Source organism: Brevibacterium sp. BDJS002 (genome assembly GCF_028201555.1).
Classification (GTDB): Bacteria; Actinomycetota; Actinomycetes; order Actinomycetales; family Brevibacteriaceae; genus Brevibacterium; species Brevibacterium aurantiacum.
The window spans coordinates 3103844-3334529 of sequence record NZ_CP116392.1; the positions used below are offsets into that span (position 1 = coordinate 3103844).

Below are 230686 nucleotides of genomic sequence, written 5' to 3' on the forward strand. Positions count from 1 at the left end.
ATCGACGGAGAGGCGGGCAAGGAGAAGCTCGGCGTCGGCGATCGCGGCCCTGAACAGGTCACTTGAGGTGTCGGCGGCCTCCTCGCGGGTTTCGAACATCGACCCGATGATGAGTTCGGTCGGTGCTTCCTCATCATCATCAGGGGCCGGCATTGCATCGGTGATCTCGACGCCTGACTGATCTGCTTCCCGTGCGTAGGAGACGGCGAAGGCGCTGAGGCCTGAGTCTTCGGCGGCACCGGCTTCACCGTTGAGCAGAGCGGCACCGTGGGCACCCGCTGCTTCGGAGAGGAACGCATTGTTGACCTGACCGATCGTCAGTGGACCGACGGCGTCGTCCTTGTTCACGGCCGTGTACCAGGTGAGGAAGGCCTTCGTGAGTTTGACCGATCCGGTGGCCACGATCTCGAGGTCCTCGGCGCGTCCGCCACCGCTGGGCGGTAGTGCACCGGCGGCGACCTTGATCACCCGTGTCGTCGTCAACGGTGTGAAGCCCAGTGCCTTGGCGAAGCCTTCACCCGAGCTGCCGGCTTCCACTCGTGCACGCAGGTCAAGGCCCTCCAAGGCGGTCCCCGCAGTTTCAGCGCAGGCGGCTTCGAAGAGTTCCCGACCCTGACCGTGGCCCTGTTCCTCGCCCGCGACCTCGACATTGACCCACGCCCGGTAGGGGTGAAGGGGGGATTCGGCGATCGCTGCGGCACCAACGGGAACCTCAGGGACCACCTCGGCGATGACAGATCGCAGCAAGGGGGAATCCGAGGAGGGACGGAACAGGGACCTGGCCATGTGGGCGGCCGGTGTCGCAGCGTCGGCGAGCACCTCGTTCAACCGCAGGTCGTCACCATCGGTCAGGTCTCTGATCGGCATTGTGTGCGCTCCTTGAACGGGTCGAGAACTTGATAATCTTGGCGTCATGACTGACTTAAGCGATCCTACCGCCGCCGCCCGCGCCGCGGCCACGACCATCAACTCCAAAGCCGGCATCGAGGCCCATGACATTGCTCTCGTTCTCGGCTCGGGGTGGGGCGGAGCAGCGGAGCTCCTCGGCGAGACGATCAGCGAAATCTCGGCCGCGGACGTCCCCGGCTTCCACGCACCCGCCGTCGAAGGCCACGGCGCCACCCTGCGCACGATTCGGATCGAGGCCAGCGGCAAGCACGCTCTCGTCCTCGGTTCCCGCACCCACTACTACGAAGGCAAGGGCGTGCGCGCCGTCGCCCACGGAGTCCGCACCGCCGCTGCCGCCGGATGCGAGAGCCTCGTACTCACCAACGGCTGCGGTGGCCTCAACCGCAATTGGGCTGCCGGCACCCCGGTCCTCATCTCCGACCACCTCAACCTCACCGGCACCTCCCCCATCGAAGGTGCGAACTTCGTCGACCTCACCGACCTGTACTCCCCACGCATGCGTGCCATCGCCAAGGAGATCGACCCCAGCCTCGACGAAGGCGTCTACGCACAGTTCCGCGGGCCCCACTACGAAACTCCCGCCGAGGTGCGCATGGCCGGGGTCCTCGGCGCGGACCTCGTTGGAATGTCCACTTCGTTGGAGGCCATCGCCGCACGTCAGGCCGGTCTGGAACTCATGGGCATCTCTCTGGTGACGAACCTGGCAGCCGGCATCCAGGAGACCCCGCTCTCCCATGCCGAGGTCATCGAGGCCGGCGTCGCCGCCGCCCCGCGGATCTCGCGGCTGCTCGCCGACATCGTGTCGAAGCTCTGAGCGACGTCTGCCGCGCTGAGTGAACCGACCAGCACTCCCCCGACCTGACAGCACACCTGTCTCCACCCGCATTCCCCTCACCGACCGCACTGGACTAGGACAGACATGACTGAAGTAGCCGATCGCTTCACCAACGGCTTCGACGCCGACATCGTCGAGGCGTGGATTGCTGATGACCCCGATCAGAAGACAGCGAACACGTTGAAAAGCATCCTTGGTGCGGCGAAGGCCGGTGATGCGGCGGCGATAGCCGACCTCGAGGATCGTTTCGCAGGACCCCTGGCCTTCGGCACCGCAGGCCTGCGTGGAGAGATCGCGGCCGGACCCAACCGGATGAATCGTGCTGTCGTCATCCGGGCCGCAGCAGGTCTCTCCCGTTTCCTTCTGAACGCGGTGGGCGAGGGTTTCACTGTCGTCATCGGCTGCGATGCCCGCTACATGTCCTCAGACTTCGTGACCGACACAGCCGCCGTCGTCACGGCCGCCGGCGGAACGGCCATCCAGCTGCCCGATCAGCTGCCGACACCGCTGCTGGCGTTCGCGTTGTCTCATCTGCAGGCCGACGCCGGAGTCATGGTCACTGCCAGTCACAACCCGCCCGCGGACAACGGCTACAAGGTCTACCTCGGTCAGCGTCCGCTGCTCGCGATCGAGTCCGACGCCGGTGCTGCCGAGGCAGGTGCCGGCGCGCAGATCGTCAGTCCCGCCGATGCTCTCATCGCCGAGCAGATCGCTGCCGTCGAATCTGTGGCCTCGGTGCCTCGTGCCGAATCCGGGTGGGAACATCTCGATGAGACGATTGTCGAGACCTACCTGGCTCGCATCGGTGCCCTGGGTGTGCATTCGAGCGCCGACCTGACCATCGTGCACACCTCCTTGCACGGTGTCGGAGCCTCCGTCGCTGAGGCGGTCCTGGCCCGCACTGGGTTCACGAACGTGCATCCTGTGCCCTCGCAACAGGCACCCGACCCGGACTTCCCGACGGTCACGTTCCCGAACCCCGAAGAGGCTGGCGCCCTGGATGAGTCATATTCCTTGGCCAGGGAGGTCGGCGCTGAGCTCATCATCGCCAACGACCCGGATGCCGACAGGTTCTCGGCCGCCATCCCGGATACCTCGTTGGCAACCGGTTTCCGGCAGCTCTCCGGCGACGAGGTTGGTCTCCTCCTCGGTGAGGACATCGCGACTCGCCTGACCCAGGGCACTCATCATTCGAAGCAGCAGGTGGCCGATGACTCTGCAGGAGTGGGCGACGCTGCCGATGTTTCCTCTCCGGTGTTCGCGAACTCGATCGTCTCCTCCCGGGGTCTGGCTGCCGCCGCCGAAAGTCATGGATTCACCGCGACCAACACCCTCACGGGTTTCAAGTGGATCTCCCGTGTCCCCGATCTGGTCTTCGGCTACGAGGAGGCCTTGGGCTACTGCGTCGACCCGGGTGCGGTCAGGGATAAGGATGGAATCTCTGCTGCCGTGACCTTTGCGGCCCTGGTCTCACGCCTCAAAGAGGCGGGTTCGAGCATCGATGCCGAACTCGATCGGATCCGCAGCCGCGACGGATACTTCGCAACGGCTCCGCTGAGCTTCCGCCTCGACGACGTCACCCTCATCGCAGCAGCCATGTCGAAGCTGCGGGAGAACCCGCCGGCGACGTTGGCCGGCTCCCCAGTCACCGAGGTTCATGATCTGTCGCAGGGTTATGACGGTCTGCCTCCCACCGATGGCATTCTGCTGCTCTCCGCGGCGAACTCACGCGTGATCGTCCGTCCTTCGGGTACCGAACCGAAGCTCAAATGCTATCTCGAGGTCGTCGCGGATCCTGAAGGACTTGCAGCCGCTGCCGCCGCCGATCAGCGCGCGGTCGCTGCTGCAGGGCTGAGGGTCACGACCGCCTCGGCGAGTGCGGCACTCCAGCCTGCGCTCAAGGAGCGGCTGACAAGCATCAGCACCGAACTCAAGACCTTCTTCGGGCTCTGATCCATGACTGACCACGATTTTCCGGCCGATCCGGAGATCGAAAGTATCCTGGCAGAGCGCCTCGGCGGCCTGGGTGCGAAGTCAACGGTCTTCGGTGCGGGAGGCTACGGTGCCAAGTGGTCCGCCAAGCGGCTGAAGACGGAGACTGCCCAGGAGGTGATCGAGGTTGCGCCGGCTGAACAGCGTCGTATTCTCGCTGAATTGGCAGCTGGCACCTCCAGCGCAGCGTGGTCCTTCGACCGACTCGATTCGCGCGACGATGCGGTGGTGACGCTTCGCGGCGTCGTCGGCTCAGGAGTCGGATCATTGAACCCGGCCTATGTGATCATCATCGTCGACGTCCTGACTTCGACGATCGGCATCGCCGCTCACGCCAAAGAAGGTCTGATCAAACAGCGAACAGCGCAGAAGGCCGTGGCCAAGGTACGCTCGTCGCTCGGGTTGCAACGAGATCAGCGCTGACGTCGATCAGCGCCAAGCTCAAGGACTTCTTTGAGCTCTGAGGATCTCGATGAACCGATCGGGTATCTCACCGTGCACATTGTGGCCCGACTCGACCCGGATCAGTTCGATGTTCTCATTCAGTGAGGTGATCTGCTGAGCGTCGACATCGTCGATGGCACCCTGCAGAATCCCGTCCGAACCGTACTCCCAGTCCGCATGGATCAGAGTGGTTGGTGCCGTGATACTGCGCAGCGTGTCCTCATGATCGAAGCCTTCATCCCAACTTCCGGTGAAGAAGGCGTCACCGAAACGCGGGTCGTATGTCAGCAATGATCGCTGCATGTCGTTCCAGCCGGAGGGCATGAAGAACATGGTGATCGGATGGTTCGGATGCTTCGCGTGCTGCCTCAGTCCCGAGCGGATGATTCGCTTTCTGCCCTCGCCGAAGAAGGTCCAGAGCCGTTGGTGGGCAAAACTGTAGGCAGCCCAGTCTGTCTCTTCGGACTCAAGGAAGTCATGGCAGGTCGTCGCCAGGTCGACCCAGTTCCACGTCTGCTTCGCTCGTGGCAGCAGAGTGGTGAAGAGAGGCGGATCCTCCAACACCACGGCGCTGATGAGGTCGGGGCGATGACCCGCCAGCCAGGCCGCAAGCTGGCCTCCCGAGGAATGTCCAGAGACCACGACGGGTTGGCCGATCACTGACTCAATGAAGGTGGCGAGGTCATGTCCGATGGCCGTTGCAGAATACTTCTCCGGGGCTCGCGCGGAATCTCCATGCCCATGGACATCAACAGCGAAGACACTGAAATCGTGGACGAGAGCCGGCAGAACGGGGGCGTAGCTGCGCCAGTCGACTCCCTGACCGTGGATCAACAACAGCGGCGGCCCGGTACTCTTCGGCCCCGAGGCGTAGTTCAGTCGCGTCCCGTTGACGTCAACAGAGTTCTCGCGGAATCCTGCCGCCCGAGTTCGCCGTTGAGCCAGGACATGGGCTTTCAGGTTTCTGATCGCCCACATGCCGACGGTGGCTCCGGCGACCGCGAACACCCCGGCGACAGCAGCCGCCCCGTATCCTATTCTGCGTTTGACGACGCTGCTTGTCTGCATCAACTCACCACTTCGGTCTGATGTGCTGTTGGAATCGTGGAGCCAGTGCTGCTGGGGCGTTCCCCTGCAAGTCTCAGTCGCTGAGCCCGTCGAGAATGACCTTCGATCCCGACAGTCCGAGACGCGAGGCTCCTGCAGCGATCATCTCTTCTGCAGCGTCGACGGTGCGGATTCCGCCTGAGGCTTTGACGCCGAGGCGGTCGCCCACGGTTTCGCGCATCAGTGAGACCGCGTGCGCACTGGCTCCGCCTGCGGGATGGAAGCCTGTGGAGGTCTTGACGAAGCCTGCCCCTGCAGCCTCGGCGCGGCGACTGGCTTCGACGATCTGGTCGTCGCTGAGCGCTGCGGATTCGATGATGACCTTGACCAGGGCGCTGCCGCTGGCGTCGACGACTCCGCGGATATCGGCCTCCAGCGCGTCGAAGTCACCAGCAATGGCCTGACCGATGTTGATGACCATATCGACTTCGTCGGCACCATCGGAGACGGCCTGGGCAGCCTCGGCGGCCTTGATCTCAGGCTTGACCTGACCGCTGGGGAAACCGACGACCGTGGCGACTACCAGCTCGCCGGGATCGGTGACGGGAAGCATCGACGGGGACACGCAGATCGCGAGCACACCCAGTTCCTTCGCCTCGGTTACGAGTGCCTCCACATCGGCAGGGGTGGCTTCGGGCTTGAGCAGTGTGTGGTCGATGATCGCTGCGACTTCGGCTCTGCTGGTCATGGTTGTCCTCCAAGGTCGATGGTGCTGTGTGAGTTTGGGCTGCGTGAGTTGGTACTGCGGTGATGCAATGCGCGTGACGGCGACTCAGGTGATCTTCTCGAGCACGATCGTCTCGGAGACCGCGCTGAGGTCGCCTCCGATCTCGACAGCACCCTCGAGGGATTCGATCGAGCGGGCGAAGCGCTCGGGTGTGGCCGTGTGCAGGGTCATCAGCGGCTGGCCTTCGGCAACGGTGTCGCCGGGCTTGGCATGGAGTTCGATGCCGGCCACGTCCTGGACCGGGTCCTCCTTACGCGCCCGTCCGGCACCGAGGCGCCAGGAGGCGACTCCCACGGACAGAGCATCGAGCCGACTGAGGATGCCGGAGGCGGGAGCAGTGATGACTTCGGTGTTCTCGGCGACGGGCAGCGCGGCTTCGGGGTCACCGTTCTGGGACCGGATCATCTTCTTCCACACGTCCATGGCCCGACCGTCACCCAGGGCCGCACGCACATCGATGTCGGTCTTGCCTGCCAGACGCAGCATCTCCTCGGCCAGCGCCACGGTCAGGTCAACGACGTCGGAGGGGCCGCCGCCGGCGAGGACCTCGACGGACTCACGGACCTCGAGTGCGTTGCCGACTGTGAGCCCCAGCGGGGTGGACATGTCGGTCAGCAGCGCCGAGGTCTTGACCCCGGCCGACTGGCCCAGGTCGACCATGGTCCGCGCCAGCTTCTGCGCCTTGGGCAGGTCCTTCATGAAGGCCCCGGATCCCACCTTGACGTCGAGGACGAGACCCTGGGTGCCCTCCGCGATCTTCTTCGACATGATCGATGAGGCGATGAGCGGAATGCAGTCGACCGTCGAGGTGGTGTCGCGCAGTGCGTAGAGCTTCTTGTCCGCAGGAGCTAAGCCGGAGCCTGCGGCGCAGATGACCGCACCGAGGTCCTCGAGCTGGTCGAGGATGGCCTCATTGCTCAGACCCGCCTGCCAGCCGGGAATGGACTCGAGCTTGTCCAGTGTTCCCCCGGTATGGCCGAGGCCGCGACCCGAGAGCTGTGGGACGGCGACGTCGAAGACGGCGACGAGTGGGGCCAGAGGCAGGGTGATCTTGTCCCCGACTCCGCCTGTCGAATGCTTGTCCGAGGTCGGGCGTGACAGGGCTGAGAAGTCCATCCGCTCGCCCGAGGCGATCATCGCCTGCGTCCAGTCCGCGATCTCGCGAGGTTCCATGTCGTTGATGAAGATCGCCATGGCCAGTGCGGCCATCTGCTCATCGGCGACGACACCGCGAGTGTAGGCATCGATCACCCATTCGATCTGTTCTCTGCTCAGGGTGCGGCCATCGCGTTTGGCGGCGATGACGTCGACGGCATCGAATGCCTCTACGCTCACAGTGTCAGTCCTTCACTCTCGGGGTGGTCCGGTTCGCAGCATGCAGTCGTGCTCGGGAAGTGACCGCTGTGGCGGTCACCGGTGGTCACCATTGATCGCCGAGGTGGCGCTGGGCCGGCGGGGCCACCTCGGCGATATCGGGGTCAGTGCTTGGCGGAGCCGGTGCCCTGCGCATCGGGATTCAGATGGTCTGGGCCGAATGCTTCGGGCAGCACCGCCGACATGGGTGCTCTGCCGCTGGGCATGTTGAGCACCATCTCGGTGCCGCCGTGTTCGAACAGGAGTTGGCGGCAGCGTCCGCATGGGGCCAGGGTCGCCCCCGCTCCGTCGACGCAGTCGAATGCCACGATTCGGCCGCCGCCGGACATGAACAGGTCGGAGACGAGTGAGCATTCGGCGCACAGCGTCACCCCGAACGAGGCATTCTCGATATTCGCGCCGCTGACGATGCGGCCGTCATCGACGAGGGCGGCCGCACCCACGGGGTAGGACGAATACGGGACGTAGGCGAAACGCATCGCCCGCATCGCCTCATCGCGCAGCAGCGACCAGGTGTCCTCGCTCAGGTCGGCGACCGAGGCGGGTGTGGGTTCCACGCTCCACACGTGTTCAGAGGCTTCGACATCTGCAGAAGTCATAGGGGGATACCTCTCTCTTGGGGTTGGATTATTTCACGTACGGCACGCCTTCGGCCGCCGGTGGGCGGACCCGGCCGACGAAACCGGCGACGGCGAGAACCGTGACGATATAGGGAAGCATGAGCAGCAGCTCGTTGGCTACCGGTGTTCCGATGGACTGCAGGGTGTTGCCCAGGCTCTTGGAGAAACCGAACAGCAGGGCGGCCAGCAGAGCGCCCTTCGGGTTCCATTTGCCCAGGATCATCGCGGCCAGCGCAATGTATCCCTGGCCGGCCGACATCTCCTTACCGAAGGCCAGGCCCGATCCGACGGTGAAGAAGGCACCGCCGAGTCCTGCGATGGCACCGGCCATGAGGGTGTTGCGTACGCGGGTGAAGTTGACCTTGATGCCCACGGTGTCGGCTGCCTTCGGGTGCTCACCCACGGCCCGCATCCGCAGGCCCCACTTCGAGCGGAACACGAAGATCTGGAGGGCGATGACGACGACGTACATGATGTAGACGAGGATGTTCTGGTCAAAGAGCACCCGCCCCAGGACGGGGATGTCTGAGAGCAGCGGGACCGGCAGGTTGGGCAGCTGCTGCCGCGCGTTCCACAGACCGGGGTTCTCCGACAGCACCGTCGAGTAGAGGAAGCTGGTCACACCGACGACGAGCACGTTGAGGACGACGCCGATGATGATCTGGTTGACCCAGTACTTCACTGCGAAGAATGTCAGGACAACGGCCACGAGAGCACCGGCGATCGGTGCCGCCAGGAGTCCCGCGTAGGGGTTCTTGGCCACTGATGCGACGACCGCGGCGAGGAAGGCACCCGCCAGGAGCTGACCTTCGATGGCGATGTTGATGATGCCGGAGCGTTCACCGACGAGACCGCACATGGCGCCGAAGATCAGCGGCACCGACAGTGCCAGGGCACCGGCCAGCAGCGTCGTCAGCGGGATCACTCCGCCGCTGCCGCCACCGGCCCACGCGAGGAAGGACACGACGAAGAGGATGCCGAAGACCATCGGGAACCACGAGTCGAGGGCGACTCGCTTCGTCGCGAAGTAGATCGAGGCTGCGGCCATCACGACGAGGATCAGTGACAGCACGAGTCCGGCGACGGTTGAGGAGACGACCACATCGGGGATCGCGAACAGGTCTCCGCTCGTAGCGATTCTGAACGTCGTCTCTCCGTCTCGGCCGATGATGCCGAAGAAGACGAGGGACACGACGGCCAGGATCGTATAGACGATCGGGAACTTCCACGAGATCGGGGTCAGTGACTTGGACTGGGACGCGGGCTGTGCCGCAACGGTCTGAGCAGTCATGTCAGGCCTCCTTCCGCTTGAGCACCGGTGTGGGCAACCGGAAGATCGACCTCACCAGCGGTGGGGCCGCAATGAGCAGAACAATGACGGACTGGACGACCAGAACGATGTCGATGGGCGTACCGGTCTGTGACTGCATGAGATAGCCGCCGGCCTTGAATGCGCCGAAGAGCAGTCCGGCCATGAAGGTGCCCCAGGGTTTCGATCGGCCCAGCAGAGCCACCGTGATGGCGTCGAAGCCGATGGATCCGCTGATGCCGCCGGTCAGTTTGCCCTCTGTGCCAAGCACTTGGGCGGCTCCGCCGAGACCGGCCAGAGCACCGGCGACGACCATGACGAGGATCGTCACCTTCGACACGGAGATGCCGGCGGTGCGGGCCGCGTGCGGGTTGGCGCCGACGGCCTTGAATTCGAACCCGATCGTTGACCGTTCGAGCAGCCACCATACGAAGATCGTCGCCAGGATGGCCAGAATGAACCCGAAGTGCAGCCGGAACGGCGGCGGCAACATGAGGAACATCTCCGAGGTGTCGTCGATCGCTCGGGACTGCGGGTTCGCCGAGGTGGTGTGCGTGAACCAGCTCTGCTTGAGCAGGTAGCCCAGCAGATAGCCCGCGATGGAGTTGAGCATGATCGTCACGATCACCTCGTTGGCTCCGGTACGTGCCTTGAGCACACCGGCGATGCCTGCCCAGATTGCTCCGCCGATGATGCCGCCGATGGCTGCGATGAGCATGTGCACGATGGGCGGGAGGTGGAGGGCGTAGCCGAGGAATCCGGCGATGGTGGCGCCGAGGATGACCTGGCCCTGACCGCCGATGTTGAATAGACCGCAGCGGAAGGCCATGGCGATGCCGAGTCCGGTGAGGATGAGCGGGGTTCCGCTGACCAGGGATTCGGTCAGGGGGCGAATAGCGCGTTCGGGAGTGCGGGCGTTCCAGTCGAAGATCGATCCGCGAAACAGCGCCGAATAGGCTTCGCCGACGGTGGAGAACAGGGTGGAGAAGAAGGCTCCTGGCGCGCCGAGGAAGTTCTGTGCCGCTGCGACGACTTCGGCGTTGGACACGGCGATGAGCACACCGCCGAGGAGGAGGGCGACCACGATGGACAGCACCGAGACCAACCATGACCCGGACAGGATCTCCTGCAGCAGGTTCTGTTCCTTGCCCGGCTCTGCCTCGGCGGTCGGTGGTGGTGCCGGCGATGGCGCTGCCGGTGATATGTCAGTCGTCATTTGTTCTCCTCCGCCGAGGTGGTGGCCGAGTTCTCGTCAGTTGCCGCGGTGGCGGCAGGGTCGTCAGCCGCCGAGGTGGTGGCCGAATCGTTCTCTGGTGTCGCGGTGGCGGCAAATGCTTCGTCGGCCGGGACTCCGGCCATCATCAGGCCCAGGGCCTCGCGGGAGGTGTTCGCGCCGACGATTCCGACGATGCGACCCGAATACATGACGGCGATCCGATCGGCGAGACCATAGACCTCGTCGAGTTCGGTCGAGACGATGAGGCACGGGGTGCCGGCATCGCGTTCTGCGATGACACGTTTGTGGACGAACTCGATCGAACCGACGTCGAGGCCGCGGGTGGGTTGGCTGGCGATGAACAGGCGCAGCTCGCGGCCGAGTTCGCGGGAGAGCACGACCTTCTGCTGGTTGCCTCCGGAGAGCGTGGCGATCGGGTCGACGACGCTGCCGAGACGGATGTCGAATTCCTCGACCTTCTGCTTCGCGGCTTCCGTGATGACCGAGGTTTTGAGGTTGAGCCCCTTCGCGTACGGCGGACGGTCGTAGACGTCGAGGATCATGTTCTCGCGGATCGCGAACTCGGCGATGATTCCATCGGTCGAACGATCCTCGGGAACGAAGCCGATACCCGCGCCGAGGCGGTCCTTCACCGATTGCCCGACCAGGTTCTTCCCGTCGAGAGTCACCGTGCCCAGACGCGGTTCGCTCAGGCCGATGATGGTTTCGGCCAGCTCTGTCTGTCCGTTGCCCTGGACACCGGCGACTGCGAGGATCTCGCCGCGGCGGACGTCGAAGCTGACGTCGTCGACGACGACATTGTCTGCCTTGTCGACGACGGTGAGGTTGCGGACCTGGAAGGTCGCGTCACCGGGATCGGCTGCGTCCTTCTCTGTCGTCAGCGACACGGCACGGCCGACCATCTGGCTGGCCAGCTCCGCCTCGGTGGATTCTGGGGAGGCAACGCCTGTGATCTTGCCGCGGCGGATGACCGTAATGGAGTCGGCGATCGCGCGGACCTCACGGAGTTTGTGGGTGATGAAGACGATCGAGGTGCCCTGCTCCTTGAGCTGGCGCATGATCGAGATCAGCTCGTCGGTCTCCTGCGGGGTGAGCACCGCAGTGGGCTCGTCGAGGATGAGGATCTTCGCGTCCCGAGACAGAGCCTTGATGATCTCGACTCGCTGCTGGGCACCGACGGGGAGATCTTCGATGAGAGCATCAGGGTCGATGTTGAAGTTGAAGCGAGAGGAGATCTCGGTGACCTTCTTGCGCGCTTCGGCGAGGTCGATGAGTCCCAGGGACTTCGTCGGCTCATAGCCCAACGCCACGGATTCGGCGACGGTGAACACGGGCACGAGCATGAAATGCTGGTGGACCATGCCGATACCGGCGGCCACTGCGTCCCCCGGCCCGGCGAAGGTCACAGGCTTGTCGTCGAGGAGGATCTCTCCCCCGTCGGCGTCGTAGAGTCCGTAGAGGACGTTCATCATGGTGGATTTTCCAGCGCCGTTCTCACCCAACAGAGCATGGATCTCGCCCGGTTCGATGGTGAGATCGATGTGGTCGTTGGCCACGAACGATCCGAACACCTTGGTCATCCCGCGAAGCTCGAGTTTCACTGCTTCCGGTACTCCTCACAAATTCGAAAACTGCAGGGCCGAGAATTCTCGACCCTGCAGTTTAACCTGTTCGCTTATTTCGGCGAGTTCTCGGAATCCACGGTCAGAGAACCGTCGATGATCTGCTTCTTGAGCGTCTCGACGTCCTTCTTCACGTCTTCGGGGACCTTGTCGTCGAAGTCGTGGTAAGGAGCAAGTCCGACGCCTTCATTTTCGAGAGTGCCGACGTAGGGCTCAGAGCTGAAGTTGTCCTTCTGTGCCTCAGACACGGTGTCCTCGACAGCGTTCGCGATCTGCTTGACCACCGAGGTGAGGATGATGTCACCGTATTCGGTGGACTCGTAGCCGTCGGAGTCGACCCAGACCAGTTTGACGTCCTTGGCTTCCTTCGCAGCCGCTGCGGCGCCGAGGCCCACAGGTCCGGCGACGGGCATGATGACGTCGGCGCCCTGGGAGATCAGCTGCTTAGTCAGAGCCTGACCCTGTCCCTGGTTCTCGAAGTCACCGGAGAAGGAGCCGTCCTGCTTCTTCTTGTTCCAGCCGAGGAGTTTGACGTCCTTCTTGTTGTCTTCGTTGAACTTCTCCACACCGTCGGCGAAACCGTCCATGAACACGGTCACGGAAGGAATCTGGATTCCTCCGAAGGTGCCGACCTTTCCGGACTCGGAGGATGCGGCGGCAACATAACCAGCGAGGTAGGCGGCCTCTGCGGTGTTGAAGACGAGTGGCTTCGCGTTGTCGATGGTGACTGGCTTGCCGTCAGCATCGGAGAACGTCGAGTCGATGAGGGCGAAGTTGAGGTCGGGGTTGGCCTCGGCGGCTTCCTGGATCGAGTCTTCGAGGAGGAACCCGACGCCGAAGGTCAGATTGCAGCCCTGCTGGACCATGTTGTCGACGTTGGGTCCGAAGTCGGCGTCGCCCTGCGACTCGGCCAGCTTCTCCTGTATGCCGAGGTTGTCCACCGCTGCCTGCAGGCCCTCACGTCCGGACTGGTTGAATGACTGGTCATCCCAGCCGCCGGAGTCCGAGACCATGCAGCCGAGGAAGTCCTCGGCATTGGTCTCGCCGCCGCTTCCTGATCCACAGGCGGAGAGCACGAGGGCAGATGCGGCGGCAATCGACACCGCAGATACGAGCTTCTTCACGTTTACTCTTTTCTCAAGTTACTCAGGACCAGCCCTGGCGTCGATCGAGGCACAGAGTCCTCCGCCGAATTTGTGAAACCACTGGATGATCACTCATATTTCAATGAATTTTCCGTCAGTCTAATGCAACACAGGCCCATATCAGGGGCCTCTAGCATCTGATTCGACGACACCGATATGAAAACGCAACATAACTTCATGTTGGCGTCTCCCCCACCTGCCCGCAGAGACAGCTCGTCACCAGCCCGCGGGCTACGTGCGCATGCTGGTCCCAGGCCGCTCGTGCCCTAAGCTAGAGGGCGATATGGCACATCTTCTTGGGGCTGAAGCCCTGCACCTCGAATACCCCACCCGCATCGTCTTCGACTCCGTCACGCTCGGCGTCGACGCCGGAGACATGATCGGCATCGTCGGCCGCAACGGCGACGGCAAGTCCAGCCTGCTGGGCATGCTCGCCGGCACCATCGAACCCGATTCCGGCCGCGTGACCTACCGCGGAGGAATGCGCCTGGGGATGCTCAGCCAGCGCGACACCATGGACTCCGAAGCGACCGTCGGCTATTCCGTCGTCGGCGACATGGACGACCACGAATGGGCCCGCGACGCCAAAGCCCGCGACATCATCGCCGGCCTCATCGCCGACTTGGACTGGAACGCCACAGTCGGCAGCCTCTCCGGAGGTCAGCGCCGCCGCGTGGCTCTGGCGGCACTGCTCATCGAAGACTGGGACCTGCTGATCCTCGATGAGCCCACCAACCACCTCGACGTCGACGGCATCTCATGGTTGGCCAAGCACATCAAGAACCGCTGGCCGAAGAACTCCGGGGCGCTGCTGCTCGTGACCCACGACCGGTGGTTCCTCGACGAGGTCTGCACCAAGACCTGGGAGGTCCACGACCAGATCGTCGAACCCTTCGAAGGTGGATACGCCGCATACATCCTCCAACGTGTCGAACGCGACCGCATCAACGCCGCCACAGAACAGAAGCGCCAGAACCTCATGCGCAAGGAACTGGCATGGCTGCGCCGAGGTGCTCCTGCCCGAACCTCGAAGCCGAAGTTCCGGATCGAGGCGGCAAACCAGCTCATCGCCGATGTCCCGGAGGTGCGCAACCCGATCGAACTGAAGAAGATGGCGACGGCCCGACTCGGCAAGGACGTCGTCGACCTCCTCGATGTGTCACTGAGCTTCGGTAACCAGCAGATCCTCGACAACGTCACCTGGCGCATCGGCCCCGGCGAGCGCACCGGAATCCTCGGCCCCAACGGTGCCGGCAAGTCGACCCTGCTCAGCCTCATCTCCGGAGAGCTCGAACCGGATGAAGGCAGAGTCAAGCGCGGGAAGACCGTGAAGGTCGGAGTCCTCGACCAGCAGTTCAAGGAACTCGACGCCATCGCCGGACAGAAGGTTCGCGAGGTTCTTTCGGAGTCGAAGACGAGCTTCAACATCGAAGGCAAGGACTACACCCCGGCACAGCTGCTCGAGCGCCTCGGCTTTGCCAAAGAGCACCTCTCGGCCCGCGTCAAGGACCTCTCCGGAGGGCAGAAGCGCCGCCTGCAGCTGTTGCTGCTGCTCATGTCCGAGCCCAATGTCATCATCCTCGATGAGCCAACCAACGACGTCGACTCCGATATGTTGGCCGCGATGGAGGACCTCCTCGACTCCTGGCCGGCTACCCTGATCGTCGTCTCCCACGATAGGTACCTGCTCGAACGCGTCACCGATCAGCAGTACGCGATCCTCGATCACGGTATGCGGCACGTGCCCGGCGGCGTCGACGAATATCTGAAGCTGCGTGCCGATGCCGCCAAGTCCGGCAGGTCAGGGAAATCCGGGACGTCCAGTGGACCGGCTAAGCCAGGTGGGGGCTCGCCGGACTCCGGCTCGGGCAATGCGAATTCGTCTGCTGAATCGGGCGCAGACGCACTCTCCGGAGCCGAGGCCCGAGCGGCCAAGAAGGAGGTCTCCTCGATCGAGCGTCGCATGGACAAGCTGAGCAAGCGCATCGCCCGTGCCCACGATGAGATGGCCGACCACGACCAGACCGACTTCGAAGGGCTGCAGAAGCTCACCTCTTCCCTGCAGGAGCTCAAGGACGAAATGACCGAGCTGGAGGAGCGCTGGCTCGAAGCCAACGAGGCTCTGGACGCCTGATGATGAACGGCGAGGAGGGCTGATGGCAGATTCGGATCGCGTGCGGGAGCGTCTGCGTGCCGAAGACTCCGAGACCAGGAGGCTCATCGCCACACTGTCCTCGGATATCAAGGATCTCTCCGCGGCACGCGAGGGCGACAACAGCGACGACGAACACGACCCCGAGGGATCGACTCTCGCCTTCGAACGATCGCAGGCGGAGACCCTGCTGCGCCAGTCCGAAGAGCGCCTGCTCGCCATCGCCGAGGCGGAGCAGAGGCTTGAGCGCGGCGTCTTCGGAATCTGCACGAACTGTGGAAACCCCATCCCCGAGGTGCGGTTGGAGATTCGGCCCTACGCGCCGACCTGCGTCGCCTGCGCAAGCTGAAGAGAAGACGTCTTCCAAGCTGAACACCCCCTGGTTACTGGCTTGGAGCGGCATGAATTCTTTAGGTTTCGTGGCCCAGCGCGCTATCGTGGCGTGGTGCCCATACGAAATCACCGACTGGACCGCGCCAAAGGCATCCTCATCTTCACTGTCGTCCTCGGCCACCTGCTGGCCAGGACATCACCATGGGATGACGATGTCCTTCGTGCGCCGATGTACCTCATCTATTCGTTCCACATGCCGGCCTTCGTCTTCCTGGCCGGCATCACAGCGAAGTCGACGAGGCTGCCCGAACGCGTCCTGACATTCCTGGTCCTGCTGTTCACCGTCCTGCCTCTGATGTGGGGATGGATGTGGGTCTTCGACCTCAATCCCGACTACAGTTTCCTCACCCCGTTCTGGTACACATGGTTCCTGCTGTCGATGGCGTGCTGGATCATTACCGTGCCGTTCATCGAACGATTCCCACGAACGATCCTTGTCACCTCGGTGGTGGTGGGGCTCTTCGGTGGAATTCTGCCGATCCTCGACACGGAGCTCTCGGCGTCACGGTCCATGATCTTCTGGCCCTTCTTCGTCATCGGCAAGCTCTACGGCAAGCAGATTCTCAACTGGGCCGGCAGCCTGCGCATCTGGCAGAAGCTGTTCTTCACAGCGACTGCCTTCGGCACGATCGGCTACTTCTACCTCGATGAGGTCTACTACAAGTGGTTCTACGGCAGCCTCAACTTCGCCCACTTCGATGTCAGCATCCCCGAGGGCGTCGGCATCCGCCTCATCGTCGACATCGGCGCACTGCTCATGACCTTGGCGCTGCTCATGTGGGCCGGCGACAAAGACACCATCATCGCGAAGATCGGCCGGAACAGCCTGGCTGTCTATGTCCTCCACGGGTTCGTCGTCCGCGGTCTCCAGCCTGTCCTCCGTGACATCGAGGACGTGATCAGCGCCCCACTGATCTTCGTCCTCTGCCTCGTAGTGGGACTTCTGACCACATATGTGCTGTCGTGGGCTCCGCTCGAGAAAGCCCTGCGTTGGTACTCCTCGACCGTGACCCGATTGCTGCTCGCACCGTTTGCGTCATTGCGCCCGAAGCCCGGCAGTCACTCGGAGAAGGCTTCTTCGTAGGCACCTCTTACAGGGGTACGAGCCCCGCGCCGTTGCAAGTCCCGCGCTGGTACGAGTCTCACACCGGTACGAGTCTTCGGAGTCGCCGAAAATGATTCTGACCGTCATATGACAGAATTATGTCGATGTGACGTCGGTAACATTTCCAAAGATGGTTATATGCGTAGAGTTCGGGCCACCAGCCTGAGCGAGCTCAATCGCCTGTCCTCTACCTCCCGTACGGAGAGCACTCATGACTCAGTCCAACCCGTTGATCCAACGCCTCGACGCCGGACCAGTGATCTGCGCCGAGGGATTCCTGTTCGAACTCGAGAAGCGCGGCTACCTGTCCGCCGGAGAATTCGTGCCCGAGGTCGCGCTCGAATTCCCCGATGCTCTGCGGTCCCTGCACGTGGATTTCCAACGTGCCGGTTCGGACATCGTCGAGGCCTTCACCTACAACGGACACCGCGAGAAGATGCGGGTCATCGGCAAGGAGGATCTGCTCGAACCTCTCAACCGCTCCGCCCTGCAGATCGCCCGCAGCGTTGCCGATGCCAAGCCCGGCAACTTCATGGCCGGAAACATCTCGAACTCCAACATCTGGGATCCCGAGAACGCCGATCGCCAGGCCGAGGTCCGTGCCATGTTCACCGAGATGGTGGGCTGGGCCGTGGACGAAGGGGCCGACCTCATCATCGGTGAGACCTTCTACTTCGCTGGTGAGGCCATCGCTGCGGCGGAGGTCGCCAAGGCCAGCGGGCTGCCTGTCGTCCTCACCCTCGCCCCCATGGCCTTCCAGGAGATGGCCGATGGCGTCGGCATCGTCGAGACCGCGCAGAAGCTCGAACAGCTGGGCGTCGACGTCGTCGGCCTCAACTGCTTCCGCGGACCCGCGACGATGCTGCCGTGGCTGAAGGAGATCCGCGCGGCCGTGTCTTGTCACGTCGGCGCCCTGCCCATCCCCTACCGCACGACGCAGGATGAGCCCACGTTCTTCAACCTCTCCGACCCCCGCGCCGAGGTGGCTTCACCGCACGGTCGCACCTTCCCCACGGCTCTCGATCCGCTGCAGACGAATCGCTACGAGATCGGCGCCTTCGCGAAGGAAGTCTACGACCTGGGCGTCAACTACATCGGCGTGTGCTGCGGCGCGACTCCGATGCACATCCGTGAGGTCGCCGAGGCGGTCGGACTGACCACCGATGCCAGCCGGTTCTCGGAGAACATGAAGAACCACTTCATGTACGGCGACAACGAACGCCTCGCCGACAACGTCGTCGCGCTCGGCTCCACCGCCTGAGGCAGGCAACGAGCAGCGCCACGCACCGCCAGTGCCATAACCTCTCGTCGCAACGGGAGCTTATGGCATTGTGCGTGTGCAGCAGAGCTGCCGGGGCCAGCAGCAGCTACCGGTAGTAGTTGCGGCTCTAGGCTGGAGTTGCGACTTCCGCTTACTTCGCCTGTGCCTCGAGGTCTTCCAGCGAGACCGTGCCCTGACGTACTGCACGCAGCACACGATACGTGCGGACCACTCGGGGCAGAGTAATGAGAAGCAGCCCGCCGAGCATGTTGAACGGGATGACGATCGCAAACCACTTCAGCAGATCCAGCATCGAGATATCTGCCCCGGCCAGCATGGCGGCGAAGATGACGATCGCGTTGAGGGCACCGTGGAGCATGCCGAGACCGATGAGCAGCAGACCCGATGCCATGCTGACGATGGCGAGGACGACGCCATTCGAGGTGCCCTGTGACATCCGAGTCGACAAGGTGACGGTGGCACCGGCCAAGAGTGAGAGCGCGATCATCACCACCAAGGACGATTGGTCCATGTACTTCACGGCCGTTCGATCATCGTCGAATGGTAGTCAGGCAGCGCCACAACCATCAGTCCGGCAAAGGCCAGGCCCCCAAGCAGGTTGGTCACCAGGGTCACCGCCCACAGGCGGACCACCTGAAGCACATTGGCCTGGCCTGCGATGACGGCGTTGATGGGCAGCAGAAATTCTTCGGTGAACAGCTCTGAGTGCGCAAGTTTCAACGCCAACAGACCAATGCCGAAGGCCAGACCTGCCAGTACATCAGAGCCCGTTGTCTGCTTGATCAGCACCATCGCAAGAATGCCCAGGCCCACATCGACACCGCCGAAGAATCCGGTGACGAGGAGTTCTGGCCACTTACGATTCAGACGCTTTGCTCCCGTGACCACGGTCGCGGTTGCCTCATCGACCAGTTCGTCTTCAAGATCGAAGTCATTCGTCCCTAGCCGCTGACGCTGTGCTTTCTGGGTCATCGTCACAGTGTATTTGCGGGACCTGTGCTCGGCCAGCGACGAGCTGCCAGCGAGCGTGCGAGTTCCGGACCGGTCGGTGCCGCGGCAAAGATCCGACATCACACACCAGGAGCGCCAAAACCTCCTGTTGCAACGGGAGGTTTTGGCGCTCTTGGTGTGCTGTGCGACGTCAGTTCTGCCGCCTCAGCTCCGCGGAATCAGCTCTGCGGCGTCACGCCGATCGAATCGAGCGCGGTTTCGAGACGGGTGATCGTGCCGTCGATGTCGCCGAGCTTGTCGAGACCGAAGAGACCGATGCGGAAGGTCGAGAAGTCCTCGGGCTCGTCGCACTGCAGGGGAACACCGGCAGCGATCTGCACGCCGGCTTCCTTGAACTGTGCGCCGGTGGCCAGCTTCGGGTTGTCCGTGTGGACGACGACCACGCTGGGCGAGGCGAACTCCGGTGTCGCGACAGAGGGCAGCCCGCGCTCGGCGAAGACCTTGCGGACCCGGTCGCCGAGTTCGAACTGTGCCGCCGAGAGCTTATCGAAGCCGAGCTGCTCGGTCTCCAGCATGATGGCGGCATTGTGTGCCAGCGAATCGGTGGGCATCGTCGCGTGGTACGGCGCCCGACCCTCTTCGTACTCGTCGGCGATGAACAGCCACTTCTTGAGGTCCATCGCGAAGCTCGTCGACGTGGAATCCTGAACGGCGGCGCGGCCTGCTTCGCTGAGCATGACGTATCCTGCGCAGGGTGAACCGCTCCACCCCTTCTGCGGAGCGCTGATGAGGACGTCGACACCCAGATCCGTCTGCGAGGCCCACACCGCACCGGAGGCGATGCAGTCGAGGACGAAGACACCGCCCACGCTGTGGACCGCGTCGCTGATCTGGCGCACGTAGTCGTCGGGCAGCAGCATTCCGGAGGCGGTTTCGACGTGGGGTGCGAACACGACTGCTGGGCGTTCGGACTCGATGGCGGAGACCACCTCGGCGATGGGTGCCGGCGACCAGGCCGACTGGTGCTCGTCGCTGCTCGGGGACGCCTTGAGCACCCTCGTCTCGCTGGCAATGGATCCGGCGTCGAGGATCTGTGACCAGCGGAAGGAGAAGAGCCCGTTGCGGACCACGAGGCATTTCTTGCCGGTCGCGAGCTGCCTGGCCACGGATTCCATGGCGTAGCTGCCACCACCGGGTACGATGGCCACGCTGTGCGCGTCATAGGCTTCGCGCAGGACGCGGTTGATGTCCTGCATGACGGATACAAATCGACCCGACATGTGGTTCAGTGATCGGTCGGTGAAGACCACCGAGTATTCGAGCAGGCCGTCTGGGTCAACATCTTCGTGTGGCAAAGTCATGCCTCCCACATTGCCATGTTCACGTGGTTTGGGCCACTACCGCCCAATTGCAGAGACGTCGCCCTTCACAGCTGCACTTCGCTGCGGTCACCCGACCACAGGGTGTGGAAGGTTCCCGCTCGATCTGCGCGCCCGTAGGTGTGGGACCCGAAGAAGTCTCGCTGCCCCTGCACCAGCGCTGCCGAGGACCGGGAGGTGCGGATGCCGTCGAAGTACGACAGCGCCGAGGCCAGGGCCGGAATCGGCACGCCGGCCGAGGCCGCGTCGGCGACCGTATCCCGCAGAGCCTGCTGCCCGACATTGAGGGAATCCTGGAAATACGGATCGGCCAGCAGTGAGCTCAGATTCGGATCGGCGTCGAAGGCTTCCGTGATCCGGTCGAGGAATCTGGCGCGGATGATGCAGCCCGCCCTCCAGATTCTGGCGACTTCTCCGAGTTCAGTCTTCCAGCCGTACTCCTGTGCTCCTGCGGCGATCTCGTGGAAGCCCTGCACATAGGCGAGGATCTTTCCCGTGAACAGCGCTTGTCGCACGGTTTCGATGACCGTGTCACGGTCGACCGGCGCCGAGGTGGCGGCAGCGTCGTCATCCGCCGAGGTGGTGCTCGATGGACCGTCCAACGCCGTCCCGGAGGAACGCAGTACGGATACCGAGGACAGGGACCTGGCCGAGACCGCCTCGGCGATGGTGGCCACAGGCACACCCAGATCGAGGCCGGTCTTCACGGTCCACCCGCCGGTCCCCTTCGCCCCGGCAGAGTCGGCGATGACGTCGACGAACGGCTTTCCTGTGGCCGCATCGGTGTGATCGAGGACCTCGGCGGTGATTTCGATGAGGTAGGACTCGAGTTCTCCGCGGTTCCATTCCCTGAAGACCTCGGCGATCTCGGACGGAGTAAGGCCGAGCCTGCTTCTCAGCAGCGCGAAGGCCTCGGCGATGAGCTGCATGTCGGCGTATTCGATCCCGTTGTGGATCATCTTGACGAAGTGACCGGCCCCATCGGTGCCCACATGGGCGATGCACGATTCCTGGTCAATTTGTGCGCGATCCGCCGGTGCGCCGTTTCCGTCGCTGGACTCGGCACGTGCGTCACCGGTTGCGGCGCGTGCGGCGATGGGTTCGAGGATCGGTCGCAGCCTCGACCACGCGGATTCGGTGCCGCCGACCATCATCGACGGCCCTTCGAGGGCGCCGACCTCTCCCCCGGAGATGCCGACCCCGACGAACTCGATTCCGGCCTGCCTCACGGTCTCACCACGAGCAATCGTGTCGGTGAATAGCGAGTTTCCACCGTCGACGATGACGTCTCCGGGCTCGAAGACCTCGACCAGATCGTTGATCGCCGAGTCGGTAGCCGCTCCGGCATTGACCATGAGGATCGCCACGCGTGGGCCCGAGAGCTTGCTGGCCAGATCCGCTGGCGAGGAGGCGACGAGGAATTCCGCGTCGGGATGTTCGACTGCCAGTGCCTGAGCGCGGTCGACATCGCGGTCGTAGACAGCGACTCGTGCGCCGGACCGAGCGGCCAGGTTTCGTGCGAGGTTTCGTGCGAGGTTCGAGCCCATCACTCCGGTGCCGATCACGCCCACTTCTGCGGTCATACCCAATCCTCTTCCTCGTGGCTGCTGGTCATGGCTGCCAGCGTCGGTTGCCAGCAATAGCCGCCAGCAGTGGCTGCCAGTGACGGTGAAATGTCGCAGCTGCCAAGTTCTCGCAGCAGTTGACAGTTCCACATGTCTCATTTAGATTTCTATAAATCTGATTTAATGAGTGCAGTTTAGCAATGTCATCATATTTTTACGAGAGGCCGGTTGATATGGACCTTCCCCCGCTTGTCATCATGGGGGTGTCCGGCACGGGAAAGACCCTGATCGGCCGTCGCTTGGCTGCAGAGCTCGGAGCCGTCTTCGTCGACGCCGATGATCTCCACAGCCAGGACAACAAAGACAAGATGCGTTCCGGAGTCCCCCTCGACGATGAGGATCGTTGGCCGTGGCTGAAGTCGGTGGCGAGCGAGCTGATCGCGACTCCGCCGCCTGTCGTCGCCTGTTCCGCGCTGCGGCGCAGCTATCGGGACTATCTGCGAGCGCAGGCACCTGCCACCTTCTTCGTCCATCTCACCGGGGACCGCGAGATCATCGTCGAACATCTCGCGCGGCGTTCACACGAGTTCATGTCGCCGACGCTCGTCGACTCGCAGCTGGAGACTCTGGAACCACTCGCCGTCGAGGAAGCACATTTCCTCGCGCCCATCGACCTGTCCCCCGACGAGGTGAGTCGATACATCATCGAACGCCTCCCCCAGGGCAGCTGACCCGAGCCTCATGCCACCCGACCACCGCCCACTCCAATCTGACCGCCATCGGCTGCCACCTGAGCGCTGTCGAACCTCAAGGAAGAGGAAATTGTGACCGAGATCGAACTCAACTGGACGCTGTCAGCCCCGGCGCTGCTCGGCATCGCCGCAGCAGCCATCGCGGTGCTGCTCATCCTCATCATCCGCTTCAGACTTCACGCCTTCATCGCACTTGTCGTGGTCAGCGTGCTCACCGCCCTGGCCGCAGGGATCAGCCCCGGCGATCTGGTGCCGGTCATGTACGACGGATTCGGATCCACATTGGCCAGCGTCGCACTCCTCGTGGGGCTCGGCGCCATGCTCGGCAGGATGCTTGAACTCTCCGGTGGGGCGCAGGTGCTCACGGACGCACTCATCAGAGCCTTCGGAGAGAAGCGTGCGCCATTGGCCTTGGGGCTGACCTCGCTGCTGTTCGGGTTCCCGATCTTCTTCGATGCCGGCCTGGTCGTCATGCTGCCGATCATCTTCACCGTGGCCAAGCGGCTCGGCGGCTCTCTGCTTCTCTACGCCATACCCTCGGCAATCGCCTTCTCGGCCATGCACATCTTCGTCCCGCCGCATCCTGGTCCCGTGGCCGCATCCGGACTTCTGGGCGCGAACGTCGGACTCGTCCTCATCTGCGGTCTCATCATCGCCGTGCCGACCTGGTACCTGTGCGGGTATCTGTTCGGGCTCTTCATCGGCAAACGCATCAACGTCCCCGTCCCCTCACTCCTGGCCCACGACCCGGCCGAGGAGTTCGCCGACTTCAGGTCCTCACCCAAGCTCTCAACGGTCCTCGTTCTGCTTGCCCTGCCGCTCGTGCTGATCTTCCTCAACACCGGCCTCAACTTCGCCGGTGAGGCCGGCTGGGTCGACGCCGAGTCCACTCTCATCACCTCACTGCGGATGCTCGGGGAAACTCCGATCGCGCTGCTCATCACCGTGCTGGCGGCCATGTGGCTGCTGGGATGGCGCAAGAAGAAGGGCAGCAGCATGGTCGAGAACATCGTCGACTCGGCACTGGGCCCTGTCTGCTCGATCATCCTCATCACCGGAGCCGGCGGCATGTTCGGCGGTGTGCTGCGAGCCAGCGGGATCGGTGATTCCATCGCCGACTCCCTGGCGACTCTGGGACTACCAGTCATCGTGGCCGGATTCGTCATCGCAGCGATCGTGCGCATCGCCCAAGGCTCGGCCACGGTCGCGCTCACAACTGCTGCGGCTCTCATGCAGCCGGTCGTCGTCGGCAACCCCGACTTCTCGAGCCTGCAGGTCGTCGCCATCGTCCTGTCCCTGGCCGCAGGCTCCGTGGTGGCCAGCCATGTCAACGATTCAGGCTTCTGGCTGGTCTCCAGGTTCTTCGGCATGGACACGAAGACCACGCTGAAGACCTGGACCGTGGCTCAGACCATTCAGGGCCTCGTCGGCTTCGCCCTCAGCCTCGCCCTCTACGGAGTTGTCAGCGCGTTCTGATCAGTACGTCTCACGTTCTGATCAGTACGTCTTCAGGCGGGGTTGGCCCTCCCAGGCGTCTTCCATCTCGGTGAATGCTCGATCCATCATTTTCGTCATCGCAGCATGAGCGCGCTCGGGGTCGCCGTTGCCGATGGCGTCGGCAACATCGAAGTGCCATTGCAGCGCATCCGGATGAGGGAATTTCGGCATCAGTCCGGCGTGCGTGCGACCTCGCAGGATCTCGGCGACGACTGTGTCGAAAGAGGCGAAGAGCTCATTGCCGCCGGCTCTCAGGACTGCACGGTGGTAGGCGATGTCGACCTCCAGCACCGCTTCGACATCGCCTTTGCTGCCGCTGGCGCGCATTCTGGCGGCCAACCGCATGATCTCCTCGGCCACATCGGCTGAGGCATGGATGGCCGCGAGGTATGCTGCCTGCGGTTCGATGGCGACTCGCAGCTCCGTCAGCGAGCGCAGCTGCAGTGCCGGGGTTGCCGCCATTCGCCACCGCACGACCAGGGGGTCGAGGATGGTCCATTCCTCCATGGACAGAATCACCAGACCCAGGCGACGAATCGGCTTGACCATCCCCAGGGATTCCAGGACCCGCACGACTTCGCGCACCACCGACAGTGAGACCTCGTAGCGCACGCGCAGCTCTTCGGCCCTGATGACCGTTCCCGGCGCCAAGTCACCGGTGACGATGTCCGTGCCCACCGAGTTGAGCAGGCTCTCGTGGAGGTTGCCGCCGGCTGCTCCCGTGCTCGGCTCCTTCGCTCCAGCCATCAGTGCGATTCGATGACGTGGGCGCCGGAGGCAGGTCCCGTGGTTCGCAGCGCTTCCTTGACTCCGCGCGTGGCCTGGAGGAGGACTGCGAGGTCGAGTGCGTGGTGGGCGTCGCGGGCGAGGAAGCCGATCGTCGGGCCGGAACCGCTGAGCAGGGGCAGGAGTGCACCGGCGTCGCGGCCGGCTTCCATCACCTCGGCGAGTTCGGGCATGGCCGATATTGCGGCATCGGTAAGGTCGTTCGCGGCGGCCGTGGCCAGGGTGTCCGGGTCACCGGCGGCGAGCGCCGTGAGCACCTCGGCGGGCACGACGGCAGGTTCGGGGTCCGGTGTGAGTTCGTCGAACCGTGCGTACATCGCCGGGGTCGACAGCTGCCCCGCCGAGGTGGCCATGACCCAGTGGAATGATCCGCGGGTGAGGACGGGGCTGAGCTTCTCCCCGCGTCCGTGGCCGATGGCTGTGCCGCCGTGGAGGAGGAAGGCGACATCCGCGCCGACTGCGACCGCGCACTCCTGGAGGATCGACTCCTCCACTCCCCCGATGAGGTGGGCTGCTCCGACCAGTGCCGCGGCTGCGTCGGCCGATCCGCCGCCCATGCCGCCGGCGACGGGCACCTGTTTGTCGATGACGATGTCGAGGTCGCGCAGCACGTCGACGTCACGGTCGTCTTCGAGGGCTGCGATGAGGAGATTGATGGCTTTGCGAGCGAAGTTCGACTCGTCCTGAGGAACCTCGGCGTCTCCGTACCGGCCGCCGACGACGATCGAGGAGCTGCCCCCGGGAATGAGGGTCAGGGTCTCGTTGAGGTTGAGTGCCTGGAAGACCGTCGCGAGTTCGTGATATCCGTCCTCACCGGCTCCACCGACGCCGAGGTGGACGTTGATCTTCCCCGGTGCCTGCACCTTCACCGGTGTCTGGGTTTTCGGGCACGAGTGCAGCTGTGCGCTCATGGCTGTGGACTTTCGTGAGTGTCCCGGCTTTCGTGATCATCCGGGCTGCCCGCTGCGGCTCCGGCTGCGGCGAGGCGCTCGAAATCGGCAACGCCGAGGGCCTCACCTCGAGTTTTGGGATCGATTCCGGCGGCGCGCAGGCACTCTTCTGCCTGCTGGGGGCTGCCGGCCCAGGTGGCCAGTGCCGCGCGCAGAGTCTTGCGACGCTGAGCGAAGGCCGCGTCGACGACGCTGAACAGGCGACGGCGCTGCTGCGGGTCACGCTGGGTGCGGGTCACGTCAATGTGGACGAGGCCCGAATCGATGTTCGGGGCCGGCCAGAACACGTTCTTGCCGATGCGTCCGGCCAAGGTGACGTCGCCGTACCACTGGGCCTTGACGCTGGGCACACCGTAGGTGCGGGAGCCGGGGCCGGCGGCGAGTCGTTCGGCGACCTCGAGCTGGACCATGACGAGCACTGACTTCAGGCTCGGGAAGATCTCGAGGAAATGCAGCAGCACCGGGACCGCAACGTTGTAGGGCAGGTTCGCGACCAGCGCTTCTGGGGCGGTCGGAAGTTCGGTGACCCTGAGGGCATCGGCATTGACGAGCTCGAAGTTCGCGGCTCCCTCGGCAGCGTCGTCCGTGTGTCCGTACTTCTTCACCGTTGCGGGCAGTCGCTGCGCCAGGACATCGTCGATCTCAACGGCGGTGACATGGTGTCCGGCTTCCAGCAGACCCAGCGTCAGCGATCCCAGGCCGGGACCGATCTCGACGACGCTGCTGTGGTCCTGAAGCTTCGCGGACGTGACGATCGAGCGCACGGTATTGGGGTCGATGACGAAGTTCTGCCCCTTCTGCTTAGTCGGGCGCAGACCGATGTCGGCGGCGATTTCGCGAATGTCGCGTGCGGTCAATAACGTCACAGCCAACAACTTACAGCACTCATTCCCAGGCACAATCACCGAACACTCCTGACGCCATTTCCTTATACTCCTGCAACATCGCAGTCAGACGGCTGACGCCAGGACGATAGGGTGAACGGTATGGATCCGCAGACACTCACCGAACTCCTCGACGTCTCCGTCCTCGACCGGCTCGACCGGATCGAGGACCTGCCCGCCGATGAGCTCGCCCGATCATCGGCGCTGCGCAAGGAAGGCTATTCCGCCGAGGTGACCGCTGGCCTGCTCACACAGGCCCAGCTGCGCAAGGACGCCGTGAAGAAACTCGGCCCGTTCGCCGAGGACATGCTGTTCACTCGCGACGGTCTGGCCCAAGCCACACGGCTGCCAGTGGCCGCCCATCACGCCCGCCGCCTCCTCGGCGAGGGCAAGGACACCGGTGGCGACACGAACACCGATGGCGGCCAGGGCACCGACGCCGAGGCGGCAGACTCCACACCCACGATCGCAGATCTGGGCTGTGGGATCGGCGCCGACTCCTTCGCCTTCGCTGGGATGGGCGCCCAGGTCACCGCCGTCGACGCAGACGAGGTCACGGCCGCCATCGCCAGCTTCAACCTCCGCCACCTGGCCAATGCCGGCGTCGAGCACGCCCGCGCCGAAGACATCGACACCTCCGCATTCGACGCCCTGTGGTTCGACCCGGCCCGCCGCACGGTCGGGAAGGGAACCAAGAGCGGCTCCACCGCACGCATCTTCGACCCCGAAGACTTCTCCCCTTCCCTGTCCTGGGTCATCGACAAGGCGCTCGCGGCGAAGGCCGCAGGCGTCAAACTCGGACCGGCACTCGACCACAGCCTCATCCCCGATGAGGCCGAGGCGCAATGGGTCTCCCACCTCGGCGAAGTCGTCGAGGTCTGCCTCTACTTCGGCGAGGCCAGGCAGCGTCCCGGACGCAGCGCCCTCGTCATGGGCGAGCGCACACTCCTCGTGCACGAAGATGATCTTCCCGCCGACGATGAGGACGGCGTCGGTGAGCTCGGTCAGTACCTCCTCGAACCCGACGGTGCGATCGTGCGCGCCGGACTCGTCACCGCCTTGTGCGGGCACTTGCAGGCTCGCCGCGTCCACCCGAAGATCGCCTATCTGACCACGGACGTCGAACCGACCGGACCGGCCTCGGCCGGGGTCGCCACCTATGAGGTCACCGATGTTCTGCCGGCGAAGATCCCCAGCCTGCGCAAGGCCCTCATCAGCCGCGGCATCGGCTCGGTCGTGATCAAGAAGCGCGGAGCTGATATTGTTCCTGACCAGGTCAGGCGTCAGCTCAAATTGCCGGCCGGAGACAAGGCGACACTGGTCTTCACCCGCCTGGGCGAACGTCATGTCGTCCTCCTGACCCAACCCTGCTGAACCGTCCCAACCCTGCTGAACTCCCTTCACCCCACCCCACTAGGAGAATCCCCCATGAACCGCTCCGACGTTCTCATCACCGCCGACGAACTCCTCGCTCGCCTCTCCGACGACGGATCCACGCCGAGGCTGCTCGACGTCCGCTGGACACTGCAGAAGCCCGATGGCCGCGAAGACTTCACCGCCGGGCACATTCCCGGAACCATCTACGTCGACTTGGACACCGAACTCGCCGCACACTCCGAGACTGACCCCACAGCCGGACGCCACCCGCTGCCGTCTGCCGAGGCATTCCAGGACCAGGTCCGGGCCTGGGGCATCGACCAGCTCACCGACGTCGTCGTCTATGACGACAATTCGGGCCAGGGCGCCGCGCGCGCCTGGTGGCTGCTGAAGTGGGCGGGCATGAAGGCACGTGTCCTCGACGGCGGCCTGCAGGCTTTCGTTGCCGCCGGAGGCGAATTGGCCACCGGAGCCGGTGGCCCCGTCCAGCCGAGCACCGTGACGATCTCCCCCGATTCGATGCCCGTCATCGACGCCGACGCGGCAGCAGCATGGACAGGGGTCCTCCTCGATGCCCGCGCCGGCGAACGTTTCCGCGGAGAGACCGAGCCGCTCGACTCACAGGCCGGTCACATTCCCGGTGCCACGAGCGCGCCCGCCGGCGACAACACCGCAGACGGAAAGTTCCTCGACGAGGAGTCTCTGCGGTCGCGCTTCTCGGCCCTCGGCGCTCTCGACCAGCCCGTCGGCGTCTACTGCGGTTCAGGGGTCAGCGCCTGCCACAATGCCTTGGCGCTGGCGACCCTCGGTGTCGAGTCGAGCCTCTACCCAGCCAGCTGGTCGGGATGGTCATCTGACCCTGCGCGCCCGGTCGCAACCGGAGCCTGACGGCCCACCGGGCTCACCCGCAACGTCGAACTCCTGCCTTCTAGTCGAACTCCTACCCGCGTTCTTGAGTGGGCATTCCTTGTCGCAGAAATGTCATTTTCGGTCTGTTACATAGGCTGATTTGTTACATTCCGGCAGGGAATATGACGAGATATAGGTCATATCACCACTGGTCGACACTAGGCAAACGCGCAAATATTACAGAAAACTCAGCGCATAGAAGGATTCTGACCTGCACTGTTACATGCTTCGATGAAAACTTCTCGCCCAATGTAACGAAAACGTGACATTAGGTCACTGATTGGTTACAGTTGTGAAGGTCGGTCGCGAGAGTGCCGACTTCACAGCGAGAACCGCACGCCACGCTCGATGTGAAATCACTAAGGACCGAAAGTGGCGGTTGGGATTCTTCCAATAGGTGACGAGAGGAAAACGTGGCAAATAAGCAGCATGGCCGCCGCGCCGCAGAAGCCAAGGTCAAGACTCCATTGACCGAACTGACCGATATCCTGAACGCCAACTCCGCCGTCTTCGGACGTCGTGCAGCCGTTGTCGCTGCCAGCGGTGGCCTGCTCACCGCAGCAGTTCTTCCGGCAGCAGGACAGGGAGCCGAGGACAAAGCCTCAGTCTCCGCGGAGTCAGAAGCACAGACACAGGTCGAGTTCAAGAACCAGTCGGCGACCGTCGCTGCGGACGAAGGCTCGTCTTCTCAGGACAAGAAGCAGGGCGCCTCCATCGGTGTCGATGTCGAGAACATCACTGCTGAGGCCGCTCCCAAGCCGAAGCCGAAGCCGAAGCCAGAACCCGTCGAGACCACCGAAGACGAACCAGCCGACGAGGCTGCTCCGGCTCCAGAACCCGCAGAGGACGACTCCGCCAACACCGGTTCTTCGGACTCCGGCGACGAGGACAAGGGCGAGAGCAAGGACTCCGGTTCCGACGCAGGCTCAATGGACGGCTCGAAGGCCGAGCAGGTCATGAGCTGGGCAGCCAAGGGCGTTGGCACCCCATATGTTTACGGTGGAACCTCCCAGAGCGGTTGGGACTGCTCCGGTTACACCAAGTGGGTCTACGGCAAGGTCGGTGTCGATCTGCCGCGCAACTCGAGTGCGCAGGAGGCCGCTGGCCAGGTTGTCTCCAAGTCGGAGGCCAAGCCTGGTGACCTCATCTTCCGCCCAGGTCACATCGGCATCTACGCCGGTGACGGACAGATGTACGATGCCGGATCCCCAGGGTCAGGCACCTCGAAGCGCAGCTACAGCTGGATGGGTGACGTCACCTTCATCCGCGTTCTCTGATCCAGTTCTACGCAGAAACCCCTCGTCCGCCTTGATGGTCCCAGCCGGACGAGGGGTTTTTCGTGCCCTGCCGCGCTGCTGCGGCCGGGGCGCTGCTGCGGTCGGGGGCGCTGCTGCGGTCTGGGGCGCTGCCTCAGCTGCAGTCTGGAGCCTTGTCGCTTCCGTCGTAGTCGACGGGCAGCTTGCCTGAGGCTCTGAGATCGCCTTTGAGCCATTTCGCCACGGCCTTCAGCGCATTGGGATTGCTGTCATAGGCCGTGACGGCCGACTGTGCCGCGGTATTTCGCATCGTCCACGGTGCAGCGGTGCCGACTGCCACCTCGGCAGAGGTGTCCGGGCTCAGGCTCACGCTCGTCCCGCCGGAGCCGACTGCCAGACCCTCGTCCTTGGCCGCCTTAGTCAATTCGGTCTTCTCCTTCTCGCTGCCGCCGACGATGGAGATCGAGTCGGTGCCCTCGAATGCGCACTCGCCCTTGAGGACCGTCAGTGATTTCTCGGCCACATCGGTGAGGACCTTCTGCGGATCCTCGGAACCGGCTGGCTTGGAATCGCCCCCTGACCCGGAGTTGCCCCCACCGGCATCATCCCCACCGGAATCGTCGGTCATCGTCTTCTGGGTCTCGGCAGTGGCCAGCTGCATCGCCACCACGCGTTCTGCCTTCTTCTGCAGATCGGATTTCTTCAGGTCACCGTCCTCCATAGCCTTGGCCACCGCCTTCTGGGCGGCGGCGGAATCCGGTGGCATCAGCGCGAGATCGGCGCCGGCGGACAGTGCTTTGACGGTCTCCTTCCCGCTCTGGTTCTGGTCCACGGCCTTCATGTTGAGGGCGTCGGTGATGATGACTCCGTCGAAGTCGAGCGTGTCCCGCAGTGACTTGTAGGCCTTCTCATTCAGCGTTGCCGGCGTCGTCTTCGCATCCGGCAGGCCGATGTGTCCCATCATCACCATCGGGACGCCGGCCTTGACGGCGGACTTGAACGGCAGCAGGTCCGTGTCCTCGAGTTCCTTGATGCTCTTCTTCGACACCGGCAGGCTTTCGTGGGAGTCGACGTGAAGTCGACCGTGGCCGGGGAAGTGCTTCGCGGAACTGGCGACACCGCCGAGGTGGTATCCGGTCGCGGCTTGGGCGACCACCTCGGCGACTGCCTTGTGATCGTCACCGGCCGACCGCACGTTGATGGCCACGTCCTTCTCACCGGTTGTGACATCGGCGTCGGGGGCGAAATCGATGGTGAAGCCCAGGTCGGTGAGGTTCTGGCCCTGCACCTTGGTCGCAGTCTGCGTCAGTTCGGGATCCTGGGCCGCTGAGAGCGCCATCAACGGTGGGAACGGCAGCGCCCCGGTGCCGAGCCGAGAGACAGGACCGCCCTCCTGATCGACGCCGATCGACACGGGCTGTCCCTTCGAACGTGCCGCATTGACTGCCTCGGTGACACCCTTGACCTGGTCTGGAGTCGGATTCTCGGGCAGATTGTCGGCCATGACGATGACCCCGCCGAGGTCGTTGTTCTTCAGCAGATTGACCCCGGTCTGGGTGTCGGTGCCCGACCAGGTGCCGATGATGAGGGACCCTGCCAGCTCGTCGTCGGAGAACGATTCGACGATCTCCTTCGCCTCGTCGGCGAAGTCAGCGGGGCCGATGTCTGCGGGCTCGGCGGCCTTTTCAGGTTCGGCCTTCTGTGCCGATTGCGGGGCTCCGGCTTCCCCGGTCTTCTCCGGTTGTGGGTCGGACGTTCCCCCGGAGCAACCGGTCAGGGCGAGCACGGCGGTTGCAGCGATGATGCTAAGTCTGGAGCGCATAGCACCATGCTAATCGTCGAAGATGAACCAACGGTTGAACGCGCACAAGGCGTGCCACCGCTGCTTCGGACGTCGGCGCAGTTTCGGACTTCGGCGCCGCCTCAGAGCCTCTCGTGGGCGGCGAGTCGCCTGAGGGTCTCCTTCGCGCCTCGTTCGTGCAGGGAGTCCAGAGCCGCCAGGTAGTGCTCGGTGAAACGGGACTCGTCAGCCAAAGTACCGAAGAACTGCTCCTGCCGGACGAAGGCCAGGACGTCTGCCGCCTGTGACGACGCGACCTGCTGCAGTTCATCGGCATAGCGATCGACGATGGTGAACGCAGCCCCCTGCTCATCGCTGCCCTCGGCGTAGCGAGCCCAGGATGCGCAGATCGCGGCCGAGACTTCGACCGGTGCATCTGAGGCAAGGTTGTCACCGATGACGGGGACCAGCCATTTGGGGATGCGGTCGGAGGATTCGGCACCGAGGCGGGCCAAGGTGTCGCGTATCTCGGGATTGCTGAAGCGTTCGATGAGAGAGTCCTTGTACCCGTCGAGGTCGATGCCCGGCAGCGGTTCGAGGCTCGGGGTGCCCTCCTCATCCATGTATCTGCGCAGGTAGACCGCGATATCCGGGTTCTCCATCGCCTCGTGGGCATAGGTGTAGCCGGCGAGGAGACCGAAGTAGGCCAGACCCTGATGCCCGGAGTTGAGCAGACGCAGCTTCATATGCTCGTAGGGTCTGACATCGTCGACGACCTGGACTCCGGCCAGTTCGTACGGGGGCCTGCCGGAGGTGAACCTCTCCTCGAGCACCCACTGGAAGAAGGGTTCGGCGACCACGGGCCAGGCGTCCTCGATCCCGACTTCATCACGCAGGTCGGCCCGGTCGTCATCGGTGGTGGCCGGAGTGATGCGATCGACCATCGCGTTCGGGAAGGACACGTGGACGTCGATCCAGTCGGCGAGTTCGGGGTCGACGAGCCGGGCGAAGGCACCGAACATCTTCTTCGCCACATGGCCGTTCTCCGAGATGTTGTCACACGACTGCACGGTGAATGGGGGCACACCTGCATCTCGGCGGCGGCGCAGAGCCTCGATCACATATCCGAAGACCGTGCCCGGCAGCATGCCCGCGGCCAATGCGGCCACATCGGCGACGATCATCGGATCCTCGGAGATGAACTCCCCGGTCACCGGGTTGACGTTGTATCCGCCCTCGGTGACGGTGAGCGAGACGATGCGAATCCTCGACTCGCCGAGGAGGTCGATGAGTCCCTGCGGATCGTCGGGTCCGTAGCGGTAGTCGATGATCGATCCGATCACCCGTCGTTCGCGGGTGCCGTCTGGGTGTTTGAGTGTCAGCGAGTAGAGGTGATCCTGTCCCGCCAGCGCGTCTCGCATGCGCACATCGTGGGGCAGGACACCGGCTCCCACGATTCCCCAGTCCGCGGCTCGTCCCGCGCTCATGAGGTCATCGAGGACCATGGCCATATGGGCCCGGTGGAAGCCGCCGACGCCGAAGTGCACGATGCCCGGAGTCACTGCGCTCCGGTCGTAGTCGGGGACGGTGACCCCGCGGGCCGCAATCCGGTCAAGGTTCGATCCGTGCAGAGGCAGCAAGTCTGAGGCTGGGCGGGCACGGTCAACGTGTGCAGAATCCGGGGAATTCGACATCACTTCACTGCACCCATCGACAGGCCCTGGACGAGTTTGTCCTGGGCGGCGATGCCGGCGACGAGCACAGGCACCGAAATGATCAGCGAGGCCGCGCACACCTGGGACAGGAACAGCCCCTGGGAGGTGACGAAGCTGGTGAGGAAAACGGGCGCCGTCGATGCCGCCGTCGAGGTCAGGACATTGGCGAAGAGCAGTTCGTTCCACGAGAAGATGAAGCAGATGAGGGCCGTGGCTGCTAGGCCCGGAGCGGTCAGGGGCAGCAGAATCTGCATGAAGACACGGGGAAGCCGGGCCCCGTCGAGCTCAGCGGCCTCGAGCACCTCAATCGGCACCTCGGCGAGGAATGATCGCATCATCCACACGGCGATGGGCATGTTCATCGCGGAGTAGATGATGATGAGCAGGAGCCAGGTATCGAGGATGCCGAATGCCTGCGCGACCAGGTAGACGGGCAGAAGTCCCGCGACCATCGGCAGCATCTTGGTCGAGAGCAGGAAGAAGAGCACATCCGACCAACGTTGGATCCGACGAATGGCCAGCGAGTACGCGGCCATGGTCGACAGAACCAAGACGATGAGGGTGGACACGATCGCCGCGACCGCCGAATTGATGAGGGCGGGCCAGGGGCTTACGCCGCTGCCGCCGCCGAAGAAGTTGGAATAGGACTCCAGCGTCAGCGGCGCGAAGAAGCTGGGCGGGTTGGTCGAGGCATCGGTCTCGGCATGCAGGCTGGTCAGCAGCATCCACAGCAGCGGGGACACGAAGAGGAGGCCTACCAGCCAGGCCAAGAGACCGAGCAGGACCTTGCCGATTCGGCGCTGACCCGGGCGTCTCTGCGCACTCGCCTTCTTGCGGGAACGATCGGCTCCCGTCGAGGCCGTGATGTCTGGGGTGGTGGCCGTGCTGTCTGGGGTGGTGGCCGTGCTGTCTGGGGTGCTCATGAGTTCTCCTCCTTGAGCAGAGTGGACGCGGTTCGCAGCGCGAAGGTCGCGATGACAAGTGAGGCGATGACGACGATGACGCCGACGGCGGAGGCGACTCCATAGTCTTGGGCCACGAAGAATTCCTGGTAGATGACATAGGGCAGATTCGCGGTTCCGAGTCCGCCCGAGGTCATCGTGAAGACGGTGTCGAAGTTCTGCACGATGTAGATGGTGCCGAGCAGCGCCGCGAGTTCGATATAGCGTCGCAGGTGCGGCAACGTGATGAATCGGAATGTCTGACCCGGTCCGGCGCCGTCGACCAGTGCCGCCTCGTAGACGTCCATGGGACGCGACTGCAGACCCGCGAGCATGATGAGCATCATGAACGGGGTCCACTGCCAGACGAGGACGATGCCGATTCCCAACAGCGGATAGGTGCTCATCAGATCCGGCTGCGGGGCGTTCTCACCGAAGACGCTGGTCAGCAGGCCGTTGACCAATCCGTAGGACGGGTTGAAGATCGCATGCTTGAACAGCAGCGCCGCGGCCACGGGCACGATCAGGAACGGGGTGATCATCAGCGTGCGCACGAACCCGCGGCCGATGAACTTCCGGTCAAGGAGAAGCGCGATGGCCAGACCCAGCACCGCCGAGACCAGTACGACGGAGACCGTGAGCCCGATGGTGACGAACACCGCGCGCAGCAGATCCGCATTCGTGAAGACGGTGATGTAATTCTGCAGGGTGCCGAAGCTGATGTCATCGGGATAGGCGGCGTTCCACTTCATGAACGAGATGACGATTGTGATTGCGAAGGGAATCTGCGTGACGAGGATGACGAAGATCAGCGCCGGCAGCATGGGGACTCGCCGCGACCACCGCTCTCGAGCGCTCGAGGATGCGGACCTGGGCGATGGGGGCGCGGGCGCCGCCTGAGTGCGGCGATCTTGCGCAGGAGCTGACATGGGGCAACCTCCGGTGATGGGTGGCAGTGGGGCCGGGTGCCGGGGCGGAGACGCGAACGCCTCCGCCCAGTGCTTGCGCTACTTCTTGTACTTGTCTCCGATCTTCTCTGCTTCCTTCTGTCCCTTCCCAAGCGCTTTGTCCACCGTGGTGCGTCCGGCTATCGCCGAACTGACGTCTTCGGAGATGCCCGTGGCCAGGTCGGCGAATTCGGGAATGGTCACGAACTGCACTCCGAGAGTCGGGCGCGGCTGCACACCGGGGTTCTTCGGGTCTGCCGAGTTGATGGCGTCCTCGGTCTGCTTGTAGAACGGTTCCGCGGCCTTCTGGTACTCCGGGTTCTCATAGGTCGAGGTGCGTTTGCCGGCGGGCACGTGCTGCCAGCCCAGTTCTTCGGCGACGGTCTCTTCATAGTCCTGTGACGAGGCCCAGGCCACGAACTGCTTGGCGGCGTCCTGGTTCTTGCCTTCCTTCTGGATGCCCCAGGCCCACGTGTAGAGCCACGAACTCGACTTCGTCTCCTTCACCGGGGCTGCGACATAGCCGATCTTGCCCTTGACTGGTGAGTCATCGGCTTCGAGGGTTCCTGTTGCCGCCGTCGAGTCGTACCACATCGCGACATTGCCCTGCTGCAGGTTGGTCAGGCACTCGGTGTAACCGGCCTGCGGTGCTCCCGATTCGCCGTAGTCCTTGATGAGATCGACGTAGAAGTTCGTCGCCTCCTTGAACTCCTTGGAATCGACCTGTGCGTCCCAGTTCTCATCGAACCAGGTTCCGCCGAAGGTATTGACCACGGTGGTCAGCGGCGCGAACATCTCTCCCCAACCGGGCAGACCGCGCAGGCAGATGCCCTTGGTGCCCTTCTCGGCACCGTCGACCTTCGCTGCCAGATCGGCGACCTCATCCCAGGTGGGATTCTCCGGCATCGACGCACCCGCCTTCTCGAAGATGTCCTTCCTGTACATCAGGAAGGATCCCTCCCCGTAGAACGGCTCTCCGTAGATCTTGTCCTCATAGGTCATCGATTCGGCCATCGGGGCGAGGATGTCGTCCTGATTGAATCCCTCGGCATCGACGACGCCTTCATCCATCGGAGTCAGCCACCCGTTCTTGGCGTAGGTCGGCACTTCGTAGTTCGACATCGAGGCCACGTCATAGTTGCCGGCCTGCGCGGAGAACTCCTGCCCGATCTTGGCGCGGACTTCGTTCTCCGGCAGCACCGTGTAGTTGACCTTGATCCCGGTGTCGCTGGTGAATTGATCCGCGGTGAGCTTCTGCAGGTCCTGCATCTGCGGATTGTTGACCATGAGAACGTTGACTTCTTCATTGCCTCCGCCGCTCGAACTTCCCCCGGCGCCACCACACCCTGCGAGTGTGAGTGCTCCGACCACTCCGATGGCCGCCGCTGTGACAGCCCGGCCCGTGATCTTCAGCTTCATCGTAATTGCCTTCCCTCGTCATTGCGGGATTGCTGCCCGCCATCGGGTGTGCTTGACGAAATACATATGAGCATCCGTGCTCACATGTGCAATACTGTGTCATGATCTGAACAGATGTGCAACAGATCACATATGAGCGGCAGACTGGTCGCCGTTAGTGTGGTCTCCGTGGTTTCGGAAGGGAGAGTCATGAGCACAGCACCGACTGCCAGGCACCGCCGGTTCCTGGCTCAGCTGGCCAAAGAGCACTATCTCCAGGGCAGCTCGAAGGTGGAGCTGGCCAAAGCGCACGGACTCAGCCGGTTCCAGATCGCTCGTCTGCTGCAAGAGGCCGTTGACAGCGGAGTCGTCACGATCTCGATCGAAGCCGATGCCGCCGACGAAGACGGCCGAGCCGAACGGCTCGCGGCCGCGCTCGGGCTGAGGTCGGCCATCATCGTCGAGTTCGAACACGAGACCCACGCCGCACAGCGAATGGGTCGTGCCGCGCTCTCCTACGTCGATCGCCACGCCCGCCCGGGCATGCGCATCGGACTGGCCTGGTCACGGACACTCGACGCAGCAGCAGAATTCGCCCCCGCACTCCCCCGCTGCACGATCGTCCAGCTCGCCGGTGCGCTTCAACTCAGTTCGCATCGGCCCAGCGCCGGGATCTTCGCCCGATTGGGACAGGATGCCGCCGTGACCATGGTTCGACTGCCGGCTCCACTCCTGGTCACCGAGGCGGACACCGCGGCAGATCTCAGTGCCCTGCCTGAGATCTCCAGTGCCCTCGCTGCCGCAGACGATCTCGATATCGCGGTCGTCTCGGTCGCCGCATGGGCGCAGGAACAGTCCTCGGTCTGGGAGAAATGCAGCCCAGAGCAGCGAGCGGCAGGGCTGGCCGACGGTGCGGTGGCCGAAGCCTCCGGACGCCTCTTCGACGCCGCCGGAGTCGAGGTCGACACGATCGACGATCGCGTCATCGCCGTCACCCTGGACCAGCTTCGCAGCGCAGCGACGACCGTCGGTGTGGCTCGCGGAGCACAGCGCGCCGAGGCTGTCCGTGCAGCCTGCGCCGCCGGGATCCTCGATGTCGCCATCGTCGACGAGGCGCTGGCCCGAGAGATCCTCGACAGCCAGGCGCCCGGGACACAGGCCGCCCCTCAGTCCGTTTCGAAGAACACCTCACAGGCCGCCCCGCAGTCCGTTTCGAAGAACACCTCGCAGACCGCCCCTCAGTCCGCCTCGCGGGCTCAGGTACAAGTTGCAGCGCGGACCGAGGAGCCGTGATGGCTGCCGACCTCGAACCGCGCGAACTGGTCGCCGGCGTTGATTCCTCGACGCAGAGCTGCAAGGTCGTCATCGTCGACCCCGCCACTGGTGAGATCCTGCGCAGCGGATCGGCCCCGCACCCTGTCGGGACGGAGGTCGATCCCGAAGCCTGGTGGTCGGCCCTGCAGGAGGCGATCTCTGCCGCAGGTGGGTTCGCTGACGTCGCCGCCGTCAGCATCAGCGGACAGCAGCACGGCCTCATCACTCTCGACAGTCACGGGCAGGTCATCCGCGACGCTCTGCTGTGGAACGATCTGCGCAGCGACACAGCAGCGCGTGCACTCATCGCCGAGATCGGGGCAGACGAGTTCGTCGATCGGGCCGACATCGTTCCTGTTGCCTCCTTCACCGGGGCCAAGCTACGGTGGCTGCGCGATCATGAACCCGACAATGCCTCCCGCGTGGCAGCCGTGGCTCTGCCGCATGACTGGTTGACCTGGCGGCTGTTGGGCTACGGACCAAGCAGCTCATCCGCCCCACGGGGCCCGACCTCGAGGCGCTCGTCACCGATGCCTCCGATGCCAGCGGAACCGCGTACTTCTCCGCGGTCACCGGACGCTATGACCTTGAACTCTTCCACACAGCATTCGGTGCCACAGCACGAGAAGCTGCCGGACCCGATGCTCACTGGGACCCCGACAGCGCACCCCACACCGCTCCCGTCGTCCTGCCTCGTGTCCTCGGGCCCCATGAGAGCGCCGGTCACACACCCGAAGGCATCCTCGTCGGACCGGCGCCGGGGACAATGCGGCCGCTGCGCTCGGACTCGGAGCCGGCCCGGGCGACGTCGTCATCTCGATCGGCACCTCGGGGACGGTCTTCAGTCCGACCCGTCTGGAGATCAACGATCCTTCGGGGATGGTCGCCGGATTCGCCTCGGCCGACGGTGGGCGCCTTCCGCTCGTCGCCACGCTCAATGCCGCCCGCGTCCTCGACTCCGCGGCAGTGCTGCTGCGCGCCAGTCATACCGACGTGGCTGCGCTGGCACTGGCCGCGGCACCTGGGGCGAACGGCCTCACTCTCGTCCCCTATTTCGAGGGCGAGCGCACCCCCAACCTTCCGGATGCGACAGCCCGTCTGGAGGGGATGACCTTGGCGAATTCGTCCCCGGAGAACGTCGCTCGGGCGTTCGTCGAGGGCATGCTGTGCGGACTGGCCGACGGACTCGAGGCGGTGCTGCGACAGGGCCTGAGCGTCGAACGGCTGCTCCTCATCGGCGGGGCAGCCCGCAACCCGGCAGTGCGGGAGGTGGCCAGAGACATCTTCACCGTCCCCATCGACGTACCCGAGCAGGCCGAGTACGTGGCCATCGGGGCCGCCCGTCAAGCGGCCTGGACACTGACCGGAACCTCGCCGAGGTGGCAGGTCGAGCTGGTCGCGACTCTGCACCCGAGACCATCGCGTGTACGCGAACAGTACCGCTCTTACGCCCACACCAGCGTCACTCCCAAAGCCAGCCACACCAGCGTCACTGCTACCACCACAATCACCGGCGACACCACTCCCGCCGACGAGAACTCAGACAATGATCACCGCGGATCGTCGGGTGCCCACGCACCCGTGGAAGGTTGAGATTCACCATGGCAACAGTCACTTTCGATAAGGCAATGCGCCAGTACCCAGAGGCGCTCACTCCATCGGTCAACGAAATCAGCCTCGATATCGCCGATGGCGAGTTCCTCGTCCTGGTCGGTCCCTCAGGCTGCGGAAAGTCCACGACTCTGCGCATGCTCGCGGGCCTCGAACCCGTCGACGGCGGGCACATCAGAATCGGTGAGGACGATGTCACCGGGGTCTCGCCCCGCGAACGCGATATCGCGATGGTGTTCCAGAACTATGCGCTCTACCCACATATGAGCGTGGGGGAGAACATGGCCTTCGCTCTCAAGATCGCCGGTGTGGGCAAGGCTGAACGCAATGAGCGAGTGCGTGAGGCCGCCCAGCTGCTCGACCTCGAACCCTACCTCGATCGGAAGCCGAAGGCCCTCTCCGGCGGGCAACGGCAGCGCGTGGCCATGGGACGCGCCATCGTGCGCTCTCCGCAGGTGTTCCTCATGGACGAACCGCTGTCAAACCTCGATGCTAAACTGCGGGTCCAGACACGTGCACAGATCGCCTCGCTCACCCGCCGCCTCGGCGTCACCACGGTCTACGTCACCCACGACCAGGTCGAGGCGATGACGATGGGCGATCGCGTCGCTGTGCTCGCTGACGGACGTCTCCAGCAGGTGGACACTCCGCGGGCCCTCTACGACCGCCCCGCCAATCTCTTCGTCGCAGGCTTCATGGGCTCTCCGGCGATGAACCTCATTGACCTTCCGCTCCAGGACGGGGCGCTGCACCTCGGCGAGTCCGAGATCCGATTGAGCCGCGCGCAGCTCTCGGAGCTCACAGCTGATCGAGTGACGGCCGGAATCCGACCGGAGGACTTCCGTCTCGAGCCGACCGGCGGTCTGGAAGTCAGTGTGGATCTGATCGAAGAGCTCGGCGCGGACGCCTACGTGCATGGTCGGGCGACGACCGGCGGCGATGACAAACCGATCGTCGCCAGGGTCAGCGGGCGCACGCGCGTGGCCAGAGGTGACAGGGTCAGAGCCGTCCCGGAGCTCTCGCGCCTCCACCTCTTCGATTCGCAATCCGGTGCACGACTGTCTGATGAGAGTGAGCATGCGGCCTGAATGTGACGGCCGATAAGTGGTCAGAAGCCAGAAAACCCGGTGCGGAATACTATGATCGATCCATGGTCGATTTCGCACGCTCACCCCGCTCCACCATCGGAGTCGAATGGGAACTGGCTCTGTTGGACGGGGACAGCCTTGATCTGACTTCCGCCGCGGAGGTTCTCCTCGCCGATGTCGCGCAGCGTGCACCCGAGTTCGAGAAGCGGATCGTGGGCGAGATGCTCACGAACACGATCGAACTCGTCACCGGTGTCCACGAGCAGGTTTCCGGAATCGCCGAGGATCTGGCCTCGTCCATGGGTGCCCTGCGCACGCTCACCGAGGACCGTGGGATCGAACTCATGTCCGCTGGCACGCACCCGTTCGCCCAGTGGCAGTCCCAGGAGGTTCGCGCCAAGGATCGCTATCTCGAGCTCGTCGACCGCACCCAGTGGTGGGGTCGGAACATGCTCATCTTCGGCGTCCACGTCCACGTCGGAATCGACTCCCGCGACAAGGTGCTGCCGATCGTCAACGCCCTCCTCGCCTACGTCCCCCACCTTCAGGCGCTGAGCGCATCATCACCCTTCTGGGGCGGGACCGATACCGGCTATGCATCGAATCGGGCGATGATGTTCCAGCAGCTGCCGACCGCGGGACTGCCGTTCCAGTTCGAGGCGTGGTCGGACTACGAGAAGTACGTGGCCGACATGCTCACCACCGGCATCATCGACAACATCAATGAGATCCGCTGGGATATCCGTCCCGCCCCGAACTGGGGAACCGTTGAGGTCAGGGTCTGCGACGGTCTGCCCACGCTCGAGGAGATCACTGCGATCACGGCCCTCATCCAGTGCCTCGTCGACGACTTCTCCGCCCGTCTCGATGCCGGTGAGACCCTGCCGACGATGCCGGACTGGTTCCATGACGAGAACAAGTGGCGTGCCGCCCGCTACGGCATGGACGCCATCATCATCGAGAACGCCGAAGCCGATGAACGCCTGGTCACCGAATGCCTGGCCGATGAGGTCACGCGACTGGCCCCGGTGGCACAGCGACTGGGCTGCGTCGACGAACTGAACACCATCACTTCGATCATCGACCGCGGTGTGCCCTACCAGCGGCTGCAGAACGTGTTCAAGGACAGTGAATCACTCACCGAGGTGACTCGTTCCCTGATCAGCGACCTGCGCACCTCGTATACCTGAGGTCTTCGGACCGCGAGGCCGCCGCACCCTCCCACCGATAAACGGGTCAAGCGTCAAGTTACGCACGCCCAAACGCGTTTGTCGACGCTTGACCCGTTTGTCGATGAAGCCGTCGTCGGGGTCCGCTGCGGCCCGTCAGCGGCCGCGACTCACAGGTGGGGGCGGAGGAGCTCCAGCAATTCCGGCAGGGACGCAGCGACACCGGAGTGCAGCTTGAGATCCGGGAGCTCGTCGATCGGCACCCAGGCGAGCTCGATGCTCTCAGGATCGCTGATGACCGGTTCGAAATGACGCACGGCCCGGGCGATGACCGTCGTGTACGACCAGTCCCCGAGATCGAGGACATGGGTCTCGAGGACTTCGATGCCCGAGGCGTCACTGTCGGGGACACCTGCTTCTTCCCAGGACTCGCGGACGGCCGCGTCGAGAGCGGATTCGCCCAGGTCGCGGGCGCCACCGGGGAAGCCCCATGTTCCTCCCTCGACCGACCACAGGGCGCGGTGCTGCATGAGGATCCCCTGCGCAGGTCAAGCAGCATCAGTCCCGCTGCCCCGTTGAGCCCCCAGTGCTTCTTCCCGTCCGAGCCGAGAGTCCATCCATCGCCTGATCGCCGAGGCGGCAGGTAGTCCGGCAGATCCTTCGAGTTCGGACCGTATGCGGTCTCATCGCGTGAGGCACCGCTGCGTTCGTGTGTGTAGGCGTTCTGGTCGCCGGCGTTCGGGTCAGACGAGGACATGATCGACATCCAATGAGGAGACTGCGGCAAATGACAGGTCGCTGGGTCCGATTCCACGGCGGACGAGTTCGGCACCGAGAGCTGCGACCATGGCTCCGTTGTCCGTGCACAGACTCAACGGCGGTACCCTCAGCTCCACCCCCGCCTCGGCGCATCTGGCTCCGAGGACCGCGCGCAGGTGGGAGTTCGCGGCGACTCCCCCGCCGAGGACGACGTGGCTGATGCCGGTGTCGGCCGCCGCCAGCAGGGTCTTGGTCACGAGGACGTCGACGACGGCGTCCTCGAATCCCGCTGCGATGTCGGCGACCCGCAGGTCCGTGCCCAGTGTTTCGGCCTTCGTGACCTCCCGCAGTGCGGCGGTCTTGAGTCCGGAGAACGAGAAGTTGAAGCGACGTTCGGGATCGCGCAGATCCTGCTTCTTCGCCAATCCGCGGGGGAACTTCACGGCGGTGCGGTCACCGGGGATTCCGCTCCCGTCGAGCGCTCCGAGAGCGGCCTTGGAGATGTTCGGCCCACCCGGGTAGTTGAGTCCCAGCAGCCGCGCGGTCTTGTCGAAGGCTTCGCCGGCGGCATCGTCGATCGTGGCGCCGATGAGTTCGATGTCATCGACGACGTCTCCGATGCGCAGGATCTCGGTGTGCCCACCGGAGACGAGGAGTGCGATGGTCGGCGTGGTCAGGCCGTCGACGTCGGTGGCGATGAGGTCCACCGACACATGTGCGGCGAGGTGGTTGACCCCGTAGAGCGGCAGGTTGAGTGCCGCGGCGAGGCCCTTGGCGGCACCGACTCCGACCATCAGCGCACCGCTGAGGCCCGGGCCGGCGGTCACGGCAATGGCGTCGAGGTCGCTCAGCGCGATGTCTGCCTGATCGCAGGCCGAGGCGATGGCCGGCCCGATGGCCTGGACGTGTGCGCGTGAGGCGACCTCGGGGACCACGCCGCCGAAGCGAACGTGTTCATCCATCGAGGAGGACACCGTGTTGGTCAGCAGCGTCCGGCCTCGAACGATTCCAACTCCGGTTTCGTCACAGGAGGATTCGATGCCCAGCACCAGCGGTTCGCTCATATGTCGTTCGCCCCGTCCTCGCTGTGATCCGTTTCGCTGTCGTCCTCGCTGTCGTCCGTTTCGCTGTCCTCAAGTTCGAGGTCCGCGTAGAGTGCGAGCAACTCTTCCTCACCGGCCTCGGCGACGTCGAGGCCCAGGACCCGAGCGAACAGGCGCAGGTGGGTGTCCCACATCGGTCCGAAGTCCGCGGCCTTGAGCCGAGCGCTCTCGACGTCGGGCGCGGATTGGGTGAAGATCAGAAGGGTCGCATCCCCGTCCGTGAGTTCGAGTGCGAGCAGCGCCATCCCCAGCACGCCGAAGTCATCGAGCTCGACGAGGACATGGTCCTCGACCTCGCAGCTGAGGATCTCACCGTGCAGTGTGGTCTCACCGAGGTCGAAGGTGATCGCAGGATTGGGATCGTCCACGTCACTGTTCTCAGAGTCATCTCTGTCCGTGCCGCCTGCGGCTTCGTCGACGTCCGTACGGGCTGCTCCTTCGTCGGCGTCCGTGCCGGCTGCGGCTTCGTCGACGGTGAAGGATGCGAACCAGGACCTGGCGGTTTCGCTGTCGACGAGCTTCGACCAGACGGTCGCAATGTCGACCGCCAGCGGCAGCTCGATGACAAGATCAGTGCCGTTCTCCCATTTCACAAGGCGTGGACTCGTGCTCGTCATGCTTCCACCCATGCTTCGTTGAGGGCCGTGATCTCGTCCTCGGCCAGCTGCAGTTCGGTTCCTGCGAGCAGTTCGCTCAGCTGTTCGGGCACCCGCGCCGAGGCGATGGTGGAGGGAATGAAATCGTGTGACAGCTGCCAGGCCAGTGTGGTTGCGGTCATGGTTGCGTTGTGCGCCGAGGCCACGTCGTCGAGGATTTCGAGAGCGCGAAGCGCCGCTTGGTTCTCGAGGAAGTCGGCGACGCGTTCACCGCGCACGCTTCCGGTGGAGTCGCCGCCGGTGTGCTTTCCCGTGAGGAATCCCGAGGCCAAGGAGTGGAAGGGCAGTTCGGCGATGCCGTTGGACCGCAGGTAGGCCTGTTTCTGTGCATCCACCGCGCTGCGGGCCACGAGGTTGTACCGATCCTGGACGACGCGGTAGCACGCCAGTGAGTACTTCGCGCTGATATTCATGGACGACTGCAGACGATCCAAGGTGAAATTCGAGGCGCCGAGGTAGCTGACCTTCCCGGAGCGCACCAAGGCGTCGAAGGTCTCCGCCACCGCCACCTGATCGACGCTCTCGTCGTCGGCGTGGGCGTAGTAGACGTCGACGTGGTCCGTGCCGAGACGACGCAGGGAGGAGTCGATGCATTTGCGGATATTGGCTGGGTCGAGCCCCTTGCGCTTCGGATGCGCTCCGACCTTGGTGGCGATGACCATGTCATCGCGGTTGCCACGCGAGGCCATCCATTCGCCGATGATGGTCTCCGACTCACCGCCGGAGTTGCCGTCGACCCACACGGAGTAGGCATCCGCTGTATCGATGAAGTTTCCGCCCGCCTCGGCGTAGGCGTCGAGGACCGCGAAGCTCTGATCCCGGTCAGCACCCCAACCGAAGGGATTGCCTCCCAGATGCAGGGGGTGGACCATCAGATTCGTGTCAGCAAGTTGCACTCTTTCCATGGCTCCAGCCTACCCTTTGGCAGTGGTCGGCGGCGGTATGGGGCGCAGGTTAGGACAGGCTCGACTAAGATGAAAACAAGCACTGCAGCAGCCCTGACCATCGAGACACTTCCGGATCATCGATCTCTCAATGAGGAAACATCATGACTGAACCATTCTCAGCTCGCCTCAAGGCCAGCACAGCCACGATCCACGACGAGGTCGAGCACACGAATTTCATGGTCGATCTCATGGAGGGCAGGCTCGACCCACGCGCCTACGCTCTCCTGCTCAAGCAGTACACGCTCATCTACGCAGCCCTCGAGGCGAAGTCTTCGGAGTTCGCCGAGGACCCGATCTTTGCACCTTTTCACGATGCGAATCTGTTCCGAGGTGAGCGCATCGTCCGGGACCTGCAGGAACTCACCGGCGCGGTGGAGTTCATGGGCAGCGACGCAGACCTGCCCATCACCCGCAGCGGCGAAGCATATGCACGACATCTCGGCCGACTCGACAAGCCTGAGCAGGTCATCGCACACCACTACACGCGCTACCTCGGCGACCTCTCCGGCGGGCAGGCCATCGGAGCGCTCATGGGCAGGCACTACGACATTCCTGCCAGCGCGCTGACGATCTGGGACTTCACCGCACTCGGCAAGACGAAACCGTACAAGGACTCCTACCGTCTGCGCCTCAACGACATCGCAGACACCGGTGGGAACGAGCAGACCGTCATCGATGAGACGATGACCGCGTTCGAACTCAATGGCGAACTGCTTTCGGAGCTGACGTCTCTGTCCGACCGTCACACAGCCGACCGTCGCACATCCGACCGTCCCGCCACTGCCGGTCCCACTGCCGGCCGCCCCACTGCCACCCGTCCCGCCGCTTCGTCTGTCTCGCCAGCTGTGCTCGGCCGCTCCTGACGGCGGAACCGGGAGATGTAAGCTGAAGCAGCATCCCCGCCGCAACGACGAACAGTTCGAGAGACAGACATGGATTCACACCAGCTGTTGGCATGGGCCCTCGTGGCCGTGATCGGAGCTGCCACACCCGGGATCGATCTCATGATCGTCCTGAGGTCAACGCTGCTTCACGGCAGGCGCTCCGGTTTCGCAGCCGTCATCGGAGTCGAAATGGGTCACGCCGTCTGGGCGATTGCCAGCCTCATCGGCCTCACAGCCCTGCTGGCGGCGTCCACCCTCGCCTACGACGTGGTGCGGATCGCCGGAGCCTGCTATCTGGTCTGGCTCGGATGCACCGCGATCTGGAAATCGCTGCCCCGCAACCGAGCAACGGCCACCGAGGCTGAAGATCTTCCCTCCCAGAGCGCTGTCAGTGCGGTCCGCAGCGGCATGACCGGCAATCTCCTCAACCCGAAGGTCGGGGTCTTCTACATCAGCATCCTGCCCCAGTTCCTCCCGACAGTTCCGACGGCCGCCGGATGGGGTGTGCTGCTCGTGGCCATCGCACTGACCATCGGCACAGTGTGGCACGCCGCCATCGTTCTTCTTGCCACCCGTGCCCGCGGCATCCTCACCCGTGAACGGGTCAAGATCTGGCTCGATCGTACGAGCGCCGCGGTGATGATCGCCCTCGGCGTGCGCCTGGCGACCGAAGCTCGGGCGTAGACCGACTTATGGGTGGAAGCGCATGAGGATCGCGTCGGCACCCGGGTAGTAGTCGGGGCGCCTGCCCCATTCGGAGAATCCTAGGGAACGGTAGAGGCCCAGTGCCGGTTCGTTGTGCTCATCAACCTCGAGATGCACGGCCTCGGCTCCTCGGCTCAGGGCCCAGTCGATCCCGGCCCGGAGCATCCGTCGCGCGATGCCCTGACCACGTCCAACCTCGGTGGTGGCAATGGTCATGACGTCCGCTTCACCGCCGGCGGCTGACATGACGATCCACCCGGCCAGCGCCGAGGTGGGGGTCCGTGCCGCGAACATCGCCGTTCCAGCCTGAGCCTTCACAGCCCAGTAGTAGCTCAGCGTCCACGCGGTGGGGCCGAAGATGGCGGCATCATGGTCCGCGACCTCGTCGAGATCCCACCAGCGCAGTTCGTCGATGCCGGCCTGTTCGTGCGGCGCGCCCGTGCTCATCTCCCGGCACTCATTTCAGTGGGCTCATTTCAGTGTGCTCTCACGCATAGGTGTCGACTTGGCGTCGGGCTCGCGCAGGTATTCGGGAACCGGTTCGACCAGCTCTCGCCCGGCCGCGATCTCGCTGGCTGCGGCGAACGCGAGGTATTCGGCGCGTGGGTCGACGATCGCAGGGAAGCTGGACTGCCCGAGGACCTCGGGATAGAGGAGAAGTCCGCGGCCGAGGCGGCCACTGATGTCCGTCTGGCCTGCAGCTGCGAGGACATCGTCGACCTCGGCCGGCTTCGCGACGAAGGGTCCGGCCCGCAGCGACGCGTCCGAGCTCTCGTAGACGCTGAAATAGACCTCTTTGCGTCGTGCGTCCGCGGCGATGAGCACCGGCCCCTGGGCCTGAGTATTCGTTCGACGCAGCTCCTCGGCGAGCGCGGCCTGGGACAGAAGGCCCTTGACCGGGATCCCCCGAGCCTGACCGACCGCGATGGCGGCGGCGATGCCCACGCGCAGCCCGGTGAATGGACCCGGACCGATTCCGGTGACGACGAGGTCCGGCTGGGCCGAATTCGCAAGCACCTTGGCCAGAGCGGGTCCGATGAACTCGACGTGCCTGCGCTGATCATCGGCTTGCTCTACCGCCAGGACGGTCCCGGATTCGGTGTCGACCAGAGCCACGGAGGCGGTCTGGGAGGTATCGATGCTGAGTATGATCACTGGCGCTCCTCCTCGTCGGCGGACCCATCTGACCCGTCGAATTCGCTGAACTCGACCGGACCTGCCAGGGCCCGGAGCGAGTCTCTCACCTGCTGCAGCCGTGCATCCCAGGAGCTGCCGTGGCCGAGCAGTTCGACGAGGCGGCGTTCGTCCTCGTCGGCGTCATCCTCAGCAGCCTCCTCGTCAGCCTCGGTGACTGCGTTCGATCCTGCCGCGCCCTCTGCTCCATCTGCTGCGTCCGCGGCGAGGTCGAACATCGGCGTGATCGTCAGTCCGAGGTAGTCGCTGCTCAGCTGTTCGGCGAGCCCGGCACCCCATTCGACGACGGTGATCGACTCGTCGAGTTCCGAGTCGAGGTCGAGGTCCCCGAGCTCCTCGGCGTCGGAGATTCGGTAGGCATCGACGTGCACGAGTGCAGGACCGTCGCTCAGTGAAGGGTGTTCGCGGGCGATGACGAAGGTGGGTGAGGTGATTCGCCCGGCTACTCCCAAGGCCCGCCCCAGGGACTGCGTGAATGTCGTCTTCCCCGCGCCGAGGTTGCCGCTGAGGATGAGGAGGTCACCTGCCCGCAGGTGCCCGGCGAGCGCTTCGGCGAAGGTCCTCATCTGGTCAAGCGACGTCAGCTGAAGTTTCATCACAGACCTCCGCCTTCGGCAGGATGCGGCTCCACTTCCACGCGGTCGACGCGTTCACTGATGCGGGAGACGACCTCGTAGTTGATCGTATCGGCCCAGGTCCCCCATTCGGCCGCGCTGGGACCGTCGGGGCCGAAGATGACGACCTCATCGCCGATGGCGACCTCGCCGGCACCGACCTCGACGATCATCTGATCCATCGCGATCCGACCGATGACGGGATAGCGGGTGCCGCGGATGGAGACCTCGGCCCGATTCGATGCCGAGCGGGCGAGCCCGTCGCCGTAGCCGCCGGGAACCAGCGCGAACCGGGTGTCGGCCGCCGCCGTGAACGTGAGTCCATAGGATGCGCCGTGACCGCTGGGGACGTCCTTGAGATTGACGATCTGGGAGACCAGTCGCATCACCGGCACCAGTCCCAGATCCTGGGCAGTCTGATCCTCGAGCGGGGACAGACCGTACAGTGACAGGCCCACCCGAGCCGAGGTGCCCGGGAACGGTGAGAGTGTCAGCGCGGCCGGCGAATTCGCAATGTGGACCTCGAGTCCATCCGATTCGCCGAGGCGGCCCCGGGCCTCGTCGAGCACCGCCGTGAGTTCCCGGTGGGCTGAGTCGAAGACGTGCGTCTGCTGCGCCGTCTCGACACGTTCGGGTTCGTCCGCGACGGCGTAGTGGCTCATGATGCCCACGATCTCAAGACCGTGGGCATCCGCACTCACGTCTGACTCCTCCGACTCGGGCCCGGTATCCAGGCTCCGCAGCTTCTCGAGTGCACGCTTCCAATCCGCAGGAGCCAGGCCGTTGCGTCCGAGCCCGGTGTCGACCTTGAGGTGGAGGCGGGCGGTGGTGTTGGTGCGGCGGGACGCGTCTCGCAGTCGGTCGAGGCTGTCGACGGTGGACACGCCCAGCTCGATGCCGGCGGCGACGGCAGCGTCGAGGTCGGTGGTCGGTCCGTACAGCCATGCTGTGATGGTGACCTCGTCTCCCAGCAGCTCGCGCAGGTGCAGCGCCTCGCTGATCGTGGCCACGCAGAAGTCCCGCCACCCGGCGGCGAACAGCGCCGGGGCGACGATGTCGATGCCGTGGCCGTAGGCGTTGGCCTTGACGACGCATTTGAGTCGGGCGGGGGCGAGCCGTTCGGCGAGAGCCGCGGCGTTGGCCTGCAGCGCGGCCACGTCGATCTCGGCCCTCACCAGCGCCCCTGAGGTATCAGTTGATGTCACTGGATAAGAATACCGTGGACCGTCATCTTTCATTCCGACAGGGACCCGCTGACTCGACCAGGGGCCCGCTCACTCGATCAGGGATCCTCCGTGGATGAGCTCCCCCGCCACCTCGGCGACGGCATCGCCGAGTGCTCCGGCGTTCACGGCCCGTCGACCCGCAGCATTGTGCACCAGCACGCCGAGTCCGACGATGTGGGCCAGTTCGCGTTCCGGGAGCGCTGGCTCATGCTGATTCTTTGCGTGGAAGGTCGCGACCAGAGCACCGATGATCCCGGCCAGCACGTCCCCGGACCCCGCGGTGGCCAGGCTGGCCGGTCCGACCTCGGGGAGCACGCAGAACCCGTCCGGGGCGGCGATGACGGTCTGGTGTCCCTTGAGCAGGACGATGCAGCCGCTGGACTGTGCGGCTCTCTGCGCCCAGCCGATGGGGTCGGCGTTGATCCGGCTCGAGGTGATGATCTCGCCGAGGAGGCGGCTGAGCAGCCGCGCCAGCTCACCGGCGTGCGGAGTCAGAACCACGGGCCTCTCGGCCAACCATGTGCCCTTGACCGATTCTGCGCGTCCGACCATGTCCAGTGCCCCAGCGTCGAGGACGACGGGAACATTCGTTTTCGCCAACGCGTCGACGCAGGCGTGGACGTATTCGTCCTCCGGGTTGCCTGGGCCCATGACCACGGCGTTCATGCGGCCCGAGGCGGTGACCACCTCGGCGTGGAGGCCGATGACGTATTCGGCGACCATCTGGGATCCCAGGGACCGGACCATGCCGACCCCGCAGTTGACCGCCGAGGTGGTCGTCAGCACTCCTGCACCCGGGTACTCCTCGGACCCGGCGAGGATGCCGACGACTCCGCGGGAGTATTTGTGGCCGTCCGGTTGGGGGCGGGGGAAGTCCGCGTTGAGATCATCGGTGTCGACAACCTCGGCGGTGGCCTGGTCCTCGTGCAGTTCGAGACCGATGTCGACGAGATGGACAGTGCCGGTGAATGCGGCGACGCGGGGGTCGATCAGCTCGGCTTTGAGTCCGCCGAAGGTCACGGTGTGGTCGGCGTGGATTCTATCTTCGGAACCTGTTTCGGCCGGGGACAGATCAGACGGGATGTCGACAGCGATGAGCGTCGACGTGTTCGTCGTCCTGGTGGTGAGGCTGGCGTTGGCGGTACGGCTTGTGCCGGCGGAGTGTCGCCAGTCGCGGATGAGCGAGGCGATGTGCTCGGGCAGGCCGCGTCGGCCGCCGGTGCCGAGGATGCCGTCGAGGACGAGATCGGACCGGGAGAGTTCCCGCAGCACGTCGGCGCGCAGATGTGCCCCAACCTCGGCACTGCACCGGCCAGGCGCCTCGACGCTCGGGTCAGCGGTCTCTTCGGGACTCGGGAAGCCGATGACACTGGCTCCCGCCCGACGAGCCGCGGCCAGTCCCTCATCGTGGGTGGCGTCGAAGAGTGTGACGACGGTGATGTGGGCCCCGCGCCGGGCCAGTCCCGCGGCGGCGAAGAGTGCGTCTCCGGCGTTGTTGCCGGGACCGGCGAACACGCACACACGGGAGCCGAAGATCTGGCCCCGAGACTCTCGCAGCACATCGGCGCAGAAGCCGGCCAAGGCGCGAGAAGCGCGCGCCATAAGGTCGACGCCCGCGTCGAGAAGGGGCCGTTCGGCCTCGACGATGACGGTGCTGGGGTAGGCGAAGACTGACATCAGTACCTCCTCATTCCTGGGCCAGGCGGGTGAGTCTGCGTCCGGCCAGGTGGGCCAGGAACAGTGCCTGATCGGCCAGTCCCTCGTCACTGTGACGGGCTCGGGGCGAGTGGTTGGCTTCGCGTTCCTCGACGGGCAGGTTCGGCAGCGCCACACCGAAGTGGCCGTACGCGCCGGGGACCTGCTCGAGCACGCGGGAGAAGTCCTCGGAGCCGGGGATCGGGTTCGGTCGGACAACGGCGCGGTCGGATCCGAAGAGGTCGGCGAAGGTTTCGAGGAAGAAGTCGGCTTCGTCGTGATTGTTGATCGTCGGCGGCAGCACTCGCTCGTAGTCGACCTCGGCTTCCAGCCCGTGGGCGGCGACCAGTTCGGTGACCAGCTGCGGCAATTCGGCCTCGGCTCGTGTGGTGACCTCATCGGAGAAGGTGCGGATGCTGACGACGAGCTGCGCGAAGTCGGGGATGACGTTCGGAGCGGTGCCGCCGTTGAACTGGCCGACGGTGATGACCAGGGGGTCGAAGATGTCGAAGCGCCTGGTCACGTATTCCTGGAGCTGACCCACAAGCATCGCACCGACCTGGATGGGGTCGCGGCCCGTTGCCGGGCGGGAGGCGTGGGTGCCTTTGCCGCGGACGGTGATGGACATCTTCGAAAACGCTGCCATGTACGAGCCGCGTCGGCAGTAGGCGACGCCGAGGTCCTGGTCTGCGGAGACGTGGATGCCGAAGGCGGCCTTCACCCTGGGTCCCGCGGCGTCGAGGACACCCTCGTCGATCATCTTCCCGGCCCCGTCATAGCCTTCTTCGCCTGGCTGGAACATGAAGACGACGTCTCCGGGCAGGGAATCCCGGTCACGGTGGAGAAGTTTGAGGGCACCGACCAGGCCGGTCGTGTGCAGGTCGTGGCCGCAGGCGTGCATCCGCCCGCTCGTGGCCGCGAAGTCGAAGCCTGTCGCCTCCGGCACGGGCAGGCCGTCCATGTCTCCGCGCAGCAGCACGGCGGGCACGACACCGGTCGAGTCCTCGGCGCGCTGACCACCGCGGAGGACGACGACAAGCGAGGAGAGTCCGTTGCCCTTCGTCACCTCGATGTCGAGGCCTTCGATGGCGTCGAGGACAAGCTTCTGGGTGATGGGCAGATCAAGCCCCACCTCGGCGTTCTCATGCAGTGCCCGGCGCAGAGTGACCAATCCGTCCGCGATGTCTGCTGCGTCCTCGGTGGTGGGCAGGTGGATGTCGAGGGCGGTGGTGGGCGCAGTGCTAGCGGTCTCGGTGGGGGAAGTGTCGGTATTGGAAGGAGAGCTCATGGTCTGAGTCTATTGCCGACCGCGCCGAGGTGGTGCCGAAGTCCGGAAGCCATCTGCCTACCCGAAATGCTCCGCATCCCATTCCACGCTGGGACTCAGCGATGGCCCTTCGCCTTCGACGATGACGAAGGTCATGGTGAGGTTCGCGTCATGGGTGATGGAGAGGTGGATGTTCGTGGCGCCGATGCGGTGGAAGTGTTCGAGCACGAGCCCTCGCAGGCGGAATGAGGGCGCACCGGACCGGGCGGGGACCACCTCGGCGGATTGCCAGGGCAGCCATCCGGGGAAGCCGATCGCCTTCTTCAGCGCCTCCTTGGCGGAGAATCTCGCCGCCAAAGAGGCATCCGTACGACGTTTGCCATTGCGTTTGAGCTGTTCGGCAGGGGTGAGCAGGCGATCAAGCAGTTCGGGAACGCGCTCGATGTGCTCGGCGAACCGAGGCACATCGGCAATATCAGTCCCGATTCCCAGAATCGCCATTTCGCTCCTATTACTCCACGGTCACGGACTTGGCCAGGTTGCGTGGCTGATCCACATCGAGGCCCTTGGCCGTGGCCAGTTCCATCGCGAAGATCTGCAGCGGAACCGTCGTCAGCAGCGGCGCCATGAGCGTCGTCGTCTGAGGAACGTAGATGACCTCGGAGGCGAACTCGCGGACCTCTTCATCCCCTTCCTCGGCGATGACGACGGTGTTCGCGCCGCGGGCCCGGACTTCCTGGATGTTCGAGATGACCTTGGCGTGCAGCGAATCGCGGCCGCGCTTGCTGGGCACCACGATGATGACGAGCTGGCCGTCGTCGATGAGCGCGATCGGACCATGCTTGAGCTCACCGGCGGCGAAGCCCTCGGCGTGGATGTAGGCGAGCTCCTTGAGCTTGAGCGCACCCTCCATGGCCACGGGGAAGCCCACATGGCGGCCCAGGAACAGCACAGAGCCGACGTCCTGGTTGCGACGGGCGAGCTCGAGCACCTGCTGCTTGCCGTTGTCGAGGACGCTCTGGACCTTCTCCGGAATGGTCTGCAGCTCCTCGAGGATGGTGGTGATCTCGTCGCGGAACTTGTTGCCCCGCAGCTGTGCCAGGTAGAGGCCCAGCAGATAGCAGGCCACAACCTGGGACAGGAAGGCCTTCGTCGAGGCGACCGCGATCTCCGGACCGGCGTGCGTGTACAGTGCGGCGTCGGATTCGCGGGGAATGGTCGAGCCGAAGGTGTTGCAGATGGCGATGACCTTCGCGCCCTGCTGACGTGCGTGGCGCACGGCCATGGTCGTGTCCATGGTCTCTCCCGACTGGGAGATCGCCACGACCAGGGTCTTCTCGGTCACAACAGGGTCGCGGTAGCGGAACTCGTGGGCGAGCTCGACCTCGACGGGCACACGGCACCAGTGTTCGATGGCGTACTTGGCGACCTGGCCGGCGTAGGCCGCGGTGCCGCAGGCGATGACGACGATCTTGTCGATGGTCTTGAGCACCGTCTCGTCGATGTGCATCTCATCGAGGGTGAGCTTGCCGTCGATGTCGAGACGACCCAGCAGGGTGTCCGCGACGGCCTGTGGCTGGTCGTGGATCTCCTTGTCCATGAACGAGGGGAATCCACCCTTTTCCGCAGCAGCGGCGTCCCAGTCGACCTCGTACTGCAAACCGTCGACCTCGTTGCCGTCGTTGTCGGTGATGACCACTGAGTCCGGGGTGATGGTCACGACCTGGTCCTGACCGATCTCGACCGCGGTGCGGGTGTAGTCGATGAAGGCGGCGACGTCGGAACCGAGGAAGTTCTCTCCTTCACCCAGGCCGATGACCAGGGGCGAGTTGCGGCGTGCGGCGACGACCTGTCCGGGAGCGTCGGCGTGGACGGCCAGCAGCGTGAAGGCGCCTTCGAGCTGGGTGGCGGTCACGCGCATGGCCTTCGTCAGGTCACCGGTCTCCTGGAAGTTCTTGGCCAACTGAGCGGCCGCAACCTCGGTGTCGGTCTCTGACTGGAATTGCGCACCCTCGGCGATGAGATCGCGCTTGAGCTGAGCGAAGTTCTCGATGATGCCGTTGTGGATCAGCGCCAGCTTTCCACCGTCGGCCACATGCGGGTGGGCGTTGAGGTCGGTCGGTCCACCGTGGGTGGCCCACCTGGTGTGTCCGATGCCGGTCTGGGCCTTCGGCAGGGGGTTGACCTCGAGCTCGTCGGTCAGCGCCGAGAGCTTGCCCGCCTTCTTCGCGGTCTCCAGATCACCGGCAGGAGTGACAAGGGCGACTCCCGCAGAGTCATAGCCGCGGTATTCGAGCCGTTTCAGGCCGCTGAGCACCACATCGAGCGCCGAGTGATCAGCATTGTCAACGTCTGCTTTGGATACATAACCAACGATTCCACACATGAGTGGAATTTTACGCAGTCGAGTCAAGAAACGTGGAATCGACCTACCCGACCACCACCTCGGCGTTCAGCTCAGACATGACGCATGACACAATTGTGCCCATGTCTCATGTCGATCCCCTCCTTGACCGCGCGCGACGTCTGGCCGGCCTCAATACAGGACGCAAGCCCGAGGTCGAACCGACGTCCCCGTTCTGGGAGTTCGACCGCGACGTCTGGGGCACCCTGGCCCAGGCCACTCCCCTGCCGCTGAAGCAGCGTGACATCGAACGTCTGCGCGGTCTGGGCGATCGGATCAACCTCGACGAGGTGGCTCAGGTGTACCTGCCCCTGTCGCGGCTGCTCAACCTCTACGTCTCCGCCCGCCGTGCCAAGCACGACATGACGCGGGAGTTCTTCTCCCCGTTGCACGAGACCGGGCTCGAACCGCAGGAGGCCAAGCGCACCCCCTTCGTCATCGGCGTGGCCGGGTCCGTCGCCGTCGGCAAGTCGACGACCGCTCGTGTCCTACGCGAACTCCTGGCCCGCTGGCCCGATACCCCTCGCGTCGAGCTCCTCACCACCGACGGCTTCCTCTACTCGAACGCCGAACTCGATCGCCGACGGCTCACAGGGCGCAAGGGCTTCCCCGAGTCCTATGACCGGCGCAAACTGCTGCGGTTCATCTCCGCCGTGAAGTCCGGCTCCCCCGAGGTGCGTGCCCCCGTGTACTCGCACCACACCTATGACATCGTCCCCGGCGCCGAGGTGGTTGTCCGCTCCCCCGATGTCCTCATCGTCGAAGGCCTCAACGTCCTCCAGCCCGCCCGGCCCCGCAGCGACGGGACCTTGGGCCTGTCGATCAGCGACTACTTCGACTTCTCCGTCTATGTCGATGCCCGTTCCCGCGATATCCGACAGTGGTACATCTCCCGGTTCCTCAAGCTCAAGCACGGTGCCTTTCAGGACACGGACTCCTACTTCCACCGCTATTCGAAGCTCGACGACGACGAGGCGATCACCCTGGCCACGGAGATCTGGGATTCGATCAACTTCCCCAATCTGCGTGAGAACGTCCAGCCCAGCCGGGGTCGTGCCGACCTCGTGCTGCACAAGTCGGATGACCACACGATCCGCAAGGTCCAGCTGCGCAAGCTCTGAATGCTCGGGCGCTTGACGCTGGAACTTCGCCCTGAGCTGATTGAGAAATAGATCTGCAGCCTCGGAGGTTGAAATCTGTGAACGTTCGGACCTGCCCGGGAAGGGCCGGGTGAGGGAGGCGACGAGATGAGCATGCAGTCAGCGCACAGGGTGATGTACACCTCGGTGTCGAGTAAGAGAACTCCGCAGACCTCGATCAAGCCGGGCACCTACCGTCGCATCGCTTCGTTCGCGACCAGGCATAAGAAGAAGCTCATCGTCTTCCTCACGCTGTCCGTCGGCACGGCCGTCATCGGCGTCCTCAACCCCGTCCTCGCCGGTGACGTCGTCAACGCGATCACCAATGGCGGACCCGTCGAGACCGTCATCTGGCTGGCCGTGGCGATCGGAGGTCTGGCGATCGCGGACGCCGCGATCTCGATCTTCAACAGGTACCTCTCTTCGCAGATCGGCGAGGGTCTCATCTTCGATCTGCGCACCGCGGTCTACGACCATGTGCAGAAGATGCCGATCGCGTTCTTCAATCGCACCCGCACCGGTGCCCTGGTCTCCCGTCTGAACACCGATGTCATCGGAGCCCAGCGTGCGTTCTCCAACACGCTGTCGGGCATCGTGTCGAACTTCGTGTCCCTGGTGCTGACCGTCGGCGTGATGGTCACCATCTCCTGGCAGGTCACCGTCATGTCGATCCTGCTGCTGCCGCTCTTCATCATCCCCACCAAGCTGCTTAGCGGAAAGCTTGCCTCCCTGCAGTTCCAGGCCGCAGACAACTCTGCGAGCATGTCGACGCGGATGACCGAACGGTTCTCCGCGGGAGGTGCGACCCTGATCAAGCTCTTCGGCAACCCCAAGACCGAGAACGAGGAGTTCTCCGACCGTGCCGCTCAGGTCCGCGACATCGGGGTCAAGGTGGCCATGCTGCAGTCGACGTTCGTGTCTTCGCTGACGCTCGTCTCCGCCCTCGCCTTGGCCCTCGTCTACGGCATCGGCGGTGCCCAGGCTGTCCTGGGCAACCTCAACGCCGGCCAGGTCGTCACCCTCGCACTGCTCCTGACCCGGCTCTACACGCCGCTGACCATGCTGGCCAACGCTCGCCTGGACATCATGAGCGCCGTCGTCAGCTTCCAGCGCGTCTTCGAGGTCCTCGACCTAGTCCCCCTCATCAAGGAGCCCAAGGCACCGAAATCACTGCCGGAGGGCGGTCTTGACGTGACGTTCTCCAACGTCGACTTCGCCTACCCCAGCGCCGAACAGGTCAGCCTCGCCAGCCTCGAGGACGTCTCCGTGCTCGACACCAGAGGCGGCGACGAGGTCCTGCACGGACTGAACTTCACGATCCCAGCTGGGCACACCGTCGCCCTGGTCGGCTCCTCAGGCGCCGGTAAATCGACGACCGCCTCGCTGCTGCCCCGTCTCTACGACGTGACCTCGGGGTCGATCACGATCGGTGGGGTCGACGTGCGCGAGCTGTCGGCCCAGGCGCTGCGCAGCACCGTCGGCGTGGTCACTCAGGACGGGCACGTGTTTCACGAATCCATCAGGGCGAACCTGTCCTTGGCGAAGCCGGGTGCCACGGATGCCGAACTGTATGAGGCCATCGACGGCGCGCAGCTCCACGACGTCATCGCCTCGTTGCCTGATGGCCTGGACACGCTCGTCGGTGAGCGCGGCTACAGACTCTCCGGTGGTGAGCGTCAGCGTCTGACGATCGCCCGGATGCTGTTGGCCGCCCCAGAGGTGGTCGTCCTCGATGAGGCGACCTCCGCCTTGGACTCGACGAATGAGGCGGCAGTCCAGCAGGCACTGTCGCGGGCCATGAGCGGCCGCACCGCAATGGTCATCGCGCACAGGCTCTCCACGATCCGCCAGGCCGATACGATCCTCGTCGTCGAGGCCGGTCGCATCGTCGAGTCGGGTTCTCACACCGAGCTGCTGGCCCTGGGCGGGCGCTACGCGGAACTCTACGCCACCCAGTTCGCCGCGAGCTGAGCTGCGCAACCGCGAACGAAGCTCGGGCATGACAGAGGCCGCAGCGCTGTCTGCGACTGCGGCCTCTGCTGCATCTGGGAATTCCTACAACTGCATCTGAGAATTCCTACAGCCCCAGGTTGTCCTTGACGTTGGCGGCCAGACGTTCGGCCTGGGCCTGGGCGATGTCTTCGGTCTCGGCTTCGACCATGACGCGGATCAGCGCCTCGGTGCCGGAGGCCCGCAGCAGGACGCGACCCGAGCCTTCGAGTTCGGCCTCGACGGCATTGACTTCGGCCGTGACCTTCGGGTGGTCCACACCGTGTTTGTCGACGCCCTTGACGTTGACGAGCGCTTGGGGCAGCTGAGGGATCTCGGCAGCCAGGTCGGCCAACGTGCGCTTCGAATCGGCCATGCGCTTCATCAGGTGCAGGGCCGTCTGCACGCCGTCGCCGGTCGTGCCGTGGTCGAGCATGAGCACGTGCCCGGACTGCTCCCCTCCGAGGACGAAGCCGTCTGCCAGCATGCGTTCGAGGACGTAGCGGTCACCGACGGCGGTCTGGACAGTCTCAATCGAGTACTTGTCCATCGCATGCTTGAGCCCGATGTTCGACATCACGGTCGTCACGAGCGTGTTGCCCTTCAGCTCACCGAGCTCCTTGAGGCCGATCGCCAGAATGCCCATGAGCTGGTCACCGTTGATGACACGGCCCAGTGAGTCCACGGCCAGGCACCGGTCGGCGTCGCCGTCGAAGGCCACACCCAGATCGGACTGGGTTTCGACGACGAGACGCTGCAGCGGTTCGAGGTGAGTGGAGCCGACTCCGTCGTTGATATTGAAGCCATCGGGCTCGGCGGCGGAGACGATGACTTCGGCACCGGCCTGGCGCAGGGCAGCGGGCCCAACGATGGACGCGGCACCGTGAGCGCAGTCGACGACGACCTTGAGTCCGGACAGGGGACGTGTGCCCTCGGCGTCGAGGGACCGCACGAGCTTCTCCGTGTATTCGTCGGCAGCGGCGGGATAACGGGAAATGCGACCAACCTCGGCGCCGGTGGGACGGGCCCAGTCCTCGTCGAGGATCGCAAGGATCGAATCCTCGACGGAGTCATCGAGCTTCGTCCCGCCTGCTGCGAAGAACTTGATGCCGTTGTCCGGCATCGGATTGTGGGAGGCGGAGATGACGACGCCGAAGGCGGCACCGGTGTCCGCTACGACGCTGGCGATGCCGGGGGTGGGCAGCATTCCCGCGTCGAGCACGTCGACTCCGGCGGAGGCGATGCCCGCGGAGATTGCAGCGGAGAGGAACTCACCGGAGACTCGAGTGTCGCGGCCGACGACGGCGAAGGGGCGCTTGCCTTCGGGCCAACCGCGGGTCAGAACCCGCGAGCCTGCCACGGAGAGTTGGAGTGCCAGCCGGGCGGAGATGTCGCGGTTGGCAAGTCCACGGACACCGTCGGTGCCGAAGAGTCGTGTCATGGAAAGTCCTTTCCTCAATTTCCCGTCGATATTAGTCCATAGCGCCGCCGAGGCGGTGGTGCCGGACCGTACTACGGCCGAAATCGGTACGAGATGTACCGCCCCTGTCTTGGCGGTACGAGATGTGTCGCCCCTGTCTTGCCGGGAGTGGGGCCTCAGGCAGGTGAATGCACGAAATGCGGCCCCGAATCCGGTTCGGGGCCGCATTGCGGTGTTCTTCGAGCTGAACTGTCGGGGGGCTGCGCTTCAGCGGCAGACCAGGCGCAGTCCTGACAGCAGAATCAGCGCTTCGAGAACTGAGGTGCCTTACGTGCCTTCTTGAGACCGGCCTTCTTGCGCTCGGGGACGCGTGCGTCGCGGCGCAGGTAGCCTGCCTTCTTCAGCTCAGCACGGTTCGACTCTTCGTCGATCTGGTTGAGCGAACGGGCGATGCCCAGACGAACGGCTCCGGCCTGGCCGGAAGGTCCGCCGCCGCCGATGCGCACGATGACGTCGAAACGTCCTTCGAGGTCGAGCAGGCGGAAGGGCTCGTTGACGAGCTGCTGGTGCAGCTTGTTCGGGAAGTACTCTTCGAGAGTGCGTCCGTTGATGGTCCATTCACCGGATCCGGGGACCAGGCGGACGCGAGCAATTGCCTGCTTGCGACGTCCGACTGCGCTGCCGGGAGCGGTCAGGGACTGTCCGCGTCCGCCAGCGGTCTGCTCGCCCAGGCCAGCTGACTCAGGGGTCTCAGACGTGTATTCGGTGACGGTTGGTTCTTCGACAGATTCTGTCGCAGTGGTGGTTTCTTCAGCCACGGTTCTCCTCGGTATGTCTAGAGCTGGGGCGCGCTTTACTGCGCGACCTGGCTGAGTTCGTACGGCTGCGGATTCTGAGCGGCGTGTGGGTGCTCTCCACCCTGGTACACCTTCAGCTTCTGCATCTGGGCACGTCCGAGACGAGTCTTCGGAACCATACCGCCGACAGCCTTTTCGACTGCGCGCTCGGGATTGGTGGCGAGAAGCTCGGCGTAGTTGACGCTCTTCAGACCGCCCGGGTAACCCGAGTGGTGGTAAGCGCGCTTCTGATCGAGCTTCGCACCGGTCAATGCGACCTTGTCTGCATTGATGATGATGACGAAGTCACCGGTGTCGATATGAGGAGCAAAGGTGGTCTTGTGCTTGCCGCGCAACAGGCGTGCAACCTGGGCAGCAAGACGACCGAGCACCTGGTCAGTGGCGTCAATGACGTGCCACTGGCGCTCAATATCGCCGGGCTTGGGTGTGAACGTACGCAAAAGTAGCCTTCTTTTCGTATCTCTTGGTGTAGTGCTGATGACTCATCCGGTCGTGAGTCTGATGAGTCAAGGCACTCGTTGTCTTGAATCGGGTCTGTCCATCGAAGTCGTCCCCCCACCTACGGGCCTGCAACGCATGAGGCTATGTAAGGGAGCACGACGGACACACACAACGACAATCAAATATACATGCATTCTCTCCCGCGGAGCAAACGCTCAGGCCAGTGCCAGAGCGGGTGGAAAGCTGAGCCGATACTATTGAGCTGTGCCGCCTACATCCCTCCTGCCCACGCGCCTTCCCGCATTCAGACTCCTGGTGCTGGGATCAGTTCTCGGGTTCTTGGTCCTCGTCCTCGGACCGGCACAGTCACCAGCTGCCGCTGCCCAGGAGTCGTCGGCCACCGTGTCGCCCTCGGCATCGGCTGCGAGCACCACAGCATCGTCAGCCACCGCAGCATCGGCAGACACCGGAACATCGGGTGAGGATTCCGGCGTCTCCCAGGGACCCGCCGGCAAGACCATCGTCTATGGCATACCCGGTCTGACCATCAACGATATCGATCCCGTGCGCACGCCCAACCTCTATAAGCTCTTCTCCGAGGGTGCGGCTGCCAACCTCAATGTGCGCACCATAGGCTCAGCAACCTGCCCCGGCTCCGGCTGGCTGTCCATGGGCGCCGGCGCCCGCGCTCAAGCGGGTCCACCCACCGATCCGGAGCAGGAAGGCAACAGGGCCACCTGTCCGCCTTTGAGTGCACCGTCGACCAGTGACGGTGCCGTGGAGAAGGCACTGGATGATGTGGATGACGCCACGGAATCAGGCCCCGACGCACAGAAATCGAGTGATGAAGATCTCGCCGACAGCTCCGCTGACGGCACGGCCACCGCGACGATCGAGGACTTCGAGTCCATCAAGGAGCCGAACGTCGACTCCGGCTACTCGGTAGACTACGGGATGCTCGCCCGCCTCGTCCGTGAGCAGGGGAAGTCAGCAGGCGACTCACAGCTGAACTCCTGCGTCGCCGCCGAGGGCCCGGGAGCGGCCTACGCCGTGGCCGACGAGAACGGCATCGTGGCCGACTACACCGACGACGCTGTGGCCACGGACTGCCGGCTCGACCTCGTCGATCTGGGCTCGATCGGCTCCTCGTCCTGGCTCTACGATCCGATCCCCGACTACTCCTACACCGTCCCCGTCTTCTTCGACCGCGAGGAACGCGTCGCCGAGGCCGACGAACGTCTGGGCGACAAGCTAGAGGAGGCCCGCGAATCGGCGACACCGGGAAGCGAAGAGCCCACGATCATGGTCGCCGGCCTCGGCGACAGTTCGAGTCTGCCGCAGCTGCGTGCATTCATCGCCTCCGGTCCCGGCTACGAACCAGGCAGCCTGTCCTCGGCCAGCACCCGCACCCCCGGCCTCCTGCAGCTCACGGACATCGCCCCGGGAATCCTCGACCAGTTCGGCGTCTCATCCCCCAGCGGCATCTCCTTCGACAACACACCCACCGATGACGACCCGCAGGAACGCATCGACGACCTCGTGTCCGAGTCGCAGAAGGCGACGTCGATCTACCAGCACCTGTCGACGTTCTCCCTGCTCCTCGACATCACCTTCTATCTTCTGTTCCTCCTGTGCGGGGTCCTCCTGAGCCGGAATCTCCTCGATCGCCGAGGCGGTGCGACGATCGCCCCGACCGTGCACAGATTCCTCGCCTGGGCCTCACTCGCGGTGGCGACCCTGCCGATGAGCGCATTCCTGGCCGGCCTGTTCCCGTGGGCCAGACTCCCGCACCCAGGGGTCGGCCTCAGTGTTTCGATCGCAGTCTCGGCCGGGCTGCTCTTCGGTGCCTCACTGCTTCCGCCGTGGGGTCGGACCTGGCGCGGACGTGTGGCCGCACTCTCGCTGCTGAGCTTCCTCATCCTCTCCGCAGACCTCATCACCGGTTCGCATCTGCAGGGGAACTCGCTGCTGGGCTACAACCCGATCGTCGGCGGCCGCTACTACGGCCTGGGCAATCAGGGTGCGGCGATCTTCATCGTCAGCCTCTTCATCTTCCTTGGTCTTGCGATCTCCTGGCTGCGGGCCAAGGGCCATCGCCGGATGGTGTTCATCCTTCCCCTCGTCCTCGGACTGCTTGCGGTGTTCGTGTCGGGAAATCCGTCCTGGGGAGCGAAGTTCGGCGGCACGATCGCCACCTTGGCCGGCCTTCTCGTGCTGCTGGCTCTCGTCAGCCGCGTCCGCCTCTCCATCTTCCGCCTCATCCTCATCGGGCTGGCCTCCTTGGCCGTGCTGCTGGGCATCGCGTTCCTCGACTGGCTGCGTGAGCCGGGGGCCAGGTCGCACTTCGGGAACTTCTTCGACCAGATCGTCACCGGTGAGGCGCTGCAGGTGGTCGGGCGGAAGCTCGGCGCCAATCTCCACATCATGCAGATCAACCCGGCACTGGCGATCGTGACTCCCCTCGCGGTCATCGCCATCCTGTTCTTCCTCCGTTATCTGCTCCACTTCCCCAGCATCGCTGCCACCGGTCGCGCCGGCCGTCTGGCGAACAAGTGGAGGGGACGTCTGCCGCAGGTCTTCTGGGACCAGGACGTCCATTTCGGCTTCCTCGCCGCAGTCACAGGCATGGCCGTGGGGCTGGTGCTCACGGACTCCGGCATCGCCGTGCCTTCGACGGGTGCCATGGTGCTCCTGCCCTACCTGCTGGCACTGAGCGCAGAACACCCGAAAGAGGAAGTCGGAGTGACGTCCGTCGCTGGCGAGAAGGCGGATCGAGCATGAGAACACCCTCGCTGTCCGTGCGCATGCTGCTCGGCCTCTTCGTCATCGCCCTGCTCGTCCTCGGTATGCCGCAGGTCTCTCAAGCCGCGCCGACTCGGGGCATGGATGGAAAGAGCGCATCGGAAGCGGCAGCCGCCTCTGCGGGCAAGGGTCCCATCTTCATCGGCGTCTCCGGTTTCAGCTTCGAGGACCTCGATCCGCGCACCACTCCGAATCTGTGGCGGATGATGCAGACCGCACAGATCGGCACCATCACTCCCCGCAGCGTACGGGCGACCAGCTGCCCCGTCGACGGTTGGCTCGGCGTGGGTTCGGGACGGCGAGCCGCCGACGAACCCCGTGAACAGTGCCGCGAACCGGCTCCGCCGCTCGACGGCTGGGTCTCCGACTGGGATGTCTATGCCCAGGTCGCGAGAAGCGACAACTACGACGCCGGCCTCGGCTATCTGGCGGAATCGGTGCCCGACATCGCTGCCTTCGGGCCCGGTGCCGCGATCGCAGCAGCCGATCACAGAGGCAAACTCGACAACTGGTCACCGATCGGCGACGACTTGGCCCAGAAGGCGAATCGGGCCTCACAAAGCGGTGAACTCACACTCGTCGACCTCGGCGACACCACCTCCGACGGTTACTCGCTCAAGGCCCTCGACACACATGTCGGGGAGATTCTGGCAGCCGCCGGCTGGGTCGACGGTGACGACCCCGAACGTCTGAGCGCAGGCACCTCGCCGATCATCTTCTCGTCGATCGCCGACGGTTCAGGCAAGAGCTCATCGATGCAGTCGACGATGATGCTGCGTCCTGGCGGGACTGCCGGACTGCTGAGCTCTTCGTCGACTCGCCAACCCGGCCTCATCCAGGTGCCCGATATCGCCCCGACGCTCGTCGAACTCAGCGACGGGCAGGCCATGCACAACGCGGCCGGCGCCCCGATGTCCAACCAGAGCGCAGACAGCAGCTGGGAGTCGCGCTTCCAGGCCGTTCTCGACCGTCAGGTGGCGGTGAAGACCCAGAACGAGCTGTCCACCTGGTTCTTCCCCGTCGTCGCCTCCCTCATGGTCGGCCTGCTAGTCCTGGCCTGGTTCCTGCGCAAGAACCATCGCGCCCTCGTCCATTCCGGCGCCTACCGGCTGGGCATCGTCTTCGCGGCAATGCCGGTGTCGACCTATCTGGTCAACACCGTTCCCTGGGAGAGAGCGACCAACCCTGATATTGCGATGCTGGGAGCCTTGGCCGGCTGGTCGCTGATACTCGGGGCCATCGCCCTGCTGGGTCCGTGGCGCGGGTACAAACTCGGGCCTGTGCTCTTCGTCAGCGTCGTCACGGTCCTCGTCCTCGCCTACGACGTCATCACCGGTTCTCGGCTCCAGATGTCGACACTGCTGGGTGAACCGCTGCTCATCGCATCGAGGTTCTACGGCATCGGCAATTCCGCACTCGCGCTCTACTGCTGTGCTCTGCTGCTGGCCGTGGCCGGCTTCGCATCGCTGACGACGAGACCGATCGTGCGCATCCTCATCGTCACCGTGCCGATCCTCGTCTCGAGCGTCATCCTTGCCGCCCCGGGACTGGGCACGAAGTTCGGGTCCGTCCCGACGCTGATCATCGGCGTCGCCTACCTCGTCCTCGCGGCCGCAGGAATCCGATTCTCGCTCAAACGCATGGGACTGACCGTGGGCATCGCAGGCTTCGTCATGCTCGCGGTCCTGTTCATCGACTGGCTACGTCCCGCCGATCAGCGCACCCACTTCGGCCGCTTCTTCGACTCCATCATCAGCGGCGAGGCCCTGAGTGTGCTGGCCCGCAAGATCGGCATGAATATCGACATCCTGACTCAATCGTGGATGACGCTGGTTCTGCCGCTCATCATCATCGGCGTGTTCTGGCTGGCACTGGAACCGCAGCGTTTCTCACTGCAGGGAATGACCGATGCCTACAATCGGATCCCACTGCTGCGAGCGGGCATGATCAGCCTGGCCATCCTGCTGGGCGTCGGTACGATCATCAACGACTCGGGAATCGTCGTCCCTGCCGTGGGCATCCTCTTCCTCGTCCCCGTCCTCGTCCACCTCGAAACCTTCGAGACGAAGCAGACGGCAGACAGCGACGATCAGACCGAACGCTCCAGCAGCTGATTCACCTGGTGGCCTTGCGCCGACGCACCATGGTCACGGCCATGCTGCCTGCAACGATGAGTGCGAGTGCCGCAGCCACGAGGTTCATGGCTTCGAAGCCGGTGCGAGGCAGGTCCGCGCCGTCCTTCGAACCGTCGGCTTCGGCTCCACTGCCGCCATCCGCATTCGTCGAGGTGGCCCCGGAGACGTCTGCGTTCGCGCCGTCGGCATTCGCACCCGATCCCGATGCCTCGGAGCTTCCGTTGTCACCACCGGCACCACCGTCAGCGTTGGAATCCGCTCCTGCACCGTCAGAGGTGCCATCGACACCGCTATCATCGCCGGCCGCAGCATTCGCCTCATCGCCGATCTGTGCCGTGGCCTCGAATTCGTGGCTGACCGGCAGCGGGTTGTCATCCCACCACTCGCCCTCGCCGGCCTTCAGACCCACCTCGACGGTGACTTCACCGGAGGCATCATCGGGTGAGGTGACGTTGATGGCGACGTCGCTGGCACCGGCTGGGATCGATTCCAAGGTCATCGTCTTCGCCGCAGCGTCGACCTTCACCTCGGGGGCCTCTACCTCGGGGGCCTCTACCTCGGGGGCCGTCGCCGTCTCCGACTTCGCTGTCTTCTGGGCTCCGGCCGATTCGGAATCAGCGGCGCTGACGGTGTATCCCTCGGGCAGGTCTACGGTCACGTCCACCGGTCCTGGGACCTCCGCCTCGGCGGTGGTGTTGAGGACGAAGTCCTTGCTCTCACCAGGCTCGATGCCATTGTCGGGGGCAGCGAGATCGACTGTGAGGTCACCGTTGTCGATGACGTCCTTCGTCAGATCGGCCTGGCGTTCGTCGTTGTCCGGCGAGACCTTCTCGTTCTCGTCCGCGCTCTTCTCGAAGTAGTCGACCCAGGTCTCGAAGTCAGTGAGTCCGGAGAGTTCGAAGTCACCCTCGGCGAAAGAGGAGAAGTTGTCTCCCCCGGCGGCGAGGAAGCTCAGCGTCGCGACCCTGTACTCCTTGTCCGGGTCGAGCTTCTTGCCATCGACCTCGACCGATTTCACGTGCTCGCCCTTGGCCGCATCGGAGTCGTAGACGACTTCGAGCTCGTCGGAGATGCCGAGGTGGAGGAACGGCCGCGAGGCATCTGCTGGCTGCCACTGCTCTTCGAACAGACCGATGACATCGGAGCCCTGCATCGTCACGACGCCATGGTCATTGGCAAAGGGCAGGACCGAGCTGAGTTCAGCGGCCGTGACTTCGCACTTGTCCTCGGTGTTGTAGATGTCGTCGCATCTCAGGTCCGTGCGCAGTCCGCCCGGATTCGTGATGCCGAAGTCGGCATCGTCGAGCTGCGTGCCCTCGACTCCGTCCTTGAGGGCGTCAGCGACGAGGTTGCCCAGGGTGCTCTCCGCACCACGGTCCTCCTCGCCGTCCTTCGTGGCGCGGGTGATGTCCTCGCTGATCTCACCTGCAACGACAGAGCCTGTGACCTTCACCTTCTCGTCGGCGTCCGCGATGATCTTCGCGACTTCATCGACGACGGGCGAATCGTAGCTCTTCTTCTCCGTCTTGATGAGATCTGACTTCTCGGTCGTCCAGTTTCCCTCGGCATCTGCTTCGAGCTGGACCTGGCCGACGTATTCGCCGTAGCTGCCGGCCTCGACCACGGGTCGAGTCCGGTCGGGTTCGCCGGGCACAGGGGCCTCGAACGAGTGCGGCAGGTGGGTGTGGCCGGTGAAGAGGACGTCGACGGACGCATCTGCCTCTGTCACGAGCTTGTCGAACTCGGCGTTCGAGGCCTGGGCATCTCCCAGGCTCTTCGTGCTCGAGGCGCCGAGGTGGGCCTCGACGACCGTCATATCCGGCTGTTCGTCAGCGGGCAGAGCCTCGATCTCACCGGCGACACGGTTGACGGCGTCGGTGGGGTCACCGAAATCGAGGTCGGCGATGCCGTCGGGTGAGACCAAGGACTTGGTGTCCTTGGTGACGACACCGATGACGGCGACCTTCACACCGCCCACATCGATCGTCGTATAGCCTTCGAGCCCGTCGACGACGTCGGTGGTGCCCTTGTCGTAGACGTTGGCGGCAAGGTAGGGGAAGTCTGATTCGGAGGAGACTCTGCCGGTCAGATCGTCGATGCCCTGGTCGAACTCGTGGTTGCCGACGGCCGAAGCCTGGGCGCCGATGGCGTTGAGTACGTCCAGTGTCGGGCTGTCCTGCTGAGAGGAGGAGGCGTAGGTGGAGGCTCCGATGTTGTCACCGGCGGAGAGGAGCCCGGTTCCGGCTGTGCCTTCCGCAGCCGCATACTTCGCACGCTCTTCCTCGACGACCGAGGCGAGCTGCGTGCCGGCCTCGGCGATGCGTCCGTGGAAGTCGGTGATGTTGAGCAGCTGGACTTTGGTGCCTTCGGCTGCCGCCTGAGCAGAGGCGTCCTTGCCCGCAGACTCGTCCGCAGCGTAGTCCGCAGTCTTGTCCGCGCTGTTGCCGGCACCGGCTTCGGCGTCGGCAGCAGAAGAGTCTGCAGCGGATGAATCATCTGGTGACGAGTTGTCTGAGGATGGGTCGGGGAGACTGGCCTCGGCGGGTGCTTCCCTGACGGAATCACCTCCGAGGGACGAGGCGACAGCAGGAGCGGCGCCCGGCAGCGTCAACATCGACACTGCCGCTCCTGTTGCCACAATCTTCGTCACAAGTTTCGACATGTGTTCAAGTTCCTTTGGTCATTTCATCCACTGCACAACCACTGTGCCTCGCGAGGATCGAGCAGACTCATCCTGCAGTGCCGAAGAGAACGGGGAGTTACCTACATGTGAATGTACACAGGATTCTCACATCTGGGAAGAGGGATTCTCTCAAAAAGACGACAAGGCACCCAGCCATCATTGATCAGATGCTGGGCATGAGGGGCTAACAGCTGAGCATGAGGGGCCAACAGCTGGGCAGGAGAGGCTAGTCCTGAGTGCGACGCGCCATCGTCTGGGCCGCCCGGGAGGCATAGAATTCGGCCTCGGGATAACCCACTCCGGTGAGGACGAGCCCGTGTGCGGGCGTGACGAACATGGGCATATCGGGTTCGATGCCGGCGTCCGCCTCGGCGAGGAGTTCCGCGGGCCGAGTCACCGGCCAAGTACCGGATCCGACCTTAATCAGCCCGCCCACCAGGGCACGGACCATGTGGTGGCAGAACGCATCGGCGCGCAGATCGATCGTGATCACGGCCTCCTGGTCCCGGGAGACGTCGAGCTCATGGAGGGTGCGGATGGTCGTCGCTCCTGCCCGTGGCTTGCAGAAGGGAAGGAAGTCATGCAGGCCCTGGGCCTCTCGTGCGGCCTCGGCCATCGCCTCTGCGTCGAGTTCACCCTTGTGCCGCAGCGTCACGGGGGTCAGCAGCGGGTCGATGAAGGACCGGCGGTCGGCGAGTCTGTACTGGTAGGTCCGCCACAGTGCGGAGAACCGGGCGTCGAAGTCCTCCGGGACCTCGGACGCGGCATGGATGATGATGTCATCCGTGTCATCGACCGTGAGGACTCCGCGCAGACGCGACAGCAGAGCCGCCTCGGCGGACCGGGAGGCCTTGCCGATGAGCTTCTCGATACCTGCTGTGGGCAGGTCGATGTGGACGGTCTGCCGTCTCGCGTGGACTCCCGCGTCGGTGCGCCCGGCAACGACGGTGGCCACCTCGTCGCCGGTGATCCGGGACAGCCCAGCCTCAAGTGATGCCTGTACGGTACGCAGGCCGGGTTGCTTCGCCCAGCCGTGGAAGTCGGTGCCGCGGTAGCCGAGGTCGATGCGGAACCGCGTCATGATCCGGCTGGTCGTGTGTGGTCCTGGGCTCCAGACTGTTCTTCAGACTCCGCCTCGGTGAACGACTGCTCAGACTCCGCCTCGGTGGAGGGACCCTGAGGTTGGGCTTCGGTGAAGGGTTCGCGGGCCTTGAACACATTCTGAAACAGCCGCGATACTGCTCGTTCGCGCTGACGGTGGTAGAGATCGACGTTCGCGTTGTAGATGCGGGCCCCGGACCGGATGCGTTCGGTCAGCACGTTCAGCTGGCCGTGCAGAAGCACGATCGTGGTGTCGAGCTCCTCACGTGGGCTCGTCTGCATCGCCAGGGTCGAATCAGAGGTGCTGGCCATGTCGCTGATCTGGCTGGGAATCTGTGCCGCATCGTCGACGGCTCGGGTCAGCGCGCGTTCCGCGGCCGCACCGCGAGGGCCGAACGGTGCACGCTCGGCCGAGGCGAGCGCAAGTTCGAGAGTGCTGAGATCTTGCGTGGTGACCTGCTGCAGAGTCCCGATGTAGGCGGGCACAAGGGCGTGCCGACCGCGGAGCTCGACCAGCAGCTGGCGTTTGGCCTCATCGCAGAGTGAACGGGCCATCGACAGCTGATTGAACCGCAAGAAGGTGAAGGCCAATGCGAGGACGACGAGGGCGAGGACACATGCCCCGACGATGAACCAGACCAATCTCGCCTCCCCTCTCATTCGCATTCCCGACACTTAAGTTTACGCGGGGTTCAGACCCGTCGCGAACCAGCCGCCGGCTGGTCACCGAAGGCCCCACTGTTTCTGCATCACCTCTGATCGTGAGCGACTCCAGATCCGATCGTGCGCGGCGGCAGATCCGATCGTGCGCGCGGGCAGGTCCGACCGTGCGCGACTCCAGATCCGACCGTGCGCGGCGATTTCGGCCTTTCGTCGCCGGAGGGACGCCTCGATGTCGCCCGTCCTTCACCCTGAGGGCGTGAACTGAGTTCCGTGAGAGTAGCGATCATTGCAGAATCCTTCCTCCCCAACATGAATGGGGTCACCCACTCACTCCTCCGCGTCCTCGACCATCTGGCCGACCGCGGCGACGAAGTCCTCATCATCGCACCGGGCACCCGCCGCGACGGACCCAAGGAGGTCGCCGGTGCCCGCATCATCCGTGTTCCATCGATCGCCCTGCCGAAGTATCGTCGGGTCCGTGTGGCTCCCGGCGGGGTCAGCCGCATCAAACGACTGCTGGAGGACTTCAACCCCGATGTCGTCCACCTGGCCAGCCCCTTCGTGCTCGGCTGGCGCGGCGTCCTGGCCGCTCAGAGCCTCGATCTGCCGACGGTGGCGATCTATCAGACCGAGGTGCCTGCATATGCCGCGCGGTACGGCATGCACGGTATCGAGGCCATGCTGTGGTCGCATGTGCGCAACATCCATCAGCACGCCTCCCTGACCCTGGTCCCATCGTCGTACACCCTCGATCAGCTGTCCGGACTCGGAGTCGCCGAGGTGGATCTGTGGGCACGCGGGGTCGACTCCTCCCGCTTCGACCCCAGTCACCGATCAGAGGCCTGGCGCCGGTCCGTAGCTCCCAATGGTGAGAAGATCATCGGCTACGTCGGTCGGCTCGCGGCCGAGAAGCAGGTTGAGGATCTGGCCGTTCTGGACGATGTGCCCGGCTCGAAGCTCGTCATCGTCGGCGACGGTCCGTGGCGGGCTCGGCTCGAACGCTCACTGCCGAATGCGCACTTCGCTGGTTTCCTCGGTGGCGATGCCTTGGCCCAGGCGGTGGCGAGCTTCGATATCATGGTCGCCCCCGGCGAGCTCGAGACCTTCTGCCAGACCATCCAGGAGGCCATGGCCTCCGAGGTGCCCGTCGTCGCCCCCGCCCGAGGCGGCCCGCTCGATCTCGTCGACTCCTCTCACACCGGGTGGCTCTACACCCCGAAGGATCTGAGCGCGATGCGCGGGCATGTCACGGACCTCCTCGGCGATGAGGCGAAGCGTCGGGCGTTCGGTGTCGCCGGACGTCATCAGGTGCTCAGCCGCAGCTGGAAGAGCGTGTGCTCACAGCTCATCGGCCACTATTCGCGGGCGATCGAGAACCCGCACCCACAGGTTCTGGGCCGCGGCTTCACCGTGCAGACAGGTGCCGATGTCGAGGATTCCTCAAGCTTCTGAGACTGATCAGCGTCGAGCGCGCACCTTTGCGTCGACAGCCCACGCTATAACGTGACCGCTCGATGCCAAGGTGTGCTCTCGGTGATAACGGCAACCTGCGGGTGCCGGCGGCAAGCTCGCGATCAGGCCCAGGACAGCGCTTCAGGTGTGCGCAGTCCGGTTTCAGGAGTGCGCAGTCCATTCGTCGACGGTGAGTACCGTGGCCTGTTTGGGAAAGACCTTCTCGGTGAGCACTCGGTGAACCTCTTCATCCCGATCGGCACAGGCGTCGGAGAGCACCGTCAGGCGGAAGTCGAGGTCTGCGGCTTGCCGGATGGTCGAGAGGACGACTCCGCTCGTGGCGACGCCAGTGAGGATCAGTGTGTCGGCACCGTAACCGCGCAGCAGAACTTCGAGATCGCTGCCGGTAAAGGCGCTGATGCGGCGCTTGGTCACGATCGGTTCGCCCTCGTGTCGGCCCAGAGTGTCGTGGATGCTCGTCGAAGCGTGGGTCTGGTCGAGATCCCCGTGGGCGGCGATCTGGGCGAACGATGCGGTTTCCGCGAGTTCCGGGTGCCCTTCCCGCAGTGCCACGCGCACCCAGACGACAGGGATGCCCTTCTCCCGTGCGGCCGAGACGGCGTCACGTGCACGCTCGAGCACCCCGGTCTTGGCAAAGGCCTCATCACCGGCGATGCCGTTCTGGAAATCCATGGCAAGCAGGACAGTGTGATGGTTTGCAGCCATATTGTGTCTCCTTCGCGGATCTGCGCGGCAGTCGAAATGCGTACCGACTGCCTTCCTCCGCCGAGGATACTCTTCGTCAGGTCAGCTGTCCGAGGATGTTCGTCGGATGACCTTCAAACGCCCGCTCCGGTGGAGTTCAGTCGACGATCCCTCGAGCGTCGAGTGCCCGGCCTGTGTCCTGGGCGTACTTCACCGAGCGGAGGATTGCGGGGACCACTCTGGCCTTGATGCTGGAGTCGAGGCCGCGGGCTCGGGCAGCACGGTCAGCCTCCCCCAGCAGTCCGGAGATATGGGAGATGGCGCGGACCATGAGGCTTGCGGTCAGGGCGATCGTGTCAGGACTGGCGCCGAGGAATCGCAGCGGTGAGACGATCACAGTGAAGGTGTCGAGCAGCTGCGCCACGGTTGTGGTCAATGTCAGCAGCAGCGCGGCCTGCACACAGGCGAAGACGGTGCCGCCGACTGTGAGACCGGCGCGCAGCGATCCGAAGAAGTACTGCATGGCCACCACGATGATGATCAGCACTGCCGCATAGATCCACGTCTTGAGGAAGTGGTGCGGTCTCAGCCTGGCAGTGAAGCCGAGGATCACGAGGATGGCGAACATCGACCAGTTGATGATGGGGTCGCGGAAGATCAGTGCCACGACTCCGATCAGGGCGATGACAGCAAGCTTCATCCCTGGAGCTGTTCTGTGCAGCCAACCGGGAGTGTGCGCAACCTTCCCGAACAGCTGCGGTCTTGGCCGAATGCCGGCACGGGACCGGCTGCCCGCCCGGAACCGGCTGCTCATGAGGAGTCACTCATGATCAGCTCACGGTACATTCGGGTCGCTTCGGCGGGGTTCGAGTCGTGGACGATGCGGCCAGAATCCACGACCAGGGCACGGTCGGCCAGCCCGGCGAAGTCGAGATCGTGGGTCGAGAAGATCACGCGCACGCCTCGGCGGGCAACAAGGTCTGCGAGGAGTTTCCGCAGCTTCTCCTTATTCCGCAGGTCCAGCAGCGTGGTCGGTTCGTCGAGGACCAGGATCTGCGGGTCGACAGCCAGAACGGCGGCCAGAGCCACGAGTTGCCGCTGTCCGCCGGAGAGCTCGTAAACACTGCGTTCAGCCAGATCAGCGATGCCCAGTTCCTCGAGTACGGTCAGGGCAGCAGCGCGGCGCTCCGCCTTCGGGACGCGTTTGCGCAGGGAGAGTTCGATGTCCTCGAGCGGAGTCGGCATGACCAGCTGCGCGGCAGGGTCGGTGAAGACGAAGCCCACCCGCGAGCGGACCTGCTTCGCCTCCTCAACCGGATCGAGTCCGTCGATGAGAACTCGGCCGGAGTTGGCCGTGACCAGCCCGTTGAACAGCTGCAGCAGCGTGGACTTCCCGGACCCATTCGCGCCGATGATCGCGACCGTCGGTTCGTCCAGAGTGACGTTGACCTCGGTGAGTATCGGGCGGTAGACATCGCCGGTCGGAGTGTCGTCGAGAACTCCGACCGAGACCTCGGAGAACGAGATCTGCTCCGTCGCCGGTCCTGCGAAATCGGGATCTTGTCTGCGGCCGAAGATCACTGTGCCGCAGTGCCTTCGGCTGTGCCCTCAACGCCGGTTCCTTCGGCGCCAGCACTCGCAGAGCCAGCACTCGCAGAGCCAGCGCCCGCAGAGCCAGCACCTGCAGTCCGCGCGTTCGACACCGGCGTCGGGCCACCTCGGCGGCGGAGGACATCAGGGAATGCCCGGTGGATGAGGATCGCGACGGACACGGCGAGGACGTTTTTGATGATGTCGCCGGGCCAGTACGCAAGGTCGGCGACGGCGGCCACGCCCAGGGGCAGGTCGGCGTTGATCGACATCCCGAGGATTCCGAGTGGATGATTGAGCAGCAGGCTCGAGCCGAGTGCCCCGAGGAACAGCGCGACCCACAGCTTCGTTCCGCGGAAGCGACGAATGGCCCAGCGGGCGACGAAGCCTGTGGCCAGGGCGTAGAGCGTGAACGAGGTGATGTAGCCGGCGCTGGGACCGGCGAGCACGCCGATGCCGCCGCTCATGCCGGAGAAGATCGGCAGACCGAGCAGGCCGAGGACGACGTAGAGCAAGACGGCCGCTCCACCGCGCCACGGTCCCAGCACCAGGCCGCAGAGTGCGATGGCGAAGGTCTGCAGGGTGATCGGCACACCGGCCGGGCCCACCGGCACCGGGGGCATGATTGCGAACGCTGCCAGCAGAGCGGCGAAGACCGCGATCAACGCGATATCGCCGGCTCTGCCAGCTGAATTCCTCCGCGATCCCCTCGCCGAGGTGGTGCTGCCGGTGTGCGATTGTGACATGAGTTCTCCGATGGTGAGGTGGCACCCGAGAGTTATTCGGGCACCACCTACCTTAACTGAACACTGTTCAGGAGTTGTAGTCGGGGAACAGAATCATTCCCACTCGATGGTGCCCGGAGGCTTGGAGGTGACGTCGAGGACGACCCTGTTGATGTCGTCGACCTCGTTCGTGATGCGGTTGGAGATGACCGACAGGACGTCGTAGGGAACCCGTGTCCAGTCCGCGGTCATCGCGTCTTCGCTGGAGACCGGGCGCAGCACGACCGGGTGGCCATAGGTACGTCCGTCGCCCTGGACTCCCACGGAGCGGACGTCGGCGAGGAGGACGACCGGGCACTGCCAGATCTCTCCGTCGAGGCCGGCCTTGGTCAGTTCTTCGCGGGCGATGGCATCGGCACGGCGCAGGATCGCCAGGCGGTCCTCCGTGACCTCGCCGATGATGCGGATACCCAGTCCGGGGCCGGGGAACGGCTGGCGGGAAACGATGGCATCCGGGACTCCGAGCTCACGGCCGATGGCGCGGACCTCGTCCTTGAACAGGGCGCGCAGGGGTTCGATGAGTTCGAAGGTGATGTCATCGGGCAGCCCGCCCACATTGTGATGGCTCTTGATGTTCGCAGTCCCGGATCCGCCACCGGATTCGACGACGTCGGGGTAGAGCGTGCCCTGGACGAGGAAGCCGATCTCTTCGCCTTCGTCCTTGGCCTCGAGGACGAGGTCGGCTGCGGCCTGCTCAAATGTGCGGATGAACTCGCGACCGATGATCTTGCGCTTGGTCTCCGGATCGGTGACGCCGGCGAGTTCGGAGAGGAACTGCTCACGCGCGTCGATGGTGACCAGACGGACGCCGATCGAGTTCACGTAGTCGTTCTCAACCTGTTCGCGTTCGTTCTCACGCAGGAGACCGTGGTCGACGAAGACGCAGGTGAGCTGGTCGCCGATGGCCTCGTGCACCAGTGCTGCCGCCACGGAGGAGTCGACTCCACCTGAGAGGGCGCAGATGACCTTCTTCGAACCGGCGCGCTGCCGGATCAGTTCGATCTGCTCGTCGATGACCGAAGCATTGGTCCAATCGGCGGTGAGTCCGGCGACATCGAACAGGAAGTTCTCGAGGATCTGCTGTCCGTACTCGGAGTGGAGGACCTCGGGGTGCCACTGCACACCGGCGAACTTGCGTGCCGCACACTCGAAGGCGGCAACCGGGGTGTCCGGGGTCGATGCGAGCACATCGAAATCAGCGGGCGCCTCGGCGACGGAATCTCCGTGAGACATCCAGACCTTGTAGCTGTTCGGGGTCTGGGCCAGCAGCGAACCGGTGCTGGAGACCGTCACCGGGGTCGAACCGTACTCGCGCTTATCGGTCTTGGCGACCCGTCCGCCAAGGGTGGTCGACATCAGCTGGAAGCCGTAGCAGATGCCCATGGTGGGCACGCCGAGATCGAAGACGGCGGTGTCGAATCCGGGGGCGCCCTCGTCGTTGACGCTCGAAGGTCCGCCCGAGAGCACGATGGCAATCGGATTCTTGGCCGCGAACTCCGCGGCCGGTGCGTCATGGGCGATGATCTCGGAATACAGTCCGGCCTCGCGGATCCGTCGGGCGATGAGCTGCGCGTACTGCGCACCGAAATCGACCACGAGGACAGGAGGCACCTGTGTGCTCTGGGTTTGCGTCATGACCCAATTCTAAACACCGGGCACCCAGTGCCCAACTACTGGCCTCAGCTCTTGGGAGCGACCACCACGGCCGCTGCCAGCTCGGCTTCGACCTGGCGGTTGATTCTGCGTTCGAGGATGAACGACATCACCGGAACCACGCCGGCCAGGGCCAAGACGATGTAGCGGCCCAGCGTCCAACGCATCTGCTGGTTGAGCCAGAAGCAGCCGACGAGGTAGACGACGTAGCACCAGCCGTGGCAGATCGCGATCGCGGCGGCCAGGTTGAAGCCGCCGAAGTTCAGCGCCGTCGCCGAATCAGCGGCGATGAGGTACTTGTAGATCATCTCGACGGTGAGGATGAGGAGCATCGTTCCCGTGATGATGGCCATCACGCGATAGAACTTCAGGGCGTTGCGGGCCGAGGTGAAGCGCTTGACACTCCACACATCGCCGTCATCGAAGTCGGGGCGGGAATCCAGGTACTCGGGTTCTTCGCTCACGCTCAGTTTCCTCCGGTCGGGGTGGTGTTGGTCGAATTGGCATTGGTGTCGGTCGAGTCGTCGTCGGTCGAGCCGTCGCTGCCGCCTGCTGCGGTTCTGCCGCGACGGCGAGGCTTCTTCGCTCCATGTCTGTGGGCGGGAAGCCCGGTCAGTCCCGACATCACCTCGGGATCGATCGAGGCCTGGCCTGCGGACTTGACGACAACATACTCGACTCGGTTTGTCGGATCCTGAGAATCAGGGTCGCTGCCGAGCCGACGTCGCACGAAGTCATCGCGCAGAAGCTGCCACCACATATACAGGGCCATGACTGCGAAGATGAGCCATTCGATCGCGTAGCCAGCGGACTGCAGATCGAATCCGCCCTCCTCCCGCGTCGTCGTCGGCGGCACGAAGGACAATCCGTCGGTCGCGATGGAAGCGGCGTCCCCGGTGGCCTCTTCGGGGATGAGGAAGCCCGAATAGGTCAGAAGGTCGGGGAACAGGTTGATCAGCTGTGACGTCGAGACGCTGCGCACCTGACCCTCGGGCAGCGAGTTGCCGGGCATCGGACCCTCAACGGGGCCGATCTGTGCCTTCATCTCGACTGTGCCCTCTGCCGCACGGGACTCCATGGCGGCTTCCTCATCGGTGGTGAAACCGCGCAGAACCGGAATCGCAATGGTCTTGTCAGAAGCATCGGCGCTGGCCGAATCGCCGAGGCGGGCATCATCGGGTGCGAACATCGTCACAACCCAGAAGCCATTGTCCCCATCGAGGACGCGCCCGGGGACGACGACCTGATCGTCCGGGAGCCAGTGTCCGGACAGACTCACACGCTGATCGGCCAGGATACCCGGCATCGGGGCCTGGGCCTCCATGACGTCATTGAACGGCACGATCTCCTCGACATTCGCCGAATCGACGGCATCGTTCTTGTACTGAGCCCGGTCGACCTGCCATGCGGAGAGTCCGACGAAGCAGGAGACCAGGATGAGCACGATGAGAAGGGACCCCAACCATTTGGGGGTCAGCGCTAGGCGGAACAGATCAAACCACCGATCCAGGCTGATAGGGCGAGACGGTGACATCCACGCGCTGGAATTCCTTCAGATCGACATAGCCTGTGGTCGCGAGAGCACGGCGCAGGGCGCCGGCGAGGTTGAGTTCGCCGATGGCGGTGCGGCCGGGTCCGAACAGAACCTGTTCAAGACTGCCCACGGTTCCCAGCTCCACGCGGTGCCCCCGGGGAAGTTCAGGGTGATGCGCCTCGGCGCCCCAATGCATTCCGCGGCCCGGGGCCTCGGTCGACCGGGCCAGCGCGGTGCCGAGCATGACAGCGTCGGCCCCCACGCCGAAGGCCTTGACGATCTCACCGCTGGTTCCCAGTCCGCCATCGGCAATGACGTGGACGTAGCGACCACCGGATTCATCCATGTAGTCACGCCGAGCGGCGTGGATATCGGCGATCGCGGTGGCCATCGGCGCGTGGAGGCCGAGGGTCTTGCGTGTCGTCGCCGCCGCTCCTCCGCCGAAGCCGACGAGGACACCGGCGGCACCGGTGCGCATAAGATGCAGTGCCGCCGTGTAGGTTGCGGCACCCCCGACGATGACTGGCACGTCGAGTTCGTAGATGAACTGTTTGAGGTTGAGCGGCTCGGACTGCGAGGACACGTGCTCGGCAGAGACCGTGGTGCCGCGGATGACGAAGATGTCGACACCGGCATCGATGACGGTCTTGTAGAACTGCTGAGTCCGCTGCGGTGTCAGGGCACCGGCGACGGTGACTCCTGCTTCGCGGATCTGTTCGAGTCGAGAGGTGATGAGTTCTGCCTGGATGGGTGCGGAGTAGAGCTCCTGCATCCGTGCGGTCGCCATCTCGGCCGGCAGCTGGGCGATTTCGGCCAGCAGCGGAGCGGGATCCTCATAGCGGGTCCACAGACCTTCGAGGTCGAGAACGCCCAGGCCACCGTGCTTGCCCAGAGCGATCACGGTCTCCGGGGACATAGCGGAGTCCATGGGGGCACCGATGAATGGGAGGTCGAACTTGTAGGCATCGATCTGCCAGTCCAGCGATACGTCCTCGGGATCTCTGGTGCGCCGAGCAGGGATGACGGCGATATCGTCGAGTGAATAGCCGCGACGACCGCGCTTGCCTTTGCCGATTTCGATTTCAGAACTCACCCGAACAGCCTATCCCACCGCCCTGACGCCGAAGACTCAGCTCACTATGAGGAACGGTGCGTCTCCCTGGGCAGTACGGCTCCTTGGTCAGTACGGCTGCCTGGGCGGTACGGCTCCCTGGCCAGTACGGCTCCCTGCTCAGTACGGCCTCTCAGCGGGCCAGGTAGTCGGCCACAACCGCCTCGGTGGCGGTGACGAAGGATCGCACGTGCGGCAGGTGCGCTTCGCGTTCACGCACGTGCATGACGACGCGGCGCACGGGTGTGGGATCGGTGAGGCCGACTGCTCTCAGACCAGGTCGCAGCTGGGCAGAGGACAGGCGCGGCAGAACGGTGATGGCCAGGTTCGAAGCGACGAGGGCCAGCGCGGCGAACTCGTCTTCCGAAGCGGCGAAGGTCCGGGGCTCAAATCCGGCCGCGGCGCAGGCGAGGTCGACGACCTTGCTCGTCGGACCGGCCCACAGGTCGTAGTCGACCCACCGTTGGTCTTCGAGGTCTTTGAACGGGACGGATTCGAGACTCGCGAACCGGTGCCTGTCCGAGACAACGACCCGGTAGTCGTCGTCGAAGAGGACTGTGCGCATCATTCCGGGCAGGTGGACCTCGTCATCCTGTGGAACTTCGCTGCGGATCTCGATCGTGCAGTGGCTGCGGCGAACCTTGGCCGGTTCATTGAGTTGGATGTCGAAGCGCATGTCCGGATGTTCGAGTGCGACCGGTTCGATGATCCCTGGCAGCAGCCCGGCGTTGAAGGAGGTGAAGGCTGCGATGCGCATACGGGGCCGATTCACGGTGCGGAAGCTCTCAACCACGGTGTCGAGCTTGTTCAGACCTGTGAAGACGTCCGCGGATTCCTCGGCCAGTCGTTTGCCCAGATCCGTGATCTCGATGCCGCGTCCAGACCTGCGATAGAGGGGGACTCCGACGGCCTTTTGCAGGGTGGTGATGTGCTGGCTGACCGTGGCCGATGTGTAGTTGAGGCTCCTCGCGGCGTCGACGACGGAGCCTGTGGCGACGACGGCCCGCCAGATGCGCAGTCGGTTGAGATCCCACATGCCCTCAGACTAGTCGATGATCGTTCGGTCATGCCGAATGGTTGTTAGCAAATGGTTGCTTTTCCCAATCTGTTTTCGCGGGGTGACCTGCGGCAGACTTGGGGAAGAGCCCTTCGCGTCCGGGTCACAGCGATTCGTGCGCAGCATCTCGGGCCGTCATCGTGCAGCGTCGCATTTGCCACTCCGACCAGGTCACCTGCCTGGTCGCTGTCCTTGAAGGAGCACCATGACCGGAGCCGAGCTCATCACCATCGCCGGAGCTGCGACCGTCCTTGCCGTGACCCCCGGCCCCGAGACGATCCTCACCGTTCGTCTCTCAGCCCTGCGCCGCAAGGCCGGGCTGATCTATTCGCTCGGTTCCGCGACCGGCATGACGGTCTGGATGATCGCGGCGCTGACCGGAATCTCCGCGCTGCTCACAACCTTCCCCTCTGCCCTGCTGATCCTCAAAGTCGTCGGCGGGCTCTACCTGTGCCTGCTCGGCGTGCTGGCTGCCCGGCAGGCCCTGCGGATCCGTACCGAACTGCGTGGAACACCCCCGCGCGGACAGGTCAGCGAGATCGTGGCGGCCACCGATGATCTCGGCGAGTATGAAACCACCGAGGTGGGTGCCGAGGTGAGTGCCAAGGTCGGTGCCGAGGTGGGTGCCGACTCCCATACTGACGCGATCGCTGAACCCGGTGGGAAGAAGTCGTGGGGACAGCTGCGGTCGGTCATCTCGTATCGTCGGGGCCTGTTCTCTTCGTTGAGCAACCCGAAGGCGGGACTGTTCTTCCTCGCCGTCATGCCAACCCTGGTGCCGTCCTCCGCCGCCGGCGTCGACTACCTGCTGCTCATCACGGTCGTGATCGGTCTGATGCTGGCCTACCAGATTCTTCTCGCTTTCATCGCCGGCATGGCAGCGGCCGCCCTCCAGAGGAGGAGCACCGACTTCTACATCGAAGCGGTCTCCGCCGCTGTCCTCGTAGTCATGGGCATCGCCGTCATCGCCATCCCGGTGTAGCACCAACCGACGCCGAGGCAGGCGCAACGCAGGCGAACGTCTTGCAGGCGAACCTGAAGCCGACGAAGGTGCGGGCCGGGGATAGTCCCCGGCCCGCACCTTCGTCATGTCGCCTGGTCAGCTGGCAGGCGGTACGGGACCGCTGCCACCGGGACCACCGATCGGACCGTCGTCCCCGGCGCTGGCTCCGCCGTGCCCGACAGTTCCTGCCGAACCGTGTCCTGCGGTTCCGGCTCCACCGTGTCCGGTGCCGCCGACTCCGCCGGTTCCGATTCCGCTGTTTCCACTGCCAGCGGTTTTGGCGCCGCCGGAATGGCGATCGGCTCCACCGTCATTGTCGACAGCGGCTTCGACATCGACCTTATCGAGCATCTTCGCCGCGGCATCGCGACCGCCCAAACCGAAGGCGAGTGCAGCAGCGGCCGCACCGCCGATGACCACAGCGCCGAAGGCCAGGTTGATGATCGAATCGGCCAGTCCCATGTAACGCAGCCCCATCGCGATGAAGAGTGCGATGGCCGAGTAACGCAGAACTTTGCTCGCAAGAGAGTTCGTGATGAACTTCCCGATCAGGCCCGCAACCAAGAAGCCTGCAGCGATAATCGCAGCGCCGAAGAGGACGCTGCCGCCGAGGTCGAGGATCTCGTTGAGGATGTTCGTGATCTCGGGGAACCCGAGCATCCGAGTCGCCATGATCGCAAAGAAGATCATGATCGCTACCTGGACGATCTTGGTGATCACGCTCGAGGCACTGGTGCCCTCGGGAGCGATTCCGATCGAGCTGACAGCGCGATCTGTGCCGACTCCACGCAAGAGCTCTTCAAGCAGGTTGCCGAGGAACTTCGCAATGACTCCACCGATGGCCAGCAGGATGCCGGCCGCGATGATGGCAGGAATAGCGTTGAGGAAGAGCTCCAACATCTGCTGTGCCGGCTGCGAGATGGCCGCGATGCCCAGGACCTGGAGTGCCGAAATCGACACCACGATGATGATGATTCCGAAGACGAGGTTGCCCGCGAGCGACGAGATCTTGGCATTCGCCTCAGCGTTCGGGTTCCCGGCACCCTGCTGGGGCTGACCCAGGTGACCGGGCTGACCCAGCTGACCCGGGTGACCGGGCTGATCCTGATGAGGCTGGTCGTAGGCGGCCTGCTGAGCATTGATGTTGTTGTGCTGCGGTTCGGCTCCCGTCGATGCGCCGACCGCACCTGTGGCGCGATCTCCCAGCGAGCTGAACTTCGATGTCAGCTTCGTGAGGTCGACGGCGTTGAGCGCAGTCTGGACCAGCTGCTTGGCGATCTTGGCAAAGACGAAGCCGATGAAGAAGATGACCCCGGCACCGATGATGTTCGGCAGGAAGCCGAAGATTCCGTCGAGCAGGCCCTGCAGCGGTGTGAGCACCTGGTTGAGGTTGAACAGCTGCAGAACGGCGATGAGGCCGAGCAGCCAGATGATCAGGCTGCCGATCTGCCCGATCGATTTTCCGATCTGCTGCCCGTCATTGCCGTCACGCTGCAATGCCGGGATCTTCGCCACCAGTTTTCCGATCGCCCATTTGACGATCGATGCAATTATCCATGTAACGATAAGAATGAGTATCGCCAGTCCCACTTTTGCAAGAACTGACCACAAGTCCGACATTTGCATTTCCGTCATCTCCTTCGGCTGAGGCGAATGAACACTCGAATTCGTCGCGAATGAACACCCTTATTTTCGCTGTTGCTGATGTGGAGTCTATTCACATAAGACACTCAGAACAAGGGCAGATGACTGCTTAAAGTCGAATAATGACGCGATCGATAAAGTCGCGCAAGCTCGTCCAGATGGGTATTTCAGCACCTTAACAATACTTATATATTCAGATCACAATTCGGCATCGAAGCGATGACATAATCGAAATCTCCCATTCCGAAACAGAGAATTTGCGGCATGCCGCAAAGAGAATCCATGAATCCTCCAAAAGGTGAAGCACACGCGAATTCATGGAGAACTAACGAATTCGAGTGGCACATTGTCGATGAGATGCGTTCCCCCGACCGTCGCCGACACGAGCAGCAGGGCCTGCCCACGGAAGTCGGACGCACAGGGCTGAAAAGTTCGCGCATCGACAAGGCTGAGATAGCCGAGAGTGAGGTCGCCGCGATCGGAGGCGGGGTCGAGCACCAGCTTCGCCCCTGAGTTCCACAACTTTAGTGCCCCGGAAAACGTCCCGGCAGTAGCGCCGCAGCGATGTCTCTAGCCAGCCCGGTCACCTCGGGATCGAACGTGATTTCCTGCCCGCCCACACGCCCAGTGAACTCTCGCAACGGCCGAAGAGTCGTCACGATCTTCTTCAACGACGCTCCAGTCGCATCCTGCATGAAACGGGCAAGGGCCAACGCCGTGAACACGATAGTCAGGTGCGCTTCGATCGCGTCCCTGGTTCGGTGAAATATTGGTCGGGCACGTAGGTCGGTCTTCGACATCCGAAACGACTGCTCGACATGCCAGAGGTCGTGATAACTACTGATCACCTCGGCTGCGGACATAATGTCAGCCGGGATATTGCTGACGTAACCCTTATAGCCTGAAAGCTTCATCGCTCGCTTGTACGAGGACTCGTCGAATTCCTTATCCTCATCGGTGACCTTGACGAATCGGGCCTTCTTCGCGGGCTTCTCGCCCTCGATGATCGCCAATGCCCTGTTCCTCTGCAGATTCAGTGTCTGCTCATCACGCATCGCCCGCTTCCGCCGGTACTGCCAGACCACTCGCCACGCATCCGGAAACTCCTCAGCCGACCAGACTGGTTCTCGCTTCTTCTTCACTCGGTCAGGGTCGAGGCGTTTGGTCCCTTTCGGGGTGATCGTGTCGATGACCTGCCCATCAGCGGCCCAGTCCCCGTTCCACTGAAAGTGCGTCGCCAGATCATGCGGGGCCTTCGTTTGCCGGGATCCGACGATGAACCGTAGTCCAGCCTGATCCAGTTCAGTAAGGTTCTTGGCTGAGAGCATGCCGGCATCAGCGGCGACGACCATGTCGGTGACACCGTGCCGGTCTTGGAAGGCCTTGATGACAGGGATGATCGTGTGAGTCTCTGCTTTGGATCCTTCGTAGCAGCCGATCTCGAGTGGGAACCCGGTCCGGTCGACGAGGAGACCAACAACGATCTGCGGGTCAACACGACGTTCCTTCGAGTATCCAACTTTCCGCAGGTCGTCTTCCTTCTCAGCTTCGAAATACAAGGTCGTGACGTCATACAGAAGAAGGCTGATTCCCGACGTGGACACACTGTGGTCGAAGCATTTCCCAGCGATCTGTGACCGGTAGTCACGGTCCCTTGCCCGGGCGAGGCAATTGAGGAACGTATTGTGGTGGGGCGGATTGATGCCGAGCTCGGCAAGGACACGAATGCTGTCGGCCTTCGACGTCGGTTCGATCAAGCGAGCTAACACGAGGTGGAAGAAGGCTTGGTCATCGACGACCTCACTGAAGCCCAGCCGGTTCCAGGACTCGGTGATCGCATCGACGAGCACAGCAGAGCGTGAACCTACGACGGTTTTGGTATGCGGTGTGACGTCGGGGTCAGCGGGCAGTCCCAGCTCGAGTTCGAGTTGCTCGGCCGCCCCGTAGGACGCGAGTTTGTCTTCTCCAGCGGTGAGCAACGCGGTCAGTTCTGCCGGTGTGTGAGCAGAGCCCAGGTGTTCGAGGACGGTGACTTTGCCGCGGACCTTGCGCACAATCTGGACGGCCGTGGCTCCTGATCCGGTAGTAACTTTCCGCAAGCGAGGCGACATGAACCCATCGTAGACAGACCGTTAGTGTCCCACAAACACTCCTCCCGAACCTATGACCAGCACGAATACTTCGAGATTCGGCGAATCGTCGCTCAGTTGTGGAACTCAGGTAAGACACTCAGAACAAGGGCAGATGACTGCTTAAAGTCGAATAATGACGCGATCGATAAAGTCGCGCAAGCTCGTCCAGATGGGTATTTCAGCACCTTAACAATACTTATATATTCAGATCACAATTCGGCATCGAAGCGATGACATAATCGAAATCTCCCATTCCGAAACAGAGAATTTGCGGCATGCCGCAAAGAGAATCCATGAATCCTCCAAAAGGTGAAGCACACGCGAATTCATGGAGAACTAACGAATTCGAGTGGCACATTGTCGATGAGATGCGTTCCCCCGACCGTCGCCGACACGAGCAGCAGGGCCTGCCCACGGAAGTCGGACGCACAGGGCTGAAAAGTTCGCGCATCGACAAGGCTGAGATAGCCGAGAGTGAGGTCGCCGCGATCGGAGGCGGGGTCGAGCACCAGCTTCGCCGCTCTCTCGACGACGGTTGGAGGCTCATCGCTCGGAGACCAGTCGGCTGCCGCCTGGGCCGCAGCGTCCAGGGCGCGAGGAATCGCCAATGCAGCCGTTCGATCCGCCGGTGCCAGATATTCGTTGCGACTCGACATGGCCAGTCCGTCTGCGTCACGCACGACCGGAAGACCAATCAGCTCGATGTCGAAGTTGAGGTCGGCGATCATGCGTTTGACCAGGCAGAACTGCTGGATGTCTTTGAGGCCGAACACCGTTGAGTCCGGTGCCGTCAGGGTGAAGAGCTTGGCCACGACAGTGAGGACACCGTCGAAATGCCCGGGCCTCGCCTCGCCTTCGTACACCGCACCCATCCGGCCGGAGGACACGGTGACCTCGGGCGCTGACGGGTACATCTCCCCCAGCGCCGGCGCGAACACGAAGTCCACTCCGGCGGCCTCGCAGACCTCCAAGTCTGCTTCGAAGGGCCGCGGGTATTGGAAGAAGTCCTCGTCGGTGCCGAACTGCAGCGGGTTGACGAAAATGCTGGTCACCACCGAATCGCCCGATGCTCGGGCCCTGTCCATCAGCGCCTGATGACCAGAATGCAGGGCACCCATCGTCGGCACCAGCGACACGGTGCCCGACTGCCGTTTTCGCCAGGCACACAGGGCCTGGATTCCACCGACCTCCATCACTCGAAACTCCGCTCGGGCTCGGGGAACTCGCCGCTTTTGACCTCATCGACATAGCGGCCGACAGCATCGGAGAGCACTGAATGCAGGTCGGCATATCGTTTGACGAACCGTGGCGCCTTGCCCGTGCGCAGACCCGCCATATCCTGCCAGACGAGCACCTGGGCGTCGCAGTCGGCACCGGCGCCGATCCCCACGGTCGGAATCGTCATCTCCGCCGTCACCTGGGCAGCCAACCCGGCTGGAACCATCTCCATGACCACGGAAAACGCCCCCGCCTCGGCGACGGCACGAGCATCGGCCAGCAGCGCATCACCGGCATCCCCACGACCCTGGACCTTGTACCCGCCGAGGTTGTGTTCGGCTTGGGGCGTGAATCCGATGTGTGCCATCACCGGTATGCCGGCGGTCGTGATCGCCTTGATTCTCGAGGCCACAGCCACTCCCCCTTCGAGCTTGACCGCATGGACACCGGCCTCCTTCATGAACCGCACGGCCGTCGCGACCGCCTGCTCATCGGAGATCTCATAGCTGCCGAAGGGCAGGTCCGCGACGATCAGCGCCCGCGAGGTCGCACCGGAGACCGCTCGCGCCAGTGGAATGAGCTCATCGACGGTGACGGGCAGCGTGGTCTCGTGGCCGTAGACATTGTTCGCTGCGGAGTCTCCGACCAGCAGCGCCTCGACTCCGGCCTGCTCGAACAGTGCAGCGGTGTACTGGTCATAGCTGGTCAGCATCGCCCAGCGCCGGCCCTCCGACTTGGCCTTGATGAGGTCGAGAGTCCGCACGCGTCGAGGTGGGGCCGCGGCTGCACCGGCAGCTGCAGTCTGGCTGGGGCCGCCCCCGTAAGGCGGAGTCATCTCGGGCTGGTCGGACGTGGAGTTCTCAGGCTGTGCCGGTGCGGAACTCTCGGGACGATCTGGTGTCGGATTCTGGGGCAGGGGCATGGGCATCCTCTTCGGTCGGCCTTCGTCTGGGTGGCTACGCATCGTCAGCGCCGCATAAGCGCAAGTCGGCGGCAGGCTGTGGCGCCGGCCGAATCACGCGGGTTCACGTTCGGGTCGACTCGGATTGCGAGCCAGTTTCCAGACTAGATCATCGACCCTGCTCCACCGCACGGTGGTGTTTTACATTACGAGCATTGATGATTAAGCTCAAATCTGCGCAAAACTTTTCCAAGGGGCGCGCAGCTCCATGCCATGGGGCACCGCTCCACTCTGCGAAGGACGATGATGACCACAACAGCTTCGATCGAGCTCACTCTTAAGGACATCTCCGCGAAGGGTGCGAACGACGATATGTGTTCGACCGACCTCATCGATGCCCCGTGGGATGTCGACGTCAAGCCCGGATACGGACCCGGCGCTTCGACGGACGATGCGATTCCCGTCGCAGCCCCACGCCAGGGTGAGATCCCCGCCGAGTACAGGGACGCCTCGGCGGAGGAACTCAATGACCGGATCCTCCGGGCCAAGGAGAAGCTCGGTGATCGGGTGGTCGTCCTCGGCCACCACTACCAGCGGGTCGAGGTCGTCGAGCACGCCGACTACATCGGCGACTCGTTCATGCTTGCCAAGGCTGCCCAGAATCATCCCGAGGCTGAGGCCATCGTCTTCTGCGGCGTGCACTTCATGGCCGAGACCGCTGACTTGCTCTCCACACCTGAGCAATCGGTGATCCTGCCCAACCTCGCTGCGGGCTGCTCGATGGCGGATATGGCCGACATCGACCAGGTCGAGGACTGCTGGGAACAGCTGACCGAAGTGCTGGGCGACGAGCCTGATTCTGACGGCAAGGTGCCCGTCATCCCGGTGACCTACATGAATTCCTCGGCCGCAATCAAGGGATTCTGCGGCCGCAACGGCGGCATCGTGTGCACCTCCTCCAACGCCGAGGTGGTCCTTGAGTGGGCCTTCGAGCGCGGTCAGCGCGTGCTGTTCTTCCCCGACCAGCACCTGGGCCGCAACACCGCTCTGAACATGGGCATCGACATTGAGGCCATGCCGCTGTGGAACCCGGCGCGGCCTCTGGGCAACAACTCCGCTGACAGGATCGAGGACTCGAAGGTCATCCTGTGGCAGGGGTTCTGTTCGGTGCACAAGCGCTTCACCCCCGCGCAGATCGCCAAGGCACGCGTCGATCACCCCGATGTGCGCGTCATCGTCCACCCCGAATGCCCGCAGGAGACCGTGGCCGCGGCCGATGAGTCCGGATCCACCGCCTACATCACGAAGGCCATCGCCGAGGCGACCGAACCGACCACATTCGCCATCGGCACCGAGATCAACCTCGTCCAACGTCTGGCAGCCGAACATCCCGAGCATACGATCTTCTGCCTCGATCCTGTCGTGTGCCCGTGTTCGACGATGTATCGGATTCACCCCGGCTACATCGCCTGGGTCCTCGAGTCCCTGCTCGACGGCAAGGTGATCAACCAGATCTCCGTCGACGCCGAGGTGGCCGATCCGGCCCGTGTATCCCTGGAGCGGATGCTCGCCGCGAAGCCGCGGATCTGAGCGGCTCGTGAGTCACGTACTCATCATCGGCTCCGGCATCGCCGGGCTGACCACCGCTCTGCGGCTGGCCGGCAGACACGAGGTCACCGTGGTGACCAAAGACGGTGTGGGCGAGTCGAATACGGCCATGGCCCAGGGCGGAATCGCCGGAGTGCTCGCAGCCGACGACACCGTCGAAGCCCACGTCGCCGACACCCTGGTCGCCGGTACCGGGCTCGGCGATGAGGCCGCCGTCCGCGTGCTGTGTACCGAGGGCCCTGACCGAATCCTCGAGCTTGCGGCCGCAGGTGTCGACTTCGACCGCGACAGGACCGGTGAATGGTCGCGCGGCCTGGAGGGCGCGCATTCGATTCCGCGCATCCTCCATGCCGGAGGCGACGCCACCGGCAAAGCGATCATCGAGGCGCTGACGAACGCACTTCGTGCCGCAGTCGCTGCCGGCAGGGTCCGATTGCTCGAGCACACGATGCTTCTCGACCTGGTCACCGCACCTACGGGGCCTTCGGAGGCTACGGGTCCTGCAGGTTCTGCGGTTCCTACGGGGCCGGCGGGGTCTGTGGTTCCTACGGGGCCGGCGGGGTCTCCAGCGAGACACACGAGCAGGTGCACCGGAGTGTCGCTGCTGCGCAACGGAGTCCACGAATTCCTCGCGGCCGATGCAGTGATCCTGGCGACAGGTGGGGCGGGTCAGCTCTACGCCCACACGACGAATCCTGAAGGCGCAACCGGCGATGGACTGGCCGCCGCGATCCGTGCAGGCACCGCCGTGTCCGACATGGAGTTCTACCAATTCCATCCCACCGCGTTAGCCGGATCCGGGTTCCTCATCTCCGAGGCGGTCCGTGGCGCCGGAGCTCTCCTCCTCGACGCGAACGGTCACCGGTTCATGCCAGACATCGATCGCCGAGGTGAGCTGGCGCCCCGTGATGTCGTGGCCTTGGCGATCCACCGGAGAATGGCCGAACAGAATGGTCTCCCCTGCTATCTCGATGCCCGATCTGTTCCCGAAGTCGTGACTCACTTTCCCAGCATCGCCCGCGGCCTGGGTGCTCATGGTTTCGATCTGGCCGCCGATCTCATCCCGGTCACACCGGCCGCCCACTACTTCATGGGCGGCATCAACACTGACCTGGACGGACGCACCAACATCGCAGGACTCTTCGCCGTCGGCGAGGTCGCCTGCAGCGGTGTGCACGGTGCCAACCGTCTGGCCTCGAACTCCCTGCTCGAGGGAGCCGTCTTCGGAGCCCGCGCGGCCGAGGCGATTGCGACGGAGTTCGAAACGCGAACGGGGCCGATACCGGAACCGAGCCGAGCATCGCATTCGGCGACGGCAGCGTCGTTGTCGTTGTCGACGAAACTCGGTTCGTCCTCCAACCGGATCTCCCGTGAGGAACTCCAAGAACTCGCGTGGACCCACCTCGGCGTGGAACGAGAGGGACACGGACTGCGCACCGTGCTCGACCGCCTCGGCGAGGGTAGGCCGCTCGTCACTGATGTTGAACCTGCCGAACTCCGCGAAGGATTCGAGACTGCGAATCTTGCGCATATTGCGCGATACATCGCGGCTCAGGCCCTCGCCAGGCAGGAGAGTCGAGGTGCCCACACCCGCACCGACTTCCCCACGTCCGGCGCACTGTCGACGCGACGGCCCGAATCCGTCGACCTCATGTCCACCTCTTCCCTGCTTCAGGAGGCCGCCTCATGCTGAGCGCCACGACCATCAACTCCGCTCTCCGTCTCGCTCTCGACGAGGACGCACCGTGGGGCGACATCACCGGTGAGACGTTCATCCCGGCCACCGCCTCGGCGACGGCGAAGCTGAGCGCACGCGAGGCCGGAGTCCTTGCTGGAATCGATGTGTTCGCTCGTGCCTTCACCCTTGTCGACCCGAGCGTCGATGTGGATCTGACCAGCGCCGATGGCAATGCCTTCGCAGCTGGTGACACGTTGGCGACAGTGTCGGGCCCCGCCCGAGCAGTCCTGCGAGCCGAGCGGATCGCACTGAACTTCTGCCAGCGGATGAGCGGAATCGCGACTCAGACCAGAGCCTTCGTCGATGCAGCATCGTCGAATTCCGCAGGCACGAACACGGACGGTCGTGGTGTGCGAATCGTCGACACCCGGAAAACCACACCAGGCCTGCGGGCCTTTGAGAAGCACGCGGTGGTCTGCGGCGGTGGGCACAACCACCGGTTCGGACTCTCGGACGCGGTCATGGTCAAGGACAATCACCTGGCCGTCCTCGCAGGTGAGGGGGCAGATGTAGCGGCCGCGATCCGCTCGGCTCGGGACCGACTGTCGCATACGACGACGATTGAGGTTGAGGTCGATCGCCTCGCGCAGATCCAGGCGGTACTCGACGGCGGCGCCGACATCATCATGCTCGACAATTTCTCCCTGGCAGATCTGCGTGCCGGCGTGGAGCTCATCGCCGGACGAGCGATCGTCGAGGCCAGCGGAAATGTCTCTCTCGAGACCGTCGGTGATATCGCCGCCACCGGAGTCGACGTCATCTCCTCCGGGGCACTGACTCACAGTGTCCGCGCGATCGACCTGGGACTCGACCTGGACCTGACAGCCGAGGTCGGCGGAGTTGAGTCCGACAGCAGTGTGGGGCTGAGCTGAGATGGGACTCGAACAGGAGCCAGAGGCGAAGGCACCGCTCTACCTCGACACTGCTTCGGCGGCACCCGTGCGCAGGGAGGCACTCGAGGCGGCCTGGCCATATCTGACTGGTGCGTTCGGCAATCCTTCGAGCCATCATGAGGTCGGCCGCACCTCGGCAGACGCGCTCAAGGACGCGCGTAGACGAGTGGCGAAGGTGCTCGGCATGCGCAGCACTGACATCGTCTTCACCAGCGGCGGTACCGAATCTGACAATCTTGCGATCATCGGTATCGCTCTCGGGGCTCTAGCCGATGGCGATGCTGACCCCGGTGCAGGACCGGACGCTCCGCCACCTCGGCGACATATCGTGACCTCTGCTCTGGAGCATGAGGCGGTACTTGCTGCGACGGATTTCCTGGCTCGTCGGCACGGGTTCGAGATCACGGTGGTGCCCGTCGGACCCGATGGCACGATCGCGGTTGAGGCACTCCGTTCAGCACTGCGCGATGACACGCTCCTGGTCAGCCTGGGGTATGCGAACAACGAGATCGGCACGGTCGCCGATATCGCAGCCCTGGCCAAGGTTGCTCATGATGCCGGCGCGTTCTTCCACACCGATGCCGTGCAGGCTGCGGGTTGGCTCCCGCTGAGTGGACTCGGCGTCGACGCCATGAGCCTGGCCGGGCACAAGGTTGGTGCGCCGAAAGGTATCGGAGTCGCTGCAATTCGCGCACGGATCCCTCTTGAACCGCTTATCCACGGTGGCGGTCAGGAGTCTGGGCGTCGATCGGGGACGGAGAACGTTGCCCTTGCCGTCGCGTTTGCCACCGCGCTGGAACTCGCCGAGGCGGAGCGAGTTGAGACCGCTGACCGTGTCCTGGCCATCCGGGATGATTTCATCGCAGAGGTGCTGACCACGGTCCCCGGAGCGTTCCTCACAGGCAGTGACTGCTCGCGAACTCCGAATCATGCTTCGTTTTGCTTCTCAGGCACCAGTGGTGAGGCCGTACTGCTCGAACTTGAACGCCTGGGCGTCACTGCTTCGAGTGGTTCCGCCTGCGCCGTCGGCTCAGATGAACCATCGCATGTGCTCACCGCGCTAGGTATTGCTGATGATGTCGCGAAGACGAGTGTGCGCTTTACTTTCCCAGCAGGCTTCACCGCCGAGGAGGGGCGTCGGGCAGCGCATTCCGTATCTGCTGCGGTGAAGAATTTGGCTCTCAGTTACACCTGAGCGTCCTGAGCGTCCCCAGCGGTCTGAGCAGACTGAGCGGCCTGAGCGGTCATTCGTCGAAGAGTGTGTCGATGACTTCTTGAGCCACGAACCTCGCATGCAATATCGGCCGCCTCGCCGGATCAATCGATGCCGGCGGAACCCACGCGGGTCTACCGTCTTTGAGCATCACTGTCTCCCAGTCCGATCTGTCCAGAAGGTGGTGATGGGCAGAACAACTCAACGTCATATTATTGACATCCGTCCGACCTTCTTGTGCCCACTCAACAATATGGTGAGCATCGCACCATCCCGGCGGTGCATCACATCCCGGGAACGTACACCCCTGATCTCGTGCAGTCAGGACCGCGATCTGTTTCGCATTCGCGAACCGATTCTCCGTGACCACCTGCATCGTCTTCGCCTTCTCCGAAATGAGTTCGAAGAACACCGCCCCGTTCAGGCCATTGCGAACCAGTTCACTGATCGGGACCGGATTCTCAGTACCCGTGGTCCCGGTACCGGTTCCGTTCGCCAGATCCTCGGCCTTCGCCGTGACGACTAACGCGTATTGGGCGCCTTGGCCGGTACGAGTCATGTCGATCCTGGAGATGAGAGTCGCGAAGCGTTCGTAAATCCACTCCTGAGCACTCAACCTCTGCCCGGTCATGTCGACGAGGGTTCCGTCTTCTAAGACACCCGACTCGCTCACATCCGATGCGCTGTTGTCGCTGCTGTTGCTGGTGTTGTTTGCGATTTTGGTTCGTGCTGTCAGCAGCCCGTTGAGTTGTCCGCCCGTGACAGGGTCGAGGAGACCCGTGAGTTCCCAGTCACCGTTGTCACGGGCATGCATGGTGACCTTGTACATGGACCGGTCTGTGGCATCGATGGGTTCTTGCCCATCGGGATCAATATGGGCCAGGATCCGAGCAAAGATCGCACGCAGGTCATGAACCCGCACACTTGGTGCCTTCTCCACGAGAGTTGTTTCGGCATAGTCACGATTGGCTTGGGTGGTCCAGGTGGGTAGTTTCTTCAAGCAGTCCTTGATGACCGTGGCCTGATCGGCGGAGAGTCGGCCTTCGTTGAAGGCATCAGCGACCGTGGGAAACAGTGGTGCTTGTGGCTGCCCTGTCAGAGTCACCCGTCCGCCGAGGTTTTTGGCCATGTCGGTGCGGCGGTTGGCTTCGCGGCTGGTGATGTTCAACCTGTCCTGGATAAGTGCCTTCGTTGTTTTAGCACCATAATCAGTCGGTGTTCCCACGCGTTCACACACAGCCAACGCCAGGGTCGACAGGGCTTCATTGACTCGGTGGAGGGCTTCGAGTCCGTCGATGAGTGTGATCGCGTCATCGGGACCCATCAGCCGGTCAAAGGTCCGTAGCCCGTCTTTGAGTCCGCTGAGTGCGGTGAGGCTGGTCGTGACTTCGGGAGCAAAACGTGAGAGATCGGTCCATTCCTCGCTCGAGAGAAGCGGGTGAGGACTCGGAGTACTCGAACCAGTTTCGGTCGGGCCAGGCTTACCTGAACCATCGGCTGCCGGTGCGGTGCTGGCCACGGCGGAGTCATCGCCGGGCGCTGCTTCATGAGCGTCTTCGGGCACCGCTTCATGAACGTCGCCGGTCGCGCCATCATCGGTGGATTCCGCACCCTCGGCTGTTGGCTCTACGGCCTCGTTCGCCGTATCGGGTTCACCGGTGGGTACAGGCGCGAGTGCTTCGAAGGTTTTGGCGAGGGGGTGACCGGTGAGGTCGAGGTTGGAGTCTTTGAGCTGGTCGAACAACGTCAGCTCATCATCAGAAGACACATCAGCTGCGTCTGGACCCGTGGCGGCATCACTGGAATCAGAGCGTGGGTCACGCTTTTCCGGGTTTCCTGGGGTGCGGTCGGGGGTGAGAGTCATGGTACTGAAGTCCATTCGCCAACATCGTCGTTGCTCTTCTTTCAATTATACATTTATTTTGACCATTTGCACCTTCTTTTTCTAATCTTGTTCGATCATGATTTGATTCTTGTACCTATTGATGGCCCATAAATCTTGGGATGTTTGCAACGCCCCAGGTCAGCATCCCTCCCATCGAACGCGGCACTACCAATGCCCCAAGGTCGTCTCCGGCCTGGTCGGGCGGAGACGGTTGCGGCTCCGTCCCCTCACAGGCATTCACTCGCGAGCATTCACACGCGCGGAACCGGAAATGGCATGCAGGCCACTTGTTGCCAGGTGGACCTATCTTTCTTTTCGGGCCGGGAGGAAAATGGAGACATGCATTCGATACGGGTGTGAGGAGGCCGTCATGGATCTGCTGATTCTATTCATCATGGGTATGTGTTTCGCTACCGTCGTGTTCTTCGTCGGACGTTTTGCCTGTCCGCGACACGACCGAGTCCCCCTGATAGAAGTCGACCATGTGCTCCTGTGGACCACCCTGCGTCGCGGTTGGCATGCGATGGGCTCATTGGGCCCCACGCCTCCGGGCAGAAGCGGTCCATCAGGGAGCCATCCGGCCTGATCTCTCCCGACACCGGGCACCAGGCTATCGGGCACCCGACACTTGGCACCGGGCACCGGATAGCCTGGCAATGTGCCTTCCTCAACGAGACCGAATCCGAGCCGGCGCCCTGGAACCGCTGCGTTGATCTTCGCAGCGGCGTCCCTGGCGGTGCTCATCTCTACCGCGTTCTGGGTTTGGTTCAATGCACCCGACCAGGTGCCGAGCCATTTCGGGGCAAACGGTCAACCTGACGACTGGGCGTCGAAGGGTGAGGTATTCGCGTGGCTCGTTCCTTTGGGAGTGGGACTCTCGGTGCTGCTCTCAATTCGCTCGATCTTTGAGAAGATGCCGCTCAGCCTCGTCAACATTCCGCACAAGGAGTACTGGATACAACGCGGCGAACGCGTCTATCTCTTCGACTGTCTGATGGAGTTCATGCGAATCACCGCTGGTGCCTGCGCTCTGCTGTTCGCCTTGTCTCTTGTGCAGACGCTCAGCGTCGGGTTAGGCAGATCGTGGCCGGAACCCCTTGTCTTCCTCCCGACCGGCATCTTCCTTGCCATCGTCGCAATCGCACTGTGGAATCTCCTCCGCCGTCTCAAGCCAGACGTCACCGACGACTAGTGCTCAACTCTGCGGCACGAACACTCCTGCATCCCAGCCTTGGAGCGCATGGGCAGAGGCCCAGAAGTGAAGTTCGTACACACAGGCCTGCTCGAACGTGGCACGCATTCTTGCGGCCACTTCGGCGGGGGCATTGGTGAGTTCCTGCTCAAGCAGCTGCACGGCCTGCCGGGTCGACTCATCGAATTCAGGTGAGTCGTAGGTCTGGACCCAGGTGCGGTAGGGGTGGTCAGCACTCATCTGGCCGGCCCGTTCGACGAGGACCTTGCCCATGTGTGCGTAGACCCAGAAGCACGGCAGCACTCCGGCCACGCCTTCGCCATAGGAGCGGCTGGCAGCGGTGGCCACGAGGTAGGACACGTAGCCCAAGGTGGTGGGTGAGGCCTTGAAACCGGCTCCGCTGCTGACGAGTTCATCGTGGGACGCGGCCAGGCGAGAATCGGCGAGCAGCTCACCGTGCATCTCCTCTTCCACACTGATGGCCTCGGCTGCCGAACTGGCCCAGAATCGTGCTTCGTCCCGGTCGTTGGCTCCGGCGGCGAGGAAGGACATCGCCTTCGCGTAACCGGTGAGGTAGATGCCGTCTTGGATGATGTAGTTCGTGAAGGCCTTCACATCGAGGCTGCCCTCGGCGAGCTGGCCGAGGAAGGGCAGGCGCTCGATCTGTTCGACGATCGGGCGGACACGGTCCCACAGCTGAGTGGTCTGGGGGCCTGCGGAAAAGTCTGTCGTCATTGATATCTCCCTTGTTCAGGGGACCTCGGCGGTCCCACAGCGTCTTTGAGCGGTATTCGGATGGCAAGCCCATCCGGGTGTGTGACTGGTTGTTCTAACGGCGGACGATGTCGACCTGGTGGTCGACGGGTCCGTGAGCGCCCTTCGGATCGAAGCTGACCTGCCAGTTCGCGGCGGACTTCAGCGCCCGAGCCAGATAGTTCAGGGCATTGTCGACGGCTTCGTGGAGGAGATCCGAGCTCACATCGTCAACTGCACGTGCACGCTTGAGCACGGCCACCTCGGCGGTGATCGCGGCCGACAATGTGCACCCGGTTCCGTGCGTATTCGGTGTCTCCACTCGTGGGTGGGTGAACTCAGTGACCGTGCCTTCTGCGGTGACGAGAACGTCGGCGACATCGCCCTCGATCGCGTGCCCACCCTTGAGCAGCACCGCGCGCGGTCCGCGGTGGACGAGCTGTCTGGCCTGGACCAACATCTCCTGCGGGTTCTTCGCCACGGGCTCGTCGTCGCCGACCAGCAGCGCAGCTTCGGGCAGGTTCGGGGTGATGAGGTCGGAAACCGGGAGCAGATGATCGCGGACGGCGGTCACGGCATCGACCTCGAGGAGGCGGTGCCCGGACGTCGCGACCATGACCGGGTCCACGGTGTAGAAGCCCAGCTGGCCCTGGGCCGCTCGTGCGACGACGAGTTCGACGAGGGAGCGTGAGCCGAGCATCCCCGATTTCGTGGCATCGACGGGCATATCGTTGAGCACACTGTCGAGCTGGTCGGAGACGAAGTCATCGTCGATTCCATAGACCCGCGAAACGCCGTGCGTGTTCTGCGCGACCAGAGCGGTGATGGCCGTGGTGCCCAGCACCCCGCGGGCCGTGAAGGTCTTGAGGTCGGCGTGGATGCCGGCTCCCCCACTGGGGTCGGTGCCTGCGATGGACAGTGCGATGGGTGGCCGTGTGGTCACTGAGCTGCCTCCGCGAGTCCGACGCCGAATTCCGCGAGCAGTTCTTCGGCTGCGGCACGCGGATCCTCGGCGCGGCAGATGGCAGAGACCACACAGATCCCGAGCAGACCGCGGCCCCTCAGTTCGGCGGCACGATCGGTGCTGATCCCTCCGATGGCAACCGCGGGAAGTCCCGCTTCACCCACAAGCTCGCCGAGGCGGTCGGGCCCGATCCCGTCGGGTGCGTCGGTTTTCGTCGTGGTGTCGTAGACGGGCCCGATGCCGACGAGGTCGACGACGCCGGATTCCCGGGCGGCTACGAATTCGGTGCTGTTGGCCGCCGACAGCCCGAGCAGCGGTTCTGGGCCGATGAGTTCGCGTACTTCTTCGACCGGGGTGTCGGACTGTCCGACGTGAATGTGGACTTCTACTCCCTCGGCGAGGAGTCGCTGGGCGACCGCGACTCGGTCGTTGAGGACGATGGGGACACGACGGTTCGTGTCGACCAGAACGCTGTCGACGGCTGCGATGACCTCACGAGTCAACGTGTAGAACGCATCGTCGTCGATGTCCTTGTCGCGGACTTGCACGATCCCCACTCCCCCGCCCACAGCCTCGCGGACGGTATCGGCGACGCTGCGTCCAGCTTCGCGGCACTGTGCCGAATCGGTGACGAGGTAGAGCCGAGCGTCGATTCCGGCCAGGCGGGTGTTCGCCTCGGGAGACGAGGCGCTCATGACTGTGCTCCGTCGATCGCCTCGGCGTCGATCGCACTTGATTCGACCCTGTCTGATTCGACGTGGACCCCAGCCAGATCATCACCCGTGATCGTGTGCAGCGCATCGAGGAAGTTCACGGAGAAGCTGCCGGGTCCGCGTGCACCCTCGGCGGCGGTCTCACCGGCGACCTTGAAGTGAGCGTGGGCTGCGACCACGGCCTCGAACCTCGCCGAGGCGGTCGTTGCGCCCACGAGATACGCGGCGGTGACTGCGCCGAGAGAGCATCCGGTGCCGATGACCAGCGGCATAAAGGAGTGTCCCCCATCGAGGCGGGCGACATGGTCGGCCCCGTCGAAGTGAGCGACGATCGCGTCCTTGGGACCTGAGACGGCAACGATTGCTCCGGTGGACTTGGCCAGTTCGGCCGCGGCCGGAATCACCGCATCAACCTCGTCGGTGGAGTCCACTCCCCGACCACCCAGGCCCACTCCGGCCAGTGCCGCGATCTCGGAGGCGTTGCCACGGATGGCAGTGGGTGAAGAGTTCGCCGCGCGACGGATTCGTGTGGTCCGGAAGTCGACCGCCCCAATGCTCACCGGGTCGAGGACCCACGGCTTGGAGTCTTCATTGGCTGCGTCGATGGCGGCGTCAGCGGCAAGGAACTGCTGATTCGTGGCGGTGCCGAAGTTGACCAGCAGTCCGCTGGAGATGCGCGTGAACTGTGCGGCATCGGCCTCGTGGTCGAGCATCGCCGGGGCGGCACCGACGGCCAGGAGCACGTTGGCGCTGAATTGCTGCACAACGGTGTTCGTGATGCATTGGATGAGTGGATTGCTCGCACGCAGTCGTGCATTGGCAGAACGCAGGTCGAAGTCAACCATGACGATCCCTTCGCTAGTATGGCCCAGATCAGGTTCGATGGGTGTTCTCTCAGCCTCACGCGATCAACGTCAGGCACCCCATGTCATTGCCCACGACTGTATCAGCACGTCTGAAGTTGGGCGAAGCGGCAACGCTGAGGAGCGCGAGCGGAAACCTGAGAAGGGCAAACCGGAACCCGGGCCCACCTCGGCGCCTATATGCCAACACATCGAGCGGACCACTGATCATCGAGGGCACCAGTTGCAACTGGTACTTTCGACGCTCAGTGGTCCGCTCGATGAGCTTGCTTGGCGAGAGGGCGACCGGCGCTAACCGCGACCGGCACTAACCGTGACCCTCGCTAACCCCGACGTTCGCTAACCCCGTCCGACGTACCTTTGTCCGCGGCGGCTCAGTGCGTCGATGACGACGGCCGTGAGCAGGACGAGCGCGGTGATGATCTGCTGTGCATCGGAGTTGAAGCCGATGAGGTAGAGACCGTTGTTGATCGCACCGACGACCAGGGCACCGAGTACGGCTGCCCAGGCTGTACCGCGACCACCGAAGAGCGAGGTGCCCCCGATGACCGCTGCGGCGATCGCGTTGAGCAGGTCCTGTGTGCTCACCAGCGTCGATCCCGCGTTGGTCGTCACACCGGTCTTGATGAAGCCGAACAATGCGGCCAGCACACCGGCGGCCATGAACACGCTGATGCGCACCCAAGTCACCCGAATGCCCGCACGTCTGGCGGCTTCGACCTTGCCGCCGACCGCGTAGATCGAGCGCCCGTACTTGGTCTTGCGCAGCACCAGATCGATGACGATCGCGATGACGATCATGAGGAAGAACGGCATCGCCAGACCGAAGTCCTGGTTGACCAGGATGAGGAACCCGAACACGACGACGGTGAGGATGGCAATGCGCACGATCACCGAGGTCCAACTGGGACTGTCGAGTCCCTCGTTGTGACGGCGCAGCTTCGAGTAGATGATCCCCGCACCGAAGCCGATGACGGCGACTGCCCCGAATACGTAGGCCCAGATCGCCGGGAAGTAGAAGCTCGCAAAGTCGAAGGCGAAGGTGTCGGCCATCGACAGGTTCTTCTGCACGCCCAGAGTGGTCAACGTCAGCCCGGTGAACGCCAGCAACCCTGCCAAAGTGACCACGAAGGCCGGTATCCCGACCACCGCGAAGAACCAGCCCTGGATCGCGCCGACGACGAGACCCAATACCAGCATGATGACCAGTGCGATCAGAGGCGGAACCCCTTGCCTGACCACCAACACACCCAGCAGTGAGGCGGAGAGCCCACCCAATTGCGCCAGCGACAGGTCGATCTCGCCGAGGAGCAGGATCAGGTTGATGCCCAACGCCAGGATCGCGAGGAACGCGACCTGCGTGGACAGGTTGACCAGGTTGGCCGGTGAGATGAACTTGCTGTTCGCCGATTGGAAGACGATGACGATGACGATGAGCGCCAGAATCACCGGAAATGAGCCGAGCTGGCCCTCCTTGACTCGACGCACGAATGTCGCGAAGAACCCCTCGCTCGAAATGCGTTCGTCGGTGATGAACGAGTTGCGGGTCATCGGCGCTCACCCCTCCGGGTCGCTCGCTGAGTCACGACATTGTCGTTGGCTCCCGTGATCGCGGCGACCAGCACGTCCGTGCGCTCGTCACCGGGGAAGTCACCGGCATCCTTGCCCAAGCGCAGAACGTGGACGCGGTCGCACACGGCCTGCACATCGGCCATGTTGTGGCTGACCAAAAGCACTCCGAGGTCGCGTTCTCGCAGGCGCTCGATGAGGTTGAGCACCTCGGCGGTCTGTGCCACACCGAGCGCCGCCGTCGGCTCGTCCAACATCACGATCGATGGTTCGCCGAGGAGGGACCTGGCAATCGCGACCGTCTGACGTTGTCCGCCGGAGAGAGCCGCGATCGGCACCCTCACGCTGGGGATCTTGGCCGAGAGGCTGCGCAGCAGCTCCCAGGATTTGGCCTCCATGGTGACCTCGTCGAGAACACCGCCGCGGGTCTTCTCGTGGCCGAGGAACAGGTTGGCGACGACGTCGAGGTTCTCGCACAGCGAGAGGTCCTGGAAGACTGTCGCGACTCCCGCCTTCTGCGCGTCCTTCGGCGCCGCGAATTTCTGGGACCGCCCGCCCAGGATGATCTCACCTTCGTCGGCGCCGTGGACTCCGGCGATGACCTTGACCAGGGTGGATTTGCCCGCGCCGTTGTCGCCGACGAGTCCGACGACTTCGCCGCGGCCGATGGTCAGGTTGATATCGGTCAGTGCCTGGACCGCACCGAATCGTTTGTTGATCCCGCGCAGCTCGAGGACTGGTTCGGCTCCGGTCTCCGGCACCCGCGAGTTCGCGGGCGCCGGATCAGTGGGTTGAGAATTCATATGTTCCTACTCGCCGATTTCTACTTGACGCCGGCGTCTTCGCAGAGCTTCTTCACGTCTTTGGTGCAGATGTCTTCCGCCTTGATCTGATCACCGACGATGTCCTTGACGGTGTCCGTTGTGACGACCTTGGCTTCGACGAAGTCCGTCGGAGTGTCCTTGTAGGTTGTTCCAGCCTTCGGCTCCTCGCCTCCGGCCAGGGCGACGGCTGCCTTCGCAGCGAACTCCGCCTGTGGTGGGATCGACTTGTAGATCGTGGCGTACTGGTCACCCCTGAGGATGTTCTGCAGTCCGTCGACCTCAGCGTCCTGTCCGGTGACGACCGGCTTCACCTTGGCCTTCTTGGTGGCGGCGAGGACACCACCGGCAGTTCCATCATTGGCTGAGTAGATGGCGATCGGCTCTTTGTCCGCACTCTGCAGCTGGCCTTCGACCCACTGACGGGCATCGTCCGGGTTCCAATCGAGGGTGTCATGGCTTTCGGTGATGTCGACGCCGGCCTTCTTCAGGGTCTCCTCGGCGCCGGCCTTGAAGTCAGCGGCGTTCGGGTCCTTCGGATCTCCGTTGACCATCCACACCGGTCCCGACTTCGGGTCTTTGTCCTCGGCCTTGAGCCCGTCGAGGACGGCCTGGCCCTGCAGGTTGCCGATCTTCTTGTTGTCGAACGAGGTGTAGTAGTCCGCACCTTCGAAGAAGCGGTCATAGGCGATGACCGGGATCTTCTTGGCTTGAGCCTTCGACAGGGCCGAAGACACTGCCGAGGCATCGACCGGGTCGAGCACGATGGCGTCGACGCCTTCGGTCACCGCAGCCTCAAACTGCTGTTGCTGCTGCGTCGCGTCCTGGTTGGCGTTGCGGTATTCGACCTTCGCATCAGGGTTGGCTTCGGCGACGTACTTCTCGAAGTTCGGCTTGTCCAGCGATTCGTAGCGGGTGGTCTTGGACTCCGGGAGGAGCAGGGCGATGGTGACTTCACCGTCTCCACCCGAACCGCCACCGGATTCCTCATTGCCTTGGCCCTTCTGACTCCCACAGCCGCTGAGCGCAAGAGCGCCGATAGCAACCGAGGCGCCGAGGACGGCGAGCTTCTTCCGGGACTGCAGGTTGTGCCTCATTGTGAACCTTTCAATTTTTCTGACAACGTTGTCAGGCTGTTCAAAATAATGCGCCGATCGGGGGCCGGTGTCAACTGTTTCGGCGAAAAATTGTGATCGGAGTCTCTCTCCGAACAGCGTCACTTGTCCGGAGATTCCTCACCGCTTCCACGGGCGATCACATGGACTGGAACCCGAGCCGAACCTCGGCGAGGACCCCCTCCCGCCCCGGAACCGGGCGGATCCTGCAGACGTCGGACCGCCTCGGCGGCCATGGACTGCACATCACGGTCGATGACGGTCACGTCCAAGAGCTCCGCGGCGGGAAAATCGTCAATGCCCACCAGCGCCGGCCACTCATCGAGCCGGCGACAGGCATCGATGGCCCCCTGCGTCAGGGTCGCGGACAGGGTGATGAGCGCGCTGGGGGCGCTGCGCGATCCGAGCCAGGCGGCGACGACGTTCTTCGCGCTGGCCAGGTCGTGGGCGTCTTCGCGCATGTAAGCTCGCCATCCGACGTCCGAGCGCCCGGCGAAGGCCGATTGGATTCCGGCGAGTCTGGCGGTGGTGATGGGGCTCGTCGAGTGATCGCCGATGACGCCGAGGCTGATGTGCCCGTGGTTGAGGAGTTGAGTCGCGGCCAGTCGCCCGGCAAGCTCCTCATCACCGGCGATGAGGTCGACTCCGGGTCCTGCCGTCGACGGATCGAAGGACACGATCTGCACGTCAGCGCTTGCCGCATCAGCGTAGAACCGAGCGGCGTCCGGGTGCGATCGGATGACGCAGATGCCGGTCATGTCATTGGCCAGGCATTCGTCGAGGAAGCCGCGTTCACGGTCGGGGTCGTCGGCGGTGACCGTCACGACCGGGCGCAGTCCGATCCTGCTCAGCTCGGCCTCCAACAGGGTGAAGAGACGAGCCTGGAACGGGTCGTCCCCGTCGCTCATGACCACGCCGATGTAGGGAGATCTGCCACCGGCGCGCAGGCGCCTGGCCGTGGAATTGAGGCGGAATCCGAGCTCGGCGGCGGCGTCTTCGACCTTCTCGGCGGTCCGCGCGGCCACATGCTTTTCGCCGTTGAGCACCCGGGATGCGGTCTTGATGCTGACTCCTGCGCGCGAAGCGACCGTGGCCAGAGTCGGCCGATCGTTCTGCTTCGCCATGACCACACCTTTGAGTCGGGAATCCTACGGACCGCTTGCGGTCAGCGCGCAGGCGACCGATAGGAATGATGATAGCCGCTGGTGCTCACATGATCGCAGACCATCCGGCGATTCCGCCTTCACCCCACACCCGCGCCGAGGTGGCCGCTGGGTTCCAGCGGCCACCTCGGTAGATGCTGTGCACTTCGCAATCGGGCGGTGCACGGTGCGATCGGGCGATGAGCTGCGCGATCGGTCGGTGGGGTCAGCGCGGTCGGTCGATCAGATCAACGCGCCACGGGGTTCCTCATCGTTCCGGCGTAGAGCAGCGATTCGGCCTGGTTGCCGATGTCGACCATCTGCACGGTGTTGCGCAGCTGCAGCCGGTTGAGGCAGGAATGGGCGAAACGTTCTGCCCGCAGATCCACGTCGCCTGCGAGCCCACGGGCGAGTTCGGGATGCTCGGTTTCGTAACGATCGAGCACCTCGGCGACCAGGGCCCAGAATTTCTGTGCACCCAGCACACCATCGGAATCGAGGATCCCGCCGAGGTGGCGCAGCACCCCGTCGAACATGTCCGTGAACACAGACAGGGCCTTCTCGTCACCGGGAACCAACGCCCGGATCCGCTCGACATCGTCAGGCAGTTCACGGTGACCGAGGACGGCGACTTCTTCGCCGATGTCCTTCATGAAGGCACCGGTCACGACGTGGTTATCCAGGATGAGGATGAGGTTCTCACCGTGCGGCATGAACACGAGATCGTGGGCCAACAATGCGTGGACGAGCGGTTGCAGATAGGCCCGCAGATAGGAGCGCACCCAGTCCTCAGGACTGAGACCCGAGGCGCGGATGAGTTCGCTGGCGAAGGCGACTCCCCTATGATCGCGGTGCAGCAGTGCCGCCATGGTGACGACCTTCTGACCAGGTTCGATGACGCTCAGCGGGTTCTCGCGCCAGAGTGCGGCGAGCATCTTCCGGTGCGGATTCGTTTCCTGGGTGCGGTGGTAGACGTCTCCCGTGTAGCCCAACGCGGTGCGTTCCCGCAGGACTCGGAATCCGGCATCCCCGAAGGCGGGATCGGTTCCGACGAGCTCCGCGATCCAGTCGTTGATGGCCGGTGTATCGCGCATGTACTTCGGGGACAGTCCGCGCAGGAAGCCCATGTTCTGCACGGCGAGCGCGACCTTCACATACGGGGCGTCTGCCCGTGAGTGATTGAAGAAGGTGCGCAGCGACTGCTGCGGCTGATGCTCGTCGAGGCCGGCACCCAAGGGCAGCAAGTCGCCGCGTGCGATGTCGGCGGCGAAGGTGATCGCGAGCCGGTGGTCGGCCTGCCACGGGTGGACCGGGAGGAGATGGAAGTCCTCCGGATTGCGGCCGGCTGACCGGATTCGCGAGTCGAAGAGTTCACGCTCCTCGGCACTCAGCGCCCACTCGCAGTGTGCGGCTTCATCGAGTCCGACGCCGACCGAGAGGTGGCTGTGCTTGCGGCTCGCTGCCACCCATTCGATCCGAGTGGTCTGACCGTTCTCCGGTGCCCATTTCCGGTAGTCGGAGAGGGAGAATCCGATGCGTCCGTTGTTCGCGATGAACCCGGGGTGGCCCTCGGTCATGGCCGCCTCGGTGGTCTGGAAGTCGGCAGTCAGGAGATCGGTGGAGTCCGGACGGTGGCCCTTGACCGCCCCGGCGAGTTTGAAGGCGCTGCTGGCCAGGGTCGACGCGAGTTCCTCGAGGTAGGTCGACATGAGGTTCTCCGGGATGCCGAGGGCATCCTGAAGCTCGACGACGAGTTCCTGCGCGTCGAGGTCCAACTGCGTGTCACCTCGGCGGCGGGTGATGCTGGCCTCGTCGATGACCCAGTGCTCGAGCGGCAGGACTCGGGCGGAGAACGTGTACGTGACAGTGTCGGCAGCGTCCTTCGAAGCAACCTCGCCGACCTTCAGCTCCCAATCATCGGACCTGGCATTCGGGCCGGTGGCGCGGACCGGGGCGATGAGTCGTTCGTGGGCGAATTCGGACAGCGCCTTGGCCACGAGGTGGCGTTGGGCGACCGCGAAGGTGTCGGGGTTGAGATGGGAGTAGGTTTCGGGAACCGCGAGGTCTGGCGATGGTCGTTCGTCAGCAGCGATCGGCACTCCCCCTGTGGCGGGAACGCCGGCTTCGACATCCTCGCGGTTGAGAAGTCCAACAAGCTCACTGGATTCGAAGTCCTCGTGAGTGCAGATGCTGATCAGGGCCCGCTTCCGCTCCTCCCCCATCATGATGGTCGCCTCACTCACCGGATTGAAACCTGCTGCCCGGTTCTTCTCGAGGATGGCGGTGTTGCGCACGTCGGGTTCGACGATGACTCGGCGCCCGCCTCGGCCACCGTGTTCGATCGGGCGGAGGCAGAAGTCGATGACCTCGGCCATGATCCGGTTCGTGAGTCCGCGCACCCCGTCACCGTCGGGTGGGGCGACGAGCAGGTGCATTCCGATGTCCTCGGGTCCGGTGGGGACGACGTCGCCTGGAATCAGAGTGGAGGGCAGGTACGTTTCGACGTAGAAGCAGTCGATGCCGTCGACCGAGCCCACCCATCCGTTATCATCGGCGGAGTTCTGCACGCCGCCGAGGTAGTCGCAGACTCCGGACTCGTCGAGTCCGGTCATCTGCCAGTAGTGGGCGCGCGGGTGGGTCAGCCACACGTGGATGTTCTTGGCATCCCGGTCGAGATCCAAGGCTCGGATGTCGACGGTGCGAGATTCTGCTGATACTGCGGTCGTTGTTGATGCCGCGGTGGCGGCTGCGTCTGTCATGAGTTCGGTGGTCATACGTGTGTCATCTCCCTGTCTTCTGCGGCCCGGGAATCGGAATCAGAATGAGGCTCGGAATCGGCGTCGGAGTCGGCGAAGTCAAAGTGCGATTCGAAGTCGTCCCGAGTGCTCAAAGGTGCGGTGCCTTCTTCAGCGGCGCTCTCGAGTGCCCCATCGTCGAGCACCCCGTCATCGTCTGCCCCGTCGTCCGGAATGCCGAAGGTCTGGAACGCGATGGTCTTTTCGATCGGGTATGGTTCGCGTCCGGTCACATGTGAGAGCACGACCGATGCGCGCCAGGGCCCGAAGCCGAGGTCGGGTGCGGTGACGCCGTGGGTGTGCTCTTCGCCGTTGAGGACGTGGATGGTGCCTGCGTCGTTGACCGTGTAGTGGCGGCTGACGTCGAGGCGGCCCTTGGCATCCAGCCGGATTTCGTCGCCCAGCGGGGAGAGGAAGTCCGGGACCTGGGACTTGTAGCCGGTGGCAGAGACGACCGATCCGCTGCGGCGGTCGAAGCACTTGTCCAGTGACGTGTTGCGGAAGCGCAGAGCATAGTCGCCGGTGTTTACATCCCGTTCGGCGGAGATCAGTTCGGATTCGGCCAGCAGGTTGGTGCGCAGCTTCCGACCGCAGCGGCTGAGACGGTAGAGGGTGTCGTGAATGTCATCGACGAGCTCGGCGCTGATGCCCTTGTACAGGGTTCGCTGCTCGCGGCCCAGCTGTTCGCGCAGGTCATCGGGCAGGGCACGGAAGTGGTCCGTGTACTCCGGAGACGTCATCTCCAGGGTCAGCTTCGTGTACTCCATCGGGAAGAAGCGCGGCGAGCGTGTCACCCAGTCGAGTCGCACCTTGCGAGCTTCGGCCTCATCGATGAGATCACGGTAGATCTCGGCCGCGGACTGTCCGCTGCCGACGATCGTGATCGATCCGCTCTCCAGCAGAGCCTCTCGATGGTCGAGGTACTGAGAAGTGTGGATGACCGGGCCGCCGACCTGCGCAACCGGGCCACCGACGCCCTCGGCACTCTCAGCCTCCAAACCCTGCAGAGCAGGAGGCAGCACCGGTGAGGTGCCGACGCCGAGGACCAGGTGGCGGGCGCGGTAGGACTCGGTCCTCAGCGTCTGACCGAACTGATCGGCCACCTCGGCGGTGACGGTATAGATGTCATTGTCCCTGGTCACCGAGGTGACTGTGCGGTTCCAGCGCAGGGTGCCTAACTGCGCGGCGACCCAGCGGCAGTACTCGTCGAATTCGGCGCGCAGGGGGTAGAAGGATTCGCGGATGTAGAAGGGATAGAGGCGGCCGCTGTCCTTGAGGAACTGGAGGAAGGAGAAGCGGGAGGTGGGGTCGGCCATGGTCACGAGGTCGGCGAGGAACGGAACCTGGACCGTCGCGCCTTCGATCATCATGCCCGGGTGCCAGCGGAATTCCTTGCGCTGGTCGAGGAATACCCCGTCGACGTCGGGCAGCGGATCGGATAGGGCCGCAAGCCCTAGGCCGAAGGGTCCGATGCCGATGCCGACGATGTCGTGGATGTGTGTCTCGGGTGTGCTCATGCCGCACCTCCTTCGATCGTGGTGAATGTCTGCCCTTGGCCCAGCGTCGACTTCTGTTCCTGGTCAGGCGTCGTGCTCTCCAGGTGCCGGCCGGCGAGGATGCCGTGGCCGGTGGCGCGGACGAGGTCGAGTACGGCGGTGATGTCAGCGACCGTGGTGTCGGGGTTGAGCAGGGTGAGTTTGAGCCAGGGCGTGCCGTCGATGGTGGTGCGGGCGATGGCTGCGCGTCCGGAGCGGAAGAGGACGCGACGGATCATCGGCACCAGCTCATCGGCGGTGCTCGTATCGGCAGCAACCGGCGAGAACCGGAAGAGGACCGTGCTGAGATCGGAGGCGCCCAGCACTTCGAAGTCAGGCTGGTCTTCGAGGAGTTCACGGACCTCGGCGGCCAGATCGCACACGACATCGAGCAGGTCACCGATCTCACCGGCGCCGCGGGCGCGCAGTGTCGTCCAGAGTTTCAGGGCGTCGAAGCGGCGGGTGGTCTGCAGTGATTTGTCGACCTGGTTCGGTTCTGCCTCGGCGCTCAAAGCTTCGGCTTCCGGGTTGAGGTAGTCGTTGTGGTGCAGCGTCGGGTCGAACAATCTGATGTCGCGCACGAGCAGTGCGCTCGAGGACACGGGCTGGAAGAAGGTCTTGTGGAAGTCGATCGTCACCGAGGTGGCCCGGCCGATTCCTGCAAGCAGGTGTTTGCGGCGTGGTGCCCACAGCAGTCCCCCGCCGTATGCGGCGTCGACGTGCATCCACACGTTCGCGTTCTCGCAGATCTCGGCGATGGCGGCCAGCGGATCGATGACGCCGAGGTCGGTGGTGCCGGCCGTGGCGACGACGGCCATGACGATGCCGCCAGTGTCGTTGATGTCTCGCATCAGCTCGGCCAGAGCCTCGGCGTCCATGCGTCCGGCGGCGTCGGTGTCCACGCACACGACCGCCTCGGCGTCGAGTCCGAGGAGGTGCGCTGCGCGGGAGATCGAGAAGTGAGTCTGGCTCGTCGTGAGGATCCGCAGCCGGGACATGATTTCGCGGCGTGATGCCTCACCACGTCCAGCCTCGGCCTTGCCGACCGTCTGTGCCTGCCGGTCGCGCAGCACGTTCTCCCTGGCCAGGAACAGTGCCTGGAGGTTGGACTGGGTGCCGCCCGAGGTGAAGATTCCGTCACCGGAGTCGAACCCGACGTGCCGGCTGGCCCACTGCACCAGACGGCGCTCCATGAGCGTGGCGACCTCGGATTGATCGTAGGTGTCGACGGATGTGTTGATCGCTGCGAGCATCGCCTCGGCCGCGACGGCGGGAACGGCGACAGGGCAGTTGAGATGGGCGACGTAGCTGGGGTGGTGGAACCAGACGGCGTTGCGGGCGTAGAGGTCATCGGCCTCACGCAGGGCGGCGAGGTTGCCGATGCCCTGACCGTCGAGGTCGAAGCCTGCGACCCGTGCCTCGAGGCTGGTGCGGTCATTCGCCGAGGTGGGTGCGTCGACATCGGTGAAGCGCTGGGCGAGTGCGTCGACGACCTCGTGCATGAGCTCGGCGTAGGCATCGGCACTGTGGGCCCCCAGCAGTGCGTCACCAGTGCGCACAGAGGCCGCGTCGGTCAGCGGAGTTGGGGTGTCAGAGAGCAGTGAAGTCATAGCGGTACGGTTGCCTCCTTCGGTTCACGGTCCGGTAAGGCCGGACTACATTAGGGAAACCTACCCTAAGTAAACGTAGAAGCAAGGCGAGTGGTGCCACCGATCGTCGACTACATGAGTAACCTCGGCCGCGACCCAGAGTCGCCCTCGTCAGCTCTCGCGCGGCCAAGCCCACGATCAACGACAGGCGTATACCGCCCAGGAAACTCGCACGTGGCCTTCGTCACATACGGGCGATTCGTCTGACATCCTGAGACAGCGAAAACGGCCGTAGTCCCTGCACAGGAGGCAGGAACCACGGCCGTTGACGGTCACGCGGCACCGTCCGAGACGGTCGGTCGAGAACTCTTACTTCACGACGTAGTTCGGGGCTTCGACGGTCATCTGAATGTCGTGCGGGTGGCTCTCCTTGAGGCCCGCAGTGGTCAGGCGGACGAACTTGCCCTTGGCCTTGAGGTCCTCGATGGTCGGTGCGCCGACGTAGAACATCGACTGGCGCAGGCCGCCGGTGAGCTGGTGCGCGACCTGGCGGAGAGGTCCGCGGTAGGCCACGCGGCCTTCGATGCCCTCCGGGATGAGTTCAGTATCGGTCTCGATATCGTCCTGGAAGTAGCGGTCCTTCGAATACGACTTGCCCTGGCGCGGAGCCATGGCACCCAGTGAGCCCATGCCGCGGTAGGCCTTGTACTGCTTGCCGTTGACGAAGATGAGCTCGCCGGGCGATTCGCTGCAGCCTGCCAGCAGGGAGCCGAGCATCACTGTGTCAGCACCGGCAACCATAGCCTTGGCGATGTCGCCGGAGTACTGGAGTCCGCCATCGGCGATGACCGGCACACCGGCCGCACGTGCGGCCTGGGCAGCAAGGTAGACGGCGGTGACCTGCGGGACACCGACTCCTGCGACCACGCGGGTGGTGCAGATCGAACCTGGACCGACACCGACCTTGATGGCGTCGGCACCGGCGTCGATGAGGGCCTGAGCGCCCTCCTTCGTGGCCACGTTTCCGCCGATGATCTGGACCTTGTCGAACGTCGAATCGGCCTTGATCTTGCGGATCATGTCGGTCACGCCGCGAGCGTGGCCATTGGCGGTGTCGACGACGAGGACGTCGACGCCTGCCTCGGCGAGGAGGGTTGCGCGTTCATAGGCGTCGCCGTGGAATCCGACGGCAGCACCCACACGCAAGCGTCCCTCGTCGTCCTTCGTCGCCAGCGGGTATTCTTCGGTCTTGACGAAGTCCTTGACGGTGATGAGGCCCTTGATGACGTTGTTCTCGTCGACCAGGGGCAGCTTCTCGACCTTGTGCTCGGCGAGCAGTTCGAACGCCTTCTCCGGGGAGACGCCGTCCGGGGCGGTGATCAGCGGCATCCGTGTCATGGTGTCGGCCACGGTGCGGGTCGGGAATTCGCTGCGGGTGACGAAGCGCAGGTCGCGGTTGGTCACGATGCCCAGCAGCACATTGTTCTCATCGACGACGGGCAGACCGGAGATCCGGTACTTGCCGCAGATCTCGTCGAGTTCTTCCAGCGTCTTCTCTGGGGTGATCGTAAGCGGGTCGTTGATCATGCCGGATTCGGAGCGCTTGACGTAGTCGACCTGGGCAGCCTGGTCTTCCATCGACAGGTTGCGGTGGATGATGCCCAGACCGCCGATGCGGGCCATGGCAATGGCCATGCGCGACTCGGTCACGGTGTCCATGGCGGCCGAGACCAGCGGGATGTTGAGCTCGATCTCTTTGGTCAGACGGGTCGTGGTGGAGGCATCTGAGGGGATGACATCGGTGTCACCGGGCAGGAGAAGGACATCGTCATACGTGAGTCCCGTCAGCGAGAACGGATCGTTTGCGGCCTGTGTTTCCTGCTCGGGAATCCCCATGGGTACAGCCTTTCGACGCGGTGAGTACGGTGGCTCAATGCTATCGAAGTCATACAGCGCTTATCTAGCGTTTCAAGTACCGAGCACTGTGAGACTGCCGACACCAATACTCAGGAATGCTCGCCGAGGTGGTCCTGCCGTTTCATCGCCCGGCCCGTCGCCGAGGTGGGCCCACTGTTCCGTGGTCAGCGGCCTTCGCCGACCGAGCGTGCCAGGTCGAGTGTCGAGGCCTCGGAGTCATCGAGGTGGATGCGCAGCAGGCCTTCGGCTCCGTGTCGGTCCCCCGAGCGCATCTTCTCTAAGATGTCGCGGTGCGGGTTCGCCCAGTGGGAGTGGTATTTGCCTGGTTCCTGCGAGCGCGCGAATGTCGTTGAGAGGCGGGCCATGAGGTTGAGGTAGAACTCATCGAGCATCGGCGAGCCGAGCAGGCCGACGATGGCCCGGTGGAAGGATGCGGAGTGCTCCTGCGCGTCGGTCCAGCTCTCGTTGTTCGGAGCGGTCTCGGCACGGACGACGGACGCTTCGACGCGTTTCATCGCCTCCTCGGTGGCGTCCTGTGATTCCTGGACGGCACGGATCTCGAAGACACGTCTGGCCTGGTAGAGGTCCTTGAGCTCGTCGAGGTCGAAGGTGCGCACGAAGAAGCCGCGGTTGGTCTCCTGAGTCAGCAGACCGGCGTGGCGGAGCAGGCTCAGAGACTCGCGTGCGGTGTTGCGCGAGACGTTGAATTCCTTCGCCAGCGCACCATCTCGGACCGGGGATCCGGCAGGGTATTCGCCGGTCGTGATTCGGGACCGGACCAAGGCGACGATCGCCTCTGAGGTACATCCGGGTGCGTGTGGGCTCATATCACCAGGCTACCGTGTAGTCACCGTTCGTGGGCAAAGCCGCGGCCCAGCCGTCGATGATGATACCGACTCGAGACACGAAGCGCTGCTGCACGTGATCCGGGGCTGGCGCTGCTAGAGCGTCTCGCCGAGACTGAGGCCGGACTCGAATCGTCGCGGTCGCCCGGTCAGCGGATCGTCGAACCCGATCGATGCCGCCAGCAGCTGCAGCGGTGCGCTGAAATCGTAGGGGTCCGGAGCGCGATCGACGGGGTAGACCGGGTCACCGAGGATGGGCAGCCCGAGCGAGTTCATATGCACTCGCAGCTGGTGAGTCTTCCCCGTCAACGGTTCGAGCTGGTACTCCCCGATCGACGGGCACTCCCCCACCGATCGCCGAGGTGGGGGCTCGGTTGCGTCGGACCACCTCGGCGAGGGTGGGGTGCGTTCGCCCAGCAGGCTGATCTTGGAGAAGGCGTTGGGTTCACCCTCGACTTCGAGGACCTGTCTGCCGCCGCGCGGCTTGACCAGTCTGGATTCCTTGACGAGCGGGAGTTCCAGATCCGCAGGCGGCATCGCAGCGAGGGCACGGTAGGTCTTGGTCACCAGCCGGTCCTGAAACAGGCGCTGATAGCGGCCGCGAGTTTCGGGGCGCTTCGACAGGATGAGCAGTCCCGCCGTGACGCGGTCGAGACGGTGGATGGCCACCAGATCGGGTTGGTCGAAGTCCAGGCGGGCCCGGGTCACGACGCATTCGCGGACGAAACGGCCGTTGGGAGTGCTCGCGAGGAAGTGGGGCTTGTCGACGACGAGCAGATCGTCGTCCTCGAAGACCACGGAGATCTCGAAGGGAATCCGCTCCTCGGCCGGGACAGGCCGGTGGAAGAAATAGAAGCCGCCGGGGACCACGGCATCGTCCCAGCGAATCGGTTCGCCCACCTCATCGCGCATATCGCCCGAGGTGAGCAGGCTGCGCCGCGCCTCGTCGTCGGCCTCGGGGAACTCTGCCTCCAGCCACTCGCCGATCGTGTCCGGGACCGGAAGATGGTTCTTGTCGTGCGTCTCCTTCCCACCGGGGGCGCGCAGCGAGGTCGCGGAGATCCCTTCTCGGGGTGGGAGCGGGCTGCGTGGCATCGGATCAGTCTAACTGTCGACGCGATGCCCAACGCGGCGTCGATGCGATGCCGTACTCGGCGCTGAGCCTGCGCAATGTGCCGTGGGCCAACGAAACGTTCCGTGGGCCTGCGAGAATTCTGGGGCGCGGAGTCCTATGGTGGGAGGTATGGACAACACCGAACTGACGGAAGAGTTCCTTCTCAACGAAGTCATCGCTCCGGTTGTTCTCAGACTGTTCTCCGATGATGAATGGGACAGCTTCGGGGTGAACCATCCCACGGCCGATGAGGAGACCTGGGTCGTCAGCATTGTCGCCGACCAGGAAGCTGTCGACATCCCCCTCGATTATGCAGAGGGATCCGAGTCGGTCGAGGACCTCCAGCTCAAGCTCATTGGCGAGCTCAGAGCATTCATCGACCGGTCGGAGTTCGGGCAGCGCCACGATGAGGACGAGCCGGCCGAGGAACACATCGCTGCTCACCTGAACGCGAGCCGGCGCCCCCTCCCGAACATCACCGGACGGCCGGAGTGTGTGATGCGGACGCTGAGGATCCGCTCGCGCACCCTCCGACTCGACCGGCGCCGCTGCCGCTCGGCCCACCGCAGAGACTGACTCGGGGTCCGACCGCTGATGAGAACCCAGCGGCCACCTCGGCGGAGGCAGACGTTCAACAGGGGTGGGAATTCAGCGGTTCCCGAACCGGGAGGCGCTGCGGGCTGCTCCTCGCAGCCTGACGTTGAGTTTCTGCATCTGCCGCATCGCCCGCACCGCAGGCTTCCTCTCGCGCAGCTCCTTCGCACGGTCGGTCCGGCTGAGCCTCGCCTCTGCGCGTTCGACCTTGTCCTCTGCACGTCTGAGCTTGGCCTTCAACCGGTTGACCTCGGTGCGAGCTAAGGCCGCGCGGCGATCCTTCACCGCCATCACGAGACCGTAGTCCTGGACGGAGTTGAGTCGTTCACGGACCAACTCGACATTGGCGACGTAGTCGTTCGGCACTTCGTCCGCATGAAAGAAGCCCGGCGCTTCCGTAAGCTCACCTGCACGCTCATCGCCCGGCACTCGGGCTTCCTCAGAACCGATGGTGGTCTCGACGAGGAAGTCCCACCACTTCCGGTGTTCCTCCCGCCGCGCGACCGAACGTTGGCGCAGGGTCGTCTGCAGCGAATCTCGGTTTCGGGCCACACCGACTGCCGTGTCGACGATGTCGTCGATCGAGTCGAGAGGGAGCACGAAGTCGCGCATGCCCACGTTCTCTGCAGCACCCCTCATCCGGATCGAAGAGTAGAGGTTGGGAGCCAGTGAGATGAACGGAACCGCGGCCGCTCCGGCGAAGATCCCAGCGTGGTACCGGGTGCCGATGACGAATTCGGCGCGTTCGGTCAGGGCGACGAGCTGACGGGCCGTGAGCATCCGGGTCGGCTGCACCAAATCGTTGTCAGCAGAGTCCGCGATCTGGGCGTCGGTGAGCTGGTCCCGCGTCTGCGGAGCGGGCGCGAACGCACCGCCATGGGGCACCAGCAGCAGCCGCAGACCGGTCTCCTCTGCGATTCTCCTGACGATCTCGATCACGCGCAGCCTGTAGTCGGAGTCGGTGATCATCGGCGAGGATGCCTTCTCAGCGAAGCTGGCCACAATGAACGGCTTGTCTGTCAGATCCGCGACCGCTTCCCTGTCCGCATCACCGGCAGTGAGTGAGAACGCATCGTCGACCTGGCGACGGATCTTCGCGTCTCCTGCACCCAGCTCGCGCGAGCTGGGTGGTGTAGCTTTCGCGGGTGCCGACGAACTCGGCCTCTGCCAGCAGATCGTGGACGATGCCCCGATCCTCATCGTAGATCAGCGGGCCCAGCGTCTGACTCGTCAGCGCATAAGGCTTATCGAATATCCGAGCAAGCTTGGCCAGGGTCGCCCGCTCGAAGATGTGCTGAGCGAACATCGAGTTGAGGTTTCCTCCGCCGGCGATGAGAACGGCATCGGAGTTCCGCACGGTTTCGATCACGCGGATCGCGGGGTCATCGGCGGCGAGTCCGCCCTTCTCCCCGCCGGATTCCGCATAGTCGAGGATCGTGCGCATCCGTGTGATGTTCGGCGGCCGGTCCCGCTTGAAGCCGATCCGGGAAACGGCATCGACCCCGTACATCTTCGCCGCGTATTCGGGTTCACCGGCAATGAGCGTGATTTCGACATCGGCTCGGGCACGGAGCGCATCGAGTGCGAACTCGGTCATCGCTTCGTCGCCGAGGTGGTAGAAGCGGCTCCACCCGATGTCGCCGATCATCGTCATTCGTTTCATATTGATGTTGAGTGCCCTTTGCGCGGTTTCCGGAATGTCGCCGTCAGGCTAACGAGCGATGAACGCCGGAAAGTGAACGGCTCGGTACCTGGAGGTGAACTCGTCCATGGATTCCGTGACAACGCGCTCTGGTGAAGACCACCTTCCTGTGATGCACTGGGTGCATGAGCTTCGACGCGCACCACATTTCGCAGACGATCCGCCGAGACCCCTCCGACATCGCTGTCTTCGCCGGCAATCCGGCAAACCTCCCGCAGTGGGCCGCGGGCCTGAGTGAGGGCATACGCAATGAGGCAGGAAGGTGGATCACCGATTCGCCGATGGGTGAGGTCGAGGTCAAGTTCCGTCCTGGCATCGAATTCGGGATCCTCGACCACGACGTGATCTTCCCGGACGGCACCAGCATGCACAATCCGCTGCGGGTACTTCACAACGATGACGTCAGCGAGGTCGTCTTCACCGTCTACCGCCTGCCGAATGTCAGTGACGAGGAATTCGCCCGGGATATCGCGGCAGTGGAGAAGGATTTGGAACGTCTGCGCGATGTCCTCGAAGGCTGAGCAGACAGCGGCTTCCCTGGGTTGGGGGCACCGGTTCATCAACGCCGCCATGCGCACCGTGTACTTCGGTCGCATCCCTGTCCTCGACGTCGGTGCCGATCCCGCTGCCAGGAACGAGTCCGCAGACCAGAGCAAAACCTTCGTCCGCGACGAATCCTCGAGCGACTCCACTACACGATCACCCCCGCGCCCGCGCCTCATCATCTCCAGTCACCGCAATGGAGCCATCGACGGTCATCAGGTTCTCGCCGCATTCCCGCGCGTCCAGTTCCTCATCTCGATCCAGCTCATCCGCAGCTGGTTCCTGCGTCTCTTCATCGCCGGCATTCCCGTCGTCCGTCCCAAGGACGTCGAACGCTACAACCTCGACCCAGCATCGGTGGCCAGCCCGGTCGAAGCCGGTACTGCACACCTGCGCCGAGGTGGTGACCTGGGCATCTTCCCCGAAGCCAGCAGCGAGTGGGGCCACCGCCCCCAGCACTACAAATCGGGTGCCGCCCGCATCGCCTGCACCCTGATCGAGGAGGGCATCGATCTCGAGGTCATCCCGGTCGGTCTCTTCTATTCGACTCCTGACCGGTTCCGTTCCCGCGCCGAGGTGGTCCGCGGGAAGTCGATCACGATTCCTGACCGCAATGGCCAGGATCGATCTGTGTGGGAGGATCAGGTCGCCTCGGCGATGGGATCGGCCCTCGACGAGGTCTCGGTGAACTGTCCCGATGAGGAGACCTTCGAACGGATCCAGGCGAACGCGCTCGACGTCGCCCGCAGTACCTCGGGCGGAGCGGCCACGTTCGCGAGGGCCTTCCTGGACCTGCAGCGTGAATCGACCACGGCCGCAGCTGATGGCGCACCCGCGGCTGCGAGTCCCGCGGTCACGGTCCTGCGCTGGGTAGGGCTCGCACTTATGTGGCTCTTCGCTCCCGTACTCGGAGCGGCCGCCTTTGCCGGCTCGCGCGCGGACGGTCGCAATACTGTCACATTCTTCCGCCTCCTCGGAGGCTTCGCAGCGGTTATGGTCTGGGTACCGGTACTCATCGTTGCCGCATTCTTCTGGCCCCTGGTCATCGGGATCGGCATCGTCAGTGCGGTCTGCGGCTGGCTGCTGTTGGGCCTGCGTCGCTTCCGTCTGTGACCCGATCGACCTCTGACCCTTCGACATTTGCACCCACCTGCGACATCTCAAGGAGCACTCGTGACACTCACCCTCGGCTTCACCGATCCTCTCGCCACAGAACTGGCGACCAGCGGCGGCAAGGGCGCCAGCCTCGCGAAGTCCGCGCAGAATCTGCCCGTTCCCGGCGGCTTCATCGTCACCGCCGAGGCCTACACTCAGTTCGTCATACCCCTGCAGTCACAGATCACCGAGCTCATGGACACAGAGCACCCGGCCGAGGCGATCGGTGAGCTCATCCGCAGCACCCCGATCCCCGATTCCTGGCTCGCCGACTTCGAGGCGGCGGCTCAGACTGCTGGCCTGAGAGATGAGGCCGTGGCGGTGCGCTCCTCGGGGACCATGGAGGATCTGCCCGGGGCAGCCTTCGCCGGTCAGCACGACACCTACCTCGGTGTTCGCGGAACGCACGCCATCGCCGAGGCGGTGCGCGACTGCTATGCCTCACTATGGAACCCGCACGCCTTCCGTTACCGCCAGCAGCTCGGGGTTGACCAGCTGGAGGCGAAGATGGCCGTCGTCGTCCAGCTCATGGTCGCAGTCGGCGCCGAGGAGGCTGCCGGGGTCGCGTTCTCCGTCGATCCGGTGCGCGGCAACACGGACGAGGTCCTCATCAATGCGGCGTTCGGTCTCGGCGAGACCGTCGTCGGCGGCGAGGAACCAGTCGACGAATTCCGCATCGCTCGCGCCGACGGCACCCAGGTCGCAGCAGAGATCGCGGACAAACCCAAGGCACTCGTCATGGATGGGCACGGCGATGCGCGCACGAGGGAGGTCCACCTCGGCGAGGATCAGCAGACTCGTCCGGCGCTGACTGCTGAACAGGCTCGAGCGGTGGCCGAACTCTCCGTCCGCGCGGAGGACCATTTCGGTTTCCCGCAGGACATCGAATGGGCCTTCAGCGGTGATGACCTCTTCCTCCTGCAGTCGCGACCGATCACTCGCGTCGCACCTCGGTGGACCCGGGACGAATCCGCTGAACGATTCCCCACTCCTGTGACGCCTCTGACCTGGGATCTCGTCGAGGCAGGGTTCCACTACTCACTCAACCACAGCTTCGACCTCATGGGCCTGCCGCCCTTTGACGACAAATGGTTCGTGATGCGCGACTTCTACATCTACGGCAACCAGACGGCCGTCGACCTCTACGCCGGGAGACTGCCGACGAAGATGCTCTCCAGCGTCGAGACCATCACCGAATCTCTGCCGGAGATCGCTTCTCAGTTCGGCTGGGTGCAGGAGCTGCCGGTGCGGTGGATGCGAGATCTCGACACGTACCTCATGGGCATCGGCAAGCTCTCGCATGAACCTTTGGAGGAGAAGTCACTGGCCGAGGTGTGGGATCACGTGATCGCCATCAGCGACCTCGGCACGGAATACTTCCGCCCCAATATCGCGATCTCCCTGACGCAGCAGACCCTCTACGGAGCGCTCTCGCACATGCTCGAGATGGCGTTGGACAAGGAGACTGCGCAAGTCGTATTCGAACGGCTGCTGGCATCGACAGAGACGAAGACCTCGCAGGTCAACGCCGAGCTCTGGGAGCTTTCACGCACGGTGCGCAGCAATCCCGAGCTGGTCTCGACGCTGCGCAGCCACACCGGAGAAGAGGGACTGGCGGTTCTCGATGGTTTCCCCGCCTTCTTCGAGGAATTCGCGACCTTCCTCGCCAAACACGGCCACCGTGAACTCGACTTCGACGCCTACCATCCGACCTGGGTCGAGGCCCCGCACATCGTCCTCGATCAGGTCCGCCTGCTGGCCGATCGGGCGACGAACGCGTCCGCAGACTCCGACTTGGAACGCAAGGTCCTGCAGTCCGAGACCGAGCGGGCCGTGATCAATGCCGCCCCGGAGAAGCTGCGCTATCTGGTCCAGGAGGTCATCCGTCTGGCACGGGCGTACACGGCGCTCGATGACCTGGAGCACTACCAGACCACACGCCTGACGCTGCCGATGCGCCGAGCCCTGCGCGAACTTGGTCGCCGGCTCGTCGACCAAGGTGTCCTCACCGACCCCATGGACGTCTACTTCATCAACTATGAGCCCCTCAACGCAGCGATCCGTGGTGCCGACGGGCAGCACTCCCCCGCCGAGGCTCTGGCTGGCCTACCTGCGATCGCGGAGAAGAACAAGGCCGGGTATCAGGAAGCGGTCTCACGGACTCCCGAATGGGAGCATGGTCGTGCTCCCGAGGTCGGCGATGACACGGACGGTGACTTCATCAAGGGAACCGCCGGCAGTCCCGGCGAGGTCACAGGTGAGGTCTTCGTCGTCCACAGCCCCGAGGACTTCTCATCCTTCCCGGACGGGGCGATCCTCGTCGCCCGGACCACAAATCCGGCGTGGACGGCTCTGTTCTACCAGGCCAGCGGCGTCATCACAGAAAGCGGCGGAGCACTCTCCCACGGCGCGGTCACAGCTCGTGAACTCGGCCTGCCCGCAGTCATGGCCGTCCGAGACGCCACCAGCTGCTTCACCTCGGGCCAGACTGTGAGCGTCAACGGCAGCAACGGCACGGTGACACCGGACTGAGACCCACCTCGGCGAGGGCCAGGGCTCATACCGCCTGAAGAGCGTCCACGGGACTGATCGACGTGGCCGCGCGTGCCGGGGCACGGCTGGCGGCGAGCACGGCCAGAAGTGAACCGGCGATGACGGAGATGATCACCCACCAGGGCACGGACGGAGCGAAGAATCCAGTCAGCGGTGACAGCAGCACCAGGGCACCGATCCAACCGAAAGCGATGCCGAGTGGCACCGCGACCAGGCAGGCGGTCACGCTCAGCTGCATCCCCTCGGCGACGATCATGCGTCGCACCCGTCGTGGCGTCTGGCCGAGGGCCATGAGCAGACCGATCTCCTGAGTGCGCTGTCGCACGGAGAGGGTGAGTGCGTTCGCGACTCCGATGACGGCGATGATGACGGAGAAGAGGACCATGCCGAGGAAGAACATCATCGTCTGATCGATGATGGTCTTCAGCACATCCTCGAAGCCGCCCCACCCGTCGTCGCCGAGCGATTCGGCGTAGTCGAGGAGCTGGTCTCTGAAGGTCGTCATGGCCGTGGCGAACATGACGATGAGCGTGATGCCGATGACGAGTCCGATCACCGTGCGCGCATTGCGGGTGGGATGGCGAGCGATCGTCGACGCAGCCAGACGCGCGGTTGCCGTTCGGCCGAGCAGCCACCCGGTCAGTGTCTGCAGCGGCGGAAGAATCCACGGGTTGCCGACGATGACGCCGACGAAGGTCAGTGCGGCACCGACGGCAACGAGAAGCACGCCCAGGACACTCACCGTGTTCCCGCTGGCACCGACGACGCCGCTGATGAGGAGGGTGATCCCCATGGACAGCAGGATGAGTGCACCTGCCAAGGCTCCCATCGAAGCGCGCGCGTCCTCGGGGCGACGCTCGACAGCCTGAGAGGTGGCCTCGATCGGCGAGATGCCGCTGATGCGTTGGGCGCCCAGATACGCGGAGAACCAAGTCACGACGATGGTCGCCGCGCCGGGGAGGAACATCATCGGACTGAGCAGTTCGGGTTCCACGGTGATCTGTTCGCCGAGGTAGGCCGTCGTTGCCTTCGCAAGTGCGGTGGAAACGAGGAACGCGGCGATGGCACTGGGTATCGAAACGAGCAGTCCCTCCACCGAGGCGGCCCGACGCAGCCGTCGGGAGGAAGCTCCGATGAGCCGCAGCAGTGCCAGTTGACGGCTGCGACCGGCGATGATGATGGAGAACGTATTCGCGATGACGATGCTCGAGACGAACAGTGCGATGACGAAGAAGACCAGCCCCACCGTTGTGAGCAGGCCCTGCGCTGTGTCGGACTCGGAGACGATCTTCGCCGATGACATCCAGGCCGTGAGAATCTCGATGCCCTGCATGATGACTGTGCCGAAGAGTGCGGCGATGAAGACGACGAGGAAGCTGGGTGCGAACTGGCGCGGGTTGGTCCGGATCTCCCGCATCGGGTTCATCGGCGCCCTCCAGCCTCGACAGCCTCGGCCTGCGCGTCGAGGTCGAGCATCTTCTGTGCAATCACCTCGGCGCTGATCGAGTCGTTGAGCTCTGAGACGGGCGTACCGTCGGCAATGAACACGACGCGGTCGGCATAGGCGGCCACGATCGGATCATGCGTCACGAGCACGATCGACTGGCCGAGCTCGCGCACGGCCTCGGACATGATGGCCATGACCTCGCGGCCCGACCGTCCATCGAGGTTGCCGGTCGGTTCGTCGGCGAAGAGGATATCCGGTCGGGTGGCCAAGGCACGGGCGATGGCCGTGCGCTGCTGCTGTCCGCCCGAGATCTCGCTGGGCCTATGCTTCAGCCGCCCGTCGAGGCCGAGGCGCTTGACGATGCTGGAGATCCAGGCGCGCTCATCGGCATTGGGCTTGCGATCATCGAGTTCGAAGGGCAGCACGATGTTCTCCCTGACGGTGAGGGTCGGCACCAGGTTGAACGCCTGGAACACGAAGCCGATCCGCCGCCGACGCAGGGCGGTGAGCTCATCCTCACGCAATGCGGTGATCTCACGTTCGCCGATGTGCACAGTCCCCGAGCTCGGCCGGTCGAGTCCGGCGAGGATGTGCATGAGGGTGGATTTGCCCGACCCCGAAGGACCCATCACGGCCGTCAGACGTGCGGGAGCGATATCGAGAGAGACCTGGTTGAGAGCGACCAGCGCTGCCCCGTTCGGATCAAAGATCTTCGAAACATCACGAAGTTGAGCGATGGGCATCGGTGAGGCGGTCGTCATAGGGTCCCTACATTGTTGCGTCAAACTGTCTTGTCCAGACTAACGACCCTTGGCGGCGAGGAACATAGGATCTGACTGATCAGTAGGTGTGAGCCGCCTGTACAGCACTGGGACGACGGCACGGGGGCGACGACACGGCGAACAACCTCGGCGGGCGAATACACAGCGGGTGAATACACGTGTGGCCCGGAACAAAGTTCCGGGCCACACAGGTATCAGATGAGGATCAGTCCTCGTCCTCTTCTTCCTTCTTCTCGACGACCAGTGTCTCAGTGGTGAGAACCAGTGCGGCGATTGAAGCGGCGTTGCGCAGTGCCGAGCGGGTGACCTTGACCGGGTCGATGATTCCGGCGCCGATGAGGTCGCCATAGGAATCGGTGGCGGCGTTGTATCCCTGGCCGGAAGCAAGTTCCTTGACCTTGGACACGACGACGTAGCCGTCCTGGCCAGCGTTGGCAGCAATCCAGCGCAGCGGCTGAACGACTCCGCGCTTGACGATGTCAGCACCGGTGGCTGCGTCGCCGGTCAGGCTCAGGTCGTTTCCGTCCAGAACCTTGGCTGCGTGGATCAGAGCCGATCCACCGCCGGCGACGACGCCCTCTTCGATGGCTGCACGGGTAGCAGACACAGCGTCTTCGACGCGGTGCTTGCGTTCCTTGAGCTCCACCTCGGTGGCGGCGCCGACCTTGATGACTGCGACTCCGCCGGAGAGCTTAGCCAAGCGCTCCTGCAGCTTCTCGCGGTCCCAATCGGAGTCGGTGTTCTCGACCTCGCTGCGGATCTGGGCGACCCGACCATTGACGTCCTCGTCGGAGCCAGCACCATCGATGATGGTGGTGTTGTCCTTGGTGACGGTGATGGTGCGGGCGTTGCCGAGCTCTTCCAGGGTGACCTGGTCGAGCTTCATGCCCATATCAGCGGTGACGACCTGGCCGCCGGTGAGGACGGCGAGGTCTTCGAGGATCGCCTTGCGGCGGTCGCCGAAGCCGGGAGCCTTGACGGCGGCAACGTTGATGATGCCGCGCAGCTTGTTGACGACTAGCGTCGACAGAGCTTCGCCTTCGATGTCCTCGGCCACGATGAACAGAGGCTTTCCGGCCTGCTGCACCTTCTCCAGCACAGGGAGGAGCTCCTGGATGTTGGAGATCTTGCCCTGGTTGATGAGGATGAGCGCGTCGGAGAGCACAGCTTCCTGGCGATCAGCATCGGTCACGAAGTGCGGCGAGAGGTAACCCTTGTCGAACTGCATTCCCTCGGTGATTTCGAGTTCCACAGATGCGGCCTGGGATTCGTCGATCGTGATGACGCCGTCCTTGCCCACCTTGTCGAAGGCATCGGCAATGAGCTTGCCGATCTCTTCGGACTGAGCGGACAGACCGGCGACGTGTGCGATCTCCGAGGAGTCGAGAACATCGCGAGCGATGGTTCCAAGCTCAGTGGAGACAGCCTCGACGGCGGCTTCGATTCCGCGCTTGAGGGCACCTGGTGCGGCGCCGGCAGCGACGTTGCGCAGACCTTCGTTGACGAAGGCCTGTGCCAGGACGGTCGCGGTGGTGGTTCCGTCACCGGCGATGTCGTTGGTCTTGGTGGCAACTTCCTTGGCCAGCTGAGCGCCGAGGTTTTCGTATGGGTCGTCGACCTCGACCTCACGAGCGATGGTCACACCGTCGTTCGTGATGGTGGGTGCGCCCCACTTCTTGTCGAGAACAACGTTGCGGCCCTTGGGTCCCAGCGTCACCTTGACGGTGTCCGCGAGGATGTTCACACCCTTTTCGAGTGCACGACGAGCCTCGTCGTTGAATTCAAGATTCTTAGGCATTCGTCCTCCTGTCAGTGAAGTAGTTGGTCAGGGGATTCAGCCGATGACGGCGAGCACGTCACGAGCCGAGAGCACGAGGAACTCTTCTCCTGCGTACTTGACTTCGGTGCCGCCGAACTTGGAGTAGATGACCTTGTCGCCGATGGCCACGTCAACTGGGACGCGGTTTCCATTGTCAGCAACGCGGCCTGGGCCCACTGCGACAACTTCGCCTTCCTGAGGCTTTTCCTTGGCGGTTTCGGGAATGACCAGACCACTGGCGGTAGTCTGCTCTGCTTCGACCTGACGGATGACAATCCGATCTTCGAGTGGCTTGATGGAGACCGACATATCGGGCCCTCTCCCTTCGCTGGGTTCAATTCTTCTTTGAGTCAGACGGCGGCTGCTGCCATGAATCTCTCGTCGTCGCGGGTGCCGAGCGATTCGACCGTCTCATGAAACTGGCACTCACTGAGTGCTAGTGCTAATTCGACTTTAGAACGCTCTTAGCACTCGGTCAACTCGAGTGCCAAGGATTGTCCACGCTCTGGGCGAAACCCCAGGAAAGGTGCTCGAAGGGCGCCCGCAATGCACCTATCGGGGAGCCGAAAGGCTGGCGGTGAATGCACTAGTGCGGACCCGGGATATTCCCGGATCCGCACTTGGTGCTTGTTGCCTATAGCGTCAGCTCAGTTGCCGTTAGCTTCAGGTCAGCGGTTGCGCTCTGTGATCAGGCGCAGGCCCACTGTCCCCAGCCGGCTGCTGCCTGCAGCTTCTTGGCACGGTCGAACTGCTCCTGCGGGCTGGCATCGATCGGGTTGCCGCTGCCGCCCACGGACTGCCATGTGGCGATCTTGAACTGGAACAGACCGAAGTGGGCGTTGTTGGACTTGTTCACTGCGCGCGGGTTGAACTCCGACTCACACTTGGCAACCTGGTACCACTTGGATCCGGGTCCGCCGAGCATGTCCTTAATCTCCTGCGTGCTCATGTCGCCGCCGCCACCGCCGGAGCCTGAACCGCCGCCGGTGCTGTTGTCACCGTCGTCGGAGCCGCCCGAACCGTTGTCGGAGCCGCCGTCGCCTGTTCCGGCGTCCGAACCGTTGTCGGAGTCATCTGGCTTCTCAGCGGGGGCTTCCTTCTTCTTGGTGCCCTGGATGACAACCTTGGCCTTGGGCTCGGAGAGGACCTTCTCGTCCTTCTTCTCCTTCTTCACCTCATTGCCGTTGACGGTCTTGACCTTGTAGGAGACCTGCTTCTGGCCGTCCTTGCCCTCTTCTTCGACCTTGGTTTCGCCGACGTAGAGGTCGTCAGACTTCTTGGTCTCGGTCTTGGCCTCGATGGCCTGCTTCTCCTTGACGGTGTCGTTCTTCACGCGGTTCACGGTGAGAACCTGGCCGTCGGAGACCTTGGAGCTGAGGGGAACAGAGAGGAAGTCATCCTTGTCGAGCTTCAGCTTCGTCTCGCCGAGGGCTTCCTTGGCGGTGCCTGCTGCGGCCGAGACCTTGTGGTCCTTGCCGTCGGCAACGATGGTGAGATCCTTGGCGGTCGTCACATCGATCTCGTTGCCTTCATCTTTGAGCTTCTGATTCGGCTTGGCGCTGAGGTCGGCATTCTTCGCGTCCACACCGAGGTCGGCCAATGCCTGACCAACGGTGTTCGCATGCGTCGTCTCATCGCTCTTCTTGCCGTCGACGGACAGTGAGACTTCCTTCGCGGTATTGACGGTGATCGTCATATCCCGCGAGATCTTCTTGTCTACGCCTGGCTTGATCTGGTCGCGCTTCTCGATGTCGAGGTCGCGGCTGTCGAGGACATCCCCCACGGTACCGCCGAAGGTCCGAACTTCTTCGGACTGTCCGTTGACATCAAGGGTCACGGGCTTGTTCATGGTAACCACGGCACCCGTGCCACCCACGAGTCCGGTAATCACAACCGCCTGTGCAGCAATTTGCACTTTGCGGTTCTTGAGAAAATCAATCACAAAAATATCCCTGGGGCAGAGGTCATCAACTCATCTACTGTAACCGATTCGTTACAAGATACGCAAAACATCACGAACATGTAACAGCGAGGGTGCCGAAGTTGGCGCTCTGACCAGGACTTCCCCCGTGTTTCCGGGCTTCGTCACAATCGTGACATTTACCCGCCGAGGTGGCTGATCGAGCGTTATCCTCACCCTCACCGAGGTGGCTGGTCAGTCCCAGCCTCCCAGCGCGGTCTCCGCGTTCTTCCACACCGCAGAGCACAGTTCCTCTTCGCTCATCCCCCGCGCCTCGGCGAGCATGCGTGCCGTAACCGCGGTCAGGTACGGGCCTCCCGGTTTGCCACGGTGCGGATGCGGGGTGAGGAATGGGGCGTCTGTCTCGGTCAGCAGCCGATCCAGCGGGGCAGCGGCTGCCGCACGGCGGAGCTCGTCCGCGTTCTTGAACGTGAGGTTCCCGGCGAACGACATGTAGTACCCGGCCTCCGCGCACTCGCGGGCCATCGCCTCGTCGCCGGAATAGCAGTGGAAGATCGTGACCTCGGGAGCGCCTTCCTCCTTGAGGATGCGCAGCACGTCGGCGTGTGCCTCACGGTCGTGGATCTGCAGGGCCTTGCCCGTGCGTTTGGCGATCTCGATGTGGGCGCGGAAGGAGCGCTGCTGTTCGGCGACACCGTCTTCGCCGGTGCGGAAGTAGTCGAGGCCTGTCTCCCCCACCACGCGCATGCGATCGTTGGAGGCCACGAGCGACTCGATCTCTGTGAGCGCATCGTCGAGCATGCCTCGTTCGGCCAGCCTCGGCGCTTCGTTCGGGTGCAGTGCCGCACCGCCGAGCATCCACGAACGGCCCTGCTCGGACTGCTCGGCGACAAGCGCGGTCGTCCAGCGAGCTGCCGGCAGATCGCAGCCGATCTGCACGATGCGCTGGACTCCAGCCGACTGCGCGGTGTCGAAGAAGAAGTCGAGGCTCGGGAACTCCTCGTCCTCGTCGGGACGCACCTCTGGTTCGGGTTCGCCAGCGCCCAAGGGCAGTCGCACACCCGTGCAGATATCGAGATGTGTGTGGGTGTCGACTACCGGGTGGGCAAGCGGCTCAGGCACCGGAGGATAGGTTCCGGCGGCGCGAGAGGCCATTATTCGGTCTCCTCCACGAACTTGGGGAACACGGGTTCGGGCTTAGGCAGCGGTGTGCCGGGTTCGAGCGGATACTCGATGGCGGCGAACGACCGGGGATCCACCTCGGCGGCGGAGATTCCACCCGCGGTGGTTTCGGCAACCGAAGGTGCCAGGCCAGCGGAGGCATAGGCTGCTCCGGCGGCGACACCGATGCCGGCGTTCGCGGTGACCGTCTCCATCGCCTCGGCGCCGGATCCGCTGTCGGTCGCTGTCGCTGTCGGCAGAACTTTGGCACCGGCCTCACCGGCACCCGCCTCGACTCCGAGGAGGTCGAGGATTTTGCCGGCGGACTCGGGCATGACGGGCTGGATGAGGATCGAGATGATGCGTACGACCTCGATCGTCACCCACAGCACGGTGGCCATGCGATCGGGATCGGTCTTCTTCAGCTTCCAGGGCTCCTGTGCGGAGAAGTAGCGGTTGGCCTCGGAGAGGACCTTCCAGCAGGCCTCGACGTAGAGGTGGAGAGCCTGGGTGTCGACATGGCGACGGGCGTTGTCGGGGACGCGCGGGCCAACGCCAACAGGGCTTCATCGTCGTCGTGAGCTCACCGGGCTGGGGAACCTGGGCGTCACAGTTCTTCGCGATCATCGACAGCGAGCGCTGGGCGAGGTTGCCGTACTCGTTGGCGAGGTCGGAGTTCTTGCGGGTGATGATCGAGTCCTTGGTGTAGGACCCGTCGTTGCCGTAGGAGAACTCGCGGAAGAGGAAGAAGCGGAGGGTGTCGAGGCCGAACGCGTCGACGAGGTCGATGGGATCGACGACGTTGCCGACGGACTTCGACATCTTCTCACCGGCGTTGAAGAGGAAGCCGTGGGCGTGGACGCGCTTGGGCAGCTCGATGCCGGCACTCATGAGGAACGCAGGCCAGTAGACGCTGTGGAAGCGGATGATGTCCTTGCCGATGATGTGGACGTCGGCGGGCCACCACTTGTCGAGGCGTTCCTGGTCATCGGGGTATCCGGCGGCGGTGAGGTAGTTGGTCAGAGCGTCGATCCACACGTACATCACGTGCTTCTCGTTGCCGGGCACCGGCACACCCCAGTCGAAGGTGGTGCGCGAGACCGAAAGGTCCTTCAAGCCCGAGGCGACGAAGGAGGCGACCTCGTTGCGACGCGAATCGGGGCCGATGAACTCGGGGTGGTTCTTGTACAGCTCGAGCAGCTTGTCCTGGTAATTGGACAGACGGAAGAAGTAGGACTCCTCTTCCGTCCAAGTCACCTCGGTGCGGGTCTCAGTCGACAGACGGACACCGTCGACGACCTCAGTCTCGTCCTGGGTGTAGAAGGCCTCATCGCGGACGGAGTACCAGCCGGCGTAGGTGTCGAGGTAGATGTCACCGGCCTCTTCGAGCTTGCGCCAGATCGCCTTGGACGCCTCGTAGTGGTCCTCATCGGTGGTGCGGATGAACCGGTCGAACGTGGACCCGAGCGCGAGCTGCGTGTCGCGGAAGTTCTTCGCGTTGTCGTCGGCGAGCTCCTTGGGCGAAATGCCCAGTTTGTTCGCCGCCTGCAGCATCTTCAGACCATGCTCATCGGTGCCGGTTGCGAAGAACACCTCGTGGTTGTCGAGGCGCTTGAACCGCGCGATCGTATCGGCCGCAATGTACTCATATGCGTGCCCGATGTGGATGGCCCCATTGGGGTAAGCGATAGCTGTCGTCAAGTAATAACCCATAGGTCACACAGTCTAAGGGAAGCCGAGCCGCCGTCGCGCAGGGGTCCGCAGGGGAGTGGGTGTGTGGGGTGGGCGCGGAGGTAGATGTGTGGGTGGGAGTGCGGGTGCGAGGAGGGGTGCGCACGGGTGAGCGTGGTCCTTCCACAGTCAAAGTCAGACTGAGTAGGTTGCAACCTACTCAGTCTGACTTCACCTGAGGAGTTTCGTGCCCAGAGACAACGCCACTGCCTCCAACGTCTTCAGACAACCGTTTTCTTCTGACAACTCTTCTTCAGTTCGGGGACCTGAGCAAACAGTTTTCGCGAAAACGTCGCCACGTCCAGGATCTCGTTGAACTTGAACCGAACCACTACGTACCCCATGGACAGCAGACGGTTGTGCTGGTGGCTCTCCTTGTTCATCCGTTCGAATCCCGCGTCGACATATTTCTGAGTCCCGTCAACATACAGCGCGACTTTGGCCTCTTCGAAGAGGAAGTCCAGTCGAGTCAAGATCCGGCGGCCGTCTCTGACATCGAACTGTTGGATAAAGTCATGCAGCCCAAGTAGATGCAGATTCAACGACGTACGGCTTTCCGCGTAGCCCTCTGACAATGGCGAGATCAACCTGCATAGAGTCATTGCCCTCTTCTGCCCCATGGCCATGCGAGCTCTCGCCGAGTCGAACAACTCGGAGACTTTCTCGGGTACGAGGGACAGCAGGTCTGGCGGATAACCTCTTCGAAAGATTGCATCTTCATCGCTGCCGAGCATTGAAGCGCGAAGCACTTGCTCCATGGCAGCAAATCCCGTGACCGGACCCAGTGCACCGATGAGATCTAATGCAGTTCTAGCTCGATTCGTCACCGCAATCTGGTCTAGCATTTCCACGTCTTCTGCTGTGATTCGCCGTTGCAGACGAACGATCTCACGGCTTCTTGAGCCTGCTCGGGCATTGATGACAGATATCGGTCCCGTGTCGATTCCGAACATCCCGAGTTTATGTAGCCGCGCAGCCGATACGCCCCAGACCACATCGCCTTGACGATAGGACGGATAGCTGAGAACTCGGAGACGATCGAGGTGTTCGAGATACTTGGGCCGCTGCGAGCGCTCCAGGTATGTGCCCTCTTCGTGATAGCGAATCCACTCGTCGTTCTGCGCGAAATTCAAAAAGACGCTGTGTCCAGGATTCACACACCTCCGAACCACGGAGTACACCCCACGACAGAGCTTAAGAAGACAGCAGCCCAGCGACGACCGAATGAGAGTCGTCGTCGCGCCGGCTGCTCTAAGGTCTCGAAAATAGACAACGTTGTACATCACGTCATCGTCGACTGACCGGTCTCATATCCACCAGACCGAAAAAGTATCCTGTGGAAGGAGACCAGCCGCCCACAGGTCACCTATGCCGAAGTCATCTGCTCCTTCACAGGGCCTCACACACGGCTGTGTTATTCGCTCCGAGCGGCAGAACAACGACGAATCTGCGAGGTGAGCTTGGCAGTTTCAAGCAAGCCAGGACTGAATGTCTACAGTTGAAGTCAGGTTGAGTTGGTTGCAAACAACTCAACCTGACTTCGACTGTAGAACTGGGACGTCGGTGCTATCCACACCCTCATACGCCCAACTCAGCGCAGCAGCTCGACTCAGGCGCATGGCGAAGCGCCCACTGCCCCGGGGCTCATTACTACCGGTGCAGCCAGGCCTCGTAGATCTCACGCTTAGACAGTCCGTACTGCTTGGCGATCTGCCCTGCTGCATCTTTCGCACGAACGCCGGACTCCACGAGTTCACCGACGGCGTCGAGGTGGTCCTCCGGGGCGGTCTCAACCGCGGTGGCTCCGGCGAGGACGAGCGTCAGCTCCCCGCGCAGTCCGTCGGCCGCGAGGTCGCGCAGCGAAGATACGGTCCCGCGCAGAGTCTCCTCATAGGTCTTCGTCAGCTCGCGGCTGATGCTCATGGGCCGGTCTGGTCCCATGACGGTGAGGAAATCGTCCATGGTGTCGGCGATGCGGTGGGGGCTTTCAAAGAACACCATGGTCCGCTTCTCGCCGCGCAGTTCCTCAAGCAGGGTCTTGCGCGCCCCGGATTTGCGCGGCAGGAAACCTTCGAAGCTGAACCGGTCGCTGGGCAGCCCAGAGACTGCGAGCGCCATGAGAACGGCAGACGGTCCCGGTGTGGAGGTGATCGGAAGTCCGGCCTCGGCACACGCCTTGACGACGCGGTATCCGGGGTCGGAGACCGCAGGCATACCCGCATCACTCAGTAGGACAACGGTCTGACCGGAGCGGATGAGTTCGACGAGCTCGGGAGCTCGAGACTGCTCATTGTGGTCGAAGACGCTGATGACACGCTTGGTGTGCGTGAGTTCCAATCGCTGCGTCAGCGACAGGAAACGACGAGTGTCCTCAGCTGCAATGACATCGGCGGTGGCGATGGCACGCTGCATGCGTTCGCTCGCATCGCCGAGGTTGCCGATCGGAGTGCCGACCAGGACGAGCTTGCCGCCGGCTGAGGCAGAGGCTGGATCGGAATCCGTCGAGCCGAAGTCGTCCTGCGCCATATCCACATCGTCATGCGCAACCGAAGACGGGTCCGCCTCATCAGCGACTCCGTCAAAGTCACCTGCGCCGTCAAAGTCTCCAGCGTCTTCCGGTCTCCCGGACATCAACTGTATGACCCTGCACCGACCATGGCGACTCCGAACACAAGGACCATGATGCCGACGTAGACGACCCAGAACAGCACCCACCATGCGGTGCTGATGTAGCCGACCCACAGTGCGGCGACAGCCAATCCGTCTCCGCGTTCGCCTGACTGCCGAATCTGCTTGCGGGCCATATGCCCCATGATGATTCCGGCGATGCCAGCGAGGAAGATGCTGCTCATAAAGCAGAAGATCGAGGCCACGAGACCAATGATCGCCAGCGTGTTCGTGGGCGGAAGCGGCTGGTAGACATAGGTGGGTGCGCCACCGGCGTACTGGGCGTTGGCGCCATAAGCGGCGTTCGGGTTATAGCTCGCAGCGCCGTAGTTGGCATTGGCGTTGTTGTAGCCGCTGCCCGCTGCGGGACCTGACTGCGGCTGCTGGTAATACATGTCTGGATTGTTCCAGTTGTTCTGACTGCTCATGGCGCGATCTCCTTGCGTATGCCTACAACGGTACCGAGTCGTACTCCGCGACAAAAGGTGAGGTTGTCACAGATGGGTCTCAGTTCGCTCAGTAGGTAGCTTCTTCGGCGGCGACGCCCGCCATGATTGCAAGCACCATGAATCCGATATAGAGGCCCCAGACGATCACCCAGAACGCCGTACCGAGGTAGCCAGCCCAGAGCGCTGTCAGTGCCATTGCGTCTCCGCGCTCACCCCGCTGGCGTATCTGCTTGCGAGCGATGTGACCCATGATGATCCCGACGATGCCAGCGGGGATAAAGGATGTCATGACCCCGGCAAGTGCCAACACCATGCCGACGATCGCGACGGAGTTGGTGGGAGCAATCGGCTGATAGATGTACGTCACCGGGCCGACGAACCCCGGGTTTGCCCCGTACGCGGCAGGATTCGGCTGAGCAGAATAGCCTGGGTAGCCACCGTAGTTCGAGTGGGCTGATGCCGCGTTGCCGCCGCTGGCGGGCAGTTGCCGAGTGTACATACCTGGTTCGCTCCTGTTGCTGTGGCTGCTCACGGGATGATCCCTGCTGAAGGAATGTTCCCCTTGCGTCTGAATACAACGCTATCGAGCCGAACAGTCCGCGAAGAGCAGAACGTGTTGCAGTCCTGCACCACCGGTGTCAGGGCAGAAAACGGACCCTCGTGAGCTGGTCCGTCCGAAGACAGTCGCTCACCGGTCTATGCCGACCTCTCAGTAGCCCATGGCTGCAGCGAACACTCCCAGTCCCACAACGCCGACGATGATGATGAGTCCCAGCAGGCCCAAGCCGATGCCGACATAGCCCATGACCAGACCCGCAGTGGCCTGACCTCGGCCATCTTCGCCGGACTTCTTGATCTGTCCACGAGACACATGACCGAAGATGACAGCGAGGATGGGCGCGATCCACAGGAACATCGCCAAAAACATGAAGAAGTAGCCGAGGATAGGAATCAGGGAGAGGAAGCTGCAGACGAAACCGCCGCCGAGTCCGATGATGCCCATCCACATCGCCCAGCTAGACAGTCTATTCACCGCTGGCCGCACCATCATCGGCGCCCCGTAGGTCATCGGCTGACTGTAGTCATATGCGCCGGGCTGACTGTAAGAATTCGGCTGGCTGTAGCCGTATGCGCCGGGCTGGCCGTAATCGTTCGGCTGGTTGTACACCGCAGGACCGGATTGGTTCTGCTGATACGCGTTCGGATTCGAATACTGCCCCGAGCCGTACCCCTGATTCTGGCCTGAGCCGTACCCGGGCTGCGACGTCCCGTAGGAGTTGTTGAACTGTTGGGATCCGACCTGTGGTGGATCGCTCGGGCGATAGTTCGGATTGTAGGACACGCTCTTCACCGTTTCGTTCGTTTGCCGCCTGTTGAGGACTACCTTAGTCGTGGTCAGTGGCCGAAGGACAATGCGCACACGACTCACCCTGGGGACCAGATGAGAGCTGGCGCCTTCTCGGACCTTAAACTTGACGACGATGACTCATTCCGAAGATCCCCAGGCGCCGAGGTGGTCGACCGACCCCACGGATGAGTCCACCGACCCCGTAGACTCCCACACCGACTCCGAACGCCCCCGCGCCTACTTCCCCGCAGCATCCGCAACGCCTGCAATGCCCACATCATCTGCAGCCCCTGCTACAACCCCTGCAACCACCTCGGCTCCCACCACTCTCATGGCCCGGGAACGTCGTGCTGACCGGCGCGAATCGATCCGCGCTAATGCTGCCGCCATCCGTAGGCGCTCCTTCACCGCCGGCATGTGGGCGACTCGGGCCCCGATCTGGATGTGGCCGGTCCTGCTGATCATCACAGCGATCGGCGGAGTCCTCCGGCTCTTCAACCTCGACTTCCCTCACCGACTGATCTTCGACGAAACCTACTACGTCAAGGACGGCTACTCCGTCTTCAAATACGGCTACGAACGTTCCTGGCCGGAGAATGCCGACGACTCGTTCAATGCCGGTGACCCGAGCGTCATCGAGTCCACCCCCGAATATGTCGTCCACCCGCCGTTGGGCAAATGGATCATCGGCGCAGGCATCCACCTCTTCGGCGCCGATGACTCCTTCGGATGGCGCTTCTCCGTCGCTATCGTGGGAACACTGACGATCTTCCTCATGGGCTTCATCGCCTGGAAGCTCTTCCGCTCTGCGTTCTTCGCCTGTGTCGCGGCCGGGCTGCTCTCCATCGACGGCGAGCACTTCGTGCATTCGCGCACGAGCCTGCTCGACATCATCCTCATGGCCTTCATCCTCCTGGCCTTCGCATTCATCGTCGTCGACCGAGAGTTCGTCACCAAGAAGCTCGCCCGGTACGCGGCCTCGACCAGTCCCCCGGACGGAGGACGTGACCTTCAGCCTTCCAGACGCAAGGATCTGATCAATTTCGGGCACCACCTCGGCGTGCGTCCCTGGCTCATCGCCGCGGGCATCAGCCTCGGTCTGGCGATGGGTGTGAAGTGGTCGGGACTCTATGCTCTCGCCGCGTTCGGGATCCTCGTCGTCGCCTGGGACGTGCATTCGCGTCACCGTGCAGGCGTCGTCCACCCCTGGCTGGGGATGCTCATCCGCGACAGCGTTCCGGCATTTCTCAAACTGGTGCCGGTGGCGCTGCTGACCTACATCGTCACCTGGACCGGGTGGATCCGCTCCGATGATGCCTGGGATCGGCAGTGGGCGTTCGAGAACAGCGGCTGGTGGAGCGCACTGCCTGACTGGCTGCTGTGGCTGCCGTCTCTGGCCCACTATCACTACACGGCGTACTCGTTCCATGTCGGCCTCGACTCCGAACACCCCTATATGTCGAATCCGTGGGGGTGGATCGTGCAATGGCGGCCGACCTCCTTCTACTACGAATCCCCCGACCAGGGAAGCATGGGCTGCGCCGTTGAGCACTGCTCCTCGGCGATCACCTCGGTGGGCAATCCGGTCATCTGGGGGTTGGCACCCATCGCCGTCCTCGTCGCTCTGGTCGCCTGGATCATCCGCCGCGACGTCCGCGCCGGCGTCATCCTGGCCGGACTCGCCGCCACCTGGCTGCCGTGGTTCACCTACCAGGACCGCACCATCTTCACCTTCTACACAATCGTCATGGTGCCCTTCGTCGTCCTCGCGTTCACCTACTGCCTCACCCTCATATGGGGCCGGGTGCCCACGCCAGCGACTGCGACCGCTATTTCATCGACCGCAACCTCAGCGACATCCACTCCCGACGCCGTCCCCTCCTTCGCCCCCAAACCACGTGGCCTCCTCTTCGCCGGCCGTGGCACTCGAATCCCCTGGCCGCTGTTCGGACGCCGCATGGCCGTCGGGCTGATCCTCGTGGCCGCAATCATGGCCTTCGCCTACTTCTGGCCGGTCTACACCGGCGAGGTCATCCCGTTCGAAGCGTGGAACAACCGCATGTGGAACGTCACCTGGCGCTAGCGCCTCAGCCCCACCACGGGTGACAAACCCCGCCACAGACCACCTCGACACACACCCGCCACGAAGCCGTCGCCTCGGCGACATTGCTCGTTCACCTCAGGGCCACATGCCGTCGCTAGCGTCGAATCATTGTGAATTACCAATCGACTCTGACTCCCCCAGCGCCCACCGATCGCGTGGCCACAGCGCCCGCTGATGATGAGAGCGCAGCACGGCAGCATCGGGCCGTGGCCATCATTCCCGCTCGCGGCGGATCCAAGGGAATCCCGCTGAAGAACCTGCAGAAGGTCGCCGGCGTCTCGCTTCTTGCGCGCGCGATCAATGCGGCGAAATCAACGCCGAGCATCGACCGGGTGGTCGTCTCGACCGACCATGACGGCATCGCCGCGGAGGCAATCCGGGCCGGCGCCGAGGTGTCCCACCGTCCCGCAGACATCGCCGGTGACTCCGCGACCAGTGAGTCGGCACTCATCTACACTCTGGCCAACCTCGGCGAGGAATTCGACACCACGGTCTTCATGCAGTGCACGTCCCCGTTCATCGACTCGGCCTCGATCGACAACGCGGTCGCCGCTGTCCGTGATGGTGAGGCCGACGTCGTGTTCTCCGCCGTTGAGGATCATTCGTTCCTGTGGCGCCTCGACGATGGCGAATCAGCCGTTGCCGTCGGGCACGAAGCCAGCTTCCGCCCCCGCCGCCAGGACCGGGCCAAGCACTACAACGAGACCGGCGCGTTCTACGTCATGCGCACCGACGGCCTCCTCGAGAATGAACACCGCTTCTTCGGTCGCGTCACGATCGAAGAGGTCCCACCCGAGCACGCCCGCGAAATCGACGACATGTCCGATCTGTCACTGGTCCGTGCGATCGCCTCGACGCAGGAAACCGCGCAGGTCATCGACGTCGACGCCCTCGTCACCGACTTCGACGGCGTCCACACCGACGACGGCGCCTACGTCGACGAGGACGGCAACGAACAGGTACGCGTCCACCGCGGCGACGGCATGGGAGTCTCACGCCTCGTGAAGTCAGGGCTGCCTGTCATGATCCTGTCGAAGGAACGCAATCCAGTTGTCACCCGCAGGGCAGAGAAACTTCACGTGGATGTCACTCAGGGCATCGACAATAAAGCGCAGGTCCTGACGTCGTGGATCGAAGAACAGGGCCTCGACGCGGCCCGAGTGGCCTACGTCGGAAACGACATCAACGACCTCGAAGCCTTCGACGTCGTCGGCTGGCCAATCGCAGTCGCGGACGCCCACCCCAAGGTGCTCGCAGCGGCTCGTGTGGTCCTCGATCGGCCCGGCGGCAAGGGAGCGGTTCGCGAAGTCTGCGACCTCATCCCCGTCCCCGACCAGGCCACGCAGCAGCTCCCGACGCGAGGACTGACATCGGTTCTCGCCTCAGACTCACACAACAAGCAACCATCCATCCCGCAGCAACAGCCGTTGCTCACGAATCACGCAGAAGGTTTGCGTACCAATCGAAAGCAGGTTTCATGACTGATCAACTCGCCCCCGTGGCCTTCGGAGATCACCTCGTCGGCCCGAATCAGCCCGTGTACATGATCGGCGAAATCGGCATCAACCACAACGGCGACGTCGAAATCGCGAAGCAGCTCATGGATGCCGCCGTCACCGCAGGTGCCCAGGCCGTGAAGTTCCAGAAGCGCAACCCCGATGTGGCTGTGCCCGAACACCAGAAGTCGAAGATGCGCTCCACCCCGTGGGGCGAGATGACCTACCTCGACTACAAGTGGCGCGTCGAGTTCGGCCAGGAAGAATACGCCGAGATCGACCGCTACGCCAAGGAAGTCGGCCTGCAGTGGTTCGCCTCCCCCTGGGACACTGACTCCGTGGACTTCCTCGAGAACGAGTTCGACGCCGTGACATACAAGGTCGCCTCGGCCTCGCTGACGGACTTCGAACTTCTCCGTGCGATCGACGCCACCGGCAAGCCGGTCCTGTGCTCCTCGGGCATGTCTGACTGGGCCACCCTGGACAAGGCCGTCGAGGTCTTCGACCGCGACAAGCTGGTCCTCATGCACGCCACCTCGACCTACCCGCTGCCTCCCGAAGAGGTCAACCTCAAGGCCATCCCGGCAATGCGTGAGCGTTACGGTGTGCCCGTGGGCTACTCCGGCCACGAACTGGGCCTCGAGATCTCCTTCGCCGCCGCAGCGCTGGGTGCCGTGACCATCGAACGCCACATCACCCTCGACTCCTCGATGTGGGGCTCCGATCAGTCCGCGTCGATGGAACCACGCGAGTTCGCCTCGCTCGTCAAGGGCGTGCGCGTCCTCGAAACCGCCTTCGGCGACGGCGAGAAGCGCGTCATGCCAGGCGAAGAGTCGAAGATCGACTCACTGCGCAAGGTCAGCGTCTGAGCTGACTCGACAGCCACCTCGGCGGGGATATCCCCACGCCGAGGTGGCTTTCTACTGCCAGCGACCACCTGACCGACCAGCCCGGAGAATTTCAGTGACCAAAACCGACCTCAGCATCATCATCCCCGCGAAGAATGGTGCACCCTACCTGCCGACGATGTTCGGCAGCCTCCTGCAGCAGGGCGACATCTGGCAGCGCAGCCAGCTGATCTTCGTCAACGACGGATCCACAGATGACACCCCGCGGGTGCTTGATGAGTTCGGCGAGAAGTTCCCGCATTTCGACGTCATCACCAACCCCGAAGCAGGAGGCCTTGCCAATGCAAGGAACCAGGGACTGAAAGCGGCGGTCGGTGAGCACATCGCCTTCCTCGACGGGGACGACTGGTTGGCTCCGGACCATCTGCCCACGTTACTCGATGCCGCACACCGGCTCGACGTCGACTTCATCCGCTGCGATCACACCACGGTCGAGGGCACAAAGCGCTCCTTCAAACGCGCCCCGATGGCCGTCCGCGACCGGGCGCTGGACCCCAAAGTCGGGATTCTCCCGGCTCACGATTCAACCATGGTCGACTATCCGTATGCGTGGGCGGGCCTGTTCCACCGTCGCCTCTACGACCAGGGCATCCTCGACTTCCCCGCGGATTTCATGACCGCTGAGGATCGGTCCTGGATCTGGCGACTCCACCTCCAAGCCGCGTCCTTCGCCGTCGTCGACTCCCCCGGTATCCTCTATCGACGCGGAGTGGCCGGTTCCCTGACACAGATCCTCGACGAACGACAGCTCGACTTCATCCGCGCATTCTCACAGGTCTTCCAACTCATCCGAAATGAGGCCGAACCCGAACGCTGGTGGCCGAAGGCGATCCGGAACTGGCTGGCCATCCTCGACCACCAGATCACCCGGTTCGGCCCCTCTCCCGCGCCGCTGCGCATCAAGCTGCGACAGGGTGCGTCGATCGTGTCCTCTCAGATCCCTGCAGGGCTGCTGGTCGAGGAATTCGCGCAGCAGAAGCCGAGCCGCCAGCTCAACATCAGCACCTACCTGGGTGCCCCAAGCTCATACATCAAGGAGATGATGAAATGAAGCAGATCTTCTTAGCCTCATCGTTCTTCGAACTGGTCTGCCTTGCTGCGGGAATCGATTCCGGCGTCTACGACACGACGGCAGCGCCGGCACTGCTCGGCACGGACGGCGTCGAATCCTCGGATGAGCTGACCGGCGGTTCCACCGACGGTGGCAGAGCCGGAGACAGCAGCGGAGCCGGCGACGGTTCCGGAAACGGTTCCGGCTCTCGTGAGCGAATCCTGCTGCTGAGCAACAACGCCGCGGTGCTCGAACTCACGCGACCGTTTGCGACCACTCCCGGTGCCGATCGGCTTCTCGCCCGGTTCGACCGCGTCCTCGATCTCAATGCTTCTGTCCACCCGGCGCACCCGTCGTCCTGGAGTCCGGCCCACAACGATCTGCCGATGGTCGAGGCGCATTTGCGTGAGAAATGGGGACTCGGCGATGACAGCATCGAGCTGGTGCTTGAATCACCGCAGGTCAACCCCGCGATCGCCCTCGGCCGCGTGTTCTCCAGGGCGACCATTCGGGTTCACGCCGATGGGCTCATGAGCTACGGCCCGACGAGGAACCAGATTCCGCTGGCCAACGGTCAGCGAATGTCGACACTTCACTATCTGCCGCTCGTCCCGGGACTCGAACCGCGTCTGCTCGCCGAGTTCGGCATCGTGCCCGTCCCACTCGCCCCGGAGGCATTCCGCGCCGTCGTCCGTGAGGTAGGCGAGGCAACCGCATCGGAACTTGATGAGGCGCTGGACAATGATCTGCCGGACTCGCCCTGGGCCTTCGCTGTGGGCCAGTACCTCGCTGCGCTCGGTCTCATCACCGGCGAAGAGGAGACGGCTCTTCACGTCGAGATGATCAATGAGGCTGCGGCCCGGGGCTTCTCCCGAGTCGTCTTCAAACCTCACCCTGCCGCACCACCTGCGCAGCTTGAGCCGCTCTTCGATGCCGCGGAGAAGGCGGGCGTGGAGCTTTCCATCCTCGACATCCCGATCCTCGCCGAGGTGGTCATCGATCGTCTGCGCCCGGGCCTGATCGTCGGAGGATTCTCCACCGCGTTGGCCACTGCACGAGAGATCTACGAGGTTCCAGCGCTCACTGTCGGCGCCGACATGCTCCTCGAGGCCATCACGCCTTATCAGAACAGCAACCGCATTCCACTGACCATCATCGCCGAGGTGTGCGACGGTTCCGCACCGGTGTCGCACTCTTCGGCCGAGGAGCTCAGTTCGCTCGTTGCGGCCGTGAGCTACTGCATGGCTCCAGATGTGTCGCGGGACCTCAGAGGCTCGGCGGAGGCGTTCCTCGAACAGGTCTTCGGTGGAGACGACGCTGCGGCCGCAGCTGGCCGATTCCGACGCTATTTCAAACGGAAGCGTCTGACGAGTCTGCGGCTTCCCGGAGGGAACGTCGATAGGTTCGCGCCCCGGCAGCTCGTCCGCAGGACCGGCACGCTTGCGGTGCTCGCCGCACGTCGGCAGCAGAAGAGACTCGCGACCCGGTCGAAGTCCCGGCGGCAGCACTAAGATCTCGCATCGACGAAGGGCCCCGTCCTCCCAGTTCAATACCTCTGGGATGACGGGGCCCTTTTCGGCGCCCCAGGCTTTCACCTGTACGTCTGCGTCTCGTTCACCTGCGGGTGGTGAGGTTCTTTCGCACCCGTCGTGCGCGCCACTCGAGTCCGTGGCCGACACGTGCGGCGAGCGCTTTAGCGTCCGTGGCTACAGTCTGCGATTTCAGTTGTGCGATCTCTGCCCGAGCGTCCTGCAGCTGCTGTTCGAGATTCCGCAGTTCCTCGTGCCTGCGTTCATTGTCAGCACCAGACGGAGCGGGACGTTTCGCCTGCAGCACGCCGCGGCCCTCTTTCCAGTAGTCGAACACATCGTCGGCGTCGCCTCCCACTGTGTCCTCGTGTTTCCCACCCGCCAGGGACTGTGCGTCTGCCCGACTCGGATCGCTCATGAACGCAGCCAACATGTGCGATGACAGGCGTGGACGCATGACGAGCTGGGCCGTGTGCCCATCGAAGATGCGGAAGAAGTCTTCGATGCACTGCCGCACACCCAGATGGACGGCGTCTCTGATCGGATCCGGCCGGTCCGTTTCTTCGAACACGGGGTTCTCTGACTCCGGGTCGAATCCGGTGCACGATTCCAGTCCGGGTGGCGTGATGAGGTATTCGAGCATTCCACCGCTGCGGAAGAACACCGGGTCCGTGGTGAACTCGGCGACCTCGAGGTCGTTGATGGCTGCGTGCTCCGTGTTGTGCTCCATTGTGGTGAAGTAGAACCCTGCGATGTTCTTCCCCAGAGCCAGGGAGATGCCGCGCTGTGCAGAACCCGAATAGCCGACATCGACGATGGCGGGGTGGGTGGCGTCACCGACTGCCTGACGGAAATAGTCCTTCGCAGCCTGGTCCTTACCTGCACGCTCTTGCACGATTGATCCGGAGAACTGTGACAGAGCGTTCTTCACGCTGTCGACGCTCTTGCCGATTTTGGCATCGGCGCTTCCCGGTCCGGCTGCGGCGATCGTCGGACCGAATTCCTCTGCCGCGGTCGCCCCGAACCTCGTCGTCAGCAAAGTCCTGACGGAGGTGCGCGGACTCAGGCCGTGGACGAATTCGGTGTACCCGACGTGGCCTCTCTCCTGGCTGAACAGGTCGAACATGGCTCGCCGTGAACTCATCACATACGACATGTCCGGCACGCCTGCGACATGTGCGTCGCCAACTTGTGCGCCGCCAGCCTGAGTTTCACCAGCTCGTGCGTCCTCTGCCAAACGTCGGCAGATCTCGAGCGGCAGGTATCCATCACGAGACAGGAACAGCAGAGCATCGTTGTCGTGTCTCGCCGCAGTCTGCAGGATCCATGAGGCCCATCCGATCAGCGCCGGTGCGACCGCAGCATAACCCAGAAGTTCGGGACTGCCGCCGCATGTCGAATCATCAGCGAAGTTTCGGTAGGGGTTGTCGAAGACCTCGGATTGGATCATTCCACGAAGCAGGGCCGAAGCTCTCTCCTCGCGTACGTCCTTCCAGGTCGCGGCGAGTCGCGGGTGGAACTGGGCGGCATCCGTCGCGCTGGGCAGCCAGGCGCCCTTGAGTCCGGCACGTTCGGCGTTGTCCACGTCATGGTCTTTGCGGTCTCCGACATGGAGAATCGCATTCTTCGGCAGGTCGAATACCGTGGCGGTGACTGCGAAGAGATCGCCTGCGGCCTTCGTCTTCTGGTTCTGCAGGATGTGGTCACATGGTGAGCTGAGGCCGGCAACTTCGACAGGGCGACTGCGTTGAGCTGGTCCTCGTCGAAGTAGGTGTCTGTCGTGACTGCCCACGGTTTGTCGTAGGCCTCGGCCACCTGAGTCAGGGCGAATCCGGATCGACGCAGTTGGACGAGCTCAGCTTCGAGCTTCACTTCCTCTGCCATGAGCGACGCCTGCTGGTCGCTGTCGAGTCCGAGCACCCCGCCGATGTAGTCGTAGACCTGTGAGAGTGCATATTCAGCTGGTCGACCGCCGTGCTGCTTCATCTGAGCGTCGAGGCGTTTGAACACTGTTGATCTGACATCGGAGAAGCGAACGAACTTCGGCATCAGGTCGCGGAGGCGCCGATCCAGCAGAGCGAACACGTCGGAGGCATTCACCGCAGGTCGTTTGACGAGGGTGTCGAAGAGGTCGAATGACACTGCGCGAACACCGGGATCGGAAATCTGACGAACGAGTTCGACGTACTCCGGTCCGAAGTCCACTTCGCCCAGGGCGCGGAGGCCCGCGTCGTCGCACAGCCGGGGCTGTTTGGTGAAACGGGCGCGGAAGATGCCCATTGCCGTGCTTCGGTGGAGAACATTGGGCAGGTCGTCGATGTTCGGGACTCGAGCAGCCAATGCCACCTGGTTCGACGTCAGTCCCCGGCGTTCCACTCCGACGGCCTTGGCCACGTCGTAGGGGGCCCGGGATCGGATTGTGAAGCTGGGAACTCCGAAATAATGCGGCACGCTCAGCAGGCTGGTCGAACTGATTGCAACGACCGCGGCCGGCGGCTGGTGCAGGATGATCTCCTCCAGCAGCCCACCGGATTCGGGGAACTCTCTGACTTGATCGCGATGGTGTGCCTCGAGCCGCTCTCCGATCAGTTCGAACAGGCGAGACGACTCCCGCGGATGACGTTTGTAGGCGACCTCATAGCCCTTGTCGACGATGCTTCGGATTGCTTCGGCGTACTCGTCTGCTGCATCGTCCAGACTCTGGGCACGGCCCTTCTTGAACAGGTACTGCTCGACTACGACGACGGTCTCCGAGTTGAGGATCTGGCCCTGAGGCTCTCTCGCGACCTGAGTCAGCAGCTTGCGGAAGCGCTCACGGTTGAGAACCCCGAACTTCTCCGGATACTCATCGGCATCAGGCGACACGTAGAGATCAAAATAGTTGTGGCAATATACTCCAGCCACTCTCTCCGGTTCGTCGTACTTCGCGAACAGTCCCGGATAGTACGAGGCCAGGCCCTCTTCGTAGAGGATGACACGCGCCTTGGGGTAGGCCGCGAAGATGCGGTTGTGCAGCCAGGTGTTATGAGTGAAGAACATCCTCACTTCACCGGGATTGCTCACCAGGTCGTCCATAAACTCCTGGTCGGAGAACTGACCGATGTAGAGTGCTGGATCCGTCAGGAACACGCATTTCGACACGGGCGCAAGCGAACGCATGCGGCGTTCCAAATCGGCATTCGCATCAGGGTCGGAGCTGAAGAGCACCAGCACGGTGAGATCGTCGTGTTCGGCGACACCGCTGGTTGCCATGCAGTTGAGGAATCCGAAGAGGCCGTTGACCACGAATAGTCGCTTCATTTGGAGAGAGTTCTCCTCACTCGCCGAGCTGCTTGGAGCCCGAACGTCTTCGCGGCCACGCGTGCCGCATCCGATCTGTTTCCACTTGCTGCCAGCGCTCGGACCAGGACTCGTCGATTCGCCAGAGATGAGCTGTTGTTGCGCAGCGCTTCCTTCGATACCCGGATGGCCTGGTTCGGTTTGCCTGCCTCCAGGAGCTGCTGAGCCAAGCGATATCCGTGGAGCTGGGGAGGTTGGACCGCCTCAGCGGGCGGGGACGGGGGCGGCGCGGCGATTTTGTCACGGAGTTCGATGATGAACTGGATCTTCTCGCGCTCGCTCAGCTGAGCAAACCACAGGCCGTCGAGGTCAGACCATTCGGGTTCGCCGTTGAGACTCCACGGTTTCGGGCCGACGAAGTGCACGATCCTGGCCTCATCGCCACGGATGACATCCGGATATCGTCCCAAGGCTCGTCGCAGGGTGTTGAACTGGTGTGGGAGCCAGGTGATCTCGTCCATGATGACATTGAGGAATCCCTGGTCACCGCCGTCGTAGGAGGGTGTGTCAGGAATCGCGTCGATGATGCTCATGTAGAGCTCGCTCGATGGCGAGCAGACGAACACACCGGAATTGAAACGGTGGCTTTCGAGGCGCAGCCCGAAGTCTGGCGCGGCGGCGAATCCCTCGAATTCGAAGAGTTCGTCGGTGCTCTGCAGGACCACGGTGTCGGCATCGATGAAGGCCACACGATCGAGAAATGTCAGACCGAAGGCTTCGAGCTTGGTGTAGGTGTTGGAGAACCTCGACTGATGCTGCTTCGGCTGATGAGGGCTGCGAATGGAGTTGACCTCGTAGAGGCGCACATTGCCCATCTCGAAGGTGATGTCGCCGCAGTCGAATCCGGGCGGGACCATGAGGATCAGCGGCACGTCGGAGACTCGCCCAAGTGAGTTCGCCAGTGCCCGCACGCCCCACAGGTAGTCCTGCGAATCGCACATAGTCACATACGCGCAGCGCAGCAGCTCACCCTGAGATCCGACCGGCAGCTGCTTGTAGAGATGTGCGAACCCCGAGGGATACTTCGGCGCGGGAATCAGTCGATGATCAGATGGCTGAGTCTTGGCCGCTTTGAGCAGCGGGAACATCCGGTTTCCGACAGTGACATCGCGCAGCACAGCGTCAGGGTATGACGTGGCGACATCGGCCAGCAGAGCCACTTCCGCGTTCGTGTGATCCCAGGAGTCGTAGCGACGTGACAGAGACACACCAGTTGTGGGGCGGCGTCTGCGCACGGAGATGTAGGGACGTTGGGTGGTGATCGATGAGAGAGCGGCACCGAGGATGTAGATCTTCGAATATCCCATTGCGGCGACGGCAGCTGTCATCGTGCTCAGCGCTGAGGGCCTGAGCTCGCGGATGAAGTGCGCCGCAATCTTCGGGGCGGTAACCAGAAGCGGCGAATAGTCACGGACGTTGTCGAGCCCGATGCGGTGGAACTCATCAGTGCATCGGGTGCTGCGTGAGGAGTCGATGAGGATCTCGTCGATGCTGTATTCACCGCGAATTGTCATCTTGGTGATCTCAGACATCGTGACGTTGTCCTCGACGAACCACCCGGCAACTGTGTGCCCGAACAGGGCCACGTCCTCGCTGTCGAAGGTTCCGTAGCGAAAGACCTCGACATTGTCCGGAATGAGCCCATAGTCGACGTCGGCTTGATTGATCCGAGGGTCGACGACGAGAGCGGATCGACCGCTGCGGGAGGTGCTCGGCTCGAGCGTGTCTGCTGTGTTCGACACATCGGTCATGAGTCGGACTGTCCTCTCTTCATCACGTTGTCGACCGTTCTGCCGACATTTCGACGCACCCGTCTGAGCCTGGTGCTGGCTGTGGAGGAGCCTTGCTGTTGAAGCTGCTCGCGCAGTGCGCGATTCTCCTGCTCCAGCTGTTTCGTCTTCTCCTCGATCCTCCTCTTCTCCCTCTGCATCGTCCCCGCGCTCACCTGCTCCCTGAGCACTGTTGCTTCGAGAATCTGACGGTCATCGGCCGCGGTGCGACAGTTGCGCAGCGCAGTCTTCAGCTCTGCTTCGGTTTTGCGTGCGTTCTCGGCGGAGGTCTGCTGACGGTGGATGCTGTTCTCCCTCTGCACTTCGAGCAGGAACCGGCTGCGCGCCATATTCCATGCCTGCGCGTCATAGGGTGCGAAACGGGATTCCAGGGTGGAGGGGTCGCCGCCGAGTTCCGAGTAGATCACGTCGAGGTTGTCCAAGGTGATGTCGAGAAAATCGGCCTGCTTGTCCGCAATATGGGTCCGGTTCGCCTCCCGGTTCTCCCAACCGTCTTCGATCGTTGCCAGAATCGATTCGGCGAAGGCGGGATCCTTCGGATCGTGACGCCACTCTGGCCTACCGATATCGGACAGGAAGTAGCCGAGCTTGGGGTGGACGTCGAAGGAGAACGGCAGAGCGCCGAGGCCGAAGGGAATCATCTGCGCATGACCACGGCAGCCGAGGAGAAACGGAACATCGGCCAGGTCCCGCAGGCCCCGGGTGAGAACGTCATCGCCGTAGACCTGCACCATTTCACGTGACTTGAACTGTTCTCCCAAGCGGGCCGACAGGCGCTGGTCGGGGTTCGTGAATGGGGTGAAGACGACGTCCCACCCGGCCTCCTCCAGACGCGGGAGCAGCTGACCTGCCCTTTCGATGACCATGTCGGGGCCGACTCCGTGCCCTGCATAGCGTCTGCTCGTGGAGAGTTGGAGGCCGATCCGTTTGGCATCCGGCTGTTCGACATCGATGGGGAGTACGGATTTCGACAGAGTCGTCGGGCAGGGCTGGTAGGTGATCCGGGATTTCAGTTCATCCGGCACATACTCTGCGACCTTTTCGATCGAGCCGTGGTTGCGCAGTCCGAAGAAGACAGATTTCTCGATCGTCCGCGCCACGTGTTCGGAAAATGGCGGCTCGAAGTCAGGCTGGCCGTAGAAGCGGTTGTAGCCGACGGCGAAGACGATCAGCGGGACTTCGAGCTGCTCGAGCATATCGAGAGAGATTCTCCACTGCCAGCCCGACTCACGGTTCGGATTCGTGTCTGAGAGGAACAGTCCTCCGCCTCCGACGACGACCGCGTCGGCGGTTCTGTTGATGTACTTCACCAGAGCCGGACCGACGTTCTCACGCAACGGGCGCGAATCGTAGATGTCGAATGCTTCGCCTGCACCGTATGCCTCAAACATGTGCTTGACCGCAGGAAAGAGCAGCGTGTCCCCGAAGTTGTTCTCCGTGGCAATGTCGAAGTGAAACAGCTTGAACACCGTACCCATTGATCGCTCACTTCCCTTGTCCGGTCGCAGGTCAGACGGCTGACCCGCGAAAAACTTGATCTCATCGGCACGGGTGCGCATACCCGTCTGTCATCGGGCTCGGCACCGAAGCCGTCCTCCATGTTCCATGGCACGTCACCGAAACGACGACCTCAAATGCCGAATTTGCCTGACGTTGCGCAACCGTTCACGTCGGGGTCACTGAGCTACTTCACCGGTGATTTCGCGCGGGAATTCATCTCATTCACCTGCCATCCACCGGGGGTTTCCCCGCGAAGACTAGATTGACCGCGAACGACCGATGGAAGAAGAGACCGTGCCTACAATGCCACCAGAGACAGTTCCGACAGCGGAGGTAAACAAAGCAATGACACCGCAGCGGAGGAAATACTGACCTCATGATGGCCAAAGGCAAGAAATCATCAGGAGCGAAACCCTCTGGAAGGGCCACCCCGGTGAAGAAGGGTATGTCTGAACTGATGAAGTCGATCGCTTTCGTCGAATCGCCACTCCAGTTCCTGTCCGCGCTCGAGGCGCATGAGCCCGATGAGGACATGCTCATCCGTGCTCGCCCCAATGCCAAAGGCATGACGTCCTTCCTCGATGCCTTCGACACCGCCTGGCTGCCGAAGAATGTCCGTCTCGAACGGGAGGGTGCCAAGCCTGGAGTTCTGCGCAAGCAGCCCCCGGATCGCATCTACATCGGCGATGCATGCTCCGGCCAGGTCCACAAGGCACTCTCGTTGGCCTACCTCGAGAGGCGCATGCCTGAAGTAGTCATCCTCGACGACGGCTTGGCCACCTACTCGACGATCGAGATCCTCACCGCCAAACATGGGCCCCTGGTTCGGCCTCGGCAGAAGCTGAAGACATCACGGGCAATCATGGCAGCCCATGTCGCGGACCGGCTGCGCGGCTTGGCTCCACTGGGAAGGCTGCGCTGGCACACCGCTCTGCCTGCCTCAAAATCCCTCCGCAAGAACTTCCTCAAGACCGGCGCCGAGATCACCCGCCACAGGTTCGAACACCTGCAGACACTGCCAACCGGCGGAAGCCACCCCCGGGAGAATCCGGTCATCGGTTCCTCTCTTGTCGCCGATGGTCTTATCCATGAAGATGCCTACCGGTCCTGGCTCGAGGGGCTGTTGGCGAACGGTCCGATCACGTATTACCCGCACCGCCGCGAGGCCGACGAATTCCTGGCCGACCTTGATCGCGACGAACGTGTGCGCATCAAGCACGTCGGCCTGCCGATCGAGCTGCGCTTGATCAATCTGCCGCCCGATTCCATCATCCGCAGCCTTCCCAGCACTGCAGCGATCTCCTTGTCAGTCCTCAACCCGGACGTGACGATCAACGTCACGGAGATCCCTACGGAGTGGTGGACCGGGTCCTCAGCCGATAGTCTGCGTCAGTCCCTCAACGCCCAGTCGGTCAAGGCAGATGTCGATTCCTAATCCACCATATCCACCGTCCTCACCCTCAGAACCGCCGTCGGAGTCACGCGCAGATGGCCCGATGCGCATCGTCTCGTTCTCCGACAGCGAGTCCTACCTCAAGTGGGCAACGCAGCTGCTCAGTTCCCTGCCCGATGTCGAGGCCGAGGTCTACCTCATCGACAATCCGATCCTGCCCACGTCCGAGCAGATCACGAATGCGACGGCTGGCACGTCATGGGCGCAACGCAGCATTCCGATCGTGGCCCGCACCGAGGTGGCCCGCATCATCGCCGACTTCCGCGCCGATATCGTCCTCGGTGCCGCCACCGGCCCGATCGTCGCGCAGCTCTTCGTCTCCGCGCACCTGCTTGAGCACCGTCCGGCCCTGATCTCGGGTCTGCCCGGCATGGGCCTGCCCGCCAGCAACAAGGGCATGAACTATCGCCGTCTGATGGATGCGTTCATCACTCATTCCTTCGCCGAGGTGGCCCAGTACACCGAGGTCAGTGCACTTACGCAGGTGCCCTGTGAGATCTACCTGTCCCGCCTGCCGATGCTGCGCTCGGCCGGTGTCCCACAGCCGAAGGCCGACACCGCCGAAACCCCGCAGACGCTCGTGTTCGCTCCGCAGGCCAAGGTGCCCGAGTCGCTGGCCGATCGTGAGGCAATCGTGCGCGCCCTTGCGAAATTTGCCTCTGCCCACGGGGATTCGAGCGTGATCATCAAGATGCGCTCACGCCCCGGCGAGCATGAGACGCATCATGAGCTCCATTCGTACTACGACATTCTCGAGTCGCTGCGCGGCGAAGAGGTTCCCGGCGCCGACCTCATCGGCCTCGGCTACGGTCCCCTCGACGAGTTCCTCGTGCCCGGTGCTGCCTTGGTGACGGTGTCGTCGACTGCGGCTCTAGAGGCCTTCGACCGTGGCATTCCGACCCTGCTGATCTCGGACTTCGGCTTCGATCGGGACCTTCTCAACGAGCCCTTCGCCGATTCCGGTGCCACCGGGACCCTCGCCGAGGTGGCCGCCGGGGAGATCGGATTCCCCACTTCAGCGTGGTTGGCCGAGAACTATTTCCATTCCGATGACGGCGGGCTGCGTCACCATCTGGAATTGCTCGCCACGCGCGCCCGTGCCGGTCAGCTGCCGAATCGACGCAGCGCCGTGTGGAAGCAGAAGCGCCTGCTCATCCGCGCCGAACTGCGCACAGTGACACCGACCCCGGTCATCCGCGCCTATCAGAAGCTGCGGTACGCGCGGTAATCCTCTGTGAATGCTGCACCGCGTGCCGACCGGTCATCGTCGAGCAAAGCCGCTCACTGACGAAACATCGTCGTAGCCTCTTGGGTGCCGCGTCCGGTCAGTGCCGGTCCTCGTCGATCTGACGCTTGTGGAAGAGAACGAGGTCCTCAATAAGTTCAGTGGGCAGGGGCTTATCCAGGGTGAACTGAATCGCGTGTGCAGAAGTCTTGTAGCCCTGCAACCGGTCCTTGAACTCGTCGATCGCCCACGACGAGGGGTAGAAGCTCATGTGCTTCTTCGAGGCCGTGAAGTACACCAGGGCACGGTCCTTGTACTTCAGCGTCGGCATGCGGTAGCTCATGGATTCTTCGACGCTCGGGACGAGTTCGATCACGAGCTTGCGGATCCGTTCGAGTTCCGTTCTGAAGTCCGGATCAACACCATCAAGATACTCATTGACGGTCATCGTCTTCTCACTCATCACATTCTCCTTCTCCAGCCCGAAGCCGCCTCAGTCCCGGTCGTCGGGAACTGTGCTCGGTTCGCCCATCTCCACGACCACCTCGGCGTCGGGAGATGCCTCTTTGAACACCCACGTGCGGTAGGCGTAGAAGCGGAAGATCATGGCCAGACCGACGCCGATGATGTTCGTCGAAATGTTGTAGGTCAGCTGGTCACGCATGTCGAGCAGGTACCAGGTCACACCCAGCGGGATGACGGTGATGATCATTCCGGCCATGTTGACGGCGATGAAGAGCGAGATGCCGCGCAGATTCGAGCCGGTGGTCCGGTCTCCGTAGGTCCAGAGCCTGTTGCCCATCCACACGACGGCCATCGAGATGATGGTGGAGACGATCTTGGCCTTGATCGGGCTGCCCTCGAGCAGCGGGGGGATCGATCCCAGGCCGTAGGCGAGGACGTTGGACAGCCCCACGTCGACGATGTATCCCAAACCGCCGACAGTGAGAAACTTGAACGCTTCCGCCGCGAGGCGCCGCATACGGGCCGACAATGACTCTTTCATTACAGACATCAACTCTAGTCGGCTAGGTTTCGGACTCGCTGAATGCCCGCGATCGCGGCGTGCCCACCGATCGTCGCCTCCTCCACTCGGCGAGCATGAAGATCAGTGCCACGGTCACGGCGAGCGCGGGCCAGAAGGTGTATCGGAAATGGTTTGCCGGGACGATGGGCAGATACCCGAAGATATAGCACAGCGCCGAGGTGGCCAGCATCGTGATCTCGGGCGCGAAGTTGCGCTGACGCCGGGTCCCCGTCTCGAGCCGGAGTTGCTCGCGCGCGGGTCGGGTTCGCCCGGCGAAGACGAGGGCGAGGACTGCCACGAGTGACCAGAACCAGGGCTTGAACAGCATCGGGAACGTGGCGAGCGCGAATCCTTCGACATAGGGCTGGAAGATGTAGTCCGCCTTTGGGTCGGAGTCGGCGATCCCCACCTCCTCGGCATCACCGTTCCAGTCGCCGTCCCAGTATTCGAGGCTAGAGGAAAAGAAGTACATGGAGAACACGGAGGTGCGGTATTTGAGGTAGCGCAGCGGGTGGGTGATCACCTCGGTCATCCACAGGTCCTTGAGTTCGTCCTGATAGGCGATGGGGCTGAAGGCTCTGCCAGTCACTCCCCTGCCGTAGCAGTTCCAATAGGCGTCCCAGTTCTCGCCGCGTTCCAGGCATTTGTCCCGGGCCGAGCTGATGTGGTCCTTGAGCTCGGCCGGTGCGTCGGAGGCCTGCAGCTGGGCGTCGGGAACGGAGAACATCACGTCGTCGAGGAAGATCTGCGAGATCTGGCCTGTGGGCTTCACGTCGGCCGCCGACGCGATTGCGGCGTCGGTGGCCTTCATCCCGACTCCCAGAATCGCCAGCACGGCGACGGTCAGTGCCACGGTCGAGAGAACAACCCGTTTGAGGTTGAACCTCTGCACGAGGCAGAAGGCGGCATAGATCGCAATGGGCACGATGGCGAAGACGGCGTTCTTGCGCACCCCCAGCGCGTAGACGAGGAGCACGACGGCGGGGATCCACAGGATCCAGCCCTTCGGCACCGTTCTGGCGACGATGAGCAGGATGACGGCCAGCAGCAGAGCCACGGCCATCTGCGTGTCCTTCCACAGTGTCATCATCTGCGAGATCACCCAGGGGGTCATCATGATGGCCGGGCCTAACAGGGACACCCAGCGCGGTGCCCCGTTGCGGTGCACCAGCACTCCGATCAGCCAGCTGGCCACAGCAAGAATGATGACTTGGAGGACCAGCAGGCTGCCAGCCTGGCCAGTGACGTTGATGAGTCCTCGCCACACGATGCTCATGATCGGCGGGTGCCAGTCGGTGACGGGAGCCTTCCCGATCGCTTGGAGGTACTGGTTGCCGATGTCGACGTTGGCCCGTCCGGGGAAGAAGAGACGAATGAAGACGAACGACCACATCAGAGTGATCAGTGCCAGCACGATATCCCAGGCCAACCCTGAGGTGGCGAAGGTGCGCAGTCTCTTACCGACTCTCCGCTGCTGTTGAGAGCTCGGTTCGATCATGAGGCGAGCGGGGTCCTCACCTTAGATCGGTGCGTATGCTCAGCTGTCTGGGTACGGCCATGTGGATGTGTCCCGGCCGCCGGCTGAGCGGACAGGGTCTCAGTGGACCGATTCTGTGAGAACACGGCCTGTGTGGACACTGCCGGTAACCCCAGGTAGGCCAATCGCGAGGTCTCACGGCGGGCCCGCCGCAGACCGTCCAAGGTCAGGCCCACACTGCCGAGCAGGAAAGCCAAGCCCATCAAAGCGGTCGCGAGGATCGCCGTCGGGAACCTCGGCACCAGCCCGGTCTGCCAGAACTCCCACACCACGGGCAGCCCGAACAGCAGTGAAGCGATTACAAGAATGGTGGTGATGACACCGTAGAACAGCCTCGGCCGTTCGTGCCTGACCAGTGCGGAGATGAGTCCGAGGATGCGGAACCCGTCCTTGAAGGTCGAGAGCTTGGACTCGCTGCCGTCGGGACGGTCGCGGAAATCGATGGGCACCTCGGTGCTGGGCAGGCGCAGGGACATCATGTGCACGGTCAGCTCCGTTTCGATCTCGAAGCGTTTGCTGATCGCGGGGAACGACTTCACGAATCGACGGGAGAAGACCCGGTAGCCCGAGAGCATGTCGGTGACCTGGGACTGGAACAGCCAGCCGGTAAGCCGATTGAACATCATGTTTCCGGCCTCGTGACCGGGTCGATACGAGGTGGACGCCTGGTTGTCCTGGCGCACGCCGAGCACATGGTCATACGGCCCGGAGACCAGAGTGTCGATCATCTCGGGCAGATGCGAGGCCTCATAGGTGTCGTCGCCGTCGATCATCACGTAGATGTCGGCGTCGATGTCGGCGAAGGCTCGCCGGACAACGTTGCCCTTGCCCGGGGCGTTCTCCTTGCGAACGATCGCCCCCGCCTCGGCGGCTCTCTGCGAAGTCCGATCCTTCGAGCAGTTGTCGTAGACGTAGACCGTGATCCCCGGGACCGCGGCCTTAAGATCATGGACCACCTTCGCCACCGTGATCTCCTCATTGTGGCAGGGCACGATCGCAGCGATCCTGGTGGTGTCCTCGAGCATGCGGTGATCTCCTCGTCGTGGTTCTACGGCCGGATCGGAAATCGAGGCGGTCGACGGGCTTGTTCAGAAAGCCCTCAAGCATTCAGGGATACGCGCGCGAAATGACAAGCAGGTTACGGCAACGCGAATTGTTTACTGGCCACCCCACGCTTTCGATCAAAGTTCACCCTCCCGTCATCTCCCTCGCCGAAGTTGTCCACCGAACCCACCGCACCGTGCCACTCACCGGGCGACCCCCGAAACCGCGTGTTCTTGGTCACGAACGGCCAGTTGTGCGTCTTTTTATGACGCCCGCGCCCGAGGCAGAGCGGCCGCCCTGGCATGCTGAATCATCGGCACTACTGGACCGTAGGTTCATGCTGCCGATTCCCATCCCCACCCACGCGAGGAGACGCCTGTGATCGAGCTGGCCAGTCTGCGGAAGACCTTCGGAGACACCGTCGCTCTCGAGGAGATCGATCTGTCGGTCCCCGCCGGAGAGATCCATGGCATCGTCGGCCGTTCCGGTGCCGGCAAATCCACACTCATCCGGTGCCTGACCGGGCTCGAACGTCCGAGCTCCGGCACGGTCGCCATCGACGGCACCGACATCACCGACCAGTCCGGCTCGGGACTGCGCGAAGCCCGCCGCTCCATCGGCATGGTCTTCCAACACGTGAACCTCCTCGATTCGCGTACCGCCCTGCACAATGTGGCCCACCCCCTCCAGATCGCCGGCGTCTCCAAGGCCGAACGCCTGGCCAAGGCCCGTGAGCTGCTCGAGATCGTCGGCCTCGGCGACCGTGCCGACAACTACCCCGCCCAGCTCTCCGGCGGACAGAAGCAGCGCGTGGGCATTGCCCGGGCACTGGCTGCCGAACCCAAGGTTCTGCTGTGTGATGAGCCCACCTCGGCGCTGGATGCGACCACCACGGATCAGATCCTGGGCCTCATCCGCTCCCTACGCGATCGCCTGGGCATCACCGTCCTCATCATCACCCACGAGATGTCGGTCATCCGCGAGATCTGCGACTCGGTGACACTGCTCGCCGATGGTCGCGTGGCCAAGACCGGCAAACTCGCCGAGGTGATCTCCGAGCCCGGCTCGACACTGGCCAAGGATCTCGTCCCCCTTCCACCCATCGGTCTCGATGACACACGTTCGTCTGAGGGTTCCGAGACCGGGACGGCCCGCCTCGTTGAGGTCTCCCTGGCGGGGACAAGCCTGCCGACTGTGCTCACCAGTGCTCAGGCTGTGGGGGTCGGCGCCGATTCGATCCTCGCCGGCGCCGTCGAAACCATCGAGGGCAAGCAGGTCGGGCGCATCCGCTTCACGGTTGCCTCGGCTGCCGCGTCGAAAGAGCTCATCACCGCTCTGGAAGCCGAAGGAATCTATGCGGAGGAGGCAGCCTGATGAACGATCCAACATGGTTCGACAACCCGGCGATCACGCAGCAGATGCTGCCCGCGACCATCGAGACCCTGCTCATGACGGCCTGGTCGACAGGCCTCGCCGTGCTCATCGGTCTGCCCCTGGGAATCTGGCTGTTCACCAGCTCGAAGGGCGGTCTCACCGCACGTCCCGTGCTCTACCGGGTGCTGTCGATCATCGTCGACATCACGCGCTCGATTCCTTTCATCATCCTCATCATCGCCCTCATACCCTTCGCCCGCTTCGTGGTCGGGTCGGCGCTGGGGTGGCAGGCGACCGTGGTGTCGCTGACCATCGGGGCGATTCCCTTCTATGCCCGCCTCGTCGAGAACTCGCTGCGTGAGGTCTCCGAAGGCAAGGTCGAAGCGGCGCTGATGATGGGGGCCTCGAACGGACAGGTGGTCCGGCAGGTCTACGTCCCCGAGGCGAAGCCCGGTCTGATCGGAGCCGCCACGGTCACCTCGGTGACTCTGGTGTCCTATACGGCCATGGCCGGTGCCGTGGGCGGCGGCGGACTCGGTGCGCTGGCGATCTCGTACGGCTACCAGCGCTACCAGGCGGACACGATGATCGCCTGCATCATCGTCCTCGTCCTTATCGTCACGCTCATCCAGTTCATCGGCGACCGCATCGCCCGCGCCGTCGATCACCGCTGAGCCTTACCACCACCTGCTTTCACCACACTGACGCAATACATCACTCAAGGAGAACCATGAAGACCAAGCTCATCGCCATCGCTGCGAGTGCGACCCTGCTGCTCTCGGGCTGCGGCCTCGTCGGCGGCGGATCCGACTCCATCGGCGAGAAGGACGGCGACATCACCAAGCTCACCATCGGCGCCACCCCGGTGCCGCAGGGTGACATCCTGAAGTTCGTCGACGAGAACCTCGCCGAGGAGGCCGGGCTCGACATCGAGGTCACCGAGTACACGGACTACACGCTGCCGAACAAGGCTCTGTCCGACGGTGACATCGACGCCAACTACTTCCAGCACAAGCCCTACCTCGACTCCGAGGTCGAAGGCCAGGGCTACGAGCTCACCGCGTTCGAGCCCATCAACCTCGAACCCTTCGCCCTGTTCTCCAAGGACATCAAGGACGTCAAGGATCTGCCCAAGGGCGCGAAGATCGGCATCAACAATGATCCTGCCAACCAGGGTCGTGCGCTGAAGATGCTCGAAGAGGCCAAGGTCATCACCCTCAAGGAGGGTGTCGACGCGGTCGATGCGAAGCTCTCCGATGTCGAGGACAACCCGAAGAAGGTCGAATTCGTCGAGGCCGATGCCGCTCAGCTGGCACGCACTCTCGAAGACGTCGATGCCTCGGTCATCAACGGCAACAACGCTCTGGAAGCCGGACTCAGCCCAGCCAAGGACGGAATCCTGCTCGAGAAGGCCGAGAACAACCCCTACGGCAACTTCCTCGCTTCCCGTACCGAGAACAAGGACGATGAGAACCTCAAGAAGCTCGACGAGCTCCTCCACTCCCCCGAGGTGAAGAAGTTCATCGAGAAGAAGTGGTCCGACGGATCGGTCCTGCCCAGCTTCTGAGGCTGAACTTCTGAAGCTCAAGACTTCTTAGGATCGGAACGCCGCACTCCAGGTCCGACTCCGGCTCCAACGGTCGGTAGGTTCTGCTCGATTTTCTCGCGATTCTCGAGCAGAACTTACCGACCGTTGTCGTTTTGTCGTCGATGAGCGGCCGCTACCGGAGCAGGTCGTGCAGAGCCCTGGCCGCTGCGCCGATTTCGGCTTCAGCCGCCGGCTGTGCCGCGGCGGGATTGCTCGATTCGCTGAGGACTGCGACGGCGATGGACTGTCCGTCAGAATGATCGACGACCCCGATCTCATGGCGCAGGTGCAGCAGCGTTCCTGTCTTCGACGACCAGGTCATCGCGTCTGAAGCAAAGTCCGGTGCGAGTCTGTGTCGAATGATGTTGCCGGCCAGAAGACTTCGCAGCTTCGATGCGGCGACTCGGTCAATGCGGACGGGTCGCCAGATCTCCTGGAGGAGGTCGACCAATCCCGTTGCGGTGCCGATATTCGCCTGTGAGGCGTCGAGTTGCCATATCCGGTGACCGGCTTCCTGACTCGCCCCGGATCGAGCAATGTCGTAGACGAGGTGGGCGTCGGAGTCCGGAAGACTCTCCAATGGAGTCTCCACCAGTGCGCCGAGGTGGTGCCTGATGTGAATGCCGCTCAGTCCCATCCGCTCAAGATCGCCCTGAACCTGATTCGGAGCGAGCACATCGAGCAGAGCATCAGTGGCCGTGTTGTCGCTGAAGCTCACCGACAGCATCACGAGGTCCTCGAGGGCGATCTGCGCCGGGTGACGAAACCGACTCGTTCCGGTCGGCCCGTCCCCTCCATAGTGATCAGGTCGAATCGTGATCGGCTGAGCTCCGTCGAGAACTCCCTCACTGATGCGGTTGAGCACGGCGAAGGCGATCGGAACCTTCACCACGGAGGCCAGAGGCATCGCCTGATCGGCAGAGGTGGAGACTTCCCGACCGCTGTCCAAGTCACGGACCACAATTGTGGCACGCAGGCCCGCCGCGGCCAGGTGCGTATTGACGTCGTGGATGACGCGGGCATCGCCAGTCATTTCGAACCGCCACCCACAGGCGTCCCCGCAGGGACGTTTTCGCCGGGCGCCCCCGCAAGGACGTTTTCGCCACGCGTCCCGCGGGGACTCCTGCGAGGCAGTCGGCGATCTCATCGCTGAACTCGCTGAGCACGGCGGCATCGTCATTGGAGGTGGCAGCAAGCACATAGCCTCTTTTCAGTTCCGGCTCGATCAGCGGACTCCATTCGAGCCCCAACTCCTTGGCCTCGGCAGCACTGCACAGCAGCAGATCGCCTTCGCCGAGGACTCCGGCGACTGCCGCGGGGTCGGAGGAATCCATGACCACTTGGTGCGGCAGCAGTCCTGCCACCTCGGCGGCACGGCGGAGCCGACCACGGACATGCGACACGTCATCTTCGACCAGCAGCCTCAGTCGCTTCCCCGACAGTTCGGGACCAGCACCGGCAATCCTCGACCTGGCTCGGCGCAGCGCGGCCAGACGCACGGGCCCGGCCAATGCCATTCGGTGCGCACACCCCAGCTCTACGACCCAGGTACCGTCCGCCTCCGGCACCGCTTGCAGCGCTGCCCTGACCCTGCGTGACGACAGGTCGTCGAGGCGCCGCGCTGGCGGTGCGGGATGGATATCGATGCTGAAGCCACCGGACTTCGCCGAGGCGGTGAGAACGGCCAGATCCCTCGTCGTGCATGAGCGTGGAACCGCCAGAGACACCGGCCGAAGTCGGGCCCGGTCGGCATCAAGCAGCATCGTATCGGCGAGGTCCACCAATCGCTTCGCCGAGGCGAGCATGTCCTGTCCGAGCGGGGTCAGGCTCACGCCGCGACCCGAGCGATCGAAGAGTCGTGCTCCGAACCGTTTCTCCAGCCCAGCGATCCGCCTGCTCGCCACCGGCTGCGGAACTCCGCTCGCTGCTGCACCGAGCGTCATACTGCCCAACTCGCTCACGGCGGTGAACGTTCGACATGCTTCAATCAGGTCCATCGTCACCATGATATGCATCTTTGATATGCAAATGCTCGAAACTGTCTTCGACCACATCACTTAAGCAGGGAACAGTAGTTCTTGCCGGAATCGCCACCAGCGCCGGATGCAGACTCAGCACTTCTCAAAGGGAGCATTGATAATGACACGAACTTCACGAATAGCTGGCGCAGCAGCACTGTCGTTGATCGCTCTGACGGCGTGCTCGCCTGCAGAGGGCGCCGCCACCTCAGATTCCGCAGCAGACTCCGCCTCTGCCGGCTCGACTTCCCAGGCTTCTCCGACGGCGGCTATTGCCCAGGCGGAGGTCGATTCCGCGATAGCCGACATTGAGAAGAAGTACGACGCCAGGGTCGGCGTCCACGCGATGGACACCAGCGACGGGTCCACCATCGAGCATCGTTCGAAGGAGCGATTCGGCTTCGCGTCGACGATCAAGTCCTTCGCGGTGGCCGAGCTCTTGGCCAGGACGACACCAGCAGAACTCGACGAGCACGTGACGTGGACGAAGGAGGATGTCGAAAAGGCCGGGTATGCGCCCGTGACGGAGAAGCACCTCGGCGACGGTCTGCCTCTGGAAAAGGTGGCCGAGGCCGCCATCAGGGTCAGCGACAATGCTGCGGCAAACATCGTCTTCGACCATATCGATGGGCCCAAAGGATTGGACTCCGCGCTGGAGGATCTGGGTGATTCGACCACCGAGGTGATCGACCGCGAACCGGATCTCAACACCATCGACCCCGGCAGCGCCGACAACACCACGACTCCTGCGGCGTTCTCCAACGACCTCGCCGCACTCCTCGAGCCCGAGCATCTGTCCGATGAGGACCGCACCGTCCTCATCGACTGGATGAGTGACAACGAGACCGGTGACCCACTCATCCGAGCGGGTGCACCGGCAGGGTGGAAGGTCGCCGACAAGTCCGGGCATGCCGATGCGCTGCGCAATGACGTCGCCGTCGTGTTCCCGCCGAAGAGGGACCCGATCGTCATCGCGATCATGACGGAGAACAACGACCCGAACACCGAATCCGATGCTGCGCTGATCGAAGACATCGCGCATGCAGTGCTCGGAGCCTTCGAGTGACGCGCACAGCAGATCTCGGCGCTGACCAGCAGGAACGGTAAAGTGGCCGGCATGACCGAATCTCTGACCTTTGCCGATTCCATCCTCATCGAAGCCGACCCGGCCACCGTCTACAAGACCGTTTCAGACGTGACCCGAACCGGTGAATGGTCACCGATCTGCAAAGAGTGCTGGTGGGACGAGGGCGACGGCCCCCGGGTGGGAGCATGGTTCACCGGGCGCAACGTCACCCCGGATCGCGAGTGGCAGACGCGAAGCCAGGTCGTCGTCGCCGATGAAGGGCGTGCCTTCAGGTGGAGCGTGGGACCGGGTCGAGTGCACTGGACCTACAGTGTGGAGGAAGCGGAAGGCGGCACACTGCTCACCGAATCGTGGGATTTCCTGCCAGAGGGTCAGGCCTTCTTCGACGAGAAGTACGGGGACCAAGCCGCCGAGCAGGTCGCCGAACGAACCGCGGCTGCCCGGGCCGGCATCCCTGAAACCCTCGCTGCCATCAAGAAGGTCATCGAAGGGGCATGAAGCCTCTGAGTACTCCGTGCTGACTTGAGGACTCAGTGTTGGCCTGACCAGTGGGGGCTGTACATGAGTCCGAGTACGTTGCCGAACGGATCGATCACCGAGGCGGTGACGAATTCGGGTCCGCGTGGTGTGACCGGCATGTGGGTGGTCGCACCATGTGCCAGCAGCTTCGCCAAAGCGGCTTCGACATCGTCGACGTACCAGTATGTGATCGAGCTGCTTCCAGCCGTTGTCCCTTCTGGCGCATACGCGCGGTTCATGATCCCCAGCTCGTCTTCGTCTGCCCCGATGCGAAACTCAATGTAGGCGGCGGGTCCTTCCTCCGGCTGCCGAAAATACGGTGCGATCCCGAGCAGGTCCGAGTACCACTCGGCTGCCTTGTCGACGTCCTCTGCGGTGAGGACCATGGTCGTCATTCCCTTGAGTGTGCTCATCGTTCTGCTCCTTCGTGAGTTGCGCCTGGCGCTGTGTGATGATTTCGTCGGCCGCGGTCTGTTTCTCGCTGCCGCCGTCGTGCAATTACCACTCTCACAGCCAAAGTGATCACCAAGTGAGCACTTTTGGTGAAATACTCTTCCTATGCGCGCAGACAGGCTTCTCGCCCTCGCCCTATTCCTCCAATCACGGGGGAAGGTGACCGCTGCCCAAGTTGCAGCGGAGCTCGAGGTCTCACTTGCCACAGCACGTCGTGACCTCGAAGCGCTGTCATCTGCCGGAGTTCCTGTCTATGTGCAGCCAGGCCGTGGAGGCGGTTGGCAGCTCATCGGCGGGGCGAGGACGAATCTCACGGGCCTGTCGAGCAACGAAGCCAGCGCCCTGTTCTGGATGCTCGGCACTGCTGGTCTGTCAGATCCAGCCACCCGGGTCGCGACCCGCAAGCTAATCCGAGCACTCCCGGAATCACTCCGTGAAGAAGCGGAGACGCTGGCGACGGCAATCCACTACGACCACACCACCTGGGGCGAGGCTCACAAGGGTGATGACGCAAGCCAGGCCGGCGACGCGTCCACGACCAATGTCGACCATCTCAGCACGCTGCGATCGGCCCTCATCGCTCACGAAGATATCCGCATGAACTACGTTCGCGGCAACGGGGAGCAAGGGACGAAAACTGTGCGGCCTTTGGGGCTCGTGGCTAAAGCCGGGACGTGGTACCTCGTCGCCCGGCCCGCAACGGGTCCCGATGAGCCACGGACCTATCGGGTCGACCGCATCGTCGACATCAACAGCAGCGTCGAAACCAGCAGCAGCGGTGCCTCCACCTCCGAGGAATTCGATCTCATCGACTATTGGACGAAGCACGTGAAACAGGTGGAGGCGCTGCGATCGTCAGTCACGGCGACCGTCGGTGCTCCGAAGTGGGCGCTTCCGATCCTCACGAACCACTTCGGCAGCTACCTCTCCGTGATCTCCAGTGAAGGAGAGTTCACCATCGCCGGGGTGCGGGCGAATCTCGTCATCGCCCTGGCCGAGCAGTTGGCCGGGTGGGGTCGGCAGATCGAAGTCCTCGAACCACCTGAGCTGCGCCGAGAGCTCGCCCGCATCGGAGCCGAACTCTCATCTCTGTACTCCGACGGTTGAGCAGCTGCTGCGACGGTCGAGCAGAGAAGCCGTGGTGATGATGCCACAGTGATGGCAGGATGCGGAGTAGGAATTCAATCGCCTGACGCGTCCAGGAGGAACAGCATGGCATCGACAATCGGAATCATCGGAGTCGGAGAGATCGCCTCGGCGATTGTCGAAGGAGCATGTGCCGGCGACGATCGCCCCGATTTCTTCCTCTCCCCGCGCAATGCCGAACGTTCAGCCAAGTTGGCAAGTGACTTCGATCGGGTCGAGGTCTGTGAGAGCAATCAAGACGTCATCGATCGCAGTGAGCACGTCATCCTGGCCGTGCTTCCTCAGCAGACCGAGGCCGTCCTCGCCGAACTCGACATTCCCGCTGATCGCACGGTCGTCAGCGCGATCGCAGGAGTCTCGGTCGAGTCGCTGTCCCCGCTGTTGCCGCAGAACCCGACAATCGTCCGGGTCATCCCGCTTCCACCCGTTCGGGAGCGCCAGGGCGTGACTGCGGTCTACCCAGCGCATCCCGAAGTGGAGGAGTTCTTCAACGGCCTCGGCGGGACCGTCGTCGCGGACACGGAAAAGCTCTTCAGCACACTGTCGGCCACGACCGCGACGATGTCGGCCTACTATGCCTACCTCCAAACGATCGCCGATTGGCTCGTGGGCCAGGGGTGGGACCGGGCTGACGCCGATCGCATCGTCCGCGGCCAGTTTGCGGGCCTGGGCAACAAGCTCGCCGCAACTGACTCCTCGTTCGCCGACCTCGTCACCGGGCACGAAACCCCGGGCGGCCTCAATGAGATGCTCCATCACGAGTGGATGAACGAGGACAACAGCGCCGCACTGTCAGCCTCACTCGACCGCGTCTTCGCACGGGTGACCGGCACCGACTGACATTCGCTGACGCCCACGCGCCTGCGCGCCCAGGCGTCAGCTCGCAGCACCTCAGAACAGTCCTGTGATGTTCCCGTCCTCGGTGACATCGATCTTGAGCGCCGAAGGCTCCTTAGGCAGGCCGGGCATCGTCATGATGTCACCGGCGATGACGACTACGAAGCCCGCTCCGGCCGAGAGTCTCACGTCCTTGACCTCGATGATGTGATCCTTCGGAGCTCCCCGCAGAGTCGCGTCGGTGCTCAGCGAGTACTGGGTCTTGGCAATGCAGATCGGGGCATCGCCGTAGCCTTCATCGGTGAACTGCTTGAGCTTGCGCGTGACTTTGGACGGCAGATCGACATCGGCTGCACCGTAGATCCGCTGCGCGATCGTCCGGATCTTCTCCTCCAGCGGCCGGTCGAGTTCGTAGCTGTACTGTGTCTGGGGCGACCCCTCCGACGAGGTGCCTGCTGCCTCAACGACCGCCTCGGCGAGTGCCAGCGCACCCTTGCCACCGTCAGCCCAATGCGTGGACTCGACAGCCGAGATGCCCTTCGACCGCAGGTGCTCGATCGCGGCTGCCATCTCCTCGTCGGTGTCTGTGGGGAACCGGTTGAAGCATACGACCGGGGTGATCCCGTAGATGTTAAGCAAGTTGTTGCAGTGATGTTCGAGGTTGCTCATGCCACCGAGGACCGCCTGGGTGTTGGGCGTCTGCACGTCCTTGACCTCGATGCCGCCGTGGTATTTCAGTGCTCGCAGTGTGGCGACGACAACTACAGCCGAGGGCCAGATGCCCGCAGCACGGCACTTGATGTCGAGGAACTTCTCGGCACCCAGGTCGGCTCCGAAGCCGGCCTCGGTCACGGTCCAATCGCCCAGGGTCATGGCGGCCTTAGTCGCGAGCAGGCTGTTGCAGCCGTGTGCGATATTGGCGAAAGGTCCGCCATGGATGAACGCCGGTGAGTGCTCAAGACTCTGCACGAGGTTGGGTGCCAGCGCATTGCGCAGCAGCGCAGTCATCGCGCCGGCAGCACCGATGTCAGCGACCGTGATCGGGGTCCGTGAGCGGCTGTGGGCAAGCACGATCCGTCCCAGGCGTTCCTTGAGGTCAGTCAACGAGGTGGACAGGCAGAAGACCGCCATGACCTCGCTGGCGACGACGATGTCGAAAGCATCTTCACGGGGCACTCCCCCGTTGATGCCGCCGAGGCCGACGACGACTCCGCGCAGCTCCCGATCGTTGAGGTCGACGACGCGGCGGATGTGGACGCGCCTGACGTCGACGTCGAGTTCGTTGCCGTGATGGATGTGGTTGTCGAGCATGGTCACGGCGAGGTTGTTTGCCGCGGCGATGGCCGCGAAGTCACCGGTGAAGTGGAGGTTGATGTCCTCCATCGGCACGACCTGCGCGTATCCGCCGCCGGCCGCTCCGCCCTTCATCCCGAAGACCGGCCCCATGCTGGGCTCACGCAGGGCGAGAATGGCTTTGCCGACTTCCGGTTTCGATCGTGCGAGCTCGTTGAGTCCGTCGGCCAATCCGATGCTTGTCGTGGTCTTACCCTCGCCCGCAGGTGTCGGGCTCATGGCGGTGACGAGGATGAGCTTGCCGTCGGTGTTGGATTCGGCGGCCTTGTTGAGAACGTCGATGGGGACCTTGGCCTTGGTCCATCCGTAGGGGATGATGTCTTCCTGAGCCAAACCCAGTCCAGCGGCGACTTCGACGATGGGATCGAGCTCGGCGTTGAGCGCAATATCGAGATCTATGGTCATAATGCCATCATGCCGCTTCTGCCCTGGATTGTGACCACCAAACGCGAGTGAATTCGCATCATGTGCACTGAGTTCCGTCCACCGCAACATTGGCTAGCTGGTCATTTCGAGAGTCCTCCCCGCCGCTCACCCGCATACTCCGAGCACTCGGAACATCGGGTCACAAGGTCATGCCGGCACTGACGAACATGGGGCAGAGATCTTTCCGCCGAGGCGACCCATTCGTCGCACACTCCACTCGCCACCTCGTCGTGGCTCGGAAACCCGACTGACCTGCCTCTAAACTGGGGGCATGGAAAAATCCCCTCCCCGAACCGTCCCCCGCCAGTGAACAGGCTGTCTCGGGCGGTGCTGCGCCTGTTCGCCGCACCCCGACTCAACATCCGTGAGGACTACGAGAAGGTCCGTCGGATACAGCGTCGAGTCGCCGCGCTGCTGATGCCGCCGTATCGGACATCGCGCTGGCAACCCCTCCCCTGCGACGAACACCTGCATGTCCCTGTCCGGATCTTCCAGCCTAAAGTGAAGCGCCGCGAGGATGTCCTCGTCTTCTTCCACGGCGGCGGCTGGGTGACCGGTGACATCGACACGTACACTCCGGCGTGTGCCAGGATGGCGGACCTCACCGGCTGCGCCGTCGCGTCCGTCAACTACCGGCTCGCGCCGGAGCACCCGTTCCCGGCGGGTCTGGAGGACTGCTATGACGTCGCCCGGGTGCTGCTGGACGAACCGCATCGAGTGGGGGCCGCCGATGCCGGCCAGATCATCCTGGTCGGAGATTCTGCCGGAGGCAACTTCGCTGCTGTGATCTCATCGCTGCTGCGAGAACGCGGACATCTCCCACCGAATCGCCAGATCCTCATCTATCCGGTGACGCATTGGGACCATGATCCAGAGACCTCCCCGTTCGACTCGGTGCGCAGCCATGGCGGGGACTATCGACTCACCAACGCCGAAGTCGAAGACTACTTCGACCTCTACGTTCCCGACCGCCAGCAGCGCCGCGACCCTCATGTCGCTCCACTGCTGGCGCCCGACCTCTCCAGCCAACCGGCGACCCTGGTGATCACTGCCGAGTTGGACCTGCTGCGCGACGAGGGCGAGGCTTACGGGCGTGCTCTGGCCGATGCCGGGAACACGGCGCAGACATATCGGGTAGAGGGAGCGCTGCATGGCTTCATCTCGCTGCCCAGAATTTCCCAGTCCGTCCAAGACGCCTACGAGGTGATCAACGCATTCCTCGACGGTGACCCGGTCGAGGGCGAACGACGCAACCGGCGGGAACCGATATGACCCACCGGGACTGGGTGCGACTCGACAACGCCTCCAACATCTTCCTCGCTGCTCGCAGCGCTGCCGACCCCAAAGTCTTCCGACTCAGCGCCGAGACGGATCATGACGTGGACCCGCAGTTGCTGCAGGAGGCGCTCGACGAAACATATGACCGGTACCGCCTCTACCACGCGGTGCTGCAGAGCGGTCTGTTCTGGTACTACCTGCAGGACAGCGAACTGCGCCCGCTCGTCACCGCAGAGGAGCAGCACACGTGCGCCCCCATCTATCAGGCAGGTCGGCGCAATCTGCTGTTCCGCGTGATCCACCATCGCCGGCGGATCAGCCTCGAGGTCTTCCACGCGCTGACCGACGGCACCGGTGCGGCATGGTTCCTCTCGGACCTGGTGAATGCATACAGCAGGCGGCGGTTTTCAGACTCCGACAGGAAGCTGCCGCTCGAAGACACGAGCGAAGCCGACGAGGCACCACTCGAACCCGAGCATGCCCTGAGCATCGACAGCTTCGCGCACTACTTCCACCGCCGGCATCAGTCGCATGCTTCAGGGTCCGCTTTCAGTCGTGCAGCCGGTCCCGCCGCATTCACCGTCGATGACAGCGCACAGTCGTCTGCTGCGCACAGGAATATCAGCCGGCTGCGCCGTCCGGCGGAGAAGAAGGTCCATCATGTCCGAGGAATCCGCACTCCGGACAATCGCACGCGCGTAGTCGAGCTCACCATGCCCGCGAATGCGGTGCTCGGGCTTGCGCGAGCCGCAGATGTCTCGATGACCATGTACCTGACGGCGCTGTTCTTCGAGTCGATTCGCATCTCCTCGGGCGGTCTGGGAAAGGCCCGCACCCTGGCAGCCTCGGTGCCGGTGAACCTGCGCCAATTCTTTCCCTCGACGTCTGCACGGAACTTCTTCACCACCGTTCGCGTCGAACACACCTATGGTCAGGGGGAGGATGATCTCGGCTCGATCTGCAAACAGCTCGAGAGCCAATTCCTGCCCCAGGTGACCCAGGAGGCGTTGGAGAAGAAGCTGCGGTGGTTCATCCGGGTCGAGCGGATGCCGGGATTGCGGATCGTGCCGCGCCCGCTCAAGGATGTGATCCTTGGACTGGCCAACAGGCACAGCAATCGCGGTCTGAGCGTCGCCGTCTCGAACCTGGGTCGTCTGAGCCTGCCCGAGCCGGCTGAATCACATGTGGGCCGCGTCCTGTTCCACGTCTCCGCAGTCCGCCCTCAGTTCTGTGCGACGTCCCATGCAGGACTGCTCACCGTCAGCTTCACATCGCCGTTCGTCGAAACCGATCACATCAGGGAATTCGCTCGGATGCTCACTAGTGAAGGGATCGATGTGACGGTCGCTGCGGAACGAGTCACCGAGGATGAGATCGCGGAGGGGCTGTCGTGAGACGCTGCCCCAAGTGCTCGATCGCCATTGAAGGTGTGTGGACCCGATGTCCGCTGTGTGCTGCACCCGCAGAGGTGGACGCGGCGGGGGACGCAGCGCCGAGTCCGCTGCCGACGGTTCCCCTCACGTTCTCGAGGCGTCGACTGCTCAGGAGACTGTTCCTGACGTCGCTCTTCGTGATCGCGGTGTCCTTCGCTGCCCAGCTCGTGTTTGGCCACCGACCCGAAGGCTTCGGAGTGCTTCGCTCCGGTTGGCTGGGGGTGACCGCCATGTGGCTCGTCGTCCTCATGGCGGTGAGCAAACGACGCAATGTCGCCAAGGGCACCGTGTACCTCGTCGTCCTCATTGGCCTGGTCTGCGTGTACTGGGACTACCTCACCGGTTGGCGGGCGTGGTCGCTGACGTACGCGGTGCCGATCGTCTGTGCGTCATCCATTGCCGCCCTGCTGATCATGGTCAGGGCGATGCGCTTCGAAGCGACGGAGTACATAATCTACGGCGGATTGGCGGCAATCCTGGGTCTGGCACCCATCGGGTTCCTCACGTTCGGCTGGGTCACCTACCCCCTGCCGTCGGCTGTCTGCGGTGCTCTCAGCATCCTCGCTCTGGTGCTGCTGCAGCTTGCCCGGGGCCGGGAGGTCCGCCTCGAACTGGCCAAGCGACTGCATCTCTGAGAGCCGCACACACAGTCGAGAGCGGCCCTCGCCGAGGCAGCGATTTCAGTCCTTGGTCTGCTCCGGCAGCATCCCCGCGGCCTCGACCGCGCTGCGCACGATCTCGTCGAGGTCGAACTCGGCCTTCCAGCTCAACAGCGCACCGATGCGGGAGACATCGGCGACGAGTGCGGGTGGGTCGCCTGCGCGACGCTCGCCCATTTCGGGCACGATGTCACGTCCGGTCGCCTCGGCGATGGCGTCGATGACTTCCTTCACGGATGCTCCGGTTCCGGTGCCGACGTTGAACACCGTCTCCGAGGTGTTGCCGGACTTCATGTAGTCGAGCGCGGCGATGTGCGCCTCTGCCAGGTCCTTGACGTGGACGTAGTCGCGGATGCAGGTGCCGTCGGCGGTGTCGTAGTCGTCGCCGAAGATGATGGGGGCTTTGCCGTCGGCGATGCGTCCGAGGACGATCGGGATGAGGTTCATGACGGCGGTGTCGGCGAGCTCGGTCCAGCCGGCTCCGGCGACGTTGAAGTAGCGCAGCTTCACGGCGTTGAACTTCGCACCGCGCATCTTCGCCGAGGTGATCGCATTGTCGATCATCCATTCGCCGATGAGCTTCGTCTGGCCGTAGGGGTTGATCGGTCGGCAGTCGAGGTCCTCGGCGACCATCTCGACATCGGGCATGCCGTAGGTTGCGGCCGAGGAGGAGAAGACGAGGGATTCAATGCCGGTGCGTTCGGCCGCGGCGAGGACGTTCGTGAGTCCGCCGATGTTCTGGCGGTAGTACATGATGGGCTCTTCGACGGACTCCCCCACCTGCTTCTTCGCGGCGAAGTGGATGATCGAGTCCACCGAGTGCTCCTCGATCGCAGCGACGAGGCGGTCCTCGGCATCGGCGGCGGCAAGGTCGAGGCTGACGATCGGCAGACCGGTGACTCGGCTTTCGATGCCGGTGGAGAAATCGTCGACGACGAGGACCTCATCACCGCGTTCGGACAGCAGCCGTACTACGTGGGAGCCGATGTAGCCGGCCCCTCCGGTCACCAGAACACTCATGTGCCGATCTCACTTTCACTAGCTCTCTCACAGCGGTCGATACGCTGCGTCATACCCACATCAGAATACGTGACCATCCCGCTTCCCCGACATCAGGGCTTCCCAGACATCAAGACGCACTGAATGAGCAGTGTGGAAATGCCCGAAGTCAGCTTCCCCCTGTTCAACGCCGCCCATGACTGCGAGAGTGAGAACGTCGGCGAACCGCCCGACGCCTGCCCCGTGGAGGACGCCATGGACGAAAGCACGTGTTGCGATGCATCTGCTCCTCATCGCTGATCCCGGCCCTCCGAGTCGTCGGGTCGCGGCGATCAAAGACGAGTTCGAAGAGCTGCTGCGGCAGAGTTTCGCTGTCGACGTCCACGTCGACACCTGCACAGAGACGATCCGTGTGCAGGCAGATCATCAGTTGGAGATGTCGACCCTCGACTCGATCGTGGACAGGTACCCCAGCGCTGACCTCGTCATCATGTTCACCGACATTCCTCGGCACACCCAGGACAAACCGCTCATCGCCGAGGTGCTACCGGACCGCAAGGTTGCTGTGGTCTCGAATCCCACCCTCGGCGCATTGACTACCCGGCGTCGTCTGCTCAAGATCTTCATGAGCTGCACGAATCAGCTGCTGCCCGACGGCCACACGGCTCCGAAGCACAGCCTGCCCAGGTGGGGACAATGGTCGAGCCGGGCTGATTCCGGGCGCCGCACCCTGCATGCTCACACATTCACCGGTGGCACGCGCCTGGTGCTGGGCATGACCATGGCCAATGAACCGCTGCGCATGGCACGGAAGCTCTCGCGCGCTCTGGCCGCAGCCTCGGCGACGGGGGCGTTCGGCATCTTCTACAGTTCGATCTGGCAGATGTCACACCACCTGTCCACGGCGCGCCTGATCTCCATCGGACTCATCGCGATCGCAGTAATGGTCGGATGGCTGCTGACGGTCAACGGCCTCTGGGACAGACCGTCCAGGAAGCGACTGGTCCAGGTCGTCTTCTACTACAATCTGTCCACTGTCCTGACCCTCATCATCTGCGTAGGCGCCCTCTATATACTGCTGGTCGCGGGCATTCTGGTGGGCAGCCTCATCGTCATCGACCCGGACTTCATGGCCCAGACCATCCACCGGCCGGAGGCGAAGTTCACCAACTACCTCGACATCGCCTGGCTCAGCGCCGCGATGGGCGTCGTCGCCGGTGCGCTGGGCTCAACCTTCGACAGCGATGTTGATGTGAAGAACATAACCCATGCTCAACGCCTGCGCTCCCGCGTCTATGTCGCAGGGAACAGTTGACCGATCGGCAATAGCGCTCCAGTTCGCCGACACCCAAGCAAAAGTTCCGCACTCAACGATGCCCGCCAGTACCGCCTGCGAGCGAAGCATGTTGAGTGCGGAATCTAGCCGACTTTGGTCAGCCAGCTGCGGCTAGTCGGCCGTAATCAGTCGGCCAGGGCTGTGGCTGCGTCGTAGCGCAGGATCGCTGCTATTCCGTCAGCGACGTCAGCGTCAACGAGTCCGAAGCCAGCGGAGGAGAGCACAGCGTCAGCCAGGATCGCTCCTTCGCCTTCGGAACCAACATCGTAGTTGAGGAGCACGGTCGCTACGGCCCCGCGCCCAACCGCTTGAGAGACCTTTTCCTGTCCTTCTACTGCAAGGTCGTGCGCCTTGCTGTAGGACAGGTTCTCCGAGTCTTCGGTCTGTTTAGCCTGAACCCGATCAGAGGCAAGCGATTTCAAGGCGTCGTAGAGGGCATCTTCTGCAGCGTCATCATCTGTGCCTCCCTGATCGGTCTCTTCGAGGAGTTCGGTGACTCGGGTCGACAGTTCGGCCTTCACCGCGGTCCGACCTTGAACTTCGCCGGCCACGACGACGAGGTCCGGTTCACGGGCACGAACAATCTGGTCGACCTGGTCAGCGACTGCGCGAGCATTGTCTTTGACGATCTCATCGGCCCGACGTCGGATCTGGTTGTGCGAGAGCGCGCCCTGACGTGGTGCGTGAATGTCCTCATCGTTGTCACCGCTGACGACTGACTCATCCTGCTGCGTCGCCTCGTGCTGTGGGGATACCCGCAGCTCGCGGATGGTCGCACCCTCCTGATTGGCGATGACGAGGACCATATCGACCAGGCGACATCCTTCACGGACATAGGCTCCCAGTTCAGGGACCTGTCCGTAATGTGCGGTGTCACCGGTGCCGAGTGCGGCATCCCAGTGCTCGTCGAGGACGACTCCGGCCGCGTTGGCGACGACGATCCGCCCGTCGGTCTGAACTTCGGTGATGTCTTCGACGATCAATGTGTCGTCGAGGTTCTTGAGGATTTCGTCTGCCGCGCCGGCGCTCGCGAGGTTCTCACGGAGCTCGTCCCACCTCAGCCGCACCTGCTTCTCGGCATCGGCCGCAGGAGAACGCCCTTCCAGATACACGGTGGCGAAGGGACCCTGGTTGTCATATACAGTGCGTAGATTTTCGAAGTTCATCATCAGCTCCGTTCATATTCGATGCCAGATATGTGGCCTCGACCCCAGACTTGCACCTATCGCCAGTGGTTGTAAACAGCCTGCGCTGACGGGAAACAACGCACACCGGGTGGAACGATGTGGTGTTCACCTGTTCAGGTGAGAGCGGCAGTGTCGATGAGATGTTCGGCAATCGCCAGCGCCGAGGTGGCCCCGGGCGAGGGCGCATTCCTGACGAACATCGTGGCTCCCGCACGATCAATGACGAAGTCATCGACCAGGGTCCCGTTGCGGTTCATTGCCTGGGCCCGGATTCCACGGGTTGCTCGGCGCCCGCCTGCCCCGTCGAGGGCGGGAACGTATCGGGCGGCCTCAGCGACGAACTTCTCGATCGAGAGGACACCGCCGATTTCACGGGCGGCGGTGGCCATGTTGCCGGCGGCGAATCTCCAGAATCCCGGATCTGTTGCCACTGCCAGGGAATCGGGGACGTTGAGGCCAAGCCCCTTGTACCCTTCCCGGGAGAAGGAGAGGAACGCGTTGGGTCCGATCATCAGGCCGCCGTCGATGCGGCGGGTCACGTGGACGCCGAGGAACGGGTATTTCGGGTCGGGTACCGGGTAGATCAGGCCGTTGACGGTGTCATTGAAACGCGGTTCGAGGATGAAGTACTGCCCGAAGAACGGCACGACGCTGGGGTTCTTGTCCTCGCCTGAGCGCGCCGCGAGTCGGTCGGCCTGCAGGCCGGCACAGGTGATGACCTGGTCGTACTCCTGCGAGTCGACACTCGAATGAACAATCGCCGTGCTGCCGTTGCTCCCGTTGCGCTGGCCGATTCGCTTCACTTCTGTGGAGAAGCGAACTCGACCACCGCTACGGCGGAAGTCGGCGACGAGAGCTTCGGTCAGGCCGCGATAGTCGATAATTCCAGTGTGCGGTGAGTGCAGCGCGGCTATGCCCTCGGCATTCGGCTCCGCCTCAAGCAGTCCGTCGCGGTCGAGAAGTTCAACATCGGGGACGCCATTCGCTCGGGCACGAGCATGGATTCCATCCAGGCGTTCCACCTCGACGTCGTTCGTCGCAACAACGACCTTTCCGCACTCTTCGAATGCGACATCGTGTTCGCGTGCGAAGTCGAGCAGCAGCGAGACACCTCGCCTGCAGAGCAGAGCCTTGAGACTGCCGGGCTCATAGTAGAGGCCTGCATGAACAACGCCGGAATTGTGGCCAGTCTGATGTGCAGCCGGGTGGTCTTCCTTTTCGTAGAGCGTGACGTCTGCGCCGTCATACTTCTGGACCAGACCCCTCGCGACAGCCGCACCGATGATGCCCGCGCCGATCACAGCGAAACGTCTCTTCACACCCACACTTCAACCCCTTCGTCTGCTGTCGCGGATGCTTTGACCTTATTGCCGTCCCACCCACCGCGCAATCAGTCTGCTGGCAGGCTTTGCTCAGCCTCTCACCTGCCGGCTTGGTCTCGAATCAGCCGCAGTTCATGCACCTGGTCGCGGTTAGGTCTCATTTCTAACTAAGTTGTCATGAATTCGATTACTTCTGCGCAACTTTCGTAGTTACCACAGAATGACTAGGTTGGCGCGGTCGAGTGGGAAATTTTACGCCGCACACGGGCGACCATTTGCCTCTGGACCTACCTCCCGAAGAGACTTCGCGCGGCTTTTGACTTGCGACTATCTCTATATCTGCAGATGAGAAGTCGATTTCAGACAGAGTCACGACCGTCCAGCCACACAGCCCCGTAGCCGCGGTTCAGAATCCTGACACCGAAAATTCACGGACCAGACGATTCCAACTTCACGGTAAGTATAACGACATCGTAACTTTGTCCGTGATTTCGTGATTACTTTTTGGTTACTACGTAGGGTTGTGAGGGATCTGCCAGGAGACTGCCTGTTTCCGCCCAGCGGATGTTCACGATTCAAACGATGTGGAGAACCATGAAGATGCTCCGAGGCCGGCAATCGACCGGCCGTAAAATTGCTGTCGGAGGCGTTGCAGCCGCCACAGCGCTAGGGCTCACCCTGATGACAACGTCACCGGGTTCAGCCGACGAACAGAACCCGAATGAAGATGCTGAGGCCCTTGGCCAGCTGATTGAGTCTGATCTCTTCAGCGCAGAGCTCCTCGACGCAGCTTCTGCATACAGCAGCTTCCCCACAAGTAGAGATGCGGACAGCACACCGCTGAACGTAGATGCTCTCGGCGCACTGGATATCGGCCTTGGGGACGGAGTTTCGCTCCCCCTGATCAGTGACGCAGACGGCAGCGGTCTCCTTGACCTCGGAAATGTCGGCGCGCTCAACTCCTATGGCCATGCTCCTGCTTACAACGATGCGCTGGCCAGCGCCGGCGCTGTCGGCGAAGACGGAGCAATCAATGTCGATGACATCAACAACGGCACCGCCGGTAATGCCAACGTCAACCTCACGTCTCTACTCGACCAGCTCGGTCTGAGCGGAGTCACCGACCAGGTTGTCGATGACCTCACCCTTGAGCTCGGAGCGATCGCTTCGACAGCAGACAGCAATGGTGAAGCAGACAACTCCGATTATGTCGTCGCCGACGGCATTCTGACGGTCTCCAGCCCGGCAGTCGGCAACATTTCCGGTGCACTCGATGAACTCGTCGCGGGCGCTGGTACCACGCTCGATGACGTCATCGGCGACGAAGGCCTCGTCACCGAGCTGGCTAAGGTCGGCGTCAACCTCGATGTGGGAATCGCGTCCGTAGACATCGGCGGAGAAGGCACTCAGGTGTCCGTCGAGGTACGCGATGCCCTCGACAGCGTGGTTGAAAATGTCATCAATGAAGAGCTCAAGGACGCAGCAGGCATCGCTTCGATCGACCTCGAGTCAGGTGACATCAAGATCGATCTCGCGAAGATCCTCAAGGGTGCGGACGCTGAGGACCTCAACGGTCTCGATCCGAACACCCAGGTTCTGACCTCGGATACCATCTCGGCGATCACGACTGCTGTCGCAGACGCACTCGGAGCTCTCACAGGCAAGGTCACCGAGACACTGACCGATGCGCTCAACGAGGTTCACCTCGTGATCGAGCTGCCTGCGAATATTTCAGCCTTGGGCATTCCCGCCGTTGACGGTAAAGTCACAGTAGATGCGACTCTCGGTCAGCTCGCTGGCACAGACGATTCCGACCCTGTCGTAGACACAGATCTGTCTCTCTTGGGCGTTCCGGTCGGCACAGTGCTGAATGCGATCACCCAGCCTGTCATCACCGCGGTGCTCGCAATCACCGAGCCCCTCATCGGCGGAATCCTCACAGCAACCGTTGACGAACTGTCGACCGGTGTCACTTCAATCGTCGATCCCGTCCTCGATGGCCTCGACCCCGTGTTCGGTGCGCTTAACCAGGTTGTCGATCTCACGATCAACGAGCAGCCGACGTTGAAGGATGAGGAAAGCCAAGTCACTGGAAATGGTTCCAATGGCGCTGGTTTCACTGTCAGTGCGGTGAGCCTTGAGCTCCTCCCATCGACTGATGCCATCGACATCAACCTGGCTTCTTCGTCAGTTCGCGCGATCCCTGAGGCTCAGGCGCCGGACCCAGATGCGAACACGAACGCGGCAGCTTCGGCTGCAGCCTCGGCCACCGCTGATGACGACTCAAACGGTTCCGCTGAAGTAGCAGCTCAGGCTGCGGCAATGGATAACGCTGACACCACAGCCTCAGCGGCTGCAGATGTCGACGCAACCTCCGCTGCAGAGTCTGCGGCAAACGAAGACGCTTCATCGGAAACGTCTGCTGACGCCACCACGGACCCCAATGCCGCGGCGACAACCGCAGCAGAGGCAGCGGCACAGGCAGACGCCAGCGACAACACGAACGCGGAATCCTCCGCTGCCGCTGACTCCGATTCAGGCTCTGCCGCTGAGGCCGCATCGACTGCTGATTCCTCTTCGGAGGCTTCGGTCGAGGCCGCAGCAACTGCCGATGCAACTGCTGACCCTGACGCCGCAGCCGCGGCAGACGCCGATCCAGAGGCAGACGTGAACACCAACGCTGCAGCTTCGGCAGCAGCCTCGGCAGACGCTGATGACGATTCCAATGCATCTGCTGAAGTTGCAGCTCAGGCTGCGGCCCAGGCCGATGCCAGCACTGACGAAACTGCAGCCGCAGATGTCAGCGCAGAAGCAGCAGCTGAATCAGCAGCCACCGAGGACGCGTCTTCCGAGACCTCCGCTGATGCAACCACCGAGACGAATGCCTCGGCCACCGCAGCAGCAGAGGCAGCGTCGAACGCGGACAACACTGACGCGGCCAACGCAGACACCAACGCTGCAGCTGATGCCGATCCGGCAGCGGCAGCCAGCGTTGCTTCGAACGCAGATTCCTCGTCGGAGGCCTCGGCATCAGCCGCGGCAACTGCCGATGACTCTGCAGCTGCAGACGCAGACAACGAGTCCGGTGCCAACGAAAACGCCTCGGCCTCGGCATCTGCTTCGACCACCGCTGATGCAACGGCAGACGCAGATCCGTCAGCCCAGGCAGCAGCACAGGCCGCCGCTACCGCTGACGCCGACACCACAGCGTCCGCAGCAGCAGATACAAGCGCTGAAGCAGCTGCCGAGTCCGCAGCCAACGAAGAAGCCTCTTCGCAGGCCTCGACTGACGCAACGACCGAGACGAATGCATCGGCTCAGACCGCAGCCCAAGCCTCGGCGACTGCTGATGACAATGATGCGGCCAACGCCGATACAACCGCAGCCGCTGACGCCGATCCGGCAGCAGCAGCTTCGGCGGCATCGAACGCTGATTCCTCAGCTGAGGCATCTGCGGAAGCTGCAGCAGCATCTGACGCTAGCGCCAGCGCCGATCCGGACAGCGCAGCCTCGGCTGATGCTGACCCAGAGGCATCCGCTTCAGCCGACGCTGACCCAGAGGGCTCGGCAACCGCTGCGGCTGACGCTGCAGAGGCCGAAGCAGAAGCAACCGCTTCTGCGGACGCTGATGGTGCAGAGGCCAGCGCTTCGTCGGATGACGATGCAGATCAGGCAGCTGCTTCTGCAGATTCGGATCAGGCAGCATCGGCTAACGCCGGAGCTTCCTCGGACTCCGAGTCCTCGGCCAGCTCCTCAAGCCAGTCGAACGCTTCCGCAGGTTCGAACGCCTCGGCGAGTGCCGGAGCCAGCACCAATGCCTCGGGCAGCAGCGACGGTGGAGACCTCCCACGGACAGGTGCCGACGGCGCTCTGACCATGGCCGGCTTCGCAGCCCTGCTCATCGCAGGCGGTGCAGCCGTGGTCTTCGGAACACGTCGCTACCGCGCCTCGGCAGGTAAGCACTGATACATAGGAGACTCAGCCACTGAGCTGAGCGCCTGCAGCGGCGGGGTCGGAGCGAAAGCTCCGGCCCCGCCGCCGTCTATTCATCGCGCAAAAACCCGAACCCTAGCTTTACCGCCTGGTAATTTACGACACGCACTCGTGACAATTTCGTCATATTACGCTCCGTGACTCAGCGCACTGCGGCCAGACTTTAGTTCGAACAAAAGTATCGACGTTTCAATACCTGAGACACAAGGATGTCTGCCGGTGAAGAGCGGCGTGGGCGCGACCCCGCATTCTCAAGGCTAGGCCCCTCCTACACCAAAACCTCTCCCGAAGACACCCTCCAGAGGCATTCACCAAAGGTTCACGTCACCACTCACCACCTGCACACACGATCACGCCGTTACATTTTCGTTATCTTTCACATTACTTTCGCATTATTCTCCAATGACCTTGTAGGGTGATTTTCGTTCGGCCGAAAAGCACATGGCACCTTGTACGCAAACAACGTCGGTCGATCCTCACAAATGGAAGTGGAGAAGTATGAAGAAGCTCCGTAACGGGCAGCCGCCCGTGCGTAAGATCGCCGTCGGTAGCGCAGCCGCAGTCACCGCTCTGGGACTGACCGTCATGGTCACCTCGCCCAGCGCAGCCGCCATCGAGCAGGACCCCAATGAAGAGGCCGAAGCACTTGGCCAGCTGGTCCAGTCGGAACTCCTCGACGATCAGCTCGTCGATGCCGCTGGCGCGTACAGCAGCTTCCCCAGCAATCCGGAGGAAGCGAAGACTCCCCTCAATGCAGAAGCACTGAGCGCCCTCGACCTGGATCTGGGCAATGGCGTCTCACTGCCCGTCATCAGCGAGCCCGGCGGCGAAGGCCTCCTCAAGCTCGGCGAGGCCGGAGCACTCAACGCATATGGCAATGCACCATCCGCGGACAGCGCCAAGGCCAGTGCCGGTGCAGTCGGCAAGGACGGCGCCCTCAACGTCGATGACATCAACAACGGCGACTACGGCAATGCCGAAGTCGACCTCACGCAGGTTCTGGGACAGGCCGGTCTCGATGGAGTCACCGACAACATCGTCGACGAGCTCTCGCTCTCCCTGGGCGCAGTCGCATCCACGGCAGAGGCAAACGGCTCGGAAAACCCATCCTCTGAGTATGTCGTGGCCGATGGCGTCATGACCGTCTCCAGCCCCGCAGTCGGTGGACTCTCCGACGAGCTCAACAAGGTTGTCGACGGAGCCGGCGGCACTCTCGAAGATGTCATCGCCGAGGAAGGCCTCGCCGACGAACTGGCCAAGGCCGGCATCGACATCAACACCGGTCTCGCCAACCTCAAGCTCGGCGGCGAAGGCACCACCGTCAGCGTCGAGACTCAGGACGCCCTCAACAGCGTCGTCGAGAACCTCGTCAACGAGAAACTCGCAGACAAAGCAGGAATCGTCTCGATCGATCTCAAGAACGGTGACATCAAGATCGACCTGGCCAAGGTCGTCAATGGTGAGAACGGTGAGGACCTCAACGGCCTCGACCCCAACACTCAGGTGCTGACCTCCGAGACCATCGGAAAGATCACCGACGCGGTTGCCGAAGCTCTCGGCACGCTGAGCGGCAAGTTAAATGAGACCCTCAAGGATGGCCTCAACGACGCCCACGCCAAGATCTCCCTGCCCGCTGAGGGTTCGGTCGCCGGCATCCCAGCTGACGGCAAGATCGACATCGACGCGACACTCGGCCAGCTCGCCGGCACCGGCGAAGGCGATCCGAAGGTCACGACCGACCTCAACGTCGCCGGAATCGACCTCGGCGACCTGATCAACTCGATCACCGGTCCCCTGCTCGAAGGACTCCTGGGAGTCACCGAACCGATCATCGGCGGAATCCTGAACTCCACCGCTGATCAGGTCACCGGTGGAGTCACCGATGCCGTGGACCCGATCCTCTCCGGCCTCGACCCTGTCTTCGAGGGACTCAACAAGGTCGTCGACCTGACGATCAACGAGCAGCCCACGAAGCGCGATCCTGCCGAAGACAGCAACGTCAAGGGCACCGAGGACGCTGGCTTCACCGTCAACGCAGTGAGCCTCGAACTGCTGCCGAACGTGGCTGCACCCAACCAGGCTCAGGCCGCTGATGCCGTTGCCGACATCAACCTGGCTTCCTCCTCGGTCCGTGCGACCGCAGCCGATGAAGCTCCGGGCGATGACGCAAACGCTGATGACACCGCTTCCGCTGATGCGGATGACTCGGCCTCCGCAGACGCTGACGATTCTGCAGCAGCAACTGCTGATGCCGATGACTCAGCAACCGCTGACGCAGACGACTCGGCTGCTGCCACCGCAGATGCTGATGACGCAGCCGCTGCCAACGCTGACGTGAACGCATCGGCTGACGCAGATGACTCGGCTTCGGCAACCAACGATGCCAACGCCTCGGCGACTGCTGATGCAGACGATTCGGCTGCCACCACCGCAGAAGCGAACGCTTCGGCAAACGCTGACGACTCCGCAGCTGCCACCGATGACGCCAACGCCGCCGCTGACAACAACGACGAGGCAAACGCCTCGGCGAGCTCAGCTGACGACGCAAACGCCAGCAACGATGCCAGCGCATCGGCTGCTGCTGACGGTGGCGACCTGCCCCGCACCGGTGCCAACGGCACCTTGGCTCTGGGTGGGCTCGCTGCTCTCCTCGTCGCCGGCGGTGGAATCGCAATCTACCTGACGCGCCGCAACCGCTCAGGTCTCTGAGACTGAGTCTCGTGACCGTGTGAACGGTTGATACCACGCAGAAGGCGGGGTCGGAGTGAGAACTCCGGCCCCGCCTTTCGTCTGCCCGAAAACCTTATAAGCCGCGTCCGGCCTCCCACGGCTCTTCCGAGGAACCGGTGATCAACGCGTTGACGGACATGGCCTGCGCATCAGTGAAGGAGGCGATGTAGTCCACCACCGCTCGAGCCTGGCCCAACCTGACGATGGCGCTGGCGCCCTCCTCGCCGAGGCTGGACGGATCCCTGTCGTAGAGCTCCTGGTACTCCTGTGTGGCGGCCTCAACCGAATCGAGGAGACGCCTGGGAATCGTGGTCGCCTCGTCGGGATCGCGCAGCCATTCGTGGAAGCCCTCCACCAGGGAGGCGATGATCCGAGTCTGCCCCCGCTGATACACCGCAAGATCAGAGCGTTCGAGCACGAACCTCGAGTGGACGAACTTCAGCACCACCACGTCATGCCAGGCGGTGTCGGACAGACGCACATGACCGCTGCGGATATGCGGCTGCGCATCGACGACGATGGAGGCTTTGAGCCGATCGATCCACCGCCTCGTGAACGCGGTGACGGCACGGTCGGCTTCCAGTCCCCCGTCATAGGGCACCGCCAGCAGACCTTCGACAAGATCCCGGTTGACCCGCTGCACCGACTGCCGGAACGCATCTTCATCGGCGATCCACGGGTCCTTCTCCTGAATGTGGCGCCACATCGACTCGAGCGCATGGCCGGGCCGGCGCCGGTCCAACTCCGTGTCATGCAGCTGTGCCAGTTCACGGCAGTCGCCCAGCCACCGGCCCAACTCGGCAGAGACGCTGGTGTACTGCAGAATGTTCGACCGGTAGAAATCGTCGAGGTCGTGCACCGCATAGGCGATGTCATCGGCGACGTCCATCACCGCGCACTCCAAAGTCTGCTGGTATTGCCCCATCCGCGGGAACACCGACAGCGCATCGTGCATCTCGGCCGTCTCGGTGGCGTAGGCAGAGAACTTCATCGCCCCCTGCGCCACCTCGTCACCGACTCCCCTGGGCATCTCGGCCGAGCTCAGCCGCTGATGCTGCGTCCAATCGCTGCGCGCCCACGGGTACTTCAGCACCGCGGCCTTGACCGCCCGGGTGAGATTGAGCCCGCGCGCCGTGGCGTCACAGCTGTCGAGAGCCGTGAGGATGCGGAAGGTCTGGGCATTGCCCTCGAATCCATCAGGCAGACGCAGCACCGACCGTGAGACGCGATCGAGTTCCTTCTCGCCGAGGTGGCCGAACGGAGGGTGGCCCATATCGTGGGCTGCGGCGGCAGCCTGAACCACCACCGGATCGCATCCGCCGAGCTCGGACAGCAGCGTGCGGGTGCGCTCATCGGAGTTATTCAAGGTGATGGCGATCGACCGGGCCACGGCAGAGACCTTGAGCGAGTGCGTCAACCGGTTGTGGATGACGGTGCCCGAGCCTGCCTGCGGGATGACCTGGGTGACGGCGGCCAGTCGCGAGAAGAAGGGAGAGAAACGGATCCGTTCGATATCGACACGGAACTCGTCCTCGCCAGGTTGACCCGCCTCGGCGACGTCGCGCTCGCGTCCACCCTCAGTGTGAAGTTTCAGTCTCTCCGTCATGATGGCCCCAGCCTACAGAATCGCCGCCCCGGTCGGGAGGGACAAGGTGGCGTTGGTTAACATGAGGTGTTCTGCCTACTCAGGCGCCCACTCACCCTCAGGAGCCCCATCCTCATGGCCACACCGAAAAAAGACGTCGACGCGTGGGCGGCGACTCTCGCCCAGGGACAGTCCGTGCCCTTCCTCTTCTCCCGCGGCAAGTCCATCGGGCTCATCATCGCCTGTGTGATCTTCATCCTCGTCGGCCTTGCGATGGCGTTCGGCGGCTCCATTCTGTGGATGATCCTCGGCTGGGTCGCGGTCGCCTTCTTCCTCCTCGGCCTCATCGTCATGGTCCGCAGGCTCTTCGCCCGCACTCCTGGGCTGACGGTCTCCCCCGAAGGCATCACAATGAAGACCGCCAAGGCCGGGCTCGTTCCGTGGTCACAGATCCTCGACATCCACGCGGTGAAGCAGAACTCCAATGTGTTCATCGAGATCGTCATCACCGACGACGAGGCTGACCGCCAGGCGGCCGCTGGCCTCGGAGTCGCAACCAGTACGAAGGACGACGGCACCGAGGAAAAGGTGCTCTGGGCTCCGAATGGTCTCGCTGTGAGAAAGCCTGAACTCTGCTACTGGCTCGAACAAGAACACAAATCACGCACCACCGTGTGACACCACAAGAGTCGTGTGACACCACACGAACCGCGCATATCGCACAATCTGATGGGGCGGCCTGCTTTCGAGCGGGCCGCTTCGTCGTCTCCTGGGATCAGCCCTGACGCTTGAAGGTGTTGCGCCCGGTGATCGCCAACCACAGTCCGGAGGCGACCATCACCACGCTGGTGACTGCCATGATCACATCACCGACGCTGGTGACCCCGTCGCTGGCCAACACTGTGCCGACTGCGATGAGACCGGCCAGGCCGAAAGCGGCCACTGCGATGCCCATGATGCGCAATGTCAGTGGGGTTCGTCCGCGCACCATCATGAATAGGTAACCGGCCAGAAGCCCCAGAGACGCTATGCCGCCGACGGCTTTGACGGTCGTCGTCTCAGGGTCCTCGTTGAGGGTGACCAGGCAGAATACTCCGATGCCGCCGAGGAGGAGCATCGGCAGTGCGAACATCATGATCACAGCGTCGACGCCCGAGGTGAACGTGTACAGCGAGTCTTTGACAGGGGCCTCTGCTGCCAATACCTGAGTCTCAGTGTCCCTGAGTTCCGGGCTGTGGTGCCGCTGCTGATGTTTGAGCCGACGGTTGTGACGAACCTCGACGACGATCGAGAAGATCGGCCACGCGATGAGAACGAAGAATCCGACGTATCCCACGCCCAGGGCGACGCCGGGCAGGACATCCGATAGTAAACCGCTGAGAAAGATGAACACAGCGCCGGGAAAGAACAAGCACACCAGCTTGCCTGCGAAGTTCATCCGGGCCTCTCTCATCTCTCGTCACCTGGGTCATCTGCTGAGCGACCCCACACAATGCTAACGGTGGACCACCTCGGCGAGCGCATGGACCACCTCGGCGAAAGCACCAGGAAATTCCTTGAGACTTGCATCACAGTGGCGTAGCGTCATAGGAACCATAGGAGGTGGGTTCAGTGGTTGGAGTCAACGAAGATTTCTATCAGCCCGGCACGCATCCGGGCGACCTCATCGATGTCTGGGATGAGGAGGCCGGCGAGATGGTCAAGCACATGATCATCCTCGACGAATTCGGAAACGGTACGAGGACGCGTCCTCTCTACGACGACGAGAAAGAGGCAGCCGCGGAGTAGCCGCCTCTCACCACCAGGCCCGAACAGTCTCGGTGGGACCGTCCACTTCGGTGAAGCCCGCGTCAACGACGCTTACGGGCCGATTGCCTGCCGCCCATTCGGGTTTCGTCGGGGTCACCACGCGCAGGCTGAAGTCGGATGCTCGCCACTGGTCACGCACCTCGGCGGGCATCTGCTCGTAGGCCAGTTGCGCACCGTGACCGCACTGCGCTGCGGCCTTGCCCGTCGTCAGCGTCACCAACGGTGAGAGTTCGATGGTCACGACCGCCTCGGCGGCAGACACCGAGGTGCCGCCCTCATCGGGGAACTCAGTGCCGCCGACCTGCAGCTTCTTCAGCTCCTTCGGCAGGGGTTCGACCGGCCCGGGAGGGAACACGAACGCCTCAGCAGGACCGAAATCCTCCGTGCCGCCGAAGGTCACCTCCACACAGCCCAGGGCTCGTGCGTCCTCGAGCTTCTGCCCATCACCTCGGCGCACGACCTTGCGGATGGCCCCGTCACGCCAGTACTCGACCGCTTCGTGCCATTCGCCTTCCGGCTGCGAGCGCGGGTCGTCGAGGAAAGCGACGACGGCTCGGGCGGTGGCTTCGACGACGTCGATGTGGCGGGCAATAGCCGTCTTCGACCGCCGGACCACGATCGGCAGTGACCACGGAACCTCGTGGTCGGACTCGTGTCTGCGCATATGCTCGGTCATGGTGCCAATCCTAGTCGCCGGCAAGACCGCCACCCGAGGTGCCAGAGTCGCCGAGTAGCCTTGACCTGCGAGATGCTGTCGACGAAAGGCACTGACCATTTCCCGTCCGATCCCTGCCGTCGACCTCACCGCGGCCCTGCTGGCCACGATCCCTGCGGACATCGTTGATGCGATGTCTGCCCAGATGAAGGCCGTGCTCGCAATCCAAGCCACGCGCGCCGACGCCTGCCACCAAGTCGGGGAGGATGCCGTGCGTGCGATCACGAAGCCATCGGGCACACCTGCCCGCTTCATTGCCTCTCGCGCGGAGTACCGTGCCGAGCGTTCCTACTGGAACGAGGGTGGTCCGACGATGGACCGCACCGTCGACGGCACGATCTCCGCAGCCGGAGTCGACGTGCCGGTTCGGATCCACTATCCCACCGCCGAGGCGGTGCTGCCGGGAATCGTGTTCCTCCACGGTGGCGGGTTCACCGTTGGTGACCTCGACACGCATGATCGGATCATGCGCGTCCTCGCCGAGACCAGCGGCGCAGCCGTTGTCGGCGTCGACTATTCGCTCTCCCCCGAAGTGAAGTTCCCGCAGGCTCTGCATGAGAGCGCCGGTGTCATCGACCACCTTGTCGACAACGGCAAAGACTTCGGCATTGATGGGTCTCGCCTCGCGGTGGCCGGGGACTCGGCCGGTGGCATGCTCACGATCGGTTCAGCGCTGCTGCTGCGCGATGCTCCTGAGGATATCGGGGCATCGCCGGAGAGCTTCACCGCTGTGAAGGCGCTGATGTCGTTCTATGGGGGTCACGGCCTCACCGATTCGGCCAGCCGACGCAATTTCGGCGGCAGCTGGGACGGTATGGGCACCTACGATCTCGACAGCATCATGTCCGAGTACTTCGCCTCTACCAAGGACACCGAGTCACCCTTCTATAACCACCTCGGTGCCGATCTTGACGGACTGCCGCCGGTCTTCGTCGCCGCGGCCGGACTCGATCCGCTGCGTGATGACGGTCGTGCTTTGGCAATGCGACTGCGTCGAGCCGGAAACGATGTCGACTACGAGGAATACCCCAAGGTGCTGCACTCGTTTCTGCATTTCGGCCGCATCCTCGACGACACTGAGGATGTGCTGACGAAGGCCGCACGCTTCGCCGCCGACCGGCTCACCTGATAGCAGCCGTGACGGCGAAAGTGCTCTGACGCACCTGCACCTCGGCGGCTTGAGGATATGGGCGATGCGGCTGCCAGCGAGAAGACATGTATGCTGGTAGTACCTGCGAACCCATTCCCGGGTTCCCTGCGTCGTCAGGACGCCTCGTCTCTGCAACCGTGAAGAATTCCGGTTACATGATTCCGAAGCCGTTTTCTCTCGGCGGTCCAGAGCGCCAAAACGGCGTTCTCACACCTTGACCGGAAACGGCTCTCGTCACCATTCATCGGTGGTGCTGCGCCCTCCGGCACGTCGAAGGGTCATTCCCATAGCTCCCTCACAGAACCTCAGTTCCACTCGTTCATCTGCAACAGACACCACCCCGCAGACTTTCACCGACCTCGGCGTTCCCGAGGTTCTGACCGAAAGCCTGCGCGCCGAAGGCAAGATCAACGCCTTCCCCATTCAGCAGGACACTCTTCCGGACACACTCGCAGGTCGCGATGTGCTGGGCCGAGGAAAGACCGGTTCCGGTAAGACTCTCGCCTTCTCCATTCCCATGGTGACGCGTCTGGCTGCTGCGAAGTCGGCCGGCTCGAAGCGCAGTCGTCCTCCTCGGGGCCTCATCCTGGCCCCCACACGTGAACTGGCAACCCAGATCACGAACGTCGTCGATCCGCTGGCGCAGGCCTACGGCATGACGACCACGACCATCTTCGGCGGAGTGAAGCAGAAGCGCCAGGAAGTCGCCCTCAACGCTGGTGTCGATATCGTCGTCGCCTGCCCGGGACGGCTCGAGGACCTGCTCCAGCAGGGCCTGGTCTCCCTGGACCACATCGAGGTCACCGTCCTCGACGAGGCCGACCACATGGCCGACCTGGGCTTCCTGCCCAGCGTCACCCGCATCCTCGGCAAGACCCCGGAGCACGGGCAGCGGATGTTCTTCTCCGCCACTCTGGACAATGACGTGAACAAGCTGGTGCGCCGCTTCCTCCACAACGAGGTGCTCCATTCCGTCGACGATCCCTCCTCGCATGTCTCCGATATGACGCACCACGTGTTCGAGGTCCCCGACGACAATAAGAACGAACTGGTTCACCGTCTCGCCTCCGGCACCGGACGTCGCATCATGTTCACGCGTACCAAGCACCGTGCGAAGCGCTTCGCCCGGCAGCTGACCGCGCAGGGGATTCCGGCCGTGGATCTGCACGGCAACCTGTCCCAGGGCGCACGCGATCGTAACCTCGCGGCATTCAGCGAAGGTGACGTGAAGGTCCTCGTGGCTACTGACGTCGCCGCCCGCGGCGTGCACGTCGACTCCGTCGAGCTCGTGGTCCACGTCGATCCCCCAACCGAACACAAGGCGTACCTGCACCGCTCCGGTCGCACAGCCCGCGCCGGCAGCTCCGGCGAGGTCGTGACGATCATGCTGCCCGAGCAGCGCAGAGACACACAGACACTCCTGCGCAAGGCCGCCATCAAGGTCACCCCGCAGAAGGTCACCTCGGACTCCCCCGCTGTGACCGACCTGGTGGGCGAAGCAGCTGACTATGTCGATCCGCAGATCGCCATCGACGCTGCGGCCGAGAAGCAGAAGGCTGAGCAGCCCCAGGGCGGGCAGCGCTCGTCCGGGCGTCGCCGCGGAGGTCGCGGTGGCAGAGGCGGCCGCGGCGGCGAGTCGGCTCGCGCCAACCAGTCCGGTGGCAGCACCGGAGGTCGAAGCCAGGAAGGCCGCTCACGTTCGAACGGTCAAAGCAGCCGCGGCGGAGAAAGCACCCGTGGCGGCCAGAGCACTCGCGGCGGACAGCGCAGCCAGGGTGGCCAGAGCGCACGTGGCGGTCAGAGCACCCGCGGTGGTCGTCCCTCCGAGAACACCCGCGGTGGTCGTCCTTCCGAAGGCGGGCAGAGCACCCGTGGCGGACGTCGCAACGAGAGCACTCGTGGTGGCCGTCGCAGTGACAGCACTCGCACCGCCGGTGGCAACCGTCGGGCAGCGGAGACTCGGGGCACGAGCCCGGAGACCCGCAACCGCAATCGCGGCCAGGCGGCGTCCGGCGGCTCACGAGCGGTCTACTCGTCCAACTCCTGAGTAACTCGCTGTAGAAAAATAGATGACGGCCTTGCCCTAATTGACTAGGGCAAGGCGTCATCTGTCTGTCACGCGAGCACTCTGCTGAGGGCGAGAACCCTTCAGAACTTCGGCACGTCGGCGATGAGCGTGCGCGTGTATTCGTGCTTCGGGTTCTCGAGCACCTCGGCGGTGGGACCGTAGTCGACGATTGTGCCTTTGTTGAGCACAGCGAGGTTGTCGGCGATATGGCGTGAGAGCGCGATATTGTGCGTCACGAACAGCATCGCCAGATCGTGTTCCTTCCGCAGTGTGCGCAGCAGCCCGATGATCGAGGCCTGCACACTCACGTCCAGTGCCGAGGTGATCTCATCACAGACCAGCACCGAAGGCTGGTTCACGAGCGCGCGAGCGATCGCGGCTCTCTGCCGCTCACCGCCGGAGAGGTCACCCGGCCGACGGTGGTAGAAGCTGCGCCCCAGGCGCACCGAATCCAAGGCCTCTTCAACCTGCGCCTTCCTCGTCGCGGCAGTGCCATCACCGCTCATCTCCAAGGGCACGGTCAGTGACTGACCGATCGAGCGGCGCGGGTTGAGGGAGGAGAACGGGGACTGGAAGACGTACTGGATGCCCACCCGCTGCTCGTTCGTCCGCTTCCTCGTCGACCTCGCCAACTCTGCACCTCTCAGCGCCACGGTGCCTGAGTAGTCATCGTTGAGGCCGGCCACGCACCGTGAGAGTGTCGTCTTGCCCGATCCGGATTCACCCAGCAGCAGCGTGCAGTCGCCGGGTTCCAGGGTGAGGTTGATGCCGTCGAGGATCTGCGCCTTCCCGTAGGCCAGTGCCACGTCCTTGACCTGCAGCAACGGGGCATTCGCCGAGGTGGCTGCACCGTCCCCAGATTCCGTCGAGTCATCAGACTTCGACGTTCCCGCCGAGACGAGAATGTGCGTGGCCTTAGATTCTGACTCCGGTTCCGCTGCCGCACCCTCACCGATGGTCTTGCGACCGGCGAGGTCCGGCACGGCGGACATGAGCATCTTCGTGTACTCGTGCTGGGGATCCTCAAGCACGGACGCCACCGGGCCCTCTTCGACCAGGTCACCGCGCAGCATCACAGCCACCCGGTCGGAGATGTCCTTGATCACCGCGAGGTCGTGGGTGATGTAGAGGCCAGCGACGTTGTTCGCCACTGTCATCTGCCGGATCGTGTCGAGGACGACTGCCTGCGTGGAGACGTCGAGACCGGTCGTGGGTTCGTCGAGGATGAGCACATCGGGGTACATAGCGAAGGCCATGGCGATGCCGATGCGCTGCTGCTGACCGCCGGAGAGCTGATGCGGCCACCGCTTCTGATAGGCCTTGTCACCGGACAGTCCGACATCGACGAGAACTGCGGCCACCCGCTCGGAGCGTTCGGCTTCAGAGGATCCGAACTTGTGGATGTCGAGGACCTCACGGATCTGCTCCCCCACTCGCATCGCAGGATTGAGCGAGAGTGCAGGGTCCTGCGGGATATAGGCGATGCGCGATCCACGCAGGGACCGCACGGCCACCTCGTCGAGTTCGACCACCTCGACGGCCGTGTCATCTCCACGCGGCCACAGGCTCACGGAGCCGGAGGCGAACTTCAGTCCCTCCCGGAAGTGGCCCATGCAGGCCAGGCCTGCCGTGGTCTTACCCGATCCCGACTCCCCCACGAGGCCGAGGATCTCGCCGCGACTGAGTGCGAAGTTCACTCCATGGAGGATCTCGTCGCCAGCGTTCGTCGCGATCTTCAGATCGGTCACGCGCAGGACGATCTTCTCGTTGGGCAGGTTCGCATCATCATGGCGGACGGTGGTTGTCTCGGTGGTCATCATGCCTCCACTGAAGTCGATGCGGTGGCCCTGGCGAAGGAGTCCGCGAGCAGGTTGGTGCCGATGGTCAGCAGCGCGATGGCGATCACCGGCAGCAGCACACCCCAGGGTTGGATGCTCAGCGCGATCCGGTTCTCGTTGATCATCAGACCCCAGTCAGCCGCGGGCGGCTGCAGGCCCAGTCCCAGGAATGACAGGGACGCGATGTAGCCGATCGAGTAGGTCAGGCGCAGCCCGGCCTCAACGCTCAGCGGGCCGGTGATGTTGGGCAGCAGCTCTCGCAGGAGCACCTTCCACCGCGGCATCGCATACATCTCTGCGGCGAGGATGTAGTCCTCGGTGATGACGCCCAGGGTTGCCGAGCGTGCGACGCGGGCGATGCGTGGGGCGTGGGTCACGCCGATGACGGTCACCAACACCCACCCTTGTGGTCCCAGTACTGTGATGGCCAGCAGCGCGAACACCAGCTGTGGGACTGCGAGGATGACATCGTTGAGGCGCATGATGATCGCATCGAAGGTCCCGCCCACATAGGCTGCGAGCATGCCGATGATCGCGCCCAGAATCATGCCCAGGGCTGTGGCGAGGACCGAATACACGATGAGGGTGAGTCCACCGGCGAAGAACCGGGAGAGCACATCGCGGCCGAGGTTGTCTGACCCGAAGAGCCCATGTGGGCTGAAGGGCTTGGCAACGAATTCGGTCGCCGTGTTGCCGGTGGCCCACGGCAGCAGCAGAGGTCCGCAGAAGGCCAGGAGGAGAACGATGATGGTCAGTGTCAGACCGATCTTGCCCTGTTTCTGTGCCAGCACCCGCTTGAAGAACGGGGTGTAGGTGGTCTGTGATTCCTTGGGCACCTCACCACCGTCGACGGCGGCGGATTTGAGGTCGTCGAGGCTATTCGTGTTCGTGCTCATGCTGCACTCCTCAGCTTCGGGTTGGTGAGGATGCCGACGACATCGGCCGCCAGGTTCACCACAACGTAGACAGCGGCGACGAGCATGGAGATCGCCTGCACGACCTGCACGTCACGGTAGGTCACCGCGTCGATGAGCGCTTGGCCCAGCCCCGGATAGCGGAACAGGAACTCGACGACGACCACGCCGCCGGCCAACCACGCCAGTTGGATCGCCACGACCTGCGCAACTGGTCCCAGCGCATGAGGCACAGCATGGCGCATGATGACACGCGTCTCGGGAACGCCTTTGAGCCTGGCCATCTCCACAAAACCGGAGTCGAGGACTTCGATCATCGTCGCGCGCATCATCCGCACAATGTAGGGAGTGACGACGAGGATGAGGGTCAGGGTAGGCAGGATGAGCTGCTCGGGTCGACCCCACACGGGTTGACCCGGCGGAGCCAGGGTCACAGCGGGCAGAATCTGGAAGACCGAGGTCGCGAAGATCGCGATGAGGCCGATGCCGATGACGAACTCGGGCATGGCTGCGAAGACGAGGCTGAGGCCCGTCATGGCCTGATCACGTCGGCCGCCGCGGTGCAGTGCCTGGTAGACGCCCAAGCCTATGCCCAGAGGTACCGAGATGATGGCGGCTGCGGCCATGAGGATGAACGAGTTTCCGACTCGCTCACCGAGAAGCTGGGCCACGGAACCGCCGCTGGCTGTCGAGGTGCCGAAATCGCCGACGAAGAGGCCGCCCAGCCAGGAGAAGTACCGCTGCCAGGCGGGCTGGTTGAGACCCAGCTGTTCATTGAGCGCGGCGATGCGCTCCGGGGTGGCCTGCTGGCCGAGGATGGCTCGGGCCGCGTCGCCGGGCAGCAGCAGCGTGGCGCCGAAGACGAGAAGGGAGACTGCGAGGAGGATGAAGGCGGAGAAGATCAGCCTGCGTCCGATGACTTTTCCGAACATGTCACACCTTTCCGATCCATACGCGGTCAAACCGCCAGCCGCCCAGGGGCCGCCCGGTGGAGTTCTTGACCAGACCGCCCACGTACTTCTGGAAGGCATCGACCTGGTTGGCAAATCCCCAGATGATGTAGCCGCCTTCGTCGTAGAGCATCTTCTGCAGTTCGTGTTCCATGTCGCGTCGCTTCTCGACCTCGGGGATGCCGCGGACCTTGTCGAAGACCTTGTTGAAGGCCGGTTCGTCCCAGTGGGTTTCGTTGAAGGGCGACTCTTCTAAGGCGCAGGAGATGACCTGCGGCAGGAAGTCTCGGGTGTACCAGAAGTCCTGAGCGAAGTCCCACTGCAGATATTCCTCGCCGAAGAACGTCGTCGCATCGACCCTGCGGATCTTGACGCGAATCCCGGCCTCGGCGGCCTGCTGAGCGAAGACCTGAGCAGATTCCACGGCACCGGACTGAATCGGGGCAGTCACCAACTCGACGTCGAGACCATCAGGATAGCCCGCCTCGGCGAGGAGCTTCTTGGCTTTGGGAATGTCCTGTTTGCGCTGCGGGAACTCGGGATAGTTCTCACTCAGCGGCCCGAACATGTCATTGCCGACGGTGCCGAAGCCGGAGAGGACCTGTTCGATCATCTGCTCCCGGTCGACGACAAGGCGGAAGGCCTGACGCACCTTGACGTCATCAAAGGGCGCCTTGTCCACGCGCATGGTCAGGGGCAGCCACATGCCGGTCTCGGAGTTGAGAATGGCCATGCGTTCATCGGCGCCGATGACTTCGACCAGTGCTACCGGGATCTGCGCGATCGCGTCGACCTGGGTTGAAAGGAGCGCGTTGATGAGGGCATCTGAATCGTTGAAGTTCAGCAGCTGCACCTCGTCGAGGTACATCTTGTCGTAGTCAAAGTAGTGCTCGTTGGGCACGAGCACCGTCGACTGGGCCGGAGTGAAGGACTTGAGTTTGAACGGCCCGGAACACACGGGGTTCTCCGGGTCGTAGCCTTTGGGGACGATCGCAGCGGTGTATTCGGCCACAGCATCTTTGAACAGTCCGTTGGCCTCACTGAGGTGGAACTCCACGGTGCGGTCATCCTTGGCGACGACTTTGTCGAGCATGGAGAAGTTCGCGGCCGCTGTCTTGGGATCGTCGGGGTCAGTGATCCGCTTGAAGGTGAAGATCACATCGTCCGGGGTGATCGGACTGCCGTCGGAGAACTTGATGCCTGCCTTCAGCGTGCACGTCCACACGGTGGCGTCGGCGTTGGATTCGAAGGACTCGGCCAGCAGCGGCACGACTTGGGAGTCGTCGTCCCACCCGTAGAGTGCGTTGTACAGGTTCACGGCGCGGCAGACGTCGCCGCTGTTGACGGGAATGTGGGCATCGACGGTGTCCGCGGAGTTGCCGCCGGTGACTCCCACGCGCAGGCTTCCGCCCTTGACGGGATCCCCGGCATCGGCGGCTCCGACGGATGTGCCCCCGCAGGCGCTCAAGCCGGCGACTGCGGATATCGACAGTCCAGCCCCCAACGCTTGTCTTCGATTCGGTGTGATCATGTGCCTTCTTCCTGCGGGTGCGGTTCGGGTCGGTCAGAAGTTCGGGTGCCGGGCGCGGTGGCCGCGAGGTGGTCGTTGAGATAGTCATCGAGCATCTGCAGTGCTTCGGCATCGGTGATGTTCATCTGGCCGGTGCTGCGTGCAATGCCGAGTCCGTCGATGAAGACGCTCAGGCCCTTGGCCATGAGGATGGTGTCACCAGCACGGATGGTGCCGACCTTCTGGCCGGCGAGGACGACGGAGGCGAACAGCTCGAACCATTCCGCATACACCTCGTTGAGCGTGGCTCTGGCGTGCTCGTCGACGGCGGCCTGGGCCCAGCTTTGGACCCAGATGGACCACACGCGTCGAATCGTGGCATTGACTCCGGCGTGGACACGCGCGAATTCGCGCAGCGTGGTCAGAGGGTCAGCCGGGTCGGTGAGTCCGCGGATGCCGGAGAGGACGTCGAGGGTGTAGCGCAGTGTCGCCTGCAACAGCTGCGGCTTGGACCGGAAGTGGTAGTTGACCGCCGAGGTGCTCAGACCGCTCGCCTGTGCGACGTCCTCGGTGCGCACGTTGTCGACGCCCAGGTCAGCGTAGAGTTCCCAGGCTGCCGCGACGATCCGATGCCGATTGCGTTTGCCCTTCGACATCCACTCCCCTGCCTCGGCCTGCGCCAAGTTGGGAAGTGAATCCTCGTAGTCAAGTAAGGCGGCAGCGTCCGCGGATCCGGTTCGTTCACCAGGCCGGGCATCAATTCCGGCTGGCCTGTCTCCTGCTTCGCGGTGGAAGTGTGGAACAGTCCGTCGCCGCGGTGGCTGTGTCGATCGCCCGGTCGTGAGCCAATCAGTGCTGACGTTGGTCAGGGCGGCGATTCGTGAGATCTCCTCGACCCGGAAGTTTCGTGTTCCGGCCAGAGACTTGGAGAGTTTGCTCGCTTCGATGCCGATGTTGCGAGCAACTTCGCTGTGGTTGACTCCGGCTGATCTGATCGCATCACGAACACGGCTCACCAGGGACTCCTGGCTGCTGCCTGCACCATTGCTCGTCTCAACCACCACTTTATTCTGCACAGTTGTTGCGATTTTGGCAATAGTTACTGGTGGGTTTGTTAGTTTTTCGTGACCTTCGGGATTGTCGAGCCGACTGCGGACGTCGTTTTTGCGGGCAACGTTGTTGAGGTTCCTCGGTGCGTTGCCTTAGCGCGGCGCATCTCACAGGCTAGAGTGCGTCCCAATAGGCAGGGCTTTGCAAGGGTGCATCGACCGGTCTATCCGCAAATTGAGGAGGAGCTCATCTTGTGGTTCTCACCCAGGTCGATCCGATCTGCGATCACACAGCACCTCACCCCTGAGCGCAAACATTGGATCTCCAAATTGCGCCACGGCGAACACACTTGGCAGCAGATCATCAGCAGCCCACCGCCGAATCAGGCATCCCAGATCAGCGATGTCTACGACGCACGATCGGCCCAGGCTTCCAGCTTGGCCGACGTCCGCCGAGCACTGTGGCTGGCCGCCGTCGACTTCGTCGAACTGCCTGACACCACGCCTTTTCATCCAACGATCGTCGTCGCCGCCCCTCACACCTCGGACGCGCTGACGGCCATCTCGAAACAGCTCCTCGGCTCTCGGACCGACGAATCGTGGAGCATGCACCTGGCCGATGGCAGAGGCCGCACAGTCAGTATCGCCCAAGCGACGAAGACCCCAGACCGCCTGGCTGCCATCCGCTGCCTCCGCCACTGTGTCGCCCCCAACGGCCGGGAGCTGAGCACGGTGAAGGAGACTGTCACCGTCGAGATCTGGGAGCGCCTGGGAACAGGCGTCACCCGCGCTGACGGGGCCGTGCACCTGCCGGGAACTCTGCGACGCAAACAACCGCAACACGACCTGGTGGTCGACTACATCACCCCCAGCGTCTGGCAGCATGCGTTGACGAACGGCTCGATCCTTCGACTGCCTGCTCCACATCTCAAGGCACTGCACGAACCCGTCGACATCGTCTACACCTGGGTCGACGGCGATGATCCTGCGTGGAGACGACGAATGCACGCTGCACGCAAGGACGTCGATCTCAATTTCACGGAACCGAGCGCGCTCGCAGATTCGCGGTTCACCTCACGAGACGAGCTGCGATATTCACTGAGATCCCTGGAGTACTACGCTTCGTGGGCACGACACATATTCATCGTCACCGACAATCAGATACCAGCGTGGCTGAACACCGAGCACCCACAGGTCACCGTCATCGACCATCGTGAGATATTCACCGATCCTGAGGTGCTTCCAGTCTTCAACTCGCACGCGATCGAGTCCCAGCTTCACCACATCCCCGGCTTGAGCGACCGATACCTGTACCTCAACGACGACTGCTTCTTCCTGCGCCCCACTGAGCCCGAACTGTTCTATACCGGCAACGGCCTGGCCAAGCATTTCCCCTCAATCGTTCCCATCGACGTCGACGGGTGGTCGCCTCGAGATCTGCCGATCATCTCGGCGGCGAAGCAGGGACGCGACTACTTGCTGGAGAGATACGGGAGGACCGTGACTCACCGTCTCAAGCACACTCCACATGCTCAGCTCAGACCGCTGCTGGAAAAGATGGAGCGCGATGCACCGGACATGTTCGCTCAGGTCGCTGCCTCTCGGTTCCGGGCGCCCGATGACTTCTCCATCCCCGCGTCCCTGCACCATTTCGATGCCTATGCGCAGGGCAGATCGGTCGAGGGAACCATCGGATATCAGTTCGTGGATCTCGCGCGAGAGGATCTGACTCTGCAATTGGGTCGTATCGCCCGCCGCACCGACCTCGACGTCTGCTGCATCAATGAGACCGATCTTCCGCAGGCCGAGGCCGATCGCGTCGATCGGGAGGTTCAACGCTTCTTGACCGACCGATTCCCGGTGCCGTCAAGCTTCGAGCTGACTGCTTGCGATGACTCACCCATTGCTGCCCGAGCGGGCAATCGCAGCCCGACGACGAATCAGGATCGGCAGAGCTACGCATTCACACGGGAGAAAGCAGGTTGATGTGCGAAGTGGTCTAAGCACGACTCTGGTGGGGTTGGTGAAACCGATAGTCATCAGAGTTTCAGGCGAGAACAGGTATCTCAGGCTTCGTCGGTCGGGGCTTGCGAAGCTGCGCCAGTTGAACAAGCGCAGACGCAAGACGAAGCGCCGCCAGTCCGAACGCAACGGGTTCACCCTCGAACATGATGTGGCCCGTCACGGAGACCTCCTGAATCTGCTGGTTCCGGCGATGACACCGGCGCAGGCTGCGCTGGAGAACTTTGAGTATGTAGCCGATGCGCTCGACTCAAGGAAGATCGAGTGGTGGCTGGTCGAGGACTATGCCGGCCGCGGCTACCGCATCGGCGTGAGAGATCAGGCGAAAGCGCTCGTTGCCGCAGCCCTGATGCGACCGAAGACGAACGTTCCGATCTACGTCAAGACTCCCCAGTCGACTGCGGTCGCCCTCGCCGAGGTGGTCGACCTCTGCCAAGACCTCGACGTCCGAATCATCACTGTCACCGCACCGAAGAAGGTGACCGACACCAATTGGGCCTTCGGCTTCCGCTACGGCTGCTCGATCGAGTTCTGGACGGAGATCGTCTCAGACTCCAGAGTGGTGATCGAAGCACCCGCGGAGAACCGTGCCGCCAAGCTCATGTCCGACGCTGAATTCACCCTGGAGAAGACCTCGACCGGATCAGGACGAGATTGCCTCACCCCCGCAGTGCTCAACCGGACCATGCTCGAAGACATCACGTTTCCGATCGATGCCGTGTACACCTGGGTCGATGGTGCTGACCCCGAGTGGATCGAATCGAAGCGCCGGCTGGAAGCCGATCTCGCAGGCGATGAGTACCACCCGGAGGCTAATCATGAAGCCCGATTCGAGTCGAAGGACGAACTGAAGTACTCGCTGCGATCGCTGGAGTATTTCGCACCGTGGTTCAGACGGATCTACATCGTCACCTCGGGTCAGGTACCTGCCTGGCTTGATGTCGATCATCCGAAGATCCGGATGATCAGCCATGCAGATATCTATGACGATGCCGATCATCTCCCGACGTTCAACAGCAACTCGATCATCTCTCGGCTCCACCACATCCCAGAACTGAGCGAGCATTTCATCTACCTCAATGATGATGTGATGCTGGGGAAGCCAGTTCGCCCCCACGACTTCTTCCTACCCACCGGCCTGGCAAAAGCGTTCCCGTCCAGGAACCATCGTCCGTTTGGTGCACCGACGGCCGAGGACGGCCCGCACTTCAACCTCACCAGGAATATCCGACGGCTGCTGGAGTCTGAATTCGGAATCACAGTGACCCATGCCGTCAAGCACACACCGTATCCGCTGCTCAAAAGCGTGCTGTTCGAGATGGAGGATAGATTCCCAGACGCATTTGAACACACCTGGTCCAGCCGTTTTCGACACCACGAAGACATCGTTGCCGACCAGCTGTACCACTACTATGCGCAGATCGTCGGTAGAGCCGTGGCCACGTCGATCACCTATCGCTACATCAATATCCGTGATGACAATTACCGCTGGGTGCTGCGGGACACGCTGCGTCTGCGCAACCGTTCAACGATGTGCCTCAACGACGCACCAGTGGATGATGTGGAACCTCTGGCTGACGAAGAAGTCGGTGACTTCCTTGAGTCGTACTTTCCCTGCAGAAGCGGGTTTGAAATCTAACGGTGGCCGTCCCCGTCCCGCACATCACGCTCGCGAATTGCTTCACTAATCGCTTCCACAAACCTTCCGGTAGACCCTCCAGCTGTCTTCACACCGAAATAGTGGTCTCGCAGCACCATTCTCGCTTCCTGCGATGCAGACCCTTGCAGTGCCTCGTCCACCAGGCGTGGCAGGTGCCGAATACTACTGGACGACACGGTACCCAGCTCAGCAGCGATTGGTGAGATATCCTGCAGGCGAGCCTGATCATTGCGTCTATCCGTGAGTAGCAGTCCCTTCTCCGTATGCAGGTAAAGGAAATCAAGCCCCACACTAGAAATATCGGCGATAAGCAGGTCGGTGTCCACGAAGAGGTCCAGAATGTTCAGATCCGTGGAGATTACATGTCCTCCGCCGCGGATGTTCGAAGCGTCAATCATCAATCTAATGGACCGGTCAGCTGCCGCAACTGCGGAATCCGACATTCCGACCATACGCGGGTGTGGTCGATAAACAACACGAACTTGCATCGTGAGCAACGACGAAACTATCTGCTCACCCAGAACATCGACTGATGTGTAATTGTTGGCGTCGTTCTCCCCTTGCCAAGTCGGAGCGTATACAACTGTTGGTCTGCCATCGACGGGCAGAGAGGAGCGAAAAATGCCGTCCAAAGGTGGCCGGCCGATTGAGACCAACTGGCTTTCATCGAAACCCCACAACGCCTGCAGGCATCGTTCTTTCGCGGCAGTACCTGCGACGAAGACTTTGTCGTAAGCCTTAAGCTGGTTCGAAATGGAACTAGTCTTGTCGCTTTCGCCATGGTCGACATGAACGTGGATGATGGATGGATCAGCCATTGATTGGAAATTCCTCATGCTGTTGTTGACGTAGATCGCCAACTTATAGTCTCCACCAGCGTAGAGATCAACCAAATCCGGCTGGGTCTCGGCCAATACCAGCGGTAGTGAAGTCATCGATTGCAACGCACTGAATGAATCATTATTCCGCAAGACAATAACAACCGGGCGCTGTTCGTTGAGCGACTCGAGCGCGCTCAGCCACTGCTGCAACTGGTAGAGGTAATCTGGCCTGTCACCGAAATAGGCAATCACATCTGCAGATCGGCGCCCTCCGTGAACCTTGATGCCGGTTCTCCGAGCTGGCCCGCTGTCTTGGAGCCACTTTTTGAGCACATGTCCCGCACGAGACGAGAGAAGTCCTCGCGCGACTCGACGCATTTCGATCTTCACCTACGCCGCCGGAGCTTTCGATTAAGAGCCCGCGCCTTGTCAACTACCCTGACGAACATGCCTCGATGCTTTGAAGGCTTCGGAGCAGGAGTCGAATTGCTTTGACTAACTTCGAAACCCTGCCCCTGCTTTGCCACTGCAGACTCAATTTCGACCTGCCGATTGTGCAGCTCATTGATCCGTTGCATCACCACTTGCTTCCCTTCTTCGCCTTCGGCAAAGAGTGTAGGAACCATCGGTGGAAGTTGAGCCTCAGCAACATGAGTATCGAATTCATCGGGTTGCTTCCCCGGGGCAAAACTGTGTCTTAGTCCGTTCTTCTCCAGGAAGCTCGAATATCGCGCCAGAACTTCGGGTACATGTGCCTCGAAATCGCTGTAGTCTGCACGCTCGTAGAGATCCGCCGCATCGATGTCCTTCGCCAGTTCTTTGAAACCCGCGTGAGGTATCTTGTGGTATTCAGCCAATTCGAGAGTGCGGCTGTCATGAGTCAATAGGAATGTCGGCGTGCCAGCAAGGATTCCCGCAACGCTTCCATGAATACGGGTGCCGAAAACGAACTCCTGATTGCGGAGGAAGTCGACCCAAGTTCGCGGGTCCAGTGGGAATCGCATTCTGTCCTCGCGATACAAGGCGTGCCCAGTGTGCGTGGGATTGCGCAGATCCTTCGGGTTCGTCCGATTATCTCCCCACACCATCATCGCGAGATCTTTGTGATTCTGAGGGACGTAGACAAGGTTGGAGTATTTTCGAGTATGTCGATCAACTATCGGTTTCATTGGCTTGACATACGGAGAGACGGTCATCGCTATTTGCGAATCCGGTTGCAGACCGGATCCCGGGCGGTTAACAGTGGGGGTCGAGCCATTCATGAATAGGGAAGGACAGCCGATGATGTCGACGACGTTGTCATCGAATCCGAGCCCCGCGAGGTAGTCCGCAGTGTACTCTCCACGGACTCCGACGCTGCTGGAACGTTCGAGAACGGCCGCCATGAATTTTTGGACGTCACCTGCGATCGGATCATCTGCCAGCGCACTTCCGTCGAGCTTATGTTGACTCCCGACACCCACCACGACCACGGGAATGTCTAGCCGGGAGATCAGCGCAGTCAGGCGCTGCAGGTATTTCTGGAATCCTGGACGGAAGGCATTGGCCAGGGGAATGACGAATTGATCGAAGTTTTCATTTACCCATGCCGCATATTCAGCCGATTGGCCTTTGCGATGACTACGAAATCCATCAGGCGTGATCTCAGAACCAGAAGTGGCCAACGACCGATAGACGGACTGGGAGAACAGCAAGTTACCTGCATTCTCTGCCAATGCTCTCGTTCGCAGAGTTTCTTCGGCAGACAATGCTTCCCAGGGATGCTTGGAAGCCCGCAGGAGTATCTTCGTCATCGCTCAGTCTCTTTCGTATGGATGATGTCGTCCAGCTCTGACTTCTTCGCGTCTATCACGTTCGCTGCACTCTCGATAAAGATGTCAGCGTAACCGTCTGAGTCAAAATCACCTAGATAGTATTTCCGCATTTCGTCGCGGTTCGCAGACAATGGGTCCTCCCCGAGGAGATTTCCGATCATCTCCTCGAGATTGCTCAGCTCATCATTGATTATGTAAGAAGCACGGGACACTGGCGCGTCCTGTTCGAGCTGTTTAGTTGTTCGCCCAACCGACACTATTGCCAGCGGTTTCCGTGACTGCAAGTAGTCACTGGTCACGGCTGAGACATCAGAGATCATCGCATCCGAGAGATTAAAGCACTCTTCTAGCGACATGTCTTTCTCTGCGGTTGCTCCCCAAAGGTGTTCGCGCCCGCTCAACGCTCCGTCTGCGTCGAGTAGGCCACCGATGTGTTTAATCATTCTTCGCGCTTCGGGGAATCGGTAGTTCAGTGTGTGCGCGCGGAAAATCACTGTGCACCCACGGCGCAAAAGTGCAGAGACAATCTCCTCACCTCTGGGCAGAGAATAGAAGGCAGTGTCCTTGTACGGGCCCTTCCAGGTGGGAGCGTAAAGTACCGTGGCGTTGGCAATATCCCCAATTGGAGCCGTAGCTCGTTCGATCTCCTCAACCTGCGGCCTACCCACAATTTCGAACTTCTGTCGGGGGATGTCGACGCCATGCCGCGCATACCGGTCAATGCCGGCCTGGCCGGCTGCAAAAATCTGATCATAGATTGCATGCACGGGGTTGAAACAAGCAGGCTTCTCCGAGTCACCGTGATTGAGCCAAACGTGAGTCATTTCTCGGCGCTCAATAAAATGGGAGTTCTTTCCTGCGTTATTGACGTAGAAGGCCGCCTTTAGGCTCGGAGTGATGACAGTTTCGAGGCTCCGCAGCGTCGGTCGATTGATCACTGGCGCTTCAGTCACGTTCTGTGCAGAACGCATCATTTTCAGGCTTCGTGTTACCACAATGTACGGCCGCCCGATGCGAGCAAAGTATTTGTCCCACATGCCCAACTGATAACTAATGCCCATCGTCGAACCGAAATACACTGCGAATTCCGCGCCATAGCGCTCAAGGATGTCAGGAAGCTGCTCTTCAAGACGAGCGCTGCGAACTCCACGCTCGATGCCGGCGATACAGAAGAAGAGCGCCAGCGCGAAGGGGACGAACGACAGAACCAGCACGACTTCGGCCAGCTGGCCGAAGTACAGGAGGACCCAGGCGATCAGTGTGACGATAGAACTCGACACTGCAACCGTGCCCCGTCCGAACGGCTGGTATCCGCGTGTTTCCACACCCTCCAGATTTCGCGCTTCCAGTCCGGTCACCCGCCATGACTTGATAATGCTCGTCTCTAAGACGATTGAGAACACAAGAATGAGCGAAGCGACAATGATCGCTGACGACCACTCATAGAATGTCACCCATTCATATGCAACGGCGAAAACCATCAACACGCGTGCCGCATTTGAAGCTCGAAGGAGATTGGTCCGACGGCTGCCCCGACGAAATACACGACGGTAGATCAGCAGGTAGCTGAGTGTCCCCAATGCCCCACATGTTGCTGTCACGACGTGTGGGGTGGGAAGAATGGCAAAGACGAATGCCAGTGTACCGAGCAATGCGGGGACCATCGTACGTCCCGCGACCTGCGCCCAGATCATTGACAACAGACTTCGTCTTCGCTCGTCTACGCCTTCGGAATCTCCGTCGGACTGCTCATTCACTGCCGATGTTTCGGAATCTCCAGCTTCACATCCTTCGACGTCTTCGTCGAGATCGGCCACTTCGTTTACAGGCTTCTCGTCAATACACTTGCGGGCAGCGTCTATGAAGTGGTCCGCATAGCCTTCCGCCGGAAAATCTCCGAGGTAGTCGGCACGCAATTCATTTCGGTCCTTCTGCTTCGGATCGTCGCGAAGCAGATCGTTCAGCACGGAGTCCAAATTGCTCAGGTCGCCATTGAGAACATAGGAAGCCCGCGCAATCGGGTATTCTTCGACGAAGTCCGGTCCCTTCGAGCTCACTGCGACCATTGCGAAGGGTTTGCCCGAATAAAGATAGTCGGAAACCACGCTGGAGACATCTGAGATCATTACGTCGGATAGGTTCGAGCATTCCATGACGTCGACATTGGTTTCTGCAGCTGCCCCGTATAGATGTTGCCGACCAGTTCGTCGCGCATTTTCAGCGAGCAATTTGTGAATTTCGTCGATGGTCGCGACGTCTTCCGGGAACTGATAACTGAACGGATGCGGTCGGAAGATCACTCGAGCACCGCGGTCTAAGATCTGTCTAATCATCTGCGGCGCGACGGGCAGGGAATACAGCAGGGTCTCTTCGACGTGCCCTCTCCAGGTTGGTGCATAAAAGACCGTCGGCTCTTCGACTTCCGCTATGTTCCCAGCAAATCGTTCAACCGACTCCAACTGCGGTCGACCAACAATCTCAAATCTGCTTTGATCGATAACCACACCGTGGTCACCGTACCGTCGAGTCGCGGCAGCACCTGCAGCAAACACGTGGTCATACATCGCGTGCAATGGGTTGTAAGAAGTGGGCTTGTCGGAGTCGCCATGCCCGAGGAACACATGCGTGTAGTCGGGGTAACGCACCATCGTGCTGTTGCCGGATGACGCGTTGACATAAAAGACAGCTTTGATCGAATCGGTCAGCACACTCTCCAGCGCGGTTATCCCCCGACGGGCGATAACCGGAACGTCCGTCAACTCTGCAAGCGATCTGGCGGGCCGAACATGCCGAGTAATTACTATAAAGCGCCGTCCAGTACGCTCAAGGTATGGGAGCCACATCATCACTTGGTGCGGCGCGTCGTCAGGCAGAGCAGTGTATATAACGAACTCTGGATCATAGGACGCAACTGCATCCGGAAGATCGCGCTTGAGCACCATATTGCGTTTGATTCGCAGGATAACGGCAACAAGTACGGCCGCATAGAAGATGTCGACAACAACGACCGCTGCAAGCCATAGCGCAGGCCCGGTGCCGAAGAATGACAGCCAGGCTCCGACCAGAAGTACAGTCGCGGAAGTTGTCATCAGCGGGCGCGACACAGCTGGCATTCGAGGCGGAGTGGTAACGCCGGGAAGGTTTCCCGCGAATTCTATTCGCTTCGACACACCTTTGCCCAAAGTGCTCTCGATAAGAATTGGGAACGTGATTGCGACGAACGCAATCGCGGCGATCCACGGGATTTCACTTCCTGACGAGGTCAGGACGAACTGGAGGGCAATTGTGCCTGCCACCAGTGCGCGAATCACCGACCGGTGTCCAAGCGAGGATTTCTTGGCCCACATCCGGAACACGTCCCATGCCAACACGATTGTGATGATCGAAGGAAAAACCCATGAGATTGGCTGAGCAATGGAAATGAACGCTGAAAATGCCACGGCTAGAGCGGGCAGCCCGTAGGAAAATGCAGATCCTATCGTCGACCAAGCGAATTTGGATCCCGCTGAGCGATTCGTTGAATCAGTTGTAACTGTCTCTGGGACTGTTTCACTGCACCTTGCCTTTTGTCCTTACGGTCTTCCCGCCGAGCGATTCGTTGAATCAGTTGTAACTGTCTGGGACTGTTTCACTGCACCTTGCCTTTTGTCCTTACGGTCTTCCCGCCCGCTAACCGCGCCAGTAACACTGTCAGCCATCCGCTCCGGTTCACAGATCAATCCCTGGCTTAGTTTTCAGAGTATTCCGACAGTGGGTCGTCTCTACGCACATCGATCACATGTCCGGTTTTGTTCGATACGAGCACCTCCAACGATGCCCTGGCAACCGTTCTCGACTCGAGCAAAGAACTCGGGTCTTCTGTACCGAATGCCTTGGTTCTCATCGGTGTGCCAGTACGCTCAGGATTGACACAGTTGACTCGCACCCTTTCCGCACTCCACTCGTCGGCAAGTGCCTGGGTTAGGTTGACCGTAGCTGCCTTGGCGGAGCTATAGAGACTGTAGCTTCCCCGCCCCCGCGTGTACGAGCTCGAGGTGAAGAGGAGAAGTGATCCTTGGGTCTTCTCCAACTCGGGATAAAAAGTCTGGGCGAGCAAAATGGGCCCGATGTAGTTGATCTCCGTCGCTTCGTAGATAGTCTCGTCGGATGTCTCATCCAAACGAGCCAGAGGAAGGACACCTGCGGTATTCACTACAAAGTCAACCTGGCCTGTCTCAGCCAGAACCTGATCTCGTGCAGCGATGAGATCATCCCGTCGGTTGATGTGCGTCTTCGTCGACGACCGAGAAAAGGTCTTGACCGTAGCACCGAATTCTGCCGCAAGCGATGCGATATCTGCACCGATTCCGTAAGACCCACCGAACACAGCCATCGTCTTCCCCGCGAGTGCAGACTTCAGCGCATCTTCAGTCGTCTCGTGCTCATTGCGTCCGGGCAGTTGAAACAATTTATCCGCAATATAGATATCAATCGGCTCAGTAACCTTCATATTGCTGTTGTCACCGGCCACAACTGCAACAGGCACTTCCGGCGTGTATCGAAGTACGACAGAGCAATCATCGGTCGCAACAAAGTCCTCGTCCCGAGCGGCTATGTCATAAGCGCGCTGAATGGCAGAAAGCTTGAATGCTTGCGGAGTCTGTCCGCGTCGCAGATTCCCACGGGGAGGAACATCCTTGATCACCGGGTACTGTCCAGCCCCCGCCTCGACTTCAATGATGGTATCGGCGGATGGAATCGCGACGTCTACCGCGTCATTCGTCTCGAGCGCACGCACAACATCGTTGACTATGGAAGGTGCAAGCAATGGTCGGACAGCGTCGTGCAGAATGACATTGCAGTCATCCGAGTATCTGTCCGCGATCGCGCGCAAAGCGACCTGTGTAGTGTCATTTCGTGTCCCAGAGCCCTCGAGAACCGAAGTCACCTTATTAAATTCGTTCTTCCGAACAATTTCATGGACGCGATCAAGATGCCCACGAGCCATGAGCACGATAATCTCATCGATCATCGGATGTCCATTGAAGATCGCCAACGTATGCTCCATGATCGGACGCCCTGCGATCTTGATCAGCTGCTTCGGCGTATCCAGCCCGATCCGTGCTCCGACACCACCGGCCAATATCACGCCGATGTTTCGAGTATCTGCCACGTTAGCTACCCTTCGAATCTATTGAGGTATACCAGAATACGGCTTCTGGCCAAGGAACGATTCTATCAGGCAGCTTCATTACACATGGTATTCGGTGCCACGAAATCTATCCTGCCTAGCCGCGTCTGGTAGGGAAACTCTTCTCTATCACCAAGTTCGCGAACCTCCAGCTTACGAGCGCTTCTCTCAAGGATCGTCCCCGAGTCAACCTACAGATAGGTGAATCCTCAATTATGCGACTTCAGTTCATCGCCGTAGCGGTCACGTTCTCACTTGAACCGCTTTAGAGCCCTCCACTCCAGCGACGAAGTTAAAAACGATGTAAAGTCAAGCCACGGTCGCTACCTTACCGTGCAACAACTACCAATACGCATTGAGGCTCGATGTTCGGACGCACCAAGAAGATCCTTCCAAAAGTTCCAATTTTTGGATTCATCGGAATAATTCCCGAGAATTACGGGGGTCGCACAGCCGCTTGCTTTCAACGAACAAGCGCACTTGCTGATGCAGACAAACGTAGCATCGAGATACTGAATGTTTCGCCCGTGCATGCCGTTGACGTCGACGCACTGAACGCCAAGCTACACAGTGAAGGGCGCCTTAGCCCACGCGTCGCATTGAGAAACCTCTGGAACGACATGCGCACCCTGCCCGACGATCAGCTCGCGGAGTTCACTGCCCGCGCACCGAAGCCCTTCTGCTTTGATGACGACTGCTTAGAACCTGACAAGTCCTCTGTCAGCCGAAGATACGCGACGAATGGAACCTTGCTACAAACAGACTGGTTCCGAACCGACGGTACACGAGCGGTGAGCGACCGCCGCGACGTTGACTCCCCCGGCAGGAGAAGCGGCCGGGCCATTAGTGTCTTCAACAATCAGTGCGAACTGATCGGTCAATGGCAGAGCAGCAAAGAGCTTTTCAAAGATTGGTTCAAATGGATTTTTGGCCACCACCAAACCATACTTATTAGTGACACGCCGTCATATTCATTTATCCGAGACTTCGACAAGAAGTCAGTCAAAGTCATTCAGGCAATCCATAGCATCCATGGGACGCCACCTAATTCATCTACTGGGCGGCTATCAAAGCAGAACTATCCTGTGTTAACTCATATGGATGAATACGACAGAGTAGCACTCCTAACCGCAAGTCAACGAAGGGATTTGGCCGACCTCCATATTGGCTCGAATAACATGGCCGTTCTCCCCAATATGGTTGTACCCCCTTCGGCGCACCACCCAGGAAAGCGAAACCGCTCGTCTGCGGTCATTCTCTCCCGTCTAATAAAATCTAAACGTCTTGATCACGCAATAAAAGGAATATTTGAAGCTTCCAAAATTAATCCTGATATTCACCTTGACATCTTTGGTGACGAAATAGACGCACAAGAAGAACTTGAAAACCTCATCGGCAGGCTTAATCTTGCACAGTCAGTACACTTAAGAGGCTACGATCCTCAAGCCAAACAGAAATTTTCCGAAGCAAGTTTTTGTCTCCTGACCAGCAGGTCCGAAGGTCAATCACTCGTCGTATTGGAAGGAATGGCGGCCGGTTGCATACCAATTTCATACGACATTTCGTACGGACCTCCTGACATCATTACTCATGGCGTCGATGGCTTCCTAGTACCAGATGGAAATGTTGAAGCCCTAGGTAACACCATCGCTTATGTCTCGCAGATGCCCGAGGCCCAGCTTAAAAGAATGCGTAAGGCCGCCATCCAACGATCTCAAGACTTCTCCCCCGCCCAGATAACATCATTGTGGGGTGACACAATGCGTCAAGTGCTGGCCGAAAAGAATCCAACCAAGCCTATCGGCGGAAAGATCAGCTTGCGCCAGATCACTTCAGACGGCCAGTCGTACAAGTTCAAACTTAACCTCTCGGGCGTCCGCGCTGGCGTCACTGACAAGTTGTTCTTGACCTGGATGAGCAGGGACTCACACTCAGCAGTGTTCGGCCGCGAACCTGTTTGCACAGATAGCGCAGCGAAAAACTCCGTAAGTGTCGAGGCCCCGCGTTTGCGCGTAGCTGGTGGGAACGTAATTGACTTTTATGTCGATCTCAAGGTTGGCAGCAGGACTCGACGAACTAGGCTCCCTGCGAATTTCGACCAGGTGTCAGACCGCACTGGGGGTATCGAATTCTATGTTACAAAGAACGGTTTCCTCAGTGCGCGCATCGGCTAGCAGATTCGCTGGCTGCTAGTCCTCCTTAAGTCCACAAACTATCTGAACGATTACGCGTTCTCAGTAACGCCTACACATACAGCAGCAACGATTTTCTGAACAACCGACGCATCGGTTCACTATAGATTGGACTCCGGAGAGCCAGAGAGTTATCAGCCGTCTGCTGTGCGAATTCGCTTACGCAAGACACCTAGACAAGAACTTCGCGAACCATGCGCTACTGACATCGATCACGCGGGCACCCAGAACTTTCCTTCGGTGGCACGGGGTACGAACTTTTTTTGAATTTCCCTATAACTCTTTGCTCGACGGCCCAGATACTTGACCGTCGAGCACACGAGCCGACACCAGTACCGGGATTGCTGCGCCTACTTGACTGTGCAGCCGCGGAATTCTCAAACTTGGCCTTCTATATAGTGTCGTCCACGTCAGCTTCTCATGTGCGCTCGCGCTAGTATCCATTTACAGGCAGGTAGCTTCGCCCACTGGAATAATACAAGTTGGGTCAGAAACACGACAAAATCTTCGCTTACTTACCTTTCGGCTTGTCGACAAGCCGCTTCACATATCTCTTGGCCCGTTTTGAAATCGGCACATCGAGTCTGTCGATAACTTTAGCCTGTGCTTTCACAAGCTTCTGAGTCTCTGCCAATTCTGATCTAAGCTTCTTCATCTCATCCGACAACCTTTTATCCACAGATTTTACAGTCACAGTAGGTTTCTTCGTATGAGGAAGATCAGATTTAAACGCATAGCGCATGCGACTATTGTCTGTCTTTTTGCCCTGCCGTAGCCACCAGAGACGAGAAGCCATTTCTCGCCGTCCAGCTTCTCCTTCTGCCAGTATCGGATGCACCATCGGCGGCAATTCAGCTGCCGAAAGCTTCTCGTCATAATCGTTCGGCACGGAATCAGACTGATAGATGTTTCTTAGGCCATTTTTACCAAGGAATGCAGTAAACCGATCAAAGGTCTCCGCGAGCCCAGCATGGAATTTGGAGTAGTCAGCGTATTGGTAGAGATCCTCTGCGCGCGTGTTTTCTGATATTTTATCGAGCGGGACATATGGAATTTGATGGTAGTCGGCGAGTTCGCGAGTTCGCGAATCGTGGGCCACGAGAAGTGTGGGTGTCCCGGACAAGATGCCAGCGACCGACCCGTGGATTCGGGTCCCAAGCACAAAATCGAATTTTTTCAGGAACTCAACCCAAGTGTCCGGATCAAGTGGGAAATGTACTTGATCACGCACATGAAGCAGACTATCTGGATTGACTAGGCCGTTGATCGCGTTCTGCCGACCCCGTGGCTCGGCCCACACCATTGTGTTAAGATCCCACGAATTCTGTGGAATATAGCTAAACCGTTCGAAACGCTCGGCATGGTCGCGGATGACGGGAACCATCACTCCCGTTTCAGGTGACGCAGACATCGCGAGCGCTTTCTGTTGTGAGAAGTCATCCTCAAGAGCCCGGACTGTGGGATTCGGACCGTACATGAATATTGAGGGACAACCGATCACATCCACATGTTCTTCGCCGAAACCTATACGTTTGAGATATGCGGACGTCTCTATTCCTCTGACTCCTACACTCGCAGACCGGTCAAGCACGGCTGACATGAAGCGTTTCACATCTTCGTCGAGATCTGCATTACGCTCGTCTCCACCGTTCAACGGATGCTGACTTCCGACTCCGACGACTGTGACAGGAATATCCAGCCCTTCAATCACTCGAGTCAGATTTGCCAAGTTGCGGCGAAAAGATGGGCGAAATGCGTTTGCCAGTGGAACAACGAAACAGTCAAATTCGTCATTGATGCGCTGAATGTACTCATCGTCGATTCCGTCACGACCGGAATTGAAGCTGTTGGCTACCACTTCAGTTCCTTCAACGCTGAGAGCCCGGAACATCGACTGCCCGAAAAGGAGATTTCCAACATTCGTCGCCAGCACGTTCTGCGTCAAGACGGATTCAGTCGGAACAGGGACCCACGGTGCCTTCGCGGCCCTAAGTAGTAATCGTGTCACCGGCTCTTCTCCAAACTAGTTGCAATATCGGTAATGACAATCTAGCAGGTGGAATCACATGCTTGGCCCGCACCAACTGCCGCTACGGGACTGTTCTATAGTTTCGACTCCATTACGGCCAATTCATCTGTGACGGTCAGGACGCGGAGGACACCTTGTATGGAATGTCCTTCTCTATCTGATCGGGGGACCAGCTCCACACATGCCGACGACCGAAGATTGATCGATGAGGCTGCGTGCTCTCCTTCGTCCTCAAATCAGCGTGATGTGTCTCTGCACCAAACCTCATTATTTGACGAATCTCGTGCCAGAATTCTTGCCTTGGCCATAGTCCTGCCACGCCCGTTTTGCCGGATCTTTCCTCATCGAAGCCCCAACGATATGAGATCTCCCAGTGCGCGGTTCTGTGACCGCACCGGTTGAAAAGCTTCGGACCTGACATTACGTTTGGCCGGCCCATATTCCAGTGGCAACGCGATGTTGTGCGGCGAATGACCCTCCACACCCACTGCCTACACCATTCGAGTACGATCAAAGCTGATCGGTTTCACAAAGAACGAGCAGGTCGTTTTGTCTTGGAGCCGTATCATGAAGGGCGGCAATATTTTGAGCCTGAGCCGATAGGCCCATACCGTTCTTGAGAGGTCCACTGTGAAACATTTGCTTCGTACGACAGCATTGAAGGCTGTGCGCTCGTCTGCGTGGAAGAAGACCAGCAAATGGATCAGGGGAGCGGAACGCTGGCAGCAGCTCGAAGACGAGTTCGACGGGAGCTACGTCAGGGCTGAGGTCGTCGTCTACTTCGGCGATCGCAAACCCAAGTTCTATCAGCTGAGCCAATGGATACCTGTCCTCGAAGAACTGCACCGGACTCATCGAGTTGTCCTCGTTCTGCGCAAACCATCGGCTTTGAACCAGGCTCGAGAACTCACGCGATTGCCCGTGGTACTCAAACGCCGTTTCGACCCGCTCCACACCTTCTACCATGCCAATGACTTCAAATTGGCCTTGTACGTGAATAACGGGATGTCCAACTTCCAATCCCTGGGGTTTGCCCCGATGGTTCATGTGCATATCAATCATGGCGAATCCGACAAGCTGAGCATGGTTTCCAACCAAGCGAGTCGTACGACAAAGTGTTCGTCGCTGGTGACGCTGCAATCAATCGGCACCGTAAATCACTCGTTGACTTCGACGAGTCCGTTCTGGTGAAGGTCGGCCGCCCTCAGTTGGATATTGACAGGCCAGCAGAGTTAGAACCCTCAGCGTTGACAACGATTATGTACGCCCCAACGTGGGAAGGGGAAAACGATGCTAACAACTACACCTCGGTAGACCTCTTCGGCCCGCAAATCGTCGAAGCTACATTGAGTCTCGATAACACCCGGGTCATCTACAAGCCTCACCCTCGCGTGGAAACGTCGAAAGACAGCGCAGTGGCGGAGGCGAACGCACGTATCATCGAACTCATCGACGGCGCGAACGAATCGATCGCAGACGAGACTCGGCAGCATCAGGTTCTCATGGAAGGTGACATTCTCGCGATGTTCGACGCTGTCGACCTTCTCGTCACAGATATATCCAGCGTCGGCCTCGACTTCCTCTATCTGCAATCCGACAAACCATTGGTCCTGACCGATCGACGCGACGATTCCGGCAGGCTCAATGAGGAAGCACCGATCAGTTTGGCCACTCCGATCATCGATGGTTCAACGGTGGGCGAGACGAGTGCGCTTCTGCAGAAGATGCTGACCGACGATACTTCGGCAGAGGTCCGCCAAAGGCTGCGGCGCTACTATTTCGGCGAAGGTGAGAAAGGCACGTCAACCGTCCTCTTCACGAAGACGATCAGCGAGCTGATTGCGAAGAGGACTTCGGCATTGGAGAACTTCCATTTCGAGAAGAGCACCAACTCTGAGGCGAACGACGAATAAGATGCTCTCGGTTCGTCCCAGCTCAAGTTCTCGGACGAACCGAAAGATTTCCGTGTCTTGTCGAGTACCATTCGTGACTTCCTGAGGACTCCGGGGTGAATTCCTTTGGAGTGCTAATTCTCCGCTTCGCATTCCACGGATCCAGAGGGCGTCGCAGGAAGACGTCAAAGACCTCGCCCACCGACTCTGAGAACTTCTCATCGTCGACGATAAACGTGAGAATGGTCCTCCTACCGAACTTCTTCAGTTCGACCCTAGGATCACTGCATAGAACGTAGGAGTTCAGCTTTCGGCCAGAGAGGACGAGCTGAGCTGATGCTGCAATCCCCCCATCAAGTTGATTAACCTCGATCTCAACTCGAGAACCGTGCTGAGTTGGCGAGACGTGCACCTTCTTGACGTCGATTCCCTTACCGATCTCGCCAGCATTAATAATGGGTAGATGCGCAGGCCTCGTCTCTGCCAGGACCTTCTGCCAGCGGTGGTAGCCTGCCTCCGGAAGGTACCGTTCGACGGTGTCCACCGCTGCCACACGCATCGACGAAATCCGATCCGGTTCAAGCTCGAGGAAGGTCTCAATCCGATCAGCAAGAGCGTCAATATCGCCGAACGGTGTGATGAAGCCGTTCTTGCCTTGCTCGATCAGATCTCGTGGACCGTAGGTGATGTCATACACGATGGGAATGCAGCCGGCTCCCATCGACTCCATCAGCGCCAGTGGGAGCCCCTCACTGGTGCTGGTCAGAACCGATATTGACGCAGACTGCAGTCGTGCTGGAACATCATTGACATACCCTGGGAGCTCAATTCGATCGCCGACCTCGAGCTCTGCGACAAGCTTCTCAAGAGGCGGGCGCTCGGCACCTTCTCCAAGGACGGTGAGAGTGACGTCCACTCCTCTATTCTTCAATTGAGACACAGCTCTGATTGCGTGGTCCACGCGCTTGAGACCAATAAGGTTCGCGACCATCACAATACTATTCTTCGGTCGTCCGGCAGGACCCTCTGACGCAACAGCAGCGGGCGGAAGTTCACCAGTGAGGAGCTTGATGTTCGCACCGGAGAGCCCTCTATCAGTGATCGCTTCGGCCTGCTGCTTGGTTTGGACCCCGACGATGTCGAAGCGATCGAAGTTTCGCATGGTCTCGACTCGCCGGGGGAGAAACTCACCGTGGGCACCGTTCCACGGCCGGCGAAGGTGGGAACCGTGCATGAATAGGACGAGGGCAAATGATCTGCCCGAGATCTCGTGGACGAACTCGCTGATCTTCTTGTCGTCAACGATGAGCACAGCAGGCGTTTCCGTAACCACGGCTTCAATCCACGCGTTGTAGAAATCCCGTGGTCGACGCCATTCGGCCATTGGCTCTCCCGTCGACGAGTGGAGAATGAAGCGACGACCGATCTTCGAGTCCTGCACATCGGCCAGCAGCAGACTGCCATCGGCTCGTAGGTAGTTTCGCCGAATGATCCGGCCTGTGCTCGGATTGCGGAAAGCATCGTAGAAATCGGTGATGCTCTCGACTTCACCGTCTTCCTCCGGAACAGGGTTCGCGGGTGTCATACCCCCGAGTTCTGCGAACTCGGCGTCGGACCTGTCGCGCAGATCTTGCCAGATGTTGACCACGCGGAGATCCTCGGTGATACGACCTTCCGCCAGTAGCCGGTCTCGGACTTCGTTTACATCCATTCGCGAACTGAGCGTGAGCAAAGTCTGCGACAGAGGTCGACCGAAACTCTGAAAGCTTCGGATTCGCCGCAGTGCCGCAGTTGTCATCCCTCCAAGGGACCCGGAAATTCCCCAAATCGCGTTATATACGTGAACCTCGTCCGTACCTAAGACGGCTGGGGCCTCCGATGCTCTGGATACCAAGTCGTCCGGCGCTGAGCGGAAGAGTCGGGAGACGAGACTCATTTGTGTCCTCCTTCTTCATTCATCGCAGCATCTGTCTCTGCGGGTCTCATGTTGGCAATGCCATATGACCGAGGTGACGAGTCTGACCCCGCCAGTTGACGATCCGGGGGCTGTCCGAAGTCTCCCAGTGAGCACGGACGTTCCAGTCGGCGTCGAGCTCGGCATAACGTCCGCCGACCGCGACCTGAAGTGAGTCGACGTAATTGATGCCCACGGACTTCAGCAATCCGACGACTCGCTCTGGTACCCCTTCGCTCCGCAGACGGGCAAGGTCGAGAACCGCAATCTGAGGATCGAACACAATGAAGTCTTCGTTCAATGTGCTGTGGCTGGCAAAGACGAAATCCAGTGCCCCCACATGATCGTCTTTGAAGGCGCTGGCAATTCGTCGCATGAGAGTGAGACCGCTGGTGCGCGTCTTCCTGACATCTTGTTTGGCGCCGAGCAGGGAAGAGCTTAGGTTCGTCCGGCTGAGTTCTGCGACATCCGCGAAGACCTCGGCCGCGGCAGGAAGCACCACGAGACGATCGTGATCGGAGAAGAGCACAGGCAGAAGAGCCTGAACCAGGTCCTCTCGAGCAGTAATTCCCGAGTAGGAGACCGCCTCGAGGCTGTGAAGAGTCCCGCTGGAGAGAGTCGCTCCGATCTCAGTGACACGCTCAGCATCGAGAACACCGGAAGCCAGCCACAGACGATAGCGACCTGAAGCGTTCTCGTCGATGGACTTCGCCGCCGTCTCGACCAAGGACTCCTCACCCTTATTCACGGACAGGTAGACATCTGTCGTTCCAGCCTCGGGCTGCGGCTGGTTCGCTGCACTCACCACCGAAGCGAGCTCGCCACTCGTCTCATCGGGGAGGGAAGCCTCCGCTAGGTATTTGTCGGCTGCCGCCATATCGTCTTCGGTGATCTCGATCCATTTGGCATAGATCTCGTCTTCCGACGCACCTTCTGCGATGAGCGGAATGATGATGGCCAGTTTGTCCAGGATGCCCGTGCGAATGGTGTCGAACTCGGCATCATTGATCCCGTACAGTCCGCCAAAACGGGAGTCAGACTTGTTCTTGGGTTCGAATTCGACAGTGGCTCCCACCGATCGCGCGGGAAGATTGGCATGAAGTCGTGAAGTCAGTACACGCGAGTACTTGTAGGCATAGTCGGAAACCCAGCTTCGTGCCAGCTCGAGATTCTCGGGGAACGATTTGTCCCTGATCGCGGTCACGGTCTGCTTTCTCGACGGCCCTTTGCCGCCCTTCATCCAGTCGACGCGAAGAGTCCCTGAACGCTTGTCGCGCTCTTTGGCGGGGAAGAGTGTATCGACGGTCGTCGTCAAGCATCCGGAGAAGAATGCGGGAACACCGACGGCTCGCAGCACAGCCACCGATTGCCAGTCGCGGCACCCGACTGGTCCGTACTTCTTCAGGTAGGCGATGGCGTCGGGAGTCAACATCTCCGGGTACCGCACGAATACCGAGAGAAGAATCGGCCGCAGGTTGGGATGGAATGGAATATTGAAGGACTTGCCGAAGATGTCGTGCATATACCAGCCGAAGGAGACGTACCAGGTGTCTTCTGGGATGTCCTGGTAGACGTTGCCGTCCCGGTAGACCTCGACAAGGTTGAGCTCGGCTTCGGGGCCGGCATACTTTCGCTCCTGCTTCACGGACTTGCGCAGGTTCGCGAAGAGGTCGGTGAGCCCTGTGTCTCCCGTGAAACTGAGGTTCTCGTACCTGAGGAGATGACCAATCGACGCAAGAGTCTGAATGTAGTCGCCGATGTTTCGCGAGCGGATTCCCGGCTGGTCGTAGCTGAGAACTCCGAAGTTCCTTTTGCCCGGCGTCGTCGGCAGCGGCTGCAGGTGAACGCCTCCGGGAAGCCATTCGCGCATTCGCATGAGTTCGTACTTGACAGCTTCGCTGAGCTTGTCTTCACCCCAGGCGAGTCGGCTTTCCAACAACGTGCGGACATGGTCGAAGGCATCGATGCAGAATGCTGATTCCGCGGTCCGCAGCACAGCCTTGGAATTCCATTTCTCTGTATCGCCTGTCTGGTTCGACCGTTCGATGAGAGGAAGAGCCTCGTTTCCGAGGGTGTCGATTGCGGTCGGGTAAAACTCGAGCGCGGCAGCAGTGATGAGCTCACGATCGTCGATTCGTTCGAACTCGTTCCAGGCCGCCTCCGGATTCGAGGCACGATGATAAGCCATACCCAACAGAACACGGCCGATCTGCTGATGCTCAGGTCGACGCCGCAGGTTGAGCCCGATCGATACCGCTTCGCCGTGGAGTCCCGCGTCGATCAGCGCCCTGCCGGCTTCGACCATCGAGGCTCCCAGCGATGATCCGCTGATCAGGGACTCAGCGAGAATCGAGTCCGCATTGAGTCGTGCAATCTCACGTAGCTTGGCGTCGACTTCCTTCTTCGCCGGAGCCACGGTCCATCCGTCGACGTCTCCAGCAGTGCGGCCTTTGAGCGCCGAGGCCAGATTCCGGTAGGAACGAGCGGTCTCGAGAGCGATCTTCTTTGCGCCCTTTGCCGAACTCGGTGAGCCTGCGGTTCCCGTTGCACCACGCTCACGAACATACTTCGTTCCCGAAGCTCGTTCCACAACAGGCAGAGCACGGCGGGCAATGCCGTGGACGACGGGCTTCACCAGCTCTCGCCCTTTGCCGATGAGTTTGTCCTTTGCGTTTGCCTGTTTGCTCACTCGCCTAGTCCTTTGCAGAAGTTTGGGTGATTCGCTGATTGTAACGATGAAAGTCTGTCGTTGAGTGTCAGTTTGCTGGCCGCATCGAGAATGCGGCTCCTGTCCTGGAGTCAGTCAAACGTCTCCAAACCAGTATGTCGAAGCCTGTAGTCGAACTGCGGCGCCAAGGTCTTGGCATAGGTCGCAGTGATGTGCGCAGTGTCGAAATAGGTGATGACTCCCCCGATGACTGGTTCGCATGTGCCTTCGGGACAGAACCAGTCCTCTGGATAGATGATGGACAGATTCTTCGAATCCAGTGATCTGGCGGAGGCAGCCAGAGGGTCCATCCAATGCCATGATTTCGGAGTTCCTGAGCACTGCTCAAGGTCGTCTTCGTGGCTGGCAACACAGTCTGGAACCTGGATATCTGCGCCTCCGGGATAAGGGGTGTCTCTGACCACTACGACGTCCAGCTTCGCATCGGTCCAGCTCTGCAGGATCTCCTTGTGGCCTTCCGGAGCCTGTTTCTCAGTTTCTTCCCACGACTTTCCATTGAGAGGGGTCGACTGACGCTCAGAGGTGATCACCGCATCGAATCCACCTGAGGTTGTACGGTCGACGACCCAGTCGGAATAGTCTTGGCAGCCTTTGATGCCCTCGGGGGTGCCCAGATCCTGCGGCAAGGTGGAGATGCTGCAGTTCGAGGCCAGGAATGTGGTGATCGTCCAATCGTTCTTTTCGGCCAATCTCTCCAAAGTCGGCAGCCAATGTCCGGCGTGGGAGTTCCCGACAAGAGCGACCTTCTTCTTGCCATTCCCATATGTGCATTCTGGACGGTCCGTGTACGGTTCGCTCGCCCAGCACCCATCAGAGTAGGCCTTGGACTTGTCGTTCTTCGCCGCAGCCGGCTCCATCAGCAGCGAATCGGTGTCTTCGCATTTCGGATTGTCTTTGGCACTTCGAAGCAGTGACGCTGCCCCCAAACAGGAGTCGGGGTCGTCCAAGGCGATTTGGAGATCGTCCTTGTTCTGTTCGACGATTTTGTCGGACACCCACATTTGGCTCAGCCCGAGGGCTCCGACAAGCACCATGGCAACGATCGCAAACCCGAAGGTTCTCTTCTGACCGCCGAGCAGAGTAGTCTTCCGAAAGCGATTCTCCACCCATGTCGTCGATGCCCACGCCACCGCAATCGACACGAGGATAATCACGGCTTTGTCGAGGCGTCCCAAGTTCTCGGTTGTTCCTACCTGTGCCGAAAGATATGGGACGAGCACGATGAGTGGCCAGTGCCAGAGATAGACGGAGTAGGAGATATCGCCCAAGAACTGTATTGGACGCAAAGACAGCACGGGCAAGAGGGAGGATCGTCCGCGAGAATCCGCCAGGATGACTAGCGCTGTCGAAACCACGGGCAGGAGCGCTATATAGCCAGGGAAGGGCATGTCCGGCCGAATGATGAACGTACCGACGATGATACCGAGGAACCCGATCCACCCGATCAGCGAGCTGAACGGAAGCCGCTTCGGACGAACGTAGATGACGAAGACCGCGACGAGGCCGCCAGTGGCCAGCTCCCACATGCGGGTGGGTGTGATGAAGTAAGCCATTGCCGGCTGCGCAATCGTGTACCACACGGAGAACACCAACGAAGCGACGAAGATCCCGACGACGGTGAAACCGACGACCGCTTTGGAGTGCTTGGCCTTCGTTCCGATGAGGAATGCGAGCCCGATGATCACAGGCCAGATGAAGTAGAACTGCTCTTCGACGGACAAGGACCAAAAATGCTGAACCGGAGACGGAGCGTTGTCGGCCGCGAGATAGTCGACGCTTGAATTCGCAAAGTCCCAGTTGACCACGTAGAAGGCGGCAGAGAAGATCTGTCGTCCGGTATCGACCCAAACTGACTGTGGCGCCACCAGGTACGTAGCTATGCCGACGACAAACAGAACAAGCAATGACGCCGGCAGCAGGCGGCGGATGCGTCGGGCCCAGAAACTCGCTACATCTCTCCAGCTCTTGGGCGGAGATTTGATGAGGTGGCTGGTGATGAGGAATCCGGAGATGACGAAGAAGACGTCCACGCCGATGAACCCACCTGTGAAACGGTTCGGCCAAAGGTGATAGAGCAGTACGATTCCGACGGCCAAGGCCCGAAGACCCTGGATATCAGCTCGGAATCCTGCTCTGCTTCTTTGACTGTCCGCTTTCGGTCGAGCGGCAGCTTCGGTATCCGTCTTCTGCATATTTCGCGTCTAGAACTTTTCTCAGCCGGCTGGAGAGGACCCGACTGCGGTCGCTGTCTGTAAGTGCATCAGGGGGTGGGGAAGTGGATAAGCCTGGCTCTCGTCGCCTCCACTGTGCTTCCGAAATCAGTCGGAAGTCAGCTCATTTCAGACCACATGGCCGGGTCCCCATTGTTCAAATGATTGGGGGCCGTCCATGCCGAGACATTCGCAGGACTCCACGACCGGACAGTTTGTGAGGCTCCTCTTCGTCGCTCCAAGGGTCGAGCTTCCAGCCTTCCTTCCAACCTGTGAACCAAGGCTTGAGCTGCTCAGGCTTGTTTGCCCATTTCAGGCACTGCATCATGGTCCACGAAGCAACATAGGCCCAATTGAAAGGCCACGGCAGATTTCGCCTGGCCAGCCATACTCGGTTGCGTGCGTTCATGTAGAAGTACTCGTCGTGTCGCCTGGGATCGATCACCGGGTGCGCCACAGCGACATCGCCCATGTACCAGACGGTGTAGCCGGCGTCCCATACACGCCAAGCCAATTCAATTCCTTCGTGGGCGTACCAGAACGGTGCGGGCCAACCTCCACACTCGTCGAAAGCCTTGCGCTGCATGCAGACAGCGCCTTCCCACACAGAGAACACGTTGGAGGAATGGTCGGCTTCACCTTTCCTCAATCGAGGAATCCATCGCTTCGGTGCTTCCGGTCCCCCGGGCTCCTCCACTCGCGGTTGGACCAGTCCGATCTTCGGTTTGGTGCGCATGAGCTGAGCCATGCGCATCAGTGTCGTGTCATCAGGAAGCCAGGCATCATCGTCGAGGAAGAACAGGAATTCGCCGTCGACGTGTGGCACTCCGGCGTTCCGGCCTGCTGGGATACCCAAGTTCTCAGGAAGCGCGAGCTTCTTGACTCCGGCAGGAATTCCCTCTGGTTCCCAGCCGTTGCCCACACACACGATGTCGAGTTCGACGCCCTTCTGTGCGAGGAGCGTCTGGAATCCACGATTCAGATCGTCAAGACGCTTTCCCTGCGAGAGGACGACGACGCCGAAGGTGTACTTCCGAGTCGATTCGAATCGCTGATTGAGGATTCTCGACTTATCGCTCATGACAGTCTCCTCGAGGCCATGATGGACATGAAATGTCCGATGACCGACAACAGGCACAACGGCACCAGGATCACCACGAGCCACTGCTCGCCGAAGAGTTCCTTCGCACCGAGCGGGACTGCCACAGCGGTGACGATGCTGGCGGCAAATGCCAGCAGTGACATCTCGACCGAATGGTAGATCCTATGGAATGGGAGGAATCGTGCTGCCCGTTTGAGCTTTGCCACAAATCCTGGATTCAGCGCAGTGGCTGCTTGAGAGTCCGCGAGTTTGTCCAGTCCGTTGAACGCTCGGGAAACGTGAACCATATCGTTGAGAGCTTTGTTGAGCAGGACAAGACCAGCCAAAACCGTGCCGGCCAGCAAGTACGGATAAGTTCCTCCAGGGTTCTCACTCAACCCCTTCCACTCCCCCATGGCTCTGATACCCAGTGCAACGGCGACGAGGCCCTCCGTGGTGTAGTGACCGACCTTATCGAGGAAGACTCCTTTGGCTCCGCTGGTGCCACGCCATCTGGCGACTTCGCCGTCGCAGCAGTCGATGTACATCTGCACCTGCGAGAAGAAGACCGCCAGGACAGCCCCCCAGATCCCCGGGATCAAGAGACTGGCCGCGATGCACCAACCAGCAGCAATCATCAAACCGGTGACACCGTTCGCGCTGATACGGGTACGAACCAGAATCATCGTGAAATAGATGGAGATATGACGCAGATAAAGCTGCGCACTCCAATGTTCTGCGTTCTTCCTGCTGCGGACTTCGATCGGCTGAGCCTTGGCCCGAAGCTCAGACAAGGTCGGGTGGCTCTGTGGCTTCCGAGTGGACACACCCGCTCCTCTCTGGTTCTAGGCAAGTGTTAGGTCATTGGAGGCAGTCTACTGTGGGCACTTCAGATGCCCCTGAGAACACGCAGGGGTGGCCTGTGCGCAGAAGACTGCTGAGACGTCAGGGTTTGCCGAGCTCCGACTTGATCCGCGTCGTTGAGATCTCCGGAGTGCGCGGCAAGTAGACGACTTCGCACTTGTCTTTGAGGAAGTCGAACTTCCCTTCCCAGTCATCGCCCATGACGAATGTGTCGATGTGGTACTTCTCGACATCGGTGACCTTCTGTTCCCAGTTGTCCTCAGGAATCACGAGATCGACGTAGCGAATCGCCTCCAACATGTGCTTACGCTCTTCGTACGAGAAGTAGGACTTCTTGTCCTTGCCTGCGTTGAATTCATCACTGGAGAGAGCAACGACGAGGTAGTCGCCCTGCTCCTTGCAACGCTGGAGAAGGCGGATGTGGCCATAATGGAGAAGATCGAACGTGCCATAGGTGATGACTCGTCGCATAGAGGTAACCATCCAAACGTATAGGGCCCAGTGGGCAGGCAGGCGGAAGCAACAGTTCAGCGGCAGTTTACCATTCTGTTACCAATCGCCACAGATTTGTTATGTGTCTCACGCCTCCAGTTTCAACCGGCGTTCCTCTGTCCTTCGTTCAATGACGATTTTGCTGGACTCGACGTATCGAGCGATCTGCGCTCCAGGTGCGGTGTCTCCCAGATAGTGGTCACTCAGCCTCGCAGCCGCATCATTCTGTGCTTCAGCCTGCGCGATAAGATCGACGATGTCATCGCCGCCCTCCGGTCGAAGTCGCGGGCAACTGTCGAGGAGCCCGCCCGCGAGCACCTCGGCGCCCGGATTATGCGGTTCAACCATGACCAGTGGCTTCTTCGACGACAGCCAGTCATAGGCCACGGACGACACTTCGGCCACAGCGACATCGGCGATGTCGAACTGCCAGGAAACATCAGGCGTCCGATCAAGCAGCGCACGTGGATCGGAGTCAATGATGTCCTCGATGGCCTCGAGCGCTTTGGCGAAATCATGATTCATGACCCCGGTACGAGGATGCGGCCTGAAGATCACTCGATAACCAGCGTCGAGCAGACTCGTGACGACTGCCTCACCATTGTGGACAAGTGACCCATAGGCCATTGCTTCGGAATCGCCCTCCCACGTCGGGGCAAAGAAAACCACTCGCCCGTCTGCTGCGGTTGCGTCGAACTCACGCCACACATCGGGAATCGAACGCGGCCGGTCGAGCTGCGGTCGACCGACATCGAGCATGTTCTCGACTTCCATGCCGAACAAAGTTCGCTCAATGCGGTCTCTGGCTGCTTCTCCCGCGGTGAAGACATAGTCGTAAGCTTTGAGCTGATTGGAGATCATCGAAATCTTCTCGCTCTCACCATGGCTGAGATGAACGTGGGCCGGGCCAGGATAGCGCAGTGCCTGGAAGTTCGGAGTGCCCTGATTGACGTAGAAGACTGCTCTCAGAGATGACGAAGTCATGAAGTCATCGAGACCTCTAGTCAGACGCGAGAAGCGAACCGGGAGATGCGTGACCTTACTCAGATGCTTCGCGACAATAGGACTGCGGACGATGATCCCGAACGGGTAGTCGCCGAATCCTAAACTCTTCAGATCAGCTTCCAACTGTTCGAACGGCCAGATCCACTGTTCGAGCTGATAGACCGAATCCATTCCCACGCCGAAGTACGCGGCAGCCACGAATTCGTCCGTCGCTTGTGGATAGAATTCACTAGGAAGTCGTGATTCCTGAATCCGGTCGCGGAATTTTCGCGCCCCGAGCTTGGCCGCTGACTGGGCGAAGTTGACCCCTTTGATCGCTTGGTGGGAGAGGTCATCCGGAAGAGTTGTCATAGGACTATTGTGCATGGGCAGATGTGTAGAGAATGAACATCGGTCATGCCCGAGATCAATCAGCGCACGGACTAAATCGCAGTGACCACGCTAGCTTCGTGCACTCGAACCATCACCTCGGCTACGTTTGAGTCTTAGTCGACCGAAAGATTCACCATGGCACGAGTACGCAGGCACAAGTCCGAACCGATCTCCAAGCGCAAGCGCAGCACTGGTGCCCTTCGCGAATCTGAGAAGCCGGTCCTGCTCAGTCGCCGCATCATCGACAGTGAGCCTAGCAAGCTATCGGTCTCGTCGACCTTCGCTGAAGCTCTGACCCAGCAGCCGGCGGACCAGGCCCTCACTACGGCGTCATTCACCCAGGTCGTCATCCCCAAGTCCACGCCCGAGCTGCTCGCGGAGATCGCCTCGGCGTGGGAGCTGCACCCGGTCCTCGTCGAGGACCTGTTCCATGCAAATCAGCGTCCCAAGGTCGACCGCTACGACGATGTGCTGTTCGTCGTCCTCAAATCAGCGGTCTACGTCGACTCGGCCGAAGAGGTTGAGTTCAAGGAGTTCCATCTGCTGATGAAGGACAGTGTCCTCGTCATCATCTGCCAAGATGATCGGTTCATCGACGGGACACCGATCCCGGACCGTGCTGACGATATGGATGCCTATTTCAACAGCGAGGACCGCCAGTGGACCTCTGACCGGGAGCTGCTTTCGCTCGGCCCAGAAGCCCTTGTCTACCGACTCCTCGACACTGCGGTCGACACCTACTTCCCGGTGTTGGACGGGCTCCAAGACGACAAGGACGGAATCGAACGCCAGGTCTTCAGCGGAGACACTGCCGCAGCCGAGCGGATCTATCTGCTCAGCCAAGAAGTCATCGACGTCCTGCACACCACCACCCACCTCAACCGACTCACACAGAGGTTGGGCAATGGCGCCGCAAAGTATGCGATCCCAACGGAGCTGCAGGCCTACCTCGACGATGTCATCGACCATCTGACTCGCGTCCTCGCTGAAGCTGCCGAGCTGCGGGAAGCACTGTCACAGATCCTCAACGTCAATTCCACCCTAGTCGCGCAACGTCAGAACGAAGACATGAAGAAGATCTCCGGGTGGGCCGCGATCCTCTTCGCTCCCACCCTCATCGGTGCGATCTACGGCATGAACTTCGACGATATGCCCGAGCTGCACTGGGCCTTCGGATATCCGATGGCACTGGGCCTGATGGTCGGACTCGGGGTAGTCCTCTACACCGTATTCAGAATGAAGAAGTGGATGTGAGCGGCTGAACTGGTCTGGCCGGGCCTGTCTGCATATCGCCTCAGGTCACATCACTCGACGGCGATGACAAATGTTGCCACGGCGAGCACGACACTTGCCGGAGTCATCGTCCAACGCTCCGCACTGCTGCGGGTAGCCAAGTTTCCCACCACGCTCACTGCGAAGAAGGCGAACAGCACCCACGTCAGAACAATCACTGCCGCGTTGACACTGCCCGGCAGCACTCCGCTGCGGCTGAGAAGCAAAGCGGCGAACCCTGCGTACAGGATGACTGCCACGGTGCTGCCCAGACGCAGCCGACCAGGGAGCACGCGATGCTGGCCGCCCCAAACGACCACCCCGAAGGGCAGACCGAAGATGACCAGAACCTGCAGAACGGCCAGCGCACAGAGCACGGCGAGCGCAACAGCCAGAGCAGCAGATGTCATGAGTTCATCTCCAGCTCATCGAGCCACTCCAGCGTGAGAGAGCTCCTACCGATTCCGTGGTTCAGCGTTGCGCGCTGATAGCGGTAGATCTCGCGAAGCTCGATCGGCACCGCTTGGTCGTCGAGGCGGTCCGCCAACTCGCCGAGAGCGTTCGCTTCCTCGCCAACTCGCATGCGGATCAGCGCTATGCACTCGCTTCTCTCACTCGGGGGCAGATGACCGAGCAGAAAGATCTTCGACAACATCATCTGGTCAACATCCGACCCTATGATCGGCGAGAGCATCCATTGATGCCACGCTTCTCGTCCCTGCACAGTACTGCTGTAGAGCCTCTTTCTGCGCCGGGAATCTGCTGCCTTCTCCACCGTCACCCTGCCGTGCTCTTCCAACTGCTTCAGCGCACGCTGAATGCTTCCGAAGCTCGCCGCGTAGAACAGCGAAATCCCTCCGGTGAAGCGCTTGTGGACGTCGTAGAGGGAATGCGGGCCATCCAGCAGAAGGCCGAGGATGAGGAACTGCATGCACACAATATATCTCATAGATATATCGACGAGCGCACTTCGCCCACAATCTTGCCCCGCATATGGTCCGGCAATCCTCGTTTCCTCCCTCTTCGTCTGATCTCGTTCGGACGTTCATCCCACCTTTTCCACAAGCTCACCTGGCGCCCATAGCGTCGCGAGGGTGAATACACACTCAGCGAAAATCACCGGTCCCCGTTCCTCCACGATCCTCGCAGCAGCAGTGCTCACCGCTGCTGTGACCCTTGGAACAGGCGTCTCTGCCGCCTCCGCTCACAGTCTCGGCTCACCGTCGGAGTCCGAGTTCGGTGCGCCCGATCAGGTCTCTGAACTCGAATTCCCCACCACGATCTCCCACCGAGGCGGCGCCGACGTCTACCCGGAGGAGTCCATGGAAGGTCTCACCGCCTCGGCGAAGGACGGGTTCCTGCCCGAAATGGACATCCAGTTCCTCGAAGACGGCACCCCGGTCCTCATCCACGACGACACCGCCGACCGCACCCTCAACGGCGCCAGCGGACCGATCCGCGACCTCAGCCGCGAGGAATGGGACGCTGCGACCATCAAGCACCCACAGGGTGGAGAACCAGCGGAGACGGTCACCCTCGATGAGGCGCTCGACGAACTCGGCGGGGAAGTCGTCATGGTTCCCGAGATCAAGCCAGGGGCCACCTCGGCGGAGGTCGACCAGGTTCTCGACGTCTTCGACGAACGTGGACTCAAGGACTCACTCATCGTCCAGTCCTTCGACTTCGAGGCAGCGGAGACGATCGCCGAGCGCGGCTACACCTCGCTCTACCTCATGGGATCTACGCTGCCGACGGAATCGTTCGACGAGATCTCAGATGCCGGCATCGAATGGGTCGGACCCAGCAAGAACCTGCCGACCCGGGACCTGCGCAAACTCGACAAGGCTGGCTTCCACGTTGCGCCCTACACCCTCGCGACCGCGAAGGACGGGCACCGTCTGCCCGGCTGGATCGACGGGTACTTCACCGACGACGCCTGGACGAACTGACCGAGACTGTGGTGGGCCCTGGCGTGGTCACTTCGAACCAGCGTCAGGGCCACCAGGTGTTTGCGAACTAGGGATGCGAAGACACAATATGACCCCTTCGCGAAGGCCCGTGACAGAGAGCCGATATAATCGGTTCGTCACCAACTTCTCTGTAAAGAAGTTGCAGTGACGTCCAACGCAGCGATGCCGCTAGCGACCTTGACGGGCCTCAACAAGGAAGTCGACCCCTCGTCCTGCCGCTCGGCGTCCTCCTCGCTGATGTGACGTTCTTGGCGTCTTCGAAGAAGAAAGAACGCCTTTGCGCACATCCACGCCGATGACCGTAACGGTTCTATTCGCATGAGAGGACAGCCCGCATCGCCTGCGGCAAATCCCGCCACAGCTAAGGAACACATCCTATGAATACTCCCATCAAAGTCGCCGTCACCGGTGCGGCCGGCCAGATCGGCTACAGTCTCCTCTTCCGCATTGCCAGCGGCGCACTTTTCGGCCCCCAGACTCCAGTTCAGCTGCGGTTGCTGGAAATCGCACCGGCCCTGCCCGCCCTCGAAGGTGTGGTCATGGAACTCGACGACTGTGCCTTTCCCACTCTCGACTCGGTTGAGATCGGCGATTCTGCCGAGCATATCTTCGACGGCGTCAACCTCGCTCTGCTCGTCGGGGCTCGGCCCAGGTCTCAGGGCATGGAGCGCAGCGACCTCCTCGAAGCCAATGGTGCGATCTTCACCGCCCAGGGCAAGGCCCTCAACGCAGTCGCCGCCGACGATGTCCGCATCGGCGTGACCGGGAATCCGGCCAATACCAATGCGCTCATCGCCATGCACAATGCGCCCGACATCCCCGCCGAACGGTTCAGTGCGCTGACCCGGTTGGACCACAACCGGGCGTTGGCACAGCTGGCCAAGAAGGCCGAGGTGCCGGTCGGCGACATCTCCAAGATGACGATCTGGGGCAACCATTCGGCGACCCAGTATCCCGATATCTTCCATGCGGAGATCGGCGGGAAGAATGCTGCCGAGGTTATCGGCGACCAAGGCTGGATCGAGAACGATCTCATCCCCACGGTCGCTGGGCGCGGTGCCGCAATCATCGAGGCTCGTGGATCCTCTTCGGCGGCCTCTGCCGCTGCGGCGACGATCGACGCCGCCCGCGACTGGCTGCACGGCACACCCGAAGGCGATTGGGCCTCGATGGCTGTGGTCTCCGACGGTTCCTACGGTGTGCCGGAGGGACTGATCAGCTCCTATCCCGTGACGACCTCGGGCGGGAACTGGGAGATCGTGCAGGGACTGGAGATCAACGACTTCAGCCGCAGAATGATCGACGCCACCACGGCTGAGCTTGCCGCTGAGCGTGAGACCGTGACCGGCCTCGGGCTGATCTGAGATCACGTCTCCGGGCCTGATATTCTCGGCTTCACATGTCCCTGTGACCGAAGGTTCCCATGAGCGCCGAGAATGCCCCGCCGACTGCGGCTGAGCCGAGTGTGGAGTACATGGGTGCGCTCATCCGCAGGCTGCGGGAATCGGCCGGGATGACTCTGACTGACCTCAGCCGCGTGGCTGGGGTCAGTCAGGGACTGCTGAGCCAGATCGAACGTGGCCGCGGCAACCCTGCCTATCTCACCCTGCTCAAGATCGCCAAGGCATTTGATGTGCCCGTCGGACGCTTCTTCGACTCGGGAGGGGAACCTGCCGACAATCGTGTGGTCCGCGCCGACAAACGTCGACAGCTGCAGGTCACCGATCGCGGCCTCGTCTATGAGCTGCTGACTCCGACGATGAACGGACAGCTGTTGGTGCTCAAGGCACGGATCCCGGCGGGGTATTCCAACGAGTCCGTTCCCTTCAATCATCACCGCGCCGAGGAATGCCTTTTCGTCCTCGAGGGAACCTGCTATTTCCAGGTCGGCGAGGACGGGTACACCCTGGACGCCGGCGACAGCATCACCTACCAGGGCGACCAGCCGCACTGGTTCCGTGTCGTCGGCGACGCCGAGGCGGTCATCATCGCCACCATGACTCCCCCGGTGTTCTGAGGCCGGGCTTCAGGCGTTGGACGGGCTTCAGGCGTTCTTCTTCGTCAGCCGGTTGCTTTCGCGCTCCAATGCTTCGACGAGTTCGCCCTTGGTCATCTTCGATCGTCCGGGGATCTTCAGCCGAGTCGCCTGCTGGTAGAGGTGGTCCTTCGTCGCCGTCGCATCCACCCCACCTGCAGTTGGGCGCTCGGTGTTCTTCCCACCCTTGGCCTGCGCGTCGGATGGACCAGGTGTGGACTTCGGCTCCCACTTATCGCCGACCTTTTCGTGGGTATGTTTCAGTGCATCGTAGGCCACCTGGTGAGCGCGCTCTTCGTCGTCGTATTCCTCCATGGCGGAGTCATAGGTTTTGGCAAAGGTGCGCTGAGCCTTGGCATCCGAATGTCGCAGGGTCGCCGGAAGCTCTGACTTCTTCGGGACTCCTGAACTGCTCATCTTCGGCATAGTGACCACATCTCCTCACGTACGTGGGTGTCACGGTTATCCCGACGGTAACGCAGATCACCTTCACATGTCAGGAGCCGTGCCGCACATCCTCGGCTGCGTTATCGCTTCGCGACCATCGTCGGTGTTCTGCGACCGGCCGGAATGGTTCCGGGCCAATGACTATTGTCTGCCGTCGGGCAGGGGCGTACGTTTAACGCACGACGACAGCGCGGAACGTGGAAACCTGTGAACCGCCGTCGGGGCGAAAACATTTCTCGGCCTTGTGCTGCATCAGAATGTCACAGAGAGGATTCGTCATGGATGAGGAAACGTTCAACGATCTGATGGTGTCCGCGGATGCAGGTCTGATCGTAGTGACCACAGCAGTGGAGAACGAACAAGCCGGTTGCCTGGTGGGTTTCCACTCGCAGTCGAGCATGTCCCCTCAGCAGTACGGCTTCTGGCTGTCGAAGGCCAACCACACCTATCAGGTGAGTCTGCGGGCTACCCATTTCGCAATCCACTTCCTCACTGTCGACGATCTCGCCATGGCTCAGCGCTTCGGTGCCCGTTCTGGTGAGGACACTGACAAGTTCCGCGGACTCGATGTCGACCCCACCGAGCAGGGAGTGCCACTGCTCAGCGCTCTGCCCAATCGACTGGTCGTTGAGCGCATCACCATGCTCGACGACGGAGGAGACCACGTCGCCATCACCGCTCGGGTGATCTCGAGCGAGACCACAGGAACATTCACGCCCCTGCGACTGTCCCACATCGGCGACCTTCCACCGGGCCGCGATAATGACTCACGGGCAATCCACCTATGATGCTCTGAAAGATCTGACTGCAGCGGCACCGTGGACCATGACCGTGACTATCCCCTCATCAGTGGTGGTCAGGGCGTAGGTTGACCCCCGTTGACGTTGAGGGTCTCGCCGAGGACGTAGCTGGACTCCGATGACGTGAGAAACACGTATGCCGGGGCGAGTTCCGTCGGCTGACCGGCTCGCCCTAACGGGGTGTTCTTCCCGAAGTGGGGAAGTGCTTCCTTCGGCTGCCCGTCAGAGACCTGCAGCGGTGTCCAGATCGGACCGGGTGCGACGGCATTGACTCGGATTCCGCGGGGAGCCAGCTGTGTGGCCAACCCCTTGGTGAAGTTGTTGATAGCAGCCTTCGTCGATGCATAGTCCAAGAGGTGCGTGGAGGGAGAATATGCTTGAACGGACGTTGAGTTCACAATCGTTGCGCCCGCGGGCAGATAGCCCACAGCCGCCTTCACCACACGGAACATGGCACGAATGTTGGTCTCGAAGGTGGTGCCCCACTGCTCGTCGGTCAGATCTTCTATCTCTTCGACCGCGATCTGTCGTCCGGCATTGTTCACCAGGGCGTCGAGGCCACCCAAGCCGTCTGCCGCATCATGGACGACCTGTTGGCAGTAGTCGGGGTCGGTGAGGTCACCGGGCAGTGCCACTGCGTTGACACCGGCTTCTCGGATGACGTCGCAGACATGGCGGGCGTCATCTTCCTCGGCCGGCAGATATGACAGTGCGACGTCGGCTCCTTCGCGAGCGAACGCGATGGCGACTGCCGCACCGATGCCGGAATCAGCTCCGGTGATCAGTGCCTTGCGGCCTTTGAGCCTGCCCGTCCCGCGATAACTCTGCTCACCACGGTCAGTCCCAGGAACCAGTTCGACATCCAGACCTGGCTCAGGCTGATCCTGTTTGGGCGGGGAAATATCCGGAAATCGTTTCACCGGATCTTGAAAAGTCAGTTGATCATTCATGAGCGTTGATCCCCTTTCGGCTGATCCTGCGTGCGCGAGGATCAGACTCGTTTCGCTCTCGATCAGCACGATACTCTGGGAAACTTCGGCACCGTCCCGGTGTCGCCACGCTAACAGTCTCCAGCGAGTCTCGTAACCCCTGTTAAGACCGACGTGGTCGGCGTTGCGTGCATGCTCGACACGCGGCTGGCCTAGGCTATGACCTCCTTGGGGTCGATGTCGGCCCGCAGCCCGCGCCACACGGGATGGCGGAGACGACCCGCCTCGGTGATTCCTCCGTATTGGACTTCGCTGACGAGGCTGGGCCGCACCCACTGGGCATCGCGCGATTCCGCGGACGGGACATCCAGTGGTGGCGTCTTCCTGGTCAGCTGATCAAGCTTGGCCCGAAGCTTTCGCAGCTGGTGCTCGTCGAAACCGGTACCGACGCGGCCCAGATAGACCAGTTCGCCCTTGTCATAAGCCGCCAGCAGCAGGGAGGCGAAGGCCTCGGAGCGCTCTCCCTTGCCGGTGCGCCATCCGACGATGATCACGTCGCGAGTGGAGGAATGTTTGAGTTTCGCCCAGGTGTGGGTTCGCCTGCCCGGCAGGTAGATGCTGTCGGTCTTCTTCGCCATGACCCCTTCAAGTTCGAGGTCGCGGCTGGCCTGCATCGCCTCGTCGATGGTTCCTTCGATCGCGGAGGGCACATGGATGTGCTTGCCCTCGGTGACGAGTTCGCTCAGTCGTTCGCGGCGGTCGACATATGTGGACTTCAGCAGGGAGGAACCGTCGGCGTGCAATACGTCGAAGACCATCAGATGCACTGGGGTGCGCTCGCGTTCTCGGGCGATGTCGCGCTCTCGAGTCAGGCCCATTCTGCGCTGCAGACGCCCGAAGTCAGGACGGCTGTCCGGGCCCAGCGCCACGATCTCACCGTCGAGGACGCAATCGACGTCCACGCACGCGGCGAGCTCGATGAGTTCGGGGTAGGTCTCCGTCATGTCGTGGCCGTTGCGGCTGGTCAGCGCGATGGACCCGGACGAATCGTGCATGCCGGCACGCACGGAGGCGAGCGCGCGGATGCCGTCCCACTTCATTTCGAACGCCCAGTCCTCGGTCTGTCGGCGAACGGCATCGATGTCTCCGATGCTGGCCAACATCGGAGCCAGGTCGGTGGGCTCGGCCGGTTCGGACATGGTGTGCTCGGAATTTTCAGGTGCGGACGAAAGGGCGCCCCGCCTCGGCGAACCTTTGGATGAGTCCTTGGACGAGTCCTTGGTCAAGTGGATCATCCAGTTCTTTTCGGGTTCCTTGTTGGGCCCGTGCTCGCCGGTGTTGAACAGTGCAAATCGTCGCACTCCTCCGAGTCCGCCATCGGCGGCTCCGTGGAGAACGGCGATGATCTCACTGCCCTCTTTCCACTTCTCAAGCTCGTAGGTCCCTGAGTCCCAGATCGTGACCTCACCGG

At 62.4% G+C, this 230686-nt stretch carries 187 protein-coding genes, 2 pseudogenes and 1 riboswitch (2 of these 190 cut by a window edge); of the genes and pseudogenes, 68 read left to right on the forward strand and 121 right to left on the reverse strand.

Features of this window, described 5'->3' with window-relative positions:
* Positions 1–867, reverse strand: the 5' portion of a protein-coding gene (locus tag PGC08_RS14510) for a GNAT family N-acetyltransferase (protein WP_271708719.1). 135 nt of this gene lie to the left of the window's left edge; the window shows 867 of its 1002 coding nt (coding positions 1–867); the start codon lies at positions 865–867; its stop codon lies off the left edge, out of view.
* A 46-nt stretch (positions 868–913) separates the two neighbouring features.
* Here PGC08_RS14510 and PGC08_RS14515 point away from each other — a divergent pair, with 46 nt between their 5' ends.
* From PGC08_RS14515 to PGC08_RS14525, 3 genes are all read left to right on the forward strand, one after another.
* Positions 914–1723, forward strand: coding sequence for a purine-nucleoside phosphorylase (locus PGC08_RS14515; protein ID WP_271708720.1), 810 nt, complete (start codon positions 914–916; stop codon positions 1721–1723).
* A gap of 105 nt (positions 1724–1828) precedes the next feature.
* Positions 1829–3697 carry a phospho-sugar mutase gene (locus PGC08_RS14520; RefSeq protein WP_271708721.1) on the forward strand — a complete coding sequence of 623 codons (1869 nt, stop codon included), beginning with the start codon at positions 1829–1831 and terminating at the stop codon, positions 3695–3697.
* A 3-nt stretch (positions 3698–3700) separates the two neighbouring features.
* On the forward strand, positions 3701–4159 hold the full coding sequence (locus PGC08_RS14525) for a hypothetical protein (RefSeq protein WP_271708722.1): 459 nt from the start codon (positions 3701–3703) through the stop codon (positions 4157–4159).
* Positions 4160–4177: 18 nt separating this feature from the next.
* Here PGC08_RS14525 and PGC08_RS14530 read toward each other — a convergent pair whose 3' ends face one another.
* The 8 genes from PGC08_RS14530 to PGC08_RS14565 all read right to left on the reverse strand — a co-directional run bounded on the left by PGC08_RS14530 (position 4178) and on the right by PGC08_RS14565 (position 13300).
* A complete protein-coding gene (locus PGC08_RS14530) occupies positions 4178–5248 on the reverse strand; it encodes an alpha/beta hydrolase (RefSeq protein WP_271708723.1) in 1071 nt (356 codons plus the stop codon).
* A 73-nt stretch (positions 5249–5321) separates the two neighbouring features.
* Positions 5322–5975, reverse strand: coding sequence for a deoxyribose-phosphate aldolase (deoC, locus tag PGC08_RS14535; RefSeq protein ID WP_271708724.1), 654 nt, complete (start codon positions 5973–5975; stop codon positions 5322–5324).
* A gap of 84 nt (positions 5976–6059) precedes the next feature.
* Complete coding sequence (locus tag PGC08_RS14540) at positions 6060–7349, reverse strand: thymidine phosphorylase (protein ID WP_271708725.1); 1290 nt, start codon at positions 7347–7349, stop codon at positions 6060–6062.
* 143 nt (positions 7350–7492) lie between these two features.
* Positions 7493–7987: a cytidine deaminase gene (locus tag PGC08_RS14545; RefSeq protein WP_096146004.1), complete on the reverse strand. Its 495-nt coding sequence runs from the start codon at positions 7985–7987 to the stop codon at positions 7493–7495.
* Between the two features lie 28 nt (positions 7988–8015).
* Entirely contained in the window at positions 8016–9299 is a 1284-nt protein-coding gene (locus PGC08_RS14550) for an ABC transporter permease (protein WP_009885341.1), read from the reverse strand.
* A gap of 1 nt (position 9300) precedes the next feature.
* A complete protein-coding gene (locus PGC08_RS14555) occupies positions 9301–10533 on the reverse strand; it encodes an ABC transporter permease (RefSeq protein WP_009885342.1) in 1233 nt (410 codons plus the stop codon).
* Entirely contained in the window at positions 10530–12155 is a 1626-nt protein-coding gene (locus tag PGC08_RS14560; protein ID WP_009885343.1) for an ABC transporter ATP-binding protein, read from the reverse strand. The genes PGC08_RS14555 and PGC08_RS14560 overlap by 4 nt, the downstream gene beginning before the upstream one ends.
* Positions 12156–12229: 74 nt before the next feature.
* Positions 12230–13300 (reverse strand): BMP family lipoprotein, encoded by a 1071-nt coding sequence (locus PGC08_RS14565; RefSeq protein WP_029417792.1) that lies wholly within the window; start codon positions 13298–13300, stop codon positions 12230–12232.
* A 304-nt stretch (positions 13301–13604) separates the two neighbouring features.
* Between PGC08_RS14565 and PGC08_RS14570 the strand changes: the two genes are divergently transcribed.
* The 4 genes from PGC08_RS14570 to PGC08_RS14585 all read left to right on the forward strand — a co-directional run bounded on the left by PGC08_RS14570 (position 13605) and on the right by PGC08_RS14585 (position 18232).
* The gene (locus tag PGC08_RS14570; protein WP_271708726.1) at positions 13605–15455 is read left to right on the forward strand and encodes an ABC-F family ATP-binding cassette domain-containing protein; all 1851 of its coding nucleotides are present in this window, start codon (positions 13605–13607) and stop codon (positions 15453–15455) included.
* A 22-nt stretch (positions 15456–15477) separates the two neighbouring features.
* Positions 15478–15822: a TraR/DksA family transcriptional regulator gene (locus PGC08_RS14575; protein WP_271708727.1), complete on the forward strand. Its 345-nt coding sequence runs from the start codon at positions 15478–15480 to the stop codon at positions 15820–15822.
* 96 nt (positions 15823–15918) lie between these two features.
* The gene (locus PGC08_RS14580) at positions 15919–16950 is read left to right on the forward strand and encodes an acyltransferase family protein (RefSeq protein WP_271708728.1); all 1032 of its coding nucleotides are present in this window, start codon (positions 15919–15921) and stop codon (positions 16948–16950) included.
* Between the two features lie 232 nt (positions 16951–17182).
* A complete protein-coding gene (locus tag PGC08_RS14585; RefSeq protein WP_271708729.1) occupies positions 17183–18232 on the forward strand; it encodes a homocysteine S-methyltransferase family protein in 1050 nt (349 codons plus the stop codon).
* Positions 18233–18383: 151 nt separating this feature from the next.
* Here PGC08_RS14585 and PGC08_RS14590 read toward each other — a convergent pair whose 3' ends face one another.
* The 4 genes from PGC08_RS14590 to gndA form a co-directional block, all read right to left on the reverse strand.
* On the reverse strand, positions 18384–18764 hold the full coding sequence (locus PGC08_RS14590; protein WP_271708730.1) for a hypothetical protein: 381 nt from the start codon (positions 18762–18764) through the stop codon (positions 18384–18386).
* 5 nt (positions 18765–18769) lie between these two features.
* On the reverse strand, positions 18770–19225 hold the full coding sequence (locus PGC08_RS14595; RefSeq protein ID WP_271708731.1) for a formate/nitrite transporter family protein: 456 nt from the start codon (positions 19223–19225) through the stop codon (positions 18770–18772).
* A gap of 197 nt (positions 19226–19422) precedes the next feature.
* Positions 19423–20565 carry an alanine--glyoxylate aminotransferase family protein gene (locus tag PGC08_RS14600; RefSeq protein ID WP_271708732.1) on the reverse strand — a complete coding sequence of 381 codons (1143 nt, stop codon included), beginning with the start codon at positions 20563–20565 and terminating at the stop codon, positions 19423–19425.
* 65 nt (positions 20566–20630) lie between these two features.
* Positions 20631–22166, reverse strand: coding sequence for an NADP-dependent phosphogluconate dehydrogenase (gndA, locus tag PGC08_RS14605; protein WP_271708733.1), 1536 nt, complete (start codon positions 22164–22166; stop codon positions 20631–20633).
* A gap of 215 nt (positions 22167–22381) precedes the next feature.
* Between gndA and PGC08_RS14610 the strand changes: the two genes are divergently transcribed.
* Together PGC08_RS14610 and PGC08_RS14615 are read left to right on the forward strand one after the other, a co-directional pair.
* Positions 22382–22879, forward strand: coding sequence for a gluconokinase (locus tag PGC08_RS14610; protein ID WP_009883907.1), 498 nt, complete (start codon positions 22382–22384; stop codon positions 22877–22879).
* A gap of 93 nt (positions 22880–22972) precedes the next feature.
* Positions 22973–24376, forward strand: a complete 1404-nt coding sequence (locus PGC08_RS14615; RefSeq protein WP_193078246.1) for a GntP family permease — start codon at positions 22973–22975, stop codon at positions 24374–24376.
* Positions 24377–24397: 21 nt separating this feature from the next.
* On the opposite strand, the gene PGC08_RS14620 is transcribed toward PGC08_RS14615, so the two are convergent.
* From PGC08_RS14620 to rsmA, 3 genes are read right to left on the reverse strand one after another with little or no spacing between them, the layout of a single operon-like run.
* A complete protein-coding gene (locus PGC08_RS14620; protein WP_271708734.1) occupies positions 24398–25144 on the reverse strand; it encodes a FadR/GntR family transcriptional regulator in 747 nt (248 codons plus the stop codon).
* Positions 25144–26094, reverse strand: a complete 951-nt coding sequence (locus PGC08_RS14625; RefSeq protein WP_271708735.1) for a 4-(cytidine 5'-diphospho)-2-C-methyl-D-erythritol kinase — start codon at positions 26092–26094, stop codon at positions 25144–25146. The genes PGC08_RS14620 and PGC08_RS14625 overlap by 1 nt, the downstream gene beginning before the upstream one ends.
* Positions 26091–26999: a 16S rRNA (adenine(1518)-N(6)/adenine(1519)-N(6))-dimethyltransferase RsmA gene (rsmA, locus tag PGC08_RS14630; protein ID WP_271708736.1), complete on the reverse strand. Its 909-nt coding sequence runs from the start codon at positions 26997–26999 to the stop codon at positions 26091–26093. Before rsmA ends, PGC08_RS14625 begins: the two co-directional genes overlap by 4 nt.
* 120 nt (positions 27000–27119) lie before the next feature.
* On the opposite strand from rsmA, the gene PGC08_RS14635 reads away from it, so the two are divergent.
* From PGC08_RS14635 to PGC08_RS14645, 3 genes are all read left to right on the forward strand, one after another.
* Positions 27120–28391 (forward strand): class I SAM-dependent methyltransferase, encoded by a 1272-nt coding sequence (locus PGC08_RS14635; RefSeq protein WP_271708737.1) that lies wholly within the window; start codon positions 27120–27122, stop codon positions 28389–28391.
* A gap of 54 nt (positions 28392–28445) precedes the next feature.
* Positions 28446–29282 (forward strand): sulfurtransferase, encoded by an 837-nt coding sequence (locus PGC08_RS14640; protein ID WP_271708738.1) that lies wholly within the window; start codon positions 28446–28448, stop codon positions 29280–29282.
* A gap of 434 nt (positions 29283–29716) precedes the next feature.
* Positions 29717–30580: a C40 family peptidase gene (locus PGC08_RS14645; RefSeq protein ID WP_271708739.1), complete on the forward strand. Its 864-nt coding sequence runs from the start codon at positions 29717–29719 to the stop codon at positions 30578–30580.
* A 133-nt stretch (positions 30581–30713) separates the two neighbouring features.
* Here the strand turns inward: PGC08_RS14645 and PGC08_RS14650 are convergent, their stop codons facing one another.
* The 5 genes from PGC08_RS14650 to PGC08_RS14670 form a co-directional block, all read right to left on the reverse strand.
* Positions 30714–32381 carry a glycoside hydrolase family 3 N-terminal domain-containing protein gene (locus PGC08_RS14650; protein WP_271708740.1) on the reverse strand — a complete coding sequence of 556 codons (1668 nt, stop codon included), beginning with the start codon at positions 32379–32381 and terminating at the stop codon, positions 30714–30716.
* Between the two features lie 101 nt (positions 32382–32482).
* Positions 32483–34033, reverse strand: coding sequence for a mannitol dehydrogenase family protein (locus tag PGC08_RS14655; protein ID WP_271708741.1), 1551 nt, complete (start codon positions 34031–34033; stop codon positions 32483–32485).
* Positions 34033–34977, reverse strand: a complete 945-nt coding sequence (locus PGC08_RS14660) for a carbohydrate ABC transporter permease (protein ID WP_271708742.1) — start codon at positions 34975–34977, stop codon at positions 34033–34035. The genes PGC08_RS14655 and PGC08_RS14660 overlap by 1 nt, the downstream gene beginning before the upstream one ends.
* The gene (locus tag PGC08_RS14665; RefSeq protein ID WP_271708743.1) at positions 34974–35924 is read right to left on the reverse strand and encodes a carbohydrate ABC transporter permease; all 951 of its coding nucleotides are present in this window, start codon (positions 35922–35924) and stop codon (positions 34974–34976) included. The genes PGC08_RS14660 and PGC08_RS14665 overlap by 4 nt, the downstream gene beginning before the upstream one ends.
* 78 nt (positions 35925–36002) lie before the next feature.
* Positions 36003–37361: an ABC transporter substrate-binding protein gene (locus PGC08_RS14670; protein WP_271708744.1), complete on the reverse strand. Its 1359-nt coding sequence runs from the start codon at positions 37359–37361 to the stop codon at positions 36003–36005.
* A 189-nt stretch (positions 37362–37550) separates the two neighbouring features.
* On the opposite strand from PGC08_RS14670, the gene PGC08_RS14675 reads away from it, so the two are divergent.
* The 4 genes and pseudogenes from PGC08_RS14675 to PGC08_RS14690 all read left to right on the forward strand — a co-directional run bounded on the left by PGC08_RS14675 (position 37551) and on the right by PGC08_RS14690 (position 42543).
* Positions 37551–38633, forward strand: coding sequence for a sugar-binding transcriptional regulator (locus tag PGC08_RS14675; RefSeq protein ID WP_271708745.1), 1083 nt, complete (start codon positions 37551–37553; stop codon positions 38631–38633).
* Positions 38633–40094: pseudogene (locus PGC08_RS14680) on the forward strand (xylulokinase); the annotation flags it as partial. The gene PGC08_RS14675 and the pseudogene PGC08_RS14680, both read left to right, overlap by 1 nt.
* Positions 40095–40255: 161 nt before the next feature.
* Positions 40256–41353, forward strand: coding sequence for an ABC transporter ATP-binding protein (locus tag PGC08_RS14685; protein ID WP_271708746.1), 1098 nt, complete (start codon positions 40256–40258; stop codon positions 41351–41353).
* A 62-nt stretch (positions 41354–41415) separates the two neighbouring features.
* Positions 41416–42543 (forward strand): glutamate--cysteine ligase, encoded by a 1128-nt coding sequence (locus PGC08_RS14690; RefSeq protein ID WP_271708747.1) that lies wholly within the window; start codon positions 41416–41418, stop codon positions 42541–42543.
* Positions 42544–42692: 149 nt separating this feature from the next.
* Here the strand turns inward: PGC08_RS14690 and PGC08_RS14695 are convergent, their stop codons facing one another.
* The 4 genes from PGC08_RS14695 to PGC08_RS14710 all read right to left on the reverse strand — a co-directional run bounded on the left by PGC08_RS14695 (position 42693) and on the right by PGC08_RS14710 (position 45945).
* The gene (locus PGC08_RS14695; protein WP_271708748.1) at positions 42693–43052 is read right to left on the reverse strand and encodes an NUDIX domain-containing protein; all 360 of its coding nucleotides are present in this window, start codon (positions 43050–43052) and stop codon (positions 42693–42695) included.
* Positions 43053–43265: 213 nt separating this feature from the next.
* Entirely contained in the window at positions 43266–44345 is a 1080-nt protein-coding gene (gene tsaD, locus PGC08_RS14700) for a tRNA (adenosine(37)-N6)-threonylcarbamoyltransferase complex transferase subunit TsaD (RefSeq protein ID WP_271708749.1), read from the reverse strand.
* The gene (locus PGC08_RS14705; RefSeq protein WP_271708750.1) at positions 44342–45001 is read right to left on the reverse strand and encodes a hypothetical protein; all 660 of its coding nucleotides are present in this window, start codon (positions 44999–45001) and stop codon (positions 44342–44344) included. Before PGC08_RS14705 ends, tsaD begins: the two co-directional genes overlap by 4 nt.
* Entirely contained in the window at positions 44998–45945 is a 948-nt protein-coding gene (locus PGC08_RS14710) for an aldo/keto reductase (RefSeq protein ID WP_271708751.1), read from the reverse strand. The genes PGC08_RS14705 and PGC08_RS14710 overlap by 4 nt, the downstream gene beginning before the upstream one ends.
* Positions 45946–46088: 143 nt before the next feature.
* Between PGC08_RS14710 and PGC08_RS14715 the strand changes: the two genes are divergently transcribed.
* Positions 46089–46850: a biliverdin-producing heme oxygenase gene (locus PGC08_RS14715; protein ID WP_271708752.1), complete on the forward strand. Its 762-nt coding sequence runs from the start codon at positions 46089–46091 to the stop codon at positions 46848–46850.
* Between the two features lie 69 nt (positions 46851–46919).
* Entirely contained in the window at positions 46920–47555 is a 636-nt protein-coding gene (locus PGC08_RS14720) for a LysE family translocator (RefSeq protein WP_271708753.1), read from the forward strand.
* 6 nt (positions 47556–47561) lie between these two features.
* Here the strand turns inward: PGC08_RS14720 and PGC08_RS14725 are convergent, their stop codons facing one another.
* The 8 genes from PGC08_RS14725 to glmS all read right to left on the reverse strand — a co-directional run bounded on the left by PGC08_RS14725 (position 47562) and on the right by glmS (position 55958).
* Positions 47562–48023: a GNAT family N-acetyltransferase gene (locus PGC08_RS14725; RefSeq protein ID WP_271708754.1), complete on the reverse strand. Its 462-nt coding sequence runs from the start codon at positions 48021–48023 to the stop codon at positions 47562–47564.
* 24 nt (positions 48024–48047) lie between these two features.
* Positions 48048–48731, reverse strand: a complete 684-nt coding sequence (gene tsaB / locus PGC08_RS14730) for a tRNA (adenosine(37)-N6)-threonylcarbamoyltransferase complex dimerization subunit type 1 TsaB (protein ID WP_271708755.1) — start codon at positions 48729–48731, stop codon at positions 48048–48050.
* A complete protein-coding gene (tsaE, locus tag PGC08_RS14735; RefSeq protein ID WP_271708756.1) occupies positions 48728–49366 on the reverse strand; it encodes a tRNA (adenosine(37)-N6)-threonylcarbamoyltransferase complex ATPase subunit type 1 TsaE in 639 nt (212 codons plus the stop codon). The genes tsaB and tsaE overlap by 4 nt, the downstream gene beginning before the upstream one ends.
* Positions 49366–50589: an alanine racemase gene (alr, locus tag PGC08_RS14740; RefSeq protein ID WP_271708757.1), complete on the reverse strand. Its 1224-nt coding sequence runs from the start codon at positions 50587–50589 to the stop codon at positions 49366–49368. The genes tsaE and alr overlap by 1 nt, the downstream gene beginning before the upstream one ends.
* Before the next feature lie 69 nt (positions 50590–50658).
* On the reverse strand, positions 50659–52287 hold the full coding sequence (locus tag PGC08_RS14745) for an NAD(P)H-hydrate dehydratase (RefSeq protein ID WP_271708758.1): 1629 nt from the start codon (positions 52285–52287) through the stop codon (positions 50659–50661).
* A 10-nt stretch (positions 52288–52297) separates the two neighbouring features.
* Complete coding sequence (locus tag PGC08_RS14750; protein ID WP_271708759.1) at positions 52298–53593, reverse strand: M20 metallopeptidase family protein; 1296 nt, start codon at positions 53591–53593, stop codon at positions 52298–52300.
* A gap of 57 nt (positions 53594–53650) precedes the next feature.
* A complete protein-coding gene (locus tag PGC08_RS14755; protein WP_271708760.1) occupies positions 53651–54073 on the reverse strand; it encodes a holo-ACP synthase in 423 nt (140 codons plus the stop codon).
* Positions 54074–54083: 10 nt separating this feature from the next.
* Positions 54084–55958 carry a glutamine--fructose-6-phosphate transaminase (isomerizing) gene (gene glmS, locus PGC08_RS14760; protein WP_271708761.1) on the reverse strand — a complete coding sequence of 625 codons (1875 nt, stop codon included), beginning with the start codon at positions 55956–55958 and terminating at the stop codon, positions 54084–54086.
* A gap of 101 nt (positions 55959–56059) precedes the next feature.
* Between glmS and coaA the strand changes: the two genes are divergently transcribed.
* Both coaA and PGC08_RS14770 read left to right on the forward strand, forming a co-directional pair.
* Positions 56060–57097, forward strand: coding sequence for a type I pantothenate kinase (coaA, locus tag PGC08_RS14765; protein ID WP_271708762.1), 1038 nt, complete (start codon positions 56060–56062; stop codon positions 57095–57097).
* A gap of 126 nt (positions 57098–57223) precedes the next feature.
* The gene (locus PGC08_RS14770; RefSeq protein ID WP_271708763.1) at positions 57224–59086 is read left to right on the forward strand and encodes an ABC transporter ATP-binding protein; all 1863 of its coding nucleotides are present in this window, start codon (positions 57224–57226) and stop codon (positions 59084–59086) included.
* A 106-nt stretch (positions 59087–59192) separates the two neighbouring features.
* Here PGC08_RS14770 and glmM read toward each other — a convergent pair whose 3' ends face one another.
* The 3 genes from glmM to rplM all read right to left on the reverse strand — a co-directional run bounded on the left by glmM (position 59193) and on the right by rplM (position 61821).
* The gene (gene glmM / locus PGC08_RS14775; RefSeq protein WP_271708764.1) at positions 59193–60545 is read right to left on the reverse strand and encodes a phosphoglucosamine mutase; all 1353 of its coding nucleotides are present in this window, start codon (positions 60543–60545) and stop codon (positions 59193–59195) included.
* A gap of 281 nt (positions 60546–60826) precedes the next feature.
* Positions 60827–61342 carry a 30S ribosomal protein S9 gene (gene rpsI / locus PGC08_RS14780; protein WP_143923515.1) on the reverse strand — a complete coding sequence of 172 codons (516 nt, stop codon included), beginning with the start codon at positions 61340–61342 and terminating at the stop codon, positions 60827–60829.
* Positions 61343–61377: 35 nt separating this feature from the next.
* Positions 61378–61821 carry a 50S ribosomal protein L13 gene (rplM, locus tag PGC08_RS14785; RefSeq protein WP_009883872.1) on the reverse strand — a complete coding sequence of 148 codons (444 nt, stop codon included), beginning with the start codon at positions 61819–61821 and terminating at the stop codon, positions 61378–61380.
* Positions 61822–62086: 265 nt separating this feature from the next.
* On the opposite strand from rplM, the gene PGC08_RS14790 reads away from it, so the two are divergent.
* A complete protein-coding gene (locus tag PGC08_RS14790; RefSeq protein ID WP_271708765.1) occupies positions 62087–64603 on the forward strand; it encodes a hypothetical protein in 2517 nt (838 codons plus the stop codon).
* Entirely contained in the window at positions 64600–66738 is a 2139-nt protein-coding gene (locus tag PGC08_RS14795) for a hypothetical protein (RefSeq protein ID WP_271708766.1), read from the forward strand. Before PGC08_RS14790 ends, PGC08_RS14795 begins: the two co-directional genes overlap by 4 nt.
* A gap of 1 nt (position 66739) precedes the next feature.
* On the opposite strand, the gene PGC08_RS14800 is transcribed toward PGC08_RS14795, so the two are convergent.
* The 3 genes from PGC08_RS14800 to PGC08_RS14810 all read right to left on the reverse strand — a co-directional run bounded on the left by PGC08_RS14800 (position 66740) and on the right by PGC08_RS14810 (position 71185).
* A complete protein-coding gene (locus PGC08_RS14800) occupies positions 66740–69421 on the reverse strand; it encodes a bifunctional metallophosphatase/5'-nucleotidase (protein ID WP_271708767.1) in 2682 nt (893 codons plus the stop codon).
* Between the two features lie 247 nt (positions 69422–69668).
* Positions 69669–70523, reverse strand: coding sequence for a tRNA pseudouridine(38-40) synthase TruA (truA, locus tag PGC08_RS14805; protein ID WP_271708768.1), 855 nt, complete (start codon positions 70521–70523; stop codon positions 69669–69671).
* Entirely contained in the window at positions 70520–71185 is a 666-nt protein-coding gene (locus PGC08_RS14810; RefSeq protein ID WP_271708769.1) for a LemA family protein, read from the reverse strand. Before PGC08_RS14810 ends, truA begins: the two co-directional genes overlap by 4 nt.
* A 291-nt stretch (positions 71186–71476) precedes the next feature.
* Between PGC08_RS14810 and PGC08_RS14815 the strand changes: the two genes are divergently transcribed.
* A complete protein-coding gene (locus PGC08_RS14815) occupies positions 71477–72658 on the forward strand; it encodes a glycosyltransferase family 4 protein (protein ID WP_271708770.1) in 1182 nt (393 codons plus the stop codon).
* A 162-nt stretch (positions 72659–72820) separates the two neighbouring features.
* Here the strand turns inward: PGC08_RS14815 and PGC08_RS14820 are convergent, their stop codons facing one another.
* From PGC08_RS14820 to PGC08_RS14860, 9 genes are all read right to left on the reverse strand, one after another.
* Positions 72821–73384: a cysteine hydrolase family protein gene (locus PGC08_RS14820; RefSeq protein WP_271708771.1), complete on the reverse strand. Its 564-nt coding sequence runs from the start codon at positions 73382–73384 to the stop codon at positions 72821–72823.
* Between the two features lie 136 nt (positions 73385–73520).
* Positions 73521–74063, reverse strand: a complete 543-nt coding sequence (locus tag PGC08_RS14825; protein ID WP_442868137.1) for a CbiQ family ECF transporter T component — start codon at positions 74061–74063, stop codon at positions 73521–73523.
* Between the two features lie 110 nt (positions 74064–74173).
* Positions 74174–74944: an energy-coupling factor ABC transporter ATP-binding protein gene (locus PGC08_RS14830; RefSeq protein WP_271708773.1), complete on the reverse strand. Its 771-nt coding sequence runs from the start codon at positions 74942–74944 to the stop codon at positions 74174–74176.
* On the reverse strand, positions 74941–75699 hold the full coding sequence (locus PGC08_RS14835) for a biotin transporter BioY (RefSeq protein WP_271708774.1): 759 nt from the start codon (positions 75697–75699) through the stop codon (positions 74941–74943). The genes PGC08_RS14830 and PGC08_RS14835 overlap by 4 nt, the downstream gene beginning before the upstream one ends.
* 93 nt (positions 75700–75792) lie before the next feature.
* Positions 75793–77373 (reverse strand): glutamine-hydrolyzing GMP synthase, encoded by a 1581-nt coding sequence (gene guaA, locus PGC08_RS14840; RefSeq protein WP_198396844.1) that lies wholly within the window; start codon positions 77371–77373, stop codon positions 75793–75795.
* A 44-nt stretch (positions 77374–77417) separates the two neighbouring features.
* Complete coding sequence (locus tag PGC08_RS14845) at positions 77418–77855, reverse strand: DUF3817 domain-containing protein (RefSeq protein WP_271708775.1); 438 nt, start codon at positions 77853–77855, stop codon at positions 77418–77420.
* A gap of 2 nt (positions 77856–77857) precedes the next feature.
* Positions 77858–78925, reverse strand: a complete 1068-nt coding sequence (locus tag PGC08_RS14850) for an SURF1 family protein (protein ID WP_271708776.1) — start codon at positions 78923–78925, stop codon at positions 77858–77860.
* Positions 78885–80018: a GuaB3 family IMP dehydrogenase-related protein gene (locus PGC08_RS14855; RefSeq protein ID WP_271708777.1), complete on the reverse strand. Its 1134-nt coding sequence runs from the start codon at positions 80016–80018 to the stop codon at positions 78885–78887. Before PGC08_RS14855 ends, PGC08_RS14850 begins: the two co-directional genes overlap by 41 nt.
* A gap of 151 nt (positions 80019–80169) precedes the next feature.
* The gene (locus PGC08_RS14860) at positions 80170–81072 is read right to left on the reverse strand and encodes a LysR family transcriptional regulator (RefSeq protein WP_271708778.1); all 903 of its coding nucleotides are present in this window, start codon (positions 81070–81072) and stop codon (positions 80170–80172) included.
* 226 nt (positions 81073–81298) lie between these two features.
* Between PGC08_RS14860 and PGC08_RS14865 the strand changes: the two genes are divergently transcribed.
* Entirely contained in the window at positions 81299–82075 is a 777-nt protein-coding gene (locus tag PGC08_RS14865; protein ID WP_271708779.1) for a LysE family translocator, read from the forward strand.
* A 117-nt stretch (positions 82076–82192) separates the two neighbouring features.
* Here PGC08_RS14865 and PGC08_RS14870 read toward each other — a convergent pair whose 3' ends face one another.
* On the reverse strand, positions 82193–83731 hold the full coding sequence (locus PGC08_RS14870; RefSeq protein WP_333937522.1) for a mechanosensitive ion channel: 1539 nt from the start codon (positions 83729–83731) through the stop codon (positions 82193–82195).
* Between the two features lie 291 nt (positions 83732–84022).
* Between PGC08_RS14870 and PGC08_RS14875 the strand changes: the two genes are divergently transcribed.
* Positions 84023–84253, forward strand: a complete 231-nt coding sequence (locus PGC08_RS14875) for a hypothetical protein (RefSeq protein ID WP_271708780.1) — start codon at positions 84023–84025, stop codon at positions 84251–84253.
* A gap of 11 nt (positions 84254–84264) precedes the next feature.
* On the opposite strand, the gene PGC08_RS14880 is transcribed toward PGC08_RS14875, so the two are convergent.
* From PGC08_RS14880 to panB, 3 genes are all read right to left on the reverse strand, one after another.
* The gene (locus PGC08_RS14880) at positions 84265–85851 is read right to left on the reverse strand and encodes an IS1634 family transposase (RefSeq protein WP_096168633.1); all 1587 of its coding nucleotides are present in this window, start codon (positions 85849–85851) and stop codon (positions 84265–84267) included.
* Between the two features lie 347 nt (positions 85852–86198).
* Complete coding sequence (gene panC, locus PGC08_RS14885) at positions 86199–87065, reverse strand: pantoate--beta-alanine ligase (protein ID WP_271708781.1); 867 nt, start codon at positions 87063–87065, stop codon at positions 86199–86201.
* Complete coding sequence (panB, locus tag PGC08_RS14890) at positions 87065–88012, reverse strand: 3-methyl-2-oxobutanoate hydroxymethyltransferase (protein WP_271708782.1); 948 nt, start codon at positions 88010–88012, stop codon at positions 87065–87067. The genes panC and panB overlap by 1 nt, the downstream gene beginning before the upstream one ends.
* Before the next feature lie 285 nt (positions 88013–88297).
* Here panB and nadA point away from each other — a divergent pair, with 285 nt between their 5' ends.
* The 4 genes from nadA to PGC08_RS14910 are packed head-to-tail and all read left to right on the forward strand — an operon-like array spanning position 88298 to position 93425.
* Positions 88298–89581 carry a quinolinate synthase NadA gene (nadA, locus tag PGC08_RS14895; RefSeq protein WP_271710077.1) on the forward strand — a complete coding sequence of 428 codons (1284 nt, stop codon included), beginning with the start codon at positions 88298–88300 and terminating at the stop codon, positions 89579–89581.
* A 7-nt stretch (positions 89582–89588) separates the two neighbouring features.
* Positions 89589–91292 carry an L-aspartate oxidase gene (nadB, locus tag PGC08_RS14900; protein ID WP_271708783.1) on the forward strand — a complete coding sequence of 568 codons (1704 nt, stop codon included), beginning with the start codon at positions 89589–89591 and terminating at the stop codon, positions 91290–91292.
* Entirely contained in the window at positions 91286–92209 is a 924-nt protein-coding gene (gene nadC, locus PGC08_RS14905; RefSeq protein WP_069600702.1) for a carboxylating nicotinate-nucleotide diphosphorylase, read from the forward strand. Before nadB ends, nadC begins: the two co-directional genes overlap by 7 nt.
* Before the next feature lies 1 nt (position 92210).
* The gene (locus tag PGC08_RS14910; RefSeq protein ID WP_271708784.1) at positions 92211–93425 is read left to right on the forward strand and encodes a cysteine desulfurase family protein; all 1215 of its coding nucleotides are present in this window, start codon (positions 92211–92213) and stop codon (positions 93423–93425) included.
* 49 nt (positions 93426–93474) lie between these two features.
* On the opposite strand, the gene PGC08_RS14915 is transcribed toward PGC08_RS14910, so the two are convergent.
* The gene (locus PGC08_RS14915) at positions 93475–95307 is read right to left on the reverse strand and encodes a DUF222 domain-containing protein (protein ID WP_271708785.1); all 1833 of its coding nucleotides are present in this window, start codon (positions 95305–95307) and stop codon (positions 93475–93477) included.
* A 679-nt stretch (positions 95308–95986) separates the two neighbouring features.
* Here PGC08_RS14915 and PGC08_RS14920 point away from each other — a divergent pair.
* Positions 95987–96520: a DUF1648 domain-containing protein gene (locus PGC08_RS14920; protein ID WP_258771846.1), complete on the forward strand. Its 534-nt coding sequence runs from the start codon at positions 95987–95989 to the stop codon at positions 96518–96520.
* Between the two features lie 3 nt (positions 96521–96523).
* Here the strand turns inward: PGC08_RS14920 and PGC08_RS14925 are convergent, their stop codons facing one another.
* From PGC08_RS14925 to PGC08_RS14990, 14 genes are all read right to left on the reverse strand, one after another.
* Positions 96524–97255 carry a TenA family protein gene (locus tag PGC08_RS14925; RefSeq protein ID WP_009884999.1) on the reverse strand — a complete coding sequence of 244 codons (732 nt, stop codon included), beginning with the start codon at positions 97253–97255 and terminating at the stop codon, positions 96524–96526.
* Positions 97256–97349: 94 nt separating this feature from the next.
* Positions 97350–98216, reverse strand: coding sequence for a bifunctional hydroxymethylpyrimidine kinase/phosphomethylpyrimidine kinase (thiD, locus tag PGC08_RS14930; RefSeq protein WP_271708786.1), 867 nt, complete (start codon positions 98214–98216; stop codon positions 97350–97352).
* Positions 98213–98932 (reverse strand): thiamine phosphate synthase, encoded by a 720-nt coding sequence (gene thiE / locus PGC08_RS14935; RefSeq protein ID WP_271708787.1) that lies wholly within the window; start codon positions 98930–98932, stop codon positions 98213–98215. The genes thiD and thiE overlap by 4 nt, the downstream gene beginning before the upstream one ends.
* A complete protein-coding gene (thiM, locus tag PGC08_RS14940) occupies positions 98929–99795 on the reverse strand; it encodes a hydroxyethylthiazole kinase (RefSeq protein WP_069600706.1) in 867 nt (288 codons plus the stop codon). Before thiM ends, thiE begins: the two co-directional genes overlap by 4 nt.
* Positions 99783–99886, reverse strand: a riboswitch (TPP riboswitch). It overlaps the preceding gene by 13 nt.
* A 266-nt stretch (positions 99887–100152) precedes the next feature.
* Entirely contained in the window at positions 100153–101364 is a 1212-nt protein-coding gene (locus PGC08_RS14945) for a sugar ABC transporter permease (protein ID WP_009885003.1), read from the reverse strand.
* On the reverse strand, positions 101361–102185 hold the full coding sequence (locus PGC08_RS14950) for an ATP-binding cassette domain-containing protein (protein WP_069600707.1): 825 nt from the start codon (positions 102183–102185) through the stop codon (positions 101361–101363). Before PGC08_RS14950 ends, PGC08_RS14945 begins: the two co-directional genes overlap by 4 nt.
* 20 nt (positions 102186–102205) lie before the next feature.
* On the reverse strand, positions 102206–103300 hold the full coding sequence (locus PGC08_RS14955; protein WP_069600708.1) for a substrate-binding domain-containing protein: 1095 nt from the start codon (positions 103298–103300) through the stop codon (positions 102206–102208).
* 119 nt (positions 103301–103419) lie between these two features.
* Entirely contained in the window at positions 103420–104442 is a 1023-nt protein-coding gene (locus PGC08_RS14960; RefSeq protein ID WP_009883549.1) for a LacI family DNA-binding transcriptional regulator, read from the reverse strand.
* A gap of 266 nt (positions 104443–104708) precedes the next feature.
* Positions 104709–107234: a GNAT family N-acetyltransferase gene (locus PGC08_RS14965; RefSeq protein WP_271708788.1), complete on the reverse strand. Its 2526-nt coding sequence runs from the start codon at positions 107232–107234 to the stop codon at positions 104709–104711.
* Complete coding sequence (locus PGC08_RS14970; RefSeq protein ID WP_271708789.1) at positions 107231–108772, reverse strand: lysine N(6)-hydroxylase/L-ornithine N(5)-oxygenase family protein; 1542 nt, start codon at positions 108770–108772, stop codon at positions 107231–107233. Before PGC08_RS14970 ends, PGC08_RS14965 begins: the two co-directional genes overlap by 4 nt.
* Positions 108769–110400 (reverse strand): pyridoxal phosphate-dependent decarboxylase family protein, encoded by a 1632-nt coding sequence (locus tag PGC08_RS14975; protein ID WP_009883552.1) that lies wholly within the window; start codon positions 110398–110400, stop codon positions 108769–108771. The genes PGC08_RS14970 and PGC08_RS14975 overlap by 4 nt, the downstream gene beginning before the upstream one ends.
* A 348-nt stretch (positions 110401–110748) precedes the next feature.
* A complete protein-coding gene (gene guaB, locus PGC08_RS14980) occupies positions 110749–112275 on the reverse strand; it encodes an IMP dehydrogenase (protein WP_009883252.1) in 1527 nt (508 codons plus the stop codon).
* 185 nt (positions 112276–112460) lie between these two features.
* Positions 112461–113123 (reverse strand): GntR family transcriptional regulator, encoded by a 663-nt coding sequence (locus PGC08_RS14985; protein ID WP_069600714.1) that lies wholly within the window; start codon positions 113121–113123, stop codon positions 112461–112463.
* A 114-nt stretch (positions 113124–113237) separates the two neighbouring features.
* A complete protein-coding gene (locus tag PGC08_RS14990; protein WP_096145956.1) occupies positions 113238–114236 on the reverse strand; it encodes a pseudouridine synthase in 999 nt (332 codons plus the stop codon).
* Positions 114237–114384: 148 nt separating this feature from the next.
* Between PGC08_RS14990 and PGC08_RS14995 the strand changes: the two genes are divergently transcribed.
* Positions 114385–114831: a hypothetical protein gene (locus tag PGC08_RS14995; protein ID WP_009883255.1), complete on the forward strand. Its 447-nt coding sequence runs from the start codon at positions 114385–114387 to the stop codon at positions 114829–114831.
* A 72-nt stretch (positions 114832–114903) separates the two neighbouring features.
* Here PGC08_RS14995 and PGC08_RS15000 read toward each other — a convergent pair whose 3' ends face one another.
* Positions 114904–115851 carry a polysaccharide pyruvyl transferase family protein gene (locus PGC08_RS15000; RefSeq protein WP_442868138.1) on the reverse strand — a complete coding sequence of 316 codons (948 nt, stop codon included), beginning with the start codon at positions 115849–115851 and terminating at the stop codon, positions 114904–114906.
* A gap of 46 nt (positions 115852–115897) precedes the next feature.
* Positions 115898–116503, reverse strand: a complete 606-nt coding sequence (locus tag PGC08_RS15005; protein ID WP_271708790.1) for a polysaccharide pyruvyl transferase family protein — start codon at positions 116501–116503, stop codon at positions 115898–115900.
* Between the two features lie 173 nt (positions 116504–116676).
* Between PGC08_RS15005 and PGC08_RS15010 the strand changes: the two genes are divergently transcribed.
* From PGC08_RS15010 to PGC08_RS15020, 3 genes are read left to right on the forward strand one after another with little or no spacing between them, the layout of a single operon-like run.
* On the forward strand, positions 116677–117072 hold the full coding sequence (locus PGC08_RS15010; protein WP_009883257.1) for a polyketide cyclase: 396 nt from the start codon (positions 116677–116679) through the stop codon (positions 117070–117072).
* Positions 117056–118207, forward strand: coding sequence for a hypothetical protein (locus PGC08_RS15015; RefSeq protein ID WP_271708791.1), 1152 nt, complete (start codon positions 117056–117058; stop codon positions 118205–118207). The genes PGC08_RS15010 and PGC08_RS15015 overlap by 17 nt, the downstream gene beginning before the upstream one ends.
* A 60-nt stretch (positions 118208–118267) precedes the next feature.
* The gene (locus PGC08_RS15020; protein WP_271708792.1) at positions 118268–120781 is read left to right on the forward strand and encodes a PEP/pyruvate-binding domain-containing protein; all 2514 of its coding nucleotides are present in this window, start codon (positions 118268–118270) and stop codon (positions 120779–120781) included.
* 25 nt (positions 120782–120806) lie between these two features.
* Here the strand turns inward: PGC08_RS15020 and PGC08_RS15025 are convergent, their stop codons facing one another.
* From PGC08_RS15025 to PGC08_RS15080, 12 genes and pseudogenes are all read right to left on the reverse strand, one after another.
* Complete coding sequence (locus tag PGC08_RS15025) at positions 120807–122228, reverse strand: FtsX-like permease family protein (RefSeq protein ID WP_271708793.1); 1422 nt, start codon at positions 122226–122228, stop codon at positions 120807–120809.
* Positions 122225–123010: an ABC transporter ATP-binding protein gene (locus PGC08_RS15030; RefSeq protein WP_009883263.1), complete on the reverse strand. Its 786-nt coding sequence runs from the start codon at positions 123008–123010 to the stop codon at positions 122225–122227. The genes PGC08_RS15025 and PGC08_RS15030 overlap by 4 nt, the downstream gene beginning before the upstream one ends.
* Positions 123011–123236: 226 nt before the next feature.
* Positions 123237–124829, reverse strand: a complete 1593-nt coding sequence (groL, locus tag PGC08_RS15035) for a chaperonin GroEL (protein WP_009883264.1) — start codon at positions 124827–124829, stop codon at positions 123237–123239.
* 36 nt (positions 124830–124865) lie between these two features.
* The gene (gene groES / locus PGC08_RS15040; protein WP_009883265.1) at positions 124866–125159 is read right to left on the reverse strand and encodes a co-chaperone GroES; all 294 of its coding nucleotides are present in this window, start codon (positions 125157–125159) and stop codon (positions 124866–124868) included.
* Positions 125160–125538: 379 nt separating this feature from the next.
* Complete coding sequence (locus PGC08_RS15045) at positions 125539–126699, reverse strand: resuscitation-promoting factor (RefSeq protein ID WP_226829820.1); 1161 nt, start codon at positions 126697–126699, stop codon at positions 125539–125541.
* 306 nt (positions 126700–127005) lie between these two features.
* Complete coding sequence (locus PGC08_RS15050; RefSeq protein ID WP_271708794.1) at positions 127006–127926, reverse strand: TatD family hydrolase; 921 nt, start codon at positions 127924–127926, stop codon at positions 127006–127008.
* Positions 127926–129645, reverse strand: a pseudogene (metG, locus tag PGC08_RS19590) (methionine--tRNA ligase). Before metG ends, PGC08_RS15050 begins: the two are co-directional and overlap by 1 nt.
* 239 nt (positions 129646–129884) lie before the next feature.
* Positions 129885–130820, reverse strand: a complete 936-nt coding sequence (locus PGC08_RS15060; RefSeq protein WP_193078844.1) for a hypothetical protein — start codon at positions 130818–130820, stop codon at positions 129885–129887.
* A gap of 493 nt (positions 130821–131313) precedes the next feature.
* Complete coding sequence (gene rsmI, locus PGC08_RS15065) at positions 131314–132189, reverse strand: 16S rRNA (cytidine(1402)-2'-O)-methyltransferase (RefSeq protein WP_226833724.1); 876 nt, start codon at positions 132187–132189, stop codon at positions 131314–131316.
* A 104-nt stretch (positions 132190–132293) separates the two neighbouring features.
* Entirely contained in the window at positions 132294–132758 is a 465-nt protein-coding gene (locus PGC08_RS15070; protein WP_009883272.1) for a DUF4190 domain-containing protein, read from the reverse strand.
* An 88-nt stretch (positions 132759–132846) separates the two neighbouring features.
* Positions 132847–133278, reverse strand: a complete 432-nt coding sequence (locus PGC08_RS15075; protein ID WP_226829822.1) for a DUF4190 domain-containing protein — start codon at positions 133276–133278, stop codon at positions 132847–132849.
* Between the two features lie 210 nt (positions 133279–133488).
* Positions 133489–134121 (reverse strand): DUF4190 domain-containing protein, encoded by a 633-nt coding sequence (locus tag PGC08_RS15080; protein WP_122992689.1) that lies wholly within the window; start codon positions 134119–134121, stop codon positions 133489–133491.
* A 139-nt stretch (positions 134122–134260) separates the two neighbouring features.
* Between PGC08_RS15080 and PGC08_RS15085 the strand changes: the two genes are divergently transcribed.
* The 5 genes from PGC08_RS15085 (at position 134261) to PGC08_RS15105 (ending at position 141197) form a co-directional block, all read left to right on the forward strand.
* On the forward strand, positions 134261–136210 hold the full coding sequence (locus tag PGC08_RS15085) for a dolichyl-phosphate-mannose--protein mannosyltransferase (RefSeq protein WP_271708795.1): 1950 nt from the start codon (positions 134261–134263) through the stop codon (positions 136208–136210).
* 131 nt (positions 136211–136341) lie between these two features.
* Positions 136342–137712, forward strand: a complete 1371-nt coding sequence (locus tag PGC08_RS15090) for an acylneuraminate cytidylyltransferase (protein ID WP_096145950.1) — start codon at positions 136342–136344, stop codon at positions 137710–137712.
* On the forward strand, positions 137709–138596 hold the full coding sequence (locus PGC08_RS15095; RefSeq protein WP_096161223.1) for an N-acetylneuraminate synthase family protein: 888 nt from the start codon (positions 137709–137711) through the stop codon (positions 138594–138596). The genes PGC08_RS15090 and PGC08_RS15095 overlap by 4 nt, the downstream gene beginning before the upstream one ends.
* A gap of 94 nt (positions 138597–138690) precedes the next feature.
* A complete protein-coding gene (locus tag PGC08_RS15100; RefSeq protein ID WP_009883278.1) occupies positions 138691–139686 on the forward strand; it encodes a glycosyltransferase family 2 protein in 996 nt (331 codons plus the stop codon).
* Positions 139683–141197 carry a polysialyltransferase family glycosyltransferase gene (locus tag PGC08_RS15105; protein ID WP_096161224.1) on the forward strand — a complete coding sequence of 505 codons (1515 nt, stop codon included), beginning with the start codon at positions 139683–139685 and terminating at the stop codon, positions 141195–141197. Before PGC08_RS15100 ends, PGC08_RS15105 begins: the two co-directional genes overlap by 4 nt.
* Before the next feature lie 1464 nt (positions 141198–142661).
* On the opposite strand, the gene PGC08_RS15110 is transcribed toward PGC08_RS15105, so the two are convergent.
* From PGC08_RS15110 to PGC08_RS15120, 3 genes are read right to left on the reverse strand one after another with little or no spacing between them, the layout of a single operon-like run.
* Positions 142662–144515: a polysialyltransferase family glycosyltransferase gene (locus PGC08_RS15110; protein ID WP_271708796.1), complete on the reverse strand. Its 1854-nt coding sequence runs from the start codon at positions 144513–144515 to the stop codon at positions 142662–142664.
* Entirely contained in the window at positions 144512–146305 is a 1794-nt protein-coding gene (locus tag PGC08_RS15115) for a glycosyl transferase (protein WP_009883281.1), read from the reverse strand. Before PGC08_RS15115 ends, PGC08_RS15110 begins: the two co-directional genes overlap by 4 nt.
* Positions 146302–147822: a polysaccharide pyruvyl transferase family protein gene (locus PGC08_RS15120; protein ID WP_271708797.1), complete on the reverse strand. Its 1521-nt coding sequence runs from the start codon at positions 147820–147822 to the stop codon at positions 146302–146304. Before PGC08_RS15120 ends, PGC08_RS15115 begins: the two co-directional genes overlap by 4 nt.
* 467 nt (positions 147823–148289) lie before the next feature.
* Here PGC08_RS15120 and PGC08_RS15125 point away from each other — a divergent pair, with 467 nt between their 5' ends.
* Together PGC08_RS15125 and PGC08_RS15130 are read left to right on the forward strand one after the other, a co-directional pair.
* Positions 148290–149279, forward strand: coding sequence for an alpha-2,8-polysialyltransferase family protein (locus PGC08_RS15125; RefSeq protein WP_226829824.1), 990 nt, complete (start codon positions 148290–148292; stop codon positions 149277–149279).
* Between the two features lie 61 nt (positions 149280–149340).
* Positions 149341–150525 (forward strand): DUF6716 putative glycosyltransferase, encoded by a 1185-nt coding sequence (locus PGC08_RS15130; RefSeq protein ID WP_096167644.1) that lies wholly within the window; start codon positions 149341–149343, stop codon positions 150523–150525.
* Positions 150526–150622: 97 nt separating this feature from the next.
* Here PGC08_RS15130 and PGC08_RS15135 read toward each other — a convergent pair whose 3' ends face one another.
* Genes PGC08_RS15135 through PGC08_RS15150 form a run of 4 tightly spaced genes read right to left on the reverse strand, consistent with a single transcriptional unit; the run spans position 150623 to position 154111 of the window.
* Positions 150623–150985 (reverse strand): iron chaperone, encoded by a 363-nt coding sequence (locus PGC08_RS15135; RefSeq protein ID WP_096161227.1) that lies wholly within the window; start codon positions 150983–150985, stop codon positions 150623–150625.
* Positions 150986–151015: 30 nt separating this feature from the next.
* Complete coding sequence (locus PGC08_RS15140; RefSeq protein WP_271708798.1) at positions 151016–151528, reverse strand: GtrA family protein; 513 nt, start codon at positions 151526–151528, stop codon at positions 151016–151018.
* 22 nt (positions 151529–151550) lie between these two features.
* Positions 151551–153047 carry a hypothetical protein gene (locus tag PGC08_RS15145; RefSeq protein WP_096161228.1) on the reverse strand — a complete coding sequence of 499 codons (1497 nt, stop codon included), beginning with the start codon at positions 153045–153047 and terminating at the stop codon, positions 151551–151553.
* The gene (locus PGC08_RS15150; RefSeq protein ID WP_009883288.1) at positions 153044–154111 is read right to left on the reverse strand and encodes a glycosyltransferase; all 1068 of its coding nucleotides are present in this window, start codon (positions 154109–154111) and stop codon (positions 153044–153046) included. Before PGC08_RS15150 ends, PGC08_RS15145 begins: the two co-directional genes overlap by 4 nt.
* Before the next feature lie 397 nt (positions 154112–154508).
* On the opposite strand from PGC08_RS15150, the gene PGC08_RS15155 reads away from it, so the two are divergent.
* The 3 genes from PGC08_RS15155 to PGC08_RS15165 are packed head-to-tail and all read left to right on the forward strand — an operon-like array spanning position 154509 to position 157071.
* Positions 154509–155504: a methionine ABC transporter ATP-binding protein gene (locus PGC08_RS15155; RefSeq protein WP_096161230.1), complete on the forward strand. Its 996-nt coding sequence runs from the start codon at positions 154509–154511 to the stop codon at positions 155502–155504.
* Positions 155504–156178 (forward strand): methionine ABC transporter permease, encoded by a 675-nt coding sequence (locus PGC08_RS15160; protein WP_096157429.1) that lies wholly within the window; start codon positions 155504–155506, stop codon positions 156176–156178. Before PGC08_RS15155 ends, PGC08_RS15160 begins: the two co-directional genes overlap by 1 nt.
* A 56-nt stretch (positions 156179–156234) precedes the next feature.
* Complete coding sequence (locus PGC08_RS15165; RefSeq protein WP_096167651.1) at positions 156235–157071, forward strand: MetQ/NlpA family ABC transporter substrate-binding protein; 837 nt, start codon at positions 156235–156237, stop codon at positions 157069–157071.
* Between the two features lie 154 nt (positions 157072–157225).
* On the opposite strand, the gene PGC08_RS15170 is transcribed toward PGC08_RS15165, so the two are convergent.
* Both PGC08_RS15170 and PGC08_RS15175 read right to left on the reverse strand, forming a co-directional pair.
* The gene (locus PGC08_RS15170; RefSeq protein ID WP_271708799.1) at positions 157226–158125 is read right to left on the reverse strand and encodes a serine hydrolase; all 900 of its coding nucleotides are present in this window, start codon (positions 158123–158125) and stop codon (positions 157226–157228) included.
* Positions 158043–159089, reverse strand: coding sequence for a LysR family transcriptional regulator (locus PGC08_RS15175; protein WP_271708800.1), 1047 nt, complete (start codon positions 159087–159089; stop codon positions 158043–158045). The genes PGC08_RS15170 and PGC08_RS15175 overlap by 83 nt, the downstream gene beginning before the upstream one ends.
* Positions 159090–159231: 142 nt before the next feature.
* Between PGC08_RS15175 and bla the strand changes: the two genes are divergently transcribed.
* Positions 159232–160176: a class A beta-lactamase gene (bla, locus tag PGC08_RS15180; RefSeq protein ID WP_096161233.1), complete on the forward strand. Its 945-nt coding sequence runs from the start codon at positions 159232–159234 to the stop codon at positions 160174–160176.
* A gap of 51 nt (positions 160177–160227) precedes the next feature.
* Complete coding sequence (locus PGC08_RS15185; RefSeq protein WP_096163093.1) at positions 160228–160695, forward strand: SRPBCC family protein; 468 nt, start codon at positions 160228–160230, stop codon at positions 160693–160695.
* Positions 160696–160727: 32 nt separating this feature from the next.
* On the opposite strand, the gene PGC08_RS15190 is transcribed toward PGC08_RS15185, so the two are convergent.
* The gene (locus tag PGC08_RS15190) at positions 160728–161129 is read right to left on the reverse strand and encodes a VOC family protein (protein WP_009883296.1); all 402 of its coding nucleotides are present in this window, start codon (positions 161127–161129) and stop codon (positions 160728–160730) included.
* A gap of 145 nt (positions 161130–161274) precedes the next feature.
* Between PGC08_RS15190 and PGC08_RS15195 the strand changes: the two genes are divergently transcribed.
* Both PGC08_RS15195 and PGC08_RS15200 read left to right on the forward strand, forming a co-directional pair.
* Positions 161275–162276 (forward strand): helix-turn-helix transcriptional regulator, encoded by a 1002-nt coding sequence (locus PGC08_RS15195; RefSeq protein WP_271708801.1) that lies wholly within the window; start codon positions 161275–161277, stop codon positions 162274–162276.
* A gap of 105 nt (positions 162277–162381) precedes the next feature.
* Complete coding sequence (locus PGC08_RS15200) at positions 162382–163155, forward strand: NAD(P)-binding domain-containing protein (RefSeq protein ID WP_271708802.1); 774 nt, start codon at positions 162382–162384, stop codon at positions 163153–163155.
* A 51-nt stretch (positions 163156–163206) separates the two neighbouring features.
* Here the strand turns inward: PGC08_RS15200 and PGC08_RS15205 are convergent, their stop codons facing one another.
* Complete coding sequence (locus tag PGC08_RS15205) at positions 163207–164910, reverse strand: formate--tetrahydrofolate ligase (protein WP_193084532.1); 1704 nt, start codon at positions 164908–164910, stop codon at positions 163207–163209.
* A gap of 327 nt (positions 164911–165237) precedes the next feature.
* Between PGC08_RS15205 and PGC08_RS15210 the strand changes: the two genes are divergently transcribed.
* Genes PGC08_RS15210 through PGC08_RS15220 form a run of 3 tightly spaced genes read left to right on the forward strand, consistent with a single transcriptional unit; the run spans position 165238 to position 168277 of the window.
* Positions 165238–166203 (forward strand): alpha/beta hydrolase, encoded by a 966-nt coding sequence (locus PGC08_RS15210; RefSeq protein ID WP_165771874.1) that lies wholly within the window; start codon positions 165238–165240, stop codon positions 166201–166203.
* Positions 166200–167603, forward strand: a complete 1404-nt coding sequence (locus PGC08_RS15215; RefSeq protein ID WP_009883301.1) for a hypothetical protein — start codon at positions 166200–166202, stop codon at positions 167601–167603. The genes PGC08_RS15210 and PGC08_RS15215 overlap by 4 nt, the downstream gene beginning before the upstream one ends.
* Complete coding sequence (locus PGC08_RS15220; protein ID WP_009883302.1) at positions 167600–168277, forward strand: DUF6320 domain-containing protein; 678 nt, start codon at positions 167600–167602, stop codon at positions 168275–168277. The genes PGC08_RS15215 and PGC08_RS15220 overlap by 4 nt, the downstream gene beginning before the upstream one ends.
* A 45-nt stretch (positions 168278–168322) precedes the next feature.
* Here the strand turns inward: PGC08_RS15220 and galE are convergent, their stop codons facing one another.
* A complete protein-coding gene (gene galE, locus PGC08_RS15225; protein WP_096157438.1) occupies positions 168323–169321 on the reverse strand; it encodes a UDP-glucose 4-epimerase GalE in 999 nt (332 codons plus the stop codon).
* A 123-nt stretch (positions 169322–169444) separates the two neighbouring features.
* Between galE and PGC08_RS15230 the strand changes: the two genes are divergently transcribed.
* Together PGC08_RS15230 and PGC08_RS15235 are read left to right on the forward strand one after the other, a co-directional pair.
* On the forward strand, positions 169445–169600 hold the full coding sequence (locus PGC08_RS15230; protein ID WP_271708803.1) for a hypothetical protein: 156 nt from the start codon (positions 169445–169447) through the stop codon (positions 169598–169600).
* Positions 169578–170615 (forward strand): hypothetical protein, encoded by a 1038-nt coding sequence (locus tag PGC08_RS15235; RefSeq protein ID WP_193102102.1) that lies wholly within the window; start codon positions 169578–169580, stop codon positions 170613–170615. The genes PGC08_RS15230 and PGC08_RS15235 overlap by 23 nt, the downstream gene beginning before the upstream one ends.
* A 146-nt stretch (positions 170616–170761) precedes the next feature.
* Here PGC08_RS15235 and PGC08_RS15240 read toward each other — a convergent pair whose 3' ends face one another.
* Both PGC08_RS15240 and lhgO read right to left on the reverse strand, forming a co-directional pair.
* Positions 170762–171805, reverse strand: coding sequence for a baeRF2 domain-containing protein (locus PGC08_RS15240; RefSeq protein ID WP_096161240.1), 1044 nt, complete (start codon positions 171803–171805; stop codon positions 170762–170764).
* A 131-nt stretch (positions 171806–171936) separates the two neighbouring features.
* On the reverse strand, positions 171937–173142 hold the full coding sequence (gene lhgO / locus PGC08_RS15245) for an L-2-hydroxyglutarate oxidase (RefSeq protein WP_101598888.1): 1206 nt from the start codon (positions 173140–173142) through the stop codon (positions 171937–171939).
* A 684-nt stretch (positions 173143–173826) separates the two neighbouring features.
* Here lhgO and PGC08_RS15250 point away from each other — a divergent pair.
* Together PGC08_RS15250 and PGC08_RS15255 are read left to right on the forward strand one after the other, a co-directional pair.
* Positions 173827–177111 carry a choice-of-anchor G family protein gene (locus PGC08_RS15250; RefSeq protein ID WP_271708804.1) on the forward strand — a complete coding sequence of 1095 codons (3285 nt, stop codon included), beginning with the start codon at positions 173827–173829 and terminating at the stop codon, positions 177109–177111.
* A 525-nt stretch (positions 177112–177636) separates the two neighbouring features.
* Complete coding sequence (locus PGC08_RS15255; protein ID WP_271708805.1) at positions 177637–179847, forward strand: choice-of-anchor G family protein; 2211 nt, start codon at positions 177637–177639, stop codon at positions 179845–179847.
* Between the two features lie 94 nt (positions 179848–179941).
* On the opposite strand, the gene PGC08_RS15260 is transcribed toward PGC08_RS15255, so the two are convergent.
* Complete coding sequence (locus PGC08_RS15260; RefSeq protein WP_096157442.1) at positions 179942–181474, reverse strand: deoxyguanosinetriphosphate triphosphohydrolase family protein; 1533 nt, start codon at positions 181472–181474, stop codon at positions 179942–179944.
* A gap of 114 nt (positions 181475–181588) precedes the next feature.
* On the opposite strand from PGC08_RS15260, the gene PGC08_RS15265 reads away from it, so the two are divergent.
* Positions 181589–182131, forward strand: a complete 543-nt coding sequence (locus tag PGC08_RS15265; RefSeq protein WP_009883309.1) for an STM3941 family protein — start codon at positions 181589–181591, stop codon at positions 182129–182131.
* Between the two features lie 97 nt (positions 182132–182228).
* On the opposite strand, the gene PGC08_RS15270 is transcribed toward PGC08_RS15265, so the two are convergent.
* A complete protein-coding gene (locus PGC08_RS15270) occupies positions 182229–182906 on the reverse strand; it encodes a hypothetical protein (protein WP_133066504.1) in 678 nt (225 codons plus the stop codon).
* A gap of 158 nt (positions 182907–183064) precedes the next feature.
* On the opposite strand from PGC08_RS15270, the gene PGC08_RS15275 reads away from it, so the two are divergent.
* Positions 183065–183241 carry a hypothetical protein gene (locus tag PGC08_RS15275; RefSeq protein WP_009883311.1) on the forward strand — a complete coding sequence of 59 codons (177 nt, stop codon included), beginning with the start codon at positions 183065–183067 and terminating at the stop codon, positions 183239–183241.
* A 7-nt stretch (positions 183242–183248) separates the two neighbouring features.
* On the opposite strand, the gene PGC08_RS15280 is transcribed toward PGC08_RS15275, so the two are convergent.
* Complete coding sequence (locus PGC08_RS15280; protein ID WP_096147134.1) at positions 183249–183938, reverse strand: peptidyl-tRNA hydrolase; 690 nt, start codon at positions 183936–183938, stop codon at positions 183249–183251.
* Positions 183939–184110: 172 nt separating this feature from the next.
* On the opposite strand from PGC08_RS15280, the gene PGC08_RS15285 reads away from it, so the two are divergent.
* Both PGC08_RS15285 and PGC08_RS15290 read left to right on the forward strand, forming a co-directional pair.
* Positions 184111–185106: an alpha/beta hydrolase fold domain-containing protein gene (locus PGC08_RS15285; RefSeq protein WP_096157445.1), complete on the forward strand. Its 996-nt coding sequence runs from the start codon at positions 184111–184113 to the stop codon at positions 185104–185106.
* A 307-nt stretch (positions 185107–185413) separates the two neighbouring features.
* A complete protein-coding gene (locus PGC08_RS15290) occupies positions 185414–187174 on the forward strand; it encodes a DEAD/DEAH box helicase (protein WP_101598761.1) in 1761 nt (586 codons plus the stop codon).
* A 101-nt stretch (positions 187175–187275) separates the two neighbouring features.
* Here PGC08_RS15290 and PGC08_RS15295 read toward each other — a convergent pair whose 3' ends face one another.
* The 5 genes from PGC08_RS15295 to PGC08_RS15315 are packed head-to-tail and all read right to left on the reverse strand — an operon-like array spanning position 187276 to position 193468.
* Entirely contained in the window at positions 187276–189015 is a 1740-nt protein-coding gene (locus PGC08_RS15295; protein WP_257944373.1) for an ABC transporter ATP-binding protein, read from the reverse strand.
* A complete protein-coding gene (locus tag PGC08_RS15300) occupies positions 189012–189929 on the reverse strand; it encodes an ABC transporter permease (RefSeq protein ID WP_198396709.1) in 918 nt (305 codons plus the stop codon). The genes PGC08_RS15295 and PGC08_RS15300 overlap by 4 nt, the downstream gene beginning before the upstream one ends.
* On the reverse strand, positions 189926–190879 hold the full coding sequence (locus PGC08_RS15305) for an ABC transporter permease (RefSeq protein WP_204232962.1): 954 nt from the start codon (positions 190877–190879) through the stop codon (positions 189926–189928). The genes PGC08_RS15300 and PGC08_RS15305 overlap by 4 nt, the downstream gene beginning before the upstream one ends.
* A 1-nt stretch (position 190880) precedes the next feature.
* A complete protein-coding gene (locus PGC08_RS15310; RefSeq protein ID WP_271708806.1) occupies positions 190881–192428 on the reverse strand; it encodes an ABC transporter substrate-binding protein in 1548 nt (515 codons plus the stop codon).
* Entirely contained in the window at positions 192425–193468 is a 1044-nt protein-coding gene (locus PGC08_RS15315; protein ID WP_271708807.1) for a TetR family transcriptional regulator C-terminal domain-containing protein, read from the reverse strand. Before PGC08_RS15315 ends, PGC08_RS15310 begins: the two co-directional genes overlap by 4 nt.
* Before the next feature lie 240 nt (positions 193469–193708).
* On the opposite strand from PGC08_RS15315, the gene PGC08_RS15320 reads away from it, so the two are divergent.
* Complete coding sequence (locus tag PGC08_RS15320) at positions 193709–195442, forward strand: stealth family protein (protein WP_271708808.1); 1734 nt, start codon at positions 193709–193711, stop codon at positions 195440–195442.
* A gap of 118 nt (positions 195443–195560) precedes the next feature.
* Positions 195561–197117 carry a stealth family protein gene (locus PGC08_RS15325; protein WP_271708809.1) on the forward strand — a complete coding sequence of 519 codons (1557 nt, stop codon included), beginning with the start codon at positions 195561–195563 and terminating at the stop codon, positions 197115–197117.
* On the opposite strand, the gene PGC08_RS15330 is transcribed toward PGC08_RS15325, so the two are convergent.
* From PGC08_RS15330 to PGC08_RS15345, 4 genes are all read right to left on the reverse strand, one after another.
* Positions 197114–198211 carry a CDP-glycerol glycerophosphotransferase family protein gene (locus tag PGC08_RS15330; protein WP_271708810.1) on the reverse strand — a complete coding sequence of 366 codons (1098 nt, stop codon included), beginning with the start codon at positions 198209–198211 and terminating at the stop codon, positions 197114–197116. The two genes, PGC08_RS15325 and PGC08_RS15330, sit on opposite strands and share 4 nt — an antisense overlap.
* A gap of 134 nt (positions 198212–198345) precedes the next feature.
* Entirely contained in the window at positions 198346–199752 is a 1407-nt protein-coding gene (locus PGC08_RS15335; RefSeq protein WP_271708811.1) for a polysaccharide pyruvyl transferase family protein, read from the reverse strand.
* A complete protein-coding gene (locus PGC08_RS15340; RefSeq protein ID WP_271708812.1) occupies positions 199749–203213 on the reverse strand; it encodes a CDP-glycerol glycerophosphotransferase family protein in 3465 nt (1154 codons plus the stop codon). Before PGC08_RS15340 ends, PGC08_RS15335 begins: the two co-directional genes overlap by 4 nt.
* 287 nt (positions 203214–203500) lie before the next feature.
* Entirely contained in the window at positions 203501–204925 is a 1425-nt protein-coding gene (locus PGC08_RS15345) for a bifunctional cytidylyltransferase/SDR family oxidoreductase (protein WP_271708813.1), read from the reverse strand.
* 383 nt (positions 204926–205308) lie between these two features.
* Between PGC08_RS15345 and PGC08_RS15350 the strand changes: the two genes are divergently transcribed.
* Positions 205309–207117 (forward strand): glycosyltransferase, encoded by a 1809-nt coding sequence (locus PGC08_RS15350; RefSeq protein ID WP_271708814.1) that lies wholly within the window; start codon positions 205309–205311, stop codon positions 207115–207117.
* A 529-nt stretch (positions 207118–207646) separates the two neighbouring features.
* Here PGC08_RS15350 and PGC08_RS15355 read toward each other — a convergent pair.
* Together PGC08_RS15355 and PGC08_RS15360 are read right to left on the reverse strand one after the other, a co-directional pair.
* On the reverse strand, positions 207647–209080 hold the full coding sequence (locus tag PGC08_RS15355) for a polysaccharide pyruvyl transferase family protein (protein WP_271708815.1): 1434 nt from the start codon (positions 209078–209080) through the stop codon (positions 207647–207649).
* Positions 209081–209674: 594 nt separating this feature from the next.
* Positions 209675–210226, reverse strand: coding sequence for a hypothetical protein (locus tag PGC08_RS15360; protein ID WP_271708816.1), 552 nt, complete (start codon positions 210224–210226; stop codon positions 209675–209677).
* Positions 210227–210423: 197 nt separating this feature from the next.
* Here PGC08_RS15360 and PGC08_RS15365 point away from each other — a divergent pair, with 197 nt between their 5' ends.
* Positions 210424–211077: a CDP-glycerol glycerophosphotransferase family protein gene (locus tag PGC08_RS15365; protein WP_271708817.1), complete on the forward strand. Its 654-nt coding sequence runs from the start codon at positions 210424–210426 to the stop codon at positions 211075–211077.
* A gap of 22 nt (positions 211078–211099) precedes the next feature.
* On the opposite strand, the gene PGC08_RS15370 is transcribed toward PGC08_RS15365, so the two are convergent.
* The 7 genes from PGC08_RS15370 to PGC08_RS15400 all read right to left on the reverse strand — a co-directional run bounded on the left by PGC08_RS15370 (position 211100) and on the right by PGC08_RS15400 (position 221741).
* A complete protein-coding gene (locus PGC08_RS15370; protein ID WP_271708818.1) occupies positions 211100–212992 on the reverse strand; it encodes a glycosyltransferase in 1893 nt (630 codons plus the stop codon).
* 46 nt (positions 212993–213038) lie between these two features.
* On the reverse strand, positions 213039–215699 hold the full coding sequence (locus PGC08_RS15375; protein ID WP_271708819.1) for a hypothetical protein: 2661 nt from the start codon (positions 215697–215699) through the stop codon (positions 213039–213041).
* Positions 215700–215809: 110 nt separating this feature from the next.
* The gene (locus PGC08_RS15380) at positions 215810–217930 is read right to left on the reverse strand and encodes an acyltransferase family protein (protein ID WP_271708820.1); all 2121 of its coding nucleotides are present in this window, start codon (positions 217928–217930) and stop codon (positions 215810–215812) included.
* Between the two features lie 175 nt (positions 217931–218105).
* The gene (locus PGC08_RS15385) at positions 218106–219029 is read right to left on the reverse strand and encodes a glycosyltransferase family 2 protein (RefSeq protein ID WP_271708821.1); all 924 of its coding nucleotides are present in this window, start codon (positions 219027–219029) and stop codon (positions 218106–218108) included.
* Positions 219026–219856 (reverse strand): CDP-alcohol phosphatidyltransferase family protein, encoded by an 831-nt coding sequence (locus PGC08_RS15390; protein ID WP_164743353.1) that lies wholly within the window; start codon positions 219854–219856, stop codon positions 219026–219028. The genes PGC08_RS15385 and PGC08_RS15390 overlap by 4 nt, the downstream gene beginning before the upstream one ends.
* Before the next feature lie 118 nt (positions 219857–219974).
* Positions 219975–220364, reverse strand: coding sequence for a glycerol-3-phosphate cytidylyltransferase (gene tagD / locus PGC08_RS15395; protein ID WP_096157468.1), 390 nt, complete (start codon positions 220362–220364; stop codon positions 219975–219977).
* 108 nt (positions 220365–220472) lie between these two features.
* Positions 220473–221741, reverse strand: coding sequence for a CDP-glycerol glycerophosphotransferase family protein (locus PGC08_RS15400; protein ID WP_271708822.1), 1269 nt, complete (start codon positions 221739–221741; stop codon positions 220473–220475).
* Positions 221742–221897: 156 nt separating this feature from the next.
* On the opposite strand from PGC08_RS15400, the gene PGC08_RS15405 reads away from it, so the two are divergent.
* A complete protein-coding gene (locus PGC08_RS15405) occupies positions 221898–223016 on the forward strand; it encodes a magnesium and cobalt transport protein CorA (protein WP_271708823.1) in 1119 nt (372 codons plus the stop codon).
* A gap of 50 nt (positions 223017–223066) precedes the next feature.
* On the opposite strand, the gene PGC08_RS15410 is transcribed toward PGC08_RS15405, so the two are convergent.
* Both PGC08_RS15410 and PGC08_RS15415 read right to left on the reverse strand, forming a co-directional pair.
* A complete protein-coding gene (locus tag PGC08_RS15410) occupies positions 223067–223444 on the reverse strand; it encodes a hypothetical protein (RefSeq protein WP_271708824.1) in 378 nt (125 codons plus the stop codon).
* Positions 223441–223965: a PadR family transcriptional regulator gene (locus PGC08_RS15415; protein ID WP_271708825.1), complete on the reverse strand. Its 525-nt coding sequence runs from the start codon at positions 223963–223965 to the stop codon at positions 223441–223443. The genes PGC08_RS15410 and PGC08_RS15415 overlap by 4 nt, the downstream gene beginning before the upstream one ends.
* 163 nt (positions 223966–224128) lie before the next feature.
* On the opposite strand from PGC08_RS15415, the gene PGC08_RS15420 reads away from it, so the two are divergent.
* The 3 genes from PGC08_RS15420 (at position 224129) to PGC08_RS15430 (ending at position 227021) form a co-directional block, all read left to right on the forward strand.
* Positions 224129–224983: a glycerophosphodiester phosphodiesterase gene (locus PGC08_RS15420; protein WP_271708826.1), complete on the forward strand. Its 855-nt coding sequence runs from the start codon at positions 224129–224131 to the stop codon at positions 224981–224983.
* 398 nt (positions 224984–225381) lie between these two features.
* Positions 225382–226368 carry a malate dehydrogenase gene (locus PGC08_RS15425; RefSeq protein WP_271708827.1) on the forward strand — a complete coding sequence of 329 codons (987 nt, stop codon included), beginning with the start codon at positions 225382–225384 and terminating at the stop codon, positions 226366–226368.
* A 59-nt stretch (positions 226369–226427) separates the two neighbouring features.
* Entirely contained in the window at positions 226428–227021 is a 594-nt protein-coding gene (locus tag PGC08_RS15430; protein WP_101584724.1) for a helix-turn-helix domain-containing protein, read from the forward strand.
* A 27-nt stretch (positions 227022–227048) separates the two neighbouring features.
* Here PGC08_RS15430 and PGC08_RS15435 read toward each other — a convergent pair whose 3' ends face one another.
* Positions 227049–227465, reverse strand: a complete 417-nt coding sequence (locus PGC08_RS15435; protein ID WP_009884213.1) for a ChaB family protein — start codon at positions 227463–227465, stop codon at positions 227049–227051.
* 299 nt (positions 227466–227764) lie between these two features.
* On the opposite strand from PGC08_RS15435, the gene PGC08_RS15440 reads away from it, so the two are divergent.
* Complete coding sequence (locus PGC08_RS15440) at positions 227765–228274, forward strand: flavin reductase family protein (protein ID WP_009884214.1); 510 nt, start codon at positions 227765–227767, stop codon at positions 228272–228274.
* Between the two features lie 68 nt (positions 228275–228342).
* Here the strand turns inward: PGC08_RS15440 and PGC08_RS15445 are convergent, their stop codons facing one another.
* Positions 228343–229236: an SDR family oxidoreductase gene (locus PGC08_RS15445; protein ID WP_009884215.1), complete on the reverse strand. Its 894-nt coding sequence runs from the start codon at positions 229234–229236 to the stop codon at positions 228343–228345.
* Between the two features lie 191 nt (positions 229237–229427).
* On the reverse strand, positions 229428–230686 hold the 3' portion of the coding sequence (locus PGC08_RS15450) for an ATP-dependent DNA ligase (RefSeq protein ID WP_114384882.1). Its footprint extends 1249 nt past the window's final position; 1259 of the gene's 2508 nt are visible here — the last part of the coding sequence; its start codon lies off the right edge, out of view; the stop codon is at positions 229428–229430.

Coding starts and splice junctions, on each gene's coding strand:
- PGC08_RS14515 (WP_271708720.1), top strand. CDS start 914: ATGACTGACTTAAGCGATCCTACCGCCGCCGCCCGCGCCGCGGCCACG.
- PGC08_RS14520 (WP_271708721.1), top strand. CDS start 1,829: ATGACTGAAGTAGCCGATCGCTTCACCAACGGCTTCGACGCCGACATC.
- PGC08_RS14525 (WP_271708722.1), top strand. CDS start 3,701: ATGACTGACCACGATTTTCCGGCCGATCCGGAGATCGAAAGTATCCTG.
- PGC08_RS14530 (WP_271708723.1), bottom strand. CDS start 5,248: ATGCAGACAAGCAGCGTCGTCAAACGCAGAATAGGATACGGGGCGGCT.
- deoC (WP_271708724.1), bottom strand. CDS start 5,975: ATGACCAGCAGAGCCGAAGTCGCAGCGATCATCGACCACACACTGCTC.
- PGC08_RS14545 (WP_096146004.1), bottom strand. CDS start 7,987: ATGACTTCTGCAGATGTCGAAGCCTCTGAACACGTGTGGAGCGTGGAA.
- PGC08_RS14550 (WP_009885341.1), bottom strand. CDS start 9,299: ATGACTGCTCAGACCGTTGCGGCACAGCCCGCGTCCCAGTCCAAGTCA.
- PGC08_RS14555 (WP_009885342.1), bottom strand. CDS start 10,533: ATGACGACTGACATATCACCGGCAGCGCCATCGCCGGCACCACCACCG.
- PGC08_RS14570 (WP_271708726.1), top strand. CDS start 13,605: ATGGCACATCTTCTTGGGGCTGAAGCCCTGCACCTCGAATACCCCACC.
- PGC08_RS14575 (WP_271708727.1), top strand. CDS start 15,478: ATGGCAGATTCGGATCGCGTGCGGGAGCGTCTGCGTGCCGAAGACTCC.
- PGC08_RS14585 (WP_271708729.1), top strand. CDS start 17,183: ATGACTCAGTCCAACCCGTTGATCCAACGCCTCGACGCCGGACCAGTG.
- PGC08_RS14590 (WP_271708730.1), bottom strand. CDS start 18,764: ATGGACCAATCGTCCTTGGTGGTGATGATCGCGCTCTCACTCTTGGCC.
- PGC08_RS14595 (WP_271708731.1), bottom strand. CDS start 19,225: ATGACCCAGAAAGCACAGCGTCAGCGGCTAGGGACGAATGACTTCGAT.
- PGC08_RS14600 (WP_271708732.1), bottom strand. CDS start 20,565: ATGACTTTGCCACACGAAGATGTTGACCCAGACGGCCTGCTCGAATAC.
- gndA (WP_271708733.1), bottom strand. CDS start 22,166: ATGACCGCAGAAGTGGGCGTGATCGGCACCGGAGTGATGGGCTCGAAC.
- PGC08_RS14610 (WP_009883907.1), top strand. CDS start 22,382: ATGGACCTTCCCCCGCTTGTCATCATGGGGGTGTCCGGCACGGGAAAG.
- PGC08_RS14620 (WP_271708734.1), bottom strand. CDS start 25,144: ATGGCTGGAGCGAAGGAGCCGAGCACGGGAGCAGCCGGCGGCAACCTC.
- PGC08_RS14625 (WP_271708735.1), bottom strand. CDS start 26,094: ATGAGCGCACAGCTGCACTCGTGCCCGAAAACCCAGACACCGGTGAAG.
- PGC08_RS14635 (WP_271708737.1), top strand. CDS start 27,120: ATGGATCCGCAGACACTCACCGAACTCCTCGACGTCTCCGTCCTCGAC.
- PGC08_RS14640 (WP_271708738.1), top strand. CDS start 28,446: ATGAACCGCTCCGACGTTCTCATCACCGCCGACGAACTCCTCGCTCGC.
- PGC08_RS14650 (WP_271708740.1), bottom strand. CDS start 32,381: ATGCGCTCCAGACTTAGCATCATCGCTGCAACCGCCGTGCTCGCCCTG.
- PGC08_RS14655 (WP_271708741.1), bottom strand. CDS start 34,033: ATGTCGAATTCCCCGGATTCTGCACACGTTGACCGTGCCCGCCCAGCC.
- PGC08_RS14660 (WP_271708742.1), bottom strand. CDS start 34,977: ATGAGCACCCCAGACAGCACGGCCACCACCCCAGACAGCACGGCCACC.
- PGC08_RS14665 (WP_271708743.1), bottom strand. CDS start 35,924: ATGTCAGCTCCTGCGCAAGATCGCCGCACTCAGGCGGCGCCCGCGCCC.
- PGC08_RS14670 (WP_271708744.1), bottom strand. CDS start 37,361: ATGAAGCTGAAGATCACGGGCCGGGCTGTCACAGCGGCGGCCATCGGA.
- PGC08_RS14675 (WP_271708745.1), top strand. CDS start 37,551: ATGAGCACAGCACCGACTGCCAGGCACCGCCGGTTCCTGGCTCAGCTG.
- PGC08_RS14685 (WP_271708746.1), top strand. CDS start 40,256: ATGGCAACAGTCACTTTCGATAAGGCAATGCGCCAGTACCCAGAGGCG.
- PGC08_RS14690 (WP_271708747.1), top strand. CDS start 41,416: ATGGTCGATTTCGCACGCTCACCCCGCTCCACCATCGGAGTCGAATGG.
- PGC08_RS14695 (WP_271708748.1), bottom strand. CDS start 43,052: ATGCAGCACCGCGCCCTGTGGTCGGTCGAGGGAGGAACATGGGGCTTC.
- tsaD (WP_271708749.1), bottom strand. CDS start 44,345: ATGAGCGAACCGCTGGTGCTGGGCATCGAATCCTCCTGTGACGAAACC.
- PGC08_RS14705 (WP_271708750.1), bottom strand. CDS start 45,001: ATGACGAGCACGAGTCCACGCCTTGTGAAATGGGAGAACGGCACTGAT.
- PGC08_RS14710 (WP_271708751.1), bottom strand. CDS start 45,945: ATGGAAAGAGTGCAACTTGCTGACACGAATCTGATGGTCCACCCCCTG.
- PGC08_RS14715 (WP_271708752.1), top strand. CDS start 46,089: ATGACTGAACCATTCTCAGCTCGCCTCAAGGCCAGCACAGCCACGATC.
- PGC08_RS14720 (WP_271708753.1), top strand. CDS start 46,920: ATGGATTCACACCAGCTGTTGGCATGGGCCCTCGTGGCCGTGATCGGA.
- PGC08_RS14725 (WP_271708754.1), bottom strand. CDS start 48,023: ATGAGCACGGGCGCGCCGCACGAACAGGCCGGCATCGACGAACTGCGC.
- tsaE (WP_271708756.1), bottom strand. CDS start 49,366: ATGAAACTTCAGCTGACGTCGCTTGACCAGATGAGGACCTTCGCCGAA.
- PGC08_RS14745 (WP_271708758.1), bottom strand. CDS start 52,287: ATGTCAGTCTTCGCCTACCCCAGCACCGTCATCGTCGAGGCCGAACGG.
- PGC08_RS14750 (WP_271708759.1), bottom strand. CDS start 53,593: ATGAGCTCTCCTTCCAATACCGACACTTCCCCCACCGAGACCGCTAGC.
- PGC08_RS14755 (WP_271708760.1), bottom strand. CDS start 54,073: ATGGCGATTCTGGGAATCGGGACTGATATTGCCGATGTGCCTCGGTTC.
- glmS (WP_271708761.1), bottom strand. CDS start 55,958: ATGTGTGGAATCGTTGGTTATGTATCCAAAGCAGACGTTGACAATGCT.
- coaA (WP_271708762.1), top strand. CDS start 56,060: ATGTCTCATGTCGATCCCCTCCTTGACCGCGCGCGACGTCTGGCCGGC.
- PGC08_RS14770 (WP_271708763.1), top strand. CDS start 57,224: ATGAGCATGCAGTCAGCGCACAGGGTGATGTACACCTCGGTGTCGAGT.
- glmM (WP_271708764.1), bottom strand. CDS start 60,545: ATGACACGACTCTTCGGCACCGACGGTGTCCGTGGACTTGCCAACCGC.
- PGC08_RS14795 (WP_271708766.1), top strand. CDS start 64,600: ATGAGAACACCCTCGCTGTCCGTGCGCATGCTGCTCGGCCTCTTCGTC.
- PGC08_RS14800 (WP_271708767.1), bottom strand. CDS start 69,421: ATGTCGAAACTTGTGACGAAGATTGTGGCAACAGGAGCGGCAGTGTCG.
- truA (WP_271708768.1), bottom strand. CDS start 70,523: ATGACGCGGTTCCGCATCGACCTCGGCTACCGCGGCACCGACTTCCAC.
- PGC08_RS14820 (WP_271708771.1), bottom strand. CDS start 73,384: ATGGCTGCAAACCATCACACTGTCCTGCTTGCCATGGATTTCCAGAAC.
- PGC08_RS14825 (WP_442868137.1), bottom strand. CDS start 74,063: ATGAAGCTTGCTGTCATCGCCCTGATCGGAGTCGTGGCACTGATCTTC.
- PGC08_RS14835 (WP_271708774.1), bottom strand. CDS start 75,699: ATGTCACAATCGCACACCGGCAGCACCACCTCGGCGAGGGGATCGCGG.
- guaA (WP_198396844.1), bottom strand. CDS start 77,373: ATGACGCAAACCCAGAGCACACAGGTGCCTCCTGTCCTCGTGGTCGAT.
- PGC08_RS14850 (WP_271708776.1), bottom strand. CDS start 78,925: ATGTCACCGTCTCGCCCTATCAGCCTGGATCGGTGGTTTGATCTGTTC.
- PGC08_RS14860 (WP_271708778.1), bottom strand. CDS start 81,072: ATGTGGGATCTCAACCGACTGCGCATCTGGCGGGCCGTCGTCGCCACA.
- PGC08_RS14865 (WP_271708779.1), top strand. CDS start 81,299: ATGACCGGAGCCGAGCTCATCACCATCGCCGGAGCTGCGACCGTCCTT.
- PGC08_RS14870 (WP_333937522.1), bottom strand. CDS start 83,731: ATGACGGAAATGCAAATGTCGGACTTGTGGTCAGTTCTTGCAAAAGTG.
- PGC08_RS14875 (WP_271708780.1), top strand. CDS start 84,023: ATGAATCCTCCAAAAGGTGAAGCACACGCGAATTCATGGAGAACTAAC.
- PGC08_RS14880 (WP_096168633.1), bottom strand. CDS start 85,851: ATGTCGCCTCGCTTGCGGAAAGTTACTACCGGATCAGGAGCCACGGCC.
- panC (WP_271708781.1), bottom strand. CDS start 87,065: ATGGAGGTCGGTGGAATCCAGGCCCTGTGTGCCTGGCGAAAACGGCAG.
- panB (WP_271708782.1), bottom strand. CDS start 88,012: ATGCCCCTGCCCCAGAATCCGACACCAGATCGTCCCGAGAGTTCCGCA.
- nadA (WP_271710077.1), top strand. CDS start 88,298: ATGACCACAACAGCTTCGATCGAGCTCACTCTTAAGGACATCTCCGCG.
- nadC (WP_069600702.1), top strand. CDS start 91,286: ATGCTGAGCGCCACGACCATCAACTCCGCTCTCCGTCTCGCTCTCGAC.
- PGC08_RS14910 (WP_271708784.1), top strand. CDS start 92,211: ATGGGACTCGAACAGGAGCCAGAGGCGAAGGCACCGCTCTACCTCGAC.
- PGC08_RS14915 (WP_271708785.1), bottom strand. CDS start 95,307: ATGACTCTCACCCCCGACCGCACCCCAGGAAACCCGGAAAAGCGTGAC.
- PGC08_RS14925 (WP_009884999.1), bottom strand. CDS start 97,255: ATGACGACAGACTTTTCCGCAGGCCCCCAGACCACTCAGCTGTGGGAC.
- thiE (WP_271708787.1), bottom strand. CDS start 98,932: ATGAGCGCCTCGTCTCCCGAGGCGAACACCCGCCTGGCCGGAATCGAC.
- thiM (WP_069600706.1), bottom strand. CDS start 99,795: ATGGTTGACTTCGACCTGCGTTCTGCCAATGCACGACTGCGTGCGAGC.
- PGC08_RS14945 (WP_009885003.1), bottom strand. CDS start 101,364: ATGACCCGCAACTCGTTCATCACCGACGAACGCATTTCGAGCGAGGGG.
- PGC08_RS14950 (WP_069600707.1), bottom strand. CDS start 102,185: ATGAATTCTCAACCCACTGATCCGGCGCCCGCGAACTCGCGGGTGCCG.
- PGC08_RS14955 (WP_069600708.1), bottom strand. CDS start 103,300: ATGAGGCACAACCTGCAGTCCCGGAAGAAGCTCGCCGTCCTCGGCGCC.
- PGC08_RS14960 (WP_009883549.1), bottom strand. CDS start 104,442: ATGGCGAAGCAGAACGATCGGCCGACTCTGGCCACGGTCGCTTCGCGC.
- PGC08_RS14965 (WP_271708788.1), bottom strand. CDS start 107,234: ATGACCACCGAACTCATGACAGACGCAGCCGCCACCGCGGCATCAACA.
- PGC08_RS14970 (WP_271708789.1), bottom strand. CDS start 108,772: ATGAGCACACCCGAGACACACATCCACGACATCGTCGGCATCGGCATC.
- PGC08_RS14975 (WP_009883552.1), bottom strand. CDS start 110,400: ATGACTTCACTGCTCTCTGACACCCCAACTCCGCTGACCGACGCGGCC.
- guaB (WP_009883252.1), bottom strand. CDS start 112,275: ATGGGGATTCCCGAGCAGGAAACACAGGCCGCAAACGATCCGTTCTCG.
- PGC08_RS14985 (WP_069600714.1), bottom strand. CDS start 113,123: ATGAGCCCACACGCACCCGGATGTACCTCAGAGGCGATCGTCGCCTTG.
- PGC08_RS14990 (WP_096145956.1), bottom strand. CDS start 114,236: ATGCCACGCAGCCCGCTCCCACCCCGAGAAGGGATCTCCGCGACCTCG.
- PGC08_RS14995 (WP_009883255.1), top strand. CDS start 114,385: ATGGACAACACCGAACTGACGGAAGAGTTCCTTCTCAACGAAGTCATC.
- PGC08_RS15005 (WP_271708790.1), bottom strand. CDS start 116,503: ATGACGATGATCGGCGACATCGGGTGGAGCCGCTTCTACCACCTCGGC.
- PGC08_RS15010 (WP_009883257.1), top strand. CDS start 116,677: ATGAGCTTCGACGCGCACCACATTTCGCAGACGATCCGCCGAGACCCC.
- PGC08_RS15015 (WP_271708791.1), top strand. CDS start 117,056: ATGTCCTCGAAGGCTGAGCAGACAGCGGCTTCCCTGGGTTGGGGGCAC.
- PGC08_RS15025 (WP_271708793.1), bottom strand. CDS start 122,228: ATGAACCCGATGCGGGAGATCCGGACCAACCCGCGCCAGTTCGCACCC.
- PGC08_RS15030 (WP_009883263.1), bottom strand. CDS start 123,010: ATGACGACCGCCTCACCGATGCCCATCGCTCAACTTCGTGATGTTTCG.
- groL (WP_009883264.1), bottom strand. CDS start 124,829: ATGCCTAAGAATCTTGAATTCAACGACGAGGCTCGTCGTGCACTCGAA.
- groES (WP_009883265.1), bottom strand. CDS start 125,159: ATGTCGGTCTCCATCAAGCCACTCGAAGATCGGATTGTCATCCGTCAG.
- PGC08_RS15045 (WP_226829820.1), bottom strand. CDS start 126,699: ATGAACAAGCCCGTGACCCTTGATGTCAACGGACAGTCCGAAGAAGTT.
- PGC08_RS15050 (WP_271708794.1), bottom strand. CDS start 127,926: ATGGCCTCTCGCGCCGCCGGAACCTATCCTCCGGTGCCTGAGCCGCTT.
- rsmI (WP_226833724.1), bottom strand. CDS start 132,189: ATGGCGCAGGACGACTTCGGCTCGACGGATTCCGATCCAGCCTCTGCC.
- PGC08_RS15070 (WP_009883272.1), bottom strand. CDS start 132,758: ATGAGCAGTCAGAACAACTGGAACAATCCAGACATGTATTACCAGCAG.
- PGC08_RS15075 (WP_226829822.1), bottom strand. CDS start 133,278: ATGTACACTCGGCAACTGCCCGCCAGCGGCGGCAACGCGGCATCAGCC.
- PGC08_RS15085 (WP_271708795.1), top strand. CDS start 134,261: ATGACTCATTCCGAAGATCCCCAGGCGCCGAGGTGGTCGACCGACCCC.
- PGC08_RS15095 (WP_096161223.1), top strand. CDS start 137,709: ATGACTGATCAACTCGCCCCCGTGGCCTTCGGAGATCACCTCGTCGGC.
- PGC08_RS15105 (WP_096161224.1), top strand. CDS start 139,683: ATGAAGCAGATCTTCTTAGCCTCATCGTTCTTCGAACTGGTCTGCCTT.
- PGC08_RS15110 (WP_271708796.1), bottom strand. CDS start 144,515: ATGAAGCGACTATTCGTGGTCAACGGCCTCTTCGGATTCCTCAACTGC.
- PGC08_RS15115 (WP_009883281.1), bottom strand. CDS start 146,305: ATGACCGATGTGTCGAACACAGCAGACACGCTCGAGCCGAGCACCTCC.
- PGC08_RS15120 (WP_271708797.1), bottom strand. CDS start 147,822: ATGGGTACGGTGTTCAAGCTGTTTCACTTCGACATTGCCACGGAGAAC.
- PGC08_RS15125 (WP_226829824.1), top strand. CDS start 148,290: ATGTCTGAACTGATGAAGTCGATCGCTTTCGTCGAATCGCCACTCCAG.
- PGC08_RS15130 (WP_096167644.1), top strand. CDS start 149,341: ATGCGCATCGTCTCGTTCTCCGACAGCGAGTCCTACCTCAAGTGGGCA.
- PGC08_RS15135 (WP_096161227.1), bottom strand. CDS start 150,985: ATGAGTGAGAAGACGATGACCGTCAATGAGTATCTTGATGGTGTTGAT.
- PGC08_RS15140 (WP_271708798.1), bottom strand. CDS start 151,528: ATGAAAGAGTCATTGTCGGCCCGTATGCGGCGCCTCGCGGCGGAAGCG.
- PGC08_RS15145 (WP_096161228.1), bottom strand. CDS start 153,047: ATGATCGAACCGAGCTCTCAACAGCAGCGGAGAGTCGGTAAGAGACTG.
- PGC08_RS15150 (WP_009883288.1), bottom strand. CDS start 154,111: ATGCTCGAGGACACCACCAGGATCGCTGCGATCGTGCCCTGCCACAAT.
- PGC08_RS15160 (WP_096157429.1), top strand. CDS start 155,504: ATGAACGATCCAACATGGTTCGACAACCCGGCGATCACGCAGCAGATG.
- PGC08_RS15165 (WP_096167651.1), top strand. CDS start 156,235: ATGAAGACCAAGCTCATCGCCATCGCTGCGAGTGCGACCCTGCTGCTC.
- PGC08_RS15170 (WP_271708799.1), bottom strand. CDS start 158,125: ATGACTGGCGATGCCCGCGTCATCCACGACGTCAATACGCACCTGGCC.
- PGC08_RS15175 (WP_271708800.1), bottom strand. CDS start 159,089: ATGGACCTGATTGAAGCATGTCGAACGTTCACCGCCGTGAGCGAGTTG.
- bla (WP_096161233.1), top strand. CDS start 159,232: ATGACACGAACTTCACGAATAGCTGGCGCAGCAGCACTGTCGTTGATC.
- PGC08_RS15185 (WP_096163093.1), top strand. CDS start 160,228: ATGACCGAATCTCTGACCTTTGCCGATTCCATCCTCATCGAAGCCGAC.
- PGC08_RS15190 (WP_009883296.1), bottom strand. CDS start 161,129: ATGAGCACACTCAAGGGAATGACGACCATGGTCCTCACCGCAGAGGAC.
- PGC08_RS15195 (WP_271708801.1), top strand. CDS start 161,275: ATGCGCGCAGACAGGCTTCTCGCCCTCGCCCTATTCCTCCAATCACGG.
- PGC08_RS15200 (WP_271708802.1), top strand. CDS start 162,382: ATGGCATCGACAATCGGAATCATCGGAGTCGGAGAGATCGCCTCGGCG.
- PGC08_RS15205 (WP_193084532.1), bottom strand. CDS start 164,910: ATGACCATAGATCTCGATATTGCGCTCAACGCCGAGCTCGATCCCATC.
- PGC08_RS15215 (WP_009883301.1), top strand. CDS start 166,200: ATGACCCACCGGGACTGGGTGCGACTCGACAACGCCTCCAACATCTTC.
- galE (WP_096157438.1), bottom strand. CDS start 169,321: ATGAGTGTTCTGGTGACCGGAGGGGCCGGCTACATCGGCTCCCACGTA.
- PGC08_RS15230 (WP_271708803.1), top strand. CDS start 169,445: ATGAGCAGTGTGGAAATGCCCGAAGTCAGCTTCCCCCTGTTCAACGCC.
- PGC08_RS15235 (WP_193102102.1), top strand. CDS start 169,578: ATGCATCTGCTCCTCATCGCTGATCCCGGCCCTCCGAGTCGTCGGGTC.
- PGC08_RS15240 (WP_096161240.1), bottom strand. CDS start 171,805: ATGATGAACTTCGAAAATCTACGCACTGTATATGACAACCAGGGTCCC.
- PGC08_RS15250 (WP_271708804.1), top strand. CDS start 173,827: ATGACAACGTCACCGGGTTCAGCCGACGAACAGAACCCGAATGAAGAT.
- PGC08_RS15255 (WP_271708805.1), top strand. CDS start 177,637: ATGAAGAAGCTCCGTAACGGGCAGCCGCCCGTGCGTAAGATCGCCGTC.
- PGC08_RS15260 (WP_096157442.1), bottom strand. CDS start 181,474: ATGACGGAGAGACTGAAACTTCACACTGAGGGTGGACGCGAGCGCGAC.
- PGC08_RS15265 (WP_009883309.1), top strand. CDS start 181,589: ATGGCCACACCGAAAAAAGACGTCGACGCGTGGGCGGCGACTCTCGCC.
- PGC08_RS15270 (WP_133066504.1), bottom strand. CDS start 182,906: ATGAGAGAGGCCCGGATGAACTTCGCAGGCAAGCTGGTGTGCTTGTTC.
- PGC08_RS15280 (WP_096147134.1), bottom strand. CDS start 183,938: ATGACCGAGCATATGCGCAGACACGAGTCCGACCACGAGGTTCCGTGG.
- PGC08_RS15285 (WP_096157445.1), top strand. CDS start 184,111: ATGTCTGCCCAGATGAAGGCCGTGCTCGCAATCCAAGCCACGCGCGCC.
- PGC08_RS15295 (WP_257944373.1), bottom strand. CDS start 189,015: ATGATGACCACCGAGACAACCACCGTCCGCCATGATGATGCGAACCTG.
- PGC08_RS15300 (WP_198396709.1), bottom strand. CDS start 189,929: ATGAGCACGAACACGAATAGCCTCGACGACCTCAAATCCGCCGCCGTC.
- PGC08_RS15305 (WP_204232962.1), bottom strand. CDS start 190,879: ATGTTCGGAAAAGTCATCGGACGCAGGCTGATCTTCTCCGCCTTCATC.
- PGC08_RS15310 (WP_271708806.1), bottom strand. CDS start 192,428: ATGATCACACCGAATCGAAGACAAGCGTTGGGGGCTGGACTGTCGATA.
- PGC08_RS15335 (WP_271708811.1), bottom strand. CDS start 199,752: ATGACGAAGATACTCCTGCGGGCTTCCAAGCATCCCTGGGAAGCATTG.
- PGC08_RS15350 (WP_271708814.1), top strand. CDS start 205,309: ATGTTCGGACGCACCAAGAAGATCCTTCCAAAAGTTCCAATTTTTGGA.
- PGC08_RS15360 (WP_271708816.1), bottom strand. CDS start 210,226: ATGATTGATATGCACATGAACCATCGGGGCAAACCCCAGGGATTGGAA.
- PGC08_RS15365 (WP_271708817.1), top strand. CDS start 210,424: ATGTACGCCCCAACGTGGGAAGGGGAAAACGATGCTAACAACTACACC.
- PGC08_RS15370 (WP_271708818.1), bottom strand. CDS start 212,992: ATGAGTCTCGTCTCCCGACTCTTCCGCTCAGCGCCGGACGACTTGGTA.
- PGC08_RS15380 (WP_271708820.1), bottom strand. CDS start 217,930: ATGCAGAAGACGGATACCGAAGCTGCCGCTCGACCGAAAGCGGACAGT.
- PGC08_RS15385 (WP_271708821.1), bottom strand. CDS start 219,029: ATGAGCGATAAGTCGAGAATCCTCAATCAGCGATTCGAATCGACTCGG.
- tagD (WP_096157468.1), bottom strand. CDS start 220,364: ATGCGACGAGTCATCACCTATGGCACGTTCGATCTTCTCCATTATGGC.
- PGC08_RS15400 (WP_271708822.1), bottom strand. CDS start 221,741: ATGACAACTCTTCCGGATGACCTCTCCCACCAAGCGATCAAAGGGGTC.
- PGC08_RS15405 (WP_271708823.1), top strand. CDS start 221,898: ATGGCACGAGTACGCAGGCACAAGTCCGAACCGATCTCCAAGCGCAAG.
- PGC08_RS15410 (WP_271708824.1), bottom strand. CDS start 223,444: ATGACATCTGCTGCTCTGGCTGTTGCGCTCGCCGTGCTCTGTGCGCTG.
- PGC08_RS15415 (WP_271708825.1), bottom strand. CDS start 223,965: ATGCAGTTCCTCATCCTCGGCCTTCTGCTGGATGGCCCGCATTCCCTC.
- PGC08_RS15425 (WP_271708827.1), top strand. CDS start 225,382: ATGAATACTCCCATCAAAGTCGCCGTCACCGGTGCGGCCGGCCAGATC.
- PGC08_RS15430 (WP_101584724.1), top strand. CDS start 226,428: ATGAGCGCCGAGAATGCCCCGCCGACTGCGGCTGAGCCGAGTGTGGAG.
- PGC08_RS15435 (WP_009884213.1), bottom strand. CDS start 227,465: ATGCCGAAGATGAGCAGTTCAGGAGTCCCGAAGAAGTCAGAGCTTCCG.
- PGC08_RS15440 (WP_009884214.1), top strand. CDS start 227,765: ATGGATGAGGAAACGTTCAACGATCTGATGGTGTCCGCGGATGCAGGT.
- PGC08_RS15445 (WP_009884215.1), bottom strand. CDS start 229,236: ATGAATGATCAACTGACTTTTCAAGATCCGGTGAAACGATTTCCGGAT.